176 protein-coding genes, 1 tRNA gene and 1 pseudogene (1 of these 178 running past the window's edge) are annotated in these 189,459 nt (G+C 64.6%); 79 read left to right on the forward strand and 99 right to left on the reverse strand.

The features are described from left to right. On the forward strand, positions 1-12 hold the 3' end of the coding sequence (locus ACNFCI_RS01800; RefSeq protein ID WP_084853804.1) for a DUF3392 domain-containing protein. 315 nt of this gene lie to the left of the window's left edge; 12 of the gene's 327 nt are visible here — the last part of the coding sequence; its start codon lies off the left edge, out of view; the stop codon is at positions 10-12. 180 nt (positions 13-192) lie between these two features. Here ACNFCI_RS01800 and trmB read toward each other — a convergent pair whose 3' ends face one another. The 4 genes from trmB to ACNFCI_RS01820 all read right to left on the reverse strand — a co-directional run bounded on the left by trmB (position 193) and on the right by ACNFCI_RS01820 (position 2,449). Continuing rightward, on the reverse strand, positions 193-915 hold the full coding sequence (gene trmB, locus ACNFCI_RS01805) for a tRNA (guanosine(46)-N7)-methyltransferase TrmB (RefSeq protein WP_084853802.1): 723 nt from the start codon (positions 913-915) through the stop codon (positions 193-195). A 9-nt stretch (positions 916-924) separates the two neighbouring features. Beyond that, a complete protein-coding gene (locus ACNFCI_RS01810) occupies positions 925-1,719 on the reverse strand; it encodes a thiazole synthase (protein ID WP_043208630.1) in 795 nt (264 codons plus the stop codon). A gap of 54 nt (positions 1,720-1,773) precedes the next feature. Beyond that, positions 1,774-1,974, reverse strand: coding sequence for a sulfur carrier protein ThiS (thiS, locus tag ACNFCI_RS01815; protein WP_084854288.1), 201 nt, complete (start codon positions 1,972-1,974; stop codon positions 1,774-1,776). A 103-nt stretch (positions 1,975-2,077) separates the two neighbouring features. Continuing rightward, positions 2,078-2,449: a DUF423 domain-containing protein gene (locus tag ACNFCI_RS01820; protein WP_416767305.1), complete on the reverse strand. Its 372-nt coding sequence runs from the start codon at positions 2,447-2,449 to the stop codon at positions 2,078-2,080. Positions 2,450-2,513: 64 nt separating this feature from the next. Here ACNFCI_RS01820 and mtgA point away from each other — a divergent pair, with 64 nt between their 5' ends. Beyond that, positions 2,514-3,212 carry a monofunctional biosynthetic peptidoglycan transglycosylase gene (gene mtgA, locus ACNFCI_RS01825; RefSeq protein ID WP_416767307.1) on the forward strand — a complete coding sequence of 233 codons (699 nt, stop codon included), beginning with the start codon at positions 2,514-2,516 and terminating at the stop codon, positions 3,210-3,212. A gap of 74 nt (positions 3,213-3,286) precedes the next feature. Here the strand turns inward: mtgA and rpoH are convergent, their stop codons facing one another. The 4 genes from rpoH to ftsY form a co-directional block, all read right to left on the reverse strand. Continuing rightward, positions 3,287-4,141: an RNA polymerase sigma factor RpoH gene (gene rpoH, locus ACNFCI_RS01830; RefSeq protein WP_084853798.1), complete on the reverse strand. Its 855-nt coding sequence runs from the start codon at positions 4,139-4,141 to the stop codon at positions 3,287-3,289. A 110-nt stretch (positions 4,142-4,251) separates the two neighbouring features. Continuing rightward, positions 4,252-5,277 carry a permease-like cell division protein FtsX gene (ftsX, locus tag ACNFCI_RS01835; RefSeq protein WP_084853796.1) on the reverse strand — a complete coding sequence of 342 codons (1,026 nt, stop codon included), beginning with the start codon at positions 5,275-5,277 and terminating at the stop codon, positions 4,252-4,254. After that, positions 5,274-5,945 (reverse strand): cell division ATP-binding protein FtsE, encoded by a 672-nt coding sequence (gene ftsE, locus ACNFCI_RS01840; protein ID WP_084853794.1) that lies wholly within the window; start codon positions 5,943-5,945, stop codon positions 5,274-5,276. Before ftsE ends, ftsX begins: the two co-directional genes overlap by 4 nt. Further along, positions 5,942-7,393 (reverse strand): signal recognition particle-docking protein FtsY, encoded by a 1,452-nt coding sequence (ftsY, locus tag ACNFCI_RS01845; RefSeq protein ID WP_324813653.1) that lies wholly within the window; start codon positions 7,391-7,393, stop codon positions 5,942-5,944. The genes ftsE and ftsY overlap by 4 nt, the downstream gene beginning before the upstream one ends. Positions 7,394-7,623: 230 nt before the next feature. On the opposite strand from ftsY, the gene ACNFCI_RS01850 reads away from it, so the two are divergent. From ACNFCI_RS01850 to ACNFCI_RS01875, 6 genes are all read left to right on the forward strand, one after another. Further along, entirely contained in the window at positions 7,624-8,979 is a 1,356-nt protein-coding gene (locus tag ACNFCI_RS01850) for a M16 family metallopeptidase (protein ID WP_416767310.1), read from the forward strand. Beyond that, on the forward strand, positions 8,972-10,468 hold the full coding sequence (locus ACNFCI_RS01855; protein ID WP_416767312.1) for a M16 family metallopeptidase: 1,497 nt from the start codon (positions 8,972-8,974) through the stop codon (positions 10,466-10,468). Before ACNFCI_RS01850 ends, ACNFCI_RS01855 begins: the two co-directional genes overlap by 8 nt. Continuing rightward, entirely contained in the window at positions 10,468-11,070 is a 603-nt protein-coding gene (rsmD, locus tag ACNFCI_RS01860) for a 16S rRNA (guanine(966)-N(2))-methyltransferase RsmD (protein WP_324813646.1), read from the forward strand. Before ACNFCI_RS01855 ends, rsmD begins: the two co-directional genes overlap by 1 nt. 88 nt (positions 11,071-11,158) lie before the next feature. Next, a complete protein-coding gene (locus ACNFCI_RS01865) occupies positions 11,159-12,502 on the forward strand; it encodes a M16 family metallopeptidase (protein WP_368828808.1) in 1,344 nt (447 codons plus the stop codon). Beyond that, positions 12,499-13,914, forward strand: coding sequence for a M16 family metallopeptidase (locus ACNFCI_RS01870; RefSeq protein WP_416767313.1), 1,416 nt, complete (start codon positions 12,499-12,501; stop codon positions 13,912-13,914). Before ACNFCI_RS01865 ends, ACNFCI_RS01870 begins: the two co-directional genes overlap by 4 nt. Positions 13,915-13,961: 47 nt before the next feature. Further along, positions 13,962-14,957, forward strand: a complete 996-nt coding sequence (locus ACNFCI_RS01875; RefSeq protein ID WP_416767315.1) for a hydrolase — start codon at positions 13,962-13,964, stop codon at positions 14,955-14,957. A 106-nt stretch (positions 14,958-15,063) separates the two neighbouring features. Here ACNFCI_RS01875 and ACNFCI_RS01880 read toward each other — a convergent pair whose 3' ends face one another. Together ACNFCI_RS01880 and ACNFCI_RS01885 are read right to left on the reverse strand one after the other, a co-directional pair. Then, a complete protein-coding gene (locus ACNFCI_RS01880; protein WP_416767316.1) occupies positions 15,064-15,918 on the reverse strand; it encodes a sulfurtransferase in 855 nt (284 codons plus the stop codon). Positions 15,919-15,953: 35 nt separating this feature from the next. Beyond that, complete coding sequence (locus ACNFCI_RS01885; protein ID WP_416767318.1) at positions 15,954-16,619, reverse strand: TetR/AcrR family transcriptional regulator; 666 nt, start codon at positions 16,617-16,619, stop codon at positions 15,954-15,956. 229 nt (positions 16,620-16,848) lie between these two features. Between ACNFCI_RS01885 and coaD the strand changes: the two genes are divergently transcribed. After that, the gene (gene coaD, locus ACNFCI_RS01890) at positions 16,849-17,328 is read left to right on the forward strand and encodes a pantetheine-phosphate adenylyltransferase (protein WP_003249065.1); all 480 of its coding nucleotides are present in this window, start codon (positions 16,849-16,851) and stop codon (positions 17,326-17,328) included. Positions 17,329-17,437: 109 nt separating this feature from the next. After that, positions 17,438-17,689, forward strand: coding sequence for a YfhL family 4Fe-4S dicluster ferredoxin (locus tag ACNFCI_RS01895; protein ID WP_043208655.1), 252 nt, complete (start codon positions 17,438-17,440; stop codon positions 17,687-17,689). 116 nt (positions 17,690-17,805) lie between these two features. On the opposite strand, the gene mutM is transcribed toward ACNFCI_RS01895, so the two are convergent. Both mutM and ACNFCI_RS01905 read right to left on the reverse strand, forming a co-directional pair. After that, entirely contained in the window at positions 17,806-18,618 is an 813-nt protein-coding gene (gene mutM / locus ACNFCI_RS01900) for a bifunctional DNA-formamidopyrimidine glycosylase/DNA-(apurinic or apyrimidinic site) lyase (protein ID WP_324818855.1), read from the reverse strand. A 4-nt stretch (positions 18,619-18,622) separates the two neighbouring features. Next, complete coding sequence (locus ACNFCI_RS01905) at positions 18,623-19,435, reverse strand: HDOD domain-containing protein (protein WP_224459386.1); 813 nt, start codon at positions 19,433-19,435, stop codon at positions 18,623-18,625. Between the two features lie 192 nt (positions 19,436-19,627). Between ACNFCI_RS01905 and ACNFCI_RS01910 the strand changes: the two genes are divergently transcribed. From ACNFCI_RS01910 to ilvD, 3 genes are all read left to right on the forward strand, one after another. After that, a complete protein-coding gene (locus tag ACNFCI_RS01910; RefSeq protein ID WP_324818858.1) occupies positions 19,628-20,167 on the forward strand; it encodes a type 1 glutamine amidotransferase domain-containing protein in 540 nt (179 codons plus the stop codon). A 170-nt stretch (positions 20,168-20,337) separates the two neighbouring features. Then, positions 20,338-21,534, forward strand: coding sequence for a class I SAM-dependent rRNA methyltransferase (locus ACNFCI_RS01915; RefSeq protein WP_084853774.1), 1,197 nt, complete (start codon positions 20,338-20,340; stop codon positions 21,532-21,534). A gap of 341 nt (positions 21,535-21,875) precedes the next feature. Beyond that, entirely contained in the window at positions 21,876-23,717 is a 1,842-nt protein-coding gene (ilvD, locus tag ACNFCI_RS01920; RefSeq protein ID WP_084853773.1) for a dihydroxy-acid dehydratase, read from the forward strand. 122 nt (positions 23,718-23,839) lie between these two features. On the opposite strand, the gene ACNFCI_RS01925 is transcribed toward ilvD, so the two are convergent. Beyond that, a complete protein-coding gene (locus ACNFCI_RS01925) occupies positions 23,840-24,895 on the reverse strand; it encodes a phosphorylcholine phosphatase (RefSeq protein ID WP_084853771.1) in 1,056 nt (351 codons plus the stop codon). A gap of 245 nt (positions 24,896-25,140) precedes the next feature. Here ACNFCI_RS01925 and ACNFCI_RS01930 point away from each other — a divergent pair, with 245 nt between their 5' ends. Then, positions 25,141-26,532: an L-cystine transporter gene (locus ACNFCI_RS01930; protein WP_324815665.1), complete on the forward strand. Its 1,392-nt coding sequence runs from the start codon at positions 25,141-25,143 to the stop codon at positions 26,530-26,532. A 117-nt stretch (positions 26,533-26,649) separates the two neighbouring features. Here ACNFCI_RS01930 and ACNFCI_RS01935 read toward each other — a convergent pair whose 3' ends face one another. Next, on the reverse strand, positions 26,650-27,165 hold the full coding sequence (locus ACNFCI_RS01935; RefSeq protein WP_324815668.1) for a dihydrofolate reductase: 516 nt from the start codon (positions 27,163-27,165) through the stop codon (positions 26,650-26,652). A 53-nt stretch (positions 27,166-27,218) separates the two neighbouring features. Between ACNFCI_RS01935 and ACNFCI_RS01940 the strand changes: the two genes are divergently transcribed. Both ACNFCI_RS01940 and ACNFCI_RS01945 read left to right on the forward strand, forming a co-directional pair. After that, positions 27,219-28,610, forward strand: a complete 1,392-nt coding sequence (locus tag ACNFCI_RS01940) for a DUF2868 domain-containing protein (protein WP_084853766.1) — start codon at positions 27,219-27,221, stop codon at positions 28,608-28,610. Further along, on the forward strand, positions 28,603-29,967 hold the full coding sequence (locus ACNFCI_RS01945; protein ID WP_084853764.1) for a GTPase/DUF3482 domain-containing protein: 1,365 nt from the start codon (positions 28,603-28,605) through the stop codon (positions 29,965-29,967). The genes ACNFCI_RS01940 and ACNFCI_RS01945 overlap by 8 nt, the downstream gene beginning before the upstream one ends. Positions 29,968-30,062: 95 nt before the next feature. Here the strand turns inward: ACNFCI_RS01945 and ACNFCI_RS01950 are convergent, their stop codons facing one another. The 5 genes from ACNFCI_RS01950 to ACNFCI_RS01970 all read right to left on the reverse strand — a co-directional run bounded on the left by ACNFCI_RS01950 (position 30,063) and on the right by ACNFCI_RS01970 (position 37,197). Further along, complete coding sequence (locus ACNFCI_RS01950; protein ID WP_084853763.1) at positions 30,063-31,088, reverse strand: putative 2-aminoethylphosphonate ABC transporter substrate-binding protein; 1,026 nt, start codon at positions 31,086-31,088, stop codon at positions 30,063-30,065. A gap of 30 nt (positions 31,089-31,118) precedes the next feature. Beyond that, positions 31,119-32,843 (reverse strand): putative 2-aminoethylphosphonate ABC transporter permease subunit, encoded by a 1,725-nt coding sequence (locus ACNFCI_RS01955; RefSeq protein WP_368828800.1) that lies wholly within the window; start codon positions 32,841-32,843, stop codon positions 31,119-31,121. 1 nt (position 32,844) lies between these two features. Then, on the reverse strand, positions 32,845-33,909 hold the full coding sequence (locus ACNFCI_RS01960) for a putative 2-aminoethylphosphonate ABC transporter ATP-binding protein (protein ID WP_324815679.1): 1,065 nt from the start codon (positions 33,907-33,909) through the stop codon (positions 32,845-32,847). Between the two features lie 155 nt (positions 33,910-34,064). Then, positions 34,065-34,934, reverse strand: a complete 870-nt coding sequence (locus ACNFCI_RS01965; protein WP_084853757.1) for a LysR family transcriptional regulator — start codon at positions 34,932-34,934, stop codon at positions 34,065-34,067. Between the two features lie 10 nt (positions 34,935-34,944). Continuing rightward, a complete protein-coding gene (locus tag ACNFCI_RS01970) occupies positions 34,945-37,197 on the reverse strand; it encodes a heavy metal translocating P-type ATPase (protein ID WP_084853756.1) in 2,253 nt (750 codons plus the stop codon). A gap of 125 nt (positions 37,198-37,322) precedes the next feature. On the opposite strand from ACNFCI_RS01970, the gene cadR reads away from it, so the two are divergent. Further along, entirely contained in the window at positions 37,323-37,766 is a 444-nt protein-coding gene (gene cadR / locus ACNFCI_RS01975) for a cadmium resistance transcriptional regulator CadR (RefSeq protein WP_084853755.1), read from the forward strand. A 125-nt stretch (positions 37,767-37,891) separates the two neighbouring features. On the opposite strand, the gene ACNFCI_RS01980 is transcribed toward cadR, so the two are convergent. The 3 genes from ACNFCI_RS01980 to ACNFCI_RS01990 are packed head-to-tail and all read right to left on the reverse strand — an operon-like array spanning position 37,892 to position 40,519. Continuing rightward, positions 37,892-38,863, reverse strand: a complete 972-nt coding sequence (locus ACNFCI_RS01980; protein WP_084853753.1) for a thymidylate synthase — start codon at positions 38,861-38,863, stop codon at positions 37,892-37,894. Between the two features lie 48 nt (positions 38,864-38,911). Beyond that, a complete protein-coding gene (lgt, locus tag ACNFCI_RS01985) occupies positions 38,912-39,721 on the reverse strand; it encodes a prolipoprotein diacylglyceryl transferase (protein ID WP_084853752.1) in 810 nt (269 codons plus the stop codon). Between the two features lie 15 nt (positions 39,722-39,736). Beyond that, positions 39,737-40,519, reverse strand: a complete 783-nt coding sequence (locus ACNFCI_RS01990; protein ID WP_084853750.1) for a sulfite exporter TauE/SafE family protein — start codon at positions 40,517-40,519, stop codon at positions 39,737-39,739. Positions 40,520-40,648: 129 nt separating this feature from the next. On the opposite strand from ACNFCI_RS01990, the gene ACNFCI_RS01995 reads away from it, so the two are divergent. Continuing rightward, positions 40,649-41,395, forward strand: a complete 747-nt coding sequence (locus ACNFCI_RS01995; protein ID WP_416767324.1) for an NRDE family protein — start codon at positions 40,649-40,651, stop codon at positions 41,393-41,395. A 116-nt stretch (positions 41,396-41,511) separates the two neighbouring features. Here the strand turns inward: ACNFCI_RS01995 and ptsP are convergent, their stop codons facing one another. The 4 genes from ptsP to ilvA all read right to left on the reverse strand — a co-directional run bounded on the left by ptsP (position 41,512) and on the right by ilvA (position 46,648). Further along, positions 41,512-43,791 (reverse strand): phosphoenolpyruvate--protein phosphotransferase, encoded by a 2,280-nt coding sequence (gene ptsP, locus ACNFCI_RS02000; protein ID WP_084853747.1) that lies wholly within the window; start codon positions 43,789-43,791, stop codon positions 41,512-41,514. Positions 43,792-43,813: 22 nt separating this feature from the next. Continuing rightward, positions 43,814-44,293 carry an RNA pyrophosphohydrolase gene (locus ACNFCI_RS02005; RefSeq protein WP_029614755.1) on the reverse strand — a complete coding sequence of 160 codons (480 nt, stop codon included), beginning with the start codon at positions 44,291-44,293 and terminating at the stop codon, positions 43,814-43,816. A gap of 376 nt (positions 44,294-44,669) precedes the next feature. Continuing rightward, positions 44,670-45,095 (reverse strand): DUF2269 family protein, encoded by a 426-nt coding sequence (locus ACNFCI_RS02010; RefSeq protein ID WP_084853746.1) that lies wholly within the window; start codon positions 45,093-45,095, stop codon positions 44,670-44,672. A gap of 38 nt (positions 45,096-45,133) precedes the next feature. Continuing rightward, positions 45,134-46,648 carry a threonine ammonia-lyase, biosynthetic gene (gene ilvA / locus ACNFCI_RS02015; RefSeq protein WP_084853744.1) on the reverse strand — a complete coding sequence of 505 codons (1,515 nt, stop codon included), beginning with the start codon at positions 46,646-46,648 and terminating at the stop codon, positions 45,134-45,136. A 142-nt stretch (positions 46,649-46,790) separates the two neighbouring features. Between ilvA and rpiA the strand changes: the two genes are divergently transcribed. Next, positions 46,791-47,465, forward strand: coding sequence for a ribose-5-phosphate isomerase RpiA (gene rpiA, locus ACNFCI_RS02020; protein WP_084853742.1), 675 nt, complete (start codon positions 46,791-46,793; stop codon positions 47,463-47,465). Positions 47,466-47,610: 145 nt separating this feature from the next. On the opposite strand, the gene ACNFCI_RS02025 is transcribed toward rpiA, so the two are convergent. From ACNFCI_RS02025 to ACNFCI_RS02040, 4 genes are all read right to left on the reverse strand, one after another. Next, on the reverse strand, positions 47,611-48,522 hold the full coding sequence (locus ACNFCI_RS02025) for an SdiA-regulated domain-containing protein (protein ID WP_368828795.1): 912 nt from the start codon (positions 48,520-48,522) through the stop codon (positions 47,611-47,613). Positions 48,523-48,612: 90 nt separating this feature from the next. Further along, positions 48,613-49,539 (reverse strand): SdiA-regulated domain-containing protein, encoded by a 927-nt coding sequence (locus ACNFCI_RS02030; RefSeq protein WP_368828794.1) that lies wholly within the window; start codon positions 49,537-49,539, stop codon positions 48,613-48,615. Positions 49,540-49,779: 240 nt separating this feature from the next. Beyond that, positions 49,780-50,445: a fumarylacetoacetate hydrolase family protein gene (locus ACNFCI_RS02035; protein WP_368828793.1), complete on the reverse strand. Its 666-nt coding sequence runs from the start codon at positions 50,443-50,445 to the stop codon at positions 49,780-49,782. Positions 50,446-50,470: 25 nt separating this feature from the next. Beyond that, positions 50,471-51,868, reverse strand: coding sequence for an FAD-binding oxidoreductase (locus ACNFCI_RS02040; protein WP_084853737.1), 1,398 nt, complete (start codon positions 51,866-51,868; stop codon positions 50,471-50,473). 169 nt (positions 51,869-52,037) lie between these two features. Between ACNFCI_RS02040 and serA the strand changes: the two genes are divergently transcribed. Beyond that, complete coding sequence (serA, locus tag ACNFCI_RS02045; protein ID WP_084853736.1) at positions 52,038-53,267, forward strand: phosphoglycerate dehydrogenase; 1,230 nt, start codon at positions 52,038-52,040, stop codon at positions 53,265-53,267. 105 nt (positions 53,268-53,372) lie between these two features. Here serA and ACNFCI_RS02050 read toward each other — a convergent pair whose 3' ends face one another. Beyond that, positions 53,373-53,849 carry a DUF4399 domain-containing protein gene (locus ACNFCI_RS02050; RefSeq protein WP_084853734.1) on the reverse strand — a complete coding sequence of 159 codons (477 nt, stop codon included), beginning with the start codon at positions 53,847-53,849 and terminating at the stop codon, positions 53,373-53,375. Positions 53,850-54,075: 226 nt separating this feature from the next. Between ACNFCI_RS02050 and ACNFCI_RS02055 the strand changes: the two genes are divergently transcribed. Continuing rightward, on the forward strand, positions 54,076-54,558 hold the full coding sequence (locus ACNFCI_RS02055; RefSeq protein ID WP_084853733.1) for a substrate-binding periplasmic protein: 483 nt from the start codon (positions 54,076-54,078) through the stop codon (positions 54,556-54,558). A 111-nt stretch (positions 54,559-54,669) separates the two neighbouring features. On the opposite strand, the gene ACNFCI_RS02060 is transcribed toward ACNFCI_RS02055, so the two are convergent. Both ACNFCI_RS02060 and ACNFCI_RS02065 read right to left on the reverse strand, forming a co-directional pair. Beyond that, positions 54,670-55,179, reverse strand: a complete 510-nt coding sequence (locus ACNFCI_RS02060) for a DUF523 domain-containing protein (RefSeq protein WP_368828792.1) — start codon at positions 55,177-55,179, stop codon at positions 54,670-54,672. Beyond that, positions 55,160-55,789 carry a 2OG-Fe(II) oxygenase gene (locus ACNFCI_RS02065; RefSeq protein ID WP_084853729.1) on the reverse strand — a complete coding sequence of 210 codons (630 nt, stop codon included), beginning with the start codon at positions 55,787-55,789 and terminating at the stop codon, positions 55,160-55,162. Before ACNFCI_RS02065 ends, ACNFCI_RS02060 begins: the two co-directional genes overlap by 20 nt. 114 nt (positions 55,790-55,903) lie before the next feature. On the opposite strand from ACNFCI_RS02065, the gene ACNFCI_RS02070 reads away from it, so the two are divergent. Further along, positions 55,904-56,656 (forward strand): DUF2059 domain-containing protein, encoded by a 753-nt coding sequence (locus ACNFCI_RS02070; RefSeq protein WP_084853727.1) that lies wholly within the window; start codon positions 55,904-55,906, stop codon positions 56,654-56,656. 1 nt (position 56,657) lies between these two features. Here ACNFCI_RS02070 and ACNFCI_RS02075 read toward each other — a convergent pair whose 3' ends face one another. Continuing rightward, positions 56,658-57,587: an alpha/beta hydrolase gene (locus ACNFCI_RS02075; RefSeq protein ID WP_368828791.1), complete on the reverse strand. Its 930-nt coding sequence runs from the start codon at positions 57,585-57,587 to the stop codon at positions 56,658-56,660. Between the two features lie 116 nt (positions 57,588-57,703). Between ACNFCI_RS02075 and ACNFCI_RS02080 the strand changes: the two genes are divergently transcribed. Continuing rightward, entirely contained in the window at positions 57,704-58,267 is a 564-nt protein-coding gene (locus ACNFCI_RS02080; protein ID WP_368828790.1) for a DUF6436 domain-containing protein, read from the forward strand. On the opposite strand, the gene ACNFCI_RS02085 is transcribed toward ACNFCI_RS02080, so the two are convergent. Further along, positions 58,246-58,812: a sugar O-acetyltransferase gene (locus ACNFCI_RS02085; protein WP_084853722.1), complete on the reverse strand. Its 567-nt coding sequence runs from the start codon at positions 58,810-58,812 to the stop codon at positions 58,246-58,248. The two genes, ACNFCI_RS02080 and ACNFCI_RS02085, sit on opposite strands and share 22 nt — an antisense overlap. Before the next feature lie 87 nt (positions 58,813-58,899). Here ACNFCI_RS02085 and ACNFCI_RS02090 point away from each other — a divergent pair, with 87 nt between their 5' ends. Continuing rightward, the gene (locus ACNFCI_RS02090; protein ID WP_084853720.1) at positions 58,900-61,281 is read left to right on the forward strand and encodes a penicillin acylase family protein; all 2,382 of its coding nucleotides are present in this window, start codon (positions 58,900-58,902) and stop codon (positions 61,279-61,281) included. A gap of 98 nt (positions 61,282-61,379) precedes the next feature. Continuing rightward, on the forward strand, positions 61,380-62,198 hold the full coding sequence (locus ACNFCI_RS02095) for an alpha/beta fold hydrolase (RefSeq protein ID WP_368828789.1): 819 nt from the start codon (positions 61,380-61,382) through the stop codon (positions 62,196-62,198). A gap of 322 nt (positions 62,199-62,520) precedes the next feature. Here ACNFCI_RS02095 and ACNFCI_RS02100 read toward each other — a convergent pair whose 3' ends face one another. From ACNFCI_RS02100 to ACNFCI_RS02120, 5 genes and pseudogenes are all read right to left on the reverse strand, one after another. Beyond that, the gene (locus ACNFCI_RS02100) at positions 62,521-63,306 is read right to left on the reverse strand and encodes a MetQ/NlpA family ABC transporter substrate-binding protein (RefSeq protein WP_368828788.1); all 786 of its coding nucleotides are present in this window, start codon (positions 63,304-63,306) and stop codon (positions 62,521-62,523) included. Between the two features lie 176 nt (positions 63,307-63,482). After that, positions 63,483-64,426: pseudogene (locus ACNFCI_RS02105) on the reverse strand (sigma 54-interacting transcriptional regulator). Between the two features lie 63 nt (positions 64,427-64,489). Further along, positions 64,490-65,071: an alpha/beta hydrolase gene (locus ACNFCI_RS02110; protein ID WP_368828786.1), complete on the reverse strand. Its 582-nt coding sequence runs from the start codon at positions 65,069-65,071 to the stop codon at positions 64,490-64,492. Between the two features lie 177 nt (positions 65,072-65,248). Continuing rightward, positions 65,249-66,355: an agmatine deiminase gene (gene aguA / locus ACNFCI_RS02115; protein ID WP_368828785.1), complete on the reverse strand. Its 1,107-nt coding sequence runs from the start codon at positions 66,353-66,355 to the stop codon at positions 65,249-65,251. 240 nt (positions 66,356-66,595) lie between these two features. After that, positions 66,596-69,493 carry an aminotransferase gene (locus tag ACNFCI_RS02120; protein ID WP_368828784.1) on the reverse strand — a complete coding sequence of 966 codons (2,898 nt, stop codon included), beginning with the start codon at positions 69,491-69,493 and terminating at the stop codon, positions 66,596-66,598. A 147-nt stretch (positions 69,494-69,640) separates the two neighbouring features. On the opposite strand from ACNFCI_RS02120, the gene ACNFCI_RS02125 reads away from it, so the two are divergent. The 3 genes from ACNFCI_RS02125 to ACNFCI_RS02135 are packed head-to-tail and all read left to right on the forward strand — an operon-like array spanning position 69,641 to position 73,313. Beyond that, positions 69,641-71,455 (forward strand): ATP-binding protein, encoded by a 1,815-nt coding sequence (locus ACNFCI_RS02125; RefSeq protein ID WP_368828783.1) that lies wholly within the window; start codon positions 69,641-69,643, stop codon positions 71,453-71,455. Continuing rightward, complete coding sequence (locus tag ACNFCI_RS02130) at positions 71,452-72,861, forward strand: sigma-54-dependent transcriptional regulator (RefSeq protein WP_368828782.1); 1,410 nt, start codon at positions 71,452-71,454, stop codon at positions 72,859-72,861. The genes ACNFCI_RS02125 and ACNFCI_RS02130 overlap by 4 nt, the downstream gene beginning before the upstream one ends. After that, positions 72,858-73,313 (forward strand): YiiD C-terminal domain-containing protein, encoded by a 456-nt coding sequence (locus ACNFCI_RS02135; RefSeq protein ID WP_084853704.1) that lies wholly within the window; start codon positions 72,858-72,860, stop codon positions 73,311-73,313. The genes ACNFCI_RS02130 and ACNFCI_RS02135 overlap by 4 nt, the downstream gene beginning before the upstream one ends. 83 nt (positions 73,314-73,396) lie before the next feature. On the opposite strand, the gene cysQ is transcribed toward ACNFCI_RS02135, so the two are convergent. Together cysQ and nudE are read right to left on the reverse strand one after the other, a co-directional pair. Further along, complete coding sequence (cysQ, locus tag ACNFCI_RS02140; protein WP_368828781.1) at positions 73,397-74,227, reverse strand: 3'(2'),5'-bisphosphate nucleotidase CysQ; 831 nt, start codon at positions 74,225-74,227, stop codon at positions 73,397-73,399. Further along, the gene (nudE, locus tag ACNFCI_RS02145; protein WP_084853701.1) at positions 74,224-74,790 is read right to left on the reverse strand and encodes an ADP compounds hydrolase NudE; all 567 of its coding nucleotides are present in this window, start codon (positions 74,788-74,790) and stop codon (positions 74,224-74,226) included. Before nudE ends, cysQ begins: the two co-directional genes overlap by 4 nt. A gap of 64 nt (positions 74,791-74,854) precedes the next feature. Between nudE and yrfG the strand changes: the two genes are divergently transcribed. Next, complete coding sequence (yrfG, locus tag ACNFCI_RS02150) at positions 74,855-75,517, forward strand: GMP/IMP nucleotidase (RefSeq protein WP_084853699.1); 663 nt, start codon at positions 74,855-74,857, stop codon at positions 75,515-75,517. Between the two features lie 135 nt (positions 75,518-75,652). Here the strand turns inward: yrfG and lysM are convergent, their stop codons facing one another. Then, entirely contained in the window at positions 75,653-76,093 is a 441-nt protein-coding gene (gene lysM / locus ACNFCI_RS02155) for a peptidoglycan-binding protein LysM (protein WP_224457320.1), read from the reverse strand. A 174-nt stretch (positions 76,094-76,267) separates the two neighbouring features. Here lysM and fdhD point away from each other — a divergent pair, with 174 nt between their 5' ends. Both fdhD and ACNFCI_RS02165 read left to right on the forward strand, forming a co-directional pair. Continuing rightward, on the forward strand, positions 76,268-77,110 hold the full coding sequence (gene fdhD / locus ACNFCI_RS02160) for a formate dehydrogenase accessory sulfurtransferase FdhD (protein WP_368828780.1): 843 nt from the start codon (positions 76,268-76,270) through the stop codon (positions 77,108-77,110). A 189-nt stretch (positions 77,111-77,299) separates the two neighbouring features. Continuing rightward, entirely contained in the window at positions 77,300-77,785 is a 486-nt protein-coding gene (locus tag ACNFCI_RS02165; RefSeq protein WP_368828779.1) for a YMGG-like glycine zipper-containing protein, read from the forward strand. A 74-nt stretch (positions 77,786-77,859) separates the two neighbouring features. On the opposite strand, the gene ACNFCI_RS02170 is transcribed toward ACNFCI_RS02165, so the two are convergent. The 3 genes from ACNFCI_RS02170 to hslO form a co-directional block, all read right to left on the reverse strand. Continuing rightward, on the reverse strand, positions 77,860-78,294 hold the full coding sequence (locus tag ACNFCI_RS02170; RefSeq protein ID WP_368828778.1) for an acyl-CoA thioesterase: 435 nt from the start codon (positions 78,292-78,294) through the stop codon (positions 77,860-77,862). A gap of 156 nt (positions 78,295-78,450) precedes the next feature. Continuing rightward, positions 78,451-79,992 carry a phosphoenolpyruvate carboxykinase gene (locus ACNFCI_RS02175; protein WP_084853691.1) on the reverse strand — a complete coding sequence of 514 codons (1,542 nt, stop codon included), beginning with the start codon at positions 79,990-79,992 and terminating at the stop codon, positions 78,451-78,453. A gap of 179 nt (positions 79,993-80,171) precedes the next feature. Further along, entirely contained in the window at positions 80,172-81,071 is a 900-nt protein-coding gene (gene hslO / locus ACNFCI_RS02180) for an Hsp33 family molecular chaperone HslO (RefSeq protein WP_368828777.1), read from the reverse strand. Between the two features lie 107 nt (positions 81,072-81,178). Between hslO and ACNFCI_RS02185 the strand changes: the two genes are divergently transcribed. Further along, entirely contained in the window at positions 81,179-81,979 is an 801-nt protein-coding gene (locus ACNFCI_RS02185) for a phosphatase PAP2 family protein (protein ID WP_368828776.1), read from the forward strand. A 99-nt stretch (positions 81,980-82,078) separates the two neighbouring features. Here the strand turns inward: ACNFCI_RS02185 and ACNFCI_RS02190 are convergent, their stop codons facing one another. Further along, positions 82,079-82,480, reverse strand: a complete 402-nt coding sequence (locus ACNFCI_RS02190) for an RNA-binding S4 domain-containing protein (RefSeq protein ID WP_084853686.1) — start codon at positions 82,478-82,480, stop codon at positions 82,079-82,081. A 109-nt stretch (positions 82,481-82,589) separates the two neighbouring features. Here ACNFCI_RS02190 and ACNFCI_RS02195 point away from each other — a divergent pair, with 109 nt between their 5' ends. Together ACNFCI_RS02195 and rimK are read left to right on the forward strand one after the other, a co-directional pair. Then, on the forward strand, positions 82,590-83,072 hold the full coding sequence (locus ACNFCI_RS02195) for an ATP-dependent zinc protease (RefSeq protein ID WP_084853684.1): 483 nt from the start codon (positions 82,590-82,592) through the stop codon (positions 83,070-83,072). After that, positions 83,069-83,974: a 30S ribosomal protein S6--L-glutamate ligase gene (rimK, locus tag ACNFCI_RS02200; RefSeq protein WP_084853683.1), complete on the forward strand. Its 906-nt coding sequence runs from the start codon at positions 83,069-83,071 to the stop codon at positions 83,972-83,974. The genes ACNFCI_RS02195 and rimK overlap by 4 nt, the downstream gene beginning before the upstream one ends. A gap of 87 nt (positions 83,975-84,061) precedes the next feature. On the opposite strand, the gene ACNFCI_RS02205 is transcribed toward rimK, so the two are convergent. Continuing rightward, positions 84,062-85,375 carry an ATP-binding protein gene (locus ACNFCI_RS02205; RefSeq protein WP_084853681.1) on the reverse strand — a complete coding sequence of 438 codons (1,314 nt, stop codon included), beginning with the start codon at positions 85,373-85,375 and terminating at the stop codon, positions 84,062-84,064. Positions 85,376-85,499: 124 nt separating this feature from the next. After that, positions 85,500-86,240 carry a two-component system response regulator OmpR gene (gene ompR, locus ACNFCI_RS02210; RefSeq protein ID WP_084853679.1) on the reverse strand — a complete coding sequence of 247 codons (741 nt, stop codon included), beginning with the start codon at positions 86,238-86,240 and terminating at the stop codon, positions 85,500-85,502. Between the two features lie 232 nt (positions 86,241-86,472). Between ompR and ACNFCI_RS02215 the strand changes: the two genes are divergently transcribed. The 5 genes from ACNFCI_RS02215 (at position 86,473) to ACNFCI_RS02235 (ending at position 97,187) form a co-directional block, all read left to right on the forward strand. Further along, positions 86,473-88,791 carry a Tex family protein gene (locus ACNFCI_RS02215; protein WP_368828775.1) on the forward strand — a complete coding sequence of 773 codons (2,319 nt, stop codon included), beginning with the start codon at positions 86,473-86,475 and terminating at the stop codon, positions 88,789-88,791. Continuing rightward, positions 88,791-89,174 (forward strand): PaaI family thioesterase, encoded by a 384-nt coding sequence (locus ACNFCI_RS02220; RefSeq protein ID WP_084853675.1) that lies wholly within the window; start codon positions 88,791-88,793, stop codon positions 89,172-89,174. The genes ACNFCI_RS02215 and ACNFCI_RS02220 overlap by 1 nt, the downstream gene beginning before the upstream one ends. A gap of 245 nt (positions 89,175-89,419) precedes the next feature. Beyond that, on the forward strand, positions 89,420-90,997 hold the full coding sequence (gene gshA, locus ACNFCI_RS02225) for a glutamate--cysteine ligase (RefSeq protein WP_368828774.1): 1,578 nt from the start codon (positions 89,420-89,422) through the stop codon (positions 90,995-90,997). Beyond that, positions 90,997-91,623, forward strand: coding sequence for a TetR/AcrR family transcriptional regulator (locus ACNFCI_RS02230; protein WP_368828773.1), 627 nt, complete (start codon positions 90,997-90,999; stop codon positions 91,621-91,623). The genes gshA and ACNFCI_RS02230 overlap by 1 nt, the downstream gene beginning before the upstream one ends. An 80-nt stretch (positions 91,624-91,703) precedes the next feature. Then, the gene (locus ACNFCI_RS02235; RefSeq protein ID WP_368828772.1) at positions 91,704-97,187 is read left to right on the forward strand and encodes a hypothetical protein; all 5,484 of its coding nucleotides are present in this window, start codon (positions 91,704-91,706) and stop codon (positions 97,185-97,187) included. Between the two features lie 43 nt (positions 97,188-97,230). On the opposite strand, the gene ACNFCI_RS02240 is transcribed toward ACNFCI_RS02235, so the two are convergent. The 9 genes from ACNFCI_RS02240 to ACNFCI_RS02280 all read right to left on the reverse strand — a co-directional run bounded on the left by ACNFCI_RS02240 (position 97,231) and on the right by ACNFCI_RS02280 (position 104,967). After that, positions 97,231-97,446, reverse strand: coding sequence for a TOBE domain-containing protein (locus ACNFCI_RS02240; RefSeq protein ID WP_003255829.1), 216 nt, complete (start codon positions 97,444-97,446; stop codon positions 97,231-97,233). A 31-nt stretch (positions 97,447-97,477) separates the two neighbouring features. Further along, the gene (gene ssuB / locus ACNFCI_RS02245) at positions 97,478-98,290 is read right to left on the reverse strand and encodes an aliphatic sulfonates ABC transporter ATP-binding protein (protein ID WP_084853667.1); all 813 of its coding nucleotides are present in this window, start codon (positions 98,288-98,290) and stop codon (positions 97,478-97,480) included. Then, positions 98,287-99,081, reverse strand: coding sequence for an aliphatic sulfonate ABC transporter permease SsuC (ssuC, locus tag ACNFCI_RS02250; protein WP_368828771.1), 795 nt, complete (start codon positions 99,079-99,081; stop codon positions 98,287-98,289). Before ssuC ends, ssuB begins: the two co-directional genes overlap by 4 nt. 10 nt (positions 99,082-99,091) lie before the next feature. Next, positions 99,092-100,240: an FMNH2-dependent alkanesulfonate monooxygenase gene (ssuD, locus tag ACNFCI_RS02255; RefSeq protein WP_324817172.1), complete on the reverse strand. Its 1,149-nt coding sequence runs from the start codon at positions 100,238-100,240 to the stop codon at positions 99,092-99,094. A gap of 60 nt (positions 100,241-100,300) precedes the next feature. Continuing rightward, a complete protein-coding gene (locus ACNFCI_RS02260) occupies positions 100,301-101,266 on the reverse strand; it encodes a sulfonate ABC transporter substrate-binding protein (protein WP_416767333.1) in 966 nt (321 codons plus the stop codon). 93 nt (positions 101,267-101,359) lie between these two features. After that, positions 101,360-101,953: an NADPH-dependent FMN reductase gene (gene ssuE / locus ACNFCI_RS02265; protein ID WP_084853659.1), complete on the reverse strand. Its 594-nt coding sequence runs from the start codon at positions 101,951-101,953 to the stop codon at positions 101,360-101,362. 155 nt (positions 101,954-102,108) lie between these two features. Beyond that, positions 102,109-102,390 carry a DUF3077 domain-containing protein gene (locus ACNFCI_RS02270; RefSeq protein ID WP_324817178.1) on the reverse strand — a complete coding sequence of 94 codons (282 nt, stop codon included), beginning with the start codon at positions 102,388-102,390 and terminating at the stop codon, positions 102,109-102,111. A 462-nt stretch (positions 102,391-102,852) separates the two neighbouring features. Continuing rightward, on the reverse strand, positions 102,853-103,491 hold the full coding sequence (locus tag ACNFCI_RS02275) for a peroxiredoxin (RefSeq protein ID WP_084853658.1): 639 nt from the start codon (positions 103,489-103,491) through the stop codon (positions 102,853-102,855). 159 nt (positions 103,492-103,650) lie between these two features. Continuing rightward, positions 103,651-104,967 carry an OprD family porin gene (locus ACNFCI_RS02280; RefSeq protein ID WP_084853656.1) on the reverse strand — a complete coding sequence of 439 codons (1,317 nt, stop codon included), beginning with the start codon at positions 104,965-104,967 and terminating at the stop codon, positions 103,651-103,653. A gap of 497 nt (positions 104,968-105,464) precedes the next feature. Between ACNFCI_RS02280 and tauA the strand changes: the two genes are divergently transcribed. The 4 genes from tauA to tauD all read left to right on the forward strand — a co-directional run bounded on the left by tauA (position 105,465) and on the right by tauD (position 109,103). Further along, on the forward strand, positions 105,465-106,436 hold the full coding sequence (gene tauA / locus ACNFCI_RS02285; protein WP_368828769.1) for a taurine ABC transporter substrate-binding protein: 972 nt from the start codon (positions 105,465-105,467) through the stop codon (positions 106,434-106,436). A gap of 141 nt (positions 106,437-106,577) precedes the next feature. Further along, the gene (tauB, locus tag ACNFCI_RS02290) at positions 106,578-107,372 is read left to right on the forward strand and encodes a taurine ABC transporter ATP-binding subunit (RefSeq protein ID WP_368828768.1); all 795 of its coding nucleotides are present in this window, start codon (positions 106,578-106,580) and stop codon (positions 107,370-107,372) included. Beyond that, positions 107,369-108,208, forward strand: a complete 840-nt coding sequence (tauC, locus tag ACNFCI_RS02295) for a taurine ABC transporter permease TauC (protein ID WP_324817188.1) — start codon at positions 107,369-107,371, stop codon at positions 108,206-108,208. The genes tauB and tauC overlap by 4 nt, the downstream gene beginning before the upstream one ends. Before the next feature lie 61 nt (positions 108,209-108,269). Continuing rightward, complete coding sequence (gene tauD / locus ACNFCI_RS02300) at positions 108,270-109,103, forward strand: taurine dioxygenase (RefSeq protein ID WP_368828767.1); 834 nt, start codon at positions 108,270-108,272, stop codon at positions 109,101-109,103. A gap of 117 nt (positions 109,104-109,220) precedes the next feature. Here tauD and betT read toward each other — a convergent pair whose 3' ends face one another. After that, a complete protein-coding gene (gene betT, locus ACNFCI_RS02305) occupies positions 109,221-111,182 on the reverse strand; it encodes a choline transporter BetT (protein WP_172402935.1) in 1,962 nt (653 codons plus the stop codon). A gap of 331 nt (positions 111,183-111,513) precedes the next feature. Further along, positions 111,514-112,446: a serine O-acetyltransferase EpsC gene (epsC, locus tag ACNFCI_RS02310; protein ID WP_084853643.1), complete on the reverse strand. Its 933-nt coding sequence runs from the start codon at positions 112,444-112,446 to the stop codon at positions 111,514-111,516. Positions 112,447-112,742: 296 nt separating this feature from the next. Here epsC and tcyJ point away from each other — a divergent pair, with 296 nt between their 5' ends. The 9 genes from tcyJ (at position 112,743) to ACNFCI_RS02355 (ending at position 121,695) form a co-directional block, all read left to right on the forward strand. Continuing rightward, positions 112,743-113,537, forward strand: a complete 795-nt coding sequence (gene tcyJ, locus ACNFCI_RS02315; RefSeq protein WP_324819156.1) for a cystine ABC transporter substrate-binding protein — start codon at positions 112,743-112,745, stop codon at positions 113,535-113,537. Next, positions 113,534-114,202, forward strand: coding sequence for a cystine ABC transporter permease (gene tcyL, locus ACNFCI_RS02320; protein ID WP_084853640.1), 669 nt, complete (start codon positions 113,534-113,536; stop codon positions 114,200-114,202). The genes tcyJ and tcyL overlap by 4 nt, the downstream gene beginning before the upstream one ends. A gap of 2 nt (positions 114,203-114,204) precedes the next feature. Beyond that, a complete protein-coding gene (tcyN, locus tag ACNFCI_RS02325; RefSeq protein WP_084853639.1) occupies positions 114,205-114,960 on the forward strand; it encodes an L-cystine ABC transporter ATP-binding protein TcyN in 756 nt (251 codons plus the stop codon). A 248-nt stretch (positions 114,961-115,208) separates the two neighbouring features. After that, entirely contained in the window at positions 115,209-116,435 is a 1,227-nt protein-coding gene (locus ACNFCI_RS02330) for an SfnB family sulfur acquisition oxidoreductase (protein ID WP_368828766.1), read from the forward strand. 137 nt (positions 116,436-116,572) lie between these two features. After that, positions 116,573-117,772 (forward strand): SfnB family sulfur acquisition oxidoreductase, encoded by a 1,200-nt coding sequence (locus tag ACNFCI_RS02335; protein WP_368828765.1) that lies wholly within the window; start codon positions 116,573-116,575, stop codon positions 117,770-117,772. Further along, positions 117,772-119,160 carry an LLM class flavin-dependent oxidoreductase gene (locus tag ACNFCI_RS02340; protein ID WP_368828764.1) on the forward strand — a complete coding sequence of 463 codons (1,389 nt, stop codon included), beginning with the start codon at positions 117,772-117,774 and terminating at the stop codon, positions 119,158-119,160. Before ACNFCI_RS02335 ends, ACNFCI_RS02340 begins: the two co-directional genes overlap by 1 nt. After that, positions 119,153-119,953, forward strand: coding sequence for a MetQ/NlpA family ABC transporter substrate-binding protein (locus ACNFCI_RS02345; protein ID WP_084853634.1), 801 nt, complete (start codon positions 119,153-119,155; stop codon positions 119,951-119,953). The genes ACNFCI_RS02340 and ACNFCI_RS02345 overlap by 8 nt, the downstream gene beginning before the upstream one ends. A gap of 1 nt (position 119,954) precedes the next feature. Beyond that, positions 119,955-121,061, forward strand: coding sequence for a methionine ABC transporter ATP-binding protein (locus ACNFCI_RS02350; protein ID WP_324818135.1), 1,107 nt, complete (start codon positions 119,955-119,957; stop codon positions 121,059-121,061). Beyond that, complete coding sequence (locus ACNFCI_RS02355; protein ID WP_084853629.1) at positions 121,051-121,695, forward strand: methionine ABC transporter permease; 645 nt, start codon at positions 121,051-121,053, stop codon at positions 121,693-121,695. Before ACNFCI_RS02350 ends, ACNFCI_RS02355 begins: the two co-directional genes overlap by 11 nt. Positions 121,696-121,735: 40 nt before the next feature. On the opposite strand, the gene dibA is transcribed toward ACNFCI_RS02355, so the two are convergent. Continuing rightward, positions 121,736-123,631, reverse strand: coding sequence for a phosphodiesterase DibA (gene dibA / locus ACNFCI_RS02360; RefSeq protein WP_324818138.1), 1,896 nt, complete (start codon positions 123,629-123,631; stop codon positions 121,736-121,738). A gap of 150 nt (positions 123,632-123,781) precedes the next feature. Here dibA and desA point away from each other — a divergent pair, with 150 nt between their 5' ends. Further along, the gene (gene desA, locus ACNFCI_RS02365; protein WP_324816404.1) at positions 123,782-124,966 is read left to right on the forward strand and encodes a delta-9 fatty acid desaturase DesA; all 1,185 of its coding nucleotides are present in this window, start codon (positions 123,782-123,784) and stop codon (positions 124,964-124,966) included. Positions 124,967-125,065: 99 nt separating this feature from the next. Then, the gene (locus tag ACNFCI_RS02370) at positions 125,066-126,097 is read left to right on the forward strand and encodes a GGDEF domain-containing protein (protein WP_084854281.1); all 1,032 of its coding nucleotides are present in this window, start codon (positions 125,066-125,068) and stop codon (positions 126,095-126,097) included. An 11-nt stretch (positions 126,098-126,108) separates the two neighbouring features. On the opposite strand, the gene ACNFCI_RS02375 is transcribed toward ACNFCI_RS02370, so the two are convergent. From ACNFCI_RS02375 to ACNFCI_RS02425, 11 genes are all read right to left on the reverse strand, one after another. After that, complete coding sequence (locus ACNFCI_RS02375; protein WP_368828763.1) at positions 126,109-127,320, reverse strand: HDOD domain-containing protein; 1,212 nt, start codon at positions 127,318-127,320, stop codon at positions 126,109-126,111. Between the two features lie 138 nt (positions 127,321-127,458). Further along, positions 127,459-128,736 carry a 4-aminobutyrate--2-oxoglutarate transaminase gene (gene gabT / locus ACNFCI_RS02380; protein ID WP_084853622.1) on the reverse strand — a complete coding sequence of 426 codons (1,278 nt, stop codon included), beginning with the start codon at positions 128,734-128,736 and terminating at the stop codon, positions 127,459-127,461. Positions 128,737-128,917: 181 nt separating this feature from the next. Next, positions 128,918-130,360: an NADP-dependent succinate-semialdehyde dehydrogenase gene (gene gabD, locus ACNFCI_RS02385; protein WP_368828762.1), complete on the reverse strand. Its 1,443-nt coding sequence runs from the start codon at positions 130,358-130,360 to the stop codon at positions 128,918-128,920. A gap of 368 nt (positions 130,361-130,728) precedes the next feature. After that, complete coding sequence (locus ACNFCI_RS02390) at positions 130,729-131,004, reverse strand: DUF971 domain-containing protein (RefSeq protein WP_084853618.1); 276 nt, start codon at positions 131,002-131,004, stop codon at positions 130,729-130,731. Next, a complete protein-coding gene (locus tag ACNFCI_RS02395; protein ID WP_084853616.1) occupies positions 131,004-131,969 on the reverse strand; it encodes a HEAT repeat domain-containing protein in 966 nt (321 codons plus the stop codon). Before ACNFCI_RS02395 ends, ACNFCI_RS02390 begins: the two co-directional genes overlap by 1 nt. Beyond that, positions 131,966-132,823 (reverse strand): ABC transporter ATP-binding protein, encoded by an 858-nt coding sequence (locus ACNFCI_RS02400; RefSeq protein ID WP_368828761.1) that lies wholly within the window; start codon positions 132,821-132,823, stop codon positions 131,966-131,968. The genes ACNFCI_RS02395 and ACNFCI_RS02400 overlap by 4 nt, the downstream gene beginning before the upstream one ends. Continuing rightward, a complete protein-coding gene (locus ACNFCI_RS02405; RefSeq protein WP_368828760.1) occupies positions 132,823-133,605 on the reverse strand; it encodes an ABC transporter permease in 783 nt (260 codons plus the stop codon). The genes ACNFCI_RS02400 and ACNFCI_RS02405 overlap by 1 nt, the downstream gene beginning before the upstream one ends. A gap of 15 nt (positions 133,606-133,620) precedes the next feature. Then, entirely contained in the window at positions 133,621-135,027 is a 1,407-nt protein-coding gene (locus ACNFCI_RS02410; protein ID WP_368828759.1) for an ABC transporter substrate-binding protein, read from the reverse strand. A 123-nt stretch (positions 135,028-135,150) separates the two neighbouring features. Beyond that, positions 135,151-135,396: a 4Fe-4S dicluster domain-containing protein gene (locus ACNFCI_RS02415; protein WP_043208219.1), complete on the reverse strand. Its 246-nt coding sequence runs from the start codon at positions 135,394-135,396 to the stop codon at positions 135,151-135,153. 152 nt (positions 135,397-135,548) lie between these two features. Further along, positions 135,549-137,273: a fumarate reductase/succinate dehydrogenase flavoprotein subunit gene (locus ACNFCI_RS02420; protein ID WP_368828758.1), complete on the reverse strand. Its 1,725-nt coding sequence runs from the start codon at positions 137,271-137,273 to the stop codon at positions 135,549-135,551. Then, positions 137,270-138,019 carry a GntR family transcriptional regulator gene (locus ACNFCI_RS02425; RefSeq protein ID WP_224457359.1) on the reverse strand — a complete coding sequence of 250 codons (750 nt, stop codon included), beginning with the start codon at positions 138,017-138,019 and terminating at the stop codon, positions 137,270-137,272. Before ACNFCI_RS02425 ends, ACNFCI_RS02420 begins: the two co-directional genes overlap by 4 nt. Positions 138,020-138,262: 243 nt before the next feature. On the opposite strand from ACNFCI_RS02425, the gene ACNFCI_RS02430 reads away from it, so the two are divergent. The 3 genes from ACNFCI_RS02430 to ACNFCI_RS02440 all read left to right on the forward strand — a co-directional run bounded on the left by ACNFCI_RS02430 (position 138,263) and on the right by ACNFCI_RS02440 (position 140,929). Next, a tRNA-Arg gene (locus ACNFCI_RS02430) sits at positions 138,263-138,339 on the forward strand. 159 nt (positions 138,340-138,498) lie between these two features. Then, a complete protein-coding gene (locus tag ACNFCI_RS02435) occupies positions 138,499-140,232 on the forward strand; it encodes a dipeptidase (RefSeq protein ID WP_368828757.1) in 1,734 nt (577 codons plus the stop codon). Between the two features lie 259 nt (positions 140,233-140,491). Then, positions 140,492-140,929 (forward strand): CBS domain-containing protein, encoded by a 438-nt coding sequence (locus ACNFCI_RS02440; protein WP_084855411.1) that lies wholly within the window; start codon positions 140,492-140,494, stop codon positions 140,927-140,929. Positions 140,930-140,962: 33 nt separating this feature from the next. On the opposite strand, the gene ACNFCI_RS02445 is transcribed toward ACNFCI_RS02440, so the two are convergent. From ACNFCI_RS02445 to ACNFCI_RS02455, 3 genes are all read right to left on the reverse strand, one after another. Beyond that, positions 140,963-141,601, reverse strand: coding sequence for an NADH:ubiquinone oxidoreductase subunit N (locus ACNFCI_RS02445; protein WP_324816390.1), 639 nt, complete (start codon positions 141,599-141,601; stop codon positions 140,963-140,965). A 70-nt stretch (positions 141,602-141,671) separates the two neighbouring features. Further along, complete coding sequence (locus ACNFCI_RS02450) at positions 141,672-141,914, reverse strand: DUF2789 domain-containing protein (RefSeq protein ID WP_084855409.1); 243 nt, start codon at positions 141,912-141,914, stop codon at positions 141,672-141,674. Positions 141,915-141,975: 61 nt separating this feature from the next. Next, positions 141,976-142,434: an aminoacyl-tRNA deacylase gene (locus tag ACNFCI_RS02455; protein ID WP_084855408.1), complete on the reverse strand. Its 459-nt coding sequence runs from the start codon at positions 142,432-142,434 to the stop codon at positions 141,976-141,978. Between the two features lie 96 nt (positions 142,435-142,530). Here ACNFCI_RS02455 and ACNFCI_RS02460 point away from each other — a divergent pair, with 96 nt between their 5' ends. Beyond that, positions 142,531-143,877: an NfeD family protein gene (locus ACNFCI_RS02460; protein ID WP_084855407.1), complete on the forward strand. Its 1,347-nt coding sequence runs from the start codon at positions 142,531-142,533 to the stop codon at positions 143,875-143,877. Between the two features lie 2 nt (positions 143,878-143,879). Beyond that, positions 143,880-144,632, forward strand: coding sequence for a slipin family protein (locus ACNFCI_RS02465; RefSeq protein WP_084855406.1), 753 nt, complete (start codon positions 143,880-143,882; stop codon positions 144,630-144,632). 33 nt (positions 144,633-144,665) lie between these two features. Here the strand turns inward: ACNFCI_RS02465 and ACNFCI_RS02470 are convergent, their stop codons facing one another. From ACNFCI_RS02470 to ACNFCI_RS02480, 3 genes are all read right to left on the reverse strand, one after another. Next, a complete protein-coding gene (locus ACNFCI_RS02470) occupies positions 144,666-145,298 on the reverse strand; it encodes a LysE family transporter (protein ID WP_084855405.1) in 633 nt (210 codons plus the stop codon). 150 nt (positions 145,299-145,448) lie between these two features. Next, positions 145,449-146,036 (reverse strand): mechanosensitive ion channel domain-containing protein, encoded by a 588-nt coding sequence (locus ACNFCI_RS02475; protein ID WP_084855404.1) that lies wholly within the window; start codon positions 146,034-146,036, stop codon positions 145,449-145,451. Further along, entirely contained in the window at positions 146,036-147,946 is a 1,911-nt protein-coding gene (locus ACNFCI_RS02480; RefSeq protein ID WP_324816544.1) for an ATP-binding cassette domain-containing protein, read from the reverse strand. Before ACNFCI_RS02480 ends, ACNFCI_RS02475 begins: the two co-directional genes overlap by 1 nt. A gap of 69 nt (positions 147,947-148,015) precedes the next feature. Between ACNFCI_RS02480 and ACNFCI_RS02485 the strand changes: the two genes are divergently transcribed. Next, a complete protein-coding gene (locus ACNFCI_RS02485) occupies positions 148,016-148,498 on the forward strand; it encodes a TIGR02444 family protein (protein WP_084855402.1) in 483 nt (160 codons plus the stop codon). Here ACNFCI_RS02485 and ACNFCI_RS02490 read toward each other — a convergent pair. Continuing rightward, positions 148,474-149,562 (reverse strand): AlgP family protein, encoded by a 1,089-nt coding sequence (locus ACNFCI_RS02490; RefSeq protein ID WP_368828756.1) that lies wholly within the window; start codon positions 149,560-149,562, stop codon positions 148,474-148,476. The two genes, ACNFCI_RS02485 and ACNFCI_RS02490, sit on opposite strands and share 25 nt — an antisense overlap. 224 nt (positions 149,563-149,786) lie before the next feature. On the opposite strand from ACNFCI_RS02490, the gene ACNFCI_RS02495 reads away from it, so the two are divergent. Then, entirely contained in the window at positions 149,787-150,449 is a 663-nt protein-coding gene (locus ACNFCI_RS02495; protein WP_368828755.1) for an FKBP-type peptidyl-prolyl cis-trans isomerase, read from the forward strand. 9 nt (positions 150,450-150,458) lie between these two features. On the opposite strand, the gene rsd is transcribed toward ACNFCI_RS02495, so the two are convergent. The 7 genes from rsd to ACNFCI_RS02530 form a co-directional block, all read right to left on the reverse strand. Then, on the reverse strand, positions 150,459-150,929 hold the full coding sequence (gene rsd / locus ACNFCI_RS02500) for a sigma D regulator (protein ID WP_084855399.1): 471 nt from the start codon (positions 150,927-150,929) through the stop codon (positions 150,459-150,461). Positions 150,930-151,160: 231 nt separating this feature from the next. Beyond that, positions 151,161-151,667, reverse strand: coding sequence for a disulfide bond formation protein B (locus ACNFCI_RS02505; RefSeq protein ID WP_084855398.1), 507 nt, complete (start codon positions 151,665-151,667; stop codon positions 151,161-151,163). Between the two features lie 222 nt (positions 151,668-151,889). Continuing rightward, the gene (locus ACNFCI_RS02510; RefSeq protein ID WP_224457370.1) at positions 151,890-153,128 is read right to left on the reverse strand and encodes a heme biosynthesis HemY N-terminal domain-containing protein; all 1,239 of its coding nucleotides are present in this window, start codon (positions 153,126-153,128) and stop codon (positions 151,890-151,892) included. Further along, positions 153,125-154,225 (reverse strand): uroporphyrinogen-III C-methyltransferase, encoded by a 1,101-nt coding sequence (locus ACNFCI_RS02515; RefSeq protein ID WP_084855396.1) that lies wholly within the window; start codon positions 154,223-154,225, stop codon positions 153,125-153,127. The genes ACNFCI_RS02510 and ACNFCI_RS02515 overlap by 4 nt, the downstream gene beginning before the upstream one ends. A 45-nt stretch (positions 154,226-154,270) precedes the next feature. Further along, positions 154,271-155,041 (reverse strand): uroporphyrinogen-III synthase, encoded by a 771-nt coding sequence (locus ACNFCI_RS02520; protein ID WP_084855395.1) that lies wholly within the window; start codon positions 155,039-155,041, stop codon positions 154,271-154,273. Beyond that, positions 155,038-155,979, reverse strand: coding sequence for a hydroxymethylbilane synthase (gene hemC, locus ACNFCI_RS02525; RefSeq protein ID WP_084855394.1), 942 nt, complete (start codon positions 155,977-155,979; stop codon positions 155,038-155,040). The genes ACNFCI_RS02520 and hemC overlap by 4 nt, the downstream gene beginning before the upstream one ends. Before the next feature lie 195 nt (positions 155,980-156,174). Then, the gene (locus tag ACNFCI_RS02530) at positions 156,175-156,918 is read right to left on the reverse strand and encodes a LytR/AlgR family response regulator transcription factor (protein ID WP_084855393.1); all 744 of its coding nucleotides are present in this window, start codon (positions 156,916-156,918) and stop codon (positions 156,175-156,177) included. Between the two features lie 309 nt (positions 156,919-157,227). Between ACNFCI_RS02530 and argH the strand changes: the two genes are divergently transcribed. Beyond that, positions 157,228-158,622: an argininosuccinate lyase gene (gene argH, locus ACNFCI_RS02535; RefSeq protein ID WP_070572082.1), complete on the forward strand. Its 1,395-nt coding sequence runs from the start codon at positions 157,228-157,230 to the stop codon at positions 158,620-158,622. Positions 158,623-158,659: 37 nt separating this feature from the next. On the opposite strand, the gene ACNFCI_RS02540 is transcribed toward argH, so the two are convergent. After that, positions 158,660-159,319 carry a glutathione S-transferase gene (locus ACNFCI_RS02540; RefSeq protein ID WP_368828754.1) on the reverse strand — a complete coding sequence of 220 codons (660 nt, stop codon included), beginning with the start codon at positions 159,317-159,319 and terminating at the stop codon, positions 158,660-158,662. Positions 159,320-159,466: 147 nt separating this feature from the next. On the opposite strand from ACNFCI_RS02540, the gene ACNFCI_RS02545 reads away from it, so the two are divergent. The 3 genes from ACNFCI_RS02545 (at position 159,467) to ACNFCI_RS02555 (ending at position 163,193) form a co-directional block, all read left to right on the forward strand. After that, positions 159,467-159,775 (forward strand): hypothetical protein, encoded by a 309-nt coding sequence (locus ACNFCI_RS02545; protein ID WP_084855390.1) that lies wholly within the window; start codon positions 159,467-159,469, stop codon positions 159,773-159,775. Positions 159,776-159,839: 64 nt separating this feature from the next. Further along, positions 159,840-160,085, forward strand: coding sequence for a TIGR02647 family protein (locus ACNFCI_RS02550; protein WP_084855389.1), 246 nt, complete (start codon positions 159,840-159,842; stop codon positions 160,083-160,085). 243 nt (positions 160,086-160,328) lie between these two features. Continuing rightward, positions 160,329-163,193, forward strand: a complete 2,865-nt coding sequence (locus ACNFCI_RS02555; RefSeq protein ID WP_368828753.1) for a class I adenylate cyclase — start codon at positions 160,329-160,331, stop codon at positions 163,191-163,193. 33 nt (positions 163,194-163,226) lie between these two features. On the opposite strand, the gene rnk is transcribed toward ACNFCI_RS02555, so the two are convergent. From rnk to cyaY, 3 genes are all read right to left on the reverse strand, one after another. Next, positions 163,227-163,637 carry a nucleoside diphosphate kinase regulator gene (gene rnk / locus ACNFCI_RS02560; RefSeq protein ID WP_084855387.1) on the reverse strand — a complete coding sequence of 137 codons (411 nt, stop codon included), beginning with the start codon at positions 163,635-163,637 and terminating at the stop codon, positions 163,227-163,229. Between the two features lie 133 nt (positions 163,638-163,770). Beyond that, positions 163,771-163,992: a DUF1289 domain-containing protein gene (locus ACNFCI_RS02565; RefSeq protein ID WP_084855386.1), complete on the reverse strand. Its 222-nt coding sequence runs from the start codon at positions 163,990-163,992 to the stop codon at positions 163,771-163,773. 1 nt (position 163,993) lies between these two features. After that, the gene (cyaY, locus tag ACNFCI_RS02570; protein WP_043213409.1) at positions 163,994-164,326 is read right to left on the reverse strand and encodes an iron donor protein CyaY; all 333 of its coding nucleotides are present in this window, start codon (positions 164,324-164,326) and stop codon (positions 163,994-163,996) included. A gap of 269 nt (positions 164,327-164,595) precedes the next feature. Here cyaY and lptM point away from each other — a divergent pair, with 269 nt between their 5' ends. From lptM to ACNFCI_RS02600, 6 genes are read left to right on the forward strand one after another with little or no spacing between them, the layout of a single operon-like run. After that, positions 164,596-164,802, forward strand: coding sequence for an LPS translocon maturation chaperone LptM (lptM, locus tag ACNFCI_RS02575; protein WP_084855385.1), 207 nt, complete (start codon positions 164,596-164,598; stop codon positions 164,800-164,802). A gap of 9 nt (positions 164,803-164,811) precedes the next feature. Further along, positions 164,812-166,059: a diaminopimelate decarboxylase gene (lysA, locus tag ACNFCI_RS02580; RefSeq protein WP_084855384.1), complete on the forward strand. Its 1,248-nt coding sequence runs from the start codon at positions 164,812-164,814 to the stop codon at positions 166,057-166,059. A gap of 4 nt (positions 166,060-166,063) precedes the next feature. Next, entirely contained in the window at positions 166,064-166,894 is an 831-nt protein-coding gene (dapF, locus tag ACNFCI_RS02585) for a diaminopimelate epimerase (RefSeq protein WP_084855383.1), read from the forward strand. A 13-nt stretch (positions 166,895-166,907) separates the two neighbouring features. Further along, on the forward strand, positions 166,908-167,618 hold the full coding sequence (locus ACNFCI_RS02590; RefSeq protein ID WP_084855382.1) for a DUF484 family protein: 711 nt from the start codon (positions 166,908-166,910) through the stop codon (positions 167,616-167,618). Continuing rightward, a complete protein-coding gene (xerC, locus tag ACNFCI_RS02595; RefSeq protein WP_084855381.1) occupies positions 167,618-168,517 on the forward strand; it encodes a tyrosine recombinase XerC in 900 nt (299 codons plus the stop codon). The genes ACNFCI_RS02590 and xerC overlap by 1 nt, the downstream gene beginning before the upstream one ends. After that, positions 168,514-169,209, forward strand: coding sequence for an HAD family hydrolase (locus ACNFCI_RS02600; RefSeq protein WP_084855380.1), 696 nt, complete (start codon positions 168,514-168,516; stop codon positions 169,207-169,209). Before xerC ends, ACNFCI_RS02600 begins: the two co-directional genes overlap by 4 nt. Positions 169,210-169,454: 245 nt before the next feature. Here ACNFCI_RS02600 and sutA read toward each other — a convergent pair whose 3' ends face one another. From sutA to glnK, 3 genes are all read right to left on the reverse strand, one after another. Further along, positions 169,455-169,781, reverse strand: a complete 327-nt coding sequence (sutA, locus tag ACNFCI_RS02605; RefSeq protein ID WP_084855379.1) for a transcriptional regulator SutA — start codon at positions 169,779-169,781, stop codon at positions 169,455-169,457. Between the two features lie 455 nt (positions 169,782-170,236). Continuing rightward, positions 170,237-171,568, reverse strand: a complete 1,332-nt coding sequence (locus ACNFCI_RS02610; RefSeq protein ID WP_084855378.1) for an ammonium transporter — start codon at positions 171,566-171,568, stop codon at positions 170,237-170,239. A 43-nt stretch (positions 171,569-171,611) separates the two neighbouring features. Next, positions 171,612-171,950 carry a P-II family nitrogen regulator gene (gene glnK / locus ACNFCI_RS02615; RefSeq protein ID WP_002555808.1) on the reverse strand — a complete coding sequence of 113 codons (339 nt, stop codon included), beginning with the start codon at positions 171,948-171,950 and terminating at the stop codon, positions 171,612-171,614. Positions 171,951-172,316: 366 nt separating this feature from the next. On the opposite strand from glnK, the gene ACNFCI_RS02620 reads away from it, so the two are divergent. The 3 genes from ACNFCI_RS02620 to ACNFCI_RS02630 all read left to right on the forward strand — a co-directional run bounded on the left by ACNFCI_RS02620 (position 172,317) and on the right by ACNFCI_RS02630 (position 176,436). Then, the gene (locus tag ACNFCI_RS02620; protein ID WP_084855377.1) at positions 172,317-172,580 is read left to right on the forward strand and encodes an accessory factor UbiK family protein; all 264 of its coding nucleotides are present in this window, start codon (positions 172,317-172,319) and stop codon (positions 172,578-172,580) included. Between the two features lie 176 nt (positions 172,581-172,756). Then, complete coding sequence (locus ACNFCI_RS02625) at positions 172,757-174,244, forward strand: YifB family Mg chelatase-like AAA ATPase (protein WP_084855376.1); 1,488 nt, start codon at positions 172,757-172,759, stop codon at positions 174,242-174,244. Positions 174,245-174,651: 407 nt separating this feature from the next. Further along, a complete protein-coding gene (locus ACNFCI_RS02630; RefSeq protein ID WP_324817657.1) occupies positions 174,652-176,436 on the forward strand; it encodes a monovalent cation:proton antiporter-2 (CPA2) family protein in 1,785 nt (594 codons plus the stop codon). Between the two features lie 4 nt (positions 176,437-176,440). Here the strand turns inward: ACNFCI_RS02630 and ACNFCI_RS02635 are convergent, their stop codons facing one another. Further along, positions 176,441-176,737 (reverse strand): HigA family addiction module antitoxin, encoded by a 297-nt coding sequence (locus ACNFCI_RS02635; RefSeq protein ID WP_324818034.1) that lies wholly within the window; start codon positions 176,735-176,737, stop codon positions 176,441-176,443. Between the two features lie 535 nt (positions 176,738-177,272). Here ACNFCI_RS02635 and ACNFCI_RS02640 point away from each other — a divergent pair. Next, positions 177,273-177,566: a hypothetical protein gene (locus ACNFCI_RS02640; protein WP_368828752.1), complete on the forward strand. Its 294-nt coding sequence runs from the start codon at positions 177,273-177,275 to the stop codon at positions 177,564-177,566. A 208-nt stretch (positions 177,567-177,774) separates the two neighbouring features. Beyond that, positions 177,775-178,686, forward strand: coding sequence for a LysR substrate-binding domain-containing protein (locus ACNFCI_RS02645; RefSeq protein WP_084855373.1), 912 nt, complete (start codon positions 177,775-177,777; stop codon positions 178,684-178,686). A gap of 100 nt (positions 178,687-178,786) precedes the next feature. Here ACNFCI_RS02645 and ACNFCI_RS02650 read toward each other — a convergent pair whose 3' ends face one another. The 3 genes from ACNFCI_RS02650 to ycaC form a co-directional block, all read right to left on the reverse strand. Then, a complete protein-coding gene (locus tag ACNFCI_RS02650; protein ID WP_368828751.1) occupies positions 178,787-180,769 on the reverse strand; it encodes an amidohydrolase in 1,983 nt (660 codons plus the stop codon). A 173-nt stretch (positions 180,770-180,942) separates the two neighbouring features. Continuing rightward, the gene (locus ACNFCI_RS02655; protein ID WP_084855371.1) at positions 180,943-181,494 is read right to left on the reverse strand and encodes an antibiotic biosynthesis monooxygenase; all 552 of its coding nucleotides are present in this window, start codon (positions 181,492-181,494) and stop codon (positions 180,943-180,945) included. 59 nt (positions 181,495-181,553) lie between these two features. Beyond that, positions 181,554-182,183 (reverse strand): isochorismate family cysteine hydrolase YcaC, encoded by a 630-nt coding sequence (ycaC, locus tag ACNFCI_RS02660; RefSeq protein ID WP_084855370.1) that lies wholly within the window; start codon positions 182,181-182,183, stop codon positions 181,554-181,556. 237 nt (positions 182,184-182,420) lie between these two features. On the opposite strand from ycaC, the gene ACNFCI_RS02665 reads away from it, so the two are divergent. After that, a complete protein-coding gene (locus ACNFCI_RS02665) occupies positions 182,421-183,848 on the forward strand; it encodes a mechanosensitive ion channel family protein (protein ID WP_324818022.1) in 1,428 nt (475 codons plus the stop codon). 12 nt (positions 183,849-183,860) lie between these two features. On the opposite strand, the gene ACNFCI_RS02670 is transcribed toward ACNFCI_RS02665, so the two are convergent. Together ACNFCI_RS02670 and ACNFCI_RS02675 are read right to left on the reverse strand one after the other, a co-directional pair. Further along, complete coding sequence (locus ACNFCI_RS02670; RefSeq protein ID WP_084855368.1) at positions 183,861-185,147, reverse strand: NAD(P)/FAD-dependent oxidoreductase; 1,287 nt, start codon at positions 185,145-185,147, stop codon at positions 183,861-183,863. Between the two features lie 141 nt (positions 185,148-185,288). Then, positions 185,289-186,779, reverse strand: coding sequence for an aldehyde dehydrogenase family protein (locus ACNFCI_RS02675; protein WP_084855367.1), 1,491 nt, complete (start codon positions 186,777-186,779; stop codon positions 185,289-185,291). A gap of 136 nt (positions 186,780-186,915) precedes the next feature. Between ACNFCI_RS02675 and ACNFCI_RS02680 the strand changes: the two genes are divergently transcribed. Then, on the forward strand, positions 186,916-187,806 hold the full coding sequence (locus ACNFCI_RS02680) for a LysR family transcriptional regulator (protein WP_084855366.1): 891 nt from the start codon (positions 186,916-186,918) through the stop codon (positions 187,804-187,806). A gap of 177 nt (positions 187,807-187,983) precedes the next feature. After that, positions 187,984-189,369, forward strand: coding sequence for a VOC family protein (locus ACNFCI_RS02685; RefSeq protein ID WP_368828750.1), 1,386 nt, complete (start codon positions 187,984-187,986; stop codon positions 189,367-189,369). The last annotated feature ends 90 nt before the right edge of the window (positions 189,370-189,459 follow it).

A 189,459-nucleotide genomic window follows, 5' to 3' on the forward strand; every position in this document is an offset into this window, starting at 1 on the left:
CGCCGCGGCTGATCCGCTGACGCCCATCGCCGGCAAGCCGGCTCCCACAGTGATTTCGCAAGTCTTCAGAGCGGCGCAATCCCGGTGGGAGCTGGCGACAGCGTGCGATGGGCTGCAAAGCAGCCCCAAGTGCAGCCGATAAGGCTTGACTGAGTGGCGTTATCGTCCTGAGGGCGGTTTATTGAAAACCGATCACTCGACCTTTTCGAACTTCAGGTCCCAAACACCATGGCCAAGGCGCTCGCCACGGCGCTCGAACTTGGTGATCGGGCGCTCTGTCGGGCGTGGGACATAGGTGCCATCAGGCGACTGGTTACGGTAACCCGGCGCGACATTCATCACCTCCAGCATGTGCTCAGCGTACGGCTCCCAGTCGGTGGCCATATGGAACACGCCGCCTACCTTGAGCTTGCGACGCACCAGCTCAGCGAACTCCGGCTGGACGATGCGGCGCTTGTGATGGCGAGCCTTGTGCCATGGGTCGGGGAAGAACAGCATCAAACGGTCGAGGCTGTTGTCGGCCACGCAGCGGTTGAGCACCTCGATGGCGTCGCAATCGTACACCCGCAGGTTCTTCAGGCCCTGGGTCAATACGCCATTGAGCAGTGCACCGACACCCGGACGGTGCACTTCGACACCGATGAAATCCAACTCAGGCGCGGCCGCGGCCATCTCCAGCAGGGAATGGCCCATGCCGAAGCCGATCTCCAGGGTGCGCGGCGCCGAACGGCCGAACACCTGGTCGTAGTCCACCGGGCTGTCGGCCAGGGGCAGGATGAACAGGGGGCCGCCCTGCTCCAGGCCGCGTTGCTGGCCTTCGGTCATACGCCCGGCGCGCATCACGAAACTCTTGATGCGGCGGTGCGGGCGGGCTTCGCCGTCGGTGGTGATCGGCGTGTCTTGCGATTCAGTCATCAGGGGCTCTTACTTGATCAGACCTTCCAGCGGCGACGAGGCGCTGGCATAGAGTTTCTTCGGCATGCGCCCGGCCAGGTAGGCCATGCGACCAGCGACGATGGCGTGCTTCATGGCCTCAGCCATCAGCACCGGCTGCTGGGCATGGGCAATGGCCGAATTCATCAGCACTGCCTCGCAACCCATCTCCATGGCGATGGTGGCGTCGGAAGCGGTACCTACGCCGGCATCGACCAGCACCGGCACCTTGGATTCTTCCAGGATGATCTGCAGGTTGTAGGGGTTGCAGATACCCAGGCCGGTGCCGATCAGGCCCGCCAGCGGCATCACCGCGATGCAGCCGGCTTCGGCCAGCTGACGGGCGATGATCGGGTCGTCGCTGGTGTACACCATCACGTCGAAACCGTCCTTGACCAGCACTTCGGCGGCCTTGAGGGTCTCGATGACGTTGGGGAACAGGGTCTTCTGGTCGGCCAGCACTTCCAGCTTGACCAGGTTGTGGCCGTCGAGCAGCTCACGGGCCAGACGGCAGGTGCGCACCGCTTCGACGGCGTCGTAGCAACCGGCAGTGTTCGGCAGGATGGTGTAGCGGTCCGGCGGCAGCACATCGAGCAGGTTCGGCTCACCCGGGTTCTGGCCGATATTGGTGCGGCGCACGGCAACGGTGACGATCTCGGCACCCGAGGCTTCGATGGCCAGGCGGGTTTCTTCCATGTCACGGTACTTGCCGGTGCCGACCAGCAGGCGCGACTGGAAAGTGCGCCCGGCCAGGGTGAAGGGCTTGTCGCTGCGAACGTTGCTCATCGTGGATCCTCTGGAAAAGGTTGCGGGGCTTGCAGGTGAATCGCCAGACGGGACTCAGCCGCCACCGATGGCATGGACCACTTCGACCTGGTCGCCTTCGCTCAGCTGCGTGCTTTCGTGCTGGCTGCGCGGGACGATATCCAGGTTCAGTTCCACCGCCACCCGGCGGCCGGCGAGCTCCAGCCGGCCCAGCAGGGACGCGACGCTCTCGCCATCGGGCAATTCGTAAGGTTCACCGTTCAGTTGAATGCGCATGCGCACGGCCACCATTGTGCTTTGGGGGTCCGCATTCTAGCCCCGATCCGCATTCCAACCCAAGGGTGGCCGACGCCATTAGTCGCGATTGTGGACCACTTGGTCAGCTCAGGCGCCAGGCGGCCAGCCCCAGGCACAACCAGCCGGCCAGGAAACACAGGCCACCGATGGGTGTGATGATACCAAGCTTGCCCAGGCCGCTTAGGGTCAGCACATACAGGCTGCCGGAGAACAGCACGATCCCCATGGCGAACAGCCCACCGGCCCAACCGACCAGGCGCCCGGGCAGGTGCACCGAGAGCAGCGCGACACCAAGCAGGGCCAGGGCATGCACCAGTTGATAGGTCACGCCGGTCTGGAAGATCGCCAGGTAATCGGCGCTCAGGCGGCTCTTCAGGCCATGGGCGGCAAAGGCGCCGAGGCCCACGCCGGTGAAGCCGAAGAAGGCGGCGAGCATCAGGAAGCTGCGAAGCATGGGACGACTCCTGGAAACGGGTCTGTATAATGGCCCGTTCCACCGGTCCGGCCAAGCCATCACCATGTTGTCATCCCTAATCCGCCGCCTCGTCCGCGCCCTGCTCTGGTTCGCCGCCGGCAGCATCGTCGTGGTGCTGGCCCTGCGCTGGGTACCGCCGCCGGGCACGGCATTGATGGTCGAGCGCAAGGTGCAGTCATGGGCCAGCGGCGAGCCGATCGACCTGCAGCGGGACTGGACGCCCTGGGAGCGGATCTCCGATGAACTCAAGGTGGCGGTCATCGCCGGTGAGGACCAGAAGTTCGCCAACCATTGGGGCTTCGACCTGCCGGCCATCCAGGCTGCGCTGGCCTACAACGAGCGCGGCGGCAAGATCCGCGGGGCCAGCACCCTGACCCAGCAGGTGGCCAAGAACCTGTTCCTGTGGTCCGGCCGAAGCTGGCTGCGCAAGGGGCTGGAGGCCTGGTTCACGGCGCTGATCGAGCTGTTCTGGCCCAAGCAGCGGATCTTGGAGGTCTACCTGAACAGCGCCGAATGGGGCAAAGGAGTATTCGGCGCCCAGGCGGCTGCCCGCTACCACTTCGGTGTGGATGCCAGCCGCCTTTCGCGCCAACAGGCCGCGCAACTGGCGGCCGTGCTGCCCAGCCCGTTGAAGTGGAGCGCCAGCCGACCCAGTGCCTATGTGGCCAACCGCGCCGGCTGGATCCGCCGGCAGATGAGCCAGTTGGGCGGGCCCAGCTACCTGATGCAGCTTCGCCCCTGAACGCTGCGCACCCCCGACAAAAAAGCCGCTGCCTCTTCCGAGAGCAGCGGCTTTCTGCATCCAGCCAAGGGTGATCAGACCGTGATCAACGCCTTGACCTTGTTCATCGCGTTCTTTTCCAACTGACGGATACGCTCCGCCGATACGCTGTACTTGTCCGCCAGCTCATGCAAGGTAGCCTTTTCCTCGGCCAGCCAGCGCTGGTAGAGAATGTCCCGGCTGCGCTCGTCCAGGCCCTGCAGGGCATCGTGCAGGTTGCTGGTGGAGTTGTCGCTCCAGTCGGCATCCTCCAGCTGTACGGCCGGGTCGTAGCGGTGGTCTTCCAGGTAATGCGCAGGCGACTGGAAGGCGCTGTCATCGTCGGCCTCGGCGGCCGGGTCGAAGGCCATGTCCTGGCCGCTCAGGCGGCTTTCCATCTCGCGCACTTCACGCGGCTCCACCCCCAGGCTCTCGGCCACGCGATGGACTTCATCATTGTTCAGCCAGGCCAGGCGCTTCTTCTGGCTGCGCAGGTTGAAGAACAGCTTGCGCTGGGCCTTGGTGGTCGCCACCTTGACGATACGCCAGTTGCGCAGGATGAACTCATGGATCTCGGCCTTGATCCAGTGCACCGCAAAGGACACCAGGCGCACGCCCATTTCCGGATTGAAACGCTTTACAGCTTTCATCAGGCCAACGTTGCCTTCCTGGATAAGGTCGGCCTGGGCCAGCCCATAGCCTGCATAGCTACGGGCGATATGTACGACGAAACGCAGGTGGGCCATCACCATTTGCCGAGCGGCCTCGAGATCCTGCTCATAGTAGAGACGCTCGGCCAGTTCACGCTCCTGCTCGACCGTCAGCAACGGGATGCTGTTGACCGTGTGCACGTAGGCTTCCAGGTTTGCACCGGGAACCAGGGCATAGGCAGGTTGCAACGAAGTGGTCATTAAGTACCTCCGACTCACGAACTCGTGCCTTTTGGGCACTGCCAACATTGACCGGAAACCGCGAAACAAGTTCCCAGAATGATAAGAAAGTCAATGCTGGCGTAAAAACATTATCGTGGTGCCAGCTCGTTCAGGTGACGAGCGACCGCGATCCACGCACCGATATACCCCAACAGTACAGCACCGATCAAGAGCGAAAGTCCATCCGACCCTGGTACACCTGCCAGGGCGAAATCACTGCCATACAACCCGGAAAGGTCCACGACCGCATCGTTGAGCCAGTCCAGCGAGAAGGCCAGGATCCCCCAGGCCAGCACACCGGCGCCCAGGCCGTAGAGCGCGCCCATGTAGAGGAAGGGTCGACGGACATAGCTGTCGGTCCCCCCCACCAGCTTGATCACTTCGATCTCGATGCGGCGGTTCTCGATATGTAGACGAATTGTGTTACCGATTACTAACAACAGAGCCGAAACGAGCATCACAGCCAGGCCGAACACGAAGCGATCGCCCAGCTTGAGGATCGCCGCCAGGCGTTCCACCCAGACCAGGTCCAGCTGTGCCGCCTCGACCTTCGGCAGTTCCGCCAGGCGCTGACGCAGGGCCTCCAGGGCCGGCTTGTCGACCTCGGTCGGGGTCACCACTACCACGCCGGGCAGTGGGTTGTCCGGTAATTCGCGCAGCGCCTCGCCAAGGCCCGACTGCTGCTGGAACTCCTCCAAGGCCTGCTCGCGGCTGACGTACTGGGCATCGGCCACGCCAGGCATGGCCTTGATTTCGTCCCGTAGCGCCTCGCCTTCCTTGCTACCCGCATCGAGCTGCAGGTACAGGGAAATCTGCGCGGCACGCTGCCAGGAACCGCCCAGCTTCTCGACATTCTTGAGCAGCAATGACAGGCCCATGGGCATGCTCAGCGCCACGGCCATCACCAGGCAGGTGAAGAAACTACCGATCGGCTGCTTGCCCAGGCGACGCAGGCTGTCGGCCAGACTGGCCCGGTGGCTTTCCAGCCAGGCGTGCAGCAAGGTGCGGAAGTCCGGGCCATCGTCGTCGTGGCCGCCGCGCTGCTTGTTCGGCTGCGGGTCGGCGGCTTTCGGCGCGACGCGCTCGGAGACCTTCGGCGTACGTGTCGTGTTCATTGCCCGGCCTCCCCATCGCCGATCAAGCGACCGCGCTGCAAGGTCAGCATGCGGTGACGCATGCGCGCGATCAGCGCCAGGTCGTGGCTGGCGATCAATACCGTGGTGCCCAGGCGGTTGATGTCCTCGAACACGCCCATGATCTCGGCGGCCAGGCGCGGGTCGAGGTTACCGGTGGGTTCGTCGGCCAGCAGCAAGGCCGGCTGGTGGACGATGGCGCGGGCGATGCCCACCCGCTGTTGCTGCCCGGTGGAGAGGTCCGCCGGGAACAGCTCGCCCTTATCGCTCAGGGACACTCGCTCCAGCGCCGAATCCACGCGTTTGGCGATCTCGGGCTTGGACAGCCCGAGAATCTGCAGCGGCAACGCGATGTTGTTGAACACCGTGCGGTCGAACAGCAGTTGGTGGTTCTGGAAGACCACGCCGATCTGCCGACGCAGGAAAGGAATCTGTGCGTTGCTGATCTGCCCCAGATCCTGGCCGGCCAGCATCAGCTTGCCGCTGGTGGGGCGTTCCATGGCCAGCAACAGGCGCAGCAAGGTGCTCTTGCCCGCGCCCGAGTGGCCGGTGACGAACAGGAACTCGCCCCGGCGCGCCCGGAAGCTCAGCTCGTGCAGGCCGACATGGCCGTTGGGATAGCGCTTGGCAACCTGTTCGAATCGGATCATGGATGCTCCCGCTCGGCAAACAAGGCTTTGACGAAAGGCTCGGCTTCGAAGGTGCGCAGGTCGTCGATACCTTCGCCGACGCCGATGAAGCGGATCGGCAGGTTGAACTGCTTGGCCAGGGCGAAGATCACCCCGCCTTTTGCGGTACCGTCCAGCTTGGTCAGGGCCAGGCCGGTCAGCTCGACGCTCTGGTTGAAGTACTTGGCCTGGCTGATGGCGTTCTGCCCGGTACCGGCGTCCAGTACCAGCAGGACCTCATGGGGTGCCTCGGCATCGAGCTTGCCGATGACCCGGCGCACCTTCTTCAGCTCTTCCATCAGGTTGTCCTTGGTGTGCAGGCGACCGGCGGTATCGGCGATCAGCACATCCACGCCGCGCGCCTTGGCGGCCTGCACGGCATCGAAGATCACCGAGGCCGAGTCGGCACCGGTGTGCTGGGCGATGACCGGGATCTGGTTGCGCTCGCCCCACACCTGCAGCTGCTCCACCGCCGCGGCGCGGAAGGTATCGCCGGCGGCCAGCATGACTTTCTTGCCCTCCAACTGCAGCTTCTTGGCCAGCTTGCCGATGGTGGTGGTCTTGCCGGCACCGTTCACGCCGACCACGAGGATCACGTAGGGCTTGGTCTGCGACTGGATCTTCAGCGGCTGTTCGACCGGGCGCAGCAGCGCGGCCAGTTCTTCCTGCAGCGACTTGTACAGCGCATCGGCGTCGGCCAGCTGCTTGCGGGCGACCTTCTGGGTCAGGTTCTGCACGATCACCGAGGTGGCCTCGACGCCCACGTCGGCGGTCAGCAGGCGGGTCTCGATTTCGTCGAGCAGGTCGTCATCGATGGCTTTCTTGCCCAGGAACAGGCTGGCCATGCCCTCGCCGATGCTGGCGCTGGTCTTGGACAGGCCCTGCTTGAGGCGGGCGAAGAAGCCGACCTTGGCTTGCTCGGTGGCGACAGGTGCCGGAGCGGCAGGCTCGGGCTCAGGCTCGGCGACAGGGCGCTCGGGAATGGCCGGCGGCGCTTTCTGTTCGAGGTCCGGCACCAGGGCCACCGGCTCTTCGGCTACCGGCAGCACCAGGTTGCTGACCGGTGCAGTGGGCTCGGGCACCGGTTCCACGACCGGTTGCACGGCTTGCAGCGGCATGGACGCCACAGGCTCCGGTGCAGGCGCCTGCACCGGCACGGACGCGACCGGCTCCGGCCGTGGCGCCTGCAGGGGCTCGGAGGCGACAGGCTCGGGAACTGGCGCTTGCACGACCGGGGCCACGGGCTCGACCGGAGCAACCTCGGGCTGCTCGACGGGGGCCTGCGGCGCAGCCGGTTCTACGGCCTGCGGTTCAGGGGTTTGTGGCTGTTCGGCGACAGGTTGCTGCGGCTTCTTGCGAAACCAGCTGAACAGGCCTTTCTTCTCGCCAGCCTCGGCCGGCGCTTTTTTGTCGTCGTTGGAACCAAACATGGAAGACGGCTATCTCAGGGTAGCGATGGGCCACCAGTGGCGCATCGGGAATTCTCTAAACGCAGAACAGACTATTTTGAATCCGGCTGGTTCATGCGCAATATTTTGTCGCCAAGCCCGCAGGCCAGAACGGCGACAGGCATGGTCGCCAGGCAACCGGATCAGTATCCTAGCACCTCCTGGCCCGCCGACGCTAAGCCAAGCGGGCCGCCGTACAGGTTATCCAACGTATGAATGCTCTAGCCCGCCGCGCCGCTGGCCTGTTGCTCAGCACGCTCTGCCTGCCGTTCGCGGCCCTGGCCGCCGATCTGCAACCCACCCATGAGTTCATCCTCGACAACGGCCTGAAGGTGGTCGTGCGCGAGGACCACCGCGCGCCGGTGGTGGTCTCGCAGATCTGGTACAAGGTCGGCTCCAGCTACGAGACGCCGGGCCAGACCGGCCTGTCCCACGCCCTCGAGCACATGATGTTCAAGGGCAGCGCCAAGATCGGCCCGGGCGAGGCCTCGCGCATCCTGCGCGACCTCGGCGCCGAGGAAAACGCCTTCACCAGCGACGACTACACCGCCTACTACCAGGTGCTCGCCCGCGACCGCCTGCCGGTGGCCCTGGAGCTGGAGGCCGACCGCCTGGCCAGCCTGCGCCTGCCGGCCGACGAGTTCAGCCGCGAGATCGAGGTCATCAAGGAAGAACGCCGCCTGCGCACCGACGACCAGCCCAACGCCAAGGCCTTCGAACTGTTCCGCGCCATGGCCTACCCGGCCAGTGGCTACCACACGCCGACCATCGGCTGGATGGCCGACCTGGAGCGCATGAAGGTCGAGGAGCTGCGTCATTGGTACGAGTCCTGGTACGCGCCGAACAATGCCACCCTGGTGGTGGTCGGCGATGTCACGCCCGAGGAGGTCAAGGGCCTGGCGCAGAAATACTTCGGTGCCATCCCCAAGCGCGCGGTACCTCCGGCCAAGCTGCCCCTGGAGCTGGCCGAGCCCGGCCTGCGCCAGCTGACCCTGCATGTACGCACCCAACTGCCGAGCCTGATCTACGGCTTCAACGTGCCGGGCCTGGCCACCGCCAAGGACCCGCGCACCGTCCATGCCCTACGCCTGATCTCTGCCCTGCTCGACGGCGGCTACAGCGCGCGCATGCCGGCGCGCCTGGAGCGCGGCCAGGAGCTGGTGGCCGGTGCCTCGTCAGGCTACAACGCCTTCACCCGGGGTGACAGCCTGTTCATGATCTCGGCCACGCCGAACGTGCAGAAGCAGAAGTCCCTCGCCGACGTGGAAAAAGGCATCTGGCAACTGCTCGACGAACTCAAGACCACGCCGCCTACCGCCGAGGAACTCGAGCGCGTGCGCGCCCAGGTGATCGCCGGCCTGGTCTACGACCGCGATTCCATCAGCAGCCAGGCTACCACCATCGGCCAGCTGGAAACCGTGGGCCTGTCCTGGAAGCTGATCGACAGCGAACTGGACGAGCTCAAACGCGTGACCCCGCAGGACATCCAGGACGCCGCACGCACCTACTTCACCCGCGAACGCCTGAGCGTTGCCCATGTACTGCCCGAGGAGTCCGCTCATGAGTGATCGCAGCGCCCCCCGCTATACCCTGCTTGGCCTCGGCATCATCGCCGTGGTGGTGGCCCTGGCCCTCGTCCTGGCCCGCCCGGCCCAGTCGGGCAGCAGCGCCGAAGGCAAGGCCCCGGCGGCCCGCCCGGCCAATACCCTGCAGTCCTTGGCCGAGCTGGACGGCAAGGCGCCTACCCGGCGCACGCTGAACATCCAGAACTGGAACACAGCCGAAGGTGCCCGTGTGCTGTTCGTCGAGGCACGTGAGCTGCCGATGTTCGACCTGCGCCTGACCTTCGCCGCCGGCAGCAGCCAGGACGGCGACGTGCCGGGCCTGGCGACACTGACCAACGCCATGCTCAACGAAGGCGTGGCCGGCAAGGACGTCACCGCCATCGCCCAGGGTTTCGAAAGCCTGGGGGCTGATTTCGGCAACGGCTCCTACCGTGACATGGCCGTGGCCACGCTGCGCAGCCTCAGCACCCCGGACAAGCGCGAGCCGGCCCTGAAGCTGTTCGCCGACGTGGTGGGCAAGCCGACCTTCCCGGAGGATGCCCTCAAGCGCATCAAGAACCAACTGTTGGCCGGTTTCGAGTACGAAAAGCAGAACCCGGGCAAGATCGCCGGCAAGGCCTTGTTCGCCAAGCTCTACGGCGATCACCCCTATGCCCACCCGAGCGATGGCACCGCCCAGAGCGTCCCCGGCATCACCCTGGATCAGCTGCGCGCCTTCCATGCCAAGGCCTACACAGCCGGCAACGCGGTGATCGCCCTGGTCGGCGATCTCAGCCGCGCCGAAGCCGAAGCCATCGCCGCCCAGGTGTCCGCCGCCCTGCCCAAGGGCCCGGCGCTGCCCAAGCCCGCTGAGCCTGCCGAGCCCAAGGCGGGCCTGACCCACATCGACTTCCCGAGCAAGCAGACCCACCTGATGCTCGCCGAGATGGGCATCGACCGCCAGGACCCGGACTGGGCAGCCCTGTCCCTGGGTAACCAGATCCTCGGCGGCGGTGCCTTCGGCACTCGCCTGATGAGCGAAGTACGCGAGAAACGCGGCCTGACCTACGGCGTCTATTCGGCCTTCAGCCCGATGCAGGTACGCGGCCCGTTCATGATCAACCTGCAGACCCGCGCCGAACTCAGCGAAGCGACCCTCAAGCTGGTCCAGGACATCCTCGCCGACTATCTCGAGCAGGGCCCTACCCAGCAAGAGCTGGACGATGCCAAGCGCGAGCTGGCCGGCAGCTTCCCGTTGTCCAACGCCAGCAATTCGAGCATCGTCGGCCAGCTGGGTGCCATCGGCTTCTACAACCTGCCGCTGACCTGGCTGGAGGACTTCATGCAGCAGTCCCAAGCCCTGACCGTCGAACAGGTCAAGGCGGCACTGAACAAGCACCTGGCCGTGGACAAGCTGGTGATCGTCACCGTCGGCCCGACCGTGGCGCAGAAACCGCTGCCACCGCCCACTGACAAACCCGCCGAGCAGCCGCTTGGCGTACCGGAGCACTAATGGCCAAGCCAACCCACACCGCCCGCCCGGGCCCGGCCCACAGCAAGGGGCAAGGCCACCTGCGTATCATTGCCGGCGAGTGGCGCAGCCGTCGCCTGGCCGTGCCGGACGGCGAAGGCCTGCGCCCGACGCCGGACCGCGTGCGCGAAACCCTGTTCAACTGGCTGGCGCCCTATATCGAGGGTGCCCAGGTACTCGACGCCTTCACCGGCAGCGGTGCCCTGGTGCTCGAGGCCCTGTCCCGCGGGGCTGAGGATGCCGTGGCCCTGGACAGCAACCCGGCGGCCATCGCCAACCTGAAGAACAACCTCGAGATCCTGCGCTGCCCACGCGGCCAGATTCTGCAGACCGATGCCCTGCGCTATCTGCAGAACCCGGCGAAGCAGGAGTTCGACCTGGTGTTCCTCGACCCTCCGTTCCATCAGGACCTATTGACCAACGCCTGCAACCTGCTCGAGCAAAACCAATGGCTACGTGAACAGGCCTGGATCTACACCGAGAGCGAAGCCGCGCCCTCCTCCCTGCAGATGCCCGGCAATTGGCGCCTGCACAGGGAGAAAAAGACCGGGCAGGTGCATTACGCCCTCTGGCAACGAGGCTGACGCCACCGCCTGCCTAACTATGTAACGCAGGCGGCCTCCACCTTTCGCTGAAGCTGCTCCGGCCTATACCCACAAGAGCACTTCAGCGATGCCTTCTCCCTTGCAATGCCCCGACGCCGAGGCGATCTCCGCCAGCCTGGGCGTGCTCGCATCTGCCAGGATGCCTGCCATCCAGCATTTCACCCTGGACAACGGCCTTTCGGTCTACCTGTGCGAAAACCACAGTGCACCATTGGTGGCGGTCCAGATCTGGTATCACATCGGCGCGAGCCATGAACCGCCTGGGCGCTCGAACCTGTCCCACCTGCTCGAACACCTCATATTCAGAGGCAGCAGCAAGTTACCGGCAGGGCTCTATTCGCGCCTGATCGCTCGCCTGGGCGGTGTAGCCAACGCGACCACCCACAGTGATTCCACCGTTTTTGAAATCACCTTGCCCGCCGCCCGGCTGCCGGTGGCACTGGAACTGATGGCAGACGCCATGAACACTGCAAACTTCGACCGGACAGTGTTCGAGCTGGAAGTCCGGGCCGTCGAAAGCGAGCGTCGCCTCAAGGTAGGTGGCTCGTCGCTCCAACGAGCATATGAACAGCACCAGAAACTCGCCTACGGCGACACACCCTATGCCGAGCCCAGCTTCGGCCATGCGATCGACTTGGCGGACATGGACCTGGCGACGGTCCATACCTGGTACCGCACCTGGTACCACCCCAACAATGCGAGCCTCGTGGTCGTCGGTGCGGCCAACCTGCAGCAGCTTCGCCAGCAGGTCGAAACCTACTTCGCGGCGTTGCCGCCCGCGCCATTGCGTGACAAACCCTCGCTTCGGCACTCAGGCGAGCTCAAGGAACGCGACCAACAGCTCGTCGAACCAACACTCCCAAATGCCCTGTTCATGTCGTTCAACGTCCCGAGCCACGCCACTGCGCCGTCGGTGGAGACGATGCCAGCCCTGCGCCTGCTCGCAGCGATTCTAGGCGATGGCTTCAGTGCGCTGCTCTACAGCCACCTGGTCCGAGATCGACTGCTCCTCAGGGGCGTCTCTGTCAACTATGACCACCAGCTGCAGGGAGACTCGCTGTTCACCCTCATGGCATTCATGGCCCCCAACAGCGCCATCACGCCCCAGCAAGCGGCTATAGAGATCTGGCAATTGATCGATGGACTGCGAAGCACACCCTTGCCGGAGCACGTGCTCCAAGGCCAGAAACTCCGCTTGCTTGCCCGTGAACTCCATGAACGCTCCAAGCTCGAGGAAAAGGCAACGCGGATCGGACGTGCTGCCGCGGCTGGGTTGGACCCGACCGCCTTGGCAGAGCTGCCGAGCTTCCTTCAGAACCTGTCCAGCACGACCTTGCAACAAGTCGCGACCGATTACTTGTCCCGGGAACGCCTGACAACCACCTACCTCCTGCAAGGAGCGCCAGCATGACCGATACGTCCTTTTACTCCACGGCACATGACACCTGCGTGTCCCCGGTGGACTACAGCCTCGGCACGTTGCTGGAAAACCTGACCTCGCTCCAGGGGGTCGATCTCAGGCATTTCCAACCCCTGTCGCCTGAAATCCATCGCTGGCATACGAAGGAAGGCGCCCAGGTGCATCTCGTACCCATCCACGACTGGCCTGTCTTCGACCTGGTGCTGCGCTTCAAGGCGGGCAGTGCCGCTGATGGCGACACCCCTGGGCTGGCGGCACTCGCACTCTACACACTCGACCAAGGCACAGGGGACCTCGACGCGGCCCGGTTCGCCGACCGATTGGAGGGGCTGGGCGCGACCCTGGATAGAAAAATCAGCCAGGACTACGCCATCGTCAGCCTGCGAGGCCTGAGTACGCCTGCGCTGCGTGACGGTGCGATGCAGCTGGCCACTGCGATGGTCGCCAAGCCGGCCTTTCGTGACGCCGACATCGGGAAGATCCGCGAACGCCTGGTCAATTACCATCGAAGCAACACCCGCAGCGCACGGACCCTGTTGTTCGAGGAGACCGCGCGCCGTCTGTTCAGCGGGCATCCCTACGCAACCTCGCCTGCCGGCACACCCGAGGGCCTTGCCGGTATAACGCCGGGACAAGTGGTCGCTTTCCATCGCAAGGCCTATTCAGCTCAGAACCTCGAAATCGGATTGGTCGGCGACCTGTCGCTTGAAGAAGCCGAAACCCTCGTCGCATCCCTGACCCAGGCATTGCCACGCCAGTGGATGTCAATCACGCCCGCTCCACTGCCCCTGGCCAAGGCCCAGCCATTGCATATCGAGCGATCCGGGGCCAGCACCACGGTCCTGCTTACACTCCCACTGCACACCTACCCCACGGACACGGACTACCCAGCCTTGTTGATGGCAGATGAAATGCTCGGCGGCAGTTTCGAGTCGCGCCTGACGGCGGAACTGCGCACCCGCCGAGCCCTCACCTATACCGTCAGCTCCAACCTGGTGCCCATGGATGCAGGTTGCCTCTGGCACATCATGTGGGAGGTCCAACCGCAATACCGGGATGCTTCCCAGGCGTTGGTATCGGACCTGGTCAACTGCTTCATCCAGCATGGCCCCTCACTGGGCGAATGCGAGTTCGCCCTGAACCAGACCGCAGGCAAGCTGCTACGCGCCATGGCCAACAGCGCAGCCCTCGCCATAGGCCTGGTGAACCTTGGCAACCAGAACCTGCCCGCCGATCACCTGGCGACGCTCTTGGACAAACTCGCGACGCTGACCTCGGAGGACATCCGCCAGGCTGCCCGCGGGCTGAACATGCAGCACGCCTGTTTCGCCAGCCTTGGGCCCTCCGTCGAGCAGCAACCGCTGCCCACAACCGCGACCATTGGCGAACCGACCCACCAATAGGCAACGCTTCATGGCAAGCTAGGCAGGCACAACACGAGTCGCCCAGCATGCCAAGCCCTGCCCCAGCCCGTTTCGTTCCCGCCGCCGGCCTCTCCAACCCGCACCTGCAAACGTTGTGGGGGCCGCTGTGGCGTAAGCTCGCCGACCTGCCGCGTACCCGCGAACGCCTGTGGCTGGCCGATGGCGACTTCCTCGACCTCGACTGGCACGGCCCGCACCAGGCCGATACGCCTGTGGTCCTGGTGTTGCACGGCCTGACCGGCTCGTCCCACTCGCCCTATGTGAAAGGCTTGCAACAGGCGTTGCAGGCGCGCGGCTGGGCCAGCGTCGCGGTGAACTGGCGTGGTTGCTCCGGTGAACCGAACCTGTTGGCACGCAGCTACCACTCCGGCGCGAGCGAAGACCTGGCTGAAGCCGTTCGCCACCTGCGCGCCCAACGGCCCCTGGCGCCGCTGTATGCGGTGGGCTATTCGCTGGGGGGCAATGTATTGCTCAAGTACCTGGGCGAAAGTGGCTCGGCCAGCCAACTGGAAGCGGCGGTTGCCGTGTCGGTGCCGTTTCGCCTGGACCAGTGCGCCGATCGCATCGGCCTGGGGTTTTCCAAGGTCTACCAGGCACATTTCATGCGCGAAATGCGGGCGTACGTACAGCGCAAGCAACAGCATTTTCGCGACAACGGCCACCTCGAGGGCCTGGCCGAACTGGAAAGGCTGGGGTCGTTGCGCAACCTACGCACCTTCTGGGACTTCGACGGCAAGATCACGGCACCGCTCAATGGTTTTCGCGACGCCCATGATTATTACCGACGTGCGTCAAGCCGCTATTACCTGGGAGGAAACCGAACGCCGACCTTGATCATCCATTCCAGCGATGATCCGTTCGTGTTCAGGCACAGCCTGCCCGGCAGGGACGAATTGGCGCCGCAGACTCATTTCGAGCTGCATGCACGTGGCGGGCATGTGGGATTTGTCGAGGGGAGCCTGCGTAACCCAGGGTATTACCTTGAGCGCAGGATCCCGCAATGGCTGGCCGAGGGGACTTGAACGCCAGGGCCCCGATCGCCGGCAAGCCGGCTCCCACCGAGATTGCGCCGCTTTCAAGACTTGCGAAATCCCTGTGGGAGCCGGCTTGCCGGCGATCGGGGCCAGCTCAGTCCCCCCTGGCCACGCCACGCGACGGGTCGTTGATCCATTCACTCCACGAGCCTGCATACAGCCGCCCCAGCGGATACCCCGCCAACGCCAGGGCGAACAGGTTGTGGCACGCGGTCACACCGGACCCGCAGTAGGCCACCACCTGTTCCGGTGCCCGGCCTGCGAGCTTTTCGGCAAAGCGCTGCTTGAGTTGGTCCGCAGGCAGGAAACGCCCATCCGGCCCCAGGTTGTCGGTGAACGCCGCGCACTGGGCGCCGGGAATATGCCCGGCCACAGGGTCGATCGGCTCGACCTCGCCGCGAAAACGCGGCAAGCCGCGGGCATCGATCAGGGTCAGCTCCGGCGCGCCCAGGCGCTTGGCCAGGTGTTCGGCGTCGATCACCAGCTTCATGTCCGGCTTGCCGGTGAAGTTCCCTCCGCGCCGGGCCGGTGGGTCGAGGCTCAACGGCAGGCGTGATGCATGCCACGCCTTCAAGCCACCATCGAGAATGAACACACCATCGCGCTTGCCCAGCCAGGCCAGCAGCCACCAGGCACGGGCGGCGAATGCACCCGGGCCGTCGTCGTACAGCACCACCTGGCTGTCGTTGTCCACGCCCCAGTCGCGCAGCCGCTCCTGCAGCCGCTGCGGGTCAGGCAACGGATGACGACCGGTATGGCCTTTGACCACCGGCCCGCTCAGGTCACGCTCCAGGTCAGCGAAGTGCGCGCCGGCGATATGCCCCTGGGCATAGCTGCGCTGGCCGTAATCCACATCCTCCAGGGCAAAACGACAATCGAGGACCACCAGCCCCGGCGCTTCCAGGCGCTCGGCCAACTGCAGTGGGGTGATCAATTGCGCAAGGGGCATGACAATCTCCTGATCGATGGCACGAAAACCCTGGTTCATTGCTCCAGGGCCTGGTTGAAGGGAACGTGGAACTCCTCGCAGAGTGCATCCACGGCGGTGCGGGCACTGGGCGTGACGAAGCCCAGCTCCAGCAACAGCACCTGGTAGACACCGCGCTTGAAGGCTTCTTCGCCCAGGTGGGCGGAATGCTCGCGGGTGGTGCTGAGAAAACGCACCCAGGATGTCAGGACGATCCAGGCGTTGATGGTCAACGATTCGATCTGCGCCGCGTCCATCGCCAGGATGCCGGCATCGACGAACCCCCGGTAGATGGCCTGGGCCTGCTGCAGGCAACGCTGGGAGAAGCGCCGGTAGCGGGCCGCCAGCTCAGGGTCGCTCTCGAGCAGATGCTCGAGGTCGCGGTGCAGGAAACGGTAGTTCCACATCGCGGCCAGCAGGGCCTTGAGGTAGAAACGCTTGTCCTCGACCGTGGCGGCCCGCCCCTGAGGCGGGCGCAGGAAGCTGTCCACCAGCTCTTCGTACTGGCTGAACAGCACGGCGATGATCGCCTGCTTGTTGGGGAAGTGGTAGTACAGGTTGCCGGGCGAAATTTCCATATGCGCGGCAATGTGGTTGGTGCTGACGCTGCGTTCGCCCTGCTGGTTGAACAGCTCCAGGCTGTTCTGCACGATGCGCTCTCGGGTCTTCATGCGCGGGGCCATGCTCAGCTCCATGTTCTGCGATGCTTCATCTTACGGCGTATCGGCCAAAGGATGTACCGATGGTTTGTGTGGGGTTTGCTCCCGCACTACGCCCAATGCCTGGCACAGGGCGCATGACAAGCCACGGGCTGGCTGTCTATAGTGCCCCCAATCGGCCGCGCGACTTGGCCGGGCGCAGTCGCTGCGCTACCATCCGACTCCCCAACGCACTCCCAGCCAGGATGACGCGATGAACCGAGTGTTGTACCCGGGTACTTTCGACCCCATTACCAAAGGCCATGGCGACCTGGTCGAGCGCGCCTCGCGTCTGTTCGACCATGTGATCATCGCGGTGGCGGCCAGCCCGAAGAAGAACCCGCTGTTCCCCTTGGAACAACGCGTGGAACTGGCCCGTGAGGTCACCAAGCACCTGCCCAATGTCGAAGTCATCGGTTTTTCCAGCCTGCTGGCGCACTTCGCCAAGGAACAAGGTGCCAATGTGTTCCTGCGCGGCCTGCGCGCGGTGTCGGACTTCGAGTACGAGTTCCAGCTGGCCAACATGAACCGCCAGTTGGCGCCGGACGTCGAGAGCCTGTTCTTGACGCCTTCGGAGCGCTACTCGTTCATTTCCTCGACGCTGGTCCGGGAAATCGCCGCGCTGGGCGGCGACATCAGCAAGTTCGTCCACCCAGTGGTGGCTGACGCGCTGACCGAACGCTTCAAGAAGTGACCGCCACTGCCTGATCATCGCGCCCGCGTGCACTGCGGGCGCGAATGCGGCACAATTGTGCCCACTGGTTTGATACATGCCCGGGCCAAGAGCCCCGGCCGGAGCCCCCATGTCCCTGATCATCACCGACGATTGCATCAACTGCGACGTCTGCGAACCCGAGTGCCCGAACGCGGCCATCTCCCAAGGCGAAGAGATCTACGTGATCGACCCCAACCTGTGCACCCAATGCGTAGGCCACTACGACGAGCCGCAGTGTCAGCAGGTCTGCCCGGTCGACTGCATTCCTCTGGATGAAGCCCACCCGGAGACCCATGACGAGCTGATGGAAAAGTACAAGCGCATCACCGGCAAGGCTTGACCTATACTCTTGTAGGAGCGGGCTTGTCCCGCGATGGGGCCGGCACATGTGTATGGCAAGGGCTTCGCCCTTGATCGCGGCACAAGACCGCTCCTACAGGGGTACAGCGAAACGCCTCAGCGCTGGCAGCGCGGGCAATAGACGCTTGCCCGTTGCCCCAGCTTCACCTCGCGCAACGGCGTGCCGCACACCTTGCACGGCTGCCCGCCTCGCCCGTACACAAACAGCTCCTGCTGGAAGTACCCCGGCTGCCCATCGCCGCCGATGAAGTCGCGCAGCGTGGTCCCGCCCTGCTCGATCGCCGCGGCCAGCACCCGCTTGATCTCGATCGCCAGCTTCAGGTAGCGCGCCCGGGAAATCCCCCCGGCCTCGCGTCGTGGGTCGATGCCAGCCGCGAACAGCGCCTCGGTGGCGTAGATGTTGCCCACGCCCACCACCACGGCGTTGTCCATGATGAACGGCTTGACCGCCATGGACCGCCCGCGGGACAACTGGAACAAGCGCTCGCCATCGAACAGGTCGGTCAATGGCTCCGGCCCCAGGCGCAGCAGCAGCTCGTGGTTGAGCGGGTCCAGGCTCCACAGCATGGCACCGAAACGGCGCGGGTCGGTGTAGCGCAGCGCCAGCCCCGATTCCAGTTCGATATCCACATGCTCGTGCTTGCCCACGGGCAGGCCCTGCTCCACCAGGCGCAGGTTGCCCGACATGCCCAGGTGGCTGATCAAGGTGCCCACCTCGGCATTGATCAACAGGTATTTGGCCCGCCGCTGCACGGTGACGATGCGTTGCCCGGACAGGCGGATGTCCAGGTCTTCGGGGATCGGCCAGCGCAGGCGCCGGTCGCGTACCAGCACGCGGCTGACCCGCTGGCCTTCCAGGTACGGCGCGATGCCGCGCCGGGTGGTCTCGACTTCAGGTAGTTCCGGCATGGTGTCAGTGCCCGCCCAATTCGCGAATGGTTTGCTTGAGGTGTTCGAAGTCGTACTCCGACAGCCCGATGTAGTCGAGCACCAGCGGGCCGACCACGTCCCACTCGTGGTCCTGGGCCTGGTTGCCCAGCACCCGGTGGGATGCACAGATATGCTCGGCCATCTTCAGCACCGCCAGCAGGTTCTTGAGCTGGGTGTTGCGCGAAGATTCGTCGCGGAAGATCGCCAAGGCGTTGTGATGGTTGGCGATCGCCGAGCTGATGTGCTCCGGCAGGCGCCAGGACTTGGCGGTGAAGTAGCCCACCACCGCATGGTTGGTGTTGAAGGTGCGGTTTTCCGTGTCCACCACTCGCGTGTCCATACCGGCATTGGCGTAGGACGCCTCCAGCACCTCCATGTAGTCGGGGAAGCGCTTGAGCATCAATGGCACGCCGCAATCGTGGAACAGGCCCAGGGTGTAGGCTTCGTCCACCGCCTGGATGCCGGTACGCTTGGCCAGGGTCAGGCAGGTCATGGCCACGTCCTGGGCGGTGTCCCAGAAGCGGTTGAGGGTGACGATGGTTTCGTCGCTCATCTCGCCCTTGATCGACTGGGCATTGATCAGGTTGATGATCGAGCGGCTGCCCAGCAGGTTCACTGCACGCTGGATCGAGCCGATCTTGTTGGCCAGGCCGAAGTGCGGCGAGTTCACCAGCTTGAGCAAGGCACCGGACAGGCCTGGGTCCTGGGCGATCAGCCGGGCGATGGTTTCCAGGTCAGGGTCGGGCATGTACTGCTCGAACTGCAGGTCGACCATGATCTGCGGCTGCGGTGGAATGCTGATCCCTTGCAGGGCTTGCTGGATCTGTTCGGGGCTGAGTTCCTGGGACATGGGACGCACACTCGGTAAGGACGGTGAATTCTACCCTCGTCCGCCCGACGGGGCACCCACTGGCGCGTTGCGCCGGAACTTTCCCCACGCCTTGCGGGCCTCCTTTCACAGGCCCATCCCGAAAAGGAGAACACTCCCATGAGCGCAACACTCAACGGCAAGCGCGTGGCTTTCCTGGTGACCGACGGTTTCGAGCAGGTAGAGCTCACCGGCCCTCGCGAGGCATTGGAACGCAATGGCGCGGTGGTCGACATCCTGAGCGCCAAGGAAGGCAGCGTACGCGGCTGGAACCATGACAAACCCGCGGACGAATTCGCCGTGGACGCCACTTTCGAAGCGGCCAGTCTCGACCTCTACGATGCTTTGGTACTGCCGGGCGGAGTACAGAACTCCGATACCATCCGGATCATTCCGGCGGCGCAGAAACTGGTGAAGAGCCATGACTCGGCCAACAAGCCGCTGGCAGTGATCTGCCATGGCGCCTGGTTGCTGGTGTCGTGTGGCCTGGCCCAGGGGCGCCGACTGACCAGCTACAAGACCTTGCAGGATGATATCCGCAACGCCGGCGGCAACTGGGTGGACGAGGAGGTGGTGGTCGACGGCAACCTGATCACCAGCCGCAAGCCCGATGATATCCCGGCGTTCAGCGAACAGCTGGTCAAGGCCCTGGCAGCCTGAGCCCCCAATCGCCGGCAAGCCGGCTCCCACGGCAAGGGCCGTGCACCCGTTCCGGTAGGAGCCGGCTTGCCGGCGATTGGGCCTTCAAGAGCATTGAAATCCCGACAGGGCCAACGCCTGCGCCTCCACCAACGCGCTATAATCCCGCTCTTTTTTCCCGGAGCGACGTCATGTCCCTGCCCAGCCTTCGCCTCAAAGCCAATGCCGACCGCCGCCTGCGCGCCGGCCACCTGTGGGTCTACAGCAATGAAGTCGACGTTGCCGCGACCCCGCTGCAAGGCCTGCGCGCCGGCCAGCAGGCCGTCCTCGAGACGGCCACCGGCAAGCCGCTGGGCGTGGTGGCGGTAAGCCCCAACAACCTGATCTGCGCCCGCCTGCTGTCGCGCGACGCCAAGCTGCCGCTGGACAAGTCGCTGCTGGTGCACCGCCTGAACGTCGCCCTGTCCCTGCGCGAGCGCCTGTTCGACCAGCCCTGCTACCGCCTGGTCTACGGCGACTCGGACCTGCTGCCTGGCCTGGTGGTCGATCGCTTCCATGACATCCTGGTGGTGCAGCTGGCCTCGGCCACCATGGAAGCCCACAAGGACGACGTGATCGCTGCCCTGGTACAGGTGCTCAAGCCCAGCGGCATCCTGTTCAAGAACGACTCCGCGGCCCGCGATGCCGAAGGCCTGGAACGCTACGTCGAGACGGTCTACGGCGAAGTACCGGACTGGGTACCGCTGGTGGAGAACGGTGTGAAGTTCGAAGCGCCGGTGCGTGACGGCCAGAAGACCGGCTGGTTCTACGACCACCGCATGAACCGCGCGCGCCTGGCGCCGTACGTGAAAGGCAAGCGCGTGCTGGACCTGTTCAGCTACATCGGCGGCTGGGGCGTGCAGGCCGGCGCGTTCGGTGCCAGCGAAGTGTTCTGCGTGGATGCCTCGGGCTTCGCCCTCGATGGCGTGGAGCGCAACGCAGCGCTCAACGGCATCGCCGAGAAGCTGACCTGCATCGAAGGCGACGTGTTCGAGGCCCTGCGTGAACTTAAGGCGGCCGAGGAGCGCTTCGACGTGATCATCGCCGACCCACCCGCCTTCATCAAACGCAAGAAAGACCTTAAGAACGGCGAGGCCGCCTACCGCCGCCTCAATGAACAGGCCATGCGCATGCTGACCAAGGACGGCATCCTGGTCAGCGCCTCGTGCTCGATGCACCTGCCCGAGGACGACCTGCACAACATCCTGCTGACCAGCGCCCGCCACCTGGACCGCAACCTGCAACTGCTCGAGCGCGGCGGCCAGGGCCCGGACCATCCGGTACACCCGGCCATCGCCGAGACCCGCTACATCAAGAGCATCACCTGCCGGTTGCTGCCCAATAGCTGATGGCAGCTCCTGCATACGCCAAACCCTGTAGGAGCGGCCTTGCGCCGCGAAAGGGCCGCAACGCGGCCCCCTTTCCACTCAGCGATCCACTGCCTACGTCGCGATCCCCGAGGCAGAGGCCGCCGACCATCCATATGCCCATTCCCTCCGGGCGCCAGCGGTGTAGAATCGACCCATTCATCGCCAGTCATCCCCGGCGGGTTTATGAGCTCTGGTCGAGCCTGCGGCGATCCCGCGCGGTCTTCGACCCCATCCGTGCCAGCGGCAACCGGCCTCGGCGTCAAGGAAAAGAGAAGCTCACTCCCCTATTCGTGACCTGATTCAGCCGCCAGGAGTGCTTCATGCCTGATTATCGTTCCAAGACTTCCACCCAGGGCCGCAACATGGCCGGCGCCCGTGCATTGTGGCGCGCCACCGGGATGAAGGACGAAGACTTCAAGAAACCGATCATCGCCATCGCCAACTCGTTCACCCAGTTCGTCCCAGGGCACGTGCACCTGAAGGACCTGGGCCAGCTGGTGGCCCGCGAGATCGAACGCGCCGGTGGCGTGGCCAAGGAGTTCAACACCATCGCCGTCGACGATGGCATCGCCATGGGCCATGACGGCATGCTGTACTCGCTGCCGAGCCGCGAGATCATCGCCGACGCCGTGGAGTACATGGTCAACGCCCACTGCGCCGACGCCATCGTGTGCATCTCCAACTGCGACAAGATCACTCCCGGCATGCTGATGGCCGCCCTGCGCCTGAACATCCCGGTGATCTTCGTTTCCGGCGGCCCGATGGAAGCCGGCAAGACCAAGCTGGCCAGCCATGGCCTGGACCTGGTCGACGCCATGGTCATCGCCGCCGACTCCTCGGCATCCGACGAAAAAGTCGCCGAGTACGAGCGCAGCGCCTGCCCGACCTGCGGTTCCTGCTCCGGCATGTTCACCGCCAACTCCATGAACTGCCTGACCGAGGCCCTGGGCCTGGCCCTGCCGGGCAACGGCTCGACCCTGGCCACCCATGCCGATCGTGAACAGCTGTTCCTGACCGCCGGGCGCACCATCGTCGAGCTGTGCAAGCGCTACTACGGCGACAACGACACCTCGGTCCTGCCGCGCAACATCGCCAGCTTCAAGGCCTTCGAGAACGCCATGACGCTGGACATCGCCATGGGCGGTTCGACCAACACCATCCTGCACCTGCTGGCTGCGGCCCAGGAGGCCGAGGTGGACTTCGACCTGCGTGACATCGATCGCCTGTCGCGCAAGGTGCCGCAATTGTGCAAGGTGGCGCCGAACATCCAGAAGTACCACATGGAAGACGTGCACCGCGCCGGCGGCATCATCAGCATCCTCGGCGAGCTGGCCCGTGGCGGCCTGCTGCACACCGACCTGCCGACCGTGCACAGCCCGAGCATGGAAGAAGCCATCGCCAAGTGGGACATCACCCAGACCAACGATCCGGCCGTGCATGAATTCTTCAAGGCAGGCCCGGCCGGCATCCCGACCCAGGTTGCCTTCAGCCAGTCGACCCGCTGGCCGACCCTGGACACCGACCGCACCGAAGGCTGCATCCGCAGCGTCGAGCACGCCTACTCCCAGGAAGGTGGCCTGGCGGTGCTGTACGGCAATATCGCGATGGACGGTTGCGTGGTGAAGACGGCCGGTGTCGACGAGTCGATCCTGGTGTTCGAAGGCACGGCCAAGATCTTCGAGAGCCAGGACAGCGCCGTGCGCGGCATCCTCGCCGACGAAGTGAAGGCAGGCGACGTGGTCATCATCCGCTACGAAGGCCCGAAGGGCGGCCCTGGCATGCAGGAAATGCTCTACCCGACCTCGTACCTGAAGTCCAAGGGCCTGGGCAAGGCCTGCGCCCTGCTCACCGATGGCCGCTTCTCCGGCGGCACCTCGGGCCTGTCGATCGGCCACGCCTCGCCGGAAGCCGCTGCAGGGGGTGCCATCGGCCTGGTGCGTGATGGTGACAAGATCCTCATCGACATTCCCAACCGCTCGATCAACCTGTTGGTCAGCGACGAGGAACTGGCCCACCGGCGCATCGAGCAGGACAAGAAAGGCTGGAAGCCGGCCGAAGCCCGCCCACGCAAGGTGACCACCGCGCTGAAGGCGTATGCCCTGCTGGCCACCAGCGCCGACAAGGGTGCGGTGCGCAACAAGGCGATGCTCGAAGGGCTGTAAGGCCAAGAGGGCCGCTTCGCGGCCCTTTCGCGGCACAAGGCCGCTCCACAGAGGTCTGCGTGATCCCTGTATGAGCGGCCTTGTGCCGCGAAAGGGCTGCAAGGCTGCCCCAATGCACGGTGTTACTGGATCTGCTCCGGCGTCACGATCACCCAGTTCTTGTCCGCCGTCACCGGCAGCCCTTCCTTGGCCTGGGCCGCAGCGTTCTTGGCGATCATGCCGTTCATCTGGTCCATGTACTTGGCCTTGCGGTTGATCCACAGGTGGATGCCGCCCTTGCCTACATCCACACCATGGAACTGCATGTAGCCATCGCTGGTGGGCGTGTCGCCGCCGACCAGCACCGGTTTCTTCCACTGATCGATATAGGTGAGAATCGCGGCCTGCTTGCCCGCCATCCAGGTGGCTGGGGTCCACAGGTAGGGCGTCAGCTCCAGGTTCTGGTTGGCCTTCGGATCATAGGCCCCCTCGGCGATCTGCTTGCGCGCCGTGGTCAGCTGGCCATTGGCGCGGTCCTTGAGCAACAGGCTCACGCCGATGACGTTCTGCGGCTTGACGTTATAGCCGTACTTGGGATCGGAGGCGACCATCCGCACCAGTTCCTCGGACGCGGCGGAGATCACATAGACGTCGATGCCATTCTCCATCAGCTTGTTGAACAGCTCGGTCTGCCCGGTGAAGACCTTCGGCGGCTGCACCTCCATGCGCTTGACCTGGTCGCCCTCGAAATAGGTGGCAGGGATCGGCTTGCCGGCGGCCATCATCTCGTCGACCTGGACCTTCAGCTCCTTGAGGGTGAAGCCGGAAAACACCTGGGCAACCCAGGGGTAGCAGACCATGTCGTCGACTTCGCACAGCCGGTAGTAGTAGCTGAACAGGCTCTCCTTGTGCTCGGCGGTGTCCTTGAAGGGCATCAGCTTCAACGACGGGTCGAGCTTGTCACGGGTGATCAGGCCCTTGTTCTCCATGAACGGCAGCAGGGCTTCTTCCAGATCGAAGCGGTAGCTGGTGTTGTCCATGTCGAAGACTGCGTAGTTACCTTTGTTGGCATTGGCCGCAATCATGCTGTCCAACTGCTTGGCGGCCTCTGCGGGCCAGTGCTTGAGCTCGGTGGCCCATGTCTCGACGCTGAGCAGCAGGGCCAGGCCCGCAGCGAGGACTTTCGGAGCAGACTTCATTGCAAGTTCTCCTGAACAGTGGATCTGCAACGCTAGACAAAGCCCTCCTTGCACAAGGCTCCGACAACGACCTTCAACCTGCTTGAAGCGCCACCTGAGATCCCAAAAACGACACCCGCATATTCCAATAACGACTAAGCAAATTCGATTTAGATATAATTTCGTTTGTTTTCAGGCTGTTAGCATTTCCGTTCGCAATCGCTCATCCAGAGGCGGTGCCCCTTCTGCTTTACCCTGGAGCTTCAATGAACCTGCCGTTGTCACTCAACCTGCTGGCGTTCCTGGCCTTGCTGCTGGGCCTGGCGCAAACCCGCCGTACCGACTGGAGCCTGGCGAAGAAAGTACTGCTCGGCCTGGTACTGGGCGTACTGTTCGGCCTGGTGCTGCACACCTTCTACGGCGCCGGCCATCCGGTCCTCAAGGCCACCATCGGCTGGCTCGACCTGGTCGGCAACGGCTACGTCGGCCTGTTGCAGATGATCGTCATGCCGCTGATCTTCGCCTCGATCCTCAGCGCCGTGGCGCGCCTGCACAATGCCTCCTCGCTGGGCAGGATCAGCGTGCTGAGCATCGGCACGCTGCTGCTGACCACCGCCATCGCCGCACTGGTCGGCATCGTCCTGACCAACCTGTTCGGCCTCAGCGCCGAGGGGCTGGTCGCCGGTGCCCAGGAAAGCGCCCGCCTGCAGGCCATCCACAGCGACTATGCCGGTAAGGTCGCCGACCTCAACATCCCGCAGCTGCTGTTGTCGTTCATCCCCAGCAACCCGGTGGGCGACCTGGCGCGGGCCAAGCCGACCTCGATCATCAGCGTGGTGATCTTCGCCGTGTTCCTGGGCCTGGCAGCGCTGCAGCTGATCAAGGACGATGCCGACAAGGGCAGCCGCGCCCTGGCCGCGATCGATACCCTGCAAGCCTGGGTGATGCGCCTGGTGCGCCTGGTGATGAAACTCACCCCCTACGGTGTGTTGGCGTTGATGACCAAGATGGTGGCCAGCTCCAACCTGGATGACATTCTCAAGCTGGGCAGCTTCGTGGTGGTCTCGTACCTCGGCCTGGGCCTGATGTTCGTGGTCCACGGCCTCGTCCTGACCGCGACCGGCGTCAGCCCGCTGCGCTTCTTCCGTAAAGTCTGGCCGGTACTGACGTTCGCCTTCACCAGCCGTTCCAGCGCCGCGAGCATCCCGCTGAACATCGAGGCGCAGACCCGTCGCCTGGGTGTGCCGCAGTCGATCGCCAGCTTCAGCGCCTCGTTCGGCGCGACCATCGGCCAGAACGGCTGCGCCGGCCTGTACCCCGCCATGCTGGCGGTGATGGTCGCCCCGGCGGTGGGCATCGATACCTTCGATCCGCTGTGGATCGCCACCCTGGTGGCCATCGTCACCCTCAGCTCGGCGGGCGTGGCCGGCGTCGGCGGCGGCGCGACCTTCGCCGCGCTGATCGTGCTGCCGGCCATGGGCCTGCCGGTGGAACTGGTGGCGCTGCTGATCTCGGTGGAGCCGCTGATCGACATGGGCCGCACGGCGTTGAACGTGAATGGGTCGATGATGGCGGGAGTGGTGACCAGCCAGCTGTTGAAAGAGACCGACAAGGAGGTGCTGGCAGGCGACGAGCATGCGCAGCTGAATCAATCCTGAGGCTTTGGGGCCGCTGCGCGGCCCTTTCGCGGCGCAAGGCCGCTCCTACAGATAGCGCGCAGCGGGTGTAGGAGCGGCCTTGTGCCGCGAAAGGGCTGCAAAGCAGCCCCAGCGCGTTCAAACCCGATCCCACACCTCGAAATGATAGGCGGGCTTGCCTTCCTCCACCTGCGGCTCACTCGACATCAGCGCCCATTGCGCCTTGTCGAACTCAGGGAACCAGGCATCCCCCTCCGGCGATAGCTCCACCCGGGTCAGGTACATCCGGTTCACCAGCCCTTTCTCCAGCGCCTGCCCATACAGCTGGGCGCCACCGATCAGCATCAGTTCGCCAACCCCGTGCTCCCGCGCCCACTGCTCGGCGCGCGCCACCGCGGCCTCCAGCGACGGGAACACTTCGGCCCCGGCCAGCACCAGCCCCGGCTGGCGGCTGACCACGATGTTCAGCCGCCCCGGCAGCGGCCGCCCGAGCGAGTCCCAGGTCTTGCGCCCCATGATGATCGGCTTGCCCAGGGTGGTGGCCTTGAAGTACTTGAAATCCCCCGGCAGGTGCCAGGGCATGGAATTGTCGATGCCGATCACGCGGTTCTCGGCGAGCGCCGCGATCAGGCTGAGAGGGAGTGATGTATTCATGCTGGCGAGGATAGCACCCAGCGCCTGGGTTATGCTTTGCCCTGACCTGCGCAATGGAAGAGCTCGTGACTGCACCCACCCGATTCGACAAACGCTGGCTCACCGAAGCGGTGCGCCTGCGTGAAGAACAGGCCGGCCCCCTGGAGGACCAGGAAGCCAACCGTCGCGCCCGCCAGCAAGGTGGCGACCTGGCGGCGCGCATCGAAACCCGCGCCCTGTGGCTGGCCGAACGCGATGGCATGGCCGACGCCCTGCGCCATTGGAAACAAGGCGCGCGCCTGGCCTTGCTGGCCCTGTTGCTGCTTGCCACCCTCAGCGGCGCAGGCCTGGGCCTGGCGGCCCTGGGCGATGGCCAGCGCCCGGTGAATGTGTTCTGGGCCTTGGGCAGCCTGCTTGGCCTGAACCTGTTGATGCTGCTGGGCTGGGCAGCGGGCCTGCTGCTGGCCGGCGAGCAGGGTGCGGGCCTTGGCCGCCTGTGGCTTTGGCTCAGCGAACGCCTGGCGCGCGACGCCAAGGCCGCGCACCTGGCTCCGGCCCTGCTGGTGATGCTGCAGCGCCAACGCCTTGATCGCTGGCTGCTGGGCGTGCTGGTGCACGGCCTGTGGCTGCTGGCGATGGCGGTCGCGCTGGGCATGCTGCTGGCCCTGCTGGCCACCCGACGCTACGGCTTCGTCTGGGAAACCACCCTGCTGGCCGCCGAGCCCTTCATTGGCCTGACCCAGGCCTTGGGCGCACTGCCGTCGCTGCTGGGCTTCGCCGTGCCAGACGAGGCCATGATCCGCGCCAGCGGCGACACCTCGCCAGCGCTGGAGCTGGCGCGCCAGGCCTGGGCCAGCTGGCTGCTTGGCGTGGTGCTGGTGTATGGGCTGTTGCCACGCCTGCTCTTGACCGCCCTGTGCCTGTGGCGTTGGCGCCAGGGGCGCGAACGCCTGGCCCTGGACCTGAACCTGCCGGGCTACAGCCAACTGCGCGATGTGCTGATGCCCAGCAGCGAGCGGCTCGGCGTGCAGGATGCGGCCCCCGAGGCCCTGCCGCAGTTCCAGGCAGCCCAGCGCGACACCCAGGACGGCGGCGCCCTGTTGGTCGGCCTGGAGTTGGACGACCAACGCCCCTGGCCACCGGCCTTGCCCCATAGCATCGGCAATGCCGGCGTGCTCGACAGTCGCGAGTCACGCCACAAGCTGTTGGAGCAGCTCAGCCGCTTCCCGCCGGCACGCCTGGCCATCGCCTGCGACCCGCGCCGCTCGCCGGATCGCGGCAGCCTCGCGCTGTTGGCCGAGCTGGCACGCAACGCCGGTGCCACACGGATCTGGTTGCTCCAAGCCCTTCCCGGCCAGGCGCTGGATGCCGACCGCCTGGGCGACTGGCACGACGCCCTCGACCGCCTCGGCCTGCCCCACGCCGACACCGCGCCCTTGACCTGGCTGGAGCATGGCCATGACTGAGCCCCTGAAGCTGGCCGTGGTCGGCCATACCAACGTCGGCAAGACATCCTTGCTACGCACCCTGACCCGTGACGTCGGCTTCGGCGAGGTATCCCATCGCCCCAGCACCACCCGCCATGTGGAGGGCGCACGCTTGTCGGTGGATGGCCAGCCCTTGCTCGAGCTGTACGACACACCTGGGCTGGAAGACGCCATCGCCCTGCTCGATTACCTGGAGCGCCTGGAACGCCCCGGCGAACGCCTGGATGGCCCGGCGCGACTGGAGCGCTTCCTGCAGGGCAGCGAGGCCCGCCAGCGCTTCGAGCAGGAAGCCAAGGTACTGCGACAGCTGCTGGCCAGCGATGCCGGGCTCTACGTGATCGATGCCCGCGAGCCGGTGCTGGCCAAGTACCGCGACGAACTGGAAGTCCTGGCCAGTTGCGGCAAGCCGCTGTTGCCGGTGCTCAACTTCGTCGCCAGCAGCCAGCACCGCGAGCCGGAGTGGCGCGAGGCCTTGGCCCGCCTGGGCTTGCACGCGCTGGTGCGGTTCGACAGCGTGGCGCCACCGGAGGATGGCGAGCGCCGTCTGTATGAGAGCTTGGCCTTGCTGCTCGAAGATGCCCGCCCTGCACTGCAACGCCTGATCGATGACCAGCAGGCCCAGCGCCTGGCCCGGCGCCAGGGTGCCAGGCGCCTGGTCGCCGAGCTGCTGCTCGACTGCGCCGCCTGCCGGCGCAGCGTAGCCGCCGAGCCGGCCGCCGAGGCCCGGGCCATCGAAACCCTGCGCCACGATGTGCGCCAACGGGAGCAACGCTGCGTCGAGGCGCTGCTCAAGCTCTACGCCTTCCGTCGCGAGGACGCCCATGCCAGCGACCTGCCCTTGCTGGACGGGCGCTGGGGGGACGATCTCTTCAACCCCGAAACCCTCAAGCTGCTCGGCGTACGCCTGGGCAGCGGCGTCGCGGCCGGTGCCGCCGCCGGTGCCGGGGTGGACCTGTTGGTGGGCGGCCTGACCCTGGGCGCCGCGGCGCTGGCCGGGGCCATTGCCGGCGGTGCGCTGCAGACGGCGCGCAACTATGGGTCGCGGTTGATGGGCAAGCTCAAGGGCCAGCGTGAGCTGACCGTGGACGACACCGTGCTGCGCCTGCTGGCGTTGCGCCAACAGCAGCTGATCGCAGCCCTCGACAGCCGCGGGCACGCGGCGCAAGACAGCATTCGCCTGGGTCAACCGGATGAAAGCACCTGGCGCGAGGGCAAGCTGCCCGAAGCACTCAAGCGTGCGCGGGCGCATCCGCAGTGGTCGTCGCTCAACCCTGGGGCGCGGCTCAACCAGACCGAACGGCAGGAGCAGCTCGAAGCCTTGGTGAAGGACCTTTAGGCCCAATCGCCGGCAAGCCGGCTCCCCCGGAGATGACCAAGGCCCGGTGGGAGCCGGCTTGCCGGCGATTCGAGGCCGCAGGCCTCGCAGAACGTTTACTGCTGGGCCACCTTCTCCGACTTGCCGTCATAGCGTTTGCGCCACTCGGCGAGAATCTCGTCGCGGTTCTTCGACGCCCAGGCAAAATCGTTCTTGATCAGGCGCTGCTCGTAGTCCGCCGGCAACTCGGTCTGCGGCTTGGCGATACCCGGCGCGGCCAGTACGGCGAAGTTCTCCTTGTACAGCTCCATGGCGGCCGGGCTTGCCGAGAAGTCGGCCAGGCGTTTGGCCGCATCGGCCTTCGGCGACCCCTTGATCACGGCGGTGGCCTCGATCTCCCAGCCCAGGCCTTCCTTCGGCAGGACGATGTCCAGCGGCGCGCCCTGGCGCTTGAGCTGCACGGCCGGGTACTCGAACGAGATACCGATCGGGAATTCACCGGCTGCCGCCAGCTTGCACGGTTTGGACCCGGAATGGACGTACTGGCCGATGTTCTGGTGCAGGGCGTCCATGTAGGCCCAGCCCTGCGGCTCGCCAAAGGTCTGCAACCAAGCGCTGACATCCAGGAAGCCCGTGCCGGACGAGGCCGGGTTGGGCATGACGATCTTGCCCTTGTACTCAGGCTTGGTCAGGTCCTGCCAGCTCACCGGCTTGCTCAGCCCCTGCTTCTCGGCCTCGATGGTGTTGAAGCAGAGAGTCGCGGCCCAGACGTCCATGCCGACCCAGGCCGGCGGGTTGGCCGCATCCCGGTAGTTCGGCGAGATCTTGCCCAGGTCTTTGGGCGCATAGGCTTCGAGCATGCCGTTCTGGTCGAGGATCGCCAGGCTGGAGGCCGCCAGGCCCCAGACCACATCGGCCTGCGGACGGTCCTTCTCGGCCAGCAGCTTGGCGGTGATGATGCCGGTGGAGTCGCGCACCCACTTGATCTCGATGTCCGGGTTGGCCTTCTCGAAGGCCTGCTTGTAGCGCTTGAGCTGCTCGGCCTCCAGGGCCGTGTACACGGTCAGCTGGGTCGCGGCAGCCGAAGCCTGCAGGCTGAACACGGCGGATACGGCAGCGACAAGTGCGAGGGGCTTGAACATGATGCGGTTCCTTACAGGGTTGGCAGTCGGTCAGTGGCCGGGGGCGCGCTGGCGCCAGGCCTGGGAGCGGCGCAGCAGGCCGCGGGAAGCACCGGCCAGCAGCAGCGAGGCCGTCGCGCTGGTCAGCAGGATCAGGGTCGACATGGCGGCAGCGCCGCCCACGTTGCCGGCGTCGTCCATGTTCAACACGGCGACGGCGGCGAGGATGGTGTCGGGGCTGTACAGGAAGATCGCCGCCGACACCGTGGTCATCGCCGAGACGAACAGGTAGCGGATGATGTCCAGCAGCGCCGGCAGGCAGATCGGCACGGTGACCCGGGCAAAATGCTTGTACAGCGGCGCCTTGAGCGACAGTGCAGCGGCCTCGAACTCGCCGTCGAGCTGGCGCAGCGCGGTGGTCGCGGTCATCTGCGCGGTGGTCAGGTAGTGGGCAATGGTGCATACCACCAGCAGCGCCATGCCGCCATAGAACACGTGCAGCGGGTTGCCTGCCAGGTTGAAGAAGAACACGTAGCCCAGGCCCAGCACCAACCCAGGCACGGCCATGGGGATGAAGCTCAGCAGGCGCAAGGCCTGGTTTAGCAGCCGTTGGCCCTGGGTCTTCTCCATCAGGTAGGCGCCGGTGAAGATCACCACGCTGCCGATCAGCGAGGTGGCCACGGCCATGGTCACGCTGTTGCGATAGGCCAGCCAGCCGCCACCGGCGGTGTCGTCGAACAGGTAGTGCTTGAACGACAGCGACAGGTTATAGGGCCAGAATTTGACCAGCGACGAATACACCGCCATGCCGATGACCAGCAGCAGCACCGCGCACACCAGCAACACGATGACCAGGAAGCAGGCGTCACGGCTGCGCGAAGGCTTGGGCTGGAACACCTGGGCACGGCCACTCATCGCTTCGCCCTGGCGACGACGCAGCCAGGCATCCACGGCAAAGCTCAGCAGCGCCGGCACCAGCAGGACCATGCCGATCAGCGCGCCACGGCCGAACTGCTGCTGGCCCACCACAGCCTTGTAGGCCTCCAGCGCCAGCACCTGGTAGTCGCCGCCCACCACCACCGGCACACCGAAATCAGTGATGGTCAAGGTGAACACCAGGCAGAACGCGGCGAACACCGCCTGGCGCGTGCCCGGCCAGGTGACGCTGCGAAACGCCCGCCAGGGCCCCGCGCCCATGCTCGAGGCAGCATCGAACAGCCGGGCATCGGCCAGCGACAGTGCCGAGAGCAGGATCATCAAGGCATGGGGGAAGGTGTAGATGGCCTCGCCCAGGACAATGCCCCAGAAGCCATAGACGTTGTCGGTCAACAACCCGCGCAGCAAACCCTGGTTGCCGAACAGGTACACCAGGGCGATGGCCGGCAACATCGACGGCGCCAGCAGTGGCAACAGGGAAATCCCGCGCCACAGGCCCTTGGCCGGTATCAGGGTGCGTTGCAGGGCGTAGGCGAACAGGTAGGCCAGCGGCACGACGATGGCTGCGACACTGAAGGCGACCTTGAGGCTGTTGCCCAGCAACCAGTGGAAATTCTCACTGGCGAACAGCTCGCGGGCCGCAACCAGGCCGCCACCTTGGCCGGCCTCGCCATTGAAGCCGCGCCAGAAGATCGCCAACAACGGCATCAGCACGGCGAGGATGAGCAGGGCCAGCAACAGACTCTTGCCGCCGACGACGAACAGGCGATCCCCCAGGGTCACACCACTGCGGGGCGCAACCTTGGCCTGGGCGATCGGCACGGACATGGGCGCGGCCATCTCAGGCAAAGACCTGCAGGCTGCGCGGTGGCAGAGCCACCCAGATGTCCTGGGACCCCAGGCGCGGCATGGCCTCGGGGGCCACTTCCGCCAGCAGGGAATGGCCTGGCAGGGCCTTGAGCTCGAAGCTCATGCGGCAGCGGTTGCCGAGGAAGGTGATTTCCCGTACCAGGGCCGGGAACAGGTTTTCCTCATGCACCGGCGGGTTGACGGTGATCGCCTCCGGCCGGCAGAACAGGCGGCCACTGCCAGCCTGCACGACGCCCGGTGCCAGGCGCATGTTCACGTCACCGACCTGGGCGTGATGCTCGCCGCTGCGCTGGAATGGCAGCCAGTTGCCCTGGCCGACGAACTCGGCGACGAAGGGTGTGGCGGGTTGGTCGTAGATTTCCTGCGGTGTGGCGTACTGCTCGACCTGGCCGTGGTTCATCACGGCGATGCGGTCGGCCATCAGCATGGCTTCGTCCTGGTTGTGAGTCACCATCAAGGTGGTGATGCCCAGCTGACGCTGCAGCTGGCGCAGCTCGGTGCACAGGTGCTCGCGCACGCGGGCATCGAGGGCCGACATCGGCTCGTCGAGCAACAGCAGCGAAGGCGCCGGCGCCAGGGCGCGGGCCAGCGCCACGCGCTGTTGTTGGCCGCCGGACAACTGGCCGGGGTACTTCTTCTCGCTGCCGGAAAGGCCGACCAGCTCGAGCATCTCGGCCACTCGATGGCGGGCCTCTTCGCGGCTGCAGCCGGTCAGGCCGTAGGCGATGTTGGCCTCGACGGTGAGGTTGGGGAACAGCGCGTAGGACTGGAACAGGATGCCGTAGTCACGGGCCTGGGGCGGCAGCTCGGAGATGTCGCGCTCGCCGATGTACAGCTCGCCGCGATCCTGGCGCTCCAGGCCGGCGATGCAACGCAGCAGAGTGGTCTTGCCACAGCCCGAGGGGCCGAGCAGGCAGACCAGCTCGCCTGCGGCGATGTCCAGGGACACATCGTTCAGCGCGGTGAAGGCGCCGAAGCGCTTGTGGATACCGCGCACTTTCATTTGTGCGCCCGGGGTGGTGATAGCGTTGTTCATGACAGGGCCTCATCGAACAGATGGGCCCATGCTAGGAACTCAATGCGAAGGTTATGTGGCTAGGAGGCAAAAGCAGCCGATAGTGCTATTCAAAAATTTTGTAATGAATTCACCGGCCCTTTCGCAGGTTTACCCGCGAAGAAGCCAACACCGATCTAGAACTGCGACCCAACCACCTCTTGCGCCACGCCCAGGAAGGCCGCTGGCAACCTGGCCTGGCGCCGCTCCTTGAGGCAATACAGGTATTCATGCATCACCGGGGCATTGTCCAGCGCCAGCACCCGCAGCTCCGGGTTATGCGGCACTTCATGGCGGGCGATGATGCTGATGCCGATGTTGCGCAACACCGCCTCGCGGATCGACTCGCGGCTGCCGATCTCCAGCAGCGTCCCGCCACCGATCCCGGCCTCCTCGAGCATCCGTTCGGTCAGCTTGCGGGTGGTCGAGCCCTGCTCGCGCATCAACAGGCAGTGTCCGGCCAGCGTCTCGATCGACACCGTTTCCCGATGGGCCAACGGGTGATTGCGGTGCACCGCCACCACCAGCGGGTCGGCACCCAGCACCTTGCGCACCAGGCGGTTGTCCTCCACCAGCTGCGACGATGCCGCAATGTCCACTCGGTAGTCCTCGAGCATTTCCAGCACCTGCTGGGAGTTGCCGATCTCCACCGTCAGCTCCACCTGGGGCAGGCGTTCGCGGAAGACCTTCACCAGGTCGAGGATGTAGTACGGTGCAGTGGCAGCGATGCGCAAGCCGCCCTGGGCCTGGCCGCTGTTGCGCAGTTCGAACTCGATGTCGGCTTCCTGCTGGAGCAGCGCCTTGACCATCGGCAGCAACCGTGCGCCCTCCTCGCTCAGCACCAGGCGCCGCCCGCCACGGTAGAACAGCTCCACCGCGTACTGGCTCTCCAGGTTGCGGATCTGCGTGGTCACCGTGGGCTGGCTGAGCCCGAGCTTCTTTGCGGCCAGGGTAATGCTGCCCAGGCGGGCCACCATGTAGAAAGCCTTGAGCTCGGCGCTCAGCATCGCGAAACCTCTATTTGCGCAGCAGGCGCAAGCCGTTGAACACCACCAGCAGGCTTACGCCCATGTCGGCGAACACCGCCATCCACATGGTCGCCAGGCCGGCGAAAGTGATCGCCAGGAAAATCGCCTTGATACCCAGGGCCAGCACGATGTTCTGGGTGAGTATCGCCGCACTTTGGCGCGACAGCCTGACGAAGGCGGGGATTTTGCGCAAGTCGTCGTCCATCAGTGCCACATCGGCGGTCTCGATGGCGGTGTCGGTGCCCGCGGCCGCCATGGCGAAACCGATCTCGGCACGGGCCAGGGCCGGTGCGTCGTTTATGCCATCGCCGACCATACCCACACGATGCCCCTGGGCATACAGCTGCTCGATGCTGCCGAGCTTGTCCGCAGGCAGCAGGTTGCCCTCGGCGCGGTCGATGCCCACCTGGGCGGCGATGGCCTGGGCCGTGTGCGGATTGTCGCCGGTCAGCATGACAGTCTTGATGCCCAGCGCGTGCAGTTCGGCGATGGCCTGGCGGCTGCTGTCCTTGACCGTGTCGGCCACGGCGAACAGCGCCAGCGGGCCGGAGCCGTCGAGCAGCAGCACCACTGTCTTGCCTTGGCGCTCCAGTTGATCCAGCTCGGCCTCGAGCGCTGGCGAGCACAGGCCCAGCTCCTCGACCAGGCGATGGTTGCCCAGGTGATAGCGCACGCCGCCGATTTCACCGCGCACGCCACGGCCGGCCAGGGCGGTGAATTCGCCGACCTCTTCCAAGGCCAGGCCTTGCGCTCGCGCCAGCTCGGCGATGGCCCCAGAAACCGGATGGTCGGAGCGCGCCGCGAGGCTCGCGGCCAAGGCCTGGGCACGGCCTTCGAACAACGGATCGAGGACTTTGCTGTCGGTCTGCACCGGCTTGCCATGGGTGATGGTGCCGGTCTTGTCCAGGGCGAGGAAGTCCAGCTTGCGGCCGCCCTCCAGGTAGACTCCGCCCTTGATCAGGATGCCCTTGCGCGCCGCGGCGGCCAGGCCGCTGACGATGGTCACCGGCGTGGAGATCACCAGTGCGCACGGGCATGCCACCACCAGCAGCACCAGGGCACGGTAGATCCAGTCGAACCAGGCGCCGGCCATGAACAACGGCGGGATGATCGCCACCGCCAGGGCCACGACGAATACCGCCGGCGTGTAGATACGCGAGAACTGGTCGACGAAGCGCTGGGTCGGTGCCCGGGCGCCCTGGGCCTCTTCGACGGCCTTGATGATGCGCGCCAGGGTCGACTGGCCGGCCAGGGCCGTGACGCGGTACTCCAGCGCGCCGGCCTGGTTGATGGTACCGGCGAACAGCTTGTCGCCCACCGCCTTTTCGACCGGCAGGCTTTCGCCGGTGATCGGCGCCTGATCGACGCTCGATTGCCCGCTGACCACTTCGCCATCCAGACCGATGCGCTCGCCCGGGCGCACCCGCACCAACGCCCCCAAGGCCACCTCGCGAACCTCCACCTCACGCCACTGGCCATCGGCCTGTCGTACCGTAGCCATGTCCGGGCTCAGTTGCATCAAGCCACCGATGGCGTTGCGGGCACGGTCCAGCGAACGTGCCTCGATCAGTTCGGCGACCGTGAACAACACCATGACCATGGCCGCTTCCGGCCATTGGCCGATCAACACCGCGCCGGTGACGGCGATGCTCATCAAGGCGTTGATGTTGAGGTTGCGGTTCTTCAGGGCGATCCAGCCCTTCTTGTAGGTCCCCAGGCCACAGCCCAGGATGGCCACCAGCGCCAGGGCGGCAACGACCCATTCCGGCGCCAGGTCAGCGAAGTGCACCACCTCGGCGGCGATCGCCGCCACGCCGGAAAGCGCCAGCGGCCACCAACGGGTCTTGCCGGGCTGCGGCGCGGTGTGGGTACCGTCGTCCTCGCTGGCCAGGAGCTCGGCATGCATGCCCAGGCTGTCGATGGCCTGTTCGATCTCGGCGGTGCCGCCCAGGGTGTGATGCACACCGAGCACCCGGTTGATCAGGTTGAATTCCAGTTGCTCGACCCCGGCCAGCTTGCCGAGCTTGTCCTGGATCAGGCTCTGCTCGGTAGGGCAGTCCATCGCCTCGATGCGGAAGCGGCTGAGCCGAGCGCCGGCACTGGCCGCTTGGGTCAGTTTCACCCTGGCAGGTGCCGCCGCGGCGCTGCAGCAACTGTGGGCGTGGGCATCATGGCGATGGCCTTCCTGGCCGTGGTCATGGGCGTGGTCATGCGTGTGTTCATGGCTGACAGGCTGGTTCATGGACGCGTCCTTAACTGAGCACTGGCCTTTGTAGGCGTGGGCAAGCCCGCGTCTACAAAGTGGATTGTTGCCAAGTGAACACCCTGTAGCCACTATAGGGTCAACCCCTCCCCTGGAGATTCGCCATGAAGATCGGAGAACTGGCCAAGGCCACCGATTGCGCCGTGGAGACCATCCGTTACTACGAGCGCGAGCAATTGCTGCCGGAACCGGCACGCACCGAAGGCAACTACCGGCTCTACACCCAGGCCCATGTGGAGCGACTGACCTTCATCCGCAATTGCCGCACACTGGACATGACCCTGGACGAGATCCGCAGCCTGCTGACGCTACGTGACAGCCCCGATGGCTCGTGCGGCAGCGTCAATGCGCTGATCGACGAACATATCGAGCATGTGCAGGCGCGGATCGATGGATTGATGGCGTTGCAGGCGCAACTGGTGGAGTTGCGCCAGCGATGCAATGCCAAAGGGTCGGAGTGCGCGATCCTGCAACAGTTGGAGACGAACGGGGCGGTATCGGTGCCCGAGACCGAACACTCGCATGTGGGGCGCAGCCACGGACATTGATCTTGCGGCCCATCGCGGGACAAGCCCGCTCCCACAGACACAGCACAAGATCAGGATCGGCGCCAAACCTGTAGGAGCGGGCTTGCCCCGCGATGGGCTGCGCAGCAGCCCCGACGATCCAGAGGTCAGACCGCCATCGGCGCCGTCATCGGCGCATGGTGCTCGTACCCTTCCAGCCAAAAGTCGCTCGGCTCGATCTGCTCCAGCCACTCGGGCTCGTATTTGCCCGTCTCGGCAAAGGCCGGTACCCGGTCGCTGATCACCAGCTTCGGCGCTGCCAGCGGCTCGCGCTTCATCTGCTCGTTCAACATGTCCAGGTGGTTCTCGTACACATGGGCATCGCCGATGAAGTAGGTGAACCAGCGTGGGGTATAGCCGGTCAGGCGGCCGAACAGCGACAGCAGCGCTGCGCCCTCGGTCAGGTTGAACGGCGTGCCCAGGCCCAGGTCGTTGGAGCGGATGTAGAGGGTCAGGGAGATTTCCCGCGTCTCGACATTGGGGTGGAACTGGTACAGCAGGTGGCACGGCGGCAGCGCCATTTCATCGAGCTGGGCGCAGTTCCAGCCGTGGAACAGGATGCGCCGGCTGCCCGGGTCGTTGGCGATGGTGTCCAGGCACTGGCGCACCTGGTCGATGGCCTTGTACAGGATGACGAACGCCTGGCCGTCTTCCTCGTCCTGGGCGATCCGGCGGAAACCTGCCTTCTCGGCCATTTCGATGGCAGCCGGGTTGCTCAGCGGGATGCGCTTGTAGCCCGGCCACTGGCGCCACTGCACACCGTAGATCTCGCCGAGGTCGTCATGGCCCTGGCGGAACGGGTTGGCCAGCCACTGGGCATTTTCGTTGGCGTTCTGGTCCCAGACCTTGCAGCCCAGCTCGCGGAACTGGCCGGCGTTCTTCACGCCGCGCAGGAAGCCCACCATCTCGCCGATCGCCGACTTGAACGCCAGCTTGCGCGTGGTGATGGCCGGGAAGCCCTTTTGCAGGTCGAAACGCAGCATGGCGCCCGGCAGGCTGATGGTGCGGATACCGGTGCGGTTTTCCTGCAACGTGCCGTTTTCGATGACGTCGCGGACCAGGTCTAGATACTGTTTCATGGCTTACCTGTAGCAAGAACGGCAGGAGGATCGCCCCTGCCGTGAGAGTCAAACGGTGGCCTTGGCCGTCGGTTTACGGTTGTAGGCCCACCAGATCAGGAAGATGCCGCCGACGATCATCGGCACGCAGAGCAGCTGACCCATGGTCAACCAGCCGAAGGCGATGTAGCCCAGCTGGGCGTCGGGCACCCGCACGAATTCCACGATGAAGCGGAAGATGCCGTAGAACAATGCGAACATGCCGGAGACGGCCATGGTCGGGCGCGGCTTGCGCGAGTACAGCCAGAGGATGACGAATAATGCCACACCTTCGAGGGCGAACTGATACAGCTGCGACGGGTGACGCGGCAGCTGGGCCGGGTCGCTGAACGGCGGGAAGACCATCGCCCAGGGCACGTCGGTGGCCTTGCCCCATAGTTCGGCATTGATGAAGTTGCCGATGCGCCCGGCGCCCAGGCCGATCGGCACCAGTGGGGCGACGAAATCCATCAGTTCGAAGAACGACTTGTTGTTGCGCTTGCCGAACCACAGCGCCGCCAGCATCACGCCGATGAACCCGCCATGGAATGACATGCCGCCCTTCCACACTTCTAAGATCAAGGTCGGGTTGGCCAGGTACTGGTGCAGGTCATAGAACAGCACGTAGCCCAGGCGCCCGCCGACGATCACGCCCATCGACAGCCAGAACACCAGGTCGGAGAGTTTTTCGCGGGTCCAGGTGGGGTCGAAGCGGTTCAGCCGACGCGAGGCGAGCAGCCAGGCACCGCCGATGCCGATCAGGTACATCAACCCGTACCAATGGATTTTCAGCGGACCGATGGCCACGGCCACGGGGTCGATCTGCGGGTAAGGCAGCATGGTGGTTCCTCTAGGTCAAATCAGGAAGCTCAGGCCGACGCAGAACAGCAGCGCGGCAAACAGGCGCTTGAGCAGACGCGGCGACAACCGGTGTGCCAGGCGCGCGCCGAAGCGGGCGAAAAACATGCTGGTCACGGCAATACCCACCAGCGCAGGTAGGTAGACGTAACCCAGGCTGTGGGCCGGCAGGTGCTCGTCGTGCCAGCCCAGCCACATGAAGCTCAGGGCGCTGGCCAGGGCGATCGGCAGGCCGCAGGCCGAGGAGGTGGCCACGGCCTTCTGCATCGGCAGGCTGCGCCAGGTCAGGAACGGCACGGTCAGCGAGCCGCCGCCGATACCGAAGATCGCCGAGGCCCAGCCGATCACCCCGCCAGCGCCGACCAACCCGGGCTTGCCGGGGATGCCACGGCTGGCCTTGGGCTTGAGGTCCAGGGCCATCTGCACGGCGATCACCAGGGCGAACACGCCGATGATCTTCTGCAGCATCGGCCCCTGGATCAACGAGGCGGTCTTGGCGCCGATGCCGGCACCGATGAGGATGCCCAGGGTCATCCAGGCGAAGATCGGCCATTGCACCGCGCCCTTGCGCTGGTGCTCCAGCACGGCGTTGATGGAGGTGAAGACGATGGTCGCCAGCGAGGTACCGACGGCCAGGTGGGTCAGCACCGACGGGTCGAAGCCCTGCAAGGTGAAGCTGAACACCAGCACCGGCACGATGATGATTCCACCGCCCACGCCGAACAGGCCCGCCAGTACGCCGGCACATGCGCCCAACAACAGATAGAGTACGAATTCCATTCGCCGTCCCCATGGAAACAATCTGGCATGGTAACGGATGCCAGCCCCGGGGCTCTAGTGAACTCTGTGTCAGATGTTGGATCGACACGGGCCAGCCGGTAGAGTGGCCAAAACAACCGAGGCCCTGCCATGTGCCTGATCGTGTTCGCCTGGCGGCCAGGACATGCCCTGCCGCTGATCGTCGCGGCCAACCGCGACGAATTCTATGCCCGCCCCACCCAGGCCCTGGAGGCCTGGAAGGATGCCCCCGGCGTGTATGCCGGGCGCGACCTGGAAGCCGGCGGCACCTGGCTGGGTGTCGGCCCGAACGGTCGGTTCGCCGCACTGACCAACATTCGCGACCCCGGCCAGCCCCTTGGGCCGCGCTCCCGTGGCGAACTGGTGGCGGCCTACCTCAGTGGCACGCTGGACGTGGACGCCTACCTGGACCAGGTGGCCAGCCGCGCCAGCCAGTATTCAGGGTTCAACCTGCTGGTGGGCGACGGCGAGCGGCTGGGTTACCTGCATGCCCGCGAGGTGGCACCTCGCCTGCTCGAGCCGGGTATATATGGCGTGTCCAATGCCGGGTTGGATACGCCCTGGCCCAAACTGGTCAAGGCACGCAGAGGGCTGCAGGCCATGCTCGACGACCCGGACCCGCAGCGGCTGCTGGGGTTGCTGGGTGATGGCGAGCCTGCACCGGAAGCGGATCTGCCGGAGACCGGTGTGGGGCTGGCGACCGAGAAGCTGCTGTCGAGTGTGTTTATCGCCAGCCAGAACTACGGGACACGGGCCAGTACGGTGCTGATCGTGGATGCTCAGGGGCGGCGACGGATGATCGAGCGCAGTTTCGGGCCGTTTGGTGGCCATCTGGGAGAAGTGGCGCTGGAAGTCTGAGGAGGGCGTCGTCAGTACCCCATCGCCGGCAAGCCGGCTCCCACAGGTATAGCGGTGTCTCTGAAAACAGCGCAGGACAGGTGGGAGCCGGCTTGCCGGCGATCAAGACACCTCGGTTACAGAGTCTTGTTGGCCCCAGGCCCGATCATCCGCGCCAGCCCCAGGTTCTTCAGGGCCAGCTGCAGCGCACTGTGGATAACCTGCGGGTTGTCATGGGCCATGGCCTCGGTCAGCAGCTCCTTGGCCTTGCTCAGGTTGATCTGGCGCAGCATCCACTTCACCTTCGGCAGGTTGGTGGCGTTCATCGACAAGCTGTCGAAGCCCATGGCCATCAACAGCACGGCCGCAGCCGGGTCACCGGCCATTTCACCGCAGATGCTCACCGGCTTGCCTTCGGCGTGGGCATCACGCACCACCGTCTGCAAGGCTTGCAGCACGGCTGGGTGCAGGTAGTCGTAGAGGTCGGCGACCCGCGGGTTGTTGCGGTCGACCGCCAGCAGGTACTGGGTCAGGTCGTTGGAGCCGACCGAGAGGAAGTCCACCTGGCGTGCTAGTTCACGGGTCTGGTAGACCGCCGCAGGGATTTCGACCATCACCCCGACCGGCGGCATCGGCACGTCGGTACCTTCATCCCGCACCTCGCCCCAGGCGCGGTGGATCAGATGCAGCGCCTCTTCCAGCTCATGGATGCCGGAAATCATCGGCAACAGGATGCGCAGGTTGTTCAAGCCCTCGCTGGCCTTGAGCATGGCGCGGGTCTGCACCAGGAAGATTTCCGGGTGGTCGAGGGTGACGCGGATGCCGCGCCAGCCAAGGAAGGGGTTTTCTTCCTTGATCGGGAAATACGAAAGCGCTTTGTCGCCACCGATGTCGAGGCTGCGCATGGTCACCGGCAACGGGTGGAACGCCTGCAGCTGCTCACGATAGATCGCCAGCTGTTCCTTCTCGCTGGGGAAGCGTTGGTTGATCATGAACGGCACTTCGGTGCGGTACAGGCCCACGCCTTCGGCGCCGCGCTGCTGGGCACGGGCGACATCGGCGAGCAAGCCGGTGTTGACCCACAGCGGCATGCGGTGGCCGTCCGGGGTGACGCAGGGCAGTTCGCGCAGGGCATCCAGCCCCTGGGCGAGCTGGCGCTCTTCCTCGACCACGTCGCTGTACTGCTTGCGCAGCACCTCGCCCGGGTTGGTGAACACTTCCCCCTTGTAGCCGTCGACGATCAGCTCGATGCCGTCGACCTTCGAATACGGCAGGTCGACCAGGCCCATGACCGTGGGGATACCCATGGCCCGCGCCAGGATCGCCACGTGCGAGTTGCCCGACCCCAGTACCGAGACCAGGCCTACCAGCTTGCCTTCGGGCACCTCGCCCAGCATGGCCGGGGTCAGCTCCTCGCTGACCAGGATGGTGTTGTCGGCATAGACCAGCGACTGCGAGCGCGCTTGCTGGAGATAGGCCAGCAGACGGCGGCCGAGGTCCTTGACGTCCGAAGCCCGCTCGCGCAGGTAGTCATCGTCCATCAGCTCGAAACGGTTGACGTGCTCGCCCACGACCTGGCGCAGGGCGCCTTGGGCCCACTGGCCGGTCTTGATGACCTCGATCACCTCGCCACCGAGGGCGGCATCCTCGAGCATCATCAGGTAGACGTCGAACAGCGCGCGCTCTTCAGGGCGCAGCTGGGTGGCGAGCTTGGCCGACAGCTTGCGCATGTCGGCGCGAACGCCCTCCAGGGCGTTGTTGAACAGCTTGAGTTCGGTGTCGATGTCCTCGACGGTCTTGTCCGGGACCACTTCCAGGTCGGCCGGCGGCAGCATCACCACGGCCCTGCCGACGGCAGCGCCCGGCGAACCGGGCACGCCGACGAAACGGGCCTCCTGGATCCCCTTGCCCTGACGGCCCAGGCCGCGGATGGAGCCGGTGGCCTCGGCATGGGCGATCACGCCGGCGAGCTGGGCGCTCATGGTGACCAGGAAGGCTTCCTCGCCTTCATCGAACTGGCGGCGTTCCTTCTGCTGGATGACCAACACGCCCACCACGCGGCGGTGGTGGATGATCGGTGCACCGAGGAAGGAGGCAAAGCGCTCCTCGCCGGTTTCGGCGAAGTAGCGGTAACGGGGGTGGGCGGCGGCGTCCTCGAGGTTCAGCGGCTCTTCCCGGGTACCGACCAGGCCGACCAGGCCTTCGTTGGGGGCCATGCTGACCTTGCCGATGGAGCGCTTGTTCAGGCCTTCGGTGGCCATCAACACGAAGCGGTTGGTGTCCGGGTCGAGCAGGTAGACCGAGCAGACCTGGCTGCCCATGGCTTCCTTGACGCGCAAGACAATGATCCCCAACGCCGTCTTGAGATCTTTGGCGGAGTTAACTTCCTGGACGATCTTGCGCAGCGTATTGAGCATGGCTCGGGGTCGGACTCCGTCGTCAGTCGCGCGTCAACAGGCGCGGGGCAAGCTCTTTCAAGGCGCGGCGATAGACCTCGCGCTTGAATGTCACCACCTGGCCCAAGGGATACCAGTAGCTGACCCAACGCCAGCCGTCGAATTCCGGCTTGCCGGTCAGGTCCATGCGCACCCGCTGCTCGTTGGAAACCAGGCGCAGCAGGAACCACTTCTGTTTCTGACCGATGCACAAAGGCTGGCTATGGGTGCGCACCAGTCGCTGGGGTAAACGATACCGCAACCAGCCACGGGTGCAGGCAAGAATTTCCACATCCTCGCGCTCCAGGCCCACTTCTTCGTTCAACTCGCGGTACAGGGCATCTTCCGGCGTCTCGTCAGGGTTGATGCCACCCTGGGGGAACTGCCAGGCATCCTGGTTGATCCGGCGAGCCCATAGCACCTGCCCGGCATCATTCGTGAGAATGATCCCGACATTGGGGCGAAAACCATCCGGGTCGATCACGGCAGCAACCTCGCAAACGCATGTCATCGCATTGTTCCACAAAGCTCACGAGCGCAGCAACGCGCCCGCCAAGCTTTGTTCGGGAGTATGGTTTGAGGGTTATGGTGCCTGGTAGATCGAGCGCCGCCCGCGCGGCGCATCGCGAGCTGCGCTCGCTCCTACGTTTGTTTCGGACCAATTATGCCTGGGGGATTTTCGCGCGGACGCCTTGGGGCATGACGCAATATCGTGTCGCACGAACCAGGCGGTCGCGCGCGCCTGTTACAGGCGTTACTGGCCCGAAACAAACGTAGGAGCGAGCGCAGCTCGCGATGCGCCGCGCGGGCGGCGCTCGATCTCACGGGCACCACATCCCAAAACCAGACGCCCTTCCCGTTCAAACCGGTTTGGCGCCCATCAGCCCGGCAATGGACAGCAAGCACACCCCGCTGATCACCGCCAGCGCCAGGGTAAAACGAAGCCCGACAGGCTCGGCCTTGCGCAGCCGGTTCAGGCGCACCAGCAACCACCAGGCGCTGAACGCACCGAGCGTATAGATGACGCTCGAGGCCAGGATCCAGGTCTGGCCCAGCGGCCAGCCGACCAGGTGCACCAGCCACCAGCCGGTGAACGGCATGCTCACCAGGCACAGCCCCATCAGCAACCAGACGAACACCAGCGGCCGACGCAGCAACTTGCCATACGCCTGCTCATCGCCACGCCGCCGAGCGAGCAGGGTCCAGGCGGCCAGGCCCAGGGCGCCGGCCAGCAGCAATACGGTGGCGGCGATGTGCGCGGCCTTGAGGGTGGTCAGGTATTCCATTGCTTCACGTCCTTGAGTGTTAGGCCAAGCTTAGTCGCTCAACCCAGGAACAGCTTGTAGGCTGGGTTGTCGGTCTCGTCCCAGTACGGGTAGCCGATCTTGGCCAGGGCCGCCGGTACCAGATGGCGCTCGTCGTCCGGCACCTGCAGGCCTGCCACCACCCGGCCATCGGCGGCACCATGGTTGCGGTAGTGGAACATGGAGATGTTCCAGCGCCCACCCAGCTTGGTCAGGAAATTGAACAAGGCACCCGGGCGCTCCGGGAACTCGAAGCGCAGCACCATCTCGTCGCTGGCCCCTGCCGAATGGCCGCCGACCATGTGGCGGATATGCAGCTTGGCCAGCTCGTTGTCGGTCAGGTCGGTGACCGGGAACCCTTGCTCGACCAGCTGTTGCACCAGGGCGGCCCGCGGGTCGGTTTCCGGATGGGTCTGCACGCCGACAAAGATGTGTGCTTCCTTGTCGGCGTGGTACCGGTAGTTGAACTCGGTGATCTGGCGCTTGCCGATGGCCTCGCAGAAAGCCTTGAAGCTGCCCGGGCGCTCAGGAATGGTCACAGCGATGATCGCCTCGCGCTTCTCGCCCAGCTCGGCGCGCTCGGCCACATGGCGCAGGCGGTCGAAGTTGACGTTGGCCCCGGAGTCGATGGCCACCAGGGTCTGGCCCGTCACCCCACGCAGCTCCACGTACTTCTTGATGCCCGCGACGCCCAAGGCGCCGGCAGGCTCGGTGATCGAGCGGGTATCGTCGTAGATATCCTTGATGGCAGCGCAGATTTCGTCGGTACTGACCGTCACCACCTCATCCACATGGTGACGGCAGATGTCGAAGGTATGCTGGCCGATCTGCGCCACCGCCACGCCGTCGGCGAACAGCCCGACCTGTGGCAGCACCACCCGCTCGCCGGCAGCCAGGGCGGCCTGCAGGCAGTTGGAGTCGTCCGGCTCGACGCCGATCACCTTGATCTCCGGGCGCAGGTACTTCACGTAGGCGGCGATGCCGGCGATCAGGCCGCCGCCACCGACCGGCACGAAGATCGCGTCCAGACGGCCTGGGTGCTGGCGCAAAATCTCCATGGCCACGGTACCTTGCCCGGCGATGGTATGCGGGTCGTCATAGGGGTGGATGTAGACAAAGCCCTTTTCGTCCACCAGCTTCAGGGAATAGGCCAGCGCCTCGGGGAAGGAGTCGCCATGCAGCACCACCTTGCCGCCCCGCGAGCGCACGCCTTCGACCTTGATCTCCGGGGTAGTCTTGGGCATCACGATGGTCGCCTTGATGCCCAACTCCCGTGCGGCCAGGGCCACGCCCTGGGCGTGGTTGCCGGCCGAGGCGGTGACCACGCCACGGGCCAGTTCTTCCGGGCTCAGCTGCGCCAGCTTGTTGTACGCCCCGCGGATCTTGAAGGAGAACACCGGCTGCAGGTCCTCGCGCTTGAGCAGGACCTGGTTGCCCAACCGCTTGCTCAGCTGGCCGGCGCTCTGCAGCGGGGTTTCGACGGCGACGTCGTAGACGCGCGAGGTGAGGATCTTCTTGACGTACTGTTCGAGCATCGGGAAAGCATCACTGGGCCGCGGGACAAGGCCTGGGAGTCTACCCCAGCGCCACGTCGGGCGACCACAGCGAAACCGACGTTTTGCTGGCGCTTGCCGCTATAATAGGCAGCTTTCGAACTCCCGCCCTCTCGGAGCCCGCATGACCCAGGACCAACTCAAACAGGCCGTCGCCCAGGCTGCCGTCGACTTCATTCTGCCCAAGCTGGATGAGAAAAGCGTCGTCGGCGTCGGCACCGGTTCGACCGCCAACTTCTTCATCGATGCCCTGGCCAAGCACAAGACCGCCTTCGACGGCGCCGTCGCCAGCTCCGAGGCCACCGCCGAGCGCCTGAAAGGCCATGGCATTCCTGTCTACGAGCTCAACAGCGTCAGCGAGCTGGAGTTCTACGTCGACGGCGCCGACGAAAGCGACGCGCACCTGAACCTGATCAAGGGCGGCGGCGCGGCCCTGACCCGCGAGAAGATCGTCGCGGCGGTGGCCAAGACCTTTATCTGCATCGCCGATGCCAGCAAGCTGGTGCCGGTGCTGGGTGCCTTCCCGCTGCCGGTGGAAGTGATCCCGATGGCCCGCAGCCATGTAGCGCGCCAGTTGGTCAAGCTCGGCGGCGACCCGGTGTACCGCGAAGGCGTGGTGACCGACAACGGCAACGTCATCCTCGATGTGCACAACCTGCAGATCACCGACCCGGTGGGCCTGGAGCGCCAGATCAACGCCATCGTCGGCGTGGTCACCAACGGCCTGTTCGCGGCGCGCCCGGCCGACCTGTTGCTGCTGGGCACTGCCGAAGGCGTGAAGAGCCTCAAGGCCGAATGATCCTGTAGGAGCGGCCTTGTGCCGCGATCGGGCGCGAAGCGGCCGTAAACCCTGAAATCTCGGTCTGTCTGGGTTACCGAGGTGGCAAGTTTTACGGCCGCTTCGCGCCCGATCGCGGCACAAGGCCGCTCCTACAATGGACGTATCAATCTGCTGGTTGCTTGAACACGTAGAACAGGTTCGGCTCACTGACCAGGTAGATGGTCCCGGCATCGTCCATGGCGATGCCCTCGGCCTGCGGCACGCTGCGCTTGAGGCCCTGGAAGCCCTTGTTCAACGACAGGGTGCTCAACGGCCGCCCCTTCACATCCAGCTCCAGCACCAGCCTCGACTCGTCCGACAACGCCAGCAGGTGGCCGCTGCGCTCATCGAACTGCAGGCTCGACAGGTCACGCACGAACAATCGCGAATCACGCTTGCGGTCCTGCACCACATGCACGGCATAGGGCTGTTCGGGCTTGTCGTGGGGGAACCCGTGGATCTCGTAGATCATCATGGGATCGCGCTCCTTGGCCACGAACAGGCGCTTGCCCACGGAGTCGTAGGCCAGGCCCTCGAAGCCCTTGTTGCCGTTTAGGCCAATGCCCAGCGTGAGCTGTTCGGCATCGTTGGCGTCGAGAAACAGTGTGTCGTCGTCCAGGCGCACGCGGATCAACCGCTGCTGGCGCTCGTCGGTGATCACATAGCTGTTGGGCCCCACGTACTCGACGGCCTCGGGGTCGCCGAAGCCGGTCAGCGGCACACGGCGCAGGATGCGCCCGTCCAGGGAAAGCTCGATCAGTTCCGAACGGGCATTGGTGACGGTGAACAGGCTCTTGCGGTCCGGGTCGTAGGTCAGCGCCGAGATGTCATCGTCCAGCCCTTCGATGGGCTGCCCCTCCACCACGACCTGGTAGCGATCGAGCCCCATGCTCAGCTCAGCGGGTTGCCACCAGGTGCGCAGGTTGAACCAGCCACGCTCGAACAGGCGAAACTCCTGTGCCGCAAGCCCGACGAGCAGCAGCCCTCCAGCCAAGAGCAAGACCAGGAAGCGAAAAAGACGTGGGCGGCGGCGCATGGGAGCAGACTCGACAAAAGAATGACGAATCTAACCACGAATCAGCTGAAATAAAGCTTAATGCCACTACTGAAAAAACGACGGGCCGCCTCAGTTTTTTCTGAATCGGTAGAAAAGGTCAGGTTCGCTCACCATGTACAGCGTGCCCTGGTCGTCCATGGCCACGCCTTCGGCGCGCGGAATGGTACGCTCGAGCCCGTTGAAGCCCCCCAACAGGGTCATGAAGCTGACCTGCTCACCTTTTTCATCCAGCTCGAGCAGCATGTTGGAGTCTGCGGACAGCACCAGCACGTGGCCGGTGCGAGGGTCTACGCCAAGCGCCGAGAGGTTGCGCAGGTCCAGCTCATCGCTGGGCAGCGCCTGCTTGTCACCGGTCAACGGGCTCTTGCCGTCGGTGGCCCAGGTATACAGCTTCGGTGGGCGCTCCTCGCCGATCAGCAGCCGCTGGTGCGCCGGATCCCAGGCGATGGCCTCGAAGCCCTTGTTCTTGTTGGCTGACTTGCCCAGGTCGTAGTGCGGGTAGTCGGCATGATTCAGGCTGGCAGTATGGGCATCCACGGTCACCAGGGTCAGGTCGTGCTTGCGCTCGTCGACGATCGCCAGCTGGCCGTTGGCCAATACGGCGACGCCCTCCGGGTTGTCCCAGCCCACCAGCGGCATCTTGCGCAGCACCTCACCGTCGAGGTTCAACTCGACGAGGAAGGGGTTGTTGCCCATCACAGCGAACAGGGTACGGGTCAGAGGGTTGAACGCCAGGTCCGACGGCTCGTCGTCGGACATGCCCGGCAGGACCCTGGCCTCGATATCCGCCACGTAGTCCGGTAACCAGACGCTTTCCACCCGCTCGGCCTTGCTCTCCATGCCTTCCTTGAGCCACAGCAGGCCGCGGTCATCCCAATGCATGATCACCGACAGGCCGTAGCCGAGCACCACGGCCAGGCCGAGCCAGAGCTGCCAGCGCCGGACGATGCTGCGTTTGTGCAGGGGAGGAACGGGAGCGCTGGGGGAGACGGCCATCGACGATGCTTCCTGGATAGATTGCCGAAGTTCTCCATAACGCCGGCGGATGAAGGTGATCGGCAGGATTATCCAGATGCTTTGTGAAAAAAATGGCAAATCGTCGATGGGAGCTGCTTTGCAGCCCTTTCGCGGCACGAGGCCGCTCCTACAGGACCATGTCCGGCCGCGCCTGTAGGAGCGGCCTTGTGCCGCGAAAGGGCCGCACAGCGGCCCCAAAAACCTCAAGCCATACGCAGTTCAGAGCACCCGACTTTCGAACCGGCTCGCCCCCGGCAACTCCAGCACCAGCTCATCTCCGACTTCCAGCGGGCCCACACCCGCCGGCGTACCGGTAAGGATCACATCGCCCGGCTGCAGCGAGAAGTACGCCGCGATGTGCTGGATGATCGGCACGATGGGGTTGAGCATCAGGGCGCTGTTGCCGTCCTGGCGCACCTGGCCATTGATCGACAGGCGGATGCCGATGTCGGTCAGGTCCTCGAAGCTGTCGGCGACCACGAACGGCGGCAGTACGCAGGCGCCATCGAAGCTCTTGGCCAGCTCCCATGGCAGGCCCTTTTCCTTGAGCCTGGCCTGCACGTCGCGCAGGGTCAGGTCCAAGGCCGGGGCGAACCCGGAGATGGCGTCGCGCACCTCTTCCTCGGACGGGTGGGTGGACAGCGGCTTGCCCAGCAATACTGCGATCTCGGCCTCGTAATGCACCGCGCCGCGGTCGTTGGGGATCTTGAAGCCACCTTCCAGAGGGACCACGCAACTGCCCGGCTTGATGAACAACAGCGGCTCGCTGGGAATGGGGTTGTCCAGCTCCTTGGCGTGCTCGGCATAGTTACGGCCGATGCAGACCACCTTGCCCAGCGGGAAGTGGATGCGCGTGCCGTCTAGGTATTGGTGCTGGTAACTCATGGCCGACTCCTCTGGATACTGCTTTTTATTCAGGAGCGAAGATCTTACCCGGATTCATGATGCCGTTTGGATCGAATACCGCCTTGATCGCCTTCATGCAGACGATTTCGGCGGGAGAGCGGCTGTAGCCCAGGTAGTCTCGCTTGGTCATGCCCACGCCGTGCTCGGCGGAGATCGAGCCGTTGTAGCGCTCGACGATCTCGAACACCCATTTGTTCACCGTGGCGCAGCGGGCGAAGAACTCGTCCTTGGCCATGTGGTCAGGCTTGAGGATGTTTAGGTGCAGGTTGCCGTCGCCGATATGGCCGTACCAGACCACTTCGAAATCCGGGTAGTGCTGGCCGACGATGGCGTCGATGTCGCGCAGGAACGCCGGTACCTTGGAGACAGTGACCGAGATGTCGTTCTTGTAAGGCGTCCAGTGGGAGATGGTCTCGGAGATGTACTCGCGTAGCTTCCACAGATTCTTCAACTGGGTCTCGCTCTGGCTCATCACCCCATCGAGGACCCAACCCTGCTCGACGCAGTGCTCGAAGGTGGCCAGGGCTTCGTTGGCCACGTCCTCATTGCTGGCCTCGAACTCCAGCAAGGCATAGAACGGGCAATCGGTCTCGAACGGCGGCGGCACGTCGCCGCGCCCCATGACCTTGGCCAGCGCCTTGTCGGAGAAGAACTCGAAGGCGGTGAGGTCGAGCCGGCCCTGGAAGGCGTGCAGCACCGGCATGATCGAGTCGAAGTCAGGGGTGCCCAGGACCATCGCGGTGAGGTTGCGCGGGGCACGGTCCAGGCGCATGGTCGCCTCGACCACGAAGCCCAGCGTGCCCTCGGCGCCGATGAACAGCTGGCGCAGGTCGTAGCCGGTGGCGTTCTTGATCAGGTCCTTGTTCAGCTCGAGCAGCTCGCCCTTACCGGTCACCACTTTGATGCCAGCGACCCAGTTACGGGTCATACCGTAGCGAATGACCTTGATCCCGCCGGCATTGGTGCCGATGTTGCCGCCGATCTGGCTGGAGCCGGACGAGGCGAAGTCAACCGGGTAGTAAAGCCCGTGCTCCTCGGCGAACTGTTGCAGCTGGCGAGTGACCACGCCCGGCTGGCACACCACGGTACGGTCGAAGGCGTTGAAGTCCAGGATCTTGTTCATGGCGTCGAAGGCCACCACTACTTCGCCATTGGCGGCGACTGCGGCGCCGGAAAGGCCGGTACGCCCGCCCGAAGGCACCAGTGCGACCTTGTGGCGGTTGGCCCAGGCGACGATGGCCTGCACCTGCTCGATCGAACGCGGGAAGACGATCGCCGAGGGTGCCGGTGGATAGTGCTTGGTCCAGTCCTTGCCGTAGGCCTCGAGCGAAGCCGGGTCGGTGAGGACCTTGCTCGGGTCGACCAGGGTCATCAGCTCATCAAGTACCGCTGTGTGGGTCATCGGTAGAACTCTCGAACTATTCATAGTCACCCTGAGCACTCTTCACCTGTCGGGATAAGCTCAGTTTCTGTCGCGTATGCTAGCATAGCGCTCCCGCCGTTCGTGCTAAGGCCGACGCCGCGCCGCTTTACCCCCTGCCATTTTTTCTCCGGGATACAGGTTTACGCAGATGAGCAAGACTTCTCTCGACAAGAGCAAGATCAGGTTCCTTCTTCTTGAAGGTGTGCACCAGAATGCGGTCGATACCCTCAAGGCTGCCGGGTACACCAACATCGAATACCTCACTGGTTCCTTGCCGGAAGCCGAGCTGAAGGAAAAGATCGCCGACGCCCATTTCATCGGCATTCGCTCCCGCACCCAGCTGACCGAAGAGATCTTCGACTGCGCGAAGAAGCTGGTTGCAGTCGGCTGCTTCTGCATCGGCACCAATCAGGTCGACCTGGCCGCGGCTCGCGAGCGCGGCATCGCCGTGTTCAATGCCCCCTACTCCAATACCCGGTCCGTCGCCGAGCTGGTGCTGGCCGAAGCCATCCTGCTGCTGCGCGGCATCCCCGAGAAGAACGCTTCCTGCCACCGCGGTGGCTGGATCAAGAGCGCAGCCAACTCCTTCGAGATCCGTGGCAAGAAGCTGGGCATCGTCGGCTACGGCTCGATCGGCACCCAGCTGTCGGTCCTGGCCGAAAGCCTGGGCATGCAGGTGTACTTCTACGACCCGCTGACCAAGCTGCCGCTGGGCAACGCCACCCAGGTGACCAGCCTGCACGAGCTGCTGGGCCTGGCCGACATCGTCTCGCTGCACGTGCCTGAGCTGCCGTCCACCCAGTGGATGATCGGCGAGAAGGAAATCCGCGCGATGAAGAAGGGTTCGATCCTGATCAATGCTGCCCGTGGCACCGTGGTCGAGCTGGACCACCTGGCTGCCGCCATCAAGGACAAGCACCTGATCGGCGCCGCCATCGACGTGTTCCCGGTCGAGCCACGCTCCAATGACGAGCAGTTCGAAAGCCCGCTGCGTGGCCTGGACAACGTGATCCTGACCCCGCACATCGGTGGTTCCACTGCCGAAGCCCAGGCCAATATCGGCCTGGAAGTGGCTGAGAAGCTGGTCAAGTACAGCGACAACGGCACTTCCGTCTCGTCGGTCAACTTCCCGGAAGTCGCCCTGCCGGCGCACCCTGGCAAGCACCGCCTGCTGCACATCCATGAAAACATCCCGGGCGTGCTCAGCGAGATCAACAAAGTGTTCGCCGAAAACGGTATCAACATCTCCGGCCAGTTCCTGCAGACCGACGAGAAAGTCGGTTACGTGGTCATCGACGTGGATGCCGAGTACTCCGACCTGGCGCAGGAAAAGCTGCAGCAGGTCAAGGGCACCATCCGTTCCCGCGTGCTGTTCTAAGCGATACCGCTGCATGAAAAAGGGAGGCCCGGGTGGCCTCCCTTTTTTTCGCCTGTGCGTTCAGTGGCGCCTGCTTTGCGGGTAAATCCGCGAAGTTTCCAGCCGTTACTTCACGGTCACGGTGATCTTCTGCGACTCGACGCTCGGCTTGAACGGCACGTGGTACATGTCGCCCAGCACCAGCTGCAAGGTGTGCTTGCCCGGTGTCAGGGTGATGGTGGCCTCGGTCTGGGCCTTACCGAAGTGCAGCACTTGTGGGCCGGCCGGCAGCGGGGCGTTGTTTTCCGGCATCAGGCTGGTGGGCAACGGCTGGTCGGTCAGAGGTGCCTTGTCTACATCCACCAGCAAGTGGTGATGGCCCGTATGCGGCGTCTGGTCGCCTGCAGGCTTGAGCCCCATGCCTTCGATGCCGAACTTGACCGTGAAGGTCTTGTCGACGGTGGCGCCATCGGCAGGGGCAACGATGAAGACCTTGGCGCCCTGAGGCGGCTCCTGGCTCTTCAGGGCATCCGCGGCGCTGGCCAAAACCGACGCCCCCATCAGCAGGCCGGCAACGGCAGCACGCGAAAATAGGCTGTTCATTCACTTCTCCTGTGTTTCACTTCCATTGACCACTGTCCATAGGCGAACGGCGGCGCTAGAACAACATAGTTCAATTGTGTGCAAAGGTCTCGTCGGCGGTGGCCAGAAATATTTGGACTGCAGCTAAACATTGGAAGCGAGTGGAGGTCATAGCCTGCACCGTGACCGCGGCATGGCACAAAGCTGCGGCATCGAATTCATCTGCCAAACAAGAATGGGGGCATTCATGCGGTTGAGCATTGGCATATTGCTGGCACTTGCGATCAGTCCACTGGCCCAGGCCGAACTGATAGACGAGGTCAACGACCGGGGCGAACTGCGCATAGCCGTGCAAGCGGATACACCGCCCTACGCGTTCAAGGAGAACGAACACCTGACCGGCTTCGACGTGGAGCTGGGCCAGGCACTGGCCAAGGAGTTGGACGTACGCGCCGAGTTCATCGAAGCCCCTGCAGAAGAAGCGATCCCGGGTGTGGAGAGCGGCAAGTTCGACATCGCGCTCGACCAACCCAAGCCCGAGCAGGCCTCGCAACTGGCCGTCAGCGAGCCTTACGGCAGTGAGGCCCGGGTGATTCCGTTCCAGAAAGACAACCCGGCCTTCGAAACCGCAGTGAACAACGCCCTGCAACGGCTCAAGGACGACGGCCGGCTGGCGGCGCTGGAGCAAAAGTGGCTCAAGGGTGCACGAGAGACGGCCGCTGGCCAGTAACCCTGCCCGACCCTTTCGCCGGCAAGCCAGCTCCCACTGCACTGCGCTGTCCTTAGCAACACCGCCATACCTGTGGGAGCCGGCTTGCCGGCGATTGGCCGTACAGCCGCCTCAATTCTCCAAGTCAGCCAACGCCCGCTGCGCAGCGTCCAACTCCAGCTCGCTGAACACTTGCACCCCTTCGCGCCGCAGCAGTGCCGTGGTCACGCCTTCACCCGCGACCTTCACCCCGCTGAACGTCCCGTCATAGGTCAACCGGTTGCCACAGGACGGGCTGCCCGACTTGAGCACTGCCACCCGGATGCCATACTGGCGGACCAAGGCCAGGGCCTGCCGTGCACCCGCCAAGAACGCTGCGCTGACATCGCTTCCAGCCACCGTCACGACCTGGGCCTGGCCATCCAGCACAGCCCCGCCCTGCCCACCCGGAATTTCCGCAGGCGGGCGCGGTGTCGGCAGGCCGCCGGCCATCTCCGGGCAAAGCGCTACCACGCGCCCTTCGGCCTGCCAGCGCTGCAGCAAGTCGGGGTGGCCACTGTCGCGCCCGTCGTAGCGCACCGGCTGCCCCAGCAGGCAGGCGCTGACCAGGACCTTGGCCGACTCAGAACAGGTCGTTGCCACGGCGACGGAACCAGCCGGTCAAGGACAGGCGCTCGCGCCCAGCCGGCAATACTTCGTGGGGGATGTCGCCCGACAGGAACACCACCAGAGTGCCCGCTTCCGGTTGCACGTCGTGCTCCACCCCATCGGCGAGAAACATGCGCAATTGCCCTCCATCCTCGGGTTGCCAATTTTCGTTCAGATAGAGCACCACCGACACCGCGCGCCGGTCGTCGTCGCGAAAGCGATCGAGATGGCGACGGTAGAACGCGCCCTGGGGGTACAACGCGAAGTGGCATTCAAAATCTTCGAGCCCCAGGTAAAGGCCCTGGTTCAATGCCTGGCGCAGGCCTTCCATGATGTCCAGGTAGCGGTCGCAGGCCTCGGACTGGCCCGGCTCGATCCATTGGATATGGTCGCCACGGATCGTTTCGCGCACCTCCTGCCCGATGCCGCGGCCCACACTGGCAGGGCTCAGCTCGCCCTCGGCAGAACGTTGTCGACACTCGGCCGCCAAGACGCGAGTCAGTGCAGCAGGCACAAACAAGGGTTGCCGGCTCCAACCGTGGTTGGCCAGCTCATCGACAATGTTGGAAAGCATCGGATACTCAAGAGAGAGATGATGACGCATAGTATCCACTCGCCATGAAAACCGACAGCGCCACTTGGCCGCCAACCGTCATCGGCGTCTCGACAAAGCCCCGCCGCGCCACGGACAATAGCGGCCTGCCGACAGGAGTCCTGAATGCGCCGTTTGTTTTCCCTGCTGCTGATGATGTGCTGCACCATGCCTGTCTGGGCAGACAGCCTCGACCAGTTGTACAAGGCCGCCGGCTGGCCCGACCAGCGCGCCCACTTCACCGACGCGGTGAGCGCCGCCCAGCAGCGTTACAAGAACAGCCTGCCTCCGGCTGTCTACCAGGCGCTGGTCAACAACAGCAACCAACGCTTCCAGGCCCAGGCCATCGACCGCCGGGCCCAGGCGCAATTGCGCGCCAACCTGCCGAACCCGTCGCCCGCACTGGCCTTTTTCCAGTCGCCCCTGGGGCGCAAGGTGGTGGCCGCCGAACTGCTGGCCACACGCAAGGACCAACTGGCCAAGCATGCCAAGGGCCTGCCGAAGATCCAGGCAAGTGACAACCGCCTGTTGATCATCGGCCACCTGGCCCAGGCCCTGCCGGCTCGGGAGGCCGGTGCCGAGGTCAGCCTGGCGATTGCCGGCGTGGCGGCCGACAGCCTGAGCTCGATGCTGCCCGGCTTGTTCGGCGCAGGCCAGGCCCAAGGCCTGCTCGATGGCCAGCGGCAACGCCTGATGCAGCAGATCGGCGAAGACCTCAACAATACCCTGCTGTATGTCTATCGCGACCTCTCCGACACCGAACTGGAAGAGTTCGCCACCTTCGCCGAATCGGCCGACGGCCAGGCCTATTACAAGGCTGCCATCGCCGCCGTGCGCGCGGGCCTGGCCGTCGGCCAGAACGCTGCCGACCTGAACTGAGTCAACCCAGGCGCTGGTCGAGGAAGGCGAAGTAGCGCTGGCGGATTCCCGGCAGTTCGTTGGCCAGGTGATGCCTGGCCTCGGGCAGCAGCAGGATCTGCGGGTCGGCGAACTTGGCCTTGAGCACCTTGAGGTTGTAGGGCCAGTCCACCGTGCCATCCGCCTCCCCTTGTACGATCAACGGCCGCCGCTGGCTGCGCGGTGCGGCCTCTATACGCTTGACCCAGGCCACCAGGGCACCGACCCAGGCAGTGGGTAGCTGGCGTGGCTGCAGTGGGTCGGCTTCGAGGAACGGCAGGAAGGCCGGGTCGTTGCTGTTTTCGCTGAAGCGCCGCTCGATGCCGTTGACGAAGTGGCGCAGCACGCAATAGCTGAGCTTGGACCAATGCCAGGCCCGGGGCCGCACCAGGGGCGCCAGCAGGATCACCTGGCCATCGGCCGGGCTTTGCTCGCCCCGGTGCAGCAGGTGATCGACCACGATCGCCCCGCCAGTACTTTGCCCACACAGGTGCCAGGGTCGCGGCAGGTCGAGCGTACGCGCCTGCTCGAACAAGGCATCGAGCATCTGCTGATAGATGCCGAAGTCGGCGATGCTGGCCCGCTCACCGCTGGACAACCCATGCCCGGGAAGGTCGCAGCTGATCACCGCGAAGCCCTGTTGCAAGGCCCATTCGACCACATGGCAGTACAGGCCCATGTGGTCGTAGTAGCCATGCAGCAGAAACAGGGTCGCCACCGGTTGCTGCGGCAACCACACCTGCCCCACCAGCTCGAACCCCGCCGCCTGGAACACGCCCAGCCAGCTTTGCCGTGCGGGAAGGTCCAGACCGTAATAATGCTGGTACTCCCGCGCCTGGGGCGACAACGGTTGGCGGTCGGCCAAGGGCCAGAGGCTGGCGCGCAGCAGGTCAGGGTGAAAAGAGGCAGGCATCGGTACATCCACGGCAAAGCGAGTATTGACCTGTGATATTCAGCCCTGGGTCGCATCGTGGCAAGCTAGACCGCTTTCTACGGGCCTGCGGCGCCCCACAGCCATGCGAACACACCATGCCTATCCGGAAAACCCTGCTGACCACCCTCGCGCTGTTGCTCTGCACCGCCGCCCTCTGGTGGGCCTACGCGAGTTTCCAGGCCCGCTACCTGCGCCCCTTCGACAACCAGGCCACACTGTTCGAAGGCGGCCAACTGCAGCTGCCACCAGAGCTCGCCGGCCCAGGGCCGATCCGGGTCGTGCATTTCTGGGACCCTGCCTGCCCCTGTAACGTCGGCAACCAGCAACACCTGGGTGAACTGGTCGAACACTTCGCACCCCAGGGCGTGAGCTTCCATGTCGTGCAGAAAGCCGGCAGCCACGGTCAGTTGCCGGCCAACCTCACCGGCCTCAAGCCCCTGGCCCTGTTACCCGGCAGCGAACGGATCCCCGCCTCGCCCGCCGTGGCGATCTGGGACCGGGAAGGCCGCCTGGCCTACTTCGGCCCCTACAGCGAAGGCGCGGTGTGCAATGCCAGCAACAGCTTCGTCGAGCCGATCCTCAAGGCACTGCTCGAGGGCCGTTCGGTCAATGCGTCCAACACCCTGGCCCAGGGCTGCTATTGCCCCTGGGCCGGCTGACGCACTCGCGCCGGGTTGCCCACCGCGATCGCGCCCGCCGGCACGTCACGGGTCACCACGCTGCCGGCGCCGATCACCGCATTGTCGCCGATGGTCACCCCCGGCAGGATGATCGCCCCGCCACCGATCCACACGTTGTCGCCGATGGTCACCGGCCGCCCGCTTTCGAGCCCCGTGCGGCGCACTTCGGGGTCGAGCGGGTGGTCGGCGGTATAGATCTGCACCGCCGGGCCGATCTGGCAGTCTTCGCCGATGCGCACGGGCAGCACGTCGAGGATCACGCAGTTGAAGTTGATGAAGGTATTGGCGCCGACACTGATGTTGTAGCCATAGTCGCAGTAGAACGGCGGGCGGATCACCGCACCGCTGCCCGCATGGGCGAAGTGCGCGACCAACAGCCCGTGGCGGGCATCGTTGAGCAGGTCGGCGCTGTTGTTGTAGCGGTGCATCCAGTGCTTGTTGGCGATCTGCTCGGCCTGCAGCTCAGGGCACCCAGCGTGGTAGAGCTGGCCGGCCAGCATTTTCTGTTTTTCGCTCAGGGACATGGAGACTCCTTCCAGGGGGCTATGCTGAGTTCGCGAATCCGTCGATGATCGGACCACATTTTTCGCTCGAGTGCACAAGGAGTCTCGATGAAGCGCAGCCTGACCCTACTGGCAGTGGTGGTCGCCGCCGCCGTGGGTGCCAGTTTCTGGTACGTGCAGAGCAAGCAACCGCAGCGCGAGGGCGAGGTCGCCATCGCTGGCCTGCAGGCGCCGGTCAGCGTGCGCTACGACGCCCGCGGCGTGCCTCACCTGCTGGCTGGCAACGAACCAGACCTGTACCGCGCCCTGGGCTACGTGCACGCCCAGGACCGCTTGTTCCAGATGGAGATCCTGCGCCGCCTGGCCCGGGGCGAGCTGGCCGAGGTGCTGGGCGCCAAACTGCTGCCCACCGATACCCTGTTCCGCAGCCTGCGCATTCGCGAGCAGGCCGCGCGCATGGCGCAGCGCCAGGACCGGCAATCACCCGCCTGGCAGGCTCTGCAAGCCTACCTGGACGGCGTCAACCAATGGCAGGCCAGCCACCCAAGGCCCATGGAGTTCGACCTGCTGGGCATCACGCCGCGCCCCTTCACCGCCGAGGACACCCTCAGCATCGCCGGCTACCTCGCCTACAGCTTCGCCGCCGCGTTTCGCACCGAGCCGGCGCTCACCTATGTACGCGACCAGCTCGGTACCGACTACCTGAGGATCTTCGACCTGCGCTGGCAGCCCGAAGGCGCCCTGGCCAGGCCCCTGGCAGCCGCTGACTGGCGCAGCCTGGAGCACTTGGCGCGCGTGAGTCACCAAGCCCTGGGCGAGGCCGCGATACCCCAGTTCGAAGGCAGCAACGCCTGGGTCGTGGCAGGTAGCCGCACCCGCAGCGGCCTCCCGCTGCTGGCGGGCGACCCGCACATCGGCTTTGCCGTGCCTGCGGTGTGGTACGAGGCCGAGCTTTCGGCTCCCGGCTTGAGCCTCTATGGCTATTTCCAGGCCCTCAACCCCTTCGCGTTACTGGGCCACAATCGCGACTTCGGCTGGAGCCTGACCATGTTCCAGAACGATGATGTCGATCTGATCGCCGAACAGGTCAACCCACAAAACGCCGATCAGGTACGCGTCGACGGGCAATGGCACACGCTGGAAACCAGCGAGCAGGCCATCGCGGTCAAAGGGCAGGAGCCGGTCACCATCACCCTGCGGCGCTCGCCCCACGGTCCGATCGTCAACCCGGTGCTCGGCGATACCGCCGGGGCTACGCCCATTGCCATGTGGTGGGCCTTCCTGGAGACCGAAAACCCGATCCTGGAGGGTTTCTACCGGATCAACCGTGCCGACACCTTGGAGAAGATGCGCACGGCCGCCGCCTATATCCAGGCGCCTGGCCTGAACCTGGTATGGGCCAACGCCCGTGGCGACATCGGCTGGTGGGCTGCGGCCCAACTGCCGATCCGCCCGGACGGGGTCAACCCCGCCTTCATTCTCGACGGTGCCAGCCACCAGGCCGACAAACCCGGTTTCTACCCGTTCAGCGTCAACCCGCAACAGGAGAACCCGACCCGCGGCTATATCGTCTCGGCCAACTACCAGCCCCCCGCCGTCGTCCCCATACCGGGCTACTACAACCTGCCCGACCGTGGCCGTCAGCTCGACCGGCACCTGGCCAACCCAAACGTGAAGTGGGACACCGACAACAGCCAGGCCTTGCAGTTGGACACGACCACCGATTACGGCCCTCGTACCCTGGCCCCCCTGCTGGGCACCCTGCGCACCATTGCCGACAGCGATGAAGAACGAGAACTGGTAGAGCAACTGGCGGCCTGGCGTGGTGACTATCCAGTGGACTCCACCAGCGCCACGCTGTTCAACCAGTTCCTCTACGAACTGGCCTACGCTGCGCTGCATGACGAACTGGGCGATACCTGGTTCCCGGTATTGATCAGTACCCGCGCCATCGATGCCGCCCTGCCGCGGCTGGCTGCCGACCCGGATGCGCCTTGGTGGAACGTGCGAGGCGGCAACGCGCACACCGACCGTACCGCCATCGTCCGCCTGGCCTGGCAGCGCAGTCTCGCGCATCTGCGCGACGTCATGGGCAAGGACCCGGCCAGCTGGCAGTGGGGCAAGGCCCATACCCTTACCCACAACCACCCGCTGGGGGTGAAGAAGCCACTGAACCTGCTGGTGAACGTCGGCCCGTTCGCCGCGCCCGGCAGCCACGAGGTGCCGAACAACCTGTCCGCGAAGATCGGGCCGGCCCCCTGGGCGGTCAACTATGGCCCTTCCACTCGACGCCTGGTCGATTTCGCCGACGCGGCTACGGCGCTGACCATCAATCCGGTGGGCCAAAGCGGGGTGGTCTTCGACTCTCACTATGACGACCAGGCGGACGATTATGCACAGGGGCGCTACCACAAGACGCGTATGGGTGTGATACCCGCCCGGAGCACCTTGCACCTGGTGCCTGCACCTCGCACAGGGGCACTACCCTAGGAAATATCTGACCACAACTGGGGAGCCTGCCAGTAGTGAAACGCCTTTGGCACCGCTACCGTTCCACTTTTGCGACTTGACTTCAAAAGGAGCACCCGATGCAAAAGCATTTCGTGGAAATCGACGATGCGCGTATGAGCTACGTCGACCAGGGCCAGGGTTTCCCTGTGCTGTTGGGCCACAGCTACCTCTGGTCAGCGGCCATGTGGGAGCCACAGATTGACGCGCTGTCGAAACACTTTCGTGTCCTTGTCCCAGAGCTCTGGGGCCATGGCGACTCCGATGCACCACCGGCCCTCACGGGTGACATGAGCGTCCTGGCGCGCCAGCATCTGGCGCTGCTCAATGCCCTGGATATCCCCAAGTGCCACCTGGTCGGCTTGTCGGTCGGCGGCATGTGGGGTGCGGAACTGGCGCTCGAACACCCCGACCGCGTCGACCGCCTCGTGCTGATGGACACCTACCTCGGCACCGAACCCGAAGCCACGCGCCTGAAGTACTTCGCGCTGCTGGATGCCGCCAGCGCCGCAGGCCAGTTCACCGATGACCTGCTCGATACCATCGTGCCGATCTTCTTCCATGCCGGCGGCCAGACCGTGCCAGACATTCGCGAGGCATTTCGTGCTGCACTCAAGGCCTGCAGCGCAGACACCATCCGCAAGAGCCTGGACCCGTTGGGCCGGGTGATTTTCGGCCGGCCGGACCTGCTTCAGCGTCTTGAAGGCTTGCCAGCCGAACGCACCATCGTGTTGTGCGGCGATCAAGATATTCCGCGGCCGCCGGAGGAGTCCAACGAAATGGCCCGGTTGATAGGCTGCCTGGCGGCACAGGTTCCGTTTGCAGGCCACATCTCATGCCTGGAAAACCCAGAGGTCATAACCGACTTCCTGTTGAACTGGCTGCCCCGCAATGCCTGAGGTACCGCCTCATCGGTCGAGCCCCCTGTAAGATCGCGATTGGGCCGCAGCATGGTCCTGAGCATCACGTTCGTCGGATTACCCGGAAATTAATGCCTGGCGAGGGATCTTTCCTGCAAAAACCTTTTCCAAGAGCTCTGACCCGTACGGCCCTCACCTGGAACGACAACAATGAACAGCTCTTGCCCGCCGGTTTCCAACGAACAGCTTCAATGGCTCCTGGCCTTGCGCCGGGCGCTGGCCAACTCGCGCTGATTGGTCCCCGTAGAAACGACAACGCCGACGCAAGATGCGTCGGCGTTGTCGTTTCCAGGCGCTTGAATCAGAACGCCGGCAATACCGCACCGCTGTATTTCTTGGCGATGAATGCCTTTACCTCTGGACTGGTCAGCGCCCTGGCCAGTTTCTGGATGGCCTCGCTGTCCTTGTTGTCTGGGCGGGCGACCAGGAAGTTCACGTAGGGCGAGTCGCTGCCCTCGATCACCAGGGCGTCCTTGGCCGGGTTCAAGCCAGCTTCCAGGGCGTAGTTGGTGTTGATCATGTCCAGGTCAACCTGGTCCAGCACACGCGGCAGCATGGCCGACTCCAGCTCGCGGAACTTGAGCTGCTTCGGGTTCTCGGCAATGTCCTTCGGAGTGGCCAGGGCGTTCTTGGGGTCTTTCAGGGTGATCAGGCCAGCCTTTTGCAAGAGCAGCAGAGCACGGCCGCTGTTGCTGCCTTCGTTGGGGATCGCGACGGTGGCGCCCTCTTCCAGGTCAGCCAGGCTCTTGACCTTCTTCGAATAGCCACCGAACGGTTCGACATGCACGCCAACGACGGTTTCAAGGTGCGTGCCTTTGCCTTCGTTGAAGTTCTTCAGGTACGGCAGGGTCTGGAAGTAGTTGGCGTCCAGGCGCTTCTGGTCGACCTGGACGTTGGGCTGCACGTAGTCGGTGAAGACCTTGATCTGCAGGTCCACGCCTTCCTTGGCCAGGGTCGGTTTGATCAACTCGAGGATTTCGGCGTGGGGCACCGGAGTGGCAGCTACCACCAGTTTTTCAGCGGCGTTGGCGAAGCCGGTCAGCGACAGGGCTGCGGCCAGGGCTGCGGTCAGCAGGGTCTTTTTCATGGTGATCCTTGTTATCAAGCTGATGCCATCGAAGTGGCGAAGTCGGTGCCCCTTCGGCAGGGGCGTGAAACGGACGATACCGGGAATTTTTATTCCTTAACAATATCTTTTGCTTAGCTGCTTATTCCAAAAACAAACGGCCATTATAGGCTTCGAGCATGAGCGGACCGCCTGCCCTAGCGTGCGGAGGCGTTCAGGCCCGTCAATGAGTCCTCCAGCAACCGGCGCACGGCATGCCGGGTCTGCGGATCGCGGCTGCGGACCAGTTGCTCGAGCTGCCGGGCCAGGCTGGACAAGGGTGTGGTGTCCGGCAGGTCCAGATGCTCTGGCAGGATCTGCCCGCCCTCGCTCACCAGCAGGGCAAAATGGATGACGTTCTCGAGCTCCCGGGTATTGGCCATGCATGGGCTTCCATGGCTTGCTGCGCGGCCTCGCTGATCAGCGGCACCGAGCGGCCCAGACGCACGCTGTAGATACCTACGAAATACTCGGCCAACGGCAGAATGTCCCCGACCCGCTCGCGCAACGCCGGCAGCTCCAGCTGGCCTTCGCGCAGGTAATGGTAGAGGCGTTCGTTGAAATGCCCGGCGCGCACGGCCTGGGCCAGGTCGATGCTGGAGGCGGCGACCAGGCGTACGTCCACCGGTTGCGGCCGCTGGGCACCGACACGGGTGACCTCGCGGTTTTCCAGCGCCGCCAGCAGCTTGGCCTGGATGGCCAGCGGCAGGTCGGCGATCTCGTCCAGGTACAAGGTGCCGCCGTTGGCCGAACCGAACCAGCCGGCCCGGCCGCCGGCCGTCCCGCCTTGAGCACCGGCGCTGTAGCCGAACAGCTCGGCATCGGCATAGGTCGGGCTGATCGCCGCGCAGCTCACCGAGACGAACAAGCCGCTACGGTCGCTGGCCCGATGCACCTGACGGGCCAACAGCTCCTTGCCGGTGCCGGTCTCGCCGCGGATCAACACCGGCACCGGTTGCAGCGCCAGGCGCTCCAGGGCGTCGCGCAACCGTTGCGAGCGCGGGTCGATGAACACCAGGGCCTTGGCACGGATGCTCAGCGGGCTCTTGTCCAGTTCGGGAAAGGTCAGCAGCGGCTGGCCGAAAGCGTTGTGCACAGTCATGACGAGCTCCCGCCCGAGGCCGTTGCCGGCCGGGCGTCAAGGTATTCAGGGACGCGGGGGGGATCAGGCGCGGCGCAAGGCCCGCTGTTCGATCCGACCCTGCAGCCGGTAGAGGTAGGCGAAGCCTTGTTCCCAACGCTCGTGGCCGGACTTGACATTGATGTGCCCCGCGTTGGCCAGCAGCCCCGCCTCGGCGCCCCATGCCCGTGCCAGGTGCAGCGCACGCGGCACGCTCACCGCCGGGTCGTTGTCGGAGCTGACCACCTGGCTGGGGAACGGCAGGGCCTGCAGCGGGATCGGCGCGAAATTGCGCAGCGCTGGCGCGCAGGTCGGCCGCTCCACGTCCGCCGGCGCCACCAGCAGCGCCCCGTGCACCTGGCGCAGCAGGGCTGGGCTTGCCTGCGCGGCCCAGTGGGCGACAGTGATGCAGCCCAGGCTGTGGGCGATCAGGATCACCGGCGAGCGTTCGGCGGCGATCGCCTGCTCCAGCGCGTGCACCCAGTCATGCCGCTGCGGGGTGAGCCAGTCGTGCTGCTCGACCCAGGCACTGTTGGGCAGGCTGCGCTGCCAGTGACTTTGCCAATGGTTGTCTGGCGATCCTTGCCAGCCCGGCACAATCAGGTAACGAATCGACTCATTGCGCATGGGGACGCCTCCAGAAGTTTGCGTGCTTGGGCTCAAGTATAGGGAGGCGTTTATATCAGTAAAGGAATAAGAAGATATTTACTTATAACCATTAAACAAAAAGCCGCCCCTACACGATCCCTGTAGGAGCGGCCTTGTGCCGCGATGGGCCGCACAGCAGCCCGAAAGCAGCGGACGTCAGCGCTTGACCGGCGCCGGCTGCTGCTGAGTCAGGCAGTGAATGTTGCCGCCACCCAAGAGCAGTTCACGCCCCGGGATCATCACCACTTCGTGGTCCGGGAACAGATTGGCCAGAATCGTGCGCGCCTGGGCGTCCGCCGGGTCGTCGAAGCTCGGTGCGATGATGCCGCCATTGACGATCAGGAAGTTGACGTAGGAACCGGCCAGGCGCACCGACGGGTCACGCTCCTGGCTGCCAGCCACGTGGTCGACACCGGCGCATTCCTCCTCGGTGGCATACAGCGGGCCCGGGATCGGCATCTTGTGCACGACGAACTCGCGGCCCTTGGCGTCGCGGCTGTTCTTCAGCACGTCATAGGCAGCCTGGCAACGGACGTAGTTCGGGTCGTTGACGTCATCGGTCCAGGCCAGCAGCACTTCGCCTGGGCTGACATAGCAGCAGAAGTTGTCGACGTGGCCGTCGGTCTCGTCGTTGTACAGGCCATCCGGCAACCAGATGATGGTGTCCACCGCCAGATGCTCGCGCAGAACCTCTTCGATCTGCTCGCGGGAAAGATGCGGGTTGCGGTTGCGGTTGAGCAGGCACTCTTCGGTGGTGATCAGGGTGCCTTCGCCATCGACATGGATCGAGCCGCCTTCGAGCACGAAGCCTTCGGTGTGGTAGCGCTGGCAGCGCTCCATTTCCAGGACCTTGGCGGCCAGCTCCTCGTCACGGTTCCAGGGTGCGTACAGGCCGCCATCGAAACCGCCCCAGGCATTGAAGCCCCAGTCCACCCCGCGCACTTCGCCGTGGTCGTTGATGACGAAGGTCGGGCCGGTATCACGTACCCAGGCGTCGTCGTTGCTGATTTCCACCACACGAATATTGGGGATATCCAGTTGACGGCGAGCGTTCTCGTACTGGCCAGCGGAGACCGCGACGGTCACGGGCTCGAAGCGGGCGATGGCCTTGGCCAGGGTCACATGGGCGGCCTGCGCCGGCTTGCCGCCCAGGCGCCAGTTGTCCGGGCGCTCCGGCCAGACCATCCACACCTGGGTCTGTGGTGCCCATTCGGCGGGCATGTGGAAACCGTCGGCACGCGGGGTCGAATTGAGGGTCTTCATCGGTAACCTCTGCAAAAGCCCGGCGCCGACTGCGCCAGGTCGTTGATCAATCGGGGCGTCGGGAAAACGCAGCCCCCTGGAGCGGGCTTGTACCGCAATAGGCTGCCCAGCTGCCCTGTTCGGTGCCTCATTATATACTCGATAAAAATCGAACTTAGAAGCCGTAGGACAAAATATTTCGCCCATAAAAACGCCACCAAAACCGATAACAATCGGCTAAGGTGGCTACTAATGCAGGTGTTAGAGGCCTTCGCCGAGAATCCGATCCACGCAATCGACGAAGTAGTCCACGCTGGCGCGCGTGGTGCACATGGGTGGCTTGATCTTGAGGATGTTCAGGTAATCACCGGTCGGCTGCATGAAGATGCCCAGGTCGCGCAGGCGGTTGCACAGGGCCATGGTTTCCTCGGTGGCCGGCTCCAGGGTCTGGCGGTCGCGCACCAGCTCCAGGCCCAGGTAGAAACCGGAACCATGGGCGGCACCGGCAAGCGGATGTTTATCCACGAGCGCCTGCAGGCGGGCCTTGAAATAGCGCCCGACTTCCCGGGTGTTTTCCCACAGGCCCTCCTCCTGCATTACATCCAGCACCGCCATGCCGATACGGCAACTGACCGGGCTGCCGCCGGCCGAAGAGAAGAAGTAGCCCTCGGCCTCCAGGGCCTCGGCGATCTCACGGCGAGTGATCACCGCACCCAGCGGCTGGCCGTTGCCCATGCCCTTGGCCATGGTGATGATGTCCGGCACCACGCCTTGCTCTTCGAAGCCCCAGAAATACTCGCCCAGGCGGCCATAGCCGACCTGCACCTCGTCGGCGATGCACACGCCGCCGCGAGCGCGCACCTTGGCGTAGGCCTCGCGCAGGTAGCCTGTCGGCAAGGCAATGCCGCCGGCATTGCCATACACCGGCTCGCAGATGAAACCGGCCAGCTGGCGGCCGCGGGCGTCCAGGTCGGCGAGCTTGGCATCGACATCGCGCAGGTAGTCCGCTGCACAGTCCGGGCCACGGAAGCGCCCGCGGAAGGTGTTCGGCGCTTCTACCGGGTGCACCCAGTCCGGGCGGGTTTCCAAGGCCTGGGGGTTGTCGGCGATGGAGGTGGAGATGGCGTCGGTGGCCACCGACCAGCCATGGTAGGCCTCCAGCACGCTGAGCAGGTCGCGCCCACCGCTGTAGGCCCAGGCCAGGCGGATGGCCAGGTCGTTGGCCTCGGTGCCGCTGTTGACCAGGAACACCCGGTCGAAGCCCTCCGGTGCCAACTCGAGCAGGCGCTCGGAGAATTCGGCGATGGCCGCATAGTGGAAGCGCGAGTTGGTATTGACCAGCGACCACTGGCGTGCCGATTCGGCGGCCATGCGCGGATGGCCATGGCCCAGCACGGCAACGTTGTTGAGCATGTCCAGGTAGGAGCGGCCCTGCATGTCGATCAGGTAGTTACGCCAGCCACGCTCGATATGCGGCGGCTGGGCGTAGTAATGCTTTTGCGAACGGGCGAAGCTGGCATCGCGGCGCGCCAGCAAGGCCTGGGCATCGACCAGCGGCTCGGCGTCGCAATCGAACCCGAGCAGGGGGCGCGGCGACGGACATAGGGCCAGCCAGGCGTCGGCCTGGGACGGCGTGGCGAAGAACGGCGGGCGCTGTTCGTCGCCCCGGCACAGCTGGACGCTGAGAAAGCCGCAGGTCAGGCCCAGGGGCTGCCCCTTGGCCAGCGCCTGGCCGTCTGCCGGTGCCTCTTCCAGCCCGCTCAGCCAAAGGCTCCAGGCTGCGGTGCGCAGTCGCCCGCGACCGTCCCCGGTACGCTCCCAGGTGCCCGCTTCAGGGGCCTGCAGCGCGGTGCCAGCCGGTACGCTGAGCTCCACGCCCAAGGCGCAGGTGGCCGGCTCCTCAGGGCGATCGATATGGGTCTGCGACAGCCGATACTGGCCGTGCAGGGTACAGGCCGGGCCTGCCTGGGCAGCCAGCAGCCGCTGGTCGAAGCCCGGCTGCTCCCAGTTGCCCGCCTCGCAGTGCGGGCTGAGCACCCCAAGATCGACGCGTGCCATCGCCTGCCCCACCAGGGCCGGGATCAACGGCGCGCATCCAGCCAGCCCCAGAGGCGCCAGCGCACCGCCCGTGGCCTGGAGAATCGCAGCTTCCATCAGGGCGAGCGGCACGGCAGCGGCCGTATCGAAGATGGCCCATTCATGGGCGATGTTATTGCGGATGTATTGATTGCCCGGGTCGACCCGCAACTGCTGTTCGCTGCTGAGCACCAGCACTGCGGCACGCATCAGCACCAGCGGCCAAAGGGCGCGCAGTTCGGCATCCTGCAGCGGGTTGACGGCGTGGTAGGCACGAATGGCCGGCAGGATGCGCAGCGGGTCGCCTTCGGCATGGTGCAACAGCGCCGCGCAGGTGACGGACAGGTCGGCGATACGCCAGGTGCGCAGCAGGTCGCCGAAGTCGATGACGCCCTGCAGCTGCCATTGGCGCGCCTGGTCACGGGCCCAGACGGCATTGTCGTCGGTGATGTCCAGATGCACGGCCTGGGTCGGCAGGTCGGCCACCAGCGGCTGCAGGCGTTCGACGGCCAAGCCAGTGACGCGCTCGACGCGCTGGCGACGCTCGTCGTCCAGCACCGGCAGCAAGTGTTCGATCAGCGCCTGGGCGTGGCGCGGGTCCCATTGCAGGGTGCGCTCGAGGCCTGGGTGCTCGAAGCCGGCCAGGGCCTGGTCGACCCGGGCGCACAGCGCGCCTAGCTCGCCAACCAGCCTTGCCGGCATGTGCGCAAGACGGGTCAGCGGCTGGCCATCGATGTAGTCGAGCAGGCGCACCCGCAGCGGCTGGCCGTCGATCTCCACGGCCAGCAGCTCCTGGCCATCGCGCGCCCGGCGTACCTGTGGCACCGGCAGGCCCTGTTCGCCCAGGTAGGCCAGCGCCGCATGCTGCGCCTCGAGCTCCACCTGGGCATAGCTGCCGTGGCAGGCCTTGAGCACGAAGCGCCCCTGGTCGCTGTCCAGCCGCAGGTTCAAGTCCTGCTGGCTGCCCAACGGTTGCAAGCGCCCTGCCAGGTCGTAGTGCGCTCGCAGCAGGGCGTGGGCCTGGGCTTCGCTGAGCGAGGGGCTGGGCTGGCTGGAACGCTGGATCAGGGTGCTCAAGGGCATGGGAGGGAACCTCGGTTTTTTTGTCGCCTATATCGCCACTGCTCACGGCGATATACAAGAGGCCGATGACAAAAGCATGGCTATGCGGCGCTGATGGACAGACGCAAGTAGCGCATAATTGCGCCAGATCCTTCTGGCGCCCGATAGATGATTCAAACCCAAACGCCTCCACGACGCCCACGCTGGCGCAGCCTCGCCCTGCTGGCCCTGTGCCTGGCACCCCTGCTCTGGCCGCTGCATCACCTGGCCGAGCGCTACTACCAGGATGAGCTGGCCTCGCAGAATCGCCAGACCCTCGACCTCTATGTCGCCAACCTGCTGGGCACCCTGCACCGCTACGAGACCCTGCCGCGCATCCTCGGCGACCTGCCGGCCCTGCGCGGTGCGCTGCACGACCCGTTCAAGACCGAGGCGATCACCAACGCCAACCGCCTGCTCAAGGAAATCGCCAAGCAGACCGGCGCCGAGGTGATGTACCTGATGGATGTCAGCGGCAATACCCTGGCGGCGTCCAACTGGGACAAGCACGACAGCTTCGTGGGCCGCAACTTCGCCTTCCGCCCCTACTTCCTCGAAGCCATGGACGGGCGCCTGGGGCGCTTCTTCGGCCAGGGCACCACGTCGGCCAAGCGCGGCTACTTCTTCGCTGCGGCGGTGCATGACCAGGACAAGGTCGTAGGCGTGTTGGTGGTCAAGGTCGACCTCGACCACACCGAGACCCTGTGGGGGCGTACGCCCGAGCAACTGCTGCTGACCGACCAGAACGGCGTTGTGGTACTGACTTCCCGCCCGGACTGGCGTTTCCGCGCCACCCGCGAGCTGACCCCGGCCGAGCGCGAGGCGATCGTCGCCATCCAGCCCTACCCGACCCAGGCACCCCAGCCACTGAACCTCAACCCTGCCGCCTGGCTGGTACAGACCCGCGACATCAAGGAGACCGGCTGGCAGGTCAGCATCCTTGCCCCGCGCACCCTAGTCGATCGCTCGGTACAGACGGTCATGGCCATCGGCGCTGGCGCCTTGCTGGTGCTGATGCTGCTGGCCGGCCTGGTGATGCAGCGTCGGCGCCACTACATCGACCGCATCGACTTCGAGGCGCGCGGGCGCCAACAGCTTGAACAACGCGTCATGGAGCGCACCGCCGACCTCGAGGGCCTCAATACCCGGCTGAAGAAGGAAGTGCTCGAGCGCGAACAGGCCCAGCAGGAGCTGGTGCGCGCCCAGGATGAACTGGTCCAGGCGGGCAAGTTATCGGTGCTCGGCACCATGTCGGCGAGCATCAGCCATGAACTCAACCAGCCCCTGGCGGCGATCCGCAGCTATGCCGAGAACGCCGAGATCCTCCTGGACCACCAGCGCACCGAGGACGTACGCGGCAACCTCAAGCTGATCGGCGAGCTGACCGGTCGCATGGCCTCGATCATCACCCACCTGCGTGCCTTTGCCCGCCGCGACCAGCACGCGCCGGAAAGCGTGGCCCTGCAGCCGGCGCTGGACGACGCCCTGGCGCTGCTGGCCAAGCGCCGCCGGGCCATGGCCGTGGAGCTGGTACGCGACCTGCCCGAGGCCACACTCTGGGTGCAGGCCGGCGAAACGCGCCTGCGCCAGGTACTTGGCAACCTGTTGGCCAACGCCCTCGACGCACTCACCGAAAAAGCCAACCCACGCAAGCTATGGCTCAGTGCCGAACGCCAGGATGACTGCGTTTACCTGTACATTCGCGACAATGGCCCGGGTTTCAGCCGCCAGGCCCTGGAGCATGCCAAGGAGCCCTTCTTCACCACCAAGACCCGCACCCAGGGCCTGGGGTTGGGGCTGGCCATCTGCGAAAGCCTGATGCATGCCCTGGGCGGCGAGCTGCTGCTGGGTAACCACCCGGAAGGCGGCGCCCTGCTGATCCTGCGACTGCGCGTGGCCAAGCCCGGCGCCAACCTGCAATCTTCGGAGGACCCCTCGGCATGACGACCGAGACACAGATCGACAGCCGCACCCAGGTCATCCTGGTGGACGACGATCCGCACCTGCGCCAGGCCCTGGGCCAGACCCTGGACCTGGCCGGGCTCAAGGTCGTGGCCCTGGCTGATGCCCAGGGGCTGGCCGAGCGCATCGAACCGGACTGGCCCGGCGTGGTGGTCAGCGACATTCGCATGCCCGGCATCGATGGCCTGCAACTATTGGAACAACTGCACGGGCGCGACAGCGAGCTGCCGGTGCTGCTGATCACCGGCCACGGCGACGTGCCGCTGGCCGTGCAGGCCATGCGCGCCGGTGCCTATGACTTTCTGGAAAAACCCTTCGCCAGCGATGCCCTGCTCGACAGCGTGCGCCGCGCCTTGGCCCTGCGCCGCCTGGTGCTGGACAACCGCAGCCTGCGCCTGGCCCTGAGCGACCGCCAGGAGCTGTCCGCGCGCCTGGTCGGCCAGTCGCCGGCCATGCAGCGCCTGCGCGAGCAGATCGGCGCCCTGGCTGCGACCCGCGCCGACGTGCTGATCCTTGGCGAAACCGGTGCCGGCAAAGAAGTCGTGGCCCGCGCCCTGCACGACCTGTCGAGCCGTCGCGACGGCCCGTTCGTGGCGATCAATGCCGGCGCGCTGGCCGAGTCGGTGGTCGAAAGCGAACTGTTCGGCCATGAGCCGGGCGCCTTTACCGGGGCGCAGAAGCGCCGTATCGGCAAGTTCGAGTTCGCCAACGGGGGCACGCTGTTCCTCGACGAAATCGAAAGCATGAGCCTGGATGTACAGGTCAAGCTGCTGCGCCTTCTGCAGGAGCGCGTGGTGGAGCGCCTGGGCGGCAACCAGCTGATCCCGCTGGATATCCGTATCATCGCCGCCACCAAGGAAGACCTGCGCCAGGCCGCCGACCAAGGGCGCTTCCGCGCCGACCTGTACTACCGCCTGAACGTGGCCCCCCTGCGCATCCCGCCCCTGCGCGAGCGCGGCGACGATATCCTGGTGCTGTTCCAGCATTTCGCCGATGCCGCCAGCCAGCGCCATGGCCTGCCGGCCAACCATCTGCAACCCGCCCATCGCGCCCTGCTGCTGCGCCACGACTGGCCAGGCAATGTGCGCGAGCTGCAGAACGCCGCCGAACGCTTCGCCCTGGGCCTGGAGCTGGCCCTCGATGGCCAGGCGCCTGCTGCCCCCGCCACCGCCGACCCTGTGCGCACCGGCAACCTCAGCGAACAGGTCGAGCATTTCGAGCGCTCGCTGATCGCTGCCGAACTGGCTCAGCCGCACAGCTCCATGCGCAGCCTGGCCGAAGCCCTCGGCATTCCGCGCAAGACCCTGCACGACAAGCTGCGCAAGCACGGCCTGAGCTTCGCCGACAGCGCCAGCGGGCAAGACGACCCGGAGGACAACCGCCCATGACCAGCGACAGCCAGTACCTGCAGTCCGTACTGCATAACGACATCCCCCTGACCCGCGAGATGGGCATGGCCGTCATCGACTGGCACGACCAGCGCCTGCGCCTGCAGTTGCCGCTGGCGCCCAACGTCAACCACAAGAGCACCATGTTCGGCGGCAGCCTGTATTGCGCCGCAGTGCTGGTGGGCTGGGGCTGGTTGCACCTGCGTCTGCGCGAACTGGGTATCGACGATGGGCATATCGTCATCCAGGAAGGCCAGATCAGCTATCCGCTACCGGTCACCGGGGCGGCTGTCGCCAGTTGCCCGGCGCCTGACGAGAAGACCTGGGAGCGCTTCCTGGCGATGTACCAGCGCCGAGGGCGGGCGCGGCTGACCCTCGAGACGGTGGTGTGCAATGCTGGCAGTGACGCGCCTGCCGTGAAATTCAGCGGGCAGTACGTGTTGCATCGCTGACATAGGGGGCCGCTTCGCGCCCCTTTCGCGGGACAGGTGGGAGCTGGCGGAGCCTGCGATGGGCCGCACAGCGCCCCGCCAACTCAACCGATCGCAGCGGCCAACTGCAACAGTGCCGCACGCCACGGCGCCGCAGCCGGCAAGGCGAGGAAGAACGGGTTGAGCAACGATTCACGCGCCGGATAGCGGAACGGCGCGCCATCAAGGCCGATCACCTCGCCCCCAGCGCCTTCGAGCACGCCCTGGGCGGCGGCAGTATCCCATTGAGACGTCGGCGCCAGCCGTGGATAGCAATCGGCGGCCCCTTCGGCCAGCAGGCAGAACTTCAGCGAGCTGCCCACGTTGGCCAGCTCCAGCTCCCCGACCGCACTGCCCAACCCACCCAGCAACGCCTCCTGCTGCGGGCTGGAATGCCGTTTGCTGGCCACAACGGTGAAACGCCCTTCCTCTGGCGGTTGCCGGCGCACCTGGATCGGCTCGGCCTCGGCGCCCGCTTGCGCGCGCCATGCACCCAACTGGCGGCCGCCGAAATAACAGCAGCCGTTGGTCGGCATCGACACCACGCCGAACACTACCTCGCCGTGCTCGATCAAGGCGATGTTGACCGTGAATTCCTCGCTGCCAGCGATGAACTCCTTGGTGCCGTCCAGGGGGTCGACCAACCACCAGCGTGTCCAGGCCCGGCGCTCGCCCAGAGCGATGTCGCAGTCTTCTTCGGACAGGACCGGGATGTGCGGCGCCAAGGCCTGCAAGCCATCGGCGATCACCCGGTGGGCAGCGAGGTCGGCCGCGGTCACCGGCGAATCGTCCGCCTTGTTGGTCACCGCCACATTGGCACGCCAGAACGGCAGGATCGCCTCGCCAGCCAGGCGGGCCAGCTTTACCACTTCGAGCATCAGCTGCTGGTCGTTCATGCGCTCAACTGCCCCCGCTGGATCAGCAGGTCACGGGCCAGGTACAGCGCCGCCAGGGCCCGGCCTTCGGAAAACTGCGGGTGCATGGCCAGGGCCGACAGCTCGCGCAGGTTGACCTTGTCCACACGCATCGGCTCGGGCTCGTCACCCTCGAGGCGTTCTTCATAAAGGTCGGTGGCCAGCACCACCTGGATCTTCTGGCTCATGTAGCCAGGCGAGAGCGACAGCTCGGTCAGGTGCTCCAGCTGGTGCGCGCCGAAACCCGCCTCCTCCTTGAGCTCACGGTTGGCGGCCGCCAGCACGTCCTCCCCCGGCTCGATCAGGCCCTTGGGCAACGACAATTCATATTCGTCGGTGCCGCCGCAGTACTCCTCCACCAGTACCGCATGCTCGGCGTCGAGCATCGCCACCACCATCACCGCACCATAGCCGTTGCCGCGGCCGACCAGGCGCTCGTAGGTCCGCTCGGTGCCGTTGGAAAAGCGCAACTGCACGGCTTCGACGCGGAACAGGCGGCTGCTGGCGACGATTTCGCGAGCGAGTACGGTGGGTTTCTGGCGCATGGGGCGGCTCCTTGGCGTGAACGGGTTACTATACCGTGGCTTGCCGACCGATCGAGAGTTTCCCATGCCTGTTCTTCCCTGGTCCGCCATCGATACCGTCCTGCTGGACATGGATGGCACCCTGCTCGACCTGCACTACGACAACCAGTTCTGGCTGGAACACCTGCCCCAGCGCTATGCCGAGCTGCACGGCATCAGCCGGGCCATGGCGGAGCTGGAGCTGCAGCCATTGTTCGAGCGCAACGCCGGTACCCTGAACTGGTACTGCCTGGACTTCTGGAGCCGCGAGCTGAAGCTGCCGATCCGCGAGCTCAAGCAGGAAATCGCCGACCTGATCGCCCTGCGCCCGGATGCCGACACCTTCCTCGAGGCGCTGCGCAAGGCCAACAAACGGGTGATATTGATCACCAACGCCCACCGCGACTCGCTGTCGCTGAAGCTGGAGCGGGTGGAGCTGGCGCCGTACTTCGAGCGGCTGATCAGCTCCCATGACTATGGTTACCCGAAGGAAAGCGCGCAGTTCTGGGATGCGCTGCAGGCGGATATCGGCTTCGAGCCCGCGCGCAGCCTGTTCATCGACGATACCCTGGCGATTCTGCGCAGTGCACGGCGCTTTGGTGTGCAGCACTTGCTGGCGGTGCGCGAACCCGACAGCAAGGCGGGACCACGCGATACCCAGGAGTTCGCGGCGGTGGAGGATTACCGGGCGTTGCTGGCGGGACTGTGAGAAGGATTCGCGGATAAACCCGCTCCCGTAGGGGCCACCGTCACACCAATTGCCTTGCAACGGGCACGAGCGAATGCTGCCCCTATGGGTGCGGGCTTGTCCCGCGCTAGGGCCGGTACAGGTTACGGCATAGGGTCAGTCAGGAATACGCAGCACCTGCCCCGGGTAGATCTTGTCCGGGTGCTTGAGCATCGGCTTGTTGGCCTCGAAGATCTTGTTGTACTGGTTGGCATCGCCGTACTCGGCCTTGGCGATGGCACTGAGGGTGTCGCCCTTTTTCACCGTGACGAAGCGCGCTGCCTGGGCCACCGGCCCGGTGACGGTGATCTGGTCATCCACCGTGGCGACGCCGTCGATGTTGCCCGCAGCCAGGATGATCTTTTCCTTCTCCTCCTGGCTGGCAACCTCGCCCTTGAGAATGATCTTGTCGCCCTCGACCGTGGCGGAAATGTTCGGGTTGCCCAGGCCAACGCTTTCTACATGCTTCTTGAGTTGCTCCTCGGCATTGGCGTTACCGGGTGTCAGCAGGTCGATCAGCTTTTCGCCGGCTTCCTTCACGAAACTGAACAGGCTCATGTCACACTCCTTGATGGTGAATTCCAGGAAGCAGGAGTCTAGGACAGCTTTGCCCACTCTGCCGCCCGGAAACCGATCAACCCGCTCTATCACGGCATAGAACCTGGCAACTGGACGCCACTGCCCCAGGGGCATAGGCTTGTGCCGTAACAAAGCCGCCGGTGATCCGCCCTGATGAACAGCAAACCCCCGGTCTGCGCGGCATCCATGCCTGCTGCTCTGCCGGCCGCCAGCAATACCTACGACTACGTGCAGCTCACCGATGGTGCAGCAGACTCGACCCCGCTCGCCGAGGAAGTCGCCCTGGCCATCGCCTACAACGGCCTGAACCAGGCGGTGATGCTGGTCAGCCCCACCGACCTGGAAGACTTCGCGGTCGGCTTCAGTGTCGGCAGCGGCATTGTCGAAAGCACCGATGAAATCTATGACGTGAAGCTGTCCGGCAGCGGCTCGGCCTTGTATGCGGACCTGGAGATCTCCAGCCGTGCGTTCTGGAACCTGAAGAACCAGCGCCGCCAGTTGGCCGGCACCAGCGGTTGCGGCCTGTGTGGCGTCGAAGCCCTGGAGCAGGCGTTGCCGGAGCTGGCCGAACTGCCCGGTGCACCGCTGCCGCCAGCTCAATGGCTGGCCGGTCTGCGCCAACGCATCGATGCCTACCAGCCTTTGGGACAGCATTGCGGCGCGGTGCATGCCGCCCTGTTCATGGACCGACAAGGCCAACTGCTCATGGGCCGCGAAGATATCGGTCGGCACAATGCCCTGGACAAGCTGATCGGCGCCCTACTGCGCCAGCGCATCGACACCGACGGCGGCCTGGCCATCGTCACCAGCCGCTGCAGCCTGGAACTGATCCAGAAAGTGTTGCGTGCCGGCATCCAGACCCTGGTCAGCCTCTCGGCCCCTACCGGCTTGGCGCTGCAATGGGCGCGCAAACACAACCTCAACCTGATCCACCTGCCCAAGCACAGCCCGCCGCGCGTGTTCAGCCCGGTCATGGAGGCTGGCAAACAGCCATGAAAAAAGCCCTGTCCGGGGTGGGCAGGGCTTGGTTTCAAATAGCTCAGACACGCGAAAATGAAGAAAGTTCCATATAGAAAACAATAAGTTAGAGAATTGTGTACAACTCGTGCTACTCGTCGGATTTCAATTGCCAGACGCCTCGCCGAGCCTCACATTCGCCTCGTCATCCCTATGAGGCTCTCTTGAATGAAGAAGTACTCCTCGATTCTGTTGTTGTCCTTTAGCCTGCTCAGCGGCGTTGCCATGGCAGGCGGCAATACCGAGGCCGGCATTGGCGGCGCATTGGGTGGGGTACTCGGCTCCGTAGTGGGCAACTCCATCGGTGGTAGCACCGGCGGCGCCATTGGTGCCGGCTTGGGCGGTGCGGCCGGCGGCGCCCTGGGTGCCGACAAGCGCCAGCGCGGTGAGGCCGCCATCGGTGGCGCTCTGGGCGCTGCCGGCGGTAACGTGGTCGGTCGTTCGATGGGGGGCACCACTGGTAGCCACATTGGTGCAGCCGCAGGCGGTGGCGTCGGTGGTGCGCTGGGTAACTACCTGGGCAACAAGGCCGACGAAGACGATTGGGACGATCGTCGCCGTTATCGTCGCGACTATGATGGCCGTCGCCACTGGGACCGTGGCCACCACTACGGCCATCGCAAGCACAAGCGCCACTGGCGTTATGACGACTGATCGCTGAATAGCTCAGTCCACAAGAAGGCCCTGCCCTGACCGGCAGGGCCTTTTCGTTTGGGGTGGATCGATGATCAGCCGTTGAGCTGCAGGCCCACCAGGGTCATGCGCAATGTATCGGCCAAGGCCACCGGCTGGCCCGACGCACGCTCCACGAACACCTGCACCAAGGTACCTGCCGCCAGGGCCTGCGCCTCGCCGGGGCGAAACAGCGCCAGGCGGTATTCCACGGTACTGCCCGCCAGGCGCGCCACGCCCAGGCCCACTTCCAGCACATCAGGAAACCCTGGCAGGGCATAGAACTGCGCCGCCGAACTGATCACCACCCCAGCCAGCTCGCCGTCACGCAGGTCCAGCTCGGCCTGTTCCACAAGGAACGCCTGCAGCGCCGTCTCGAAGTAGCCATGCACCGTGGCGCCAGCGATGTGGCCATTGAGGTCGTTATCCTGCGGGCGGGTGAGGATGGGATGGAAATGGTTGAAATGGCTGCGCTGAGGGGATTCGGTCATAGGTTACCCAGGCTTGGTTACCCAAAGTGAAGATAGCATCGTGCAGGGCCAAGGAGCGGCGGCCCGGCCTAACGTCAGCGACCTTACCATTGCACTCGTATCGGATACAAAAAAGCCGCCCCAAAGGGCGGCTTCTTGATCCGTGCCGGCTACAGCTTACAGCTGCGGGCCTGCGGCCTTGATGGCCTCGGAGACATCGAACTTCTGGAAGTTCTCGATGAACAGCTTGGCCAGGCCCTTGGCGGCTTCGTCGTAGGCAGCCGGGTCAGCCCAGGTGTTGCGCGGGTTGAGCAGGACGGTTTCGACGCCCGGCACGGCCTTCGGCACATCCAGGTTGATGATGTCCAGGTGCTCGGTCTCGGCACCGACCAAGGCACCGCTCTGGATCGCGGCGATCACGGCACGGGTGGTCGGGATGCTGAAGCGCTTGCCAACGCCGTAGCCACCACCGGTCCAGCCGGTGTTGACCAGATAGACCTTGGAGCCGAAGCCCTTGATGCGCTTGATCAGCAGTTCGGCATATTCGCCGGCCGGGCGCGGGAAGAACGGGGCGCCGAAGCAGGTGGAGAAGGTCGACTTGATGCCGCCGCCCGAGCCCATTTCGGTGGAGCCGACCAGCGCGGTGTAGCCGGACAGGAAGTGGTAGGCCGCCTGCTCGTTGTTCAGGATCGACACAGGAGGCAGTACGCCGGTCAGGTCGCAAGTCAGGAAGATGACCGCATTCGGCTCGCCGCCCAGGTTCTTCTCGGAACGCTTCTCGACGTGCTCCAGCGGGTAGGCGGCGCGGCTGTTCTGGGTCAGGCTGCCGTCGGCGTAGTCGGCGTGCTTGGCGTCGTCGAGCACGACGTTCTCCAGCACCGCGCCATGCTTGATGGCTTTCCAGATGACCGGTTCGTTCTTCTCGGACAGGTCGATGCACTTGGCGTAGCAGCCGCCTTCGATGTTGAAGACCACGCCCTCGCCCCAACCGTGCTCGTCGTCACCGATCAGGTAGCGGCTTTCGTCGGCCGACAGGGTGGTCTTGCCAGTGCCGGACAGGCCGAAGAACAGGGTCACGTCGCCCGCTTCGCCGATGTTGGCCGCGCAGTGCATCGGCAGCACGTCGGCAGCTGGCAGCAGGAAGTTCTGCACGGAGAACATGGCTTTCTTCATTTCACCGGCATAGCGCATGCCGGCGATCAGCACCTTCTTCTGGGCGAAGTTGATGATGACGCAGCCGTCGGAGTTGGTACCGTCGCGCTCGGGGACACATTCGAAGTTGGCGACGTTCAGGACCTGCCACTCTTCACGGCCTGCCGGATTGTACTGGGCCGGGTTGATGAACAGGCAACGGCCGAACAGGTTCTGCCAGGCAGTCTGGGTAGTCATCTTGACTGCCAGGTAGTGCTCGGCGGCAGCGCCTACGTGAACGTGGGAAACGAAGTGTTCCTGGGCGTTGTTGAACGCCTCGACGCGGGCCCACAGGGCATCGAACTTGTCAGCCGGGAACTTGCGGTTGATCGGCCCCCAGGCGATGGCGGAGGAAGTGCTGGGCTCGTCGACGATGAAACGGTCTGCCGGCGAACGACCGGTACGGTGACCGGTTTTCACGACCAGTGCGCCAGTATCGGCCAGCTCGCCTTCACCGCGGGACAGCGCTTCTTTTACCAGTTCATCGACGGTCAGGTCGGTGTACACGGTGTTGTTGGCTTGCGTCATGAGATACCCCATCCGGCCCGAGGCCGAGTGCTCCAAACGTTTTGTAGTCGTCTGTTTTAAACTACTACAGCGAAAAAAGTGGCCGGATTATGCCAGAAAAGCCCAAAAAAAGTAGGCCCCTCCTGTCAGAACTGCGCTTTTGCGCAATTCGACAGGAGATTTTCCTGTAGTTAAACGTTTCAGTGCTGAGTATCTGACGGAAGCTCGGTACCGCCACCGGCAAACAATTGCGCCACATCGCTCGTATCGAAGAAATAGCGTTCGTTGCAGAACTGGCAATCGATCTCGACCTTGCCGCCGCACTCCTCGACCAGCGCCTTGGCATCCTGCTCGCCGAGGCTGACCAGGGCGTTGCCGGAGCGCTCGCGCGAGCAGCTGCAGCGGAAGCGCAGCGGCTGGATGTCGAACAGGCGCACGGCATCTTCGTGGTAGAGGCGATGCAGCAGCGTTTCGTTGTCCAGCGGCCACTCTTCAGGCTTCAACGTGCTGGCCAGGGCTACCACATGCTGCCAGCTTTCCTCACGCTCTTCGTCGTCAGGCTGGCGGTCGCGGGGCAGTTGCTGCAGTAGCAGGCCACGCGCCTTGCCGCCCTCGGCGTTGAGCCAGAAGCGGGTATTGAGCTGCTGCGACTGCACGAAGTAGTTGGTGAAGCATTCGGACAGGTTGGTGCCATCGAGGTCGACGGTACCTTGGTAGCGTTGGCCCTTGACCGGGTCGATGGTCAGGGTCAGGTGGCCGTCGGGCATCAGCTGGGCCAGGGTCGCGCCATCGGGAATCTGATCTTCTTCGTAGCGTGCCATGCCGCGGATATCACGTTCGCCCGAGCATTCCACCATCAAAAGGGGGATAGGGCCGGCCGAACGCGCCTGGAGAATCAGCAGGCCATCGAACTTCAGTGCACCTACCAGCAAGGCGGTGGCGGCCATCAGCTCGCCGAGCAGCGAGGCGACCGGTTGCGGGTAGGGATGACGGGCCAGGACGTCGGCATAGCTCTGGTCGAGCGCCACCCACTCGCCGCGGATATCGCGGTCGTCGAAGATGAAACGCTGGGTGAAATCGGTATCGGGCAAATCGCTCATAGGTTCTGGCTATCTGAAAATGATGACAAAATGATTACAAGGGTTTACGAGGCCCTGTTGGAGAGCATTCACAAGATGCTCGAACCCGCTGGTAATAGAGGTATTTTATGGACAATCGACCACTGTTCCAAGCAAGGTGGTCCTGGGGACCTTTGCTGGCCTGCACCTTGGTGTCTGTTGCATTACTGTGTTTCTGGTTATGGCCCTTTGGCCAGATCTTGTGCCTGACTTTCGACGAATGGCTGTTCCACAGCCTCAATGCACCGCTGGCCGACAACACGGTCTGGCGCTATATCTGGACCGTCGGCAGCCTGCGCCCATTCGATATCGTCGTTGGCCTCATCCTGCTGGCCCTGTTGATCCGCGGCAATTGGGTGTTCAAAGCGGGTCAGGTACGCGAAGCCTTCCTGGGCTTTCTCGTCACGCTGATTCTCTTAGTGGTGATTCGTGCGCTGTTTTCCAAGTGGGTGACGATCATGGGCTGGCAACATAACAGCCCGTCGATGGTCTTCGACAACGTCGTGCACCTGAGCGACTACTACCCGAACCTGGAAGCGAAATGGGAACTCAAGGACCGCTCCAGCCAGAGTTTTCCGGGTGACCACGCCTCGGTGCTGCTGATCTGGGCGCTGTTCATGAACCTGTTCAGCCGCGGCTTGGTGCAGCGCCTGGCAATTTGGGGGTTGGCGCTGCTGTTCATGCTGCCGCGCCTGGTGGCAGGCGCCCATTGGGGGCAGGACGACTACATCGGCGGGCTGCTGATGGCGCTGCTGGCGTTGGCTTGGAGCTGCTATACACCGCTGGTGGCCAAGGCCAGCGCAGCGCTGCTGCGCTGGACCGCGCCGTTGTTCGGGGTGTTGGCGCGGTTGCCGCTGGTTGGGCGGATGAGCGTCATACGCAGTGTCTGATCGACCCGGGGTTGCTTCGCAGCCCAATCGCGGGACAAGCCCGCTCCTACAGGGGCACCACGCTGACAATCTGTGGGGCTTGCCCCGCGATTGGGCCTTTCAGTCGTAACTGCCCTGCAGTTGATGAATCTGCCGCCGCTGCTTCTTGGTCGGGCGCCCATCGGTGGTGACGCCCATGGCCCCGGCCTTGCGCATCTCGGCGGCCTGCTCGCGCTTGCGCACGCTCTCCTGGGTTTCCTCGTACAGCGCCTGCGCCTGCGGCGCGCCACGGCGCACATCGGAAAGCGCCTTGACCACCACGGTGCGCTCGTCGAAGCCTGTTCGTAGCACGAACTCATCGCCGACCCGCGGCTCCTTGCCCGGCTTGCAGCGCTCGCCCCGGCAGTGCACCTTGCCACTTTCGATCGCTGCCTTGGCCAAGGCGCGGGTCTTGTAGAACCGCGCCGCCCACAGCCATTTGTCCAGGCGGACCTTGTCGTCTTCTTCCGGCTTGTGTGCCATTGCACTACCTCAAATTCTGTCTTTAACGGAACTGTACTACCGTAACTTGCGGATGCAAAAAGTCCGCGCCGTGCTTACAGTTCACCACCTCATCCGCAGGGTGTGTTTCGTGAAGACATTTGACCATCTGACTGTGATCGGCCTGCGCGAGTGGGTCGCCCTACCCGACCTCGGCTTGGCCGGCCTGCGCGCCAAGATCGATACCGGCGCCAGCACCTCCAGCCTGCATGCCACCGACGTGGAACCGTTCGAGCGCGACGGCCAGCCCTGGGTACGTTTCACCGCCCACCTGGGCTCGGTAGTGCAGCTGCGCCATCGCCGCTGCGAGGCGCCGCTGGTCACGATGAAAACCATCAAGAGCTCCAACGGCCAGGCCCAGGTCCGCTATGTGATCCGCACACCGCTGGCGTTGGGCGACCGGGTCTGGGAGGTGGAGTTCACCCTGGCCTGTCGCAAGAACATGCGCTACCGGTTGCTGCTGGGTTCCAAGGCGCTGATCCACGGCCAGCTGGTGGTCAACCCAGGCGTGAAGTACGTCCAGGACAAACCGGCCTTCCCGGCCACCCTTTCCCCTGTTACAGGTGCTGCATGAAGATCGCTGTGCTATCGCGCAACCCGCGTCTGTATTCCACCCGCCGCCTGGTCGAAGCCGGTACCCAGCGCGGTCATGAAATGGTGGTGATCGATACCTTGCGTGCGTACATGAACATCGCCAGCCACAAGCCACAGATCCACTACCGTGGCAAACCGCTGGAAGGCTTCGATGCGGTGATCCCGCGCATCGGCGCCTCGGTCACCTTCTACGGCTGCGCGGTGCTGCGCCAGTTCGAGATGATGGGGGTCTACCCGCTCAACGAGTCGGTGGCCATCGCCCGCTCGCGAGACAAGCTGCGCTCGCTGCAGTTGCTGTCGCGACGTGGCGTCGGCCTGCCGATCACAGGCTTCGCCCATTCGCCGGACGACATTCCCGACCTGATCCAGATGGTCAACGGCGCACCGCTGGTGATCAAGGTGCTCGAAGGCACCCAAGGCATCGGCGTGGTGTTGTGCGAAACCACCAAGGCCGCCGAGTCGGTGATCGAGGCCTTCATGGGCCTGAAGCAGAACATCATGGTCCAGGAATACATCAAGGAAGCGGGCGGTGCCGATATCCGCTGCTTCGTCGTCGGCGACAAGGTCATCGCCTCGATGAAGCGCCAGGCCAAGCCTGGCGAGTTCCGCTCCAACCTGCACCGCGGTGGTGTCGCCAGCCTGATCAAGATCACGCCGGAGGAGCGCATGACCGCCATTCGCGCGGCCAAGGTGATGGGCCTGAGCGTGGCCGGCGTGGATATCCTGCGCTCCAATCATGGGCCGCTGGTGATGGAGGTGAACTCATCGCCTGGGCTGGAAGGCATCGAAGTCACCACCGGCAAGGATGTGGCCGGGATGATCATCGGGCATCTGGAGAAGAACGGCGGGCCCAACCAGACCCGGACCAAGGGAAAAGGGTAAAGCCCAATCGCCGGCGAGCCGGCTCCCACAAGAGGCCCTGCGCCATCCCTGTAGGAGCCGGCTTGCCGGCGATTGGGCGTGTATGCGTCACACTGCATTACGCGGCAGCAACAACCCCAACGGCAACCTCACCCGCGCCTCGATCCCGCCACCCGACCGGTTGCGCAGCTCCACATTCCCGCCATGCTGCGCCGCGATTCGCTTGACGATCGCCAACCCCAGCCCGGTGCCCTTGCCACCGCGGGCACGGTCCCCACGGATGAACGGGTTGAAGATGGTCTCCAGCTCCGACTCGTCGATCCCTGCCCCACGGTCCAGCACACTGAGCACCACATAGGGCGCGCTCTGGTCGCCCGATACATAGGCCGCCACCTCGACGCCCTTGCCGGCATGGTGCAAGGCGTTGCCGATGAGGTTGCCCAGCATGCGCTTGAGCGACACCCGACGCAGCGGGAATGGCGGGATCGGCTCCAGGCACAGCCGCACCCGCTCCTCGGGCTGGTTGTACGGCGCCACCACTTCGCGCACCAGGTCGCCCAGGTCGGCTTCCTCCACCGGCTCGTCGCGGCCATCACGGATGAACGCCAGGAACTGGTCGAGAATGGCGTCCATGTCCTCGATATCGCGGACCATGTCATCGGTCAGCTCGCTGTCGTTGGCCAACAGCGACAGCGACAGGCGCAAGCGGGTCAGCGGTGTGCGCAGGTCATGGGAGACCCCCGCCAACATCAGTTCACGCTCGCGCCCAGCCTGCTCGACATCCTCGGCCATCTGGTTGAATGCCCGGTACACCTCGGTCATTTCGCTTGGTGTATCGCTGATCGGCAGACGCACGCTGCGCCCCTGGCCCAGTTGCCGGGCGGCGAATACCAGGCGCTTGAGCGGCTGGTTGAGCTGGCGCACGAAGATCCATGCCGAAGCGGTGGACAACAGGCCGATGGCCAGGAACCAACCCAGCACGTTCCAGATCTTCTGCCCGCGCAGCGGGTGCGGGTACAGCGGAACCTTCAGCCAGCCCGGGCCCAGGCTGGGCGCGTTGACCCACAAGGCAGGTGGCGCATGGATGCGCAGGCGTACTTCGGTATCCTCGCCCAGCTCGGCCTGCATCTGGCGCTGGTAGATCTCGCTGTAGGGCCAGTGCTGCTCGCCCTCGGGCACGCCAGCGCCGGTCACCCGGATCAGGCCGGCGGCTTCGGCGATCTTCTCACGGTTTTCCTCGTCGGCCGCCCAGTAGGCGCGCAGCGTCAGCGCCACGCCATGGCTGTACTGGCGATCGACCAGCACATCCTCGTTCATTAACAGGTACACCAAGGTCAGTGCCTTGGAAAACAGGACGACGATCAACACCAGCCACAGGGTGCGGGCGAAGAAGCTTTGTGGGAACCAAAGGGGCGTTTTCATCTGGACAACTACTGCGCTGCGGTCGCGGGCGAAGGCTCGCCGGGCTGCAAGCCTGCCTCAGACGCAAACAGGGCGACCCATTCGGGTCGCCCTGCCGCGTGCTGGCAAGCCTGCAGGCTGAAGGTCATTTGCTGGTGTTTCCGTCCGGCACGAAGACGTAGCCTACGCCCCACACAGTCTGGATGTAGCGCGGTTTGGAGGGGTCTGGCTCGATCATGCGGCGCAGGCGCGAGATCTGCACGTCGATGGAACGCTCCAAGGCATCCCACTCACGGCCACGGGCCAGGTTCATCAGCTTGTCGCGGGTCAGCGGCTCGCGGGCATGCATCACCAGGGCCTTGAGCACGGCGAATTCGCCGGTGGTCAGCATATGGACTTCTTCGCCGCGCTTGAGCTCGCGGGTGGCCAGCGACAGCTCGTAGTCGCCGAACGTGACGGTCTCCTCCTCGCTGCCGGGCGCACCCGGTACCGAGGGTGCCTGACGACGCAGCACGGCCTTGACCCGTGCGACCAGTTCATCAGGGTTGAACGGTTTGCCGAGGTAGTCGTCGGCGCCCAGCTCCAGGCCCTTGATGCGGCTGAGTTCGTCGCCCTTGGCGGTGAGCATGATGATCGGGATCTGGTTGTTCGCCGCACGCAGGCGCTTGCAGGCTGCAAGGCCATCCTCGCCGGGCAGCATGAGGTCGAGCACCACCAGGTTGAAGACTTCACGCGACAGCAGGCGGTCCATCTGCTCGGTATTGGGCACCGTGCGGGCGCGGTAGCCCTTGCTGGTGAAAAAACGCTCCAGCAGGCTGCTCAGCCCCGGATCGTCATCGACGATGAGAATCTTGTCGCCTTCGGCGGTGTTTGCGGTGCTGGTCATGAAAAACTCCTTTGGTATCGCCGCGCATTATGGCGTAGCCACTGCCATGCGTGCCGTGTGCATTGTTAGCAGATTTTTCCCCTGGCGCCAGTTCCCATCCGGCCCGCGCTGGCCCGGCGCCATCACCGCAAGCTCGGCACGATGGGTATAATGCGCCGCTTTCATCCAGCGCCGCCGGGCCTGTACGCCCCCTTCGCGGCCTCCAGCATTCTCAATTTGTCAGGTGGTTCTCATGGATAGCATCAACAGCCGTATCGCCGAGGAACTGGGCGTTCGCCCACAGCAGGTCGAAGCGGCCGTGGCCCTGTTGGACGAAGGCTCGACGGTGCCTTTCATCGCCCGTTACCGCAAGGAGGTGACCGGCAGCCTGGACGACACCCAGCTGCGTCACCTGGAGGAACGCCTGCGCTACCTGCGCGAGCTCGACGAGCGGCGTGCCAGCATCCTGGCCAGCATCGAGGAACAGGGCAAGCTGACCCCGGAGCTGGCCCGCGAAATCAAGCTCGCCGACACCAAGACCCGTCTGGAAGACCTTTATCTTCCCTACAAGCAGAAGCGCCGCACCAAAGGCCAGATCGCCCTGGAAGCCGGCCTGGGCGAGCTGGCCGACGGCCTGCTCGGCAACCCGCAGCTGACCCCGGAGACCGAAGCGGCGCGTTTCGTCGATGCCGAAAAAGGCGTGGCCGACGTCAAGGCCGCGCTGGAGGGCGCCAAGTACATCCTCATGGAGCGCTTCGCCGAGGACGCCGCCCTGCTCGACAAGCTGCGTGGCTTCCTCAAGCAGGAGTCGGTACTCAGCGCCCGCGTGGTGGCGGGCAAGGAAGAGGAAGGCGCCAAGTTCCGCGATTACTTCGCCCATGACGAATTGCTGCGCAACGTACCCTCGCACCGCGCCCTGGCGATCTTCCGGGGCCGCAACGAAGGCGTGCTCAGCGCATCCTTGAAGGTGGGCGAAGAGCTGCCAGGCACCCTGCACCCGTGCGAGCTGATGATCGCCAGCCACTTCGGCCTGGACAACCGCAACCGCCCGGCCGACAAATGGCTGGCCGAAGTGGTGCGCTGGACCTGGAAGGTCAAGCTGTACACCCACCTGGAAACCGACCTGTTCGGCGAACTGCGCGACAACGCCGAAGGCGAGGCGATCAACGTCTTCGCCCATAACCTGCACGACCTGCTGCTGGCCGCCCCGGCCGGCCCGCGCGCCACCCTGGGCTTCGACCCGGGCCTGCGCACCGGCTGCAAGGTCGCCGTGGTCGACGCCACCGGCAAGCTGCTGGATCACACCACGGTGTACCCGCACGCGCCGAAGAACGACTGGGACCGCACCATTTCCATCCTCGCGGCCCTGTGCGCCAAGCACTCGGTGGAGCTGATCGCCATCGGCAACGGCACTGCCAGCCGCGAAAGCGACAAGCTGGTGACCGAACTGGTCAAGAAATACCCAGCCCTGAAGATCACCAAGATCATGGTCTCCGAGGCCGGCGCATCGGTGTATTCGGCCTCTGAACTGGCCGCCCGTGAGTTCCCGGACCTGGACGTTTCGATCCGTGGCGCCGTGTCCATCGCCCGCCGGCTGCAGGACCCGCTGGCCGAGCTGGTGAAGATCGACCCTAAATCCATCGGCGTCGGCCAGTACCAGCACGACGTCTCCCAGGTGAAGCTGGCCCGCGGCCTGGACGCCGTGGTCGAGGACTGTGTGAACGCCGTGGGCGTAGACGTCAACACCGCCTCGGTGGCCCTGCTGACTCGCATTTCCGGCCTCAACGCGACCCTGGCCCAGAACATCGTCGCCCACCGCGACGCCAATGGCCCGTTCGCCACCCGCGCGGCGCTGAAGAAGGTCAGCCGCCTGGGCGAGAAAACCTTCGAACAGGCCGCAGGCTTCCTGCGGGTGATGAACGGCGACAACCCGTTGGACGCCTCGGCGGTGCACCCTGAGGCCTACCCGCTGGTGCAGCGCATCGCCGCCGATACCGGCCGCGACATCCGTTCCTTGATCGGTGACAGCAGCTTCCTCAAGCGCCTGGACCCGAAGAAGTTCACCGACGAGACCTTCGGCCTGCCGACCGTCACGGACATCCTCCAGGAACTGGACAAGCCTGGCCGCGACCCACGTCCCGAGTTCAAGACCGCCACGTTCCAGGACGGCGTCGAGGACCTCAAGGACCTGCAGCCGGGCATGATCCTCGAAGGCGTAGTGACCAACGTCACCAACTTTGGCGCCTTCGTCGACATCGGTGTGCACCAGGACGGCTTGGTACATATCTCGGCGCTCTCGGAGAAGTTCGTCAAGGACCCCCGCGAGGCGGTCAAGGCAGGCGATGTGGTCAAGGTGAAGGTCATGGAAGTGGACATTCCGCGCAAGCGCGTGGGCCTGTCCATGCGTATGGGCGATACCCCAGGCGAGAAGGTCGATGGCAACCGGGGCGGCAACCGGGGCAGCGGTAACCGTCCGCAGCAGGCGCCGCGCCAGCGCGAAACTGCCGCGGCGCCGGCCAACAACGCCATGGCAGCCCTGTTTGCCAATGCCAAGCAACTGAAGAAGAAGTGATGGACGTTCCGGCCGAATACGTCGAAAGCGCCTTCAGCCAGCTCCTGGGCTGCCGCCTGCAACGCTTGGAAACAGGCGTGGCCGAGGTGGCCCTGGCACTCGAGCCGCACCTGCGCAACCGCGGCCAGAAGCTGCATGGCGGGGCGATCTTCAGCCTGGTGGACATCGCCATGGGTCTGGCCTGCTCGGCCAGCCATGGCTTCGACCAGCAGAGCGTGACGATCGAATGCAAGATCAACTACCTGCGAGCCGTGAGCGACGGCGAAGTCGTGTGCACGGCACGTGTGCTGCACGCCGGGCGCCGCACCCTCGTGGTCGACGCCGACGTATTCCAGGGCGACAAGCTCGTGGCCAAGGCGCAGGGAACCTTCGCGGTTCTCTAGCTCATCGCGCCTTATCTGCGGTATTTTCGACAGCAATGGAAACCTGGGGCCGCTGCGCGCCCCATCGCGGGGCAAGCCCGCTCCTACGACGGTGTGGGGGCGGGCTTGCAGTGCGATGCAGCGCACGGCGGCTCGAGGCTGGAACCGCGTAAACCAGGCGACAACGCCAGTTCCTTTGTCCCTACCCTTGTAGACCGTCATCTCTACCCCCATATTGGGGCGACTGACGCGTGAAGGAATCCATCTTGAGCGAACTCCTCAACCGCCGCCTGAGCCTGCTCGGCGCCAATCTCCCTCTGCTCAAGCAGTGCCTGCACGGTATTGAGCGCGAATGCCTGCGCGTGACCGACGAAGGTCGCCTGGCCCAGACCCCGCACCCCGAAGCCCTGGGTTCGGCGCTGACCAATGAGCAGATCACCACGGATTATTCCGAGTCGCTGCTGGAGTTCATCACCCCAGCCCTGGCGGACCCGGCCCAAGTGCTCGAGAGCCTCGACCAGATCCACCGTTTCGTCTACACCAAGCTTGGCGACGAATACCTGTGGAGCCCCTCGATGCCCTGCGCGCTGCCGGCCGAGGAGGATATCCCGATCGCCGAATACGGCAGCTCCAACATCGGCAAGCTCAAGCATGTCTATCGCAAGGGCCTGGCCCTGCGCTACGGCCGCACCATGCAATGCATCGCCGGTATCCACTACAACTTCTCCCTGCCCGAGGCGCTGTGGCCATTGCTGCGCGAAGCCGAAGGCAGCGAGCAGAACGACCGCGACTTCCAGTCGGCGGCGTACATCGCGCTGATCCGCAACTTCCGCCGCTACAGCTGGCTGCTGATGTACCTGTTCGGCGCATCGCCGGCACTGGACAAAGGCTTCCTGCGCGGCCACCCGCACCAGCTCGAGGAGCTGGACGCCGAGACCCTGTACCTGCCCTACGCCACCAGCCTGCGCATGAGCGACCTGGGCTACCAGAGCAACGCCCAGGCGGGCCTGACGCCGTGCTACAACGACCTGGCCAGCTACACCGACAGCCTGCGCAAGGCGGTAGGCACGCCCTACCCGCCCTATGTGGAAATCGGCACCCACAAGGATGGCGAGTGGGTGCAACTGAACACCAACATCCTGCAGATCGAGAACGAGTACTACTCGAACATCCGGCCCAAGCGCGTCACCTACACCGGCGAGCGGCCGATCCAGGCACTGATGTCCCGTGGTGTGCAGTACGTCGAAGTACGCTGCCTGGACATCAACCCGTTCCTGCCGGTGGGCATCGACCTGCCCCAGGCGCGTTTCCTCGACGCCTTCCTGCTGTTCTGCGCACTCGATGACAGCCCGCAGCTGGGCAGTGGCGAATGCGGCCAGTGCACCAGCAACTTCCTCACCGTGGTCAAGGAAGGCCGTCGCCCCGGCCTGGAACTGCGCCGCGATGGTCAACCGATCGGCCTGCGCGACTGGGCCAGCGAGCTGATCACCCGCATCGCACCACTGGCCGAGCTGCTCGACCGCGCCCAGGGTGGCGACGAGCACGCCAAGGCGCTGGCCGCACAGCAGGCGAAGGTCGATGACGCCTCGCTGACGCCGTCGGCCCAGGTACTGGCGCGCATGACCGAGCACGACGAGTCCTTCGTCCAGTTCGCGCTGCGCCAGAGCCGCCTGCACGCCGAGACCTTCCGTGAGCAGCCGCTGGATATCGAACGCCAACAGGCCTTCGAGACCCTGGCGCGCGAATCGCTGGCCGAGCAATCGCGTCTGGAACAGCAGGAAGTCGGTGACTTCGACCTGTTCGTCGGCGCCTACCAGGCCAGTATCCTGGCGATCAGCAACTGATGAGCCGCACCGCCAGCCCGCGCAAGCCCCGCGCCAGCAGCCAGGCCAGGATCGACGCGATCCTGGCGGCGGCGCGTGAGCTGCTGGCCGACCAGGGCGTGGCAGGCCTGTCGATCTACAGCGTGGCCGAGCGGGCGCAGATTCCCCCCTCGTCGGTATATCACTTCTTCGCCAGCGTCCCGGCGCTGCTCGAAGCCCTGACCGCCGATGTGCACCTGGCCTTTCGCGAAGCGCTCTGCGCGCCGATCGACAGCTCGGCACTGAGCACCTGGCACGACCTCTCGCGGCTGGTCGAACAACGCATGCTGGATATCTATAACGAGGACGCCGCAGCGCGCCAGCTGATCCTGGCCCAGCACGGGTTGAGCGAAGTGGTCCAGGCCGACCGCCTGCACGACATGGAGCTGGGCGAATTGATGCACAAGCTGTTCGACCAGCACTTCCAGCTGCCGGCGATGCCGACGGATGTGGATGTGTTCGCGCTGGCCATGGAGTTGAGCGACCGGGTCTATGCACGGTCGGTGCAGTTGCACGAGGCGATCACCCCGCGCATGGCCGAAGAGGGCAAGCGGGTGTTCGAAGCGTACCTGGGGCTGTACTTGCCGCCATTCCTGCCCAAGCGCTGATCGGTGCATATGTAACACCTGTCGATGCCTGCACTCGCTGAAATAGTGGCTCCCCATGCCACGATTTCGGAGAGGCACGCATGCCCCAAACCACCCCGTCCGACTTTCTATCCTTTGACTCGACTGCTGCGCTCACTCCACCGGTACCGGCAATCAGCGCGGGTCGTGGCGATGCGCTGCGCGTCGCCAGGCAACGCCGGCTGGAGGCAGCCAAGGCCCTGCAAACGCTGGAAGCGCAAGCTCCTCGGCTCAAGGACACCTTGCAGTACCAACTCGAACGTCAGTTTAAAGTCGACCCCTACGCCTGCGGCCTGAAGCATGACACCGGCCAAGTCACGTTGCTGACCCTTGCCGCTCGGGTACTTGCCAGCCCCACATTCGCCACGCCCTTCGCCAATTGGCAACCCTGGGGGTTTCCTGAGGATTCTCCCTATGCCACCTGGACGGCCGATGACTGGCAGTCCGGGCTTGTACCCGTCTGGACCGGCACCGGCATCTCGGCCTGGACCGCCTACTGGTCCGGTCGCATGCCAGGCAAGGCTGTTTCCCGCAAAACTCATGCAGCTCAATTACTGCGCGAGCATTTCGCCGCGAGCCTGGATCTGGCGCTCGGGCTGGATCATATAGAAACGGCGGCCTGGCTCCAGGGCCAGCCAGATCCGACCCCTGAATACGCTCTGGCTCGTTGGGTACAGCCCGACGGCAAGACCGAGACCTGCACCACCACACTGCTCATCAAGCCCCGCGCCAATGAAACCCGCTGGCTGCTGTACAGGCCCGACGCGGACACTACAATCCATACCTTCGACAATGAGGCCGCGCTGCGCACCTGGCTCCACGGCAATCGCTACATGCTCTGGCCTGACCCCGCTGTCCCCTTGCTGCCGGGAAGCGATGACAGTGCCATCGACTGGGTCGATACCACGGGCGATGGGTTTGGCGCATGGGTCGATGAAGTCCTGGCCCACAAGCATCGCACCACCTCGAACCATTTGACCGAAGCCGCACAGGAAAGCGAGACCGACCCGCTGGATTGGACGACGCTCCAGGCCTGGGAAGAAAAACGAGCATTCGATCCACGTCCGGCCCTGCCTAGAACACTTGAACAGAAGATCGATTCGCTTATCACCTATGACCAGCAACTGGCCATGGATGAGCTGCACTTCGACGCCCTGCCTCGCAAGCTCCCCCTGGGCTGGCGCAAGCAGCGCGTCGCACGGCAGGAACAGTTTCTTGCAGCCTACCTGGGTGACGACACCGCCCCGTCCTCGACCAAGATGGCCATGCTCAGGGAACACCAGGCAGAACTTGATGCCGTAGCAACCGAGCTCGAGCAGTTGTTTTCCCAGTTGCCGGCGAGCATTACCTCGACAACATGGAGTGAGCAGCACACAGACGCCAGTCGGTTCGACCATCTAAGTCAGCTTCTAGCGCGCGCCCTGAAAGGCGAGGCGCGTTTCCAGCACCTGCTGGGCGAGTTGCGACACGAGCACCTCAGCTGGGTGGAACAGCTCGTAGAACGTCCCGAACCCAGCCTGCAGCGCAAGGTGCAACCCTATGCCGTACACGTCAAGGTCGGCTCGCATTCATGGCAACTGACCGGCCTGTTGGCACTGCAGGGTGTGCCGGATGCCGATACGCTGGATCCGGACCGCTCATGGCTGCTGTTCCTGGCCGGGCGTGACGGCGGGCTGATGCACCTTGAAAGCCAGGCGCAACTGGCCGAGCGCGTGCAGGCCACACTGTGCGGTGCCTGGCCCGAATCCCTGGTGCACGGTGCTTGGCCGCAAAGCCCCCAGGCGTTGTTCGATGCCCTGTACGATCTCCCCGAATCTGTGGAGCTCGTCTGCGAGCCGATCACCACCCATGCATTCGACTATTGCATCCAGACCATCCAGGCCAGCCTGCCGCAGGATCCCTCGCTGGAAACGGTCGAGACACGCCTGGGGCTGGGTATCAACCTGGCGCGCAGGCTGGCCTTTGCCCACCTGGCCGAGCGAAACCGGACCGACTTGATCGGCACCCAGCTGGCGTCGCTGCGCAGCCCGGCCCCAGCCTCACACGCCGAACTGGCCGCCGAAGTAGAGGCGCTGCGCGGCGCGATGCTGGCATCCAACCAATTGCTCGAACGTGATCTTCCCGAGCGTGGGAAGTTCGCACGCAGCGCACTGGAGCAGCAGCTGCGCACAGACTTCGAAGCCAAGACGGTTCCGGTCATCAAATTGGATATGGCCGACAGCATCAGCCGACGACTCATCCCTGCGGGAGAGTCCGGCATCGGCCATGCCGTCAAGCAAGTCGTCGAATTCAGCAAGTCGCGCAGCGCCATCGAATTGCCGGATTTTCTGCTGTGGGCGCTCGACGATGACCTTAAACTGCGCCTGACCAATGCCAACGTTCTTTTCTCAGACGGCCCGGTCGAACCGAAGATTCGCGCCGGCGTCAACCTGACCTACATCGCCAACTTGGTGAAAAAGCTCGATCTGCCCAAGGCCTACGAGCAACGCATCACCGACACCTTCAAAGGCTTGTCAGACGAGTCCGTCTTCGAAAGCGAGCATCGCCAGGAAACCTTGCGAGCACCCTTCGTGCACCAGCTCAGAATCATCGCCCTGAGCCAGCTGGACGCCCTGGATGCAGCGGGTCAGCGCATGCTCGAGCTGTTTTGCCAGGAACAAGCGCGTACCGATGGAGCCCACACCATCAATTTCCACTCGGTGGTCCTGCGCCCTGGCACAGCGGCCGACGGCACCAGCACAGCAGTGACCCTCTCGGGCATTTTCCTGCTGCAGGCAGCGACAGGTCCAACCCTGCTGCTGTTGCCCGATGCGCCCGACGGAAATGTCATCAGCCAACATGAGAACCCAACGCTAGCCTGCCAGGCCCTTGAGCGCATGGCACTGGCCGAGAGTATGCGCAGCTACTTGGCCAAGCTGCCGCTCGATGATGCCCAAGCCGAGCACCTGGCCTACATCAACACGGCCCTGAGCAAAGGCTTTTCAGGGTTCATCGCGCCTGGCATCGCGCTGCCCGGCTTGCTCGCCACCTATCAGGCGAACCTGATCATGGGCCGCCTTATCCAGGAGAACCGCGCCACTTCCCGTAGCCAGGTCGACCTGTACCTGGAGTCAGAAGCTGTCCGTCATGGTCGCGTGTACGACTACATCAAGATGGCCCTGGGTTTCGTCCCCCTGGTGGGCTCGGTCATCGCCTTGTATGACGGCTGGCATGCCGCCAACGCCAGTGTCGAGGCGTTTCTTCGTGGCGACTCGGCAAACGGTATCGAACATCTGAACAGCGTGTTTCTGTCGCTGCTCGACGCTCTCATGGACCTGACGCCCAGCGCAACACTTCCCGTCAAGGCAGGCCAGCTGGGGCGTGTGCGAACTCAGCAAAGGCAACTGGCAAGTACCACCCTCAAAACGGCCCACTACAAGCACTCGTCGTCCTTCAGCGGGTATGAAACCGACGTGCCGACAGGACCTTGGACCGCCCACCCCAATGCCAACGGCGTCGGTGTTCACCGTCACGTAAAGTCCGAGGCTGACTATATCGTCCGCAACGGTCGCTACTACCAAGTCGAATGGGACAAAACCAACCTCACCTGGCGCCTGAAAGGCACTGCCACTCGCACCTACAAGCAGCCGGTACGCCTCGGCGACACGGGTATCTGGGAGACCCATGGCAGCTTGAGTGGTCATCTGGTCAACAGCGGGCTGGCGGGCGGTGGGGCATACCTCAGTACGTTCTACGACCGTGGCCTGGCGACCCTGCGGGGCGCCCTCGGCCTGCAACCGGGGCAGTTGACGCCCTCAGAGATCCTGAGCGAGATCAACACCAGTCGTAAGGCCCACGATACCGAGCTCACGGCCAAGACCGACGCCCTTAACCGCGCGGTGGGCGTAGGCCCCAACGGCCCTGTGGGGCCGCGTGCCTCAGACGCCGTGATCGAAAATGCCCGGGCCGATCTGGTGGGCCAGCTGCGTAACTCCGTGAACTTTCACGAACAGGCCCTGAAGCGCGTGAAGTCCGTGCGTGCCTATTTCGACAAAGACAATTTATCAGCGATCATCCATATCATCTCGGGCGACCTGGGATACCAGCATCCAAAGCTGCTCAACCAGCTGCACCTGAGCATGTCCGTAAAGTTCAGGCAAGCCGAGTTATTAGACGACGTCGCTCTCGATGCCCTCACCACTCACGCTCAAATACGTACCCACGTGATCGACTTGCAGCGCACGTACAACGAACTGGCCGCAGCGCTGGCTGAGATCGAACAGGAGCTTCGGCACAGCGCAAAGCTGAAAACGCAATTGCAAGGCAAGAACCTGGCTGATTACGAGGCTGCCCTTGAGAAGCTGGAAATCCCGCTGCACCCGAACGGTTATCGGGTGGTGCGCCTCTCAGCCCTGGGCGCGACATTGATAACCCCGGACGCGGTGTTCGACATCGTGTTCTTGCGTCAGCTCAATGACGAACTCACCGCGCTGCGCAGCGCCCTGTTCAGTCATGGTGACCTGGCGTTGATCGACCTCAACCCTCCTGAAAAACATCGCCTCTTGAACCAGTTGCAGGAGCGTTATCGACGCTTCGATACGCGCATGCGTATCTGGAAAGACAACTACCCTGACCATGTCCAGGCCGATGCGATCAGCAGGATGCGCACTGAATTATCGCTCCTGATCAGCGAAACGAAAAAAGCGCTCGCCGCGACCGCTCCGCCCCCATCCACCCAATCCACCCGACCCGCCCCCAGAGGCCCAAGCAGGCCGCGCCTGTTCGAGACCGAGGACCAGCAGCTGTACATTGGTCACGAGGTCACCGTGAATGGCCAGCGACAGATGCAGATCGCCAACAATGCCACGAATGAAGCCCATGCGGTCTTCAGCAGAACGCCACAAGGCACATGGCGGAGCAACCAAGCTGCCCGCCCAGCCTACAACACCACGCTGCCACAACTGGAAACCGCAGCTCGGCGCCGTTTGGCCAAAGTCCCGGAAGCAGAAGCATCCCTGCAGCGCTACAAAACGCTGAACATGCTTCCCCAAGAGCTGGAAGACTACGCACAGGGTTGTGCCAGTACGCTGCGTGAACTCGCCACGTCGATCACGAACCAGGCGGGTGGAGACATCACCGATGCCCTACGCGATGTGGTACGCCGATTGGAGGAGTCGGCTACGCAGCTGGATGCGCTGGGACGACGCTTGAGGATCGAGCAGACCAAAACCACGAAAACCCCTACGGCCGGTCACCTGGAATACCTCAACGCCGAAGGCGGAGTGACCCTTAAATGGTCGCGAGTCCTTGACCCGGCCAAGAACAAGCACGGCCATCCCATCGAATACCTAGAGGAGTATGAGATCGCCGACAGCACCACGGGCAAGGCCCTCTGGTATGCGCATTTTCACTTCAAGAGGCGGCCACGCCAGCAATTCGACGGTTTGGAGGCCGGGCATCTGAAGCTGGCCAGTGAGCGAGCCCAGAAAACGAATGCCTGGCGCGGTCCGCTGACCGAAGCCCAGGCCCGTACGCTGTTCGGCGGCTTGCGCCCGACGCAAGCCTGAACCGGCTGACGCCCGGGCCGGCAATCGGCCCGGGCGTCACGCCTCACAACTTGGCAATCGACACCTCGGTGGATTTGACGAAGGCGATCACTTCGCTGCCCACCTGCAGTTCCAGCTCACGCACGGAACGGGTCGTGATCACCGAAGTGACGATGCCAGAGGCGGTCTGCACGTCGATTTCCGACAATACCGGCCCTTCGAGGATTTCCTTCACGGTGCCTTTGAACTGGTTGCGGACATTGATGGCTTTGATGGTCATGGCTTGCTTCCTTCTCGATGGCTACTGGGGTTCAATGCGCCCAACGCAACTGCGTGGGCAAAGGCGCTACAGGTTCCGGCTCGGGCGCTGTGCCCGGGACGGCAAGAACACGGTCGAGGACTTCGCTTTCCAGCGCCGCCAGGCGATGCGAACCACGGCCCCTTGGCCGGGGCAGGTCGATGGCCAGGTCCAGGCCCACGGCGCCATCCTCGATCAGGATCACCCGGTCGGCCACAGCAACGGCCTCGTTGACGTCGTGGGTGACCAACAGCACGGTGAACCCGTGCTGGTGCCACAGGCGTTCGATCAGTTGCTGCATCTCGATCCGCGTCAGCGCATCCAGCGCACCCAACGGCTCGTCCAACAGCAGCAGGCGCGGCTTGTGGATCAGCGCCCGGGCCAGGGCCACGCGCTGCTTCTGGCCGCCCGACAAGGCAGCCGGCCAGTCATTGGCCCGCTCTGCCAGGCCGACGGCCTCCAGCGCCTGCAGGGCATCGGCGCGCCAGTTGCCGGAAAGGCCCAGGCCGACGTTGTCGATCACCTTCTTCCAGGGCAGCAGACGCGCGTCCTGGAACATCAAGCGGGTTTCCTCACGGGCCTGGGCCAATGGCGCGGCGCCAGCGAGCAACTGGCCGCCGCTGGGCTGGTCGAGGCCAGCGAGCAGGCGCAGCAAGGTGCTCTTGCCGCAGCCACTGCGGCCGACGACGGCAACGAACTGGCCAGCCGGGATATGCAGGTCGATGCCGCGCAGCACCTCGCGCTCGCCGAAAGCCTTGCGTAGCCCCTGGGCCGCCAGGGGAGTGCCGCGCAGCAGGCGCGGCGGCTGTTCCTTGAGCACGGTCATGCGCCCTCCTTCTTCGCTGCTTGATAGGCCGGGTGCCAACGCAGCCAGACACGCTCCAGGCCTCGGGCAGCCAGGTCGGCGAGCTTGCCGAGCACGGCATACAGGACGATGGCCAGCACCACTACGTCGGTCTGCAGGAATTCCCGTGCGTTCATCGCCAAGTAGCCGATGCCCGCGTTGGCCGAGATGGTCTCGGCGACGATCAGCGTCAGCCACATGAAGCCCAGGGCGAAGCGCACGCCCACCAGGATCGAGGGCAACGCCCCCGGCAGGATCACCTGGCGGAACAGGCCCAGGTCCGACAGGCCATAGCTGCGCGCCATTTCCACCAGGGCCGGGTCGACGTTGCGGATGCCGTGGTAGGTATTGAGGTAGATCGGGAACAAAGTCCCCAGCGCCACCAGGAAAATCTTCGCCGACTCATCGATACCGAACCACAGGATCACCAGCGGGATCAGCGCCAGGTGCGGCACGTTGCGGATCATCTGCACCGAGCTGTCGAGCAGGCGTTCACCCCAGTTCGACAGGCCCGTGATGAAGCCCAGCACCAGGCCGATGCTGCCGCCGATCAAAAAGCCCAAGGCAGCGCGCCAGCCGCTGATGGCCAGGTGCGTCCAGATCTCGCCGCTGCGCACCAGCTCGACGCCTGCGCTGACCACTGCGCTCGGTGCCGGCAGGATGCGGGTCGACAGCCAGCCGCTGGCCACCGCCAGTTGCCACACCACCAACAGCAGCAGTGGCAAGGCCCAGGGTGCCAGGCGCTTCGACCAGTAAGACGTTGCACGACTCATGACCAGGCCCTCAGCTCTGCGCCACGGACTTGGGCAGGATGTCGTTGGCCACCATCTCGCCGAATGGGCTCACGTAACCGCCGCTCTTGGGCTGTTCGGGGCGCTGCACATCCAAGTGCGGGAACAGCAGCTCGGCGACCCGATACGACTCTTCCAGGTGTGGATAACCGGAGAAGATGAAGGTATCGATGCCCAACGCTGCGTACTCCTTGACCCTCGCCGCCACGGTCGGGCCATCACCCACCAGCGCGGTACCGGCACCGCCGCGCACCAGGCCGACGCCGGCCCACAGGTTGGGGCTGACCTCGAGCTTGTCGCGCTTGCCGCCATGCAGGGCGGCCATGCGCTGCTGGCCAACCGAATCGAAGCGCGCCAGGGACGCCTGGGCACGGGCAATGGTGTCGTCGTCCAGGTGCGAGATGAGCTTGTCGGCGGCCGCCCAGGCCTCTGCGTTGGTTTCACGCACGATCACATGCAGGCGGATGCCGAAGCGCACCTCACGCCCCAGGGCTGCGGCTTTCTGGCGAACCTGGGCGATCTTCTCGGCCACCGCGGCGGGCGGCTCGCCCCAGGTCAGGTACAGCTCGACCTGTTCGGCGGCCAGGTCCTGGGCGGCATCGGACGAGCCGCCGAAATACAGCGGCGGACGCGGCTGCTGGATCGGCGGGTAGAGCAGCTTGGCGCCCTTGACCTGGATGTGCTTGCCGGCATAGTCGACCACGTCGCCTTCGAGCACCTTGCGCCAGATACGGGTGAACTCCACCGACGCTTCGTAGCGTGCCTGGTGGTCCAAGTGCAGGCCATCGCCGGCCAGCTCGTCCGGGTCACCGCCGGTCACCAGGTTGAACAGGGCCCGGCCGTTGGACAGGCGATCGAGGGTCGCGGCCTGGCGCGCCGCCACGGTCGGCGAAATGATGCCAGGGCGCAGGGCCACCAGGAACTTCAGGCGCTGGGTCACCGGGATCAGCGACGCCGCCACCAGCCAGGAGTCCTCGCAGGAGCGCCCGGTAGGGATCAGCACGCCGCCGAAGCCGAGGCGGTCGGCGGCCTGGGCGATCTGCTGCAGGTAGCCGTGATCGACTGCCCGGGCGCCGTCGGTGGTGCCCAGGTACTTGCCGTCACCATGGGTCGGGAGGAACCAGAAGATATTCAGGCTCATTGGAGTTGTCTCCTCAAGGTTGGCTCGGGCCGGGGCCACGCCCCGGCGCTGGCGAATCGATCAAGGCGCGCTGGCGACCTTGGCAGGGGGTGTCCAGATCACGTCCTTGATGGTCAAGGGCTTGGGGATCAGCTTCAGGGCCTGGAAGGTGTCGGCGATCTTCTGCTGCGCGGCGACCACCTCGGGCGTCAGCGGCGTGGCCCCGAAGCCCTGGCGCTTGACCGAGGTGAGGATGATGTCGGCCGGCAGGCCGAGCAACGGCGCCACCTGGTCGGTGACCTCCTGCGGGTTGGCCTGGGACCATTCACCGATAGCACGCACTTCATCGACCAGGGTGTCGATCACTGCCGGGTGGGCCGTGGCATACGTACGGGTGGCCAGGTAGAACTGGTGGTTGTCCACCAGGCCCTTGCCGTCACGCAGGGTGCGGGCTTGCAGCTGCTGCTCGGCGGCGGCCTGGTACGGGTCCCAGATCACCCAGGCGTCGACGCTGCCCCGCTCGAAGGCAGCACGGGCATCGGCGGGCGGCAGGTATACCGGCTGGATGTCGCTGTACTTCAGGCCTGCGTCTTCCAGGGCGCGGACCAGCAGGTAGTGCACGTTGGAACCTTTGTTGAAGGCGACCTTCTTGCCCTTGAGTTCCTTCACCGACTGGATGGGCGAGCCCTTGGGCACCAGGATCGCCTCACTGTGCGGGGCTGGCGGCTCATATGCCACATAGAGCAGATCGGCACCCGCTGCCTGGGCGAACACGGGTGGCGTCTCGCCGGTGACCCCGAAGTCGATCGAGCCGACGTTCAGCCCTTCGAGCAGCTGCGGGCCGCCAGGGAACTCGGTCCACTGGACCTGGATGCCCTGCTCGGCCAGGCGTTTTTCCAGGGTGCCCTTGGCCTTGAGCAGCACCAGGGTGCCGTATTTCTGGTAACCGATACGCAGGCTTTCGGCCTGGGCCTGGGTGATGGCGCCGAAGGACACAGCCGCCGCGAACAGGGCGACCAGACCACGACGCAAGAAGACTGTGCGCATGGCGCTCTCCTGTGCGAGTTGGGTTCGGGTTGCACCTGCTTGCCTCGTTGGCGGGCGAGTAAGGTGGAAAAGCGGTGAAGCGGTAATGCCGGCTCAGATGCTCCAGCGAGCGGTGAGCAGGCGTTGCTTGAGAACACCCGGGGCTACGGGGTTGGGCCGTCGAGCCAGGGCAACGTGGAACTGCTCCAGCGAGTCCAGCAGGCGCGCGTGCAGCGCATCGGCCAGCTGTGCCGGCTTGCCGTGCTCGCCGTAGGCGATCTGGCTGTCGTCGGCGAAGATCCCTTGCAGGGTCTCTTGCGCCTTTAACGCCGACAGCACCGGTTTGAGTGCGTAGTCCACCGCCAGCATGTGGGCGATGCTGCCGCCGGTGGCGATGGGCAGCACGACCTTGTGTTCGAGCGCACGCTCGGGCAGCAGGTCGAGCAGGGTTTTCAGAGCGCCGGCGAACGATGCCTTGTACACCGGAGTGGCGACCACCAGGCCATCGGCCTGGGCGACCAGTTGCTGGAAGTGCTGCACCTGCGGGCTGTCGAAGCGGGCATGGAGTAGGTCCTCGGCGGGGAATTCGCGTACCTGGAAGGTCACCACCTCCACGCCTCGGCCCTGCAGCCACTGGCGCGAACGCTCGAGCAGCACGCCGGAGCGTGAACGAAGACTGGGGCTACCACCGATAGAAACAACCAGCATTGAAACGCTTCCTTCGATTCGATTGCAGGACCGCGAGGGGTTGGCCCCGCTGGAATGGAAACGACATTAACAGCCTGTCACATATATCTAGAAATCATATTTTTTCATTTGTTTATTCCATTTCTCGCATTAGGCCCAATCGCCGCATGGGATACTCATCGCCCCCGGTTCATCCCAATCTCCATATCATCGATCAACGCCTTGGCCATGGCACTGAGGATCCGGGTCGTACTGCCCGCAATCCGGTCGCCTTCCATTTCGGCCTCACAGGCCAGATGACGGATGCACCCCAGCAATACGGAAAGCTCGTCGAAGGCTTGTTGAAAAGGGATATCGGGCTGGATGCGGTACAGGTCCAGGCAGGTCTGGACGCCTGCGGTCTTCCAGGAGGTTGGGGTGTTGGTCGGAGCGTCAGGGTCGGGAACGATTTTTTTCATGAGCAAGTTCTCTGCGCGATGGAAAGTCGCCACCACCAAGATCTTTCTCACGAGACAAGGGTGGCAGCCGTGCACACGGGGTGAGAAACCGAGGCGCAAGAGAAACTCGGCCAGACCGAAGTCTGCCCGGGCACGGCTGCCATAACAGGAAGGCCAGCTCTCTACGCTGTCGGGTTCTCACACCCGATCGCCAAATGTGACGACCCGGTGAAGTTATCCCTGGGTTATTCCCCCAACAATGCGGCGGCTTCCGGCAGGCACGTAGGATAGTTCGCTAACTACAGCGAGCTGAAGCATTTGGTTTCAGGTTCGGAAATGTCTGACATAGCCGAGATTGCTGGGGCTGCTGGGCTTGTCCCGCGATTAGGCCGGTACAGCCACCGCAAACCACACAGGCATAAAAAAGGGCCGTCGAAACGGCCCAAAATCCCTGCTATGGCAAGAGCATTGCAACGAAGGATCCTAACGATTCGGCTGCGGGGTCAGGCGCAGATAGGGTTTGACCGCCCGGTACCCTTTGGGGAAGCGCTGCTTGATTTCGTCCTCGTCCTTGAGCGACGGCACGATCACCACTTCATCGCCATCCTGCCAGTTCGCTGGCGTGGCCACCTTGTGGTTGTCGGTCAGTTGCAGTGAGTCGATCACCCGCAGGATTTCGTTGAAGTTGCGCCCGGTGCTCGCCGGGTAGGTGATGGTCAGGCGCACCTTCTTGTTCGGGTCGATGACGAACAGCGAGCGCACCGTCAGGGTGTCGCTGGCGTTGGGGTGGATCAGGTCGTACAGATCCGAGACCTTGCGGTCGGCGTCGGCGAGGATCGGGAAGTTGACCACGGTGTTCTGGGTCTCGTTGATGTCGTCGATCCAGCGGGTATGCGAGTCGACCGGGTCCACCGACAGGGCAATGGCCTTGACGCCACGCTTGGCGAATTCGTCCTTGAGCTTGGCGGTCAGGCCCAGCTCGGTGGTGCACACCGGGGTGAAATCGGCCGGGTGGGAAAACAGCACACCCCAGCTGTTGCCCAGCCACTCGTGGAAACGGATCTTGCCGGCGCTGGAATCCTGTTCGAAATCGGGGGCGATGTCGCCGAGTTTCAGGCTCATGGGTGGGCTCCTGGGCTGTGTCGGGTCTATGGGTTTACTGTGCCTGCTCATTCATAAAAATAAAAAGAATAAATACTGATTTATTTATGACTGAAACGCATATCAGATATCAGCCACAAAAAAGCCTCGCGCTAGGCGAGGCTTCTTTTCGACTACGGCTTACAGGAAGTTGTAAGTGTAGTTCACGATGAAGCGAGTCTGGTCCTGGTCGTTTGCCGATCCCGAACCGGTGCCACGGTAGACACCTTGGCGCAGGCTGAAGCCCAGGCCTTTGAGGGTGCCTTCCTGCAGCACGTAATCGATACGTGCGTCACGCTCCCATTCGCTGAAGGTGCCATGGCCGTTGGTGCTGCGGCCATCCTCGCCACGCAAGTAGGCCACGGACGCCTTCAGGCCCGGTACGCCCAGACGCGCGAAGTCGTAGGAGTACTGGCCGAAGGTGGTGTTCTCACCTGCCTTGGCGAACTGGTTGATCATGCTGTCGGTGAACAGGTAGAAGCTAGAACCGCCCGCGCCTTCATCGACCAGGCTGCCTTGGTTCAGCCATACGAAACCGCCATCGTCGCTGACCTGCTGATGACCGAGCATCAGAGAGTGGGCACCGAGGGTGTAGGTGAACATAGCCGACCAGGTCTTGTTATCAACCTCGCCAGGGTTCTTGGCGTAGCCGTTGTTGTTCTTGAACTCGTAACCCGCCTCGCCGTTGCGGCCATCCTTGCTGCTGTCGAAGTAGCGCAGGTCGGTCTTGAACGACTGGTCGTCAGCGATCTGGAACACGTGTGTTGCGCCCAGGAAGTGCTGTTTGTAGAAGTCTTCGAGGTTGGAGTAGTAGTACTGCAGGGTCAGGTCCTTGGTGACCTTCCAGTCAGCACCGGCGTAACGGAACTTGTTGCTTTCCTGAGTAGCGCCCTGGACAGAGAGACCGGTACGGTTGCTCGAGGCACGGCCCATCGCATGGGTCAGCTGGCCGGCGTTGATGGTCAGGTTGTCGATTTCCTTCGAGGTGATGGTGCCACCCTCGAAGGTCTGCGGCAGCAGTCGACCATCGTTGGAGACCAGGATCGGCAGATTCGGTGCCAGTGCGCTACCGAAGTGCGCCTCGGTCTTGGAGAAGCGGGCCTTGGCGTTGGCGCCAAAGCGCGCCCACTGGCTCGCGGAGCCGTCGCCATCGTCAGGGAAGAAGCCACCCTTGTGATAACCCTGGCCACCATCCAGATGGATGCCCCACAGCGCTTGAGCATCGACACCAAAGCCCACAGTACCTTCGGTGAAGCCCGAAATGTAGTCGAGCTTGAAGCCCTGGCCGGATTCACGCTGGTCCGGGCGAGGATCGCCATGGGCTTCACGGTTGTCATTGTTGAAGTACATGGTGCGCGAGCTGAGGGACAGCTTGCTGTCCTCGACGAACCCTGCAGCACCTGCTTGTTGGGCGAGAACCCCCAGTGCCACGGCCAGAGCCAGGCTGGACTTGTACATGTTTTGCTCCTCTACGTTCTAATTTTTATGCGTCTCAGGTGGCAGGGTCTGACGCCCTGCTCACCGGGATGGGCCGATTTAGCACCAACCCATGTCCGCCAAGTCAATCGTTACAAACCGTTTCGCGACTAAGGTCTAAGACGCCGTCTGCGCAAACAGGATAATGACAATCCTATAAATCCAAAATGACTGTTTTATGAATTTCTAAGACTTTTAGGGAATATCTTTGGAACCATTACAGCCAAAAGTTGTATCGGTAAGGTCATTTCATTCCTTTAGGTTATTTGCAAACGTTTGCTTATAGGCGCCTTCCACCTCCCGCAAAATCGAAAAAGCCTAGCAGGCGGTCAGGATTTCGCCATCGCGCTCAGCCGGCTGCACCTCGGTTCGATTCATTTGCCTCCTAAGCTAATTACCAAAAGTTATTTATTTCTGATTTCTTAGATCAATTAGTCTCTTCGTCATTCAAGCCCCATTGCCTGACGAGGAGTTCACCCATGACCCCGCACACTCCGCTGCGCCTGTTCGCTGCCCTGACCCTCGCCAGCACCAGCTGGCTGGCCCAGGCTGCCGACCTGACGGTGGCCTACCAGACCACCGTCGACCCGGCCAAGGTCGCCCAGGTCGATGGCACCTACGAGAAAGCCAGCCAGGCCAGCATCGACTGGCGCAAGTTCGACAACGGCGCCGATGTGATCACCGCCGTCGCCTCCGGCGACGTGCAGATCGGCTACCTGGGCTCCAGCCCCCTGGCCGCCGCCGCCAGCCGCAAGCTGCCAGTGGAAACCTTCCTGATCGCCACCCAGATTGGCGCTGGCGAGGCCTTGGTGGCCCGCGACAGCATCAAGACCCCGCAAGACCTGGTCGGCAAGAAAGTCGCCGTGCCATTCGTATCCACCGGGCACTACAGCCTGCTGGCGGCGCTCAAGCAGTGGAACATCGACCCAGCCAAGGTACAGATCCTCAACCTCGCGCCGCCGGCGATCATCGCCGCCTGGAAGCGTGGCGACATCGATGCCACCTACGTCTGGGACCCAGCCCTGGGCGTGGCCAAGGAAAACGGCAAGGTGCTGATCACCTCCGGCGAGCTGGCCGGCAAGGGGGCACCGACGTTCGATGCGTGGATCGTGCGCAAGGACTTCGCCGCCAAGCACCCGGACATCGTCAAATCGTTCGCCAAGGTCACCCTCGACGCCTACGCCGACTACCGCAAGGACCCGAACGCCTGGCTGGCCAACCCGGACAACGTCAGCAAGCTGGCCAAGCTGTCGGGTGCCAAGCCTGCGGATATCCCGGTGCTGCTGCAGGGCAACGTGTACCCGCTGGCGGCCGACCAGGCCAGTGCCTTGGGCGCGCCGACCACCCAGGCGCTGACCGACACGGCCACTTTCCTCAAGCAGCAAGGCAAGGTCGAAGCAGTGCTGCCGGATTACTCGCCGTACGTCAGCGCGCAATACCTGCCCAACTGAACACGGGGGCCGCTGCGCGGCCCATCGCGGGCCAAGCCCGCTCCTACAACGATCACCGCAAAACCTGTGGGAGCGGGCTTGCCCCGCGATTAGGGTGTGCAGCGGTCCTGATCAACAGCAGTATTCACGACGGAGCCTGCCATGGCCTTGCTCGAACTGGAGCGCATCAGCGCACAGTACCCCGGCACCGACGCCCCGGTGCTGGCCGACATCAACCTGAGCCTCGGGCCACGCCAGTTGCTGGTGGCCCTGGGCCCTTCCGGCAGCGGCAAGACCTCGCTGCTCAACCTCATCGCCGGCTTCGTCGCCCCCAGCGCAGGCCGCATCACCCTTGACGGCAAGCCGGTCGAAGGCCCCGGTGCCGAACGCGGCGTGGTGTTCCAGGACGATGCCCTGCTGCCCTGGCAGGACGTGCTGGGCAACGTCGCCTTCGGCCTGGAACTGGCCGGTATGCCTCGCGCCCAGCGCGAAGCCAAGGCCCGCGAGCTGCTGGCGCTGGTCGACCTCGCAGGCTTAGGCGACCGCCACATCTGGCAGCTCTCCGGCGGCCAGAAGCAACGCGTAGGCCTGGCCCGGGCGCTGGCGGCAGACCCGCGTGTGCTGCTGATGGACGAACCCTTCGGCGCCCTCGACGCCTTCACCCGCGAACAGATGCAGGAACTGCTGCTGCAGGTCTGGCAGCGCACTGCCAAGCCCGTGTTGCTGATCACCCATGACATCGAGGAAGCCGTATTCCTGGCCAGCGAACTGGTGTTGCTGGCCCCCAACCCGGGGCGGGTGGTCGAGCGCCTGCAACTGGATTTCGGCCAGCGCTACGCCGCCGGCGAATCGGCCCGGGCGATCAAGTCCGACCCACGTTTCATCGAGACCCGCGAGTACGTGCTGGCGCGGGTGTTTTCCCAACGCGAAGCCGCCCACCGGCAGGAGCCCGCATGAGCAGCCTGGACCTGCCGGTCAACGACAAGCCTGTCGCCCGGCCAACCGTCACGCCCCCCACACACCGCCCGTTGCCCACCCGCTGGATCAGCGCCCTGACCCTCGCCACCCTGATGCTGGCCTGGTGGCTGGTGACGGCGGCCGGCTGGATCGAGCCGCTGTTCCTACCCTCGCCTGCCGACATCCTGGCCAAGGCCTGGGCCCTGCTCACCCAGGGCTACATGGACGCGAGCCTCTGGCAACATCTGGGCGCCAGCCTCGGGCGCATCGGCCTGGCCCTGGCTGCCGCCATCCTCAGCGCCATTCCGATCGGCATCGCCATCGGCCACAACCGCGTGGCCCGGGGCATCCTCGACCCGCTGATCGAGTTCTACCGGCCGATCCCGCCGCTGGCCTACCTGCCGCTGATCGTGATCTGGTGCGGCATCGGCGAGCTGTCGAAGGTGTTGCTGATCTACCTGGCCATCTTCGCCCCGATCGCCATCGCCACCGCCACCGGCGTGCGCACGGTCGACCCGGCCAAGCTGCGTGCCGCACAGTCCCTGGGCGCGACCCGAGCCCAGCTGGTTCGCCACGTGATCCTGCCCAGCGCACTGCCCGACATCCTTACCGGCATCCGCATCGGCCTGGGCGTCGGCTGGTCGACCCTGGTGGCCGCCGAGCTGATCGCCGCCACCAGCGGCCTGGGCTTCATGGTGCAGTCGGCGGCGCAGTTCCTGGTCACCGACGTGGTGGTACTGGGCATTCTGCTGATCGCCCTGATCGCCTTCGCCCTGGAAATGGGCCTGCGCGCCCTGCAACGCAAGCTGGTGCCCTGGCAGGGGCAGAGCCACTGACCCGCGAAGGAGTCACCGCCCTGTCTGACCGACCGGCACACATCATTCAAGCGAGACCGACATGAGCCTGACCATCACCTCTCTGAGCCCCGCGCTCGGTGCCCAGATCAGCGGCGTGGACCTGAGCCGCGACATCACCCTCGAGCAACGCGACGCCATCGAGCAGGCGCTGCTCAGGCACCAAGTGCTGTTCTTCCGCGACCAACCGATCACACCTGCGCAGCAGGCCAGGTTCGCGGCCCAGTTCGGCGACCTGCACATCCACCCGATCTACCCCAACGTGCCGGAAACGCCCCAGGTATTGATCCTGGATACGGCGGTCACCGACGTCCGCGACAACGCCGTGTGGCACACCGACGTGACCTTTTTACCGACACCTGCCCTGGGCGCGGTGCTCAGTGCCAAACAATTGCCGGCCTTCGGTGGCGACACCCTCTGGGCCAGCGGTATCGCGGCCTTCGAGGCGCTGTCGGCGCCGCTGCGGGAGATGCTCGACGGCCTCACCGCGACCCATGATTTCACCAAGTCATTCCCACTGGAGCGCTTCGGCACCACCGCCGAAGACCTGGCGCGCTGGGAGGCCACCCGACGCAACAACCCGCCACTGTCGCACCCGATGGTGCGCACTCACCCGGTCAGCGGGCGCAAGGCGTTGTTCGTCAACGAAGGGTTCACCACGCGGATCAATGAATTGAACGAGCAGGAAAGCGAGGCGCTGCTCAAGCTGCTGTTCGCCCATGCCACGCGGCCGGAGTTCAGCATTCGCTGGAGATGGCAGGAGCATGACGTGGCGTTCTGGGACAACCGCGTGACCCAGCATTTCGCGGTGGACGACTACCGGCCGAACCGGCGGGTGATGCATCGGGCGACCATCCTGGGGGATGCGCCGTTCTGACCGAAGCGGGAGGCCTATGGCCTCCTTTCGCGGCACAAGGCCGCTCCTACAGGAGGGCGCGGTCTTTTGTAGGAGCGGGCTTGTCCCGCGATTGGGCTGCAGCGCAGGCCCAGCGATCTAGCGGACCAGGTGCAGGAACTGCATGTGCCGCTCGTACTGGTCGAGGATGTCGTTGATGATCTGCTCCTTGCTGTAGCCCACCAGGTCGTAGTTCTGGCTACCTTCGGCCAGATGCACCTCGGCACGGTAGTAACGGCGGTTCTTCAACTCTTGGGTGCCCAGCCCGCCCAGGGCGAACGAGGGGGTGAAGTACCCGCGCATCTGTACCTGGTAGATGAACGGCTGTTCCTCGCCCAGGCCGATCTTCAGGCTGACGTTGTCGTGGCTGGGGTCGTCCTGGGTGATCAGGTTTACCCCTTTTTGCATGAACACCTCGCTCACCTCGCCGATGGCCGGGCGCACCACGTCGTCCATGAAGCGGTACACCTCATCGCGCGACGGGAAGTGCACCGCCTGGCTCAGGCGCTGGCGCCAGCCACCACGGCCACGGCGCGACACGGCGAACGGCGCCAGCGAATGCATCTGCGCGATCTGCCGCTGGGACTCCAGGTAGAACGCCTTGTGCAGCCCCCACATCATGCACAGCAGGATCAGCGAGAACGGCAGCGAGGTCAGCACCACCGCCGACTTCAGCGAATCGATGCTACCGGCGAACAGCAGGCCAATGGTCACCAGCGCGGTCATCGCGCCCCAGAAGATGCGCAGCCAGTTCGGGCCGTCCTCATCGGCCTCGCCACCCTTGGCCGACAGGGTCGAGAGCACCACGGTGCCAGAGTCGGCGGAGGTGACGAAGAACACGAAGCTGATGAACACCGTCACCGCGATCACCGCCTTGCTCCACGGATAGGTTTCCAGCAGCAGGTAAAGGCTCATCGATGGGTTTTCCAAAGCCGACTGGCCGAGGGCGGTCAGGCCATGGTCGAGCACTTGGGTCATGGCGCTGTTGCCGAAGATCGACATCCACGCCAGGGTGAAGCCCAGCGGGATAAGCAGCACGCCGAAGACGAATTCACGGATGGTGCGCCCGCGGGAGATACGCGCGATGAACAGGCCAACGAACGGCGCCCAGGCGATCCACCAGGCCCAGTAGAACACGGTCCAGCCACCCAGCCAGTCGCGGTTCTCGCCGTAGGCATACACATCGAAGGTCTTGCGCGGCAAGGCACCGAGGTAATCGCCCAGGTTCTGGATCAGGGTATTGAACAGGTGCTGGGTAGGGCCTGCGAACAACACGAACAAAAGCAGCGCACAAGCCAGGAACAGGTTGATGTCGCTCATCACCCGCACGCCCTTCTCCACCCCGGCGACCGCCACGGCCACCGCGGCACCCATCATCAGGGTAATGAGGATCACCTGCACCCACTGGCTGTGGCTGATACCGAACAGGTAGTCCAGGCCCGCGTTCAGGTGCAGTACGCCAAAGCCCATGTCGGCGCCCAGACCGAACACCGTGGCGATGATGCCGAAGCCGTCCACCGCGTAGCCGATCGGGCCATTGATGCGCTTGCCGATCAGTGGGTACAGGGCCGAACGCAGCGCCAGCGGCAAGTTATGCCGGTAGGCGAAGTAGGCCAGGGCCATGCCGACGAAGGCGAACACGCCCCAGCCGTGCAGGCCCCAATGCAGGAACAGCAGCTCCATCGCCTGGCGCCCGGCCTCCACCGTGCCGCCTTCGCCCTGGGGCGGCTGCATCATGTGGGTCAGCGGTTCGGAGACACAGAAGAAGAACAGGGTGATGCTGATGCCGGCGGCGAACAGCATGCCGGCCCAGGACAGGTAGCTGAACTCGGGCTCGTCGTGGTCGGCACCGAGCTTGATCTTGCCGTAGCCGGACAAGGCGGTGACCACCACGAAGACTAGATACAGGGTCATGGCCAGCATGTAGTACCAGCCCACGGTATTGGCCGCCCAGTTCTGCGCGGCGAGCAGCCACTCGCCTGCTGCGGTGGGGTTGGCGATGACCACCAGGCCGAAGATGAGGATGAAGCTTGCCGCGAAATAGAACACCGGGGGGTTCATGCGGATCTTGCCATTGGCAAGTGAGGGTGTCGGTGCACTCATGAGGTGTGCACCTCGTGGAGCGGTGAAAGGTTCGGATTGAACGGGTTCAGCAAAGGGGATCCTCCTGTTGAACACCGGCAATGGACCAGCGTTTTACTTTGAACAAGCGTTCAAGTTAAACACGGATCGGCGTTCAATGCGACCTTGCCCGACCGTTGAACCTCAAGCCGCAATCGCGGGACAAGCCCGCTCCCACAGGATCTTCACTGCGCTCAAGCACAGCGCCTTCCCTGTGGGAGCGGGCTTGTCCCGCGATTGCGTCGGCACAGCCAACCCTTGAGGCCCAGGCTTACTTTTGCCCCTCGCATTCCAGTTGCAGATTAGCCTGGGTGATGTTGCTCTCGGCAGGCACGCTGCGGGTCAACCAGACATTGCCGCCGATGGTCGAGCCCTTGCCGATGGTGATGCGCCCCAGGATGGTCGCCCCCGCATAGATCACCACATCGTCCTCGACGATCGGGTGGCGCGGCTCGCCCTTGTGCAGCATGCCGGTTTCGTCCGCCGGGAAGCGCTTCGCGCCCAGGGTCACGGCCTGGTAGATGCGCACCCGCTCGCCGATGATCGCCGTCTCGCCGATCACCACACCGGTGCCATGGTCGATGAAGAAACTCGGGCCGATCTGCGCGCCAGGGTGGATATCGATGCCGGTGGCCGAATGGGCCAGCTCTGAACTGATCCGCGCCAGCAGCGGCAGGCCAGCCTGGTACAGGTGGTGGGCCAGGCGGTGGTGGATGATGGCCAGGATACCGGGATAGCACAGCAGCACCTCGTCGACGCTGCGCGCCGCCGGGTCGCCCTGGTAGGCGGCCAATACGTCGGTATCGAGCAGCACGCGCAACCCCGGCAAGGCGGCGGCGAAGCCCTGGATCAGGTGCAGGGCATGGGCGTCGACATCCGTCACCTCGGCCTTGCCCTGGCGCGCAGCGTAGCGCAGCTCCAGGCGCGCCTGGGCCAGCAATGCCGTCAGCGCGGCGTCCAGCGTATGGCCGACATAGAAGTCCTCGCTCTCTTCACGCAGGTCCACTGGCCCCAGGCGCATGGGGAACAACGCCCCGCACAATTGCTCGAGGATATGCCGCATGGCCTCGCGCGACGGTAGCTCGCGCCCGCCCTGCTCGCCGCTGCTGCGGCCGTTGCGGGTTCGCCATTGTTCGCGGGCACTGCGCAAATCACTGACGATACCCTGCAGCTGCCAACGACCTGTGGATGGATGTTCGCTCACGGTGTTCTCCTGGCTCGGCGGCTTGTTGGAAAGCCTCTTTGGGGAATGACGCCGCCGGTGCGATCCACTCTACGGCAAATCCGTCTCTTGGAAAAAACAACGCTTTATTCCATCCTGCGCTAAGTCGGGTATAAGCAGACGACGAACTGACGTTCGTGGCCTACCCTCAAGGCTGCCGATCCCTAGACAAAACATAGAAAAGAAATAACAAAATAAGTTTTTATTATTTCCAGGCCTAATAAGCCCACCCCTATAGTCGCCACCCACTACTTCCATAACAAGCGCGGGGCCCAGCCATGACCAGATTCACCAAGCCACTTCTCAACGCCAGCCTTGCCCTCCTGCTGGGCACCGGCCTGTTCAGCCAGGCCTTCGCCGGCGAGCAGCTGAAGAACATCCAGGAAAAAGGCAGCATCAGCATCGGCCTGGAAGGCACCTACCCGCCGTTCAGCTTCGTCGATGAAGACGGCAAGCTCGCCGGCTTCGAAGTGGAGCTTTCCGAGCTCCTGGCCAAGGAGCTGGGCGTCAAGGCCAAGATCCAGCCGACCAAGTGGGATGGCATCCTCGCCGCACTCGAGTCCAAGCGCCTGGACGTGGTGGTCAACCAAGTCACCATTTCCGATGAGCGCAAGAAGAAGTACGACTTCTCCGAGCCCTACACCATCTCCGGCATCCAGGCCCTGATCCTGAAGAAGAAGGCCGAGCAGCTGAACATCAAGACCGCGCAGGACCTGGCCGGCAAGAAAGTCGGCGTGGGCCTGGGCACCAACTACGAGCAGTGGGTGAAGAAAGACGTCCCGCAAGCTGACGTGCGCACCTACGAAGACGACCCGAGCAAGTTCGCCGACCTGCGCAATGGCCGCATCGATGCGATCCTGATCGACCGCCTGGCCGCCCTGGAGTACGCGCAGAAAGCCAAGGACACCCAGCTCGCCGGCGAGGCCTTCTCGCGCCTGGAGTCGGGCGTGGCCCTGCGCAAGGGCGAGCCTGAGCTGCTCGAGGCGATCAACAAGGCGCTGGACAAGCTCAAGGCTGATGGCTCTCTGGCCAAGCTGTCCGAGAAATACTTCGGTGCCGACGTCACCAAATGATCGCCGAAAGCCTGCAACTCGTCATCGACTCCACGCCCTTCCTGTTGAAGGGCGCTGGCTACACAGTGCTGCTCAGTGTCGGCGGCATGTTCTTCGGGCTGGTCCTGGGCTTTGCCCTGGCCTTGATGCGCCTGTCGAAGATCCTGCCGCTGAACTGGCTGGCCAGGATCTACGTGTCGTTCTTCCGCGGCACGCCGCTGCTGGTGCAACTGTTCGTCATCTACTTCGGCATGCCGCAGATCGGTATCGAGCTCGACCCGATACCGGCGTCACTGATCGGCCTGTCGCTGAACATGGCGGCGTACATCTGTGAAATCCTGCGCGCGGCGATCTCCTCGATCGACCGTGGCCAATGGGAAGCCGCCGCCAGCATCGGCATGACCCGCACCCAGGCCATGCGCCGGGCGATCCTACCCCAGGCCATGCGCACGGCCTTGCCGCCGCTGGGCAACAGCTTCATCTCGCTGGTCAAGGACACCGCCCTGGCAGCGACCATCCAGGTGCCGGAGCTGTTCCGCCAGGCCCAGCTGATCACCGCACGGACCTTCGAGGTCTTCACCATGTACCTGGCCGTTGCCGTGATCTACTGGGTCCTGTGCAGCATCCTCGCGCACTTCCAGAACCGCATGGAAGCGCGGGTCAACCAGCATGACCAGGAGCACTGAAGATGATCGCAGTACAAGGCCTGACCAAGCAGTTCAAGGGCCACACCGTGCTCGACGGTATCGACCTGACGGTCCAGCCCGGCGAGGTGGTGGCCATCATCGGCCCCAGCGGTTCGGGCAAGACCACCTTCCTGCGCTGCCTCAACCTGCTGGAGACGCCTGACGCCGGGCGCATCCAGATCGGTGACATCAGCATCGACGCCAACCGCCCGCTGGGCAGCCAGCAAGGTGCGATCCGCCGCCTGCGCCAGCAGGCCGGGTTCGTGTTCCAGAACTTCAACCTGTTCCCCCACCGCTCGGCGCTGGAGAACGTCATCGAAGGGCCGGTGATCGTCAAGAAGACGCCCCGCGACCAAGCCATCGAACTGGGCCGGCGCCTGCTGGCCAAGGTCGGCCTGGCCGGCAAGGAAGACGCCTACCCACGGCGCCTGTCCGGCGGGCAGCAACAACGGGTGGCCATCGCCCGGGCCCTGGCCATGGAGCCGGAGGTGATCCTCTTCGACGAACCGACCTCGGCACTCGACCCCGAGCTGGTCGGCGAGGTGCTGGAGACCATCCGCGGCCTTGCCGAGGAGAAGCGCACCATGATCATCGTCACCCACGAGATGAGCTTCGCCCGGGACGTGGCCAACCGGGTGATCTTCTTCGACAAGGGTGTGATCGTTGAGCAGGGCGAAGCCAAGGCACTGTTCGCCAACCCCAGGGAAGAACGCACGCGGCAGTTCCTGCGCAAGTTTCTGGGTACAGCGGCAGGCTGAATCGTCAACGTTCTACTGACTGACGCAATCGCCGGCAAGCCGGCTCCCACACGGGCTGTGCCGAACCCTGTGGGAGCCGGCCTGCCGGCGATTGCGCAATGCTCGGCCAACAAGATGCAAACTTCTATATATAGTCCAAAAAGTTAGTTCATAAAGTTTTTATAAGCGCATACGGTATATAGACCGGACCACCGGACCAGCAAATGTCTGTCGCCATCGGCGACGTTTTCAACTTTGTGAGGTAAGGAATGGTCAGGTCCACCAGCGATCTCGACAGCTCGCCCCTGTTGCTGCCGGCCACGGTACTGCAAAACGACGCCCAGGCCCTGCAAGCGGCCCGCGAACTGGCACATACCGCCCGCCAGCAGGCCGCGCGCCGCGACCAGCAGCGCAAGCTGCCATGGACGGAAATCGAACAGTTCACCCGCAGCGGCCTGGGCAGCATCAGCATCCCCAAGGCCCATGGCGGCCCCGAGGTCTCCTTCGAGACCATCGCCGAAGTCTTCCGCCTGATCAGTGCCGCCGACCCGGCCCTGGGGCAGATTCCGCAAAACCACTTCGGCATCATCCAACTGCTACGCCTGACCGCCACCGAGGCCCAGCAGGCGGTGCTCTTCCGCTCCGTGCTCGATGGCTGGCGCATCGGCAACGCCGGGCCTGAGCGTGGCACCAAGGACACCCTGACCCTCAAGACACGGATCACCCGCGATGGCGATCGTTATCGCATCAGCGGTGAGAAGTTCTACTCCACAGGCGCCCTGTTCGCCCATTGGGTGGCAGTCAAGGCCCTGGACGACGCAGGCCGCCAGCGCCTGGCGTTCGTACGCCGGGGCAGCCCGGGGCTGCGGATCGTCGACGACTGGTCTGGCTTCGGCCAGCGCACCACGGCCAGCGGCACCGTCCTGCTCGACCAGGTGCCGGTCGAAGCCGACCTGGTGATCGACAGCTGGCGCCTGCGCGAGGTGCCCAGCACCCAGGGCGCCGCCTCGCAATTGATCCAGGCGGCCATCGATGCCGGCATCGCCGAAGCGGCCATTGAGGATGCCATCAGCTTCGTGCGGGAAAAATCCCGCCCGTGGATCGAGGCCAAGGTAGAGCGCGCCAGCGACGACCCCTACGTGATCGCCGACATCGGCCGCCTGAAGCTCGAACTGCATGCCGCCCAGGCCCTGCTGCGCAAGGCTGCGCGCGTGCTCGACGAAATCAATGCCGGCCCGGTGGACGAGGACGGCGCGGCACGGGCCTCGATCGCCGTGGCCGAGGCCAAGGTGTTGACCACCGAGGTCGCGTTGCAGGCGAGCGAGAAGCTGTTCGAACTGGCCGGCAGCCGCGCCACCCTCGCCGAGTTCAACCTCGACCGGCACTGGCGCAACGCCCGCGTGCACACCCTGCATGACCCGGTGCGCTGGAAATACCACGCCGTCGGAGCCTGGCATCTGAACGGCACACGCCCTGCGCGGCATTCCTGGATCTGATTGGCGAGCCCTGGGGCTGCTACGCAGCCCTTTCGCGGCGCAAGGCCGCTCCTACAGGGGTATGCGTTCTCCTGTAGGAGCGGGCTGCCCCGCGAAAGGGGCGCGAAGCGGCCCCGGCGCTCCCACTGGAGAAACACATGAACGCATTGACCACGCCCAAACCGGCGCTGATCACCTCCGACTCCCAGGCCCTGGCCGTCGCCGAGGACATCGCCCGATACCTGCACCGCGACAGCGCCCTGCGCGACCGCGAGCGCCGCCTGCCTCACGCCGAACTCGACCTGTTCACCCGTTCCGGCCTGTGGGCCATCAGCGTACCCAAGGACTTCGGCGGTGCAGGCGTGTCCAACGTCACCCTGGCCAAGGTCGTGGCCCGTATCGCCCAGGCCGACGCCGCCCTGGGGCAGATCCCGCAGAATCATTTCTATGCCCTGGAAGTGCTCCGCGTGAACGGCACCCTGCATCAGCAGCAGCGCCTCTATGCCGAGGTACTGGCTGGCCAGCGCTTCGGCAATGCCTTGGCAGAACTGGGTACCCGCACCGCCCACGATCGCACCACCCGCCTGATACGCGAGGGCGACGGCCTGCGCATCGAGGGCCGCAAGTTCTATGCGACCGGCGCGCTGTACGCCCAGCGCATCCCCACCTCGGTGGTGGATGAAGATGGCGTGCAACACCTGGTGTTCGTGCCCGCCGACAGCCCCGGCCTGAAGGTGATCGACGACTGGAGCGGTTTCGGCCAGCGCACCACCGGCAGTGGTTCGGTGGTGTTCGACAATGTGCCCGTGCGCAGCGAAGATGTCGTGCCCTTCCAGAGCGCCTTCGAGCGCCCCACCCCGGTCGGCCCCCTGGCGCAGATCCTTCATGCCGCCATCGACACCGGCATCGCCCGCGCCGCACTCGACGACGCCCTGCACTTCGTGCGTACACGCAGCCGACCGTGGATCGACGCCGGCCTGGACAAGGCCAGCGATGACCCGTTGACGTTGAAGAGCTTCGGCCACCTCGCCATCCGCCTGCACGCGGCCGAAGCGCTGCTGGAGCGGGCCGGCGAATACCTCGACCGGGCCCGCGAGGACAGCAGTGCCGACAATGTCGCGGCCGCCTCCATCGCCGTGGCCGAGGCCCGGGCGATCAGCACGGAGATTTCCCTCGCCGCCGGCAGCACCCTGTTCGAGCTGGCCGGCAGCCAGGCCACCCTGGCCGAACACAACCTCGACCGCCACTGGCGCAACGCCCGGGTACATACCTTGCACGACCCGGTACGCTGGAAGTACCACGCCATCGGCAACTACTACCTCAACGGGGAAAACCCGCCACGTCGAGGGACCATCTGATGGCCAGGCACATCCTGCTCAATGCCTTCAACATGAACTGCGTCGGGCATATCAACCATGGTCTGTGGACCCACCCTCGGGACACCTCGACCCAGTACAAGACCCTGGCCTACTGGACCGACCTGGCACGCCTGCTCGAGCGCGGGCTGTTCGACGGCCTGTTCATTGCCGACATCGTCGGCACCTACGATGTCTACGGGCAGTCCATTGACGTGCCCTTGAAAGAGTCCGTCCAGCTGCCGGTCAACGACCCGTTGCTGCTGGTCTCGGCCATGGCGGCCGCCACCGAGCACTTGGGCTTCGGCCTCACCGCCAACCTCACCTACGAGGCGCCCTACCTGTTCGCCCGGCGCCTCTCCACGCTCGATCACCTGAGCAGCGGCCGGGTCGGTTGGAACATCGTCACCGGTTACCTGGACAGTGCCGCACGCGCCATGGGCCTGGCGCGACAACCCGAGCACGATCGGCGCTACGACCAGGCCGACGAATACCTGCAGGTGCTGTACAAGCTGCTCGAAGGCAGCTGGGAGGACGATGCAGTCGTCGTTGACCGCGAACGCCGGGTCTATGCCCGGCCGGACAAGGTGCACAAGGTCCGCCACCATGGCGAGTTCTACAAGGTGGAGGGCTACCACCTGTGCGAACCCTCGCCCCAGCGCACCCCGGTGCTGTTCCAGGCCGGCAGCTCGCCCCGTGGCCTGGCCTTTGCCGGGCACCACGCCGAATGCGTGTTCATCGGCGGCCAGAGCCAGGAAGCCACCCGCGCCCAGGTCGACAACGTGCGCGCCGCAGCCAGGGCCGCCGGCCGTGATCCACAGGCGATCAAGGTCTTCCTGGGCATCACGGTGATCGTCGCACCTACCGAGGCCCAGGCCCAGGCCAAGCATGCCGAGTACCTTCGCCATGCCAGCGCAGAAGCAGGCGTGGCGCATTTCGCCAGCTCCACCGGCATCGATTTCGCCGCCTACGGGCTCGACGAACCGATCGGCTTCGCCAAGGGCAACGCCATCCAATCCGCCACCCGCCAGTTGCAGGACAGCGCCTGGACCCGCCGCCGCCTGCTGCAGCAACACGCCCTGGGTGGGCGCTACGTGACCTTGGTCGGCGCACCTGGGCAGGTCGCCGAGCAGTTGATCGACTGGATCGACCAGACCGGCCTGGACGGTTTCAACCTGACCCGTACCGTCACTCCGGAGAGCTACGAGGACTTCATCGACCTGGTGATACCCGAGCTGCAACGTCGCGGCCGCTACAAGACCGCCTACGCACAGGGCACCTTGCGTCAGAAGCTGTTCCAGGCAAGCCACCCCCACCTGCCCGCCGACCACCCCGGCGCCACCTACCGCACCCCGACCACCGCCCCGACTGGAGCCCTGCACCATGCTTGAGAAACTGTTCCGGCCCGTCGCGGCCTCTGTCCTGTCCCTGGGTATCGTCACCGGCGCACTGGGCGCCGAACCCCTGAAGATCGGCACCACCGCCGCCTTCGCCATTCCACTGGAAGCAGCCGTGGAGGAGGCGCACAAGCAGGGCCTGGAGGTGAAGCTGATCGAATTCAGCGACTGGATCGCGCCCAATGTCAGCCTGCAGAGCGGTGACATCGACGTGAACTACTTCCAGCACATTCCCTTCCTCGAGAACGCCAAGGCCGCCGCCGGTTTCGACCTGGTGCCCTACGCCCCAGGCATCATCAACAACGTCGGGCTGTACTCGAAGCAGTACAAGCAGTTCAGCGAACTGCCCGAGGGCGCCAGCGTGGCCATCGCAAACGATCCGATCAACAGCGGCCGCGGGCTGCAACTGCTGGCCAAGGCCGGGTTGATCACGCTCAAGCCGGGCGTGGGTTACAAGGCGACCGAGGAAGACATCATCGCCAACCCGAAGAAACTGAAGATCCTCCAGGTGGAAGCGGTGCAGCTGGTGCGGGCCTATGACGACGCCGACCTGGTCCAGGGCTATCCGGCCTATATCCGCCTGGCCAATAGTTTCGACGCCACCTCGGCACTGCTGTTCGACGGCCTGGAGAACAAGGAGTACGTGATCCAGTTCGTCATTCGCCCGCAGAGCAAGGACGACCCGCGCCTGGCGAAGTTCGTCGATATCTACCAGCACTCGCCGGCGGTGCGCGCAGCCCTGGACAAGGCCCATGGCAGCCTCTACCAGGCCGGCTGGGAGGGTTGAGATGAGCAGCGCCAACGCCCTCGGGGCGCCCCTTTCGAACCTTTCGCCGCCCCTGGCCCGCCAGCAGGCTCTACGCCCGGAGGTCAACGAAGCCCATGTGCGCTTCATCGGCCTGGGCAAGACCTACCCAGGGCAGGACCAGCCCGCCCTGCACGGCATCGACCTGAACATCCGCCGCGGCGAGATCTTCGGCATCATCGGCCGCAGTGGTGCCGGCAAGTCGTCCTTGCTGCGCACCATCAACCGCCTGGAACAGCCCAGCCAGGGCCGGGTGTTGATCGACCAGGTGGACATCGCCGCGTTCGACGAACAGCGGCTGGTCGCCCTGCGCCGGCGCATCGGCATGATCTTCCAGCACTTCAACCTGATGTCGGCCAAGACGGTCTGGCAGAACATCGAGCTGCCCCTGAAGGTGGCCGGCGTGCCTCAGGCCGAGCGCCACCGCAAGGTGCGTGAACTGCTGGAGCTGGTGGGCCTGGCGCACAAGCACGACGTATACCCGGCGCAACTATCCGGCGGGCAGAAACAGCGTGTCGGCATCGCCCGCGCGCTGGTGCACGACCCCGAGATCCTGTTGTGCGACGAAGCCACCTCGGCCCTGGACCCGGAAACCACTGCCTCGATCCTCGAGCTGTTGCGCGACATCAACCAGCGCCTGGGCCTGACCGTGGTGCTGATCACCCATGAAATGGCGGTGATCCGCGATATCTGCCACCGGGTCGTGGTACTCGAACGCGGCGAGGTGGTCGAGCAGGGCGAAGTCTGGCGGGTGTTCGGTACCCCCCGACACGAGGTGACCCGAACCCTGCTGGCGCCCTTGCAAGCCAGGCTGCCTGCCGCGCTGCAGGCCAGCCTACGCCCGGAACCTGGGAAAGGCGCTGCCGTGGTGCTGCGCCTGAGCCTGCTGGGCGAGCCGGCGCTGTCGGACCTGTTCGCCGACCTCGGCGGCCGGGTGCGCCTGCTCCAAGGCGGCATCGAGACCATCGGTGTCCATGCCCTGGGGCAGTTGATCCTGTCGGTTCAGGATTCGCCCCATGAGGTGTCGCACTTGCTCGAACGTGCCCGCAGCTGGGCCGAGGACGCGGAGGTACTGGGCTATGTGGTTTGATCGCCTGCTCGAAGGCTTGCTCGATACCTTGCTGATGGTGGGTGTGTCATCGCTGGTGGCCCTGCTGGTCGGCGTACCGATGGCGGTGTTCCTGGTGACCAGCGACAAGGGCGGAATCTTCGAGGCCCCGACGTTGAACCGCACGCTGGGCGCCATCGTCAACCTGTTCCGCTCGATCCCGTTCCTGATCCTGATGGTCGCGCTGATCCCCTTCACCCGCCTGGTGGTCGGCACCACCTACGGTGTGTGGGCCGCGGTGGTACCTCTGACCATCGCCGCCACGCCGTTCTTCGCCCGTATCGCCGAGGTGAGCCTGCGCGAGGTCGACCATGGCTTGGTGGAGGCCGCCCAGGCCATGGGCTGCCGGCGCTGGCACATCGTCTGGCATGTGCTGCTGCCCGAGGCGCTGCCGGGTATCGTCGGTGGCTTCACCATCACCCTGGTGACGCTGATCAACTCCTCGGCCATGGCCGGTGCCATTGGTGCCGGTGGGCTGGGCGATATCGCCTACCGGTATGGGTACCAGCGATTCGACAGCCAGATCATGCTGACCGTGATCGCCATGCTGGTGGCGCTGGTAGCGGTAATCCAGCTGGGTGGCGACCGGCTGGCCAAGGGGTTGAACAAGCGTTAGGTCACTTGGAACCACTATGTGGGAGCGCAGTCGATCGCGTTCAACCCCAGCGCAAGTCCCCCGCCGGCACCGGTCGCCCGAACCAATACCCCTGCCCCACATCGCATTGCTGCTCCAACAGGAACCGTGCCTGCTCGGCCTGTTCGATCCCTTCGGCATGCACCTGCATACCCATGCTTCGGGCCAGGGCGATGATCACCCGCACGATGGCGATGTCGTCCTCGTCCTCAGGCAGCCCGGCGACGAAGCCCTGGTCGATCTTGAGCTTCTGCACCGGCAGGCGCTTGAGCCGCAGCAACGACGAGTAGCCGGTTCCAAAGTCGTCGATGGCCAGGTTCAGCCCCAGCTCACGCAGCCGGTGCAGCTGTTCGAGCGCCACTTCCGGGTCCTCCATCACCGCGCTCTCGGTGACTTCCAACTCCAGCAGCGCCGGATCCAGCCCGGTGTCATGCAGCACCTCGGCCACCTGCCGGTACAGCTCACGCTGGCCGAACAGCCGGGCGGAGATGTTCACCGCAACGAAGCGCAACTGGCGCCCTTCACGCTGCCACTGCACCATCTGCCGGCACGACTGGCGCAGCACCCAGGCATCGATCTCGGCGATCAGGCCGGTACGCTCGGCGATGGGAATGAACTCCCCCGGCGACACCAGCCCGCGGGTGGGGTGCTCCCAGCGTACCAGCGCCTCGACGCCGACCATCTGCCCGCTGAACAGGTCGTGCACCGGCTGGTAGAACACTCGCAGTTCCTGTTGCTCCAGGGCCCTGCGCAGCTCACCGGCGGTCTCGACCCGGTGCTGGGCATGGGCGGTCAGCTCTTCGGTGTACAACGCATAGCAGCCGCGGCCGTTGTGCTTGGCCTTGCCCAGTGCCGCGTCAGCGTTGCGCAGCAGTTGCGCGGCGCTCTGCGCATCGCTGGGGAACAGGCTGATGCCGATACTGACACCAACGAACAAGCGATGGTCGTCGAAGACGAACGGCTCGCGCATACGCTCCAACAGGGCCTGGGCCAAGGTCGCTGCCTGCCCCACCTGCTCGCAGCCCTCGGCCAGCACACCGAATTCGTCACCCCCCAGGCGCGCCAGAGTCACGCCACTGCCCACGGTTTCGCGCAGGCGCTCGCCCACCAGCTTGAGCAACTGGTCGCCCACGGTATGACCGAGGCCATCGTTGATGCTCTGGAAATGGTCGAGGTCCAGCAGCAGCAACGCGCAGCCGCGCTTGCTGGCCTGGGCATTGGCAAGGGCTTGCTCGGCACGGTCGCTGAACAGCAGGCGGTTGGGCAGGCCCGTCAGCGGGTCGTGGTGCGCCAGGTAGGCCAGCTCCTGTTCGGAGTGCTTGATCGCACTGATGTCGCTGAACACCGCCACATAGTGGCTGAGGGCACCGCTGTCGTCGCGGATGGCACAGATGGTCTGCCATTGCGGGTAGATTTCACCGCTCTTGCGCCGGTTCCAGATCTCCCCGCTCCACTCGCCCTTTTCCGCCAGCGCGGCATAGATCTGCTGATAGAACCCCGCGCCATGGCGGCCGGACTTGAACTTGCTCGGGCGCTGGCCGATCACTTCGTCCCGGCTGTAGCCGGTGATGCGCATGAAAGCACGGTTGACGTGCACGATCAGGCCACTGCTGTCGGTCACCAGCACGCCTTCGAGGGTACTGTCGAATACCGCAGCGGCCATGCGCAGGCGTTCGCGGTCCTCGCTGCGCAGGCGGGCGCCGATGCCAATGAATTTGAGCAAGCGGGCCCGCGAGACGAAGATCAGCGCGGCGCTGACCAGCACCCACACGAATACGTTGGCCGTGCGCCCTGCCGCCAGCAACTGCGGGTCCAGGAACAAACCCTGCAACACGTGCTCGGACGCCACCAGCCAGAGCATCGAGAACACCAGGTACAACGCAGCCATGCGCAAGGCGTCGCGAACGGAAACAGACATGTCGGGTGGGTAAGCCCATGAAAAATAATGGGGCATTATAAAGGCTGAAACATGCCGTGACTTGCTCGCGGAAAGGTCGACTGGTTTTATTTCGCCACCCAGGGATAATGCCAGCGCTGTTCCCCTGTTTTTTCGAGGGTTTCTACACCTATGTGGTACTACGGTCTGCTCGACTTGTCGGCCTGGCAACTGGTCGGCGTCACTCTGCTGATGACCCACGTGACGATCATCAGCGTCACCCTTTACCTGCATCGCTATTCCGCCCACCGCGCGCTGGAGCTCAACGCCGGTCTCAAGCACTTCTTCCGCTTCTGGCTGTGGCTGACCACTGCGCAGAACACCCGTGAATGGACGGCCGTGCACCGCAAGCACCACGCCAAGTGCGAAACCCCCGACGACCCGCACAGCCCCGTGCACAAAGGCCTGGGTACGGTGCTACGCAAGGGCGCCGAGCTGTACCGCGAGGAGGCGCGCAACCCCGAGACCCTGCGCATCTACGGCAAGAACTGCCCGGACGACTGGGTCGAGCGCAACCTCTACTCGCGCTACAAGTTCGGTGGCATCGCGCTGATGGCAGCCATCGACCTGCTGCTGTTCGGCACCATCGGCATCACCATCTGGGCGATCCAGATGATGTGGATTCCGTTCTGGGCTGCCGGCGTGGTCAACGGCCTGGGCCACGCGCTGGGCTACCGCAACTTCGAATGCCGCGACGCCGCCACCAACCTGGTGCCCTGGGGCATCGTGATCGGTGGCGAGGAGCTGCACAACAACCACCACACCTACCCCAACTCGGCCAAGCTCTCGGTCAAGCGCTGGGAATTCGACATGGGCTGGATGTGGATCCGCCTGCTGTGCCTGCTGCGCCTGGCCAAGGTGCAGCGTGTGGCCCCCATCGCCCACCGGGTCGCAGGCAAGGCGCACCTGGACATGGACACCGCCATGGCGATCCTCAACAACCGTTTCCAGATCATGGCCCAGTACCGCAAGCTGGTCATCGCGCCTTTGGTCAAGCAGGAACTGGCGCGCGTCGACGCATCGGTGCGCCATCGTCTGCGCCACGCCAAACGCCTGCTGTCGCGTGAAACCAGCCTGCTGCAAGACCGTCATCACGTACGCATCGAGTCCATGCTCGCCCATAGCCAGGCACTCAAGACCATCTATGAGAAGCGCCTGGCCCTGCAGCAGATCTGGGCCCGCACCAGCGCCAACGGCCACGACATGCTGGCCGCCATGAAGGATTGGGTACACGAGGCCGAGGCCAGCGGCATCCACGCCCTGCGCGACTTCGCCGGCCAACTCAAGACCTATTCCCTGCGCCCTACCGGGGCCTGATCGCCGTTGATCGGCACGCCCTGCACCGGGGCGTGCCGCCCGGAACTTCGCCGCCTGTTCCCGACTCAAACCCGGCATATCGCCCGCGTGGCGGGCCGGATCGTGGCCGCACGCTTCAATGCCGAGAACCACTCCGTGCTCATGGCCAAAGACCTCACTCCAACCTTACCCGGCACTGCACCGCCGGAAACCGCCCAAACCCTGCTCGCCCTGCTCCATGCCCAGGGCGAGGTCGCCCGCCTGAGCGAACGCGAGCAGCTCTACAGTTCCCTGCTCGACAGCGTCAATGCCGTGCTCTGGGCCTTCGACTGGGAAACCCACCAGGTGCTCTATGTAAGCCCCGCCTACGAACGCATTTTCGGCCGCCCCGCCAGCTTGGTGCTGGCCGACTACAACGAGTGGCGCGACAGCATCTACCCCGATGATCTCGAATACGCCGAGCACAGCCTGGCCCAGGTGCTGCTCCATGGCGCGGTGGAAAACCGTGAGTACCGGATCATCAATGCGGCCGGCGAGATACGCTGGCTGAGCGACAAATGCTACGTCAACCAGCAGCGCGAGGCGGACCAGCGGGTGATCATCGTCGGCATCGCCGAGGACATCACCGAGAAGAAACAGCTCGAAGGCGAGCTGCAGCGCCTGGCCACCACCGATGTGCTGACCCAGAGCAGCAACCGCCGACACTTCTTCGAGTGCGCCCGGCAGGCATTGGAAACCGCCCGCGAGGAAGGCACGCCCCTGGCCTTCCTGTTGTTGGATATCGACGACTTCAAGCGCATCAATGACAGCTACGGCCACCAGGAAGGCGACCAGGTGCTGCAGCGCATCGCCGACAGCGGCCGCGCCGTACTACGCCGGGGTGATTTGTTCGGGCGTATCGGTGGCGAGGAATTCGCCGCCGTGTTTCCCGGTTGCACCGCCGAAATCGCCGAACAGATCGCCGACCGCCTGCAACGGGAGATCCAGCGCCAGCGTTTCAACCATGGGCCGGAAACCTATGGCGTCACGGTCAGCCAGGGCGTGACCGGGCTGACCGATGAAGACGACAACATCGACGCCCTGTTCGCCCGCGCCGATGCGGCCATGTACCAGGCCAAGCGCCAGGGCAAGAACCAGATCGTTCGGGCATAGATTCCTGACATTCAGCCCTCGACCTTGCGCAGCCGGCTCAACTCCGCCAACCCCAGCTTGAGCAATCGCGCCGTCTTGTTGCTGGCCACCTTCTCCAGCCCCTGCCCGGCCGGCAGCCGCGACAACTGACCGGCCAGGTTCATGGCCAGGATCTCCCGCGAATACACCCCGCCGCCCAGCTGGTAGATCGCCGCGATCAGTTCGCGCAGCCCCAACGGCAAACGCCAGCGCGTGCGCAGCGCCGAGCCGAAGGCGGCGCCGTATTCGCCGAGCGCTCGTTGCACCTGGCCCTCGTCCAGGTCGCCGCCGGCCAGGCGCCACTCCTGCAGGCAACGCAGCACCGCCAGATCACCCAAGCAATGCAGCAACCCTGCGCAATAGCACCGCTCTTCTTCCAGTTCCAGCAGGCGCGCCAGGCTGCGCGCATATTCGGCGGTGTGCAGCGAGAGGTCCCAGTAACGGGCCGCAGGGTCGGCCAGCATCGGGTCGCTCAGCCGCGCGCTGCGCTTGAGGGTCAGGCCCAGGATCAGGTTCATGCTCTGGGTACTGCCCAGCTTGCCCAAGGCCTGCAACAGGGTCTGCACCGGTACTTCACTGTGCAGGGCGGCGCTGTTGGCAGCAGCGATCAATACCGCGGTGATCTGCGGGTCGTTGCGCAGCTCCTGCTCGAGCAGCTTGAGGTCCAGCCCATGGGGATCGAGTGCACGTTTGATCGCCACCTGCACATCGGCGAACAGCGGGCCGCCATCGGCACTGACGCGGCGTTGCTCCAGGTAGGCCGCCAATGTGATCCCCGGCGGCAATGGGGCCACCGGGCAGGCGATCTGTTCGCCGACGTCCAGCAGCAGTTTCTCCAGGCGCTGACGCAGCGAGTCCAGGTCCAAGGGTTTGCTCAGGTAGGCCGTGGGGTGCAACGGCAGCACTTCATGCACGCTGGCGCTGTCGTTGCGTTCGCTCATCAGGATGAACGGCAGCGCGGGCTTGTGCCCCTTGGCCCGCACGTTGCGCAGCAGGTCGAGGCCATCGACACCGGCCAGCTCACGGGCGGCGATGATCAGGTCGGGCTTGCTCGCCAGCGCGGCCAGGGCCTCCGGGCCATCGGCGCAGACCTGCAGGCGTGCATCGCAACGCACGCTGAGCAGCATCTCGCGGAGCATGTCGCGCACCCAGGGATCGCCTTCGGCGATCAGGACACAAGGCGGGGTGGGGGTTGCAGCGCTCATCGGCGACTCCTGGCAATCCTTTACATGCGATCCGTCGCAGCATCCAAGCGAATCCATGGCACAACGATAGCGTTCCGCTCCGGTATTGGGCATAAAAAAAACCCGCCGAAGCGGGTTTTTTTCTGACGCCTGTCACATTCAGGCGAGCTCGGCGAAGCACTCTTCGATGATCGCCAGGCCCTTGTCCAGCAGCGCATCTTCCGCGGTCAGCGGAACCAGGATACGCAGGACGTTGCCGTAGGTGCCGCAAGACAGCAGGATCAGGCCCTTGTCACGCGCCTTGGCCACAACCTGGGCGACTGCGGCAGCGTTCGGGGTGTGGGTGCCTTTCTCGAAGACTTCCACAGCAATCATCGAGCCCAAGCCGCGGACATCACCGATGATCGGGTGCTTTTCCTGGATCTTGCGCAGGCCGGTGGTCAGGCGCTCGCCCACAGCCTTGCTGCGGTCCAGCAGTTTCTCTTCTTCGAACACCTTGATGACGGCCAGGGCCGCGGCGCACGCGATCGGCGAACCGGCGTAGGTGCCGCCCAGGCCGCCCGGGGCGATGGCGTCCATGTACTCGGCCTTGCCGCACACACCGGCCAGCGGGAAGCCGCCGGCGATGGACTTGGCGAAGGTGGTCAGGTCAGGCGCGACGCCCATCTGCTCCATGGCGAAGAAGGTGCCGGTACGGCCAGCACCGGTCTGGACTTCGTCGGCGATCAGCAGGATGCCGTGCTGGTCGCACAGGGCGCGCAGGCGCTTCATCAACTCTTTCGGCGCTGGCAGGAAGCCGCCTTCGCCTTGTACCGGCTCGAGAATGATGGCAGCGATGTCGCGTGGCTCGGCGTCGTTCTTGAAGATGCGCTCGACCGAGGCGATAGCGTCGTCAACGCTGATGCCGTGCAGTTCGCTCGGGAACAGGGCGCGGAAGATGCCGCCTGGCATCAGGCCCATGCCAGCGGAGTAAGGCACGACCTTGCCGGTCAGGCCCAGGGTCATCATGGTGCGGCCGTGGTAGCCGCCGGTGAAGGCGATCACGCCGGCACGGCCAGTGGCGGCACGGGCGATCTTCACGGCGTTCTCGACGGCTTCGGAACCGGTGGAGACCAGCAGGGTCTTCTTGGCGAAGTCGCCCGGGACCATCGAGTTGATCTTCTCGCACAGCTCTACGTAGGGCTCGTACGCCAGAACCTGGAAGCAGGTGTGGCTGACTTTGGTCAGCTGCTCTTGAACGGCGGCAACCACTTTCGGGTGCAGGTGGCCGGTGTTCAGTACTGCGATGCCGCCGGCGAAGTCGATCAGTTCGCGGCCTTCAACGTCGATCACGGTCGAGTTCTTCGCGGTGTCGACGAAGATCGGGTGGATCTGGCCAACGCCACGTGGGACGGCGTTGACACGGCGTTGCATCAAGGATTCGTTGGTCTTGCTCATAATGCCCTCATTCGCGCCGACTCAAGATGGCGCTGTTATTCGGGGGTGGCTGGATGCGACCACGCACAGTATTCGTTGATCGACTGTCGTGAACGCCCTGGCCACCAGGTACTACGGTGTCAAAAAGGCCAGCGAGACGTCGCTCTCGCGCCCCGCTGGCAGAGGGAAATTCAGTACGTGATCAGATGCTGATGCACAGGTACTTGATCTCGAGGTAGTCCTCGATGCCGTACTTGGAACCTTCGCGGCCCAGGCCCGAGGCCTTGATGCCACCGAACGGTGCCACTTCGTTGGAGATCAGGCCGGTGTTGATACCCACCATGCCATACTCCAGAGCCTCGGCGACACGGAACACACGGCTCATGTCACGGGCGTAGAAGTACGAAGCCAGGCCGAACTCGGTGTCGTTGGACATGGCGATGACTTCGGCTTCGTCTTTGAAGCGGAACAGCGGAGCCAGCGGGCCGAAGGTTTCTTCCTTGGCCACGGCAGCGCTCTTCGGTACGTCGACCAGGATGGTCGGCTCGAAGAAGTTGCCTTCGATCAGCTTGCCGCCGGACAGCACCTTGGCGCCCTTGGAGACTGCGTCTTCGATGTGCTCCTGGACCTTGGCGACAGCCTTGCCGTCGATCAGCGGACCTGTAGTGGTGCCTTCTTCCAGGCCGTTACCGATCTTCAGCTTGGCGACAGCGGCCTTGAGCTTATCGGCGAACGCGTCGTAGACGCCATCCTGAACGTAGATACGGTTGGCGCAGACGCAGGTCTGGCCGTTGTTGCGGTACTTGGAGATGATCGCGCCCTCGACCGCCTTGTCCAGGTCGGCGTCGTCGAACACGATGAACGGCGCGTTGCCGCCCAGCTCCAGGGAGACCTTCTTGATGTCCTTGGCGCATTCTTCCATCAGTTGGCGACCGATTTCGGTGGAGCCGGTGAAGGACAGCTTGCGCACCAGGGCGTTGCTGGTCAGCTCGCCGCCGACTTCGCCAGCGCTGCCGGTCACCACGCTCAGCACGCCAGCCGGGATGCCGGCACGGTTGGCCAGCTCGACCAGGGCCAGGGCGGAGTATGGGGTTTGGGAAGCAGGCTTGAGGACCATGGTGCAGCCAGCGGCCAGCGCCGGGCCGGCTTTACGGGTGATCATCGCGGCCGGGAAGTTCCACGGGGTGATGGCGGCGGTGACGCCGATCGGCTGCTTGATGACGATCAGGCGCTTGTCCGGCTGGTGGCCAGGGATCACGTCACCGTAGACGCGCTTGCCTTCTTCGGCGAACCACTCGATGAACGAGGCGGCGTAGGCGATCTCGCCCTTGGCTTCGGCCAGTGGCTTGCCCTGCTCGGTGGTCATCAGGCGGGCCAGGTCGTCCTGGTGCTCGATCATCAGCTCGAACCAGCGACGCAGCTTGCCAGCACGCTCTTTGGCGGTCAGTGCGCGCCAAGCCGGCAGGGCCTTGTCGGCAGCCTCGATGGCGCGGCGGGTTTCGGCGGCGCCCATCTTCGGCACGGAACCGATGACTTCACCGGTGGCCGGGTTGGTCACCTTGATGGTCTGACCGTTGTCCGCGTCCAGCCACTCACCGTTGATGAAGGCTTGCTGGCGGAACAACTGAGCGTCTTTGAGCTGCATGTCGGATTCCCTTGAAAGCACCGTGCACGGACGGGGCTGATTATTGATTGTTGAAAGGCACCTTGGGGGCGCCATCAGGAATTCTTGCACCAGGAGTGTTCAACGCCTGGGCATCGAGCGTTTGAAATCTCAAACGGAATGCTAAGCGGCTGCTGGGGTGTTGGACAATAGGCTGTTCGAAAAAAAGAACGAACGGTTGAACACCGGTGGCCACTCCTACCGCCGGCACGCCGGCTCCCACAGGTACGGCGGTGTCTCTGAAAACAGTGCAGGACAGGTGGGAGCCGGCTTGCCGGCGATGAGGCCAGTACAGGTTAGCCCAGTGTCATGAAGGAAGAATGGCGTAGGGACCGACGGCCGGCGCAGCCCTAGCCGAGGCTGCGCAGATAGCTCCATGGGTAAATGCCCCGGTCATGCCCGTCGCTGAAGACCAGTTGTACCCCATACCCTTGCAACGCGATACGCTCCACCCGCACACCTTCGCGTACCAGGGCGATCCCACCCCGCAATGCCGCCGCCCGGCACTGCGAACAGGGGCAGGCACCGCGCAGCCGCGCATGGCTGACCACCTGCAAGGTCTCGCCCCATTGCACCGCCAGTTCGCCTTGCCCACGCAAGTTGCGCACGGCGCTTGGCGCGTCCATCACACCGCTCCTTGCAACTGGGCCAAGGCAATGCGCACGGCCTTGCGCACCTCCGGGTCGGCATCGGCTTCGGCGGCCTGCAACGCAGGCAATGCCCGGGCCTGGCCCAGCTCGCCCAAGGCCAGGGCAGCCTCCTTGCGCAGGTTCGCGATGCCGTGGCCCAACAAGCTGGCCAGGGGCTCCAGCGCCGCGTCGTGGCGCAGCCGACCCAAGGCCCGGGCTGCGCGCAGGCGCACTTGCCAGTAAACGTCATCGAGCGCCTCGACCAAGGCCGGGCCCGCCTCGCCAAGGCCGACCTTGCCCAGCGTGGTGGCCGCCTCCTCGCGCACCTGCCAGGCCTCGTCGCGCAATGCCATGACCAGCGCCGGCAGCACACCCGCATCACGTGCCAGCCCCAGCGCACCGATCGCGGCGCGGCGCACCTCGGTGTCCATTTCCTCGGTCGCCAACCGGGCCAGGGCCGGCAAGGCAGGCGCATGTTTCAGCCAGCCGAGGATACCCACCGCCTCACGGCGTACGGCAGCCTCCGCGTCATCGAGCGCCCTCAAGGCAGGGGCCGCAGCCTCTTCCAGGCGCAGCTCGCGCAGCGCCCGCAGCGCGCTGGCGCGCACGAACCCATCGGCATGCTCGGCCCAGGGCAGGATGAGCAGGCCGGTCTCCAGGGACTTGAGCTCGCTCAGACTCTGGGCCGCCGCCTGGCGCACCGGCTCGGCAGTGTCGGCCAGAGCCGCGCACAGCGCCTGTACCACCTCGGGTGCTTCCCAGGCTTCAAGCAAACGCGCGGCCTCGGCGCGCACCTCAGGGTCGCTGTCCACCAGCAGGGCGTCGGTCAGCCAGGGCAGGCCGTCCGGGTCTTCCAGGTCGGCCAGTTCGATCAGGGCGATGCGCCGCACCCCCGCGTCGGTGTCAGCCAGGCGGGGCAGCAGTTGGTGGATGTCGGGGTTGTCGGTGGTTCGTTCGGTCATAGGGCAATCCGCAGCGGTGGGTGGTCGGTGCCTGGCAAGCCCAAGGGCGTCAGGCGCGGCAGTTCGCGGCCTTCCTCGTGGCGTAGCAGTGCCAGGCAATGGCGCTTGAGGTGAGTGAACGCCGGGCTGGTCAGCAGGCTGGCGCGGCGTGGGCGTGGGAAGCTCAGGTGCAGGTCGTCGATGAAGCGGCCAGGGCGCGGGCTCATCACCAGGATGCGGTCGGCAAGGAACAGCGCCTCGTCGATGTCATGGGTAACGAACACCACGGTGGTACGGATGCCGCTCCAGATCTCCAGCAACAGCTCCTGCATGCGCGAACGGGTTTGGGCATCGAGGGCACCGAACGGTTCGTCCATCAGCAGCAGGCGTGGGCGGTTGATCAACACCCGGGCGATCTCGGCGCGTTGTTGCATGCCCCCTGAAAGCTGGCTCGGCCAACGGCCGGCGAAATCTTCCAGCCCGACCAGCCGGAGCATGTCTCGGGCGCGCGCCTGGCGTTCGGCCTTGCCAACGCCCTGCATCTTCAAGCCGAAGGCGACGTTGTCGAGCACGCTGCGCCAGGGCAGCAGGGTGTGGTGCTGGAACACCATGCCGCGCTGGGGTGAAGGGCCTTCGATGGCCAAGCCATCGACCTCCAGCTGCCCGCTGCTTGGGGCCAGGTGGCCGGCCAGGGCGCCTAGCAAGGTCGACTTGCCGCAGCCGGACGGGCCGAGAATGCACACGAATTCCCCCGGGGCGATAGAGAAATCCAGGGCCTCCACCGCCTCGAAGGCATCCCGCCCCTGACCGAGGCGAATCGACACGCCGCGTGCCTCGATGCGCCCGGGTTCCGGCGCCTGTCGGTAGCCGTTCATCAGGCTGCCCTCCGTGTACGGTACCAGGGCGTGGCGAACGCCCCGAGGCACCTGACCAGGCTGCTGCTGCCCATCCCCAATACGCCGATCAACAGCATGCCCACGATGATGTCCGGGTAGTTCTGCAGGGTGTAGGACTCCCAGGTGTAGTAACCGATACCGAATTGCCCCGAAATCATCTCGGCGGTGACCAGGCAGAACCACGAGGTGCCCATGCCAATGGCCAGGCCCGTGATGATGCTGGGCAAGGCCCCTGGCAACACCACTTCACGCAAGATCGACCAGCGCCCGGCCCCCAGGCTGCGCGCCGAAGCAACCAGGCGCGGGTCGATCGCCTCGACGCCATGCACGGTATTGAGCAGGATCGGAAACAGCGCACCGGTGAAGGTGATGAATACCATCGACAGCTCCGACGAAGGAAACATCAGAATCGCCAACGGAATCCAGGCCACCGCCGGAATCGGGCGCAGCACCTCCAGTGGCGGCAGCAGCGTAGCCTCGGCCCATTTCGAGCGACCGACCAGCAACCCCAGCGCCACGCCCAGCACGGCGGCGACCAGGTAACCGGTGAATACCCGTGTCAGGCTGCTGCCCAGGTGCGCCAGCAGGGCGTTGGAGGCCAGCAATTGCCAGGCGGCAGCAAGCACGGCCTCCGGTGTAGGCACGTAGGTGAAGGTGACCAGGCCCAGGTCCAGCTTGTGGCGAGCGGCCAGCTGCCAGAACAGCAGGCAGGCCAGCAGCGAGGCCAGGCGCAGCGGCCAGCGCGTGAGATCGCGGGTCATCAGGGCATCTCCGGATCAGCGCTGGGCGAGCAGCTTGCGGTTGGCATTGGCGAAGTCCAGCGCTTCGCCGCCGTGGGCCTTGGCGTACTGCTCGGCCTGGTCCTTGAGCAGGAAGGCAGCCAGCTCACCCTTGGCATTGCGCACGAACCAGGCTTGGTTTGCCAGCAGCTTGATGCCACTGTCGGCGGCCTGGGCATAGATGGCACGGATGTCCTTGCCCTCCTGCTCCAACTGCGCCAAGGCGCCAAGCGCGGCTTGTGGGGAGGCGTAGTGACGAACCTTGTCCTCGCCTCGCACCCAGATCTGCGCCAGCCGGGTGAAGTCGGTGATCGGCTGGCCCGTCAGCGCATCGTTGGCCTGGAGCGGCAATGGGGCGTAGTTGGCCAGGGCCTTGTCGTAGTCCAGGCCGGCCTGCTTGAAGGCGGCGCGGATGTACTGGTCGTCGATGAACTGGGCGGTATCCAGGCCACGGTCGGTCTTCTTCAGCAGCTTGAGGGTCTCGATGGACGTGGCTACGGCCTTGCGGTATTCAGGCTTCCAGCTCAGGTCGCGCGTCTGCAGGCCGAGCGGGCCATGGAACAGGTAGTTGACCTCGGCCTCGATGCCGGTGACTTTTTCGATCAGCTCGCTGTACTTCTCAGGCTCGGCAGCGATCAGGCGGTCGGCCTCGAGGCTGGCGCGCAGGTAGGCGGTGACCACCTCGGGGTAGCGGCTGGCATAGTCGGCATCGACCAGGGCGCCGTGGAAGGTCGGCGCACTGGCCTGGGCGCCGTCATAGATCTTGCGGGCGAAGCCGCGGTTGGGGAACAGCTCGGCGAAAGGCACGAAATCGGCGTGGGCCTCGATGCGGTTGCTGCGCAGGGCGGAACCTGCAATTTCTGGCGCCTGGGCGATGATCCGCACGTCCTTCTGTGGGTCCCACCCCTGGGCGGCGACCGCGCGCAGCAACATGCCATGGGCGGTGGAGGCGAACGGCACGGAGATGGTCTTACCCTTGAGTTCGGCCAACGACTGCACGTTCGACGCCGCCGGCACCACGATGCCGTTGCCGCTGCCCTGTACGCTGCCGGACAACACGCTGATGAACAGGCTGCGCTTGCCCGCATCCAGGTGCGCGACCCCGTTGAACGAGCCGGGGAAGTCGGCCATGGCGCCGAAGTCGAGCTTGCCGGCGACCATCTCGTTGGTCAGCGGCGCGCCGCTGGTGAAGTTCTTCCATTCGACCTGGTAGGTCGCGTCCTTGTACTTGCCGTCATGGGGCAGGTACTTCTCCAGAAGGCCCAGTTCACGGATCAGCAGGCCGCCGGTGGCGCAATTGATGGTGGTGTCCTGGGTGCCGATCGCGACACGGATGGTTTCGGCGTTGGCGTTCAGGCCAAGGGTTGCCAGCACGAGGCCGGCCACGGTTGCTGCAAGGCGCATGATGTTTCCCCTCGAATCGTTCTTGAGTGTTGGCATCGTCTCCGCCACCTGGCGCGGTGGTGGGAAACGAGGGGGCATTTCCAATGGCGTCCGGCGGCGGGCCGGATGGCGGGTTGCATGGTGTCAACGCAGCAGGTAGGGGATATCCACCTTCACTGCGCCTGTCGGACAGTCTTTCTCGCACGGCATGCAGTACCAGCATTCGTCGAAGGCCATGTAGGCCTTCTGGGTGGCTGGGTTGATCGCCAGCAGGTCCATGGGGCAGACCTCGACGCAGACGGTGCAGCCTTTTTCCGCGATGCACTTGTCTTCGTCGATGGTGACCGGGGCGTTGCTGCGAAAGAAGATTTCTTGGGGTTGGTAGGCCATCTCAGGGCTCCTTGAAGCCTGTGGTTCGCATGGTTGGTTGTCGAAAGGCTACCGGCCCAATCGCGGGGCAAGCCCGCTCCTACAGGTGTCTCCTGGGTGAGCCCGCCTGTGGGACCGGCCTGACCCGCGATTGGACCGCACAGCGGCCCCATTCACGCGGCGTCGGCCTTCACTCGCAGCCGGTCGTATGCGCTCTGTTCCTGGGCATCCAGGGGAATCAGGTACGGTTCCACCGGTTTCTTGAAACTGGTCATCCGCCCGGCCTCGTCCTTCTTCAGATGGCAATGGCAGAACCACTCGCCATCGTTGCGCTCGGGGAAGTCGACCCGGTGGTGATACAACCCCCACCGGCTCTCCTCGCGGAACAGCGAGGCCCGCGCGGCCATTTCGGCGCAGTCGCGGATCACGCTCACCTCCATGGCGCGCATCAGCTCATGGGGGTTATTGGCCTTCATCTGCGATAGGTCCCGTTCGATCTCGGCGAAGCGCGCCAGGCCGATTTCCATCTTCTTGGTCACTTTCGGCGGCTGCAGGTAGTCGTTGACCATGCGCCGCAGCTTGTACTCCACCTGGGCCGGCGGCAGGCCGTGCTCACGCCGCAGCGGGGCGAACACCCGCTCGCGCTCGCGCTCGACCTGGGCCGGGTCCACCTCGGCCAGTGCGCGCCCGGCCACGTAGCGGGCAGCGTTGACCCCGGCGAACCAGCCATAGGTGAACGCGCCCAGCATGTAGTTGTGCGGTACCGCCGCCATGTCGCCGGCTGCATACAGGCCTTGCACACTGGTCTCGGCCTTCTCGTTGACCCACACCCCCGAGGCCGAGTGCCCGGAACAGAAACCGATCTCGGAGATGTGCATCTCCACCATGTGCTGGCGATAGTCGGTGCCGCGCCCGGCATGGAACTGGCCACGGCTGGGGCGTTCATTGCTATGCAAGATCTGCTCGATGTCCTGGATGGTTTCCTCGGCCAGGTGGTCGAGCTTGAGAAACACCGGGCCGTTGCCGCCCTCCAGCTCCTGGTGGAACTCCCACATCATCTGCCCGCTCCAGTAGTCGCACTCGATGAAGCGCTCACCCTTGCCATTGGCCGTGTAGCCGCCCAAGGGGCCGGTGACATAGGCGCAGGCCGGGCCGTTGTAGTCCTTGATCAGTGGGTTGATCTGGAAGCACTCCAGGTTCGCCAGCTCCGCCCCGGCGTGGTAGGCCATGGCATAACCGTCGCCAGCATTGGTCGGGTTCTCGTAGGTGCCCATCAGGTAGCCCGACGATGGCAAGCCCAGGCGCCCGGCCGCGCCACAGGCGAGGATCACCGCCTTGGCGCGGATCACCTGAAATTCGCCGCTGCGGCAGTCGAAGCCCATCACCCCGGCCGCAGCGCCTTCAGCGTCCAGCAGCACGCGGGTGCAGACCACACGGTTGCTGATCTCGACCCGCGCGCGCTTGAGCTGGCGATAGAGCACCTTCTTGATGTCGTGACCCTCAGGCATGGGCAGCACATAGGCGCCCATGTGGTGGACCTTCTTCACCGCGTAGTCGCCGGTTTCGTCCTTCTCGAACTTCACACCCCAGCGGTCCAATTGCTCGAGGGTCTCGAAGCTGTGGGTGGCATAGGCATGCACGGCGGCCTGGTTGACGATGCCGTCGTTGGCCACGGTGATTTCCTTGGTGTACTGCTCCGGCGTGGCATGGCCGGGGACGATCGCATTGTTCAGGCCATCCATGCCCATGCTGATGGCACCGCTGCGCTTGACGTTGGCTTTTTCCAGCAGCAGCACGCGCAGGGTCTTGTCCTGCTCCTTGGCCTTGATCGCCGCCATGGGCCCTGCAGTGCCGCCGCCGATGACGATGATGTCGTAGTCGCGTGTGTCGAAGGTCATGCCTTGGCTCCTTTCTGGCGGTCGATGCGCAGGCGGTACTGGAAGGCATCGCCGCGGTAGTAGAGGTGTTCGAAGTCCAGCGGCGTGCCGTCGGCGGCGTGGGTCAGGCGCTCGATACGCATGATCGGCGAGCCCTCTTCGACCTCCAGCGCCTGGGTCAGGTCACGGTCGGCGAGCACCGCGTCGATGGCCAGGTCCGCATGGCCCAGCGGGATGCCGCAATCGTTCTCCAGCAGCAGGAAGATGTCGCAGGTGGCCAGGTCGGCTTTCTCCAGCTTCTCGCCTACGGCCTTGGGCAGCCAGGTCAGCTCCAGCGACACCGGCTCGCGGTTGATCAAGCGCACCCGGCGGATCTCGGTGACCAGGCTGCCCTCCTCCACCTGCAGCCGCGCCGCCACCAGCGCACTGGCCGGCACATGACGGAAACTGCGCAGCCGGTTGAGCACCTCGTAGCCCATCTGCGTCATGGACTCGGCCAGCCCTTGCAGGTGGGTCACGTTCTGGAATGCCTTGGGCTTGGCCACGAAGGTGCCCTTGCCGTGGATCTTGAAGATCAGCCCCTCCTTCTGCAGGTCGCCCAGGGCCTGGCGTACGGTGATACGGCTGACATCGAACGCCTTGCCCAGCTCGCTTTCCGACGGCATGCGGCTGTGGGGTGGGTAGGTGCCATCGAGGATGCGCTCGCGCAGCACTTCCTTGAGCTGGGTGTAGAGCGGTACCGGGGACAAGGGGAGCAGTTCGGCCATGGTTCTCTTCGCTGTAGGCTGACTTGTTATAACAAGTTGTGACGAGAGAATAGCAAGCATAAGAACGGCATGGGAAATACCGATATCGCATAACATTATGGCAGCGCTCATCGCGGGCTCGCTGAGCGCCCCTGGTGGGAGCGGGCTCGCCCCACGCTGGGGTCATCACCGTCTTGTGGCAAAAACAGCTACAGATCAAGGCGATGGACGCAACCCCCGGAGATGGGTATCATGCGCCCCGTTGCACTCGTAGCTCAGCTGGATAGAGTACTGCCCTCCGAAGGCAGGGGTCGTGGGTTCGAATCCCGCCGAGTGCGCCATACCTGAAGCCCTGGGAGATTTCCCGGGGCTTTTTCGTTTGTGCGTCAGTGCCATTGTGCCTCTCCCCTGAGGCAGGTCATTGGTGTTAGCGTGGGTGCCTTCCCGTTCCTACGGAGCGGGTTCCTCTTTCCATGATCTGCGAAGGACTGCGCTGACCCATGACCCTGAAAAAACTCACCACCGCCACGCTACTGCTCGCCAGCCTCGGGCTGTTCGCCGGCCAGGCCCAGGCCAACCTCACGCCACAGCAATCGGCCGCTATCCTCAAGGCCTACGACGGCAGCGACCCGGCTGGTTTCCGTCAGTTCCTCGGCAAGCTGGCAGACAGCGACCTGGCCAAGGCGGACAACCTCGCCGACACGGTACAGGCCTACCTGGGCAGCAAACCGCTGTCCGCCGACCAGCAGAATGAAATCAACCGCCTGCTCGGCCTCTACACCCGCATCAAGTACGGCAAGGCCGCCACCGAGACGCTGCGTGAACTGGTGGCCATCCCGACCTTCCAGGTCGAGGGCGTGCCGCAGCACGAGAACCCCGAGTTCCTCAAGATCGCCGACAAGATCAGGGCGCTGGCCGAGGGTTTCGGCCTGACCTTCCGCAACATCGACAACCGGGTCTACGAGATCTCCCTGGGTGACAACGACAAGGAAGTCGTCGGCATCCACGCCCATGCTGACGTGGTGCCGGTGAACCCGGCCAACTGGAAGCTCGAGGATGGCACGCGCCTGGACCCGTTCAAGGTCACCTTGGTCGGCGACCGCATGTATGGCCGCGGCACCGAGGACGACAAGAACGGTATCGTCGTGGCGCTGTACGCCTTGAAAGTGGCCAAGGACGAAAAGCTGCCGCTGGCCCGCCAGTTCAAGCTGCTGGTGGACACCACCGAGGAAACCACCGGCGAGGCCATCCCCTACTATTTCGCCCGCAACCCCAAGCCCAACTACAACCTGGCCCTGGATGGCGGCTACCCCGTGGTGATCGCGGAAAAAGGCTACGGCACCGTGATGGCCAGCTTCCGTCGACGCCCGGCCACCGGCAAGGGCGCGGAAGTCACCCAGCTGACAGGCGGGCTGGCCACCAACCAGATCCCCTCCACCTCGGTGGCGACCTTGCTCGGCGACAACCCAGCCGCACTGGCCGAGGGCCTGAAGAAAGCGGGCGATGAGTACGTCAAGCGTAACGGTGGAGACTTCACCATCGATGCCAAGGTAGCCGGCAAGGAGGTGATCCTGACCGTCACCGGCGTCTCGGCCCACTCCTCGGAGCCGGAGTCGGGGGTCAACCCGGTAGCGCGCATGCTCGACTTCCTCAATGGCCTGGGTGACCAGGTGCCGCTCAAGCACAACCACATCACCGACGCCGCCCGCTACGCGGCCGACAACTGGGGCCTGGACTATCTGGGCAAGAAGCTGGGCGTGGGCTTCGAGGATACATTCATGGGCCCGTTGACCGCCTCGCTGACCTACGTCGGCCTCGACCAAAAGGCCTTGAAACTCGCAGTCAACCTGCGCATCCCGAAAGGCAAGCCGATCGCCGCGATCAAGGACGACCTGGCTGACAAGCTGGGCACCTGGGCACGTGGCAGCCATACCTCGGTGGCCTTCGACTACAGCCTCGACGAGCCGATGTACCGCAACCCGGAAGGCGAGTGGGTCAAGGCGCTGCTCGACGTGGCCACCGAAAACCTCGGCTTGCCCCACGAGTTCGGCACCTCCGCCGGCGCGACGTCGGTGCATGACCTGCCCAACGGGGTGCAATTCGGCCTGGCCATGCCCAATGTGAAGTACACCGGGCACAACGACAACGAGTTCAAGACCGTGGAGCAGTTCATGCTCGATTTGCAGATCGTCAGCGAGATGGTCGCGCGGATCGGGCAGATGCCCAAGCTCTGAAGTGTTCCCTCCTGTAGGAGCGGGCTTGTCCCGCGATTGGGCCGGCCCGACCACGCGATTACATGGCAAGGGCTTCGCCCTTGATCGCGGGACAAGCCCACTCCTACAGAACCAGTGCAGCCCCAACAGACGATGCCGGGGTGACTGCCATGACGTTTTTCAATCGCGTCGATGCCGTTTCCTGCATTGCCGTGCAGGTCGGCATGCCGGATGCTTTAGTTAAATCGACCCATCGATTTTTCCACCTGCAGAGGCCCGTATGAAGAACGTCGAACAATTGCTCAAGACCAAGTCACAGCATCAGACCGTCTACACCATCGGCCCTGACGACTCGGTGCTCGACGCCCTCAAACTGCTGGCAGAAAAAAACATCGGCGCATTGCCGGTGGTAGAAGACAACCAGGTGGTGGGGATCGTCAGCGAACGCGACTACGCCCGCAAACTGGTGCTCAAGGGTCGCTCTTCGGCCGCCACCCCCGTGCGCGAGATCATGAGCGCGCCGGTGGTCACGGTCGAGCCCAAGCAGAACCTCGAGTACTGCATGAACCTGATGACCAACCGCCACCTGCGCCACCTGCCGGTAGTGAGCAATGGCGAGCTGCTCGGCCTGCTGTCGATCGGTGACCTGGTCAAGGAAACCATTGCCGAGCAAGCCAACCTGATCCTGCAGTTGGAGCAGTACATTCGCGGTGAATAAGCGGATTGGGGGCTGCAAAGCAGCCCCTACCCTTCAATGGTAAGCACGCTCCAGCTCGTCCAACTGATGGTCGAAGCTGCGCAGCCGCGCTGACCAGGTGTACACCAGCACTTCCAAGTCGCGGTTGAGCACGGCTGTGTTGCCGCCCTCGCGTCCTTGCGAGTCGCACAAGTCCAGCTGGTAACGTTCGCGGGCCATGGCCGTGGCCACGCTGGAAAGGTCGCGGGCATTGGCCAGCCAGCGATGCTGGTGATCATGGACCTCCCGGTCCAGCTCCCGACATTGGCGCTTGAGCGCATCCAGGCTCTGTTCCAGCGGCGTGCCCTTGAGCTCGCCCATGACCTCCTCGAAAGTCCGCCCGGAATGCCAGTAGCTGCCCCAGAAATAACGGTCGAACACGGTCTCGACGCGCCGCAGCGCGACCTTGGTGTTCCAGATGGCCAACAGCGTATGGCCCTGGCTCACCTCGCGCTTGTTCAAGCGCAACTGCTGCCAGGCGATCCATGCCAGCACGCAGAGCACCGCTGCCGCCGTGATCGCGGCCGCGGCATACATGAACTGCAGCGCGTGGCCCATGGAGTGGACATGGCGGATACCGTAGAAGTAACCGGCCGTCAGGATGCCCAGGATCGTCACGGAGCACCAGAAACCTGATGCGTAGGGATCTTTCATCACGCTATCCCCTGTTGTTTTACCTGAGCATAGCAACGGCCCCATCACCCATCAGGTGCCACTCGGCGCTTTATTGCCTGGGTCGGCGCAACGCCTCGTTGAGTTGATCGAACGGCACGGCCCAATCGGCGTCGTCTATCACGCTCTCCTTGAGAAAGGCGCGCTGGGCCTCGGTCCAGAACGGCGCATCCACCAGCTTGATCTCATTCTTGAGCGGCGAGTGGGTGGTGATGAACTTGTCGATGCTCTCGGCATCGTCCGCCAGCCCCAGTTGCTTGAACAGTTCGGCGAACGGATGGATCGGTGCTTCCATGATTCCTCCTGCGGCCGGGCGGGTCGTCCACGACGCCAGCCCGGCAATGGGTTGAGGGACATCAGCACAGTTCGCGCACTTCGGCATGCGGAACCAGCTTCAGGTACTGCTCCATGCTCATGTGGATCAAGTGATCGTGGTCACCCGCCTCCAGGTAGACATCGCCCTGGCGGGTAAGGCTCGGGTCGAGCAGCATTTTTATGTCATAGGCATCGCCAAGCGCTGGCACGGCGCCACGCTCGCAGTCGCCGAACAGGGTCGGCAAGCCGCTTTCGCGGGTCAGCTGCCAGGCGCCGGACATGCGGATCTTGCTCATGTCCAGATGCCGGTTGGCCGGTAGCACGGCCATGATGTAGTTGCCATGGCGGTCGTCGAGCATCACCGACTTGGCGACCCGCTCTGCGGGAACGCCGGCCGTGCGCGCCGACTCCAGGCTCGTGGCCGAGTGAGGATGGGGAATGATGTCGTAATCGCAGTTCGCCTTGTCCAGGCGCTGCTGCAGGGTCTTGGCCATACGCATGATGCACCTCCGGTTTACCCCCCATCTGCAAGTTTAGGCCGTGCCCCGGCAGGCACGGCTAAACTTCGTTGACAGGACCTGACGAGGTGACGATAGGTGATCGCTCGCTGCTGGCGTTGGCTGCTGCTTGTGCTGTTGCTCGGCACCGTACCGGGCGGCCAGGCGGTGCCCGGCGCCAGCGTCTGGGTGTTGAGCGTGGACGACGCCATCGGCCCGGCCAGTGCCGACTACCTGGTGCGTGGTCTGGAACAGGCCCAGGAACAAGGCGCGCAGTTGGTGGTGATCCGCCTGGATACGCCCGGCGGCCTGGATACCTCCATGCGTCAGATCATCAAGGCCATCCTCGCCAGCCCCGTGCCGGTGGCCAGCTTCGTCGCCCCCGGCGGCGCCCGCGCAGCCAGCGCCGGGACGTACATCCTGTACGCCAGCCACGTGGCGGCCATGGCCCCGGGCACCAACCTGGGCGCGGCCACGCCGGTGCAGGTTGGTGCGCCGTCGCCTGGCAAACCGGCGCCAGACGGGCCCAGCGAGAACGATGCGCTGGCCCGCAAGCAGGTCAACGATGCCGCAGCCTATATCCGCGGCCTGGCCCAACTGCGCGGGCGCAACGCCGACTGGGCGGAACAGGCGGTACGCGAGGCGGTGAGCCTGTCGGCCAGCGAGGCGCTGCGCATCAAGGTCATCGACCAGGTGGCCCACGACCTGCCCGAGCTGCTCGCACAGCTGGACGGCAAGACCCTGGTCGCCGCCGACCAGCCCCGCCAGTTGCACACGGCAGGAGCGGCCGTGGTCGAACACCTGCCCGACTGGCGCACTCGCCTGCTGGCGGTGATCACCAACCCCAGCGTGGCGCTGATCCTGATCATGATCGGCATCTACGGCCTGCTGTTCGAGTTCATCAACCCAGGCTCCGGTGTCGGCGGCGTGGTGGGCGGTATCTGCCTGCTGCTGGCGCTGTACGCCCTGCAGCTGTTGCCGGTGAGCTACGCCGGGGTGGCCCTAGTATTGCTCGGCGTAGCGTTCATGATCGCCGAGGCGTTCCTGCCGAGCTTCGGCGTGGTCGGTTTCGGCGGTATCGTCGCCTTCGTGGTGGGCGCAGTGATCCTGATCGATACCGACGCCCCTGGCTTCGGCATCCCGCTGGCGCTGATCGTCGCCCTGGCGGTGGTCTCGGCCCTGCTGCTCGGCGGCGTGTTGGGCATGGCCATCAAGGCGCGGCAACGCGCCCTGGTCAGCGGCGACGCCGGCCTGGTCGGCAGCCTGGCCACAGTGACCCAGGTGATGGCGGACAACCCGTTCTGCGGCTCGGTGCAGGCCCAGGGCGAACAATGGCAAGCCCAGTGCACGACCCCGTTGCAAACTGGGCAACATGTGCGCGTGACAGCCCGCCGTGGCGTGATGCTGGAGGTCAGCGCCACCGCGCCCGGTGCGCAAGGAGAGTGACGATGTTCGTTCAATTCGGTTTCGGCGCGGTGCTGGCGGTCCTCGGCCTGCTGCTGCTTTCGGCCCTGCGTATCCTGCGCGAGTATGAGCGTGGCGTGGTGTTCCAGCTGGGGCGCTTCTGGCAGGTCAAGGGGCCTGGCCTGATCCTCCTGATCCCGGGCATCCAGCAGATGGTGCGGGTCGACCTGCGCACGGTGGTACTCGATGTGCCGACCCAGGATGTGATCACCCGCGACAACGTCTCGGTCAAGGTCAATGCCGTGGTGTACTTTCGCGTGCTCGACCCTCAGAAGGCGATCATCCAGGTAGAGGACTTCTTCAGTGCCACCAGCCAGCTGGCCCAGACCACCCTGCGCGCGGTACTGGGCAAGCATGAGCTCGACGAATTGCTGGCCGAGCGCGAGCAACTGAACTCGGACATTCGCCTGGTGCTGGACGCCCAGACCGACGCCTGGGGCATCAAGGTGGCCAATGTCGAGATCAAGCACGTCGACCTCAACGAGTCGATGGTGCGCGCCATCGCCCGCCAGGCCGAGGCCGAACGCGAACGGCGGGCCAAGGTGATCCACGCCGAAGGGGAATTGCAGGCCTCGGAGAAATTGATGCAGGCCGCGCAGATGCTTGGCAAGGAGCCGGGAGCGATGCAGTTGCGCTACATGCAGACCCTGGGAACGATTGCCGGGGACAAGAGTTCGACCATCGTCTTTCCGCTGCCGATGGACCTGCTCAAGGGGTTGGTCGATAAACAGCCGTGAAGGCCCTGTCTCTGCTGGGCCGTCTACGGCAGGTCAGACCGGCGCGCGGCGCAAGGTGGCCAGGAAGGTCGCCGCACCGATGAACAGCCCGGCGAAGGTGCGGTTCAGGCGCTTCTGCTGCTTGGGTGTGCGCAGCAACCGCAGCACGCGGGCTGCGAGCCCTGTGTAGCCAGCCATCACCAGCATGTCGACGGTGATCATGGTCGCGGTAATGGCCAGGTACTGCGGCAGCAATGGCTCATGGGGGTTGATGAACTGCGGCAGCACCGCGAGCATGAACACCAGGGCCTTGGGGTTGCTGACGTTGACCAGGAAACCACGGAACACCAGGCTCAACGGCTTGCCGATCGGCCGCACGGCAGAGGAGTCGCTCATGTCCATGGGCAAGGCGCGCCATTGCTTGTAGGCCAGGTACACCAGGTAGCCGACACCGAACCACTTGATGAGCTGGAAGGCGGTGGCCGAAGCCGCGAGGATGGCGCCGACACCGGCGGCGATGACGGCGATCTGCACGATCAGGCCCAGTTGCAGGCCCAAGGCGTTCCAGTAGCCACGCCAAAAACCGTACTGCAGCCCGCTGGACATCGAGGCAATGGCCCCGGCACCCGGCGACAGGCTGATCACCCAGCATGCGGCCAGAAAGGCCAACCAGGTTTCCATCGACATCGCACACCTCGCTCGAACAAATATTGCAAAAGGTTAAGCTAAGGCCTTGGCGAAAAAATAACCAGCGATTTTTAGGGTGCCGGTGCAGGCTTCTTCGCGGGTAAACCCGCTCTCACAGGCATACCGCCGAGCCCGATACGGTTCCAGCTATCAATCAGCCTCGACCGCCTCACCCTTGGTCACGACCGGCACCTCGGTCCCTCGCCAGCGGCGCACAGCCTTCTGGAAGAACTGGCTGTTCGGCACTTGCACCAGCGCCCCGCCCGCCTCGGGCGTTTCCATCAACGTGGTGTACAACAGGTTGATGGCGATCACCCGGCCCTTGACCCCGGGCTTGTCCAGGGTGTCGACCAGCTCGACCACATCGCCGATGCGAAACGGCCCGACCGTGAAGATCAGCACCGCACACAGCAGGTTGGACAATACGCTCCAGATGGCGAAGAACGCCACCGCTGCCACGGCCACGAAGCCCGACAGGGCCGTCCACAGCACCGTGGCCGAAACGCCCATGCGCTCCAGCACGAACAACAGTGCGCTGCCCATGATCAGCCAGCGCAGGCCACCACGCACCGGCACCAGCAGCTCCGGCGGCAGCGGGTAGCGCTCACCCAGGCTCTTCAGGCCCCGCGCGACCACACGCTGCAGGATGAACGCGGCGATCAGGATCAGCAGGATCTGCAACCCCAGCCAGAACGCATCCATCCATTGCCCCGGCAGCAGCGAACGCAACGCCTCCATCAGGACAGCGCCTCGAGTTCGGCCTGCATGCTCTCGAGAGTCTCCAGGGCGTCCATCCAGGCTTCCTCAAGCTCACCTTCACGCTGCTTGAGCTTGGTCTGGCGGGCCAGCAGGTCACGCAGTTCGTCCTTGCGAGCCGCTTCGTAGAGGCTGGCATCGCCCAGGGCGGCTTCGATCTCGGCCAATTGCCCGTGCACCTGGTTCAGCTCGGCTTCCAGCTTCTCGGCTGCGCGCTTGTGGGGCGCCAGTTGCTGGCGCAAGGCGGCGGCAGCCTGGCGCTGGGCCTTCTTGTCGGTCTTGTCCGGGTTGGCCGGAGCATTGCTGGTAGGGGCGCTGCGCTGGCGGTAGTCGATCAGCCAGCGGCTATAGTCGTCCAGGTCGCCGTCGAAGGCCTCGACCTTGCCATCGGCCACCAGCAGGAAATCGTCGGTGGTGCTCTTGAGCAGGTGGCGGTCGTGGGAAACCACCACCACCGCGCCGCTGAATTCCTGCAGGGCCATGGTCAGGGCCAGACGCATCTCCAGGTCCAGGTGGTTGGTCGGTTCGTCGAGCAGCAGCAGGTTAGGCCGCTCCCAGGCGATCAACGCCAGTGCCAGGCGCGCCTTCTCGCCACCGGAGAAGTTCACCACTGGCTCGTCGACGCGGTCGCCGTGGAAGTCGAAGCCACCGAGGAAGTCACGCAGGGTCTGCTCGCGCTCGGCAGGTGCGATGCGTTGCAAGTGCAGCAACGGGCTTGCCTTGTCGTCCAGCGAGTCGAGCTGGTGCTGGGCGAAATAGCCCACGGCCAGGTTCTCGCCACGGACCAGGCGCCCGGCGAGCGGCTGCAGTTCACCGGCCAGGTTCTTGATCAGAGTCGACTTACCGGCGCCGTTGGGGCCGAGCAGGCCGATACGGGCCCCGGGCGCCAGCTGCAGCTTGACCTTCTCCAGGACGGCCTTGTCGCCATAACCGAGCCGACCTTCGGAAAGGTCGAGCAAGGGGTTGGAGATCTTCTCCGACTCACGGAAGACGAAGTCGAACGGCGAATCCACATGGGCCGCCGACAGCTCTTCCATCCGCTCCAATGCCTTGATCCGGCTCTGCGCCTGGCGAGCCTTGGTGGCCTGGGCGCGGAAGCGGGCGATGTACTTCTCCATGTGCGCACGGCGGGCCTGCTGCTTCTCGTAGGCCTGCTGCTGCTGCGCCAGGCGCTCGGCCCGGGTGCGCTCGAAGGCGGTATAGCCGCCCTTGTAGAGGTTGAGCTTGCGCTGTTCGACGTGCACCACATGGTCGACCACCGCATCGAGGAAGTCGCGGTCGTGGGAAATCAGCAGCAGCGTGCCGGGGTAGCCCTTGAGCCAGTCTTCCAGCCAGAGGATGGCATCCAGGTCCAGGTGGTTGGTGGGTTCGTCGAGCAGCAGCAGGTCGGACGGGCACATCAGCGCCTGGGCCAGGTTCAGGCGCATCCGCCAACCACCGGAGAAATCGCCGACGCGGCGATCCATCTGCTCGGCAGTGAACCCGAGCCCGGCCAGCAACTTGCGTGCGCGGGCATCGGCGGTATAGCCGTCGGCGCTGTCCAGCTCACTGTGCAGGCGTGCCAGGGCGGTACCGTCATGGGCAGCCTCGGCGACGGCCAATTCGGCCTGGACCTTGCGCAGGCGCACGTCACCGTCGAGCACATAGTCCACAGCCAGGCGGTCGAGGGTATCGACTTCCTGGCGCATGTGGGCGATGCGCCAGTCGGCCGGCAGCTGGCAGTCACCGCCATCGGGTGACAGCTCGCCACGCAGCAAGGCGAACAAGCTGGATTTTCCGGCGCCGTTGGCGCCGATCAGGCCGGCTTTGTGACCGGCGTGCAGGGTCATCTCGGCGCCTTCTAGCAAGCGCTGCGGACCACGCTGTAAAGTGAGGTTGGATAGTCTGATCATGATGGTCGCGGAGTCTATCAGCTTCCCACTGGAGCACACAGGCCACCTTGACCACTGGCGAGCCCGAACATGCACGACGATTTGTGGAACTACGCCCTGGCCCTGTACACCCGGCCAGGGGTTGAAAGCGCCTGCCTGACCTTGCAGGCACTGGGCGGTGATGTCTGCCTGCTGCTGTGCGGCACCTGGCTGCGAGCGCGTGGCGTGGCGCCGGATGCCGAGCGGGTGCGTGCACTGCAGGAGCTTGCCGCGCCCTGGCAACGCCAGGTCGTGACGCCGTTGCGAACGCTACGCCAACAGTGGCGTGCCGGCGTGCAGGACGACCCGCAGCTGGCGGCGTTGCGCGAGCGAGTGAAAGGGTTGGAATTGGAGGCCGAGCGCACCTTGCTGGCACGCCTGGAGCAGCGGGCACAGGCATGGCCCACTACGAAGGGCCACCCTGTGGAAGACTGGCTGCCCTGGCTGGCGCCAGAGCAGGCCCGCGACCACGACGCGCTGCGTCAACTGCGCGTCGTGGCCGAAGGGCTTCAGGACGCCGACGAAGGCGACTGAGCCGGGCTGCTGGCCGGTGCTGGCGAAGCGGCAGCCGGTGCCGCCGAGTGGGTCGCTGGCGCCGAGCTGCTGCTTACCGCCGGCGTGGATGGCTTGGTTTCGGCAGGCTTACTGGCGGCAGGCTTGGCTGCAGCTGGCTTGGCCGGGGCTTTTGCCGCAGCGGGTCTGGCTGCGGGCTTGCTCGCGGTGGCCTTGGCAGCAGCGGGTTTGGCAGCCGGCTTAGCGGCAGCGCTCTTGGCCGCGGTAGGTTTGGCTGCGGGCTTGGCAGCAGCCTTGGTGGCGGCTGGTTTGGCTGCGGGCTTCGCGGCAGCGGCCTTGGCGGCAGCTGGCTTGGCAGCGGTGGCTTTGGCAGCAGGCTTGGCAGCGGCAGCTTTGGTCGCAGCTGGTTTGGCAGCCGCGGTACGCGCGGCTGGTTTGGCAGCAGCAGTCTTCGCGGCTGCGGGCTTGGCGGCGCTGCGGGTAGCCGGCTTGGCAGCAGCGGCTTTGGCGGCGGCCGGTTTTGCAGCAGGTTTGGCAGCGGCAGTGCGAGCGGTAGCCGGTTTAGCGGAAGCCTTGGCTGGGGCCGCTTTGGCGGCCGGCTTGGCAGCCGGTTTGGCCGCGGCTTTCACCGGCGCCTTGGCCGCAGGCTTGGCCACTACCCGCGCCGGAGCCTTGGCAGCGGCGGCACGTTGGTCAAGCGCCTTGCCGGCGGCTTCGCGTACCTTGCCGACACCCTGCGCCAGCTTCAGGCTTTCCTGGGCATCGCGCTTGAGCTGTTGAATATAAGAGCGAGTCTGTGCCTGACGCTCTTTGAGCGAATCGAGCAACTCTTCAAGTTCGCCGGCTGCTTTCTGGGCCTTGCCCTGGGCCTTGGCTTTACCGGCCTTGGCGGCGTCCTGCAACTTCAGGCGCGCATTGTGGAGTTTTTCCTGCGCCTTGCCACGTTGCTTTTCCAACTTGGTCAGCAGTTTCTCGGCATCCGCCAGCGCTTGCGAGCAGGCATCTTCCAAATGTTCGAGCAGGCTGCCCGAAAGTTGCTGGAGCAGGTGCAACGGCGTACTGACTGGCTTCTTCTTGGCCGACATGGCTTACCTCCTGGCTGACGAGAGTGCGGCTCATACTATGCTTCTGCTGCTTACGCCGCTAGGGCATGTTGACCGTAATATTGATGCCGCGTTGCATGCCTGGGCAAAGTTGTCATCTTGCAGCTCGGTGCAAGTGTAGTTGGTCAATAAAGTGTTGCTGATATTTACATATCTTTCATCAACAAGGCTGGCATACTTTCCGTTCCTCCCAACCGGAGTTGAACGTGCCTCGTTATCTTGTTCTGGGCCTGTGCCTGGCAGCCTCCTTTGCCCTGGCCGATCCTGATACCCCTGCCAATGACCATGACCTGGCCTACAGCCTGGGCGCGAGCCTCGGTGAACGCCTGCGCGCCGAAGTTCCCGGCCTGCAGCTCGATGCACTGCTCGAAGGGTTGCGCCAGGCCTATCAAGGCCAGCCACTGAAACTGGAAAAGCCGCGCATGCAGGCCATCCTCCAGCAGCACGAGGAACAGGCCAACGCAGCGGCAGAGCAGGCCGAGATCGAGCGGCTACAGGCGGACGAAAAACGCTTCATGGCCAGCGAGCGGGCGCGCGCCGGCATGCATGAGCTGGACGGGGGCATCCTCTACACTGAACTGGCGCGTGGCAATGGCAACGCCCCCAGGGCCGGCGGCAAGGTGCAGGTACGCTACGTGGGGAAACTGCCGGACGGCTCGGTCTTCGACCAGAGCCTGCAACCGCAGTGGTTCAGCCTGGATTCGGTAATCGAAGGGTGGCAGGCAGCCTTGCCGCGCATGAAGGCAGGGGCGAAGTGGCGCCTGGTGATCCCCTCGGCGCAGGCCTATGGCGCCGAAGGCGCGGGCAACCTGATCGCCCCTTACACGCCCCTGGTGTTTGAAATCGAACTGCTGGCGGTCGCCAACTGACACAGGCCGTCAGGCCTGCACCGCGCTCTCTTCCTTGTGCGCGTTGTGCAGCACTTCGATCAGGCAGTCTTCCAGCTCGAAGCGCTCATGCAGCAAGCTGCCGAGCTTGCCCAGTTTTTCAGCGAAGCGCTCTGTGTCCTTGCATTCCCCTTTCTCGCAATGGTCATTGAAGGCCAGGGCGATCTGGGTAATGTCATTGATTCGCGGATTGATATCCTCGGCCAGCTTCAGGGCCTCGTTGTCACCGAACGCCTTGGCCTCCGTGACCAATTGTTCGCAGACTTCGAAATGCCACGCCGACACATAATCGACCAGCACCGCACAGAAGTCGCGGTTCTTGTCCTTGTCGGCAAAGGCTGGCTTGGCATCGCGCAAGGTGCGAAAAGCCTTGACCAGCTCCTCCCGCTCCTTGAGCCAACGATCGATCAGCTTGTGAACCCCACCCCAGCGTTCCTGAGCGTTCTGACAACTATCGAGCATGGCTATCTCATCCCTTCTGGGTTGATGCCGCTGCACCTCGCGCATAAACACCGCAGCACAAAGGTGACATCAGCAGGACGGCATCGAGCAGTTGTGTTTTCGGTATGCGTGCTGGGAGATTATTCCCGCGCGTGCTGGCCTTCAAGGTACGCAGCGGACAAAGTTCATACAAGCGTTTAATCCCCTTCCGGGGCACCGCTGGTCGAACAATCCCATCGCGCTTGCCATGGGTCAACCTTTGTCGATCATGTGCAAGCGATACGCAACCAACCACCCCAGGGGTAGCGTCGATAACAGCAGGAAGGCCAGCAGGCTCCATTCGGGCAGGGTCAGGTCGATGAAGCTCCAAGTCAACGAGGTGCAGTCGGGGCCACCGAACAGAAGTTGCCTCAAGGCCTCGCGCCAGGATTGCTCCACGACCCGTCCGAACGGCATCTGGCAAGTCTCGACCACCGCCCCCGCTCCCTGCAGCCAGACATGTCGCGCCGCCAGCAACGCGCCCCCCACCGAACTGGCCAGCGCCAGCCCGGCATAGTTGCGACTGCCACGCAACTGCGGCCTGTGGACAATGGCGCATAGGCAGATCAGCGAATACATCCCCAACAGCAGTCGCTGGCTGAAACACAGCGGACATGGCACCAGGTTCAACACATGCTCGAGGTGGAAAGAGGCGATCAGGACCGCCATCGAGGCGAGCCAGCCTGGTAGGAAGAAGACGCGCAAACGGGCCGGCAGCATGGGCAAGGAAAGTCCCGGGTTGGATGAAGTAGACCGGAACGGTAGAGGAAAGACACGCTTTGTTTCAAGGCACTACCGGGAAGACAAGTCCCTGATTGAAAAAGGAAAGTGTTCAATTTCACGTAGGAAGTTTCCGAAGCAGGCCAGCGTAAACACTGGCGATGCTACCGGAGAAGTTACTGACACAAGTGCCCACGGGGTGGCATGGGCACTTGTGTCGGGTCAGGCACGCACGCCTTCGGGTAGAGGCAGGGCCAGCAGGCGCTCGTCCAGCAGGCCCAGGCCCTCCTGGAACAACTGGTTGCTGCGCTCGGTTTCCCCGAGCCCGGCAAGCAGGCGGGCCAATTCGGCACAGGCTTCCGGGTTGCGCTCCATGCGCAAGCTGCTCTCCAGATAGTCACGGGCCTTGCCCCACAGGCGGTTCTGCAGGCTCAGCCGCCCCAGGGTCAGCAACAGGCTCGGGTCTTGTGGATGCTCCTTGAGCCAGCCCTCGGCAGTTTGCAACTGGCGGGCGGTATCGTCACCGCGCACCAGGCCATACAGCCGGGCCAGGTGGCTTTCATACTGCCGCTTGAGGGCAGCGCGCAGCACCTGCTCGGCCTCGCCCTGGGCCCCGACCTGGCGCAATTGCTCGGCATACGCCGAAACCAACTGCGGCTCCTGGCGCTGGGCGGCAGTCAGCTGTTGCCAGGCCCGTTCCAGTGCCTGCCGGGCCGCCTGCGGGTCTTCGCCGCGGGTCGCGGCCAAGCCCAGGTTCTGGCCCCAGGCACGTTGCTCCAGTTCGGCCAGTTCCTTGGCTGGCAGCACCTTGCCCTTGCGCAACTCGGGCAGCAGCCGGATGAGGGCCGACCAGTCACCGGTCTCCAGGTGCAGGCGATGCAGCAGGCGCAGCACCTGCGGGTTGTGCGGGTGGCGCTCCTGCATGGCCAGCAGGGTTTCATGGGCGCCGCCGATATCGCCACGGTCCATCTGCAGCTGCGCGTGAGTCAAGGCGATGGCCAGTTCGGCCTGTGGCTGGCGCTCGAGGGCACGCTCGAGCAGGTTGTCGCTCTCTTCTGCTCGGCCCAGTTCGTTGGCGGCACGCGCCGCGCCAAGGTAGTAGAGCAGCGGCTGGCGCTCGGCCTCGGCCGCCCGGTGCAAATGGCGCTGGGCACTGGCCCAGCGGCCTTCGGCCAGGTCCAACTGACCTTGCTCGATGGCGATGCGGGTGCGCCGGCTGCGGTTGCGGCGCGACCAAGGGTTGACCACGCCAGTGGAGGTCAGCACCAGGCCCACCAGGTAACGCAGCAACCAGAGCACCACGACGACGGCAACCAGCGCCGCCAAGGCCGCCCAAAGCCCGGACTGGTAACGGAACCCACCATAGGCGATCAGCACATAGCCGCTGTGCTTGGCCACCGCGATGCCCAATGCCGCGGCCACCACGATCGCCAGCACCGCCAGCAGGTAGACACGCTTCATGGCTTGCCCCCTTCGGCTTCGGCCGGCAGGTGGCTGCGCTGGATATAGGCCTGCACCGCTGCCAGGCTCTCGCTCAGGTCAGGGGTGACCACCGAGACCGGCTGCTCGGCCAGTTCGTTGAGGCTGGCAAGCATGGCCTTGCTTTGCGGGTTGTCGGCGTTGAAATTGGCCAGCAGTACGCTGCGTGCATCGTCCAGGGCCTGGGTATAGACCTTGGCGTCGCCATTGAGCGCGGCCCATTGTGCCTGTTCGATGGTCAGGCTCAGGGCCAGGCGCAACTGGTTCAGCGACTGCCCGGACAGCAGCGGCCGCACGTTCTCATCGGCATTGAACTCGATCTGGAAGTACTTGGAGATCTCGGCCCACCACTGGGACAGGCGGCTGGCACCGTCGCCGTCAGCGGTCAGTGCCCCCAGGGCATCAGCCTTGGTTTCGAACTCCGGCGACTGGGCGCTGAGTTGCTGGACCAGCTCGCGCTGGGCGGCGAGCTTGAGGAACAGGCCGGTGCGGTCCGGCTGTTCGGTGCTGCTGAGGGTCGCAAGGCTGCGGGCCAGTTGCTCGCGGGCGGCGAAGGCGCCCGGGTCGCTCTGCTCGCGCAGGATCTCGTCGGCGCCTTCGACCAGCGCCTTGGCGCTGGTGATGTCCTGCAGGGCCGACAGGCGCAGGGTCGCCAGGCGCAGCAGGTGCTCGGCCTCGGCCAGGCGCCATTCCTTGCGGCTTTCGCCGAGCACCGTCTCCAGGCGCTGGCTCAGGCGTTGCTGGTCGCCCTGCAGTTGGGCCACCAGGCGCCGGCGATCTTCCAGCTCACTGGCCGCCGGCAGGCTGGCCAGCTGGGCGCTGATCTGCTGTTCGCGCTGCTGCAAGGCGGCCGTGCGCTCGTTGAGGGTTTGCAGGTGCTGGCCCTGGCCTTGCTCGGTGCCTTGCAGCTGGCGAACCTGCCAGACGCCCCAACCACCGACTGCGACCCCAGCCGCACCCAGCAGCAGAGCCAACAGCGCCAAGCCATTGCCAGAGCGCTTGGCAGGCGTGGCGGAGGTGGATTCCGGCGTCTCGGACGCCGTAGGTTGTTCGTTGTTGGACAAGACAGTTTCGCTCACGTATCCATCCTTTGCATGGGGGCGCGTCGCATACAGCTTAGCGCCTTAGTCGGCAGGTGCAGCACTTCGCTGCACCGCAGCAATCAAGGCCGTGGCACTGGCGCCACGGCAATCCACAATCTGTTGGGCGCCTGCCGCCCTGGCCTGTTCGGCGACCCTGGGGCTCGGCACGAACAATGGCAGGTGCGAAAGGCACGGCCAATCGGTGCCCGCCAGCTGCAGCAGGTGCACCAGGCCCTGCCCACTGCTGACCACCAGACCGTTGAGGCGTTCCGCCTCGACGCGGCGCAGCAGGGTACCGGCCGGATACTCCGGCAAGTTGCGGCGATACAGTTCCAGATAATCGACACTAGCACCTTGCTCTCCAAGACGCCCGGCCAACAGTTCGCGACCTCCCACACCACGGACGATCAAAACCCGCGGCCTGGCGACCTCGGCGATAGCCTCGCGCAGCTGGGGCAGCGCGAGCAAGGCCTCGCTGTCATCGCCCTGGGCTGGGAAGCTGGCGTGCAGGCCATGGCGCTCGAGCACCTGGGCCGTGGCCGCGCCCACCGTGAACCAGCCCCGGCATGGCGGCTTCAGGCCAGCCTGGGCCAGGTGTTCGAGCAACAGGCGAGCAGCCGGCTTGCTGACCACGACGATCGCCTGGTACGCCTGCAGTTGCGCAAGCACCCCGGCCTGCGGCGTCTCGAGCACTACAGGCGCAATGGCCAGCAACGGCAGGCTGCTGCTGGCGATACCTACCTGCGCGAGGCTTTGCGCCAGTGCCTGGCACTCCTCTTCGGGGCGGGTCAGCAGCAGGCGCCAAGGGCTCACGGGTGGCCGGCCTCGCCGTATACGTCCTTGAGGATCGCCTCGGCGCCCTGTGCCAGCAGGGCCTCGGCAACCTGCACACCCAGCGCCTCGGCCTCGCCGCGCGGCGCCCGGGCATCGGCCACCAGCAAGGTGCCACCGCTGGGTTGGCCGACCAGGCCACGCAGCCACAGCTGCTCGCCTTCGAGCACTGCGTAGCAGGCGATCGGCACCTGGCAGCCGCCGTTCAGACGTTTGTTCAGAGCCCGCTCCGCCATCACCCGGTCGGCGGTGTCCGCGTGGTGCAAAGGCGCCAACAAGGCATGGATCGCCTGGTCGGCGCTGCGGCACTCGATACCCACCGCGCCCTGCCCGCCCGCCGGCAGGCTATCTTCGACACTGAGGCTGGCGCGGATACGGTCTTCGAAGCCCAGGCGGATCAGGCCGGCCGCGGCAAGGATGATGGCGTCGTATTCACCGGCATCGAGCTTGGCCAGACGGGTGTTGACGTTGCCACGCAGGAAGCGGATCTGCAGGTCTGGGCGGCGAGCCAGCAGCTGTGCCTGGCGGCGCAGGCTGGAGGTGCCGACGATGCTGCCGGCTGGCAGTTCCTCGAGGCTGGCGAAACGGTTGGAAACGAAGGCATCGCGGGGGTCTTCACGCTCGCAGATGCAATACAGGCCCAGGCCCTCGGGGAAGTCCATGGGCACATCCTTCATCGAGTGCACGGCGATGTCGGCTTCGTTGTCCAGCAGGGCCGTTTCCAGCTCCTTGACGAACAGCCCCTTGCCGCCGATCTTCGCCAGCGGAGCGTCGAGCAGCTTGTCGCCGCGGCTGACCATGGGCACCAAGGTCACGACCAGGCCTGGATGGGCCTGTTCCAGGCGGGCCTTGACGTATTCGGCCTGCCACAGGGCCAAGGCACTTTTACGGGTGGCAATGCGGATTTCGCGAGTGGACATGGAACGCCCCGAACCAAAGAAATGCTGTCGATGATAACAGCATCGTCGGGGTCGCTTGCAGATATGGGTCAGGATCCTTTGTTGCCTGGACCACCCCAATCGCCGGCAAGCCGGCTCCCACGGAAATGGTGCAATGCGCGAACCTGGCGGTATTCCAGTGGGAGCCGTCTTGCCGCCAATAGGGCCGCAGCAGGCTCAGAGGGTCTGCATCATCTTGCGCACGCCGGCCACATGGCGGCGGCTGACGGTCAGGGCGTCGCCGTCCAGGCCCTTGAGGTACAGCTGGAAATGCCCCAGCGGCGTACGCTGCAGGCGCTCGATACGTTCACGGGCGACCAGCGCGTTGCGATGGATGCGCACGAAGCGCTCACCGAATTCGTCTTCCAGGGCCTTGAGCGGCTCGTCCAGCAGGACCTCGCCGGCTTCGTGGCGCAAGGTCACGTACTTGTGGTCGGCGATGAAATAGATGACCTGGGGCAACGGGATCAACTCGATGCCTTTACGCGTCCTTGCACTGATATGGCTGCGCGGCCCACCGCCTTCATTGGCAGGCCGGGTAAGGGCGGCGAGCTGGGCACGGTTGGGTTTGTCGGCCTTGCGCAAGGCATCGCGCAGGGCCTGGGGTTGGATGGGCTTGGTGACGTGGCTGAGGGTACTGTCCTTGAAGGCCTGGCTTCCGTATTCATCATCACCGGTGCAGAACACCACCGCCGGCGGTGCCTCGCGTTCGCACAGGCGGGCGGCGACCTGCAGGCCATCAACGCCGGGCATGCCGATGTCCAACAGGACCACATCGGGCTTGAGGCTTTCGATCAAGGCCAGGGCCTCCTCGCCGTTGGTGGCGCTGGGCTCCAGCACGGTGTAGCCCTCCAGCTCGCCAAGCAGCCTGCCAAGGCGTTCGCGGGCCAGGGGTTCGTCATCAACGATCAGGACATTCATGATTACGCTGGATTCCTGAGTGAGTCTCGCATGGGTATAGCGTAGACAGATGTAGGGTGACCGACAGCGCGGTCACGCTCTAGACCGATGCGATGGCCAAAGATTCACTGACCTGACAGATTCGCTGCCAGTCCTTTGTCCAACTGTAGACGCTTCGTGGAACACTGCCGTTCAATCGTTGAATATCCCCACATCCGATGCTGGCACGCATTTTCGGCGGATTCTCTCGACCAGCGCCCTGCGGCGCGTGCCCCAACCCTGCTATGATCGGCGCCACTTTTTTCGTTCACGCCTTCAACGAGTGAATCCATGAGCACCGACAAGACCAATCAGTCCTGGGGCGGCCGCTTCAGTGAGCCCGTCGACGCCTTCGTCGCCCGTTTCACCGCCTCGGTCGATTTCGACAAGCGCCTGTACCGTCACGACATCATGGGTTCGATCGCCCACGCCACCATGCTGGCGCAGGTCGGCGTGCTCACCGATGCCGAGCGCGATGCCATCATCGATGGCCTGAAGACCATCCAGGGCGAGATCGAGGCTGGCAGCTTCGACTGGCGTGTGGACCTCGAAGACGTGCACATGAACATCGAAGCACGCCTGACCGACCGCATCGGCATCACCGGCAAGAAGCTGCACACCGGCCGCAGCCGCAACGACCAGGTGGCCACCGACATCCGCTTGTGGCTGCGCGACGAGATCGACCTGATCCTGGCCGAGATCACCCGCCTGCAGCAGGGCCTGCTGGAGCAGGCCGAGCGCGAAGCCGAGACCATCATGCCCGGCTTCACCCACCTGCAGACGGCCCAGCCGGTCACCTTCGGCCACCACCTGCTGGCCTGGTTCGAAATGCTCAGCCGTGACTACGAGCGCCTGGTTGACTGCCGCAAGCGCACCAACCGCATGCCCCTGGGCAGCGCCGCGCTGGCAGGCACCACCTACCCGATCGATCGCGAGCTAACCTGCAAGCTGCTGGGCTTCGAGGCCGTGGCCGGCAACTCGCTGGACGGTGTTTCCGACCGCGACTTCGCCATCGAATTCTGCGCCGCGGCGAGCCTGGCGATGATGCACCTGTCGCGCTTCTCCGAAGAGCTGGTGCTGTGGACCAGCGCCCAGTTCCAGTTCATCGACCTGCCCGATCGCTTCTGCACCGGCAGCTCGATCATGCCGCAGAAGAAGAACCCGGACGTCCCGGAGCTGGTGCGCGGCAAGAGCGGCCGCGTGTTCGGCGCCCTGACCGGCCTGCTGACCCTGATGAAAGGCCAACCGCTGGCCTACAACAAGGACAACCAAGAAGACAAGGAACCGCTGTTCGACGCCGCCGACACCCTGCGCGATTCGCTGCGGGCCTTCGCCGACATGATCCCGGCGATCAAGCCCAAGCACGCCATCATGCGTGAAGCGGCCCTGCGCGGCTTCTCCACCGCCACGGACCTGGCCGACTACCTGGTGCGCCGTGGCCTGCCGTTCCGCGACTGCCACGAGATCGTCGGCCACGCGGTGAAATACGGCGTGGACACCGGCAAGGACCTGGCCGAGATGAGCCTGGACGAGTTGCGCCAGTTCAGCGACCAGATCGAGCAGGATGTGTTTGCCGTGCTGACCCTGGAAGGGTCGGTCAATGCGCGCAATCACATCGGCGGCACCGCACCGGCCCAGGTGCGTGCAGCCGTGGCACGCGGCAAGGCGCTGCTGGCTTCGCGCTAAATCACCCTTGGGGCCGCCTGGCGGCCCCCTTCTCATCTCAACGCTTGCCGCGCACCATCTCCAGGAACGCCGGCATCGCCGCGTCCTTGTCTGCCGCGATCTGCGCCACGTGCGGATTGTCCGCGAATGTCTTCATCAACGCCTCGGCCTGCGGGAAATCCGCCAGGAAGTCGATGTTCAGCACCTTTTTGCCCACGGCACAGGCCAGGTCCACCGAGAAGCAGAACATCAGGTCGGCCAAGGTCATCTGTTCGCCCGCCACATAGGGAGCGAAACGGCCATTGCGCTTGAGCGTGGCGAACCCTGCCAGCAAGTCGGCGCGGGCCCGCTCCTTGACCACCGGTTCAACCGCCATGCCGAAGAAGGCTTCCGGGTAGCAGGTGCGCGCCGGCAGCTCGATGTACAGCTCGATTTCCTTGAGCAGCTCACGCACCTTGGCCTGGGCGAAGGCATCGGCCGGCAGCAGCGGCTTGCCGCCCTGGGTTTGCTCGATGTAGTCGAGAATCACGCTGGTCTCGCTGAGAAAGCCGTGTTCGGTCTCCAGCACCGGCACCTTGCCCCGCGGGCTGATGGCCAGGGACTGCGGCGTCTGGCTGGGGAAGAGCGGCACTTCTTCGAAGGGCAAGCCTTTTTCCAGCAGGGCCAGCTTGACCATGTTGTAGTAATTGCTGACGGCAAATCCATGTAGCTTGAGCATTGGGTGCAGCCTCCAGGCCGTAGTGGGATGAGCCGGCTGTTTATAGCCCCATCGTCTGCGGCTGGCCAGCATCATCCGCCAGGTCGATGGCCAGGCATCGCCGACGCGGGCATGGCACACTGTGCATCCCACCCTAGGAGCACAGCCATGAGCGAGCCCAGCGACATCGACAACAATGAAGAGGAAGCCTTCGTCGAGGCGACCCTGACCCAGGCCATCGAGAACCAGATCGAAAGCGGCGAGCCGCCAGCGGCCAAGGCTACCTTCAATAAACTGACCCTGGTCGGCTACGAGCGCGAGGACATCCTCAACCTCATGGCCCATGTGCTGGCCATCGAGATCGATGCCATGCTCGATGAAGATCGTCCGTTCAACGGCGAGTGGTACGAGAACGCCCTGCGTGCCCTCCCCGAGCTTCCACCTGAAGCAGATCAAGGCGACAACGACGAAGCCTGACTACACTCCAGGATCAGGCACCGACCACGGTGCCTCCGTCCTTGTCTGGAAGTCAGGAGTCGCCATGTCCTTCACCCCCGAACTGATCGCCGAACTGGAAGTCCTCGCCCTGTTCAACCTGGACTCCCACCAGGAAGGCATCAAGGTCCACAGTAATGCCTCCCCTGCCCTGGTGGCTGCCGCCCGGCGCCTGTACGAAAAGCAACTCACCGACCAGCCCGACGGTGGCTACCTGACCAGCCTGGGGCTCGATGCCGCCCAGAGTGTCCAGCAAGTGCTGACCATCCTCAAGGCGGCACAACCGGCCTGAGCCAAACCCGCGCCTCAGGAATACCACGCCTCCTCCCCTGTGGGAGCGGGCTTGTCCCGCGATTGGGCCAGCCCTGCCATCGTAGTTGCATGGCAAGGGCTTCGCCCTTGATCGCGGGGCAAGCCCGCTCCCACAGAGGGGGCGGTAGCAGCAGGAAAATGACGTCAAAAAGCCACTTATCGCTTATCCGACTGCAATACTCAGGCTAAACTCGGCGCAGCGCCTGGAAGCCCTGAGTACGCAATGAACCGCCCCCACGAAATCCGCCCCGACCTCGACCAAGGCATCGACCGCAAGGAACTGGCGAAACTGCGTGCGCGCTTCCTGCACGTCAACCAGGGGCGCCTGGAGCGGGCACGGGAAGGCCTTTCGGCACGCCAGCAACACGTGCTGACCCTGTTGCCGCTGCTGTTCCACGTCAATCACCCGCTGTTGCCAGGCTACGTCTCGGGCAACACCCCCGCCGGCCTGTCCGGCTTCGAGCCAGGCCCGCAGTTGCTGGCCGAGGCCCAGCGCCTGGCGCGCTCCTTCACCCACAAGGCTCGCCGGGGCAATGTGCCGCAGTCCATCCACGGCCTGTTCTTGATGGGCAGCCTGGGCACGCTGGCCCAGGCCGAGCAAAGCGACATGGATGTATGGGTATGCCATGCCCCGGGGCTTAGCGAACTTGAACTGGCCGAACTGCGGCGCAAATGCCAGTTGCTCGAGGCCTGGGCGGCCAGCCAAGGCGCGGAAGCGCACTTCTTTCTCATAGAACCCCAGGGGTTCGTCGATGGCGAGCGCAATGGCCAGCTGAGCTCGGATGACTGCGGCACCACCCAGCACTATCTGCTGCTGGACGAGTTCTACCGCACCGCCATCTGGCTGGGCGGGCGCACACCCTTATGGTGGTTGGTGCCGGTGTACGAAGAGCACAACTACCAGGCCTACACCCAGACGCTGCTGTCCAAGCGCTTCATCCGTGCCGAGGACGACCTCGACCTCGGCCACCTGGCGCACATCCCGCCCGGCGAGTTCGTCGGTGCCGGGCTGTGGCAGCTGTTCAAGGGCATCGACTCACCTTACAAATCATTGCTCAAGCTCCTGCTGACCGAGGCCTACGCCAGCGAGCACCCTGGCGTGCACTGCCTGAGCCTGGACTACAAGCAGGCGGTATTCGCCAACCAACTGGACCTGGACGCTCTGGACCCGTACGTAATGGTCTATCGGCGTATCGAACATTACCTGCAAGGCCGTGGCGAAACCGCACGCCTCGAACTGGTACGGCGCAGCCTGTACCTGAAGGTCAACAAGAAGCTCAGCGAGCACGGCCGCGCCCGTGCCGGTGGCTGGCAACGCCAGTTGCTGCAACGCCTGGCCGGGGAATGGGGCTGGGACGAACGCCAACTGGCGATGCTCGACAGCCGTGCCCAGTGGAAGGTGCGCCAAGTCGCCGTCGAACGCCGTGAGCTGGTAGCCGAGCTCAACCACAGCTACCGATTCCTCACCCAGTTCGCCCGCGGCCAGAACGCCAGCACCCGGGCCGACCAACGCGACCTCAACGTCCTGGGCCGCCGCTTGTATGCAGCCTTCGAGCGCCGCGCCGGCAAGATCGAGGTGATCAACCCGGGCATCGCACCGGACCTGGCCGAGGACACCCTGACGCTAGTGCAATCGCCCAACCGAAAGGAGCCCGGCACCTGCCACTGGGGCTTGTACAACGGCAACCTGGGCGTGCACGAATGGGAGCATTTCAGCCCCATCAAACGCTGCCGCGAGCTGCTCGAGCTGCTCACCTGGGCCCATCGCAATGGCGTGATCGACAGCAGCACACGCCTGGCGCTGCACCCTGGAAGCAGTGACCTGACCGAGTTCGAGCTGTTCAATCTGCTGGGCGCCCTGCAACAGACGATCGCACTGCCACTGGAAACCGTCAGCGAGATCCGCCTGCTGCAACCGAGCGTGGCCGACGAGATCCTGCTGCTGATCAATGTCGGCATCGACCCGTTGCGCCAGCATCGCGACCTGAACATCCTGATGACCACCGAACGCACGGACTCGCTGAGCTACGCGGGCGTGCGCGAGAACCTGGTGCTGACCCTGGACCAGGTCACCCTCAACAGCTGGAACGAAGTGCTGGTGCACCGCTACGACGGCGAACACGCCCTGGTGCGCTGTCTGCGCGACTACCTCAACAGCCTCGGCCAGCGCCGTCATCGCCCGCGCCTGCGGGTGCGCTGCTTCTGCCACAACCGCGCCCAGGCCATCACCCAACGGGTCGAGGGCATCTTCGCCACCGTACAACAGTTGCTCGACCAGGGCCTGAACCACCGTTACCTGTTGCAGGTTGCGCAGCATACCCATGTGCTGGAGCTCGAGCCCGGCCAGGTCACCCTCGCCACGCTCCCTGACCACGAGGCGGTGTTGGCGTGCCTGGGCGAGGAGCGTGGCGCCTACAGCCCCCTGCACCTGGATGCCAATGCCTTGCAGGATCATGACCTGCCATTGCTGCTGGAACAGGGACGCCCCCATTGCATCCAGGTGTTCTACCGCCTGTTCGAGGGCTGGGCCGACCTGTATGTGCTCGATGAATACAACGCGCTGTGGCAACAGCGCCTGCCTTTGCAGGACGAGGCGCACCTGCTGCTACCGTTGCAACGTTTCTTGCGCTCGGTGGTGGTTCGCCGCGACGCCCAACTGCCGCTGGAGAGCCTGCAGCAGGCGTCGCTGGAGATCTTCTACTACCAGCTGCTGCCGTCGGGCAACGGCAAGGCGCGTAGCCTGGAACCGCGGCCTGTGCCGAACGAAGAGGGTGGCCGAGGTGGCTATGAAGTCCAGGCGATCCTGCAGGCCGGTGCGGATGACGAGGTGCATGTGACGCTCTACTGCGACCAGCTGGAGTTTTCCCAGCTGGAGCATGGCGACCAGCTCTATGCCGTGGTCGCCCGCCAGATTCTTGGCCAGCGCCGCAGTGCGGGCAGCTACCGCTGCTATATCACCGACCTGGACCTGTCCGAGCTGTTGGAAGATGAGCAGGGTTCGACTGCGCTGTACCTGCGCTACAAGACCGAGCTGGAGAAGGCGTTGAATGAAGGGCTGGAGGAGTTGCAGGCGGTGCGGGAGCCTTGAGATCGGGCCGCAAAGCGGCCCCTACCCTACCTTTCAAAGGTCGAAATCACCCGCCGCTTCCGGCTGGTACTCGACCTCCAGCAACGTCAGCTTGAGTGTCTTGCCGCCCGGCGCCGGCCAGTCGATCTGCTCGCCCACCGACAACCCCAGCAGCGCGCAGCCGATCGGTGCGAGGATCGACACCTTGCCTTCGCCGCCGGCATCCTTCGGGTACACCAGGGTCAGGTGATAGTCCTTGCCGCTGGCTTCCTCGCGGCAGTGCACGCGCGAGTTCATGGTCACCACCCCGGCTGGGACCTCCTCGTGACCCACCACCTGCTCGGCGCGGTCCAGCTCGTCCTGCAAGGCGAGCACACCCGGCGTACTTTCGTCGAGGCTGTCGATCAGACGCTCCAGACGCTGTACGTCCAATCGGGTGAGGATGAGGGAAGGCTTGGTGCTCATGATCCAGTCAGACTCCTTTTTAACAGGCAGATAAAGCAAAACCCCGCCCAAGGGCGGGGTTTGTGAATGCTTTTGGCGTCAACGACGCAAACCTGACACTACCACAGCCGGGCAAATACTCAAGCCCATGGCATCATTGGGTGCTGTGCTGCGCCCGCAGCACCTGGGCTTCGCGGCAGATCTGGCGGCGCCGTTCGTCGTCTGCCGAGCGCCATTCACGGATGTGTTCCACATGACGGAAACAACCGGTGCAGACCCTGCGCTCGTCGAGCCGGCAAACGCTGACACACGGCGAAGGCACCGCCGGGCTTACGTTGCTGTACAGCGGCTTGGGCGGCCGGGGTTGCTCGCTCATCTCAGATCTCGTCGAAGTCCAGCTTCTCGCCGGCGCGCTCCCAGACAATGCGCTCGAGCATCTCGCCCAGCAGTTCCTCGCTCTTCTCGCAGACCCATTTGCCGCTCTCTTCGTCATAGTCGAAGTGGAAGCCCCCCGAGCGGTCGGCCAGCCACAGCTGGCGCAGCGGCTCCTGACGGCTGAAGATCAGCTGGCTGCCACTGTCGAACTTGATGGTGAGCACCCCGGCGGAGTTCTCCATGTCCACATCCAGCCCGCTTTCATCGAACAGGTCTTCCAGGGCCTGTTGGGTCGCGTCGACCAGGTCGTGGAAACGCGCTTCGCTCAAACTCATTGCAGGAACCTCGAAATTGGCTGCTTACGGCAAGCCGGGCAAGATACGGGCGCTTGCCGGCGAATGCAAAGGTTAGCATCTGTGTCGGCGGCGCTCCGTTCGTAGGTAGAACCGCTCCCGCAGCCCAGCGTTCGGCCCAGTCGGAACGAGTTCACCCGCCAACAGCATGCAGGCTGTATGTCCGCCAGGCGGACCGGTCCTTGCATAGGCAAGCCCGCAGGCGCTCGGTATACTCGGGCGTAATACTGCATATTTCAAAGGATTCGCCAATGAAGCGCCTGATTTCCTCCCTCGCGGCGCTGGTCGCGGTTGCCTGCCTCGTTTCGGCCTGCGGTCAGAAGGGCCCTCTGTACCTGCCTGAAGAAGGCAAGGACGGCAAGGACAGCCACAAGTCGCACCAGCATCAAGCTGCCGAGCCGGCTGCACCGGTCGATGCCGCCGAACCCGCCCAGCAAGAGCCGCAGCCCGAGCAGTAAGGAAATCCAATGGACGCTTTCAACTACCGCGACGGTGAGCTGTTCGCGGAAGGCGTGGCCTTGTCGGCCATCGCCGAACGTTTCGGCACCCCCACCTACGTCTACTCGCGTGCCCACATCGAAGCCCAGTACCGCAGCTACACCGACGCCCTGCAAGGTGTCGAGCACCTGGTGTGCTTCGCGGTCAAGGCCAACTCCAACCTGGGCGTGCTGAACGTCCTGGCGCGCCTGGGCGCGGGCTTCGACATCGTCTCCGGCGGTGAGCTGGAGCGTGTGCTGGCCGCCGGCGGGCGTGCCGACCGCGTGGTGTTCTCCGGCGTCGGCAAGACCCGCGACGACATGCGCCGCGCCCTGGAAGTGGGTGTGCACTGCTTCAACGTCGAGTCCACCGACGAGCTCGAACGCCTGCAGGTCGTGGCGGCCGAGATGGGCAAGGTCGCACCGGTGTCGCTGCGAGTGAACCCGGACGTCGATGCCGGTACCCACCCGTACATCTCCACCGGCCTGAAAGAGAACAAGTTCGGCATCGCCATTGCCGACGCCGAGGCCATCTACGTACGCGCCGCGCAGTTGCCCAACCTGGATGTGGTCGGTGTCGACTGCCATATCGGTTCGCAGCTGACCACCGTCGAGCCGTTCCTCGATGCCCTCGACCGCCTGCTGGTGCTGGTCGACCGCCTGGCCGAGTGCGGCATCCACCTGCGTCACCTGGACCTGGGTGGCGGCGTCGGCGTGCGCTACCGCGACGAACAGCCGCCGCTGGTGGCCGACTACATCAAGGCGATCCGCGAGCGCGTAGGCGAGCGCGACCTGGCCCTGGTGTTCGAACCTGGCCGCTACATCGTCGCCAATGCCGGCGTGCTGCTGACCCAGGTCGAATACCTCAAGCACACCGAACACAAGGACTTCGCCATCATCGATGCGGCGATGAACGACCTGATCCGCCCAGCCCTTTACCAGGCCTGGATGGGTGTCAGCGCGGTCAAGCCACGCCAGGGCGAAGGCCGCAGCTACGACCTGGTCGGCCCGATCTGCGAGACCGGTGACTTCCTGGCCAAGGACCGCGTGCTGAACCTGGCCGAAGGCGACCTGCTGGCTGTCCAGTCCGCGGGCGCCTATGGTTTTGTCATGAGCTCGAACTACAACACCCGTGGCCGCTGTGCCGAAGTGCTGGTCGACGGCGACCAGGCCTTCGAGGTCCGTCGCCGGGAAACCATCGCCGAACTGTTCGCCGGCGAAAGCCTGCTCCCGGAGTGACCCCATGCTGCTGCGTTTCACCAAGATGCATGGGCTGGGCAACGACTTCATGGTCCTGGACCTGGTCAGCCAGCACGCGCATATCCAGCCCAAGCACGCCAAGCAGTGGGGCGACCGCCACACTGGCGTGGGCTTCGACCAGCTGCTGATCGTCGAGGCCCCCAGCAACCCGGACGTGGATTTCCGCTACCGGATCTTCAACGCTGATGGCTCCGAAGTCGAACAGTGCGGCAACGGTGCGCGCTGCTTCGCCCGCTTCGTACTGGACAAGCGCCTGACCGCCAAGAAGCGTATCCGCGTGGAAACCAAGGGCGGCATCATCGAGCTGGACGTGCGCAACGATGGCCAGGTGTGCGTCGACATGGGCCCTCCGCGCTTCGTCCCGGCTGAAATACCCTTCGTCGCCGATAAACAGGCCCTGAGCTACCCGTTGGAAGTCGACGGCCAGGTCCATTCGATCGCCGCCGTTTCCATGGGCAACCCCCATTCGGTGCTGCGTGTCGACGACGTGCGCACTGCGCCGGTGCATGAACTCGGGCCGAAGATCGAACACCACCCGCGCTTCCCGCAGCGGGTCAACGCCGGCTTCATCCAGGTCATCGACCGCCACCGCGCCAACCTGCGCGTGTGGGAACGTGGCGCCGGCGAGACCCAGGCCTGCGGTACCGGCGCCTGCGCCGCTGCCGTGGCCGCCATCAGCCAAGGCTGGATGGATTCGCCGGTGACCATCGACCTGCCGGGCGGGCGCCTGAACATCGAATGGGCCGGCCCCGGCAAGCCCGTACTGATGACCGGCCCCGCCGTGCGCGTCTACGAAGGACAGGTTCGTCTTTAAGCGAGTAACCGCCATGACCGATCAGCCCCAGGCTGCACCCAAGCAGGCCCAGGACCTCGATGCCGAGGCCGTGGTCGCCTACCTGCGCGCCCACCCGACCTTCTTCGCCGAACACGACGAGTTGCTGGTCGAACAGCGCATCCCGCACCAGCGCGGTGACAGCGTGTCGCTGGTGGAACGCCAGCTCAAGCTGCTGCGCGACCGCAACATCGAGATGCGCCATCGCCTGTCGCAGTTGATGGACGTGGCCCGGGACAACGACCGGCTGTTCGACAAGACCCGACGGCTGATCCTCGACCTGCTCGACGCGGGCAGCCTGGAGGAAGTGGTGATGGCGGTCGAGGACAGCCTGCGCCAGGAATTCCAGGTGCCCTTCGTCAGCCTGATCCTGTTCGGCGAAACGGCCGCCCCGGTCGGTCGCTGGGCCAGTAGTGGCGAGGCCCAGCAGGCCATCGGCGCGCTCCTGGGCAGTGGCAAGACGGTCAGCGGCAACCTGCGCGAGCACGAGCTGGCCTTCCTGTTCGGCGAGGAGCAACGCAAGGAAGTCGGCTCCAGTGCCGTGGCCGCCCTGGAATACCAGGGGCTGCATGGCGTGCTCGCAATCGGCAGCCGCGACCCGCAACACTACAAGAGCAGCGTCGGCACCCTGTTCCTCGGCTACATCGCCGAAGTGCTCGGCCGTGTCGTCCCACGCTTCACCCAGACCCTGCGACCGGTGCGCTGATGGAGCGCCAGCTGGAGGCTTATTGCGCACACCTGCGCAACGAGCGCCAGGTGTCCGACCACACCCTGCTGGCCTACCGTCGCGACCTGCAGAAGGTCATCGAATATTGCAACAGCCAAGGCATCGACGGCTGGGAGGCGCTGCAGGTACAGCAACTGCGCCAGCTGGTCGCACGCCAGCACCACCACGGCCAGTCGTCGCGCAGCCTGGCACGCCTGCTCTCGGCAGTGCGGGGCCTGTACCGCTACCTCAACCGCGAAGGCCTGTGCCAGCACGATCCAGCCAACGGCCTATCGCCACCCAAAGGCGAACGGCGCCTGCCCAAGACCCTGGATACCGACCGCGCACTGCAACTGCTCGATGGCGGCGTCGATGACGACTTCATCGCCCGACGCGACCAGGCCATCCTCGAGCTGTTCTATTCGTCCGGGCTGCGCCTGTCGGAGCTGACCAACCTCGACATGGACCACCTGGACCTGGCCGGCGGGTTGGTCCAGGTCCTGGGCAAGGGCGGCAAGGCCCGCGTCCTGCCGGTCGGCCGCAAGGCCCGCGAGGCCCTGCAGGAGTGGTTCAAGCTGCGCGGCATCAGCGCCCCGCGGGACAATGCCGTGTTCGTCACCCGCCAGGGCAACCGCCTCGGCCCACGCGCCATTCAAATACGGGTCAAGACTGCCGGCGAGCGCGAACTCGGCCAGCACCTGCACCCGCACATGCTTCGCCATTCCTTCGCCAGCCACCTGCTGGAATCGTCCCAGGACCTGCGCGCCGTGCAGGAGATGCTCGGCCACGCCGACATCAGCACCACGCAGATCTACACCCACCTGGACTTCCAGCACCTGGCCGCGGTGTACGACAGCGCCCATCCTCGGGCCAAACGCAGCAAAGGCACAGACTCATGAGCATCAAGCTGATCACCTTCGACCTGGACGACACCCTGTGGGACACCGCACCGGTGATCGCCAGCGCCGAGATCGTCCTGCGCGACTGGCTCGAGGCCAACGCCCCGAGCTTGGGGCCGATCCCGGTCGAACACCTGTTCGCCATCCGTGAGCGCCTGGTACAGGCCGAGCCTGGCCTCAAGCACCGGATCAGCGCCCTGCGCCGCCGAGTGCTGTTCCATGCCCTGGAAGAAGTCGGCTACAGCGCAAAACAGGCCCAGGAACTGGCCAACGAAGGGTTCGAGGTGTTCCTCCATGCCCGTCACCAGGTCGAGGTATTCCCCGAGGTGCAACCGGTGCTGGAGATTCTGCGTCACCAGTACATCCTCGGCGTGGTCACCAATGGCAACGCCGATGTGCGTCGCCTGGGGCTGGCGGACTATTTCCGGTTCGCCTTGTGCGCCGAGGACCTGGGCATCGGCAAGCCGGACCCGGCACCGTTTCTTGAAGCCCTGCGCCGTGGCGAGGTGGAGGCCAGTGCGGCTGTGCACATCGGCGACCACCCCGGTGATGACATCGCCGGCGCCCAGCGCGCAGGGCTACGGGCGGTGTGGTTCAACCCCCAGGGCAAGGCCTGGGCGGGCGAGCAGGCGCCGGATGCCGAGATCCAACGGCTTTCCCAGTTGCCGGACATCCTGACCCGCTGGCGGTGAACGGATCTGTGGGAGCGGGCTTGTCCCCCGATTAGGCCCGACCCGATATCACCGTCGCCTGGCAAGGGCTTCGCCTTGACCGCGGCACAAGGCCGCTCCCACAGGGGCAGCACTAACCACGTGTACGCTGCGCGACAGCTCAGCCCGAAGGGCTAGGTAATCTCCACAGAATCATTGCCGGCCCCACCGGATCGCCAGCCACAAAAAAGCCCGCAGCGACGGCGGGCTTTCTTGCATCCAGCCACTCAGATAGGGCGGCTGCCGTACTTGTTGTCCGGCTTCTTGGGCGGATCGGCGACCACGTTGGCTTCGACCTCTTGAACCTTGCCACCACGTGCAAGGAATTCTTCCATGGCCTTGGCCAGCGCATCGCGCTCCTTCTGCTTGGCCTCCATGCTCGGCATCTCGTCTACCGAGACCGCTGCCTTGGATTTGCCCTTGGCGGCAGGTGCGGGGCTGTCGTCTTCGCCGGCATCTTCCACGCCGTCGTCGGCTGCAGCTTCAAGGCCCTCATCGGCCTCGTCTTCGTCGCCTACTTCGAGGTCGTCATTTTCCAGATCGTCGTCGCTCATGTTCTACCTCATGACTTGCGAAAAGCAGGTTAGTTATAGACCAATGGAGCCGTAGACCGGCGTCCACCAGTGAAAATTCAACTGGCCGTGGGTTGGCCACTGCCCGGGCATCCATCTCCTGATGGGAGACTGCCGCCCTGCAGGCCCTGCTCCTGGCAGTGCCTGAAAAATCATCGAGCCATCGGCCGGAAAAAAGCGCCGGCAATTACCTGCTGGCCATGCGCTATTGCAAGCCTAGCAAAGGGTTGAGAAGAGTGTGGACAGCTCATCGAACACCCTTCGGCGCGCATTCTAGCGCGCTCGTGAAAAAAGCAAAGCTCCCTGAACGCCTGGCAACCTGTAAGTTTTTTACGAATGTCACGAACGTGCCGGGTAAACCGTTTGCCCTACGCTAAACAGCGAATTCCAGGCAAAAAAAAGCCCGGCGAACCGGGCGATTTTCTACCGCGTTGCGGTTACAGGTTGTAGCCGCGTTCGTTGTGCTGAGCCAGGTCGAGGCCGACCGACTCTTCTTCGTCATTGACTCGCAGCCCCATCAAGCCATCGAGCACCTTGAGGATCACGTAGGTGGCAATGGCGGTGTAGACCACGGTGAACAGCACGCCCTTGGTCTGCACCCAGACCTGCGCGCCGATGTCTTCGACCGCACCAAAGCCGCCCAGGGCAGGCGCTGCGAATACGCCGGTGAGGATGGCACCGACGATACCGCCGACCCCATGCACGCCGAAGGCATCCAGAGAGTCGTCGTAGCCGAGCTTGCGCTTGAGGCTGGTGGCGCAGAAATAGCAGATCACGCCCGAAGCCAGGCCGATCACCAGCGCGCCCATCGGGCCAACGGTACCGGCAGCCGGCGTGATGGCCACAAGGCCGGCGACCACACCCGAGGCGATGCCCAGGGCACTCGGTTTGCCGTGGCCGATCCATTCGGCGAACATCCAGCCCAGTGCCGCGGCGGCGGTGGCGATCTGGGTGACCAGCATGGCCATGCCGGCGGTGCCGTTGGCGGCGGCGGCGGAACCTGCGTTGAAACCGAACCAGCCGATCCACAGCATCGCGGCGCCCATCAGGGTATAGCCCAGGTTGTGCGGGGCCATCGGCGTGGTCGGGTAGCCCTTGCGCTTGCCCAGCACCAGGCAGCAGACCAGGCCTGCGATACCAGCGTTGATGTGCACCACGGTGCCACCGGCGAAGTCCAGTACGCCCCAGTCCCACATCAGTGCACCGTCACCGCTCCAGACCATATGGGCGATCGGTGCGTAGACCAAGGTGAACCACACGCCCATGAACACCAGCATCGCAGAGAACTTCATGCGCTCGGCGAAAGCACCGACGATCAGCGCCGGGGTGATGATGGCGAAGGTCATCTGGAAGGTGATGAACACCGCTTCGGGGAACAGCGCGGCAGCCGAGGTCAGGCTCTGAGGCGTGACACCGCTGAGGAACGCCTTGGAAAAGCCGCCGACGAAGGAATTGAGGTTGACCACGCCTTTTTCCATACCGGAGGTATCGAATGCCAGGCTGTAGCCATAGATGACCCAGAGAATGCTCATCAGGCCGGTGATGGCGAAGCATTGCATCATCACCGACAGCACGTTCTTCGAGCGCACCATGCCGCCGTAGAACAGCGCCAGGCCCGGAATGGTCATGAACAGCACCAGCGCCGTGGCGGTGAGCATCCAGGCGGTGTCACCGGAGTTCAGCGCCGGGGCAGCGTCCTCTGCCAGGGCCAGGCCGGGCATTACGAGGGACAATAGGGCTCCTAGCCCTGCGATCTTGCGCAGAGTCATGTTGTTTTCTCCTGGGGCGTTGGGTTTGGTGAGGCTGTGGTGCTTAGATCGCGTCGGTATCGGTTTCGCCGGTACGGATGCGAATGGCCTGCTCCAGATTGACCACGAAGATCTTGCCGTCACCGATCTTGCCGGTGTTGGCCGCCTTGGTGATGGCTTCGATGACCCGGTCAAGATCCTTGTCGTCGATGGCGACGTCGATCTTCACCTTGGGCAGGAAATCGACCACGTACTCGGCACCGCGGTACAGCTCGGTATGGCCTTTCTGCCGACCGAAGCCTTTGACTTCGGTCACGGTGATGCCCTGCACGCCGATTTCCGACAGCGACTCGCGCACGTCGTCCAGCTTGAACGGCTTGATGATGGCAGTGACTAGCTTCATGAAACTTCTCCCGATTTGGTGGACTTGCCCCAGGAAAACAAACCCGTCTCAAGTCTAAGCGCAGCGCCTGGCTTTGTAACGCGCCGTCGGCGGCATCTGGCATCGCATGCGCGCTGCCTGGTTCAAGGAACTGCATCAGTGCATGGCTCGCAGAGGTCTTAGCAGAAACCTTGCCAGCTCGAACAAAGCCATAAAAAACAAAGAGTTACTGTAAATCCGAGTGCTGGGCCAATCGCTATCAGGCAAAACGCGCACAATTATGGTGCATGCTGGCCTGGCGTATTGCGCAAAACCTGTGCAGCGCGAGCCCCGCCGGGGCGCGTGTTACACTGCCCGTCTTCTCATTGATTCAGCGGACAGCCCAACATGCTCGCGCCAAAAGCCTTCCTCGACGCCCTGAGCGACCAGGCCTCCCGCCTGTTCAGCGGCGACACCGCCCAACCCCGCGCCGAACTGGAAAGCCAGTTCAAGGTCCTGATGCAAGGTGCCTTCAGCAAGCTGGACCTGGTCAGCCGGGACGAATTCGACAGCCAGATGGTCGTCCTGGCGCGCACCCGCGCCCGCCTGGAGGCGCTGGAGAAGCAACTGGCCGAGCTGGAGGCTCGGGTCGCGCCGCCTGCCCAGGAATAACGACCGCCGCTCCCTATGGGTGCGGGCTCACCCGCGAAGGGCCGCACAGCGGCCCCTGGCCTTGACCCGGTTCGCTGCAAAACCCCGACGCACTCTTTCCCGATAGCCTTTCCCCAGGCGCTCTATGCTTGCCAAACCGCAGGAAGCGGTTCCCCACAAGCGACCACGGAGTGTCCATGTCCCTCGCCCTCGTCCACAGCCGCGCCCAGGTCGGAGTACTGGCGCCCGCTGTCAGCGTCGAAACCCACCTGGCCAACGGCCTCCCAACCCTGACCCTGGTCGGGCTGCCCGAAGCCACGGTCAAGGAAAGCAAGGACCGGGTGCGCAGCGCCATCGTCAATTCCGGGTTGGACTACCCCAACCGACGCATCACCCAGAACCTCGCGCCCGCCGACCTGCCCAAGGACGGCGGCCGTTACGACCTGGCCATCGCCCTGGGCATCCTCGCGGCCAATGGCCAGGTACCAGTGGCGGCTTTGAGCGAGATCGAGTGCATCGGTGAGCTGGCCTTGTCGGGTGGGTTGCGCCCGGTACAGGGCGTCTTGCCGGCGGCGCTGGCGGCACGGGAGGCCGGGCGAGCGTTGGTCGTGCCGAAGGAGAATGCGGAAGAGGCGAGCCTGGCGAGCGGCCTGGTGGTCTATGCGGTGGGCCATCTACTGGAGCTGGTCGCCCACCTCAACGGCCAGGTGCCCCTGCCACCTTACGCGGCCAACGGTTTGCTGCTGCGCAGCCGGCCCTACCCCGATCTCAGCGAAGTACAAGGCCAGGCCGCAGCCAAGCGTGCGCTGTTGGTGGCGGCGGCGGGAGCCCATAACCTGCTTTTTACAGGCCCGCCAGGTACCGGCAAGACATTGCTCGCCAGCCGCCTGCCCGGGTTGCTTCCCCCACTGGATGAACGCGAAGCCCTGGAAGTGGCGGCGATCCAGTCGGTCAGCGGCCATAAGCCGCTGGACTGCTGGCCACAGAGGCCTTTCCGACACCCTCATCACTCAGCGTCAGGACCGGCCCTGGTGGGCGGGGGCAGCCGGCCGCAACCAGGAGAGATCACCCTGGCGCACCATGGCGTGCTGTTTCTGGACGAACTGCCAGAGTTTGAGCGGCGTGTACTCGAAGTACTTCGCGAACCCTTGGAGTCCGGCGAGATCGTGGTGGCGCGGGCCAAGGACCGGGTCCGCTTCCCGGCGCGCTTCCAGTTGGTGGCTGCGATGAATCCCTGCCCGTGCGGCTACCTGGGCGACCCTACCGGGCGCTGCCGCTGTAGCACCGAACAGATCCAGCGCTACCGCAACAAGCTTTCCGGCCCCCTGCTCGACCGCATCGACCTGCATCTGACCGTGGCACGGGAAAGCACGGTGCTGACCAACGACCCCAGCGGCGATTCCAGCGCCAGCGTCGCCCGCCTGGTGGCCGAGGCCCGCGAGCTGCAGCAACGCCGCCAAGGGTGCGCCAATGCCTTTCTCGACCTCAATGGCCTGCGCCGCCATTGCGTGCTGGAGCCTGCCGACCAGGCCTGGCTGGAGGGTGCCTGCGAGCGTTTGACCTTGTCGTTGCGCGCAGCCCATCGCCTGCTCAAGGTGGCCCGCACGCTGGCTGACCTTGAGCAGGTGGAGCGCATTGGCCGTGCGCACCTGGCCGAAGCGCTGCAGTATCGGCCTGGTTCCTGATCATGGCAGTGCAGGCGACTCGATCGCGGGGCAAGCCCGCTCCCACAGGTTTGCCGCCGTGCTCAAGGTGGCGATGACGTGTAGGAGCTGGCGGAGCCTGCGATGGGCCGCAAAGCGGCCCCTTGAGTCTGAAGAGCTCCACCGTTTGAAGGCTTGGGGCTGCTTTGCAGCCCATCGCAGGCTGTCGCCAGCTCACACCGAGACCGCGCCGCTCTAAAAACTCGCGAAATCCCTGAGGGCTTGTCCGGCGATGGGGCCTGCAAAGGTGCCAATGACAGAACGCTGCTTCTCGGGAAACCCGGATTGTCCTGTTTCGATCCCAGGACGAAAATGCGCCCCTCGCTTACCCTGGCGTAAGCTGATACCGCTGCGCCAATCCCCCACAAGCCGCTCAAGGAGCCCGAGCAATGCCCCACGAAGGCAGCCTTCTACAAACCGCAGTGATCTTCCTGCTCGCCGCTGTCCTGGCAGTCCCGCTGGCCAAGCGTCTGCAACTGGGCGCAGTGATCGGCTACCTGCTCGCTGGCGTGGCCATCGGCCCACAAGCCCTGGGGCTGATCCGCGATACCGAAAGCGTCGCGCATATTTCCGAGTTGGGTGTAGTTCTGCTGCTGTTCATCATCGGCCTGGAGCTGTCGCCGAAACGCCTGTGGCTGATGCGCAAATCGGTGTTTGGTGTCGGCACCGCCCAGGTGTTGCTGACCGGCGCGGTCATCGGCGCCATCGCCCTGTTCGGCTTCGGCCAGTCGCTGCCGGCAGCGATCGTGCTCGGCCTGGGCCTGGCATTGTCGTCCACCGCCTTGGGCCTGCAGAGCCTGGCGGAAACCAAGCAGCTCAACGCCCCTCACGGGCGCCTGGCATTCGCCATCCTGCTGATGCAGGACATCGCAGCGATCCCGCTCATCGCCCTCGTCCCTCTGCTGGCCGCCAGCGGCCCGGACACCAGCCAGGGCGACAGCCTGGAACATGGCCTGAAGGTGTTCGCCAGCATCGCCATCGTCATCGTCGGCGGCCGTTACCTGCTGCGCCCGGTGTTCCGCACCGTAGCCCGTACAGGCATCCCTGAGGTCTCGACCGCCACTGCACTGTTGGTGGTGATCGGCACCGCCTGGCTGATGGAGGAAGCCGGCATTTCCATGGCCCTGGGCGCCTTCCTCGCCGGCCTGCTGCTGGCGGATTCCGAATACCGCCATGAGCTGGAGTCGCAGATCGAACCGTTCAAGGGCCTGCTGCTGGGCCTGTTCTTCATCAGCGTAGGCATGGGCGCCAACCTGGGCTTGCTGCTGGAGATGCCCTTCGTGCTGCTGGGCCTGACCCTGCTCCTGGTCGCGGTGAAGTTGGCGCTGTTGATCGGCGTCGGCCGCGTCGCAGGTCTGAGCAGCACCAGTGCTCTTCGCCTGGGCATGGTACTGGCGGCGGGCGGTGAGTTCGCCTTCGTGGTGTTCAAGCTGGGCAAGGACCAGGGCCTGCTCGACACCCAGACCTACGACCTGCTGTTGATGACCATCACCCTGTCGATGGCCATCACGCCCCTACTGATGCTCGGTTGCGCCCGCGCCCTCAAGCGCCCGCAAGCCACGCGTGAAGTGCCCGAACAGTACAAGCAGATCCAGACCGACACGCCACGGGTGGTGATCGTCGGCATGGGCCGCATGGGCCAGATCGTTTCGCGCATCCTGCGCGCCCAGAAAATCCCCTTCATCGCCCTGGAAACGTCTGTGGACGCCATCGAGATGACCCGCATGTTCGAGCAGGCCCCGGTGTTCTACGGCGACCCGCTGCGCCCGGAGGTGCTGCACGCGGCCAAGGTCGGCGAGGCGGAGTATATCGTCATCACCACCGACGACCCCGACGTCACCACCCGCACGGCGGAGCGGGTCAAGCGCCTGTACCCGCACCTGAAGGTGTTGGCCCGCGCACGCAACCGCCAGCATGTGCACAAGTTGGTGGATGTAGGCGCCGAGCCGATCCGCGAGACGTTCTACTCCAGCCTGGAGATGAGCCGCCGGGCATTGGTCGGGTTGGGCTTGAGCGACGAACAGGCAGCCGACCGGATCGAACGGTTCGCCCAGCATGACGAAGAGGTGCTGGTCGCCCAAGGGCAGGTACGCGATGACCGGGCCAAGGTGATGCAGACGGCCAAGGAGGCGCGGTTGGAGTTGGAGCGGTTGTTTGAATCGGATACTGATTGAGCGATCAGGCAAACACTAACCGTACTATCTGGGGGTGCTCACGGTGCGCAGCCTGCCAGAGATCATAAGCAGCCTGTTCCGCAAGGTACTGGCGGGCATCACCAAGGCCCGCCAGCTCAAGACGATAAGCAAGGTCGGCAGACATGGCGGCGCGCCCATTGAGCACGGTGGACAATTGCCCACGCGAATAGCCGAGGTGGCGCGCCAGCCCCGATACGCTCATGCCAATAGCAGGTAATACGTCCTCACGGAGAGACTCCCCTGGGTGGGGTGGATCGAACATGGCATTGGGAAGCCACATAGTCGTGCTCCTGAAGGATTTCCGGGTGCCGCAGTTTGTTCCTGACCGCCCGGTTTGGCGACTTCAGGTGCTCCGATCTATGCGTAAGTAATTTCTCAAATTAATTCCAAGCAAATCCAGCCGCCCTCTTCGCAGGCCATCGCTACTAGACGGTCTGATATAGCCTCCGGAAAGAAGGCTTGACTGCACTAGCCGTGCACCGTTCTTAAACACGGTCGTCTCAGCAACGCCCTACTTCATCGCGAGCCATTTCCTACGTATGCGTGCAGCGTGGGGATTTATCGTACACACCGTGTCGACGCCCGTCTGATTGTCCGGGGAAAGCCTGCTCTCTAGGCTTGCCGGATCGCTGTCGGTTCAGCGATCGGGCGTGGAAACCCGGCAGGTAATCGGAATAGCTGTCGTCATGGCAGCTGCATGCGGGAGGCCGAATGGCCTGCCGGGGTTCCGATAGCCTGGCTTTCCACCCCGCGTGCAGCCGCCACCCTTCGCGTGGAAACGGATGGTGCCGGCCAACTTCTATCGGAGCTTGGCTATGAAAAAGATCGTCCCCGATCCACCCCTCCCCAACACCACACAACGCGCCTTCAGCCGCTGCGACGCCGGCCATCCACCATTGTTCACGGTAAATCCGGACGTATCCGCCCATGACGCCCTTGTACACGTCGCACAGTACCTGAGAGGTGCCTACGACTACGGCTACAAAGCTTTGGAACACCTGGACGAAACCGGCAAGAGCCTGTTCTGGAGCACTCTGAATGCAGTCGAAATGGCAGAGGGGTTGATTGAGGCGCTGCTGGATGGGATCGAATCGCAGCCTGTGAATTGATGTATCGCCACCACCCCAGGCAACCACCCATCGAGTTACGAGATATTACCCACTCGCAGCCGGCGCGATTCAGCTGGCGTTCTGTTTCATGGACGATTGTTTTGTACTATCTACACCAGCCCTTTCGCATCTGGAGCCGCGCCCCACAACGGAGCAGCTTTAGCCGCGAAGAGGCCAGTACAGGCAGCCACGCATCCGGAGACGATCATTGGAAGACCTCAATTCCCTCTACTACTTCACCCAGGTAGTCGAGCACGGCGGCTTCGCCCCGGCTGGCCGGGCGCTGGACATTCCCAAGTCCAAGCTCAGCCGGCGCATCGCCGACCTGGAAGAGCGCCTGGGCGTGCGCCTGCTGCAGCGCACCAGCCGGCACTGCTCGCTGACCGAGATCGGCCAGGCCTACTACCAGCGCTGCCTGGCCATGCGCGTGGAGGCCGAGGGGGCGGCGGAGATCATCGAGCGCAACCGCAGCGAACCTCGCGGGCTGGTACGCATCAGCTGCCCGACCACCCTGCTCAACTCCTGGGTCGGGCCGATGCTGACCCGCTACATGATCAAGTACCCGCAGGTGGAACTGTTCATCGAGAGCACCAACCGCCGGGTCGACCTGCTGCACGAGGGCTTCGACATCGCCTTGCGTGTACGCTTCCCGCCGCTGGAAAACACCGACATGGTGATGAAGGTGCTGAGCAACAGCACCCAGTGCCTGGTCGGCCAGCCGCAGTTCCAGGAGCAACTGCCTGACGGCTTTGACCCCCTGATGCTCGGCCAGCTGCCGAGCCTGCACTGGGGCAGCGCCCAGCGTGAATACCGCTGGGAACTGTTCCACGACGAGGACGCCAGTCGCAGCATCGTCATCCCCCACACGCCCCGCGTAGTGACTGACGACCTGTTCGCCTTGCGCCATTTCGTAGTGACCGGGGTAGGTATCGCGCACTTGCCGCGGGTGGCGGTGCGCGACGACCTGGCAGCGGGCCGGTTGGTGGAGTTGATCCCGGGTTGGCACCCGCGCTGCGGTATCGTGCATGCGATCTTCCCTTCGCGACGGGGGTTGCTGCCGTCGGTGCGGGCGTTGATCGATCATTTGGCCGAGGAGTTCGCCGTCAGCGACATGGCTTGATATCGAGATGGCGAAGCAGCCCCGGCCTGTGTTGCAGTGTTGTCTTGGGGCTGCTTTCAACCTTTTCGCGACGCAAGGCCGCGTCACAGGGCATGTGCGCTCAAAACGCGAAGCACGAGCAGCCCAGTGCGCCCCAGAAACCTTGGAAGTCGTTCACCGGTACATTCGAATGCCGCGCCTTCTCATGGCTGTGCGCATGCACCCCGCAAGGCCCGACGCACTGGTGGGCCATCGCCGCCAACGACGGCGTACCGACTCGCCAATGCCCTGGCACCTTGGTCACCGGCGACCACTCCGGCAGCACCGGCACCTGCGGGGGGCCGAGCCTGTCGAACTCCGCCGCGCCATATACCACCTTGCCGTCGACGATGGTCAGCACCGACTCGATCCCCTTGATCGCTTCCTCCTCGACACTGAAGAAGTCCAGCGACAGCGCCGCCAGGTCGGCCAGCTGCCCTACTTTGATCTGGCCCTTCTTGCCCTGCTCGCTGGAGAACCAGGCGCTGCCCTGGGTGAACAGTTGCAGGGCGGTGTCGCGGTCGAGGCCTTCGGGGTACAGCGCCATGCCACCGACGGTCTTGCCGCTGACCAGCCAATATAACGAAGTCCATGGGTTGTAGCTGGACACACGGGTAGCGTCGGTACCGGCCCCCACCGGCACGCCCATGTCGAGCATTCGCTTGATCGGCGGCGTCTGCTCGGCAGCCTTGGCGCCATAGCGGTCGACGAAGTATTCACCTTGGAAGGCCATGCGGTCCTGGATGGCGATACCACCGCCAAGTGCCCGCACTCGCTCGATGTTCTGCGCCGTGATGGTCTCGGCGTGGTCGAAGAACCATGGCAGGCCGTTGAACGGGATGTCACGGTTGACCTTCTCGAACACATCGAGCATGCGCGAGATCGACTCGTTGTAGGTGGCATGCAGGCGGAACGGCCAGCGCTGCTCCACCAGATGGCGCACCACCGGCTCGAGCTCTTGTTCCATGGTTTGCGGCAGGTCAGGACGCGGCTCGAGGAAGTCTTCGAAGTCGGCAGCCGAGAACACCAGCATTTCGCCGGCGCCGTTGTGGCGCAGGAAGTCGTTGCCGCCATGCAGCTTGACGCTAGAGGTCCAGCTCTTGAAGTCGGCCAGTTCCTGCTTGGGCTTCTGGGTAAACAGGTTGTAGGCGATGCGGACGGTCAGCTGGTTATTGTCGGCCAGCTGCTGGATGACCTGATAGTCGTCCGGGTAGTTCTGGTAGCCGCCGCCGGCATCGATGGCACTGGTCAAGCCCAGGCGGTTGAGCTCGCGCATGAACTGGCGGGTGGAATTGACTTGGTATTCCAGCGGCAGCTTCGGCCCCTTGGCCAGGGTGGCGTAGAGGATCATCGCGTTCGGGCGGGCAATGAGCATGCCGGTCGGGTTGCCGAACTTGTCGCGCTGGATCTCGCCGCCTGGCGGATTGGGGGTGTCCTTGGTGTAGCCCACGGCCTTGAGGGCGGCTCGGTTGAGCAACGCGCGGTCGTAGAGGTGCAGCAGGAACACCGGGGTGTCGGGCGCGGCCTGGTTGATCTCTTCCAGGGTCGGCATGCGTTTTTCGGCGAACTGGAATTCATTCCAGCCACCGACCACACGCACCCACTGTGGGGTGGGTGTACGCGCGGCCTGGTCCTTGAGCATGCGCAGGGCGTCGGCTACCGACGGCACACCCTCCCAGCGCAGCTCCAGGTTGTAGTTCAAACCACCGCGGATCAGATGCAGGTGCGAGTCGTTCAGGCCGGGGATCACCGTGCGCTGCCTGAGGTCGATGACTTGGGTGGTGTTGCCCTTGTGGGCCATGGCCTCGGCGTCGCTGCCCACAGCGATGAAGCGGCCGTCCTTGATGGCGACTGCGGTCGCAGTGGGCTTCTCGCGGTCAACGGTATGCAGTTTGCCGTTGAACAGAATCAGGTCGGCCGTCATGGAACCTCCTTGGATGGATGCGTGAACGGAACCGGCGGCGCCGGTGAAGGGCAATGCGGACCAGAGCGCGCCGGCGGCACCCAGCACGGTGCTGGCGGCGAGGAACTGGCGACGGGTCGTGTCGTTGTGGTCCTTGGACATGGTCTTCTCCGTCTGGGCGGCAGGCGCAACCGGGCGCATGCCGGCTGGGGCCGATCAGGGCCTGGATGCAAGTGCGGTGGGCTGTGAAAGATTAGCCCTGTTCAACGTTTGTGCTGTCTGGCGTAGCCTCTTTCGGGGTGAACCCGCGCCCACAGCTACATCAAAGGCTTGGCTCAGCCGCGCAGCCAATTGGCGCAGCGGCGGGTTACCCAAGGCATGATGTAGAACACCACGGGCAGGATGACGAACAGGTTGACGATGAGGTTGCCGGCGATCGCGCCGCCCAGTTGCGGGAAGCGCGCGAAGAGCGGCGCCAGCAGCTGCGGGATGACCAGCGTCATGGGGCAGATCACCAGGTACGTCAGCAGTGCCTGCTTCCAGCGTGGCGGTTGGGACGCTCCGCTGGCGGGTGGGGTGAACCAGAACTCCGGATCATCATGGACCTGGGTCTGGTCGCCTTCCTCCAGCAGCGGCAGCACCTCGTTGACCAGTGCCTGGCGTTCGGCGGAATCGACCCAGGCCTGCAACTGGTTGGCCTCGGCGAAACGCACCACGGTGGTGAACTGGCGGCTGCCGTTGTCAGGGCGGATCACATTCACATCCAGATGACCCGGCTGCTGGCGGGCGACGCCGACGGTGTGCCGCAGCCAGTCTTCATAACGTGCCAGCGCATCGCTGCGCACTCTGTGCTGGATGACCAGCGTCACCACAGTACGGTTGTCCATCGATCTTCCCCTAGGCAAGGTGAAGCCAGGCGTCGGCATCCGGCGCCTGGTCAGGAGGTTTACTTGCCAGCAACCAGGGTGCTGTAGCTGGTCATCAGGTTGCGGTAGTCCGGGATGTGGTTGGAGAACAGGGTACCCAGGCCTTCGATGTCGTTGCGCCAGTCGCGGTGCAGCTCACAGGCCACGCCGAACCAGGTCATCAGTTGCGCACCTGCGCGGCTCATGCGGTCGTGAGCGGCGTCGCGGGTCATCTCGTTGAAGGTGCCGGAGGCATCGGTCACCACGAACACTTCGAACTCTTCTTCCAGGGCCGACAGCGCCGGGAAGGCCACGCACACTTCGGTCACTACGCCGGCGATGATCAGTTGCTTCTTGCCGGTGGCCTTCACGGCCTTGACGAAGTCTTCGTTGTCCCAGGCGTTGATCTGGCCAGGGCGGGCGATGTAGGGCGCGTCCGGGAACATGGCCTTGAGCTCTGGCACCAGCGGGCCGTTGGGGCCTTGCTCGAAGCTGGTGGTGAGGATGGTCGGCAGGTTGAAATACTTGGCCAGATCAGCCAGGGCGAGCACGTTGTTCTTGAAGCGATCCGGCTCGATGTCGCGTACCAGCGAGAGCAGGCCAGTCTGGTGGTCGACCAGCAGAACGGCAGCGTTGTTCTTGTCCAGACGGTTGTAGGTGAATGGGGTCATGGTCTGTGCTCCTTCAGATTGGGTTGGGATGTTGCCTTGACTGCATGGGCACAGATTAAAAACATCACCTTTGAAGCACTAGATAGTGAAAATTGGCTGTTGCGTTCTATTTTCAGAACGAAAACCGTGTCGGCTCGACTCGCGGGTAAACCCGCGAATGGGGCGGCGACGTCATCCATTGCCTGCCTGCCCAACGTGCTCTTTACTTCCCCCATCCGTCCTTGAACCGAGACCATCATGCTGGCCTTCATCCAGTCCTCACCGCTGCTACTCGGCGCCTGCCTGGTGCTCTTGGACCTGCTGCTCTGGCAGCTGATCCCGGTCGAGCGCCGGGCCTGTCGCATCGCTGCCCGGCTGGTGATCTTCCTGCTGTTCAGCTGGGTCTTGCTCACCGCCGGCCTGAGCCCGTTGCAACCTGCGCCCTGGCCGGACGATGTGCCGCGCAACCTGATCGCCACCCTGCTGGAAATCGCCTGGTGGCTGTTCGGCGCGCGTACGGTCACGGTGGTGTTCGGCCTGCTGCTGGTGGCGCGAGGCGGCCATGGTGGGCGTCTACTGCAGGACGTGCTGGGCGCGCTGATCTTTCTCGCAGCGGTGGTGGCCGCGGCAGCCTACGTAATGCAACTGCCGGTCAAAGGGTTGCTGGCCACCTCCGGCGTCATGGCCATCGTCATCGGCCTGGCGTTGCAGAGCACCTTGGCGGACGTGTTCTCCGGCATCGTGCTGAACACCACGCGGCCCTACCAGATCGGTGACTCGATCTCCATCGACGGCACCGAAGGCAAGGTATTGGACATCGACTGGCGCGCCACGCGGCTGCTCACCGGCACCGGTAGCCTGGCCGTGGTGCCCAATTCGGTGGTGGCGAAAGCCAGGCTGCTCAATTTCAGCCGCCCGGCGGATGTGCACGGGGTATCGATCAGTGTGGTGGTACCGGCCAAGGTGCGGCCCAAACGGGTATTCGATGCTTTGGAAAAGGCGCTGCAGGGCACCAGCGCGTTGCTGGCCACGCCCAAGCCCAAGGTCGCGGTGAAGGCTTCGACCCTCGAATCCGTGGAGTACGAGGCCAGCGGCTTCGTCGCCAGCATGGAACGCAAGACCGAGGTGCGTAACCAGCTGTTCGACCTGGCCCACCGCCACCTGGAGGCCAGCGGCGTGATGTGGAACGTCGATCTGGCCCTGCCACCACGAAGTCGCCAGCGCGACCTGCTGGACGAGGTGCGGGTGTTCCGCTCGTTGACCGGCGAAGAGCGCGATGCCCTGAGCCAGCGCATGACAGCAGTGGAATACCTGGCGGACCAGGTGATCCTCGGCGTGGGCGAGCACTCCGACCATGTGCTGGTGATCGGCAGTGGCGTGGTCTCGGCGTCGATCCGCGATGGCGAGCGGCTGGTCGAGGCCGGGCGCATGGGGCCGGGCGAGGTGTTGGGGATCGAAGGGTTGACCGACGACGAGGCGTCCTTCGCCGAGTTCCGCACGCTGACCGGCTGCCTGCTCTATCGCATCGACAAGGAGCAGGTACGCAGCTGCCTGATCAAGCGTGGCGAGGTGCAGTCGGCACTGACCAAACTGCAGCGGTTCCGCCGCCAGAGCCGGGAATCACTGTTGCTGCAGAAGCCGCCTGAAGTGAAGAAAGGCGGCTTCCTGAGCTGGTTGCACAAGTAAGCCTCCACGCTCCTACAGCACTACCCGCAGGCACTGGCCCGCGTGATACAGCGCGAATCCGGACTCATAGAACGCGGTACGTAACGAGGGGGCACTCACCGGCTTCATCGGCGAGAACGGGATCGGCAGGCTGTCTGGGTCATCCTTGAGCAGGAATTCGGCAAACGCCCGGCCGATCACCGTGCCGGTGGTGTTGCCGCGGCCGTTGTAGCCGGTCACCGCCACCAACCCAGGGGCCGGTTCGAACAGGCGCATCAGGTGATCGGGGGTGAAGTCGATGCAGCCGGTCCAATGCATTTCCCATTCGACCTTGCCCAATTCCGGGTAGTAATGGCTCTGGATGCGGTCGGCCCAGCTGCGCACGAACCAGGCCGGCTTGTTGTCGACTCGGCCCAAGCTGCCCAGCAACAGGCGGCCCTGGTCGTCGCGGCGAATGCTGCTGAGCACGGTACGGGTGTCCCAGGAGCCTTGGCCGTGGGGCAGGACCTTGTCCGCCGCCGCGCCTTGCAAGGGCTTGGACGCGACCTGGTAGTAATAGCCCCGGAAGAAGTGCTTCTGCAGGTTGCTCCACTCGCCTTCGGTGTACGCGCCAGTGGAAATCACCACCTTGTCGGCACGCACAGAGCCACGGGCGGTATTCACCCGCCAGCCATCGCCGTCGCGCTCCAGGCCCTGGACCGAGGACTGTTGGAACAATTGGCCGCCCAGGCGTGCCACGGCAGCGGCCAGGCCTTGGGTGTACCCCATGGGGTTGATGGTGCCGGCGCGGCGGTCGAGCAGCGCGGCGGAAATCTTGTCGGTGCCGCAATATTCCTGGCAACGCGCGCCGGTCAACAGCTCGACGTCGGCGCCGCGTCGGCTCCACTGGGCATGGCGGGCCTCCAGGTCAGCGATGCCGGTAGCATTGTGCGCCATGTGCAGGGTGCCCTTGTGCTGGGCCTGGCAGTCGATGCCCAGGCGCTCGATCATGGCGAACACTTCGCCCGGAGCTTCGCCAAGCACCTTGTTCAGGCGGCTGCCCTGCTGCAGGCCAAGGGTCGCCTCGACGTCGTCGGGGCGGATCCAGGTGCCGGCGTTGACCAGGCCGACGTTGCGTCCCGAGCCACCATGGCCGATCTTCCAGGCCTCCAGCAGGATCACCGATTTGCCTTGCTCGAGCAGGTGGATCGCCGCCGACAGGCCCGTGATGCCACCGCCGATCACGCAGACATCGGCCTTGTGCTCACCGGCCAGGGCCTGGGTGGCGACGGTTGGCTTGGTGACGAATTCCCACAGACATTCTTGACGCAGTTCGGACATGGCCCGGCTCCAGCAATGTTGTTCTTGTTGGGGCCGCATTGCGACCCATCGCGGGACAAGCCCGCTCCCACAGGATTGCGCTGAACCCTGTGGGAGCGGGCTTGTCCCGCGATACGGCGGCAGAGCCCCCGCGTGCGATCATCAGTCGAACACGATCCCCTGCGCCAGCGGCAGCTCGCGTGAGTAGTTCACGGTGTTGGTCTGCCGACGCATGTAGCCCTTCCAGGCATCCGAGCCGGACTCACGGCCACCGCCGGTTTCCTTCTCGCCGCCGAAGGCGCCACCGATCTCCGCACCGCTGGTGCCGATGTTGACGTTGGCGATGCCGCAGTCGCTGCCCGAAGCGCTCTGGAAGCGTTCGGCCTCGCGGATGTCAGTGGTGAAGATGCACGAGGACAGGCCTTGTGGCACTTCGTTGTTCAGGCGCAGGGCCTCTTCGAAGTCGTCATAGGCCAGCACGTAGAGGATCGGGGCGAAGGTCTCGTGGCGTACCACGTCGCTCTGGCCCGGCATCTCGGCGATGGCCGGCGAAACGTAGTAGGCGTTCGGGTATTCGCTGGCCAGCTGGCGCTCGCCGCCGAATACCTGCCCGCCTTCGTCGCGCGCCTTGGCCAGCGCGCCTTGCATGGCGTCGAAGGACTGCTTGTCGATCAGCGGGCCGACCAGGTTGTCCTTGCGTGGGTCACCGATGCGTACCTTGCCGTAGGCGGCTTTGACACGGGCAACCACCTCATCCTTGATGGAGCGGTGCACGATCAAGCGGCGCAGGGTGGTGCAGCGTTGGCCGGCGGTACCGACCGCCGAGAACAGAATGCCGCGCACGGCCAGGTCCAGGTCGGCGCTCGGGGCCAGGATCATGGCGTTGTTGCCACCCAGCTCGAGGATGCTGCGCCCGAAGCGGGCCGCGACGCGCGGGCCGACTTCGCGCCCCATGCGGGTGCTGCCGGTGGCGCTCACCAGCGGTACGCGCGGGTCGTCCACCAGGGCTTCGCCGGCTTCACGGCCGCCGATCACCAGCTGGCTCAGGCCCTGCGGCGCATCACCAAAGGCATTCAAGGCTTTTTCGAACAACGCCTGGCAGGCCAGGGCGGTCAGCGGGGTCTTCTCGGACGGTTTCCATACCACGGCGTTGCCGCACACCAGGGCCAACGCGGTGTTCCACGCCCAGACCGCAACCGGGAAGTTGAAGGCACTGATCACGCCGACCACGCCCAGCGGGTGCCAGGACTCTCGCATGTGGTGGCCCGGGCGCTCGGAGGCGATGGTCAGGCCATACAGCTGGCGCGACAGGCCGACGGCGAAGTCGCAGATATCGATCATTTCCTGGACTTCGCCCAGGCCTTCCTGGGTGATCTTACCGGCCTCGATGGACACCAGCTCGCCCAGTTCGGCCTTGTGGGCACGCAGCACTTCGCCGAACAGGCGCACCAGCTCGCCGCGGCGCGGGGCCGGCACGTTGCGCCAGGCCTCGAAGGCTTTTTGCGCCTGGTCGATACGCGCGGTGGTCTGGGCCTTGTCGAGCAGCTTCACCGAGGCGATCTGGCTGCCGTCGATCGGCGTGTGAACAGGGTAGTCACCCTGGGTGTAAGCCTCGGCGGCAACGCCAAGGCGCTCGAGCAATCCAGCGACCATGTGCTTCTCCTACAGAAGGTGGAGGGTTGAAAACCTGATGTGGATCAGTATTAATCCGATGACACTGGCGCAACAAACGACCTTTATTCCGTATATCATTCCGCCAGGTAATGAACAATCCGCCGTAGAGACCGCTATGTCCAAACGCCTGGTGCCATCGATGACCGCCCTGCAGTGCTTCGAGGCCGCTGCCCGTCACCTGAGCTTCACCCGTGCCGCCGAGGAACTGCACCTGACCCAGAGCGCGGTCAGCAAGCAGGTGGCACAGCTCGAGGAAATGCTCCGTCACCACCTGTTCCTGCGCATTCGTCGGCGCCTGCAACTGACGCCCGCGGGCTCGCTGTACCTGGCCGAGGTCAACAAGATCCTTACCCAGGTGGACATGTCCAGTCGCTACGTACTGACCTACGGCGAGCAGACCGAAGTCTTGAAGGTAGCCACCCAGCCGAGTTTCGGTGTGCGTTGGTTGATCCCGCACTTGAAGGGATTTGGCAAGCGCCACCCCAACATCCACCTCGACATCCGCAACGAAATGGAGCCTTTCGCCCTGCTTCAGGGCTCGGCCGACGCGGTGTTCTTCTATGGCCAGGGCACCTGGCCGGGCGCCACCTGCGTGGAACTGTTCGGCGAGGAGGTGGTGCCGGTGTGTGCACCCGAGCTGCTGCAGGGGCGAGCCTTGCACGATGCCAGCGAAGTGGCCGAACTGGTGCTGCTGCAAAGCACCTCGCGGCCAGAGGCCTGGCATGAATGGTTCCTGGAGCAGCGCCTGCACACCGACAACAGCTACCACGGGCCGCGCTTCGACACATTCTACATGGCACTGAGTGCGGCCCAGGCCGGTTGTGGCGTGGCGCTGGTACCGCGCTACCTGGTGAGCAAGGAGCTGGCCGAGGGCAGCCTGGTGGTGGCCTGGGACTATGCGATGAAGAGCCCCGGGGCCCATTACCTGGCCTTTGCCGAACATGCGGCGGAGGTGCCGAAGGTGCGGGCATTAGTGGAGTGGGTTCGGGAGCAATTGCAGGGCTGACTGTTATCGGGCCCGCTTTGCGGGCCGTCGCGGGGCAAGCCCGCCTCTACAGGGATGGCGCAACACTCGCGATCATCAATCGCAAAAGGAATGACACCTGCACTTTTTTTCGCTTGTGGGGGAGGTGCATTCCCCGCTTTCATGTACGGGTATCCACTCACCTCCAGGAAGCTAGCGATGCCCGCCCATGATTTCGTCAGCCCCGACAGCATCCGCGCGCAGTTCTCTGCCGCCATGTCGCTCATGTACAAACAGGAAGTGCCCCTGTACGGCACGCTGCTGGAGCTGGTGAGCGAAATCAACCAGCAGGTGATGACCCAGCAGCCCACGGTCGCCGAGGCCCTGCGCTGGACCGGTGAGATCGAGCGCCTCGACCAGGAGCGCCATGGCGCCATCCGCGTCGGCACCGCCGAGGAGCTGGCGACCATCGCCCGGCTGTTCGCGGTCATGGGTATGGAGCCGGTGGGCTACTACGACCTGAGCTCGGCCGGCGTGCCGGTGCATTCCACCGCCTTCCGCGCTGTGCATGAACAGTCGCTGCACATCAGCCCGTTCCGCGTGTTCACGTCCCTGCTGCGCCTGGAGCTGATCGACAACCCGCAACTGCGCGAGCTGGCCCAGGGCATCCTGGCCAAGCGCAAGATCTTCACTCCACGGGCCCTTGAACTGATCGCCCAATGCGAGCGCGACGGTGGCTTGGGCGCTGCCGATGCCGAGGCCTTCGTCCAGGAAGCGCTGCACACCTTCCGCTGGCACCAGGACGCGACGGTGACCGCCGAGCAATACCAGCGGTTGCACGATCAGCATCGCCTGATCGCCGATGTGGTGGCCTTCAAAGGCCCGCACATCAACCACCTGACCCCGCGCACCCTGGACATCGACGCCATCCAGCTGGGCATGCCGGCCAAGGGCATCCCGCCCAAGGCGGTGGTCGAAGGCCCGCCCACCCGCCGTCATCCGATCCTGCTGCGCCAGACCAGCTTCAAGGCCTTGCAGGAAAAGGTAGCCTTCAGCGATGCGCAGGGCAGTCATACCGCGCGCTTCGGCGAGATCGAACAACGCGGCGCGGCGCTGACGCCGAAAGGCCGCCAGCTCTACGACCGCCTGCTCGATGCAACCCGCGACGCCCTGGGCGGCGTGCCAGCCGAAGCCAATGCCGAGCGCTACATGGCGCTGCTCAAGGCGCAGTTTGCCGAGTTCCCGGACGACCTGGCGCAGATGCGCGAGCAGGGGTTGGCCTATTTCCGCTACTTCGCCACCGAGAAGGGCCTGGCCGCCCGCGACCAGCAGGGCCGGCCGACCACGCTGCAAGGGCTGATCGACGCAGGTTATGTGCATTACGAAGCCTTGGTGTACGAAGACTTCTTGCCGGTGAGCGCGGCGGGGATCTTCCAGTCCAACCTGGGCGACGATGCCCAGGCCGACTATGGCAGCAATGCCAACCGCGAAGCCTTCGAGGCAGCGCTGCAGATGAAGGTGCAGGATGAACTGGCCTTGTATGCCCAAAGCGAGCGGCGCTCGCTGCAGGCCTGCGCCCAGGCGCTGAACCTGGACTTCAAGTGATCTGAACACGTTTGCGGCGCTTTGCGCCCTTTTCGCGGCACAAGGCCGCTCCTACAGATGTTCACGGTGCTTCGGTAGGAGCGGCCTTGT

The organism is Pseudomonas sp. NY15356 (assembly GCF_048068175.1).
Taxonomy (GTDB): domain Bacteria; phylum Pseudomonadota; class Gammaproteobacteria; order Pseudomonadales; family Pseudomonadaceae; genus Aquipseudomonas; species Aquipseudomonas putida_K.

What these genes read in the sequence shown, in the direction of transcription:
- trmB (WP_084853802.1), bottom strand. Translation starts at nt 915, where the DNA reads ATGACTGAATCGCAAGACACGCCGATCACCACCGACGGCGAAGCCCGC.
- ACNFCI_RS01810 (WP_043208630.1), bottom strand. Translation starts at nt 1,719, where the DNA reads ATGAGCAACGTTCGCAGCGACAAGCCCTTCACCCTGGCCGGGCGCACT.
- thiS (WP_084854288.1), bottom strand. Translation starts at nt 1,974, where the DNA reads ATGCGCATTCAACTGAACGGTGAACCTTACGAATTGCCCGATGGCGAG.
- ACNFCI_RS01820 (WP_416767305.1), bottom strand. Translation starts at nt 2,449, where the DNA reads ATGCTTCGCAGCTTCCTGATGCTCGCCGCCTTCTTCGGCTTCACCGGC.
- mtgA (WP_416767307.1), top strand. Translation starts at nt 2,514, where the DNA reads ATGTTGTCATCCCTAATCCGCCGCCTCGTCCGCGCCCTGCTCTGGTTC.
- rpoH (WP_084853798.1), bottom strand. Translation starts at nt 4,141, where the DNA reads ATGACCACTTCGTTGCAACCTGCCTATGCCCTGGTTCCCGGTGCAAAC.
- ftsX (WP_084853796.1), bottom strand. Translation starts at nt 5,277, where the DNA reads ATGAACACGACACGTACGCCGAAGGTCTCCGAGCGCGTCGCGCCGAAA.
- ftsE (WP_084853794.1), bottom strand. Translation starts at nt 5,945, where the DNA reads ATGATCCGATTCGAACAGGTTGCCAAGCGCTATCCCAACGGCCATGTC.
- ftsY (WP_324813653.1), bottom strand. Translation starts at nt 7,393, where the DNA reads ATGTTTGGTTCCAACGACGACAAAAAAGCGCCGGCCGAGGCTGGCGAG.
- ACNFCI_RS01850 (WP_416767310.1), top strand. Translation starts at nt 7,624, where the DNA reads ATGAATGCTCTAGCCCGCCGCGCCGCTGGCCTGTTGCTCAGCACGCTC.
- ACNFCI_RS01855 (WP_416767312.1), top strand. Translation starts at nt 8,972, where the DNA reads ATGAGTGATCGCAGCGCCCCCCGCTATACCCTGCTTGGCCTCGGCATC.
- rsmD (WP_324813646.1), top strand. Translation starts at nt 10,468, where the DNA reads ATGGCCAAGCCAACCCACACCGCCCGCCCGGGCCCGGCCCACAGCAAG.
- ACNFCI_RS01865 (WP_368828808.1), top strand. Translation starts at nt 11,159, where the DNA reads ATGCCTTCTCCCTTGCAATGCCCCGACGCCGAGGCGATCTCCGCCAGC.
- ACNFCI_RS01870 (WP_416767313.1), top strand. Translation starts at nt 12,499, where the DNA reads ATGACCGATACGTCCTTTTACTCCACGGCACATGACACCTGCGTGTCC.
- ACNFCI_RS01875 (WP_416767315.1), top strand. Translation starts at nt 13,962, where the DNA reads ATGCCAAGCCCTGCCCCAGCCCGTTTCGTTCCCGCCGCCGGCCTCTCC.
- ACNFCI_RS01880 (WP_416767316.1), bottom strand. Translation starts at nt 15,918, where the DNA reads ATGCCCCTTGCGCAATTGATCACCCCACTGCAGTTGGCCGAGCGCCTG.
- ACNFCI_RS01885 (WP_416767318.1), bottom strand. Translation starts at nt 16,619, where the DNA reads ATGGCCCCGCGCATGAAGACCCGAGAGCGCATCGTGCAGAACAGCCTG.
- coaD (WP_003249065.1), top strand. Translation starts at nt 16,849, where the DNA reads ATGAACCGAGTGTTGTACCCGGGTACTTTCGACCCCATTACCAAAGGC.
- ACNFCI_RS01895 (WP_043208655.1), top strand. Translation starts at nt 17,438, where the DNA reads ATGTCCCTGATCATCACCGACGATTGCATCAACTGCGACGTCTGCGAA.
- mutM (WP_324818855.1), bottom strand. Translation starts at nt 18,618, where the DNA reads ATGCCGGAACTACCTGAAGTCGAGACCACCCGGCGCGGCATCGCGCCG.
- ACNFCI_RS01910 (WP_324818858.1), top strand. Translation starts at nt 19,628, where the DNA reads ATGAGCGCAACACTCAACGGCAAGCGCGTGGCTTTCCTGGTGACCGAC.
- ACNFCI_RS01915 (WP_084853774.1), top strand. Translation starts at nt 20,338, where the DNA reads ATGTCCCTGCCCAGCCTTCGCCTCAAAGCCAATGCCGACCGCCGCCTG.
- ilvD (WP_084853773.1), top strand. Translation starts at nt 21,876, where the DNA reads ATGCCTGATTATCGTTCCAAGACTTCCACCCAGGGCCGCAACATGGCC.
- ACNFCI_RS01925 (WP_084853771.1), bottom strand. Translation starts at nt 24,895, where the DNA reads ATGAAGTCTGCTCCGAAAGTCCTCGCTGCGGGCCTGGCCCTGCTGCTC.
- ACNFCI_RS01930 (WP_324815665.1), top strand. Translation starts at nt 25,141, where the DNA reads ATGAACCTGCCGTTGTCACTCAACCTGCTGGCGTTCCTGGCCTTGCTG.
- ACNFCI_RS01935 (WP_324815668.1), bottom strand. Translation starts at nt 27,165, where the DNA reads ATGAATACATCACTCCCTCTCAGCCTGATCGCGGCGCTCGCCGAGAAC.
- ACNFCI_RS01940 (WP_084853766.1), top strand. Translation starts at nt 27,219, where the DNA reads ATGGAAGAGCTCGTGACTGCACCCACCCGATTCGACAAACGCTGGCTC.
- ACNFCI_RS01945 (WP_084853764.1), top strand. Translation starts at nt 28,603, where the DNA reads ATGACTGAGCCCCTGAAGCTGGCCGTGGTCGGCCATACCAACGTCGGC.
- ACNFCI_RS01950 (WP_084853763.1), bottom strand. Translation starts at nt 31,088, where the DNA reads ATGTTCAAGCCCCTCGCACTTGTCGCTGCCGTATCCGCCGTGTTCAGC.
- ACNFCI_RS01955 (WP_368828800.1), bottom strand. Translation starts at nt 32,843, where the DNA reads ATGGCCGCGCCCATGTCCGTGCCGATCGCCCAGGCCAAGGTTGCGCCC.
- ACNFCI_RS01960 (WP_324815679.1), bottom strand. Translation starts at nt 33,909, where the DNA reads ATGAACAACGCTATCACCACCCCGGGCGCACAAATGAAAGTGCGCGGT.
- ACNFCI_RS01965 (WP_084853757.1), bottom strand. Translation starts at nt 34,934, where the DNA reads ATGCTGAGCGCCGAGCTCAAGGCTTTCTACATGGTGGCCCGCCTGGGC.
- ACNFCI_RS01970 (WP_084853756.1), bottom strand. Translation starts at nt 37,197, where the DNA reads ATGAACCAGCCTGTCAGCCATGAACACACGCATGACCACGCCCATGAC.
- cadR (WP_084853755.1), top strand. Translation starts at nt 37,323, where the DNA reads ATGAAGATCGGAGAACTGGCCAAGGCCACCGATTGCGCCGTGGAGACC.
- ACNFCI_RS01980 (WP_084853753.1), bottom strand. Translation starts at nt 38,863, where the DNA reads ATGAAACAGTATCTAGACCTGGTCCGCGACGTCATCGAAAACGGCACG.
- lgt (WP_084853752.1), bottom strand. Translation starts at nt 39,721, where the DNA reads ATGCTGCCTTACCCGCAGATCGACCCCGTGGCCGTGGCCATCGGTCCG.
- ACNFCI_RS01990 (WP_084853750.1), bottom strand. Translation starts at nt 40,519, where the DNA reads ATGGAATTCGTACTCTATCTGTTGTTGGGCGCATGTGCCGGCGTACTG.
- ACNFCI_RS01995 (WP_416767324.1), top strand. Translation starts at nt 40,649, where the DNA reads ATGTGCCTGATCGTGTTCGCCTGGCGGCCAGGACATGCCCTGCCGCTG.
- ptsP (WP_084853747.1), bottom strand. Translation starts at nt 43,791, where the DNA reads ATGCTCAATACGCTGCGCAAGATCGTCCAGGAAGTTAACTCCGCCAAA.
- ACNFCI_RS02010 (WP_084853746.1), bottom strand. Translation starts at nt 45,095, where the DNA reads ATGGAATACCTGACCACCCTCAAGGCCGCGCACATCGCCGCCACCGTA.
- ilvA (WP_084853744.1), bottom strand. Translation starts at nt 46,648, where the DNA reads ATGCTCGAACAGTACGTCAAGAAGATCCTCACCTCGCGCGTCTACGAC.
- rpiA (WP_084853742.1), top strand. Translation starts at nt 46,791, where the DNA reads ATGACCCAGGACCAACTCAAACAGGCCGTCGCCCAGGCTGCCGTCGAC.
- ACNFCI_RS02025 (WP_368828795.1), bottom strand. Translation starts at nt 48,522, where the DNA reads ATGCGCCGCCGCCCACGTCTTTTTCGCTTCCTGGTCTTGCTCTTGGCT.
- ACNFCI_RS02030 (WP_368828794.1), bottom strand. Translation starts at nt 49,539, where the DNA reads ATGGCCGTCTCCCCCAGCGCTCCCGTTCCTCCCCTGCACAAACGCAGC.
- ACNFCI_RS02035 (WP_368828793.1), bottom strand. Translation starts at nt 50,445, where the DNA reads ATGAGTTACCAGCACCAATACCTAGACGGCACGCGCATCCACTTCCCG.
- ACNFCI_RS02040 (WP_084853737.1), bottom strand. Translation starts at nt 51,868, where the DNA reads ATGACCCACACAGCGGTACTTGATGAGCTGATGACCCTGGTCGACCCG.
- serA (WP_084853736.1), top strand. Translation starts at nt 52,038, where the DNA reads ATGAGCAAGACTTCTCTCGACAAGAGCAAGATCAGGTTCCTTCTTCTT.
- ACNFCI_RS02050 (WP_084853734.1), bottom strand. Translation starts at nt 53,849, where the DNA reads ATGAACAGCCTATTTTCGCGTGCTGCCGTTGCCGGCCTGCTGATGGGG.
- ACNFCI_RS02055 (WP_084853733.1), top strand. Translation starts at nt 54,076, where the DNA reads ATGCGGTTGAGCATTGGCATATTGCTGGCACTTGCGATCAGTCCACTG.
- ACNFCI_RS02065 (WP_084853729.1), bottom strand. Translation starts at nt 55,789, where the DNA reads ATGCGTCATCATCTCTCTCTTGAGTATCCGATGCTTTCCAACATTGTC.
- ACNFCI_RS02070 (WP_084853727.1), top strand. Translation starts at nt 55,904, where the DNA reads ATGCGCCGTTTGTTTTCCCTGCTGCTGATGATGTGCTGCACCATGCCT.
- ACNFCI_RS02075 (WP_368828791.1), bottom strand. Translation starts at nt 57,587, where the DNA reads ATGCCTGCCTCTTTTCACCCTGACCTGCTGCGCGCCAGCCTCTGGCCC.
- ACNFCI_RS02080 (WP_368828790.1), top strand. Translation starts at nt 57,704, where the DNA reads ATGCCTATCCGGAAAACCCTGCTGACCACCCTCGCGCTGTTGCTCTGC.
- ACNFCI_RS02085 (WP_084853722.1), bottom strand. Translation starts at nt 58,812, where the DNA reads ATGTCCCTGAGCGAAAAACAGAAAATGCTGGCCGGCCAGCTCTACCAC.
- ACNFCI_RS02090 (WP_084853720.1), top strand. Translation starts at nt 58,900, where the DNA reads ATGAAGCGCAGCCTGACCCTACTGGCAGTGGTGGTCGCCGCCGCCGTG.
- ACNFCI_RS02095 (WP_368828789.1), top strand. Translation starts at nt 61,380, where the DNA reads ATGCAAAAGCATTTCGTGGAAATCGACGATGCGCGTATGAGCTACGTC.
- ACNFCI_RS02100 (WP_368828788.1), bottom strand. Translation starts at nt 63,306, where the DNA reads ATGAAAAAGACCCTGCTGACCGCAGCCCTGGCCGCAGCCCTGTCGCTG.
- ACNFCI_RS02110 (WP_368828786.1), bottom strand. Translation starts at nt 65,071, where the DNA reads ATGCGCAATGAGTCGATTCGTTACCTGATTGTGCCGGGCTGGCAAGGA.
- aguA (WP_368828785.1), bottom strand. Translation starts at nt 66,355, where the DNA reads ATGAAGACCCTCAATTCGACCCCGCGTGCCGACGGTTTCCACATGCCC.
- ACNFCI_RS02120 (WP_368828784.1), bottom strand. Translation starts at nt 69,493, where the DNA reads ATGCCCTTGAGCACCCTGATCCAGCGTTCCAGCCAGCCCAGCCCCTCG.
- ACNFCI_RS02125 (WP_368828783.1), top strand. Translation starts at nt 69,641, where the DNA reads ATGATTCAAACCCAAACGCCTCCACGACGCCCACGCTGGCGCAGCCTC.
- ACNFCI_RS02130 (WP_368828782.1), top strand. Translation starts at nt 71,452, where the DNA reads ATGACGACCGAGACACAGATCGACAGCCGCACCCAGGTCATCCTGGTG.
- ACNFCI_RS02135 (WP_084853704.1), top strand. Translation starts at nt 72,858, where the DNA reads ATGACCAGCGACAGCCAGTACCTGCAGTCCGTACTGCATAACGACATC.
- cysQ (WP_368828781.1), bottom strand. Translation starts at nt 74,227, where the DNA reads ATGAACGACCAGCAGCTGATGCTCGAAGTGGTAAAGCTGGCCCGCCTG.
- nudE (WP_084853701.1), bottom strand. Translation starts at nt 74,790, where the DNA reads ATGCGCCAGAAACCCACCGTACTCGCTCGCGAAATCGTCGCCAGCAGC.
- yrfG (WP_084853699.1), top strand. Translation starts at nt 74,855, where the DNA reads ATGCCTGTTCTTCCCTGGTCCGCCATCGATACCGTCCTGCTGGACATG.
- lysM (WP_224457320.1), bottom strand. Translation starts at nt 76,093, where the DNA reads ATGAGCCTGTTCAGTTTCGTGAAGGAAGCCGGCGAAAAGCTGATCGAC.
- fdhD (WP_368828780.1), top strand. Translation starts at nt 76,268, where the DNA reads ATGAACAGCAAACCCCCGGTCTGCGCGGCATCCATGCCTGCTGCTCTG.
- ACNFCI_RS02165 (WP_368828779.1), top strand. Translation starts at nt 77,300, where the DNA reads ATGAAGAAGTACTCCTCGATTCTGTTGTTGTCCTTTAGCCTGCTCAGC.
- ACNFCI_RS02170 (WP_368828778.1), bottom strand. Translation starts at nt 78,294, where the DNA reads ATGACCGAATCCCCTCAGCGCAGCCATTTCAACCATTTCCATCCCATC.
- ACNFCI_RS02175 (WP_084853691.1), bottom strand. Translation starts at nt 79,992, where the DNA reads ATGACGCAAGCCAACAACACCGTGTACACCGACCTGACCGTCGATGAA.
- hslO (WP_368828777.1), bottom strand. Translation starts at nt 81,071, where the DNA reads ATGAGCGATTTGCCCGATACCGATTTCACCCAGCGTTTCATCTTCGAC.
- ACNFCI_RS02185 (WP_368828776.1), top strand. Translation starts at nt 81,179, where the DNA reads ATGGACAATCGACCACTGTTCCAAGCAAGGTGGTCCTGGGGACCTTTG.
- ACNFCI_RS02190 (WP_084853686.1), bottom strand. Translation starts at nt 82,480, where the DNA reads ATGGCACACAAGCCGGAAGAAGACGACAAGGTCCGCCTGGACAAATGG.
- rimK (WP_084853683.1), top strand. Translation starts at nt 83,069, where the DNA reads ATGAAGATCGCTGTGCTATCGCGCAACCCGCGTCTGTATTCCACCCGC.
- ACNFCI_RS02205 (WP_084853681.1), bottom strand. Translation starts at nt 85,375, where the DNA reads ATGAAAACGCCCCTTTGGTTCCCACAAAGCTTCTTCGCCCGCACCCTG.
- ompR (WP_084853679.1), bottom strand. Translation starts at nt 86,240, where the DNA reads ATGACCAGCACCGCAAACACCGCCGAAGGCGACAAGATTCTCATCGTC.
- ACNFCI_RS02215 (WP_368828775.1), top strand. Translation starts at nt 86,473, where the DNA reads ATGGATAGCATCAACAGCCGTATCGCCGAGGAACTGGGCGTTCGCCCA.
- ACNFCI_RS02220 (WP_084853675.1), top strand. Translation starts at nt 88,791, where the DNA reads ATGGACGTTCCGGCCGAATACGTCGAAAGCGCCTTCAGCCAGCTCCTG.
- ACNFCI_RS02230 (WP_368828773.1), top strand. Translation starts at nt 90,997, where the DNA reads ATGAGCCGCACCGCCAGCCCGCGCAAGCCCCGCGCCAGCAGCCAGGCC.
- ACNFCI_RS02235 (WP_368828772.1), top strand. Translation starts at nt 91,704, where the DNA reads ATGCCCCAAACCACCCCGTCCGACTTTCTATCCTTTGACTCGACTGCT.
- ACNFCI_RS02240 (WP_003255829.1), bottom strand. Translation starts at nt 97,446, where the DNA reads ATGACCATCAAAGCCATCAATGTCCGCAACCAGTTCAAAGGCACCGTG.
- ssuB (WP_084853667.1), bottom strand. Translation starts at nt 98,290, where the DNA reads ATGACCGTGCTCAAGGAACAGCCGCCGCGCCTGCTGCGCGGCACTCCC.
- ssuC (WP_368828771.1), bottom strand. Translation starts at nt 99,081, where the DNA reads ATGAGTCGTGCAACGTCTTACTGGTCGAAGCGCCTGGCACCCTGGGCC.
- ssuD (WP_324817172.1), bottom strand. Translation starts at nt 100,240, where the DNA reads ATGAGCCTGAATATCTTCTGGTTCCTCCCGACCCATGGTGACGGCAAG.
- ACNFCI_RS02260 (WP_416767333.1), bottom strand. Translation starts at nt 101,266, where the DNA reads ATGCGCACAGTCTTCTTGCGTCGTGGTCTGGTCGCCCTGTTCGCGGCG.
- ssuE (WP_084853659.1), bottom strand. Translation starts at nt 101,953, where the DNA reads ATGCTGGTTGTTTCTATCGGTGGTAGCCCCAGTCTTCGTTCACGCTCC.
- ACNFCI_RS02270 (WP_324817178.1), bottom strand. Translation starts at nt 102,390, where the DNA reads ATGAAAAAAATCGTTCCCGACCCTGACGCTCCGACCAACACCCCAACC.
- ACNFCI_RS02275 (WP_084853658.1), bottom strand. Translation starts at nt 103,491, where the DNA reads ATGAGCCTGAAACTCGGCGACATCGCCCCCGATTTCGAACAGGATTCC.
- ACNFCI_RS02280 (WP_084853656.1), bottom strand. Translation starts at nt 104,967, where the DNA reads ATGTACAAGTCCAGCCTGGCTCTGGCCGTGGCACTGGGGGTTCTCGCC.
- tauA (WP_368828769.1), top strand. Translation starts at nt 105,465, where the DNA reads ATGACCCCGCACACTCCGCTGCGCCTGTTCGCTGCCCTGACCCTCGCC.
- tauB (WP_368828768.1), top strand. Translation starts at nt 106,578, where the DNA reads ATGGCCTTGCTCGAACTGGAGCGCATCAGCGCACAGTACCCCGGCACC.
- tauC (WP_324817188.1), top strand. Translation starts at nt 107,369, where the DNA reads ATGAGCAGCCTGGACCTGCCGGTCAACGACAAGCCTGTCGCCCGGCCA.
- tauD (WP_368828767.1), top strand. Translation starts at nt 108,270, where the DNA reads ATGAGCCTGACCATCACCTCTCTGAGCCCCGCGCTCGGTGCCCAGATC.
- betT (WP_172402935.1), bottom strand. Translation starts at nt 111,182, where the DNA reads ATGAACCCCCCGGTGTTCTATTTCGCGGCAAGCTTCATCCTCATCTTC.
- tcyJ (WP_324819156.1), top strand. Translation starts at nt 112,743, where the DNA reads ATGACCAGATTCACCAAGCCACTTCTCAACGCCAGCCTTGCCCTCCTG.
- tcyL (WP_084853640.1), top strand. Translation starts at nt 113,534, where the DNA reads ATGATCGCCGAAAGCCTGCAACTCGTCATCGACTCCACGCCCTTCCTG.
- tcyN (WP_084853639.1), top strand. Translation starts at nt 114,205, where the DNA reads ATGATCGCAGTACAAGGCCTGACCAAGCAGTTCAAGGGCCACACCGTG.
- ACNFCI_RS02330 (WP_368828766.1), top strand. Translation starts at nt 115,209, where the DNA reads ATGGTCAGGTCCACCAGCGATCTCGACAGCTCGCCCCTGTTGCTGCCG.
- ACNFCI_RS02335 (WP_368828765.1), top strand. Translation starts at nt 116,573, where the DNA reads ATGAACGCATTGACCACGCCCAAACCGGCGCTGATCACCTCCGACTCC.
- ACNFCI_RS02340 (WP_368828764.1), top strand. Translation starts at nt 117,772, where the DNA reads ATGGCCAGGCACATCCTGCTCAATGCCTTCAACATGAACTGCGTCGGG.
- ACNFCI_RS02345 (WP_084853634.1), top strand. Translation starts at nt 119,153, where the DNA reads ATGCTTGAGAAACTGTTCCGGCCCGTCGCGGCCTCTGTCCTGTCCCTG.
- ACNFCI_RS02350 (WP_324818135.1), top strand. Translation starts at nt 119,955, where the DNA reads ATGAGCAGCGCCAACGCCCTCGGGGCGCCCCTTTCGAACCTTTCGCCG.
- ACNFCI_RS02355 (WP_084853629.1), top strand. Translation starts at nt 121,051, where the DNA reads ATGTGGTTTGATCGCCTGCTCGAAGGCTTGCTCGATACCTTGCTGATG.
- dibA (WP_324818138.1), bottom strand. Translation starts at nt 123,631, where the DNA reads ATGTCTGTTTCCGTTCGCGACGCCTTGCGCATGGCTGCGTTGTACCTG.
- desA (WP_324816404.1), top strand. Translation starts at nt 123,782, where the DNA reads ATGTGGTACTACGGTCTGCTCGACTTGTCGGCCTGGCAACTGGTCGGC.
- ACNFCI_RS02375 (WP_368828763.1), bottom strand. Translation starts at nt 127,320, where the DNA reads ATGAGCGCTGCAACCCCCACCCCGCCTTGTGTCCTGATCGCCGAAGGC.
- gabT (WP_084853622.1), bottom strand. Translation starts at nt 128,736, where the DNA reads ATGAGCAAGACCAACGAATCCTTGATGCAACGCCGTGTCAACGCCGTC.
- gabD (WP_368828762.1), bottom strand. Translation starts at nt 130,360, where the DNA reads ATGCAGCTCAAAGACGCTCAGTTGTTCCGCCAGCAAGCCTTCATCAAC.
- ACNFCI_RS02390 (WP_084853618.1), bottom strand. Translation starts at nt 131,004, where the DNA reads ATGGACGCGCCAAGCGCCGTGCGCAACTTGCGTGGGCAAGGCGAACTG.
- ACNFCI_RS02395 (WP_084853616.1), bottom strand. Translation starts at nt 131,969, where the DNA reads ATGACCGAACGAACCACCGACAACCCCGACATCCACCAACTGCTGCCC.
- ACNFCI_RS02400 (WP_368828761.1), bottom strand. Translation starts at nt 132,823, where the DNA reads ATGAACGGCTACCGACAGGCGCCGGAACCCGGGCGCATCGAGGCACGC.
- ACNFCI_RS02405 (WP_368828760.1), bottom strand. Translation starts at nt 133,605, where the DNA reads ATGACCCGCGATCTCACGCGCTGGCCGCTGCGCCTGGCCTCGCTGCTG.
- ACNFCI_RS02410 (WP_368828759.1), bottom strand. Translation starts at nt 135,027, where the DNA reads ATGCGCCTTGCAGCAACCGTGGCCGGCCTCGTGCTGGCAACCCTTGGC.
- ACNFCI_RS02415 (WP_043208219.1), bottom strand. Translation starts at nt 135,396, where the DNA reads ATGGCCTACCAACCCCAAGAAATCTTCTTTCGCAGCAACGCCCCGGTC.
- ACNFCI_RS02420 (WP_368828758.1), bottom strand. Translation starts at nt 137,273, where the DNA reads ATGACCTTCGACACACGCGACTACGACATCATCGTCATCGGCGGCGGC.
- ACNFCI_RS02425 (WP_224457359.1), bottom strand. Translation starts at nt 138,019, where the DNA reads ATGGCCGAACTGCTCCCCTTGTCCCCGGTACCGCTCTACACCCAGCTC.
- ACNFCI_RS02435 (WP_368828757.1), top strand. Translation starts at nt 138,499, where the DNA reads ATGACCCTGAAAAAACTCACCACCGCCACGCTACTGCTCGCCAGCCTC.
- ACNFCI_RS02440 (WP_084855411.1), top strand. Translation starts at nt 140,492, where the DNA reads ATGAAGAACGTCGAACAATTGCTCAAGACCAAGTCACAGCATCAGACC.
- ACNFCI_RS02445 (WP_324816390.1), bottom strand. Translation starts at nt 141,601, where the DNA reads ATGAAAGATCCCTACGCATCAGGTTTCTGGTGCTCCGTGACGATCCTG.
- ACNFCI_RS02450 (WP_084855409.1), bottom strand. Translation starts at nt 141,914, where the DNA reads ATGGAAGCACCGATCCATCCGTTCGCCGAACTGTTCAAGCAACTGGGG.
- ACNFCI_RS02455 (WP_084855408.1), bottom strand. Translation starts at nt 142,434, where the DNA reads ATGCGTATGGCCAAGACCCTGCAGCAGCGCCTGGACAAGGCGAACTGC.
- ACNFCI_RS02465 (WP_084855406.1), top strand. Translation starts at nt 143,880, where the DNA reads ATGTTCGTTCAATTCGGTTTCGGCGCGGTGCTGGCGGTCCTCGGCCTG.
- ACNFCI_RS02470 (WP_084855405.1), bottom strand. Translation starts at nt 145,298, where the DNA reads ATGTCGATGGAAACCTGGTTGGCCTTTCTGGCCGCATGCTGGGTGATC.
- ACNFCI_RS02475 (WP_084855404.1), bottom strand. Translation starts at nt 146,036, where the DNA reads ATGGAGGCGTTGCGTTCGCTGCTGCCGGGGCAATGGATGGATGCGTTC.
- ACNFCI_RS02480 (WP_324816544.1), bottom strand. Translation starts at nt 147,946, where the DNA reads ATGATCAGACTATCCAACCTCACTTTACAGCGTGGTCCGCAGCGCTTG.
- ACNFCI_RS02485 (WP_084855402.1), top strand. Translation starts at nt 148,016, where the DNA reads ATGCACGACGATTTGTGGAACTACGCCCTGGCCCTGTACACCCGGCCA.
- ACNFCI_RS02490 (WP_368828756.1), bottom strand. Translation starts at nt 149,562, where the DNA reads ATGTCGGCCAAGAAGAAGCCAGTCAGTACGCCGTTGCACCTGCTCCAG.
- rsd (WP_084855399.1), bottom strand. Translation starts at nt 150,929, where the DNA reads ATGCTCGATAGTTGTCAGAACGCTCAGGAACGCTGGGGTGGGGTTCAC.
- ACNFCI_RS02505 (WP_084855398.1), bottom strand. Translation starts at nt 151,667, where the DNA reads ATGCTGCCGGCCCGTTTGCGCGTCTTCTTCCTACCAGGCTGGCTCGCC.
- ACNFCI_RS02510 (WP_224457370.1), bottom strand. Translation starts at nt 153,128, where the DNA reads ATGAAGCGTGTCTACCTGCTGGCGGTGCTGGCGATCGTGGTGGCCGCG.
- hemC (WP_084855394.1), bottom strand. Translation starts at nt 155,979, where the DNA reads ATGTCCACTCGCGAAATCCGCATTGCCACCCGTAAAAGTGCCTTGGCC.
- ACNFCI_RS02530 (WP_084855393.1), bottom strand. Translation starts at nt 156,918, where the DNA reads ATGAATGTCCTGATCGTTGATGACGAACCCCTGGCCCGCGAACGCCTT.
- argH (WP_070572082.1), top strand. Translation starts at nt 157,228, where the DNA reads ATGAGCACCGACAAGACCAATCAGTCCTGGGGCGGCCGCTTCAGTGAG.
- ACNFCI_RS02540 (WP_368828754.1), bottom strand. Translation starts at nt 159,319, where the DNA reads ATGCTCAAGCTACATGGATTTGCCGTCAGCAATTACTACAACATGGTC.
- ACNFCI_RS02545 (WP_084855390.1), top strand. Translation starts at nt 159,467, where the DNA reads ATGAGCGAGCCCAGCGACATCGACAACAATGAAGAGGAAGCCTTCGTC.
- ACNFCI_RS02550 (WP_084855389.1), top strand. Translation starts at nt 159,840, where the DNA reads ATGTCCTTCACCCCCGAACTGATCGCCGAACTGGAAGTCCTCGCCCTG.
- ACNFCI_RS02555 (WP_368828753.1), top strand. Translation starts at nt 160,329, where the DNA reads ATGAACCGCCCCCACGAAATCCGCCCCGACCTCGACCAAGGCATCGAC.
- rnk (WP_084855387.1), bottom strand. Translation starts at nt 163,637, where the DNA reads ATGAGCACCAAGCCTTCCCTCATCCTCACCCGATTGGACGTACAGCGT.
- ACNFCI_RS02565 (WP_084855386.1), bottom strand. Translation starts at nt 163,992, where the DNA reads ATGAGCGAGCAACCCCGGCCGCCCAAGCCGCTGTACAGCAACGTAAGC.
- cyaY (WP_043213409.1), bottom strand. Translation starts at nt 164,326, where the DNA reads ATGAGTTTGAGCGAAGCGCGTTTCCACGACCTGGTCGACGCGACCCAA.
- lptM (WP_084855385.1), top strand. Translation starts at nt 164,596, where the DNA reads ATGAAGCGCCTGATTTCCTCCCTCGCGGCGCTGGTCGCGGTTGCCTGC.
- lysA (WP_084855384.1), top strand. Translation starts at nt 164,812, where the DNA reads ATGGACGCTTTCAACTACCGCGACGGTGAGCTGTTCGCGGAAGGCGTG.
- dapF (WP_084855383.1), top strand. Translation starts at nt 166,064, where the DNA reads ATGCTGCTGCGTTTCACCAAGATGCATGGGCTGGGCAACGACTTCATG.
- ACNFCI_RS02590 (WP_084855382.1), top strand. Translation starts at nt 166,908, where the DNA reads ATGACCGATCAGCCCCAGGCTGCACCCAAGCAGGCCCAGGACCTCGAT.
- xerC (WP_084855381.1), top strand. Translation starts at nt 167,618, where the DNA reads ATGGAGCGCCAGCTGGAGGCTTATTGCGCACACCTGCGCAACGAGCGC.
- ACNFCI_RS02600 (WP_084855380.1), top strand. Translation starts at nt 168,514, where the DNA reads ATGAGCATCAAGCTGATCACCTTCGACCTGGACGACACCCTGTGGGAC.
- sutA (WP_084855379.1), bottom strand. Translation starts at nt 169,781, where the DNA reads ATGAGCGACGACGATCTGGAAAATGACGACCTCGAAGTAGGCGACGAA.
- ACNFCI_RS02610 (WP_084855378.1), bottom strand. Translation starts at nt 171,568, where the DNA reads ATGACTCTGCGCAAGATCGCAGGGCTAGGAGCCCTATTGTCCCTCGTA.
- glnK (WP_002555808.1), bottom strand. Translation starts at nt 171,950, where the DNA reads ATGAAGCTAGTCACTGCCATCATCAAGCCGTTCAAGCTGGACGACGTG.
- ACNFCI_RS02620 (WP_084855377.1), top strand. Translation starts at nt 172,317, where the DNA reads ATGCTCGCGCCAAAAGCCTTCCTCGACGCCCTGAGCGACCAGGCCTCC.
- ACNFCI_RS02625 (WP_084855376.1), top strand. Translation starts at nt 172,757, where the DNA reads ATGTCCCTCGCCCTCGTCCACAGCCGCGCCCAGGTCGGAGTACTGGCG.
- ACNFCI_RS02630 (WP_324817657.1), top strand. Translation starts at nt 174,652, where the DNA reads ATGCCCCACGAAGGCAGCCTTCTACAAACCGCAGTGATCTTCCTGCTC.
- ACNFCI_RS02635 (WP_324818034.1), bottom strand. Translation starts at nt 176,737, where the DNA reads ATGTGGCTTCCCAATGCCATGTTCGATCCACCCCACCCAGGGGAGTCT.
- ACNFCI_RS02640 (WP_368828752.1), top strand. Translation starts at nt 177,273, where the DNA reads ATGAAAAAGATCGTCCCCGATCCACCCCTCCCCAACACCACACAACGC.
- ACNFCI_RS02650 (WP_368828751.1), bottom strand. Translation starts at nt 180,769, where the DNA reads ATGTCCAAGGACCACAACGACACGACCCGTCGCCAGTTCCTCGCCGCC.
- ACNFCI_RS02655 (WP_084855371.1), bottom strand. Translation starts at nt 181,494, where the DNA reads ATGGACAACCGTACTGTGGTGACGCTGGTCATCCAGCACAGAGTGCGC.
- ycaC (WP_084855370.1), bottom strand. Translation starts at nt 182,183, where the DNA reads ATGACCCCATTCACCTACAACCGTCTGGACAAGAACAACGCTGCCGTT.
- ACNFCI_RS02665 (WP_324818022.1), top strand. Translation starts at nt 182,421, where the DNA reads ATGCTGGCCTTCATCCAGTCCTCACCGCTGCTACTCGGCGCCTGCCTG.
- ACNFCI_RS02670 (WP_084855368.1), bottom strand. Translation starts at nt 185,147, where the DNA reads ATGTCCGAACTGCGTCAAGAATGTCTGTGGGAATTCGTCACCAAGCCA.
- ACNFCI_RS02675 (WP_084855367.1), bottom strand. Translation starts at nt 186,779, where the DNA reads ATGGTCGCTGGATTGCTCGAGCGCCTTGGCGTTGCCGCCGAGGCTTAC.
- ACNFCI_RS02680 (WP_084855366.1), top strand. Translation starts at nt 186,916, where the DNA reads ATGTCCAAACGCCTGGTGCCATCGATGACCGCCCTGCAGTGCTTCGAG.
- ACNFCI_RS02685 (WP_368828750.1), top strand. Translation starts at nt 187,984, where the DNA reads ATGCCCGCCCATGATTTCGTCAGCCCCGACAGCATCCGCGCGCAGTTC.